Here is a 188628-nt window from a genome sequence, read left to right on the forward strand (position 1 = left end):
CCAGGAGATCACGCAGCTGCCCGGCGGCGGCGTGCGGCTCACGATGCACATCGGCGACATGACCGAGCTCGCGACGTGGGTGCTCGGCTTCGGCGAGACCGCCCGCGTGGTCGAGCCGCCCGACCTCGTGGACCGCGTGAAGCGCGAGCTCGCCGGCGCGCTCGCACGCTACGCCGAGCCGCCGCCGGTCGAGGGCTCCGGACGGGCCGAGGGCTCGGGGCAAGCCGACGGCCAGTAGGGCCTCGCGGGCGCGCCTGCCGCCGCGAGCTCACGCGCGAGCGCGCGCCTGCCGCCGTGAGCTCGCGCGCGGGCGCTCGCCGCGCGCGGCTCCTCCACCCCTGGCCGCGCGCGGCCCCCCACCGCCGGCGCGCGGGCCGCCTCACCGCGTCGCGCGGAGCGCCTCGTCGATCATCTTCTGGTGCTCCGCCGGGTCCGCCCAGCGGGCGCGCCCCTCGGGCGGGAGCTGATCGATCGGATCGAAGTACGTGTACCGCTGCCCCGGCTTGACGCTCGGCGCCTCGAACACCGAGATCCCGGTCGTGCGGTCGTAGTGCTCGAACGAGTGCGCGTCGCGCTTGCCGCCGCCGCCGGGCGCGTCGACGACGAACGTCGGCGTGTTGAACCCGGCGGTCGAGCCGCGCACGTGCTTCTCGATCATGAGCCCGGTCGCGAGCGTGGTCCGGAGGTCCTCCACGCCGCGGACGAGATCGTGGATGTAGACGTAGTAGGGGTGCACGTGCAGGTGCCCCAGGCGCTTCACGAGCAGCTTCATCGTCTCGGGCGTGTCGTTCACCCCGCGCTGCAGCACCGACTGGTTCCTCACCGTGATCCCGCGCTCGAACAGCTTGTTCATCGCGTCGCGGGTGATGCCGGTGATCTCGTTCGGGTGGTTGAAGTGCGTGTGGATCACGACCTCCTTGTGCAGCCTCCGTCCGAGCTCCACCGTGCGCGTCACCGCGTCGATCCACTCGTCGTCGGTGAGGATCTTCTGCGGCATCACGGCCGGGCCCTTGGTGGCGAGGCGGATGCGCTGGATGTTCGGCAGCCCGAGGAGCGTCTCGCCGATCGCGCTGATCTGCTCCGGCCGCAGGTTGTACGCGTCGCCGCCGGAGACGACGATGTCCTCCAGCTCCGGGCGCGACGCGATGTACGCGTACGCGCGCTTCCACCGCTCCTCGTCGACCTTGAAGTGGGTCTTCTCGACCTCCTCCGTGTCGATGCCCACCGCGTAGCTGCGCGTGCAGAAGCGGCAGTACACGGGGCAGGTGTCGAGCGGGAGGAACAGCGCCTTGTCGGCGTACCGGTGCGTCAGCCCCGGGACGGGCGCGTCGGCGCGCTCGTGCAGCGAGTCGAGCCCGAGCTTCGGGTGATCCGGCAGGAAGCGCGAGGCCAGCGGGATGAACTGCGTCCGGAGCGGATCGCCGTACGGATCGTTCCAGTCGATCAGCGAGAGCATGTACGGCGAGACGCGCACGCTCATGGGCGCGTGCGCGAAGCCCTCGGTCGCGTCCCGGATGAAGTCGTCCGACACCATCCCGCGCAGCGTGTCGAGCAGCTTGTCCGGGCGGGTGATCGACTTTTTCGCCTGCCACCGGTGATCCATGAACTGCTCGTCGGTCACCTCGGCGTACGCCGGGATCCTCCGGAAGTCGGGCACCTCGAGCAGCCTCGTGTGCTGGAGCGACGCCGGATCTACCGGCGGCTTGAGGGGCGCGATGTCGGGGCTTCGCTTGGTGAGTTCGATGAGGCTCGAGGTGGTCGTCATGTGGTGGACCCTTGCCCGTACGGAGCAAAGAGAGCGTGATGGATGGCCGCCTGCCCGCACCTGCGCTTCCCGGGGCCTGCCCGGGGGGCGGCTGCGGCAGCCGTTCCTGGGATCGTAGCATCGCGGTACCCCGGTCGGGGGCGGTGTGCGCTACGCCGCGCGGTCGAGCGCGTCTCCGGCTGGCGAGCGGAGGGGTGGTGCGGCGGGCGAGCCGATCAGGGCTCGATGGAGGCCACCGTGGTGTCCCGGGTGGTGCGGTAGCGCGCGTAGTAGGTCCGCACGCGCGTCACGTAAGCCTGGGTCTCCTCGTAGGGCGGGATGCCGCCGTGCCGCATCACCGCCCCTTCGCCGGCGTTGTACCCGGCGATGGTGAGATCGAGATCTCCGTTGAAGAGGTTGGCCAGGATGCGCAGGTACCGCGTTCCTCCGAAGATGTTCTCCCGCGCGTCGAACGGGTCGCGCACCTGCATGCGGAGGGCGGTCTCGGGCATCAGCTGCATCAGCCCCTGCGCGCCGACGGGCGAGACCGCGCGCGGATCGTAGTCGCTCTCGCACTTGATGACGGCGCGGACGAGCTCCTCGGGGATCTGGTAGAGCGTCGCCGCCTGGCGGATCCACGTGTCGTAGCGGCTGAAGCGCTCGAGGGACTTGTCGCTCGGGGCGACCGGGGCCACGCCGGGGCGGGTCCCGGGGCGGCGCCCGTCGCCCTTGATGTACACCTTGAACCGCGCGTCGCCGGCGGCGCGGTTCGAGAAGTGCACCGTTCCATCCGCGTCGGTGTACGTGAAGATATCGGCGAGCGCGCTGCCCGGGTGCAGCGCGAGGGCGGCCAGCCCGAGCGCGGCGACGAGGGCCCGCAGGGGCACGCGGACGGAGGAGCCGGAGGTCGACTGGACGGGCATTTCTCGGCTCAGCATAGGTTGGGATCGCCTGCTCGCGCAAACCGCACCGTGGCGGCGGAAAGGATCGTCGCGGAACGTCGCGGAACGTCGCGGAACGTCGTGACGAACGCCGCGGCGGGCGGCGGGATTCCGAGGACGGCCGCGCGAGGCCGTCCACCGCGCGGGGCGCGCGCGCGGAAGCTCGCTCTGGTGAGCACGTCCCGGGCGCTGTACTAAGGCGGGCGCCATGGAGATCGGCTGGCGACACGTGCTCGCGGGGGTTGCGGCCCTCTTCATCCTGTTCCTCGTCATCAAGATGCGCCCTGCCCGGCGGCGCCGGGACGCGCTGAGCGCCGAGGTCCAGGCCGCGCGGGAGCGCGCGCGGCGCGCCGCGACCCCGCGCGAGCGGGCCGAGGCGCTGTGCGACGCGGGCGTGCAGGCGATGCGCGGCGGCCGCCGCGTCACCGCCGCCGTGGGCTTCTTCGTGCGCGCGATGCGGGCCGACCCCGCCTCCGCCCGGGTCATCGAGCTCGCGAGCGGCGCGCTGGCCAGGCGCAGGCCCCGGCTCCTGGAGAAGATCCTCTGGCGGCGGCTCGCGGTGCTCCCCTGGGAAGGCGAGCACCGCGACGCGGCGCGCGCGGCCGCCGTCGGGCTGGAGGCACTGTACCGGCGCGAGATCCGGGACCGGAGCCGCGCCGAGATCATGCGCAAGCTGACCCGGACGCTCGGCTGAGCCGCCGCGCGAGGGCCGGCGGCGCCGGCGTCACGTCCCCCAGAACGATCGCGGCAGCGCGCCGCGGTTCGACAGCGCGACGAGGTCCATGAGCAGCGCGATCGTGACGTGGACCAGGAAGCCCGAGTAGATGCTCTTCGTGCGCATCGCCAGCGAGCCGAGCGCGATCCCGGCGACCACCGCGCCGGCCGCCTCCAGGTACGGCTTGCCGAAATGGATCATGCAGTAGGGGACGACCATCGCGAAGATCGCGCCGGAGCCCAGGGTGTGGCGCAGGCCGGCGAGCCAGAAGCCGCGGAAGAAGATCTCCAGCGCGAAGAACTGGGCGAAGTACATCGCCTCCCAGGCGATGAGGTCGAACCAGGAGCGGGAGGACTGCTTGTAGAAGGGGTAGTAGGTCCCGAAGTCGGGCGCGCTCGCGACGATGAACACCGCCGGGACCACGACGGCGAGGCAGAGCAGGTAGATCCACGCGTGCTGCGCGAGCCCCCGGACGCGCAGCCCCATGTCGAGCAGGCTGTCCCTGGGGAAGCAGAGCTTCCACCCGACCATGGGGATGGCCACGTAGCCGAAGACGCGGGTGAACGACCACCACACGTAGCTGTAGAGCTCGTCGTAGCGGCGGAGCGAGATCGGCACGATCACCCCGGCCGGCGAGAGCGTCTGGGCGAGCTCGAGCTCGCGCAGCCACGGCCGGATGTGCTCGTCGTAGACCGCCCGGCCGCCGTAGTACTGCTGCAGCATGAGCACGACCGCGGTGATCGTGAACAGGACCGCGGGGCGGCGGTCGTAGCCCCCGGCGGCGAGGGTGCGCCGCTGGTGCTCGTGGGCCTCGACGTCGAGCTCCCGCCAGGTGCGCCGGAAGAAGAGCCACAGGACGGGCGCGAGCGCGATGAACGCGGCGACCGGGAACAGCGCCTTCAGCAGGGTGCTCGCCAGCGCCGACGAGGGCTCGGCGAGGCGAGCGGTCGCGTCCGGGGGCGGCCGGAGCGGCCGGAGCCGGTCGACGTGCGCCACGAGCCAGCTCCCCAGGTTGAGCATCGGCGCGCCCTGTACCATGATCCGCGGCCCAGCACAGCGCCGACGCGCGGGCTCCGCCGCCGCCGCGCCCTCCGCCGCCGCCGCGGTCCTCCGCGGCGCGCCCTTGCGGTGACCCCGGCCGCTCTGCTAGATCGCGCTCCCTCTTCAATGCCGCGCGAGTCATCTCGCGCATTTCCGGCGCAGGCCCCGCCTGCCCGTGGGAGTCTCAGCAATGGCCAGCAAAAATCCGCTTGCGATCGTGAAGGAGCGCTTCGGCGACAAGGCGAAGCTCGTCGAGGCCCTGAAGGGGCTCGCGACCGAGGACCTCTGGCTCGGGCGCGTCAGCACGGATCGGGGCGGTTCCAAGGGGCTGGAGCACGTGTCGAACGCCAAGCTCCTCCGCCTGCACGCGACGTTCAGCACGGTGAAGGAGAAGTTCGGGACGCGCGCGAAGCTCATCGACGAGACGCTGGCGGTCCTGAACCGGTCGAAGGACCAGGGCTACAGGAAGCGCCTCGAGGCGTACCCGGTGCCGCGCCTCTACGACCTCTACCAGTCGGCCTCGAAGCGGGCGAAGGCCGCCCCGGCGACCCCGAAAGCTCAGGCCTGAGCTGCCCGCTCGTCGAGCGCGCCGTCCATGCCGGACCGGACCGGGCTGCCCGCCCTTGAAGGTCCGGCGTTCCTATCGTAATTGAGCCGCGTCGCCAGCGCGCGGCGTCCAGCCGTCCAGCGTCGGACCGACGATCTGACGTCCCCCTGATGAGCCTGAAGCCCCCCGTGGGCCCTCCCAGAAAGGTGGGTGTCGCCCGCCGCGAGCCCCGCCAAGGAGAACGACTGTGAGCAGCGCGCACGAGACCGAGACCGGCGACTGGACCACGGAAGACGCCAAGTCGCTCTACATGATCGACCGCTGGGGTCGCGGCTATTTCGACGTGAGCCCGGACGGCAACCTCACCGTCGCCCCGCTCCAGGAGCGCGGCAGCAAGATCGCGATCCGCGACGTCGTGGACGCGGCGCTCGAGCAGGGGCTCCGCACGCCGCTCCTGATCCGCTTCCAGGACCTGCTCCACCACCGCGTGCGGTCGCTCAACGAGGCGTTCAACAAGGCGATCGCCGAGAGCAAGTTCCGCGGGACGTACCGCGGCGTGTTCCCGATCAAGGTGAACCAGCTCCGGGAGGTCGTGGAGGAGATCCTCGACGCGGGCAAGACCTACCATTACGGCGTCGAGGTCGGCTCCAAGCCCGAGGTCTTCGCGGGCCTGTCGGTCCACCACGACCCCGAGTCGCTCATCGTCTGCAACGGCTACAAGGACGAGAACTTCATCCGGACGGCGCTGATCGGGCGCAAGCTCGGCAAGAAGGTGATCCTCATCGCGGAGAAGCTCTCCGAGGTGCGGATGATCACCCGCGTCGCCAAGGACATGAACGTCGAGCCGATGATCGGCCTCCGGGTGCGGCTGCTCACCGAGGGCGCGGGCAAGTGGAAGACGTCCGGCGGCGAGAACGCGAAGTTCGGGCTCTCCACCGCCGAGATCCTCGCGGCGATCCGGATCATGGACGAGGCGGGGATGAGCGCCTCGTTCAAGCTCCTCCATTTCCACATCGGCTCGCAGGTGCCGGACATCCTGATCATCAAGCGCGCCGTGCGCGAGGCGACGCGCTACTACGCGAAGCTCCGCAAGATGGGGCAGCGCATCGAGTACATCGACGTCGGCGGCGGCCTCGCCATCGACTACGACGGCTCGCGCTCGACCTTCCACTCCTCGATGAACTACTCGGTCGAGGAGTACGCGCGCGACATCGTGCACAACATCGCGGACATCTGCGACGAGGAGCGGGTGCCTCACCCGAACATCGTCTCGGAGTCCGGCCGCGCGATCGTCGCGCACCACTCGGTGCTGGTCGTCCAGGCGTTCGGCTCGATCGAGAAGACGCCGATGTCGCCGATCGACATCCAGACCGAGGAGCACAAGCTCATCCAGAACCTCCTCTACATCAAGGACAACCTCTCCGGGCCGAACCTCGGCGAGTCGTGGCACGACCTGCTCCAGATCAAGGAGGAGGCGCAGAAGATGTTCGAGCTCGGCCTGCTCAACCTCGACGTGAAGGCCCGGGTCGAGATCCTCTTCTGGGAGATCGCCGAGGCGATGGAGAAGATCGCGTCGGAGCTCGACCCCGAGGAGGTGCCGGACGATCTCGGCGAGCTCCGCAAGCAGCTCGCCGACCAGTACATCTGCAACTTCTCGGTGTTCCAGTCGCTGCTCGATCACTGGGCGCTCGGCGCGCTCTTCCCGATCGTGCCGATCCACCGGCTGAACGAGCGCCCCGCGGCGGACAGCACGCTCGTCGACATCACCTGCGACTCCGACGGCAAGGTGAGCAAGTTCATCGATCTCAACGACGTGAAGGACACGCTCCCGCTGCACCCGATCGTGGGCGACCAGCCGTACTACGTCGGCATCTTCCTGACCGGCGCGTACCAGGACATCATGGGCGACATCCACAACCTCTTCGGCCGGGTCAACGAGGTGCACGTCTTCCTCGATGACGACGAGGAGAGCGGGTACTACATCGAGGAGACGATCGCCGGGAACAAGATCCACGAGGTCCTGGCGCTGACCCAGTACGACAACCGCGATCTCGTCGGGAAGGTGAAGGCCCAGGTGGACGGCGCGATCAAGCAGGACCTGCTCAAGCCGACCGAGGGCATGCGGCTGCTCGCCGACTACGAGCGGGGGCTCAAGGACCAGACGTACCTGAGCCTCTGAGCGGCGCCGTGCTCTCCGAGACCACGGCGCCCGCGGGCCCGGCGTCCCTGTCGAGGCGCCGGCCCGGGTGGGTGCGCCAGTCGATGCTCGTCGCGCGGAAGGATCTCGCGATCGAGCTCGCCACCGGCGAGATCGTCACGACGAGCGGGTTCTTTGCGGTGCTCGTCGCCGTGATCGCGTCGCTCGCGTTCTACGCCGGGCAGGACGCGGCCGAGCGGGTCGCGCCCGGCGTGATCTGGGTGAGCGTGGCGTTCGCGTCGGTGCTCGCGCTGAGCCGCACGTGGCAGCGGGAGCGCGAGGACGGCGCGCTCTCGGGCCTGCTCGTCCTGCCGATCGCGCGGAGCGCCCTGTTCGCCGGCAAGGCGCTCGGGCTCTGCGTCTTCGTGATCGCGGTCGAGGCGATCATCATCCCTGCCGCGGCGCTCCTCTTCGCGGTGGATCTCGCGAAGACGGGCGCGGGGCTCGCGCTCTTCTGCCTCGCGGCGACGCCGGGCATCGCCGCGAGCGGCACCCTCTTCGGGGCCATGACCGTGCGCACGCGCGCCCGCGATCTCGTGCTCGCGAGCGTCCTCTTCCCGCTGCTCGCGCCCACCCTGCTCGCCGCGGTCGCGGGGACGCGGGAGCTCTTCGGCGGCGCGACGCTCGGCGAGCTCACCGACTACGTGGCGCTCATGGGCGTGTTCGACGTCGTGTTCATCGCGGGCGGGATCGGCCTCTTCGATCTGATCATCGACGGCTGACCCGCCGCGCGGCCGCGCCGCGACGATCGCGGCGCGCTGGGCCGCGGCGCTCGCGGCGCGCCGGTCATCCCGGGCTCACGCGGCCGCGCCGCGCGCCGCGAGCACATCGTCGGCGAGGAGCGCCGCCGCCCGCTCGACGCCGTCGAGATCGAGCGCGGCGCCGGTGCACTCGCCGATCGCCCACACGCCGTCGCCGGCCCGGCCGCGCGCGTCGACCCGCACGGCGTACCCCGCGCGCGGGTCGACCTCGACGCGCGCGCCCGCCTGCGCGGCGACCTCGAACGAGGGCGCGGCCGGCGCCTCGACGGCGAGCGCCACCACCTTGAGATCGCTCGTCGGGCTGCCTTGGGCGGAGGGCGCGCCGCGCACGGTCACGCTCTTCACCTGCGAGATCCCGTTCACCGCGGCGAGCGCGGCGAGCGGGATCCGCGCCGCGAGCCGGTCGCCGAGGGCGCTCGCGAGCTCGTCGGCCCAGAAGCCCTCGCCCGCGATCGCGACGGGGCCGGTCGGCTCGACGCCGCAGGCGAGCAGCCGGCAGAGCGCGCGCGCCGAGAAGACCCCGGGCAGATCGTTGTTCGGGAACGCCGCGACGCCGTCGTGCGCCCCGGTGGCGAAGACCAGCGCGGGCGCCTCGATCACGGTCGCGCCCGCGTCGCCGGCGACCAGGAGCTCGCCGAGGTAGACGCCGGCCGCCACGTGCCGGCAGAGCACGCGCACCCCGTCGAGCGGGTGCCGCGCGAGGAGCTCCGCCGCCCGGCGCGGCGCCCCGGCGAGCGACCCGGCGGGGGCGAGGCCGTCGTCGATCAGCGCGACGCGCAGGCCGCGCGCCGCGAGCGCCGACGCCGCCGAGACGCCGGCGGGCCCGGCGCCGATCACCGCCGCGTCCAGCGCGAGCCGCGCGGCGGGCTCCGGCGGGAGCGGCGCGCTCGGCAGCCGGCCGAGCCCCGCCAGCTTGCGCGCGATCGACTGCATGACCCCGGACAGCCCGGGGACGCCGGCCATCAGGTGGTGGTGGTCGATCCCCTGCGGGAAGAACCAGTCGGTCACCCGCAGCAGATCCGCCTCCCGCGAGCCGACCACGTTCTGCACCTCGATGCGCTCGCCGCCGGCGGCCGGCCGCAGGCAGGTCATCACGTTGGGCACCCCGTCGACCCGCGCCAGGCAGCCGTCGCAGCCGCCGCGCAGGCAGGTCGGCGCGCGCGGGCGGTGCAGCTTCGGGCTCCGCGCGAGCGTCACGCGCCCGGAGGCGAGCAGCGCCACGGCCAGGGGCTCTCCCCGCTCCGCCGGGACGTCCGCTCCGTCGAGGGTGATGGTGACCGGATCCCGGAGCGCGCGACCTCGCCGAAACATGGGCGGACGCTAGCAGACGCGCGCCGGGCGCGCGCGCCGCGGGCCAGGGAAAACGCGGGAGCGACGCGGCAGGGAAACGGCAAGCAAGCGGCAGGGAAAGCGGCAAGCAAGCGGCAGGGAACCGGCAGGGAAGCAGCACGGAAAACGCGCGGCGTCGCCGGCGCGCGCGCGCGGCGCGGAGAAGGTGCCCCCCGCTTCGCGCGCTGATCTATGCTGTGGCCGATGCGCCTCGGCGTCCTCGGCCCTGCACAGGGTGATCTGCCCGCGCTCGCTCGCGGCGCCCAGCACCTGCTCGACGAAGGCCACGCCGAGCGGGTCATCTACGTCGCCGAGGACGACGCGCTCGACCGGGTCGTCGAGGGCTGGGCGCAGAGCCTGGTCGGCGCGAACCCCGCCGAGGGCGCCCTGTTCGACCGGGCCGCGCGCTGCGCCGCCGCGACGCCGGAGCAGCTCGACGCGTTCGTGGCGTCCGAGCGGGCGCGGCTGCGCCTCAAGGTGCTGATGAGCCTCCCGCCGGGCCAGCGCACCATCGAGATCCTGGACGGGCGCGTCGCGCTGTTCGTGTTCGACAAGGCGGCGCTCGACGAGGAGGACATCGTCGCGGCGTCGCTCCTCGTCTTCGGCAAGAGCTCCGAGCCGCTCATCAAGAAGGTCGGCCCGCGGACGTTCTTCTCTCCCGGGCCGATCGGCTCCGAGGGCGGCCGGGCGCTCCTCGACGACGGGCAGGGCGGGGTGCGGATCGAGGTGATCAACGCGAGCGGCGCGGTGACCGCGCGCGAGATCGTCGGCCCGCCCGCGGCCGGCCCCAAGCTGAGGGTTCAAGGTGGCTCGCACGGCTGAGGGCGCCGCGGGCGCGACGGGCGGGCGCGCGCGCGGGTCAGCGTCAGAAGCGCGCCGCGTCGCGATCTTCGGCGGCAGCTTCAACCCGCCCCACGTGGCGCACGTGCTCGCGGCCACCTACGCGATCTCCGTCGCGCCGATCGACGAGGTGCTCGTCGTCCCCGTCTACCGCCACCCCTTCTCCAAGGAGCTCGCGCCCTTCGAGCATCGCCTGGCCATGTGCCAGCTCGCGCTCGGCTGGCTCCCGGGCGTGTCGGTCTCGGCGGTCGAGCGCGATCTCGGCGGCGAGAGCCTCACGCTGCGCACGCTCGAGCACCTCGCCGCCGCGCACCCCGGCTGGGCGATGCGCCTGCTCGTCGGCGCCGACGTGCTCCCGGATCTGCCGCGCTGGCACCGCTTCGATCGCATCGAGCAGCTCGCCCCGCCGATCGTCCTCGGCCGCTCCGGCTTCGCCGCGACCGCCGCGGAGCGCCTCGACGCGGCGGCGGACCCGCGCCCGCTCCTGCGCCCCGCGGACGTGCTCCTCCCGCAGATCTCGAGCAGCGAGATCCGCCGGGCGTTCGCCGCGGGCGATCTGGAGGCCGTCCGCCAGCGCGTGCCGCGCGCCGTGCTCGACTACGCGCTCGCGCACGGCCTATACGGGAGCGGCGCATGAACGAGATGGACAGCACGCGCCCGTCGCCGATGCACCGGGACGACAGCGCCCTCCCGGAGGTGTTCATCTACGGCGCCGGCAAGGTGGGCCGCGGGCTCGCGCGCGCGAGCCGCGACGCGGGGCTGTCGGTCACGCTGCGGCCCGCGCGGGACGGGCTGCCGACGGAGCGCATCGAGGCGGACCTCGTGATCCTGGCCGTGCGCGATGGGGCCATCGCGCCCGCCGCCGAGGCGATGCGCGCCCTGCGGCTCGTCGGCCACCGGGACGTCGCGGTGGTGCACTGCGCCGGCGCGCTCGGCCCGGAGGCGCTCGCCGCGGTGCGGGGCCGCCGCGTCTCGGTCGCGCAGATGCACCCGATGATCTCGTTCGCCTCGCCCGCGTTCGTGCCGTTCCTCGAGCGCGGCCACCTCCACATCGACGGCGATCCCGCCGCCGTGCGCGCCGCGCGCGCGCTCGGCGTGCGCCTCGGGATGACGCCGCGCACGTTCTCCGGCCTCGACCGCGTCGCTTACCACGCCGCCGCCGGCCTCGTGGCCAACGGCGCCGCGGCGCTCGCCGCCGCCGGGGTCGACCTGCTCGAGCGCGCCGGCATCGAGCGAAAGACCGCCGCCGAGATGCTCGGCCCGCTGCTGCGCACGGTGGCGGACAACGTCGAGGTGCTCGGCGTACCCGAGGCCCTCACGGGGCCGGTCCGGCGCGGCGACGCGCCCGGCGTCGCGCGGCACCTCGAGACGCTCCGCCGGCTCGCGCCGCACCTCGTTCCGTTCTACGTCGCCGCCGCGGCCACGCAGCTCCCGCTGGCCCGCGCCCTGGGCGAAGCCCCTCCGGACGCGTTCGACGCGATCCAGCAGGTCCTGGACGGAACCAGGTAGTCGCACTGAAATTTTCTACTGGTGCGATAGATACTTATCGATGCTCGACGGCAGGATCCGTTGATGCGTGCTCCAGCCGAGAGGTACGCTTCCATTGCCTTGGGATCTGTCGCCGCAGCCTGCGTTCCTTCTGCCACCACGAGCGATGCCGGGGGTTTCCGGGCGCTCGATGAGCGCGTCCGTGAAGCCGCGTCGCGTGGGGTGCTCCACGTCCATGGACAGCGGCCGATCCTGGATGCGGTTTGCTCCCACCTCGCGCGTCGCGCTCGAGGCGTGGGGCGCTCGCTGATCTCGGCCGCGCACGCCGCGGGTCGGGATCCCTGGCGCGATCTCGCGCTGCGCTGCGGCGTCGCCTCCGCGGATCCGGTCGCGGTCGCGCAGGGCATCTGCGCCGCCGCGGAGGGCGCGATCCTCCTCGTCACCGAGGGGGAGCCCACGAGCTGGGGGAGCCTCGTGCTCGAGGAGGTCTCCCGCCTCATCGCGGAAGGGTCGAGCTCCGCGCTGGTCATCGTGTGCAGCGACGCGGCGAGGCGGCCGTGGACGAGCGCGATCACGATCGACGGCGTCGCGTCGCCCGACGACCTGCACCGGTTCTGGGAGGCGTTCGCGGCGGAGGCGGAGCGCCGGGTCGTCGCGAAGCTCGACCGGCTGGACGCGCTCGAGGGCTGGTGCTCCGCCGTGCTGGCCGCGCCGGCCGAGCCGCGCCCCCTGCCGCAGCAGCCGAGCCTCGAGGCCAGGCGGCTGCTCGATCGGCTCGCGCTGAGCCAGCGGCCCTGGCCGTCCGCGCAGCTCGGCCGGCTCGCGCCTCGGCGCGCGGAGCCGGGGCCCGGGGCCGCCGCGTGCCCCCTCGCCGGCGAGGAGCTCGCGCGCCTCGGGCTGATCGAGGCCGACGATCGCGGCTGGGTGACGGCGCGGCGCGCGGCCGCCGATCCGGCGGGCGAAGGCCCGGAGGACGTGCTCGCGGTCGCGGAGGCGCTCGAGGAGCAGCCGTCCGACCCGTGGAGCCTCTCGCGCGCGAGCGAGCTCTTCGCCTCGCTGGGCCGGGCCGACCGCGCCGAGGCCGCGGCGACGCTCGCCATCTCGTCGGTCGGCGAGCCGTCGGCGCGCGCCGATTTCTGGCAGCGCTGGGCGCGATCGATGCGCGCGCTCTCCGGCTCGCCGCCCGGCGAGCGGCTGCTCCGGGCCGCGGAGGTCGCGCTCCGGCTCGGCGACGTCGAGTTCGCGCTCGACTTCTCCTCGGCGGCCCTGCGGGAGGGCGAGTCGTTCGCGGCGCTGCTCGTGCACGGCCGCGCGACGAGCGCGCGCGGCGACCTGACGACCGCCGCGATGGTGCTCTCGCGCGCGGCGGCCGCCGCGGCCACGCCCGCGGAGCGGGCGCGCGGCGCCGTGGAGGTGGCGGAGCTCTGCTGCAAGACGGGCGACCTCGCGGCGGCCAAGGCGCACGCGGAGGAGGGGCTCGCCGGCGCGGGCGAGATCGCGACGCGCCTCCAGGCGCGCAACATCCTCGGCAAGCTGCTCCTCACGCAGCAGGCCTGGTCCGAGGCGGAGCGGCATTTCGCGGCCGACGCGTGGGAGGCGGCGCGCGCCGGCGAGCACGTGAGCGAGCTGCGCGCCCGGTTGAACCGCGCCATCGCGCTGCTCTCCAGCGGCCGGCTCGACGAGGCGCGCGCGATGCTCTCGGCGGTGCTCGACGACGGCGAGCGGCGCGGCGAGCGCGCGGCGACCGGCTACGCGCTCACGAACCTCGCGGTCATCGCCCACCTGAAGCACGAGTACCCGGAGGCCTTGCGCCTCTTCGAGCGCGCGATCGGCATCTTCCGCAAGATCGGCGACAAGGTCGCGCTCGTGAACCTCATCGCGAATCTCGCGGAGCTCCGCCTCCAGCTCGGGCTCCTCGAGGAGGCCGAGCAGGCGCTCGCGTTCGCGCGCAAGGTCGCCGGCCCGGGCATCCCCGGCGTGTGGATCACGCACGTCGCCTACGTCGCGGCGCAGATCCACCTCGAGCGCGGCCGCACCCAGGAGGCCGGGGACGAGCTCCGCGCCGCCTTCGCGTACGGCGCCGGCCCGAAGCTCGGCGAGTGCTACGCCGTGGCCGCGCGCATCGCGCTCGACGACGGCGACCTCCTGCTCGCCGCGCAGATGATCAAGGCGGCGCGCGCCGAGGCGAGGTCCGATCGGCACCTCGCCGAGGTCGCGCTCCTCGAGGCGCTCCGCGCGCGCGCCGCCGGCGAGCCGTTCGGGCAGCTCGCCGCCGAGGCGCTCGCGCTCTCGCGGAAGGACCACGGCCGCGAGCGCGCCCTGGAGGCGCACGTGCTGCTCCACCACGCCTCGGCGTCCGGGGATCGGCCGCCGCGCGCGCCCGACGACGACGCCGCGGCCACGCGGTCGCACCTCGAGGCGGCGATCCACCTCCGCGATCGCATCACCGCGTCGCTGCCCCCCGACATCGCGCGCAGGTTCCTCGCGCGCCGGCTCTTCGCGGAGCTCGGCCGGCTCGAGGCGTCGGCGCGCGTCGCCGCCGAGGCGGAGCCGAGGGGCTGCGAGCTGTGCGGATCGAGCGCGTGCTCCGGGTGCGCGCGGATCGCCGCGCGCGCGCACCGGCCGTCCACCGTGGTGCCCGCGATCAAGCGGCTGGTGGGGGCGGCGCCGGCGCTGCTCAGCCTCCTCCACCAGGTCGAGAAGGTCGGCGCGAGCGACGCGACCGTGCTGATCCACGGTGAGAGCGGCACGGGGAAGGAGCTGGTCGCCGAGGCGATCCACGACGCGAGCGGGCGGGGCGGGCCGCTGATCAAGGTGAACTGCGCCGCCCTGGTCGAGACGCTGCTGCTCTCGGAGCTGTTCGGGCACGAGAAGGGGGCGTTCACCGGGGCGGCGGCGCGCCGTCGCGGGCGGTTCGAGCTCGCCGAGGGCGGGACGCTCTTCCTCGACGAGATCGGCGACATCTCGCCGCGCACGCAGGTCGCGCTGCTCCGCGTCCTGCAGGACAGGACCTTCGAGCGGGTCGGGGGTGTCACCCCGCTGCGCGCCAACGTCCGGATCCTCTGCGCCACCCACCGCGATCTGCGCGCGATGGTCGCGCGCGGCGAGTTCCGGGAAGATCTCTACTATCGCCTCCGGCAGGTCGTCCTGGAGGTCCCCGCGCTCCGGCAGCGGCCGCGCGACGTGCCGGTGATCGCCGCCGCGATCCTGGAGAGGATCGCCGCCGAGCGCGGCACGGCGCCGAAGCGCCTCTCCGGCAGGGCCATCTCGGCCCTCTCGCGGCACGCCTGGCCGGGCAACGTGCGCGAGCTCGAGAACGCGTTGCGCGCCGCGGCGATCTTCGCGGACGGCGAGGTGATCGAGCTCGAGGACTTCACGGCGAACGTCGAGGGGCTGCGGGACCTCGAGGCCCTGGAACCGGCGAGCGCTCCGATGACACCGAGGGCTGGCATGCTGCCTGCTATCCCTGCCGTCGAGCCGTCGAGCGGCCCTCGCTCCTCCGCGCCCGAGCGGGCGGAGCCTGAGTCTCACCCCCCGTCGGCGCCCGTGGCCCCATCGGCGTCCGTGGATCGCACGCCCCTGGAGCTCGCGTACGCGCATGTCCGAGGAGGGGTCAGCCTGAGCGACATGAAGCGCGAGATCGAGCGCGAGTGCATCGCCCGGGCGCTCGACGAAAGTCGCGGGAATATCACGCGCGCCGCGGTGCTCTTGGGTATGAAGAGACCACGTCTTTCGCAGCTTGTGAAACAGTATGGCTTTGGCGGGACGTCGGAGGATTGAAGTGATGCGACCTTGCAGGAGGGGTTGGCTGTCCGGGGGCCTCGCGCTTGCGCTGTCGGCCTCTGCGCTGCTCGCGGGGTGCGCGTTCGCGCCCGGGGAGCGCGACGAGCAAGCAGACGACGCGTGGAGCGAGCTCGAGCCGACGAGCTCCGACGAGGCGCTCGTCTCGGAGACAGGCGGCGAGGACGTCGAGCGCGACGTCGCCGCCTCCGCCGCCGACCGCGCGGAGCTGCCGCGGCTCCGGCTGCGCGATGCCTCGCCTCCGGCCGGCGGCGACGAGGGAGCGAGGACGCGGACGTACGTGCGATCGGGGGACAAGCAGATGCCGGAGCCGCTCCCCTGGCACCCTCAGGGCAGCGACGGCGACGGGACGCGCTGAGCCGCAGGCCACCGCCGGGCCTGTGCGGCCGCGCCCGGCGCCCCAGCGCGCTTACCCACTAGCGCCCCGGCTCGTTTTGGGGCTGCCGCGCGGCTCGCTGCGGTAGCCTTCGCGCGTGGCGCCGCTCGGGATCGATCTCCGCACACGGACGACCCTGGTCTGCGGGGCCCTGGCCCTCGCCATCGCGGCCTCGACGCTGCTGCGGGGCCGCGTCCGGCGCGTGCACCTCTTCTTCGCCGCCTTCGCCGCCGACGTCGGGCTCTGGTACCTCTCCCAGTCGCTCTTCGGCTTCTTCCAGGCCTCCATCTGGGAGCGCTTCACGGCGATCCTCGCCGTGCTGCTCCCGCAGTTCGCGCTGCACCTCTTCGAGGCGATGATCCCCCACGACGGGGATCGCCGCTCGCGCCTGCTCCGGTTCGCGGGGGTGCTCGCCATCCCGCTGTTCGTCCTCGTGCTGGTGAGCCGCGAGCCGGGCTCGTGGCTCGACTGGCTCACGCGCGGCTGCATCTTCCTCTACGTCTTCGCGCTGCTCACCGCGGGGCTGTTCACGCTCGGCCAGCGCGGCAAGCAGAGCTCCTCGCGCGCGACGCAGCGGCGCGTGCGGTTCCTCGTGGTGATCGGCGCGCTCGCCGCGCTCGCCAGCGTCGCCGACTTCGCCTGGTTCCTCGGCGCGGAGCCGCCGCCCGTCGGCGCGGCGCTCTCGATCGTGTTCCTGTTCGTGCTCGCCCAGGCCCTGCGGCACGAGCGCCTCCTCGACGCCTACGAGATGCTCGCGCGCCTGCTCGTCGCCACGGCGGTCGCGTTCCTGATCGCGCTGATCTTCTATCTCCTGCTCACGTTCATCGGCGGCTTCAACACGATGTACCTGAACGCGGTGCTCGCCGCGATCGTGATCCTGGTGCTCTTCGATCCGCTGCGGGAGCGCGTCGAGGAGCAGCTCCAGCGCCTCTTCTTGCGGGAGCGGTTCGATCTCGATCGCTCGCTCGCGGACGCCCGGCGGCGCCTCGTGCACACGCTCGAGGTGGACGAGATGGGCGCGATCGTGATGAGCGCGCTCGAGCAGTCGCGCCGGGTCACCGCGGCGGCGCTCTACCTGCGCGATCAGGACGGGACCGGCTTCGATCGGCTCGCGTCGCTCGGGCCGCGCGTCCCCGAGCGGATCGAGGTGGCGACGGCGCGGGCGCTGCTCGATCGCCTCGATCGCGGGCCGCTCGCGATGGAGGAGCTCGAGCGCGAGGCGCGCGAGCGGCGGGCGCGCCGGAGCCGCAGCGACGCGGACGACGACGGCAACTTCGCGCGGCGGACGGAGGTGCGGCCGCAGGTCCCCGAGGACGCGGTGCTCGCGGCGGCCGAGGTGCTCGGCAGCCTCTGCTCGGGCGTGGTGCTGTGCGCGCGGGACGAGCAGGGCGAGCCGATCGGGCTGCTCGTCGTGGCGGACACGCGCGTGCGCGACGCGTTCTCGCCCGAGGAGCTCACCCTGCTCGAGACGCTCGCCGCGCAGATCGGCGTCGTCCTGGAGAACTCGCGCCTCTACGCGCAGATGAAGGAGCGCGACCGGCTCGCGCTCCTCGGCCAGATGGCGGCCGGGCTCGCGCACGAGATCCGGAACCCGCTCGGCGCGATCAAGGGGGCGGCGCAGCTGCTCGCCGATCCCGTGCCGGAGGCGCAGATCGATCCGGCGTCGCGCGAGTTCATCGGGATCATCCTCGAGGAGGTCGATCGGCTCGACCGCGTCGTGGGCTCGGTGCTCGATCTCGCGCGGCCGGCGCAGGGCTCGGTCGTCCCGACCGACGTGAACGCGATCGTGCGCCGCACGCTGCAAGTGCTCTCGATCGAGCGCAGGAACGACCAGCTCGAGGTCGAGGTCACGCTCGACCCCGATCTCCCCCGCGTCGCCATCGATCCCGAGCAGCTGCGGCAGGTGCTGATGAACCTGTTCCGCAACGCGGTCCAGGCCATGAAGGGCCGGGGCAAGGTGGTGATCTCCACGCGCGTCCGCTTCGGCCGCGGCACGCGGCCGGGCTCCGGCTCGGACGAGCCGTTCGTCGAGCTCAACGTCACCGACAACGGCCCGGGGATCTCGCAGAAGGTGCTCGCGAACATCTTCCTGCCGTTCTTCACCACGAAGGACAAGGGGACGGGGCTCGGGCTGTCGATCAGCCAGCGCATCGCGCAGAGCGCCGGCGGCCGCATCGAGGTCCGCTCGTACGAGGGGAAGGGGAGCACCTTCGCCGTGATCCTCCCGGCCGCCGTCGACAAGCTTGGCGCGGGGGCGCCCGCGCCGGCGGCGTCGCCGGCGCTCCCGGCGGCCGAGCCGGCGCCTCAGGATCGGCCCGGCTGAAGCCTCCGCGACCTCCCGGCTGCGCCGCGCGGCGCAGCGAGCGCCGCGCGGCGCGCGCTCAGCCGTAGCGCGACGCCAGGAGCGCCGCGAGCGCGGGGCGCTCGCGCACGAGCGCGAGCGTGTGGTCGGCGTGGCCGTGCGCGTAGCCGTTGCCGATGTAGAGGTCCACGTCCTTGCCGATCCCCTCGGCCCCGAGGGCGGCGGCGGTGAAGCTCGTGCTCATCGCGAAGAAGTACGCCTTGCCGCGGTCGCGGGTGGCGACGATCGCGCTGAGCTCCACCCCGGGGACGTTCACGCACGAGAGCGTGAGGTCGGCGCCCGCGCCGCCCGTGAGCGGCAGCACCGCGTCGCGCACCGCGATGGGATCGCGCGCGTCGGCGACCGCGACGTGGTCGCAGAGCCCGAGGGCGCGCAGGTCGGCGGCGAACTCGGCCGACGCCTCGACCCCGATCACGCGCCCGCCGGGGCCGACGCGCCGCCGCGCCTCGGCCGCGCAGAGCAGGCCCGACTTCCCGCCCGCGCCGAGCACCGCCACGCTGTCGCCCGGGCCGGCGAGGCGCGCCACCTGGGGCGCCGCGCCCGCGACGTCGAGCAGCGCGAGGGCGAGCCGCTCGGGCATGTCGGTCGGCATCCGCGCGAGCGGCGCCGACGCGAAGACGATCGCGGTGCCCTCGACGTCGAGCTGCGCGGACGCGGGGCGCACGGCGACGATCCGGCGGAGCGAGAGCGGCGTCAGCGACAGCGAGGCGAGCGTCGCGATGCGATCGCCGACGGCGACGCCGCGGTGCTCCGCCAGCGAGCCGACCCGGCGCACGACGCCGAGCAGCATGCCGCCCGAGCCGGTGACCGGGTTGTGCTGCTTGCCCCGGCGCGCGACCGTCTCGAGGACGAGCCGCGCCACGCCGTCCGGGCTGCCGAAGGAGGCCTCCTCCATCTGGCGGAAGCTCGCGGCGTCGATGTTCAGCGTCTGCACGTCGACGACGATCTCGGTCTCGAAGCTGCGCGAAGCGTCAGCGTCCAGCCGCTCTGCGGGCTGCGGCAGGGCCCCCGGTGGATCGAGCACGCGGTGCGTGCCCAGCGGATCGCCTGCGGCGAGGGTGCGTTGCGTCGCTTCGGAGCTCACGCCGAGGCCGTTCAACATGCCGGGCCCGAAAGCAAGGGCAATGCGCCGAGCGGCGGCGGTCTGCCTCGCTGAGGCGGCCCGGCCCCCCGCCCGGATAGGCCCGGAGCCGGCCGCCCGTTCGGCGCCGATCGGCGTTTTCCCCGCGGATTGGACGCACTTGCGCCGCCCGGAGGGCGGCGTCAGGGAAGGGCTAGGCGAGGGGGTCGGGGACGGGAGCGAGGGGGCGAGGGCGGGGCGCGGCGCGCTGCGTCAGGACGAACGAGCCAACTCATTTGAAAGAACCGCCCGGATCTCTTGACCACCTTTGCTCGGTGAAACTAGACTTTGCCCCCTGCTGGCGCTCGCGTAGCGCTCGAAGGTTTTTACTCCCTGCGATGGATAACCACGCTCCCAAGGTGTCGGCAACGCGGCAACTGGCGTTGCGCTTCATCTCCGGGAAGTACCAAGGCGGCGAATTTCCCCTCGGGGAGCAGCAGGAGATCGTCGTGGGTCGCTCCAGCGACCTCGACATGGTCCTCGTCGAGGACATGGTCTCCCGGCGCCACGCCCGGATTGCCTGTACCGAACAGCAGATCGTGATCGAGGATCTCGGCTCGACGAACGGCACGTTCGTCAACGGCGAGAAGATCAAGAAGACGACCCTGAAGGAGGGTGACCGGGTGCTCATCGGCACCAGCATCCTCAAGGTCGTCTCCACCGATCCGAGCGCGCCCCCGGCGCGCCGCCGGATGGACGAGCCCTCGCTCAGGAGCGGTCAGACCCGGTCGATGTCCGGGTCGATCGACGAGATCCCGCTCCCCGATCTGCTTCAGCTCTTCGGCACATCGAAGAAGAGCGGAGTCCTCGTCGTCCGTTCCGACGACGACGTCGGCAAGATCTACCTGCGCAAGGGCATCGTGACCTTTGCGACGATCAACGATCTGACCGACGTCCCGCCGCTCAAGAGCGTCTACCGGATCCTCACGTGGGCCGGCGGGACGTTCGACCTGGAGCCGGCCGAGGAGCGGGTCATGACCGGCGAGATCAGCGCGACGGTGCAGGAGCTCCTCATGGAGGGGCTCCGGCAGATCGACGAGCTGAACAACATCCGCCACCAGCTCCCGGACCTGTCGGCGCGCCTGGTCATCCCCCAGCCGCTCAAGCCGCAGCTCCGCGATCTCTCGCCCGTCGATCTGGACGTCCTCCAGGTCGTCTACAACCACGGGCACCTCGCGATGGTCCTCAACAAGAGCCCCGCGACGGATCTGGAGACCGCGCAGTCCGTGCTGAAGATGATCAACGCGGGCTACCTCCGCGTCGAGTGAGCCGGGCCCACACGCGAGGCGCCGTGAGGCCGCGTGACGCGGCTCGAGCGCTCGGCGTGCGCGCGCCCTACCCGGGCTGACGGCGGGCGAGCGCGCTCGCCCGCCGCCGCGGGAAACGGGCGCGCGGACAGGCGCAGGCCGGGGCGCGCGCTCGAAGCGCGTCGCGCCGCGTCCCGGCGCCGCGCCCTCGAGGGCGCGGCGCGCGGGGCGGCGGCGCGGGGCGTCAGGACTGCGACGCGCCGCGCTTCGCTGCCGGATCGGCCGCCGTGCTCGAGAGGCGGAGCGACACGGCGCGGGCGTGCGCCTGCAGGCCCTCCGCCAGCGCCAGCTTCTCGATGATCGGGCCCTGCGCCCGCAGCGCCGCGCCCGAGTACCGGATGAGGCTCGCGCGCGTCACGAAGTCGTAGACGCCGAGCGGCGCCCCGAAGCGGGCCGAGCCCCCCGTCGGGAGCACGTGCGACGGCCCCGCGAGGTAGTCGCCCGCGGCCACCGGGGTGAGGCTGCCGAGGAGCGCGGCGCCGAGCGTGCCGATCTCCGAGAACAGCCCCTCGGCGTCGGCGACGTGGAACCCGACGTGCTCGACCGCGAGCTGATCGGCGATCTCGGCGAGGCGAGCGCGCGAGCCGACGACCAGCGCGGCGGCGTGCGTCGAGAGCGACGCCTGCACGATGGCGCGCCGCGTGAGCTCGGGGAGCGCGGCGTCGAGCTCGCGCGCGACCGCCTCCGCCAGCTTGGCCGAGGTCGTCGCGAGGAGCGCGTAGGACGCCTCGTCGTGCTCGGCCTGCGAGAGCAGATCGGCCGCGACGAGCCGCGGATCCGCGGCGTCGTCGGCGAGCACCAGGATCTCGCTCGGCCCGGTGATGCCGTCGATCGACACGTCGCCGAAGACGAGCTTCTTCGCGCAGGCGACGTAGGCGTTGCCGGGCCCCACGATCTTGTCGACCGGCGCGAGCTCGGGGAGCCCGTAGGCCATGGCCGCGATCGCCTGCGCTCCACCCGCGTCGAGCAGGGTCGTCACGCCGGAGAGGTGCGCCGCGGCGAGCGTGACGTCGTCAGCCGACGGGCTCGCGAGGACGATGTCGCGCACGCCGGCGACGCGGGCGGGGATGGCGGACATCAGCACGCTCGACGGGTAGCGGGCCTTGCCGCCTGGCGCGTAGACGCCGACCCGGCGCAGGGGGCGCACGCGCATGCCGAGGAGGACGCCCTCGTCCTCGTAGCTGAAGCCGGCCTGCAGCGGGGGCCCGCTCGCCGCCGCCTCGGCGGGCCCGAGGTCGCCCGCGTCGCGCTGCCGCTCGTGGTAGCGCGCGATCCTCGCGGCCGCGGTCTCGAGCGAGGCGCGGACCTCCTGCGGGAGCCGCGCGAGCGCCTCGGCCCCGCCGAAGCCGCCCTCCGCCTCGGGGCCCGCGTGGCGGACGAGCGCCTTCGACGTCCTCCGCTCGAACTTCTCGATGTAGCCGAGGACGGCGGACGTACCCCCGCGGCGCACGTTGTCGATGATCTCGGTCACCGCCGGCGTGACGTTCGCGAGATCGCCCGTGCCGCGGGTGCGCAGGGCAGACAGGGTGGACTCGAACTCAGGCGAACCTTCGATGTAGATGGGCAGCATGGCTTGATGGTGGACCGGCGCGGCGGGATCTCCGCGCGGGCGGCGACACCCCGTACCACACCACCCCGGCCGCCGGTATGTCGGCCGCGCACGGCGGGCCGTGCGCGCGCGGCCGCGCGCTGTGCCCGCGGCACGGCGCGCCGGCGCTGCGCGCGGGGCGCGCGTCGCTCCGCGAGTTTGCCGGCCCGAGCGGATCGAGTAGGGTCGCCCCATGCGGTCCGGCTCGTTCGGCCTCGCCCCCGCCGCGCTCTCGATCGCGCTGCTCGCGCTCGCGCCTCTGGTCCTCGTCGGGTGCCCGGAGAACTCCTGCTTCCTCAAGATCTGCCAGGGCAGCAGCTGCCGCTGCTCGATCTCGTCGTGCAGCGACGGGGCCGGCTTCGACACCAAGCAGAACCGCTGCCGCTGCCTCAAAGGCTACCTCTCGATCGCGGGCCAGTGCCTCACGCCGCAAGCGGCGAACGCCTTCTGCGGCGTGGGGCGCCACTACGAGGCCGGCGGGTGCGCCCCCGACCGCTGCCGGCCGGGCGACGAGATCGACCAGAGCACGGGCCTCTGCGTTTCGCGCGAGCAGGTGGCGACCAACGCCGGGGTCGCCATCGGCGCCGGGCAGAAGCTCGGATGCCCGCCCGGCCAGCAGCTCATCGTCGACGGACCGACCGCCGCGTGCGTCCCGCTCTCGCAGACCTGCGCGCGCGACGAGGTCTGGACCGGCCAGGCCTGCGCCAAGGTGGGGCAGTGCCCGACGGGCGCGATCTGGGATCCCGCACTCGCCCAGTGCGTCCAGTACGCGCAGGGCTCCGGCGACAGCGGGCTCACGGTCAACGTCGGGCAGTGGGCGTCGGCGAACTACGGCCCGAACGGCGGCATGGGCACGAGCGGCTTCTGCGGATCGTTCGCGAAGAAGCCGCACAGCTTCGGGATCGTCGAGGGGGCGTCGGCCTACGTCCGCATCACGGTGATGATGTCCTTCCCGGACAGCGAGATCGCCCGCGGCGTCGTGCAGGCCGTGACGGTGTTCGACGCGAGCGGGAACCCGGTTCCGCCGCGGGGCGCGGCGGAGGTCGACGCGGCGGCGCGCAACGTCTTCGACACGCTCGTCCTCGGGGGCGGGCGGTCGAGCGCGCCGACGTCGTCCACCACCGTCCGGTGCGCGGTCATCCACGCCGGGAAGCCGCAGCCAGTACCGGCCGTCGGCGGGCTCTGAGCGGGGCTCACATCCTCGACAGCGTGCTCACGACGAGCGTGGCGGGGAGGGCGCTGAGGCCGCGGCAGCTCACGACCTTGTTGCGCTCGATCACGAAGTTGCTCGTGGTCGGCTCGATCTTCGCGAACTCGACGCTCAGGCGCGCGCCGTCGAAGCTCGCGCGCAGGGGGCGGCCCTCCACGTCGCTGCGGACGTCCTGGCAGGTGCCGCGCGAGCGGGCCGGGTCGAACTGGCGCGACTCGGGCGCGATGAAGCGGAGCCGGTCCTCCACGGCGAACACGCCGCTCTCGCCGGGGATCTCGCGCAGCGAGAAGCGGGCCTCGCCCTCCTCGTAGTCCTGCGGGGCGAACTGCTCCGGGCGGCGCACCCGGAACTCGAGCGTCTCGCCGGCCAGCACCGCCTCGAGCTCGCGCCCGTTGCCGACCCACAGGCCCGTCAGGCCAGCGAGCGGCGACGTGTGCGTCGGCTCCACGCTCGCGTCCGGGGCTGCGGCGCTGCTCGCGCTGGCCGCCGGGCGCGATGGCGCCGAGGCGCCCCTCCGGCGGACGTCGCGCGGCCTGTCGAGCACACCCAGCGCGAGCAGCGCCGCAGCCCCGCCGAACATCACGAGCGCCCCGGCGCCGATCGCGAGCCACGAGCCGCGCGCGCTCGCCGGACGGCGCGGTGCCGGCCGGCTCGCCAGCGCCGCGCCGCCCGGCGAGCGCGCCGCGTCGCGGACCTCGTCGACCGTCGTGGCGGCGGGCGGCGGCGGGCGGCTCGACGCGCCGAGCGGCGCCGAGGTCGCGGGCGCCGGAGGGCGGGCGATCGCGTCGAGCGCCGCGAGCAGCTCCTCGCAGCTGGCGAAGCGATCCGCCCTGTCCTTCGCGCACGCCTTCTGGAGGAGCGCGTCGAGCTCCGGAGGGACGTCGTGGCGCACGGCGCTGACCCTGGGGAGCGGCGCCTCCGCGTGCTGCCGCATGATCTCGATGTCGCTCTCGGCGTCGAACGGCACCCGCCCGACCAGCATCTCGTAGAGCACGACGCCGAGCGCGTAGATGTCCACCCGCTTGTCGAGATCGCGGCGCCCGAGGACCTGCTCCGGCGACATGTAATAGAGCGAGCCGATGATGCCCTTGGTCATCCCGCGCCCCGCGAGCGCGTCCGCCTCGGCCTTCGCGATGCCGAAGTCGGTGACCTTCGCGACGCCGTCCTTGCCGCGGAGGAGCACGTTGGCCGGCTTGAGATCGCGGTGGATCACCCCCTCGCGGTGCGCGGCGGCGATGCCGGAGGCGATCTGCCGGAAGATCGAGAGCGCCTCGGGCAGCGGCATCGGCCGGCGCTCGTCGGCGTACCTGGCGAGCGCCTGCTCGAGGCTCTCGCCGTCGATGTACTGCATGACGAGCCAGAGATCGTCCCGCTCCGCCACCACCGCCTTCAGGTGGACGACGTTCGGGTGATCGATCTGCGCCAGCGCGCGGCCCTCGGCGAGCGTCCGCGCGCGCACGTCGGGCCGATGCCCGAGCTCCTGCCGCACCGCCTTCAGGACGACGTGCAGGCCGGTGTGGACGTCCCGGGCGAGGTAGACGACCCCCATGCCGCCCTCGCCGAGCACCCGCTCGACCACGTACTTCTGATCGACGAGCGTCCCCGCCGGCAGGTGACCCCCCGGCGAGCGCCGCGGGAGCGAGCCCGCCAGCGGCGCCGGGATGACGTGCGGCGCCGCCGCGGGCCCGTTCGCGCCGCCGGCCCCGAAGGCCGGCGCGCTGACCCGGCGCGACGGGTCCTCGGGCAGCAGCGCCTCCAGCAGCGGCTTCCCGGGGACGGTCGCCCGCGGGCCGGGCGGAGGCGCCGAAGGGGCGAAGGCGGCGTCCTTCGCGGCGATCGGCGCGCCGCACGCCACACAGAACCGCGCAGAGCCCGGGGCCTCTGCGTTGCAAACCGGGCACCTGGCCATGGCACGGTCAGCTCGACCCACGGCGGCCGCGCGCGGCGCGCCGCGGGCGCTGCGTCACGTCCAGTGACCCGCGCGGAGGGCCGCGGAGTCGATCGTCTTGATCTTCGGCGCCAGCGCCTCGCGGAAGATGGCCTCGTCGTCGTCGTCGAGGCCGCTCTCGCCGAAGCCGGACGCGACCTCCATCGAGGTCGCGAGGATGCGAAGGAACTGCTGGAAGCTCGACGCGCAGAGCTCCGGCTTGAGCGAGTCGGTCCCGGTCATGCAGGTGAACACGGGACAGTCTCCCTCGGCGTCGAGCTTCGAGATGTCGAGGAAGTAAGGGTCTCCCAGGAGGGCGCTGCGCGCGATGAGGATCCAGCTCTTGCGCCAGCCTGGGAGGGAGCTGTCGCCGCCGTTCGCTTGCTGCTCGGCCGCGAGCTTCTCGGAGGGGATGAGGCGTACGCGCTCGACCGGCGTGACCGTCTCGACGTCGAGCGGGTCGGCTTCCTGCAGGAAAGCGCGGTACCTGGCGGGCACCCGCAGCGTCCTGCGCAGCTCTTCCACCACCGCTGGAGCCGCCTTTCCGAACCTCGCGGGGATGCCTCTTCGGGCAAAGGCATCCTTGAGCGCCGTAACCGACTCGGCAAGGTCGCTATCCACCGAACATCCCTTCCTTTGCAAGTCCACCGGACAGCCCGCTGGGCGGGCGCCCTCATCGCTTCGAAAACCGCTTCGCTCCCGGGGAGAGCACCGGCGCGCACCCGGAGGAATACCCCGCGCCGGGCCAGGTAGTGTAACAGAAAAACGATGGTCGACGTTGCGTACGCTGAGAGCCGATTCCGGCCCCCCGAAATTGCGCACCGATACGGTCCGGGCGTGCACCTCCTCGACGATCCGCTCGCGTGGACTCTGCTGGCCCGCGCCTGCTCCCCGGAGACCGTTCAGCCCGACGTGGGGCGCCTCGTCGGCTTCCTCTACCAGACCCTGGCGCGCGCCGTCCTCGCCGCCGAGCTGGAGCGCACCCGCGTCGACGTCCCGACCCGGATGATCTCGTCCCACCCGGAGGCCGTCTATCGCGGCACCGCGCTGTCCCGCGCGACGAAGGTCGTCACCGTGGGCATCGCCCGCGCCGGAACGATGCCCTCCCAGGTCGTCTACGAGCTCATGAACGAGGTCCTCGACCCGGCGCTGGTGCGGCAGGATCACCTGTTCATGAGCCGGCAGACGAACGAGCACGGCGAGGTGATCGGCGCCACCTGGCACGACGCCAAGATCGGGCGCGACGTCGGGGGGCGCCACGTGCTCTTCCCCGATCCGATGGGCGCCACCGGCTCGTCGATGGTCAGCGCCATGACGTACTACAAGACCGCGCTCGAGGGGCGGCCGGCCAAGTGCATCGCCATGCACCTCATCGTGACGCCCGAGTACATCCGCCGCGTCACCGAGGCCCACCCGGACGCCATCATCTACGCGCTCCGGCTCGATCGCGGCCTCTCGCCGACGCGCGTCCTCAAGACCGAGCCGGGCACGCACTGGGACGAGGAGCGCGGCCTGAACGCGATCCAGTACATCGTCCCGGGCGCCGGCGGCGTCGGTGAGATCCTCAACAACGCCTGGGTGTGAGCGAGCGGTCAGCGGCCGCGCTTCGAGCGGCGGTTGTGGCCGGCGGCGAGCGCGCGGTAGTCGATGGCCGCGTGCGGCCGGCTCACGGCGGGGCGCAGGTCGGTGCAGAGCCGCGTGAGCTCCGCGATCATCGCGCCGAGGTCGCTCGCGCCCGCGGCCCTGCGCTGCGCGAGCTCGCCGTAGGCGGCCTCGAGCGACGCGATGCCCTTGCCCGAGACGTGCCCGCGGCGGGACAGGTCGACGTAGCTCCGCGCGAGCGCGACGCTGTCGAAGTTGTGCGCGACGACCAGGTCCTGCGCGACCCGGAGCACGGCGTGCGCGGCGATCCGGCCGTCCTCGTGGAGCACGAAGGCCGCCTGCAGGTAGTTGTAGAAGGGGACGACCCGGTCGCCGAAGATCCGGAAATCCGAGGGAGATGACTGCCGATCGAGGTGGATCAGGATGCGCTCGACGACGGGGCCCTTCTCGACGTAGCTGGCGAACCGGATCGCGTCGAGGATGGTGTCGTCGTAGGCGTGGCCGAGCCGCATCACCTCGCCGAGCTCCAGCGGGGTGACCCGCCCCTCGCAGACGTCGGCGTACAGCGAGTAGACGAACGCGTCGGCCTCGGCGTCGTCGCCGAGGAGCACCTCGCGGATCAGCGCGCCGCTCGGGTCGCGCTGGCTCGGGAGCTCGCAGCGCCGCTGGAGCAGCGCGGGCAGCTTGTAGCCGAGCTGGCCGCGCAGCGCGCGGAAGCGCAGCCGCAGGATGTTCTGCAGGTTGGGCTTCAGCGTGAGCGACGCCCACCGCGCGCCGTCGAGCCGCAGCTTCTGCTCGATGCGCGAGCGGAGCTGCTCCGGGCTGCCCGAGAGGATGTGCGTCTCGACGCCCGCGCGGCCGAGCTCGCGCAGGAGCGACCCGGCGCCCGGCACGGTGCGCTTCTGGTCGGGCCGCTCGATCGCGGTCCGCACGAGATCGCGCAGCGTGTCGAAATCCGTCCTGAGGTAGGTCTTGTCGAGGTCCCACCGCGCGATGAACGGCGCGCGCGCCGCAGGCGCCGCTGCGTTCGCCGGAGTTCGGGGCCCTTGCGTTCGCTCCTCGCCGCTCACCGTCTCTCGCTCAGCGCGCCATCCACTCGCGCCGCATCTTGTCGAGCGACTGCACCACGTCGCTGTCGGCGCTCTGCCGGGCGAGGTCCATCGCCTCGCGGAGGTACATCGACGCCTCGCCGGTGCGCTCGCGCTGGTGCGCCACGTGCGCGAGCGCGCCCAGGACGAGCGCGCGGTCGGGGCCGCCGGGGCCGGCGAGGTCGAGCGCCTCGCGCAGCACGCCGTCGGCGTCGGTGAGATCGCCGGCGCGCGCGAGCGCCTCGCCCAGCTTGCGGCTGAAGATGAGGACGGCGCGCACCGGATCGTCGAGCTCGCCCCGGAAGATCTCGCGCCGCGCGAGGTCGAGACCGCGGCGCAGCGCGAGCACGCTGCCGGCCGTGTCCCCGCGCGCGGCCGACCGATCCGCCGCCTGCTCGAGCAGCATCAGCGCGACGAACGCGTTCTGCGCGTGGTAGGCGTGGATCGCCTGCACCTCGAGCGGCAGCGCGAGCGGATCGCCCGCGCTGTCGAACGTCGCCTTGGCGTGCAGGTCGCGCCGGACGCCGGCCGGGATCGTCGCGAGCGTCACGTCGCGGAGCAGCGGGTGCGCGGTGCGGATGCCGCTCGAGTGCTCCTCGATCATGCCCGCCGCCGCGAGCTTGTTGAGCAGCTCGTCGAAGGCGCGGATGTCCGGCAAGAGGCGCTGCAGCGTGCCCCGGTCCGCCGCGTCCCCGATGACCGCGAGCGCCTGCAGCGTGCGGCGCGCGTCCTGCGGCAGCCGCTCGATGCGCGCGGCGACCAGGTCGGCCATGCGCGCGGGCGGATCGCTGCCGCCCTCGAGGGTGTAGCGGACCAGCTGGTCGATGTAGAGCGGCGGCACCGTCGCGGCGTCGCCGCCGAGGCCGGCCGGGGTCGCCGCGCTCGGCGGCAGGCCCAGCGCGACGTGATCGGCGGTGGCGCCGTCCGAGGGATCGCGCCGCGGCGACAGCCGCGCCCCGCCCGTGCTCTGCGGCGTCTTGCGGGCGGCGCGGTGATCGAGGCTCACGCTGCTCCGGAGGAGCGAGAGCGCGATGTCCTTCGGCAGGCCGCCGAGCGCGCGCACGGCCCCGCCCCACCCCGGCTCGAAGCCGGGCGTGTGGCTCGCGACGATGAGCAGCGCCGCGAGCGGCGGCTCCGCGATCACGTCGGCGAACGCGTTCCGGCTCGCGCCGTCGACGGCGTGCAGGTCGTCGATCGCGAGCAGGACCCGGTGCGGGAAGGCGGACTGCTGCGCGCGCGAGAGCGCCCAGCGCAGCGCCTCCGCGGCGATGAAGCGCCGATCGTCGGGCGACAGGCCGCCCGCGGCCGGCTTGTTCCAGGCGTTCCTGCGCACGTCGGCCGCGCGGTCGCCCTTGCCGAAGATCTCGAGCAGCCCGCGCCGCGCCTCCGGCGTCGCGCCGTTCCAGTTCGACGCGTTGCCGCCGTCGTGCGGGAGCTCGGCGAGCCCGGCGATCGCCCAGCGGAGCGCGTAGTAGCCGACCTCGGCGCCCCACGGGTCCGGGCCGGTCTGGATGACGATGTCGCCCCGGCTCGCGGCGACGTCGAGGAACTCGCGGAGGAGCCGGGTCTTGCCGACGCCGTGCTCGCCGACGATGCGCGCGGCGACGACCGAGCCCTCGACCTCGGCGAGGCAGGCGTCGAGCCACGCGAGATCCTCCTCGCGCGCCGCGAACGGCAGCGGGAGCGGGGGGGCCGAGGTCGCGCGATCGCGCCGCGCGGCCTGGGGCGCCGCGCCCGGCGCGGCGCGCGGCGCCGGAGCGGGCGCTTGCGCCTGCGCGATCCTGGCGCCGCACTCGCCGCAGAACTTCTGGCCGCGCGGCACGATGGCGCGGCACGAGGCGCAGATGACGGTCGCCTCGGCGAACGAGAAGCGGCCGGAGGGCGTGTCGAACGTCCCGACCGCCGCGCGCAGCGCGGCGGAGAACTCGTCGGCGGTCTGGTAGCGCCGCGCCGCGTCCTTCTCGAGCGCCCGCAGGGTGACCTCGACGAGCGGCTCGGGGATCTCGCGCTCCGGCGCGACCAGGGCGGGGTCGGGCGGCGGCAGGGAGAGGTGCATCAGCACGACCTGCGTCGGCGACTCGGCCTCGAACGGGAGCCGGCCGGTGAGCAGCTGGAACAGGATGACGCCGCACGCGTAGAGGTCGCTCCGCGCGTCGATCGGATCGCCGCGCCCCTGCTCGGGGGCCATGTAGTCCGGGGTCCCGCAGACGATGCCGGGGCTCGTGATGTTCGTCGTCGCGACCTCCGCCTTCATCTTCGCGAGGCCGAAGTCGACGACCTTCACGAAGTCGCCGCCCGAGCGCATCGGCTCGAGCACGATGTTCTCGGGCTTGAGATCGCGGTGGATGATGCCGAGGTGGTGCGCCTCGGCGAGCGCCGCGAGCACCTGGCAGAGGATGTCGACGATGCGGCGGAAGGGGAGCGGGCCGTCCTCGTAGACGACGCGGGCGAGGTCGCGCCCGCGCAGGAACTCCATGACGAGGTAGAGCTGCCCGCCGTTCTTGCCGAAGTCGATGACCCCGACCGAGTTCGGGTGGTTGAGGCGGCTCGCGGCGCGCGCCTCGGTGATGAACCGGACCGACGCGCTCTCGTCCCCGAGCAGGTGGGGGTGGATGATCTTGACGGCCACGGTGCGCCCCAGGGCCTTCTGCTCGGCCCTGTACACGCGGCCCATGCCGCCCACGCCGACGAGCTCCAGGATCACGTAGTTGCCCGGGAGCGTCGTCCCGATCAGCGGGTCGTCGGAGGTCCGGTTGAACTCCGAGATGGGGAAACCGCACACCGGGCAGAATTTGTGCGCCTGCTCGCACGGATTCGCGCATTGCGGGCAGACCACTGTGGACACGCGCGGGACCTTACCACGTTCGGGATAGCGATTGGAGTCGAGGTCTCCCCGGGCCCCCGGGGCCTCGGCCGGAGGGGGGCGGGGGGGCTCGTCCTGCCGTCTGTTAGGTCCTGGATCCCACTTGGGGTAACCTCGGGCGCGATGGTTACGCCTCGCCTACGTCTCGGTCAGCTCCTGGTCGACGCGCGGATGATCACCCAGGACGCCCTCGAGAGGACCCTGGAGCTGCAGCGCACGGACGGCCGGCGGTTGGGGACGCTCCTCGTCGAGCAAGGTCTCATCAACGAAACCCAGCTGACGCAGATCCTATCGCACCAGCTCGCTGTTCCCTGGGTGTCGCTGCTGCACATCGAGTTCTCGCGGCAGCTGCTCAACCTCGTCCCGCACGACGTGGCCGAGCGTTACTGCCTCGTCCCGATCTACGTGCGCCACGTCCGCAACCAGGGCGAGACGCTCTACGTCGCGATGGACGATCCGACGAACGAGGACGGCATGAAGGAGTGCATGGCGTTCTCGGGCTTGCCCGTGCGCGCGATGATCGCTCCGCCGAGCGACATCCGGAACGCGATCCGGGTCTATTACGGGGCGCGCGCTCGCTCCGCGCCGCCGCCGGCGCCCGCGCAGCGGGCCCAGGCGAACGAGCCGCAGTCGCGGGCGCGCCCGGTCGATCCGCCGCCGTCCTCCGAGCTCGGCGCGCCGGAGACCGCCAGGCACTCGGAGGACGTCTCGTCGACGCCGGAGCCCTTGCTGCTGACGAGGCCCGCGCTCCGCTCCGGGGCCCGGCTGGTCGACGACGCGGTGCCGGCGATCGAGACGTCCGAGGTCGACGCCAGCGACATGGGCGTCATCGACGACGAGCTCGCCTGGGAGCCGCCTCGCGCCGCGGCGCGGCCGGCGGAGCGGGAGGCGCGCGGGCGGCCGGAGGAGCGGCAGATCCGTGGCCGTCCGGACGAGCAGCGCTCGCGTCCGACGCTGAAGGTCGCGCCGTCGCCCGAGCTGCTCGCGGCGGCGCAGGCCGCGCAATCCGCGCAATCCGCGCAGCCGGCGCAGGCCGCGCAAGCCGCGCAGCCGGCGCAGGCCGCGCCGTCGGAGCGCCGGAAGACGCTGCGCCCGAGCTCGGCGCCGGGGCCGCTCACGCCGCCCGCCAGCGAGGCCGCGCCGAGCACGGAGGCGCCGCCCACGTCGAGCACGCCGGCCGCCGCGCTCCTCGGCGCCGTGCTCGGGCGCGCCAGCGCCGCGCGGGCCGCCGCGGAGACCGCCGCGCGCAGCGCCCCGGAGACCGCCGCGCGCCCCGCCGCGGAGAGCGCCTCGGACTACGGCGACGAGCCCCCGAGCGAGCGCGAGGTGCGCAACATCCCCGCGCCGCAAGGCCGCGGTCGCCGGCGGATGGTGTCGCTCACGCTCCTCGACGGGACGACGATCACGCTCCCCGCGCGGGGGACCAAGGCCCAGGCCCAGCAGCGGCAGCCGGCCCCGGCGCGGGCGGCTGCACAGTCCGAGCCGCCGCCGCCGCCCGCCGCGGACGATCCGGGCCTCACCGCGCGCGATCTCGTCTCCGCGCTCCGCGCCGTCTCGCACGGCGCCGACGCGAGCGAGATCCTCGGCAACAACGTGCGCTGGGAGGCGATGTTCGCCGCGCTCCTGTCGCTGCTGCTGAAGAAGCACCTCATCGCCGACTGGGAGTTCGTGGACGAGCTGAAGAAGATCTGACGCGAGGGGCGGGCGCGATCCTCACCCCGCCTCGCGCGCCGCGCCGGCGCGGACCAGCGCGTCGATCTCCCCGTCCGAGAAGCCCGCGTCGCGCAGCACGGCGCGCGTGTGCTCCCCGGCGCGAGGCGCCGGCGCGAACGCGGCGCCCGCCGGCGTGACCGGCGTCCTGAGCTGGGGGACAGGGCCGCGCGGCGAGGCGATCTCGAACAGGAGACCGCGCGACCCGAGGTGCGGATCGGACGGGGCGCTCCGCGGATCGAGCACCGGCTCGAGGCAGCAGTCGCGCTCGGCGGCGAGCGCCTCCCACTCCGCGCGGGTCCTCTGCCGGAAGACCGCGGCGAGCGCGCGCTTGAGCCCGGCCTGGTGCGGTCCGGGGACGAGCGCGCTCGGATCGGGCTCGATCCCTGCGCCCTCGCAGAACGCGCGCCAGAACTTCGGCTCCAGCGCGGCGAGCGCCATCGCGTGACCGTCCTTCGAGAGGTAGGTGTTGTACGGCGCGAGCCCCCCGGTGAGCGGCTCGTCGCCCGCTGCGCGCGCGCCCTCCGCGGCGTCCGGCCCGCGGAGCGCCGTGCCGCCGCCCGCGAGCGCCGCGGCGAGCGTGGGGAGGGCGAAGCCGAGCACGCCGTCGGTCATGGCGATGTCCAGCACCGCGCCCTGCCCGGTCCGATCCCGCTCGCGCAGCGCCGCGAGGATGGCGATCGCGCACCACATCCCGCCGCTCACGTCGGCGACCTGGAAGCCCGGCACCTGCGGCGGGCCCTCGGCGGGCCCCTGGGCCCCGAGGACGCCCGCCCGCGCGACGTAGTTCAGATCGTGCCCCGCGCGCGCCGACAGGCTGCCCGTCTGGCCGTAGCCGGTCAGCGCGCAGACGATGAGCCGCGGGTTGTCCGCGCGGAGCGCCGCGTGGCCGAGCCCGAGCCGCTCGAGCACGCCCGGGCGGAACTGATCGAAGAGCACGTCGTACGTCGCGGCGAGCCGGCGGAAGGCGTCGCGCCCCTCGGGCTTCTTCAGATCGAGCAGGGCGCTTCGCTTGCCGCGGTTCAAGAGCTGGAACGCCGCGGATTCACCGGCGATCTGCGGGGGGAGCTCGCGCAGGAGGTCGCCGCCGGCGACGTCCTCGATCTTGTCCACCGTCGCGCCGAGATCCGCCAGGACCAGGGTCGCGAAGGGGCCCGGCAGGAGCCTCGAGAGATCGAGGATGCGCGTATCGGTGAGCGGGCGCATGGAGGCCTCCCTGTCGTGGCGCGAGAGGGGTCGAGGATCGAGGGGGAAGAGAAGGGACGCCGGTCGCGTCCGCGCGCGGCGTGAAGCGGGCTCCGAGAGGTCAGCGAGGTGATCGCAGGGGCTGCGATCCGGGAGAGGCTCGTCGCCGGCGCCGGGGAGTCGGGGCGCCTCCGGCGCCGGGATCAGCCGGCGCTGAGCTGGAAGAGCTTCGGGAGCTTCATCGCGAGCATCTGGTTGCCCGCGACCTTCAGCTTGCCCGCGAAGTAGAGCTGCATCGAGTTGGCCTGCGGGTTCTCGTACAGCTTCTGGAAGTCCTCGCTGGTGAGCGAGATCGTGACGTCCGCGCCGCCCGGGTTGCCCGAGTCGAGCTTCGGCCCGGTGTCGGACAGGTCGATCAGCCACTCGCCGCCGCCCTCGCCGGTCACGTTGATCTGGTACTTCCCGCCGATCTGCTTGGCCGCGTCGGAATGCTTCGCCAGGGCAGCAGGGAGCTCTTCGTTGAACAGTCTCTGGATATCGACGGCCATGGATCGCCTCCGGATCTCGTAGGGGACGTGGTGACTTGAACGCCTGGGTACCGTGCGCGGTTTACCCGTGCCCGCACGCGCGCGTCAAGCGAAGGCCGACGCTCTGGCGCGCTCGCAGGGCGACGTCGGGACGCGGCACGCTCGCCGTCTCCATCGCGCCGTACGCGCCGTCAGGGCGCGCCTGGCGCCGCTCTCATGCGCGCGCGCGGTACGTCTGCGCGGCGGGCCGGGGCGCTTTGTCCAGCGCGGAGCGGATCGGGACCATCAGCAGGCGATCGATGGCGACGCGCTGCTCGGCGGGCGGCGGGCTCTCCGGAGCGCCCTGCATGAGCCGGAGATCGCGGAGCGCGCCGCGATCGAGCGGGCCGGGCGACGCGCCCAGCCCGTCGAGCGCCGGCGTCATCGCAGGGAGCAAGCAGACGAGGAAGATCTCGCTCGTGCCCTGGCGCACCCACGTCCCCTGGTACACCGCGACCGCCTGGCCGAGCGCCTCCTGGAAGACGAACGCGCGCCACTCGAGCGGCGCGGTGAGATCGAAGACGCGGCCGCCGGCGCGGAGCTCGCGGCTGTCGAGGCTGAGCGTCGCGCCCCGCGCGTCGGTCAGGAGGAAGCGATCGAGGCACCCGGGCGAGCGCTCCGTGAGCTCCTCGATCAGCGCGGCGAGCACCGCGGGGCCGAGCGAGATCGGCTCGCCGTCCGGGCCGATCGCCTCGAGCCCGACCTCGTCGGAGCCCACGACGGACGCGCGGTCGAGCAGCGCGGCGAAGGCGCGGCGCGCGGGGCCGTCGAAGCTGGCCCCGACGGAGGACATCCCGGCGCTGGAGGTGAGCAGGGCGACGATGCGATCGCGGCGCGGCGTCGCGAGGAGCGTCACGCCGAACCGGTCGCGGGTCGTGAGCAGCACGTGCTCCCCGGCGCCGCCCTTGCCGCGGAGGAGCAGCCGGTCGCCGTCGAGGCTCAGCCCGCGCCGGCTCGCCTGCGGGGCCGGGAGGAGGTGCCGCCGCCCCCGCGCGAGCAGCGCCCCCGCCGCCGCGACGAGCGCGACCGGCAAGAGCGCGCGGACCGTCACGCTGCGCGCGGTCGCGACCAGCACGAGCGCGGCCACGAGGAGCGGGATCGACCAGAGCCGTCGCGCGCCTGCGCCCCGCGCCGGCGAGAGCTCGGGAGCGGTGGCGTCGAACCACCGCGTCTCGGGGGGAGGCGTCACGGCCTCATCGCTCGCTGGCTGGCCGGCGAGCTGAGCGGCCGGCCAGCCTGTCGCAGGCGCAGGCTCTTGCGCGCGGGCCTCGATCGGTGGGAGCGTGGCGACGGACCCAAGAGGGTCCTTCTGGCCCTTCGCCTCGCGTCCCATCGCACCTCCACCCCAGCCGAAAGTTCGGCGTAGAATAGCATCGAGCGCGGCCGGAGCGAGAGAGACTTTGGGGCGACGCGCCGCGTAGGCGGCGCGTCGGTTGGGTGCGCCGCGCAGGCGGCACGTTGGCCGGGCGCGCCGCGCAGGCGGCACGTTGGCCGGGCGCGCCGCCTGCGCGCTACGCGGCGCGTTGGTCGGACGCACCGCCTCGGGGCGGCGCGGGGAAGGCGCCGCAGGCTGCGCTCCGGTCGCAGGGCCCCGGCGCCGCCTGACGGCCGGGGCGCATCGCAGGGCTCCCGCGCGGGCTTCGCCTGAACGTGATGGGCGACCCGCCGCGAGCGTCGCGGTGAAGCCGGATCGAGGGCCGCTGGGCGAGCAGGCGGCGGCTCGGCCTGCAGCCCCGACGGCGAGCGCGGCGACGAGCGAGGCCTCGTCCTCACGGTACCGCGGTGGTCGCCGCGGCGCTCCGCCGCGGTCGCCGCAGCGCTCCGCGCGGGCTCGTCGGCGGAGCCCGCGTCGCCGGTGAGCGGCCTGGAACTCAGGGCGCGAGAGGAGATCCCGTCAAAAGAGAGGCTCGTCCGGATGCCCGCGACGGCGTGCTCGGCAGCAGCCGGCCGTATGCGCGCGATGACGCCGCGATCCAGATGTCGGTCGTCCATTCGGCGGTGGGGTGCTCCACCTGGAGCCGCGCGTTCTTCGTTGCGGCCCGACGTGGGATCAGGCCCGCGAGAGTCTTTCCCCAGGCCGAGCAAAAGGGTAGGTCTGCCCTGTGCAGCGCCGCGATATCCCGCCCGAGCTCTCGTTTGCGGCCCCTCCCGCCGCCGAGCCTCGCGAGCTCACGAGCCCGCCGACCTCGCGCCGGCAGCGGGGCGCCGAGCCGGAGGTGGTCTCGGTCGCGGAGCTGGATCGCCGGCTGAAGCGGATCCTCGAGGGCTCGACGGCCGACGTGCGCGTCGAGGGCGAGATCTCGGGCCTGCGCGTCGTGGGCAGCGGTCACGCCTACTTCACGCTCAAGGACGAGAACGAGGAGGCGGCGATCGACTGCGTGATGTACCGGACGGCCGCCCCGCGCGCGCGCAAGCTGCTCGCCGACGGCGCCCGCGTCGTGCTCACGGGCCGCGCCACGGTCTACGTGCCGCGCGGCCGGCTCCAGTTCTGCGCGGACGACGCGCGCCTCGCCGGCCGCGGCGCGCTCCTCGAGGCGCTCTTCCGCCTCAAGGAGAAGCTCGCCGCCGAGGGGCTCTTCGCGCCGGAGCGCAAGCGCAAGCTGCCGGTCGATCCGCAGATCATCGGCGTCGTCACGAGCGGCGACGGGGCGGCGATCCACGACATCGTGACCGTCGCGTTCCGCCGCGGCGCCGCCCGGCTGATCCTCGCGCGCACGCCGGTGCAGGGCGCCGGCGCGGGGCAGCGGATCGTCCGCGCGATCGCGCTGCTCGAGGAGTTCCCGGGCATCGAGGTGATCATCGTGGGGCGCGGGGGCGGCTCCGCCGACGACCTCAGCGCGTTCAACGAGGAGATCGTCGTCCGGAAGGTGGCGGCCGCGCGCGTGCCGATCGTGAGCGCGGTCGGGCACGAGATCGACGTCGCGCTGACCGACCTCGCCGCCGACGCGCGCGCCGCGACCCCGTCGCAGGCGGCGGAGATGCTCGTCGCGGACGCGGCCGCGCGCCGCGCGGCGCTGGAGCACCTCGAGGCCCGCATGCGCCGCGCGATCGCCCACCGGCTCCGGGCCGCGCGGGCCGACCTCGACCGGCAGCGCGCCCGGCTCGGCTCGCCCGCGCAGATCCTGGCCGAGCCGCAGCAGCGGATCGACGACGCCGTCGCGAGGCTCCGGCGCCGGATGGAGCGGATCGTCGTGGAGGACCGCGCCGGGCTCCAGCGCCTCGAGCGCAGGCTCGCCGCGCGCCACCCGCGCGCGGTGCTCGCCGGCGCGCGCGGCGCGCTCAGGCCGCTGTCGGTGCGCCTCACCGCCGCCGCGCGCCGCCACGTCGCCCTGCTCCGGGAGGGCTTCGCGAGCGACGTCGCCCGGCTCGAGGCGATGTCGCCGCTCCGCGTGCTCGCGCGCGGCTACGCCATCGCGACCGACCCGTCGGGCCGCGCGGTCCGCGATCACCGCGAGGTCGCGCCGGGGGATCCCATCACGGTGCGCGTGCACCACGGCGCGCTGCTCGCGCGGGTCGTGGCCACCGCGGGGCCGGACGAGCCGCTCGTCGAGCGCGGCGCGCCGCCGGCGCCCGCGGCGCCCGCGCCGGCCGAGGCGGCGGCGCCCGCGCCAGCCGAGGCGGCGGCGCCCGCCCCGCCCGCGCGCCAGAGCGGCGGGCCGCGCGCCCCGGCGGCCGGCCGCGCGCCGAGGCGCAGGGCGCAGCCCGGCGCGCCCGCGTGCGAGCAGCTCGGGCTCGGCTTCGCGGCCGACGAGCGCGCCCCGGCCTTCGGTCGCGCGGGCGCCTCGGGCCAGGTCTCGGCGGGGCAGGGCGGAGCGGAGGCCGGCCCGGAGGAGAGGCGTCATGTCGAACCCTGAGCGGCGAATGTTCGGTCTGGTCGGGCACCCGGTGGGCCACTCGGTCTCGCCGGCCATGCACTCGGCCGCGTTTCGGGCCCACCAGCTGCCCCACATCTACAGCGCGTTCGACGTGCCGACCGGCGCGGAGCTCGCGCGCTTCGTCAGCGACATCCGGAGCGGCCTCATCGCGGGCGCGAACGTCACCATCCCGCACAAGCGCGCGATCATGTCGATGGTCGACGACGTGGACTCGAGCGCGGCCGACGTCGGCGTCGCGAACGTCCTCTGCGCGGCCGAGCCGCGGCGCGTGACCGCGCACAACACCGACGTGATCGCGCTCCGCGACGAGCTCGACCTGCTCCTGCGATCCGCCCCGCCCAAGGGCGACGATCCGGCGGGGCGGGGCGGCGCGCCCCCGAGCCCGCGCCAGCGCGCGCTGATCATCGGGGCGGGCGGCGCGGCGTTCGCGGCGATCGCCGCCTGCAAGATGCTCGGCTACCACCTCATCAGCGTGACGACCCGGTCGTGGACGAGCACCGAGGAGATGCTGGAGTCGCCCGCGGGGCAGCGCGCGTCCGAGCTCGGCGCGCTCACGGCGCCCTGGCCGATCCCGACCGAGCGGTCGATCAGCAGCAAGTCCTCGGTGGCGCTGCGGCTCAACTGGAGCGAGTTCGCCGTCGCCGCCGACCTGATCATCCAGGCCACGAGCGCCGGCATGCTCGGGGGCCCGCCGGGCGAGGAGGTCACCCGCATCATCCCGTGGGACTCGCTCTCGCCGAGCGCCTGCCTCTACGACGTCGTCTACAACCCGCCGGTGACGCCGTTCCTCCGCATGGCGCGCGAGCGAGGGCTCCGCGCGTCCGACGGGCTCGGCATGCTCGTCGGCCAGGCGGCGCAGTCCTTCACGCTCTGGACCGGCCTCCCGGCGCCGGTCGAGGTGATGCGCGCCGCGGCCGAGGACTCGCTCAGGAAGGCCACCGGCGGTCGATGAGCTCTGACGGATCCCGGAGGTACGCTCCGCCTCACGAAACCTTCTCGTCCGCGCCCGCGGCGTCGCGCGCCCAGGGCGCCGCGCTGGAGCACGCGTCGCCCTGGCCCCACGTCGAGGTGCGCGGCCAGCTCTCGATCGCGCGCAAGGAGTGGCTGCACACGAACGGGGCAGGCGCCTACGCGAGCTCGACGATCGCCGGTATGCACACGCGCCGCTACCACGGGCTGCTCGTCGCGGCGCTCGACCCGCCGCGGCGCCGGCACGTGATGCTCTCGCACGTCGACGCCAGCGTCCGCCCGATCCGGCAGCAGGGCGCCCCGACCGAGCGCCGGGCGGCGTGGCCGCGGTGGGACCTCGCCAAGCACCAGTTCCCCGGCATCGACCCGGAGAACGGCTCGTTCTATCTCGAGCGCTTCGATCAGGATCCGCTCCCGCGCTGGGCGTACGCCCTCCCGGGCGGCGAGCTCGAGGTGACGCTCGGCCTCGTGCGCGGCGAGAACGCCGCCGTCCTGCGCTACGCCTGGAGCGGGGCGGATCCGGTGATGCTGACGCTCCGCCCGCTCCTCGCCGCGCGCCACATGCACCAGCTGCTCCGCGAGAACGGCGGCATCTCCCAGAAGGTCGAGCTGCGCGCCGGCGCCGCGCGCGGCGAGGCCGGCTCGGGGCGACACAGCCCCTCGATCGGCGAGGTCCGGGTGCAGCCGAACCGCGCGCTGCCGCGGATCTGCTTCCGCTACCAGGGCACGTTCGTCGGCTCGCAGGACTGGTGGCGCCGCTTCGAGTACCTCGGCGAGCAGGATCGCGGCCTCGACTTCCTCGAGGACCTCTGGACGCCGGGCCACTTCGAGACGGTGATCGGCCCCGAGCCCGTGCACCTGCTCGTGGCGGTGGGCGCGCTGCCCGAGGACGAGCCGGAGAACCTGCTCGCCGCGGCGAGCGCGGCGATCCGCGCCGAGGACCCGGGGCCCCGGCGGCCGCTCCTGGAGCGGCGGCTCTGCATCGCGGCCGAGGCGTTCCGCGCCGACGCGGCCGCGCGCCCCGGCGTCATCGCGGGCTACCCGTGGTTCGAGGTGTGGGGCCGCGACGCCCTCATCTCCCTGCCCGGCCTCTACCTGGTGCCGCGCAAGACCGAGGGGGCGATCCGCGTCCTCCGCGCCATCATCGACTCCATGCAGGACGGCCTCGTGCCGAACCGGCTCCCCGACGCGGGCGAGCCCCCGGATTTCCACGCGGCCGACGCCACCCTCTGGCTGTTCGAGGCGGCCCGCCTGCTCGCCGACGCGATCGGCGACGCGCACCCGTTCGTCACGGGCGAGCTGCTCGGCGCGCTCCGCGACGCCTTCGAGGCCGCCCTGCGCGGGACCCGCAACGGCATCCACGTCACGGCCGACGGCCTCTTCGCCGCGGGCCGCCGCGGCGAGGGCGCGATCGACGGGCTCACGTGGATGGACGCGCGCGTCGCGGGCCGCGCGGTCACCCCGCGCGCGGGCTGCCCGGTCGAGCTCACGGCGCTGTGGGCGAAGGGCTCGGAGACGCTCGCGCGCCTCGCGCGGGCCGCCGGCGACGATCGCCTCGCGGCGCGCGCGGAGGCGGCCGCGAGCGCGGCGCGCCGGGGCTTCGCCGCCCGCTTCTGGTGCGAGGAGACCAGCTACCCGTACGACGTCATCTCGGAGGACGCGGAGGGGGAGGGCGCGTTCCGCGACGCGTCGATCCGCCCCAACGCGGTGATCGCCGTGGCCGTGGATCCCGCCTGCTTCACGCCGGAGCAGGCGTCGGCGCTGCTCGAGCGGGCCCGCCTGGAGCTCGTGACCCCCGCCGGCGTGCGGACGCTCTCGCCCGCCGATCCGGCCTACGTGGCCCGGTACCAGGGGGGCCCCGAGGCGCGGGACGCCGCGTATCACCAGGGCACGGTCTGGCCGTTTCTGCTCGGGTTCTACGCGCGCGCCGCCCGGCACTTCTCCACGCTCGGGGAGCACGTCCTCCCGCTGCTCCACAGGCTGGTGACGTCGGCGGTCGCGAACGAGATCGCGCTCGGCCACGTGCCCGAGGTCGCGTCCGGCGAGGCGCCGCACCACCCCGGCGGCTGCTTCGCTCAAGCGTTCAGCGTGGCGGAGCTCCTGCGCGTGATCGCCTGGGATCTGCCCGCTCAGGACGGGGGCGCGCCGCGCTGAACGCCCGGCGCCCCGCCGCCCTCAGCTCTCCGGATCGAGCGCCGACTCCTCGCGGATCGCCTTGCCGCCCTGCGCGGTGAAGCGCAGCAGCTTGCCCGGATCCTCGGCCTCCATCGCGAAGGCCTCGATCTCCTCGAACAGCGCCTCGAGCTTGCGCGGACCGCACGTGGGCAAGAAGCCGCGGAGCACGCGCGGGTCGTAGAACCGGAAGTACTGCTGCTTGCCCGTGCCGCTCTCGACCAGGAGGAACCGGCGGAGGTGCTTCCGCACGTCGCCGAACGGACGGTTGCTCGTCAAGAAGACGCCCCAGCCGTCGCCCCAGCCGCAGTCGACGAGCGCGTCGAGCAGGGTCGACCCCGGCGGGAGGTGCACGAGCGTGGGGCCGACGTCCGCGAGGATCTCGCCCTGGAAGCCGGTGTAGAGCGAGGCGGTCTGCTCGCCCGCCTCCCCGAGGAGCAGCCGGATGCGCGGATCGCGCGCGGCGTCCACCACCGCGAAGAGCGGCGAGCGCTCCTGCCGCAGCCGAGCCCGCACCGACGCGGTGAACGGCGAGCCCGTCGCGGGGATCCCGGTCCTCCGCGCCCGCCGCGAGGGCGGGGCCGGCTCGGTCCGCGCGCGCCGCGAGGACGGGACGGGCTCGGTCCGCGCGCGCCGCGAGGACGGGACGGGCTCGGTCCGCGCCCGCCGCGAGGGCGGGGCCGGCTCGGTCGGCGCATAGCGGCGGCTCGGCTCGTGGCGCACCACCGCGAACAGGGTCGCCCCCGCGCGGATCTCGTCGCCGTCCCGGAGCGACACCTCGCGCGCGCGCTCGCGGTTGACCTGCGTGCCGTTGCGGCTCCCCAGGTCGCGGAGCAGGTAGCTGCCGTCGATCTGCTCGACCGAGAAATGCAGGGCAGAGAGCTCGCCGTCGCTCGAGATGGAGAGATCCGATTCGGGCGCGCGGCCGACGAGCAGCGGACGGTCGCCAGGGATGTGCGCGGTCTGTCCGGCCAGGGGGCCCGAGATGACCCGGAGGACGAATCCGGCTTCCTGGTCTTCGCTCATGGTCGTCTCCATCGCACAAAGCGCCGATGAGGCCGGCGAGTAAGCCTAGAACACCGATCGGCGGGAAATCCACACGAAGCCGGGAGCCACGAGAGCGGGCATCGGACGACTGCCAGCCTTTCCAGGCTGCCCGCAACTCCTGGCTGCCTGCGCGGATCCCACGTCCGGACCCGCTGTTTGCCGCCCGAGACAGCGAACGTGGGGAACCGTGGTTCGAGCGGCCAGGTCGATCGGCCGAGCCTCGTCTTCGAGGCCTGCAGCGGTGGTCGTCGCGCGCGCGCCGATCGCTTTGAGGAGATGTGGCAGAGGCTGGTTGAGGCGGCGCCGGTCATGTTCACCATGTTCGCCCTGTCGGAGGATGGATGGTGACGGCGGTCACCGACCTCAAGCCCTCCGCGCGGGGAGGGCGCCGAGCTCGCGGGCGCGTCAGCCATGGCGGCTGCGCAGCGGCTCGAGGCGGAGCCAGCGCGCGACGAACGCGCGGTCCTCGGGGGCGAGCACGCCGGTGACCCACGCGGCCACGAGGTAGAGCCCCGCGTAGAGGGGGGCGCCGAGCGCGAGGCAGAGCGCGGGGCGCTCGTCGACCGCGCCCGTCACCAGGAACGCGGTGAGCGGCGCCGCGGCGACGAGCGCGGTGGCCGCGACGCGCCCGTAGTGGCGCCACGGGAAGACGCCGCGCAGGCCGACCCCGGAGAGGCGCGCGATGGTCGCGACCATGGCGACGATCCCGAGCGCCTGGGTCAGGACGGCCGAGAGCGGCGCGCCGATCATGCCGAGCGTGGGGAGGAGAACCAGGTTCGCCGCGGTGTTGAACGCCATGGACAGCACCTGGATCCGCAGGATCATCGACGTCTTCCCGAACGCCATCAGCACGATGGCGTACGCCGTCACGCGCAGCGGCAGGAGCGCGGAGTAGATGCGGAACGGGACCGCGGCGCCGGCGTACGCGTCGCCGTAGACGGTGCGCATGAGCGGCTCGGCGAACAGGAGGAGGAACGCCGCGACCGGGAGCATGATCAGCGTCGTCTTGCGGATCCCCGAGTGCCACAGCGCGATCGCGGCCCGCGCGCCCTCGGCGGGCGTCGGCCCGCCCTCGACGCGGGCGACGAGGTCCGGGAGCATCGTGGAGGCGACGGAGTAGGCGAGGACGCCGACGAGCGGGAGCTCCTGCGAGCCGACGGCGAACTCGGCGTAGAGCCCCGCGCTGAAGAAGAGGCCGATGACGAACTTGTCGAGCTTCTGGTTGAAGAGGCCGGCGAAGCGGGTCACCGAGAGCGGGAGCGCGTAGGCGAGCTGCGCCCGGACGCCGCCGGGGAAGGGCGCCGTCGCGACGTCCCGGAACAGCCGCGCGTAGAGCCGGTACGAGAGCCCGAGCCGGAGCGCCTGGGCCGCGCACTGGGCGGCCAGGATCCACGCCACCGAGCACCCGAGCGCGGCGGGGACGATCGCGCCCGCCGCGGTCGAGAGCGTGACGATCAGCGCGACGCCCGCCGACTTGCGGTGGTTGTTCGTGGCGATGAAGAGCGGGCCGAAGACGCTCGCGGGGTAGGCGATCACGCTCATCAGGCCGATGAGCAGGAGGAGCGGCGTCGCGCCCTCGCGGACGTCGAGGAAGACGCCGGGGACGAGGGCGAAGGCCGCGAAGGCGAGCGCGGAGAGGCCCCCGAGGCCGAGCAGGAGCAGCAGGCTCTGCCGCACCAGCCCCCTGAGCTCGGGGCGGGTCACCTTGGGCGCGAAATAGAGGAACGACTCCGGCAGGTAGAGCAGCGCGAGATCGCGCCCCGTCATGAACAGCATCGTCGCGAACGCGAGCGCGCCGTACTCGGACTTGCCGAGCAGCCGCACCACGACGATGCCCTGCACGAGGACGATGAGCGTGTTCACGAACTGCCCGCCGACGATCATCCCGATCCGGTCGGCGAGCGACGCGCCCTGCGCCTCGGCGGGGGGCGGCGCGCCGTCGGCCACCCGCGCGGCCCGCGCGGCCCCCGAGGCCTCCGGCGCCCGCGGGGGCGCGCTCGGCTCGACCGGGGTGGGCTGCTCGTCCCGCATGGCGGCTCGGTAGCACATGCGCGGGCGGAGCGGCCTCCCGCGGCGGGCGCGCGGGGCCCCGCGCGGCCGTGATATAGGCGCGGCGATGAGGCGCGCGCTCCTCGTGAGCTACTACTTTCCCCCGCGGTTCAGCGTCGGCGGTAAGCGCGCGTACCGCTTCGCGAAATTTCTGCCGGAGCACGGCTGGGCGGCGACGGTGCTCACGGCGAGGCCGCCTCCCGGCGAGCGGCTGGATCCGTCGTTCGCGGACGCCGACCTGCCCGCGTGCGACGTGCGCCGCGACTACCTCACGGACGCCGAGCTCGCGCGCATGCCGCGCCGCGCGCTCGGCTCCGACGGCACCGTGGAGGCGCCGACCGAGGCGCCGCTGCCGGTCGCGCGCCGGAGGGGGCTCGCGCGCGTCGCCGCCGAGCTCCGCTACGTCCGGGTGATCGGCCCGGACGCGGGCCGCATTCCGGCCCTCGCGGCCCGCATCGCGCGCCTCGCCCGCGAGGCCTCTGCCGAGGTGATCTTCGCGAGCGGGGCGCCCTGGGAGACGGTGCTCGCGGGCCTGCTCGCCGGCAGGGCCGTCGGCCGGCCGGTCGTCGTCGACTTCCGCGATCCGTGGTCGTTCGGTCCGGTGATGGCGACGCGGCCCACGTGGGTCCGCGCCGCGGTGGCGCTCGTCGAGCGCGCCGCGGTGGGCGCCGCCGCGGCGCTCACGGTGACGTCCGAGATGACCCGCGACGCGTACGCCGCGCGGGGCATCGCGCGCCGCGTCGCGTCGATCCGCACGGGCTTCGATCCGGACGCGGCGGTCGCGCCGCGGCGCGACGGGGCGGTGACGCTCGTGCACTTCGGCAACTGCTACAGCGAGCGCACGCTCGCGCCGTTCGTCCGCGCGCTCGCGGCCGTCGCGCGCCGGCGGTCGCTCGGCCCGGGCGCGATCCGGCTGCTCAACCTGGGGCGCGTCGCGGGGAGCGATCTCCGCCTGGCCGAGGAGCTCGGCGTGTCGCGGCTCTTCGAGCACCGCGCGGTCCTGCCGTACGCCGAGGGGCTCGGCCTCGTCGCGGGCGCCGACCTCGCGCTGCTCACCGGCTTCGGCGACGAGCCGTACCTGCTGCCCGGCAAGCTCTACGATTACCTCCTCGCGCGCGCGCCGGTGCTCGCGGTCTCGCCGTCCCCCGAGGTCGCGCGCATCCTCGAGGCGACGCGCCTCGGCTGGACGCACGCGGCCGGCGACGCCGCGGCGATCGAGCGCCGCATCGAGGACGCCGTCGACGCGCGCGCGGCCGGGCGGCCGCTCGTCGAGCCCGACGGCGCGGCGCTCGCCGGGCTGAGCGCGCGCGCAGCGGCGGGCGCGCTCGCGCGCCTCTTCGAGGAGGTCGCGGCGCGCGGCGCGGGCTGACGCCGCGCGCGGCGCGGCGCCGTCCTCTCTCGCGTTGCGTTGACGCCGCGCGCGGCGCGCGCCGACCTTTCTCGAGCGGCGCCCGCTCGACGTCCTTGCCTGCGCGGCGGCCGCCGTGGCATGCGAGCCGCGATGCCTGACCATCTTCCCAAGGATCGAGCGGGGCTCCCCGAGGGCGAGCGCGCCCTCCAGGAGGCGTGGCGCGCGAAGTACGCGCCCGAGGTGAAGGAGCTGATCGTGCGGCGCGAGGTCCCGTCGCCGAAGCTCACGCTGATCATCATCTCGTACAAGGCGAAGGACTACCTCATCGAGTGCCTCCAGCACGCGCGCGGCCAGACGGCGGCGCTCGACGTGCCCTTCGAGATCCTGCTCGCCGACAGCGGCGGCATCGAGCACCTCAGGCCGCGCTCCGCGCCGCTCGTCGACGTCGAGCTCCGCCTGACCGACGGCATCCCGCTGAACGCCGCGCGCAACGCGGCCATCGCCTGGGCGCGGGGCGAGTACGTCGCCTTCATCGACGACGACGGCCTGATCGCGCCGACGTTCGTCGAGGTCGTCTGCCGCGTGTTCCAGGACGCGCGCATCGCCGCGATGCGCGGACGGATCATCCCCAAGGAGCACCCCTACTTCTGCACGCTCGCGGGGCACTACGACCGCGGCGACGACATGATCGACGACGTCCTCGCGACCGAGGGGCACATGGCGATCCGGCGCGGCGTCTACCTCGAGACCGGGGGCTTTCCGGATCAGTTCTACGGCGCCGAGGGGGTCTACCTGGTCTACCGCATCGCCAAGGCGTTCCCCGACATGCGGGTCGTCTACGTGCCGGATCTCCTGATGCGGCACGACTACTTCGACAGCTGGGAGAACTTCATCTGGAAGACGCGCAAGTACCGGCGCATCCGGCGCGAGGTCGGCGGCCTGGAGCCGGATCCCGAGTTCCTGCGCTACCTCGACGACTACCTCGCGCGGCGGAAGCCGCAGCGCCCGCTCACGGTGGAGCAGACGGTGGCGCTCGGGCTGCTCAAGGCGGTGCGCTGGGGGGTCCAGCGCCTGCCGGGGTGGGCGGTGGGGCAGCCATGACGGCGCAGGCCGGCGCCGCGCGGGCAGGAGAGGGAGGCGGGCCGATGGCCGAGGACAGCGGTTTCGAGCGGGATCTCGAGGCGATCAGCAGGCACTACACCGAGCGCTTCCTGCCCGCGAACCCGTGGGCGAGCCTGCTCAACGCCCACCCGTACCTCGTCGCGCGGCAGCGGCAGCGCCGCGTGCGCGAGGCGCTCGTCGAGTGCGGCGTGCGCACGCCCGAGGCCCTGCGCGAGATGTCGGTGCTCGACGTGGGCTGCGGGTCGGGCTCCAACCTGGCGTGGCTGGTCGAGCTCGGCGCGGATCCGTCGCGCCTCACCGGCATCGACCTCATCGCGCAGCGGGCCGAGCTCGCGCGCTCGCGCTTCGCCGGCATCCGCTTCGTCGCGGGCGACTTCCTGCAGGCCGACGTCGGCGGCCCGTTCGACATGGTGATGATGTTCGCCGTCCTGTCGTCGGTCACGAACGCGGAGCTCAAGCGCGGGCTCATGGACAAGGCGCTCCGCCTGCTCCGGCCGGGCGGCATCTTCTTCTTCTATGACCTCGTCTCGCGGCGCCCCGGCCGCGGCACCGTCGAGTACCAGCGCCTGACGTTCGCGGAGCTCGAGGGGTACTTCGCCCCGCGCCCGCTGCGCGTCTTCCGCAAGGACATCCTCCGCCGCGAGGTCGCCGACCGGCTCGTCCAGCGCTTCGGGGTGACCGTGGCCGAGCTCGTCCAGGCCACGGGGCTGCTCAACATCGACGGAACCTTCGCCTACGCGCGCGGCTAGCCCCGGGAACGAAGACTCCGACCCGGAGCGGACGCGGAAAAACGCGGCTTTTGGAGCGGGGCAAAATTCCCCACCGGGGTGAAAAGGTCCTGCTCGACGCCGTGTTGACGCTGGCCGGGATGCTGAACAGCCCGGCGCGGCGCTGGCATGGGAAGTGCCGACAACGCCGCTGTCACGTGCGCACCACGTGACATGAGGCTGCCATAGCCGGTGAGCGCAGCGCGCACAGCGCGGCTGCACACCGCAGGAGATGACTCCATGTCCCAACGCGTCCTCCCCCCATCGGCCGCGATCGCCTGGCACAACCTGTCTGCCGGCGATGCGCTCTCCAAGATCGAGAGCGCCGAGGCGGGCCTCGCAGACGGCGAGGCCGCCCGGCGGCTCGAGGAGGTCGGGCCCAACGTGATCCAGCGCGCCAAGGGCGACAGCGCGCTCAAGCTGCTCTTCCGTCAGATCAACGACCCGCTCATCTACGTGCTGCTCGCGTCGGCGGCCCTCGCGATGGCGATGGGCGAGGCGATCGACGGCGCGGTGGTGCTGGCCGTCGTGGTGCTCAACACGGCGATCGGCTTCGTGCAGGAGCTCCGCGCGGGCAAGGCGATCGAGGCGCTCGTCGACATGGTGCCGCAGACGGCCACGGTCGTGCGCGGCGGCCAGCGGAGCGTGATCCCCGCGGCGAACGTGGTCCCCGGCGACGTGGTGGTGCTCGAGGCCGGCGACAAGGTCCCCGCCGACGCGCGGCTGCTCTCGGTGAAGAACCTCCACGTGGACGAGTCGGCGCTCACCGGCGAGTCGGTCCCTTCCGACAAGCACGTCGCGGTCGTCCCCGAGGACGCCGGCGTCGGCGACCGCAAGAACCTCGCCTTCGGCGGGACGCTCGTGACGAGCGGCACGGGCACCGCGGTCGTCATCTCCACCGGCGCCGCGACCGAGCTCGGGCGCATCTCGTCGATGCTGCACGAGGCGACCGAGATCGAGACGCCGCTCACGCGCTCGATGGCCAAGGTGGGCCGCGTGCTGACGATCGCGATCGTGGCGGTCGCGCTGCTCATCGTCGGGGTCGCGCTGCTCCGGGGCTACCCGCCGGTCGACGCGATGCTCGCCGGCATCTCGCTGGCGGTCGCCGCGATCCCGGAGGGGCTGCCCGCGATCATCACCATCTCGCTCGCCATCGGCGTGCAGCGGATGGCCCGGCGCCGGGCGGTGATCCGGAAGCTGCCCGCGGTCGAGACGCTGGGCAGCACGGGCGTCATCTGCTCCGACAAGACCGGGACGCTGACCCGCAACGAGATGACGGTCCGCGCCCTGTGGACGCCCTCCGCCGGATCGTCCGGCGAGGGCGCCGACGGGGCGCTCGAGGTGACCGGCGTCGGCTACGCCCCGGCCGGCGAGCTCCGCCGCGGCGGCGCGCCGGCCGGCGAGGTGCCCGAGGCGGCGCGCGCGCTGCTCCGCGCGGGGCTGCTCTGCAACGACGCGCGCATGACGCGCGACGGCGAGGCGTGCGGCATCGAGGGCGATCCGACCGAGGGCGCGCTCGTAGTCGCGGCGCAGAAGCTCGGCGTGGACGTCGACGGGACGCGGCGGGAGTACCCCCGCATCGACGCCGTGCCCTTCTCGTCCGAGCGGCAGCTCATGGCGACGCTCCACGAGGCGCCCGGCGGAGAGCGGGTGATCTTCATGAAGGGGGCGCCCGAGGCGGTGCTCGGCTGCGCCGCGATCGGCGAGGCGGAGCGGGCCCAGGCGATGGCGCAGGTCGAGCGGATGGCGGCGCAGGGAATGCGGGTGCTCGCGGTCGCGTCGAAGCCCGCGGAGCGCGGCGCGGGGTCGCTCGACGAGGCGCACCTCGCGGAGGGGTTCGCGCTCCTCGGCCTCGAGGGGATGATCGACCCGCCGCGCCCGGAGGCGATCGACGCGATCAAGGCGTGCCATGAGGCCGGGATCACGGTGAAGATGATCACGGGCGATCACCTGGCGACCGCGCGGGCGATCGGCCAGCAGCTCGGGCTCGTGGGCGAGGGCGGGCGGGCGATGAACGGCACGGAGCTCGCGCGGCTGTCGGACGACGAGCTGCGCGCGGCGGCGGCGTCGACGAACGTGTTCGCGCGCGTGGCGCCGGAGCACAAGCTCCGCCTGGTGAGGGCGCTGCAGGCCCAGGGGAAGGTCGTCGCCATGACGGGCGACGGCGTGAACGACGCGCCGGCGCTGAAGCAGGCGAACATCGGCGTGGCGATGGGGATCACGGGGACGGCGGTGTCGAAGGAGTCCGCCGACGTCGTGCTGACGGACGACAACTTCGCGAGCATCCGGGCGGCGGTCGAGGAGGGGCGCCGCGTCTACGACAACCTGGTCAAGGCGCTCGCGTTCGTGCTGCCGACGAACCTGGGCGAGGCGCTGATCCTGCTCGTGGCGGTGATGACGTTCCCGATCCTCGGGGGCGCGCCGCTCATGCCGATCACGGCCGTCCAGATCCTCTGGGTCAACCTGGTGGCCACGGTGGCGCTGTCCCTGCCGCTCGCGTTCGAGGCGATGGAGAAGGACGTCATGAGCCGCCCGCCCCGCGATCCGAGCGAGCCGATCCTGAGCCGCTTCGTCCTCGTGCGCACGGCGATCGTCGCGGTGCTCATGACGGCGGGCGCGATCGGGCTGTTCTTCTACGAGTACTCGACTGAGGTGCGCGGCGGGGTCGTCTCGGACGTCGCCTACCGCGAGGCGCAGACGGCGGCGGTCACGACGGTGGTGCTGTTCCAGATCTTCTACGTGCTCAACTGCCGGTCGCTGCGCGACTCGATGCTGAAGATCGGGCTCTTCACGAACCCCTGGATCTACGTGGGGGTCGGCGCGCTCCTCGCGCTCCAGCTCTGCTTCGTCTACGCGCCGTTCATGCACACGCTGTTCGGCTCGGCGCCGCTCTCGCTCGACGCGTGGGTCAAGTCGACGCTGGTGGCGATGTCGATCCTGCCCGTGATGACCGCGGAGCGGTGGTGGCGCACCCGAAGGGCGCGGCTGTCGGCGGCGGAGGGCGAGCGGAAGACGCCCGCGTCCGAGGTGGGCGGCGTGGCGAGCGCGGTGGCGAGCCACGGCGCCGTGGCGAACCGCGGCGCCTAGCGCCGGAGGCGCCGGCTGCACGACGTGCGGCCGGCGCCGCTGCGCCGCGCGCGTCGCGGCGCGGTCATCACGGCTGCGCGCGCGAGGGCCCGGGGGGCCGCTCGCTCACTCGATGGGGAACGCGGTCCAGCCCTCGAAGTCCGGACAGGTCTCGCCGCAGGCGCCGATGAAGAGCGCGGTGGCGTCGAAGAACGGGTCGTCCTTCGGCGGCTGCGCGGCGCCCTGCAGCCCCGGCGAGCCCGGATCGAGCGAGAGGTCGAGGGCGAGCCACCAGCGCGACCGGATGCCGAGCTCCGACGAGGGCACCCGCTGGTTCGACCGGTCGGGCTCCGCGGACATGATCCACGCCTCCTCGTCGTAGTCGTACTCCTCGGGATCGGCGCTCACGTCGGCAAAATCGGTCTCGTTGGCCAGGATCGAATGGGTCATGTCGAGCGCGCCCGACCCGATGTTCTCGGCGGTCTCCCGATCGACGACCCTGATGCCCACGTTGCTGAAATCGGCCACGAGCACGTTGTGCAGCTGTCCGCGCGTTCCGCTCTCGAGCTTGACGCCGGCTCCATCGGAGCTGGCGTCGGGGTTGCCGAGGAGGGTGACGTTGTACAGCGTGGGGCTCGACGCGAGCGCCGGATCGAGCTCCGGCTCTTCGTCCCTGTCGTCCGCCTCGATCCCGCTGCCGTGAAAGTCGACTGCCGTCCTGAGCCCGGCGAGGAACTGCCCCTTGCCGCGCCAGCCGCTGTCCCAGTCGAAGCTGTCGTCGTTCCCGCCGACCACGAGGATGTGCTTCATCTCCGCGGCGCCGCCGAGCACGTAGACGCCGTCGTCCATGACGTTGACCATCTGGACGTGATGAATGGACGTGCGGCGCCCGACCCCGATGAGCTCGAGCCCGGCGCTGGGCTCGCCCTCGCGGACGTCCTCGCCGGCGAACTCGATGCGCAGGTAGCTCAGCTGGCCGCTGTCGTCGTCGTCGTCCTCTCCTCCGCAGAGCAGGCCGAGGGAGCGGGGCGACGAGTCGGACATCGCCTTGCCCTCCGGCGCGTTGATGCGGGCCTTGCCGCAGAGCACGAGGCCGCCCCAGTCGCCGGGGCTCCGCGGCGAGCTCGAGCTCGTGAGCACGATCGGCGCCTCGAGGGTGCCGTTCGCCACGATCCGCGCGCCGGGCTTGACGGCGAGGAGGCTGCCCGCGTCGGCGACGACGGTCGTGCCCGGCTCGATGGTGAGCGTCGCGCCGGCCTCCACCACGACCGGCGCGCGCAGCCGGGGAGGACGGCTGGGCGTCCAGGTGGTGTCCGACGCGATGGGGCCCTCGACCTCGAGCTCGCCCTGGCCGCCGGTGCCGCCTTGACCGCCGGTGCCGCCGTCGCCGTCGCTGGAGGGCCGAGGTTGTCCGGGCCGGATGCCGAAGACCACGTCGCACCCCGCAGCGCCGAGGAGGGCCGCGGCCATCGCGAGCACGCGCACCGGGCCGGCAGGGCGCATCAGAACCGCCCTCCGAGCGAGAGGCCGGTCGGGCCCAGGCCGACGTGAACCGCCGGGCGGCCCACGGCGCTCGCCGCCGGGGATGGGGTGGTGAACCAGAGGATCCCGCCCGCTGCCACCGCGGCCGCGCCCACGAGGAAGACGACGGTGCCGGCCTGCGCCAGGTCGACGGCGTCGCCGCGGAGCTCGACCCCTTCGTCGTCGCAGGTGTCGCCGTCGCAGTACGGCGCCGCCTCCTCGAAGCGCGCGCGTGCCCCGAATCCCAGGCCGACCGACACGCCGATGCCGACCACGCCGGCACCGGCCGCGATGAGCGCGGCGAGCCGCTGCGCGGGCATGCCGGCCGCCTCGCGGGGCGCGGGGCGCGCGGGCGGCGCTGCCCGCGCTGCGGCAGCGCCCGCGGGCGCGGCGGGCCGCGCGCCCGGCGGCGGCGGTGCGGCTGCGAGGGGCGGCACGGTGACGGTCACGGTCCCGCCGGCCGGGTCGACCGCTGCCGTCGTCGACCACGGGAGCCTGCCCGGCGCGCTCGCCTCCACCGTGTAGGCGCCCGGATCGACCGGCATCGCGGTCCCCCAGAGCACCGGGGCGAGCTCCTGGCCGTTGCGCCGCACGGACAGCCCCGGCGCGGCGCTGCCCGCGGGGACCTCGACGAGCAGCCGCGCGAGCCGCGCCTCGAGCGCCGCGGCGCCCTCGCGGGCCTGCTGCTCGCGATCGGCCTGGCCCTGGCGGCGGGCTGCGTCGGCCGCCTCGCGGTAGGTGGCCCACGCGCTCGCGGTCCTGCCGAGCCGCTCGTAACAGGCGGCGAGGTACAGGAGCGTGCCCACGCCGGCGTCGAGCCGCTGGCTCTCGGCGAGCCGCGGGCACGCCTGCTCGTAGTCGCCCTGCCTCATCAGCGCGATCGCCTGCTCGAAGAGGACCTCCGCAGCCGCTGCGTCGCCGCCCGCCTGCGCGCGCGACGGCCGGGGGTCGGCCGCGAGCGCGGCGGCGAGCGCGAGCGCGGCGGAGCCCCGCCTCGCCGCGCGGCGCCGGCTCATTTGCGGCCACCGTAGTTGGGGACGCCGTCGCCCGCCGGCGCGCCGGCCGCAGAGGCGGCGGTGGGTGCGGAGGCGGCGGGGCGCGGCGCGGCGGCAGTGGATGCGGAGGCGGCGGGGCGCGGCGCGGCGGGGCGCGCCTCGGCAGGGGAAGCGCCAGCGCGGACCGGGGCGCTGCGGGCCGGCGCGGCGGCAGCGGGGCCCGGCGCGGCCGTGAGGGCGGCTGGAGCGGGCGCGATCGACGCCGCGAGCGCTGGGGCGGGCGACGCCGTCGTGGTGTCGTCCAGCGGCGGGAGCGGCTCGGGCGCAGGCTGCGCGCGAACCGGCTCGGGCCCGGAGCGCGCCTCGAGCGGCTCGGGCGCAGCCTGCGCTGGAGGCGGCGAGGGCTCGGCCGCGGCCGTGTCCGCGGTCTCCGCGGCCGGCTGCTGTCGTGCCCAGAGCAGCGCCGCCACGGCGACCCCCGCGATCGCGGAGGCGGCGCCGGCCCGCTGCACCCAGCGCGGGTGCGCTCGCCCTTCCGGCGGCCGCCGGCTGTCCGACCACGGCTCGGCGGTCTGCGTCATGGTCGGCGCGGACGCGCCCTTCATCCCGGGCTCGGCCGCGCGCTCGGTCTCGTCAGGCTGCTCGGCGGGCTGACCGGGGTCCGCCGCTCGCGCGCCCGCCGCGCGCGCGCCCGCCGCGGCCGAGCGCCGCTGGCTGGAGTCGGCCGGCGGCGTGGCCGCAGCGCAGACGAAGGGGCCCGCCGGCAGGGTGGAGGACACCGGCGGGGCGGACGCCGCCGGCAGCGTCGCGGCCGACCCGAACGGCGCGCCCGCGGCGGGGGCGAGGTCGGCCGCCGGCGGTGGCCCGTCCGGCAGCGCCGGGCGCGAGCCGCGCTCGCTCGCGGCGAGCGTCGCCTGGGCGCGGTCGACAAGCGGCCGGCACCGCGCCGGGGCGAACGGCGCGAGCGCGGCCGCGAGCGCCGCGACGTCCTGCCACCGGTCGTCCGGGCTGCGCTCCAGGCACCGCATCACCGCCCGGCTCAGCGCCTCGGGCAGCTCCCCGCGCAGGGACGACAGCGGCGCGGGGCGCTCCTGCATCACGCAGAGGATCAGCTCCCCGAACGTCTCGGCCTCGAACGGCAGCTTGCCGGAGAGCGCCTGGTACAGCGCCACGCCGAGCGACCAGAGATCGCTGCGCGTGTCCACGCCGCGGGACGAGCGCATCTGCTCGGGCGACATGTAGAGCGGCGAGCCCACGAGGGCGTTCTGGCTCGTCAGGCTCTCCGCGCCCATCGCCTCCGCCGGCCCGAGGTGCTTGGCGATGCCGAAGTCGAGCACCTTGACGAGCGGGCTGCCATCGGCGCGCCGCGTGACGAAGAGGTTCCCCGGCTTGATGTCCCGGTGCACGATCCCGCGCGCGTGCGCCTCGGACAGCGCCTCGCAGACCTGCACGCCGATCTCGCACGCCTCCTCGATGGGCAGCCGCCCCTCCGCGCGGAGCCGGGCCGAGAGATCGGCGCCCTCCAGGAGATCCATCACGAGGTAGGGCAGGCCCCCGTCGAGCGTGTCGACGTCGAGCACCCGGGCCACGTGCTCGCTCCGCAGGCTGCTCGCCGCGCGCGCCTCCCGTAGGAAGCGCTGCACGCTCCCGTCGCGCTTCGCCGCGTCGGGCAGCACGAGCTTGATCGCGACACGCTGGTTGAGGACGAGGTGGTGCGCCTCGAGGACGGCGCCCATGCCGCCCGCCCCGATCACCCGCACGACACGGTACTTCCCCTTGAGGACGTCGCCTGTCTGAAGCGGGAGATCATCTGGCATGCTCATGGCGCTGCCTTGTCGGCGACGGGCTCGGCACGGGCAGGCTATCGGCGCGGCGGCGAGGGCGCAAGACGCGGGAGACGCGCGAGGCTGCAAGGCGCGCGAAGCGATCTCGGCGCGCGCCGGCTCGCTCCCCGCTCCCTCAAAACGCTGGTGCCGCGCCGCATACCGCGGCATGCTCCTCGGTCGACATGATCTACCTCGTCGCCGCGACGCGCCCGAACTTCATGAAGCTCGCCCCCATCTGCCGCGCCCTCAAGGCGCGCGGCCTCCCGATGCGGCTGCTCCACACAGGCCAGCACTTCGACACGACGATGAGCGACGTGTTCTTCCGGGACCTCGGCCTGCCGACGCCGGATCACACGCTCAAGGCGGGCGGCGGCTCGCACGCCCAGCAGACGGCCGCGGTCCTCGTCGGCACCGAGGCCGACCTGATCGAGCACCGGCCCAAGGTGGTTGTCGTGGTCGGCGACGTCACGAGCACCCTCGCCGCCGCGCTCGCGGCGTCGAAGCTCGGCATCCCCGTCGTCCACGTGGAGTCCGGCCTCCGCTCGCGCGACTGGACCATGCCGGAGGAGATCAACCGCGTCCTCACCGATCAGCTCTCCGATCTCCTGCTCACGCCCTCTCACGACGCCCACCCCAACCTGCTCGCCGAGGGCATCGCCCCGGAGCGGATCCGGTTCGTCGGCAACGTGATGATCGACTCCGTCCACTACGCGCTGAAGCGGCAGACCGACGCGCTCTCGCGCTTCGGCCTCCAGCCGAAGAAGTACGCGATCGCGACGCTCCACCGCCCCGCCAACGTCGACAGCGCCGAGCGGCTCGCGGAGACGCTCGACGCGCTCACCGCGATCGCCGAGCGCCTGCCGACCGTGTTCCCCGTCCACCCGCGCACGGTCGCGCGCGCCGAGTCGTTCGGGCTGTCGTCGCGCCTCCGGGAGACGAAGGGGCTCCGGATCATGGAGCCGCTCGGGTACGATGATTTCGTGACCGTGATGGGCAATGCGCTGCTCGTCGCCACCGACTCCGGCGGCATCCAGGAGGAGACGACCGCGCTCGGGATCCCGTGCCTCACGATGCGCCAGGGCACCGAGCGGCCGATCACCGTGACGCAGGGCACCAACACCGTCGTCGGGCTCGACGCCGCGCTCATCGCGCGCGAGGTCGACGCCATCCTCGACGGCCGCGGCAAGCGAGGCACGGTGCCCGAGGGGTGGGACGGCAAGACGGGCGAGCGCATCGCCGACGCGCTCGAGGCCTTCCTCGCTGGCGACCCGCCGCCGAAGACGGCCGGCCCGCGCGCCTGAGCCGACGTCCCGTCCGCGGCGCTCGCGGCCGTTCCGAGCGGCTCGCCCGCGCGCCGACGCAGCGCGCGCCCGCCGCGCCTCTCCTCTCCACACGTAGACCCTCTGGGAGCGCGCCGCTGGAACTGCCGCGCTCGCTGCGATATCCGACCCAACGTCGTTCACTGTGGCTGACGTGGGAGGCGCGCCGCCTGAAAGGCCGCGCTCCCCACAACACCCGACCAAACGGCGTTTGCTGTGGCCTATCTCCCAGGGATCTGCCTGTTCAGCGAGCGATGCTCCGGTTATAGGTGTATCGTGGTAAGGAATTTCCTAGCTGGGGTCGATACGGCATCTCGGGGGCGGGGACGACGGGGGTTCACCCTCGTCGAAGTGATGCTCGTGGGCGGGCTCGTGGCGATCCTGGCCGCGCTCGCCACCCATGGGCTGTCGAGATATCTGGTGTTCGCCACGTCGGCGGAGGCCAAGCAGACGATCGGCGGCATCGCCAGGGCCGTCGTGGCGTCGGCCGACCGCCTCCAGGCGAGGTCGGACGGCGCCGCGTCCCGGCCGCTGTGCAGCGATGCGGTCACGGTGCCCAACGCGTTTTATCGCGTGCAGGGCGTCAAATACCAGCCCGACCCCCGCCCGGGCGTGGACTACAACACCGGGAGCCCGACGGCGGGCTGGTTGTGCCTTGGATTCGAGGTCACCCACCCTCAGTCGTACCAGTATCGATATCGACTCGGCGGCTCGCCCATGCCCGTGTCGGTCAATCACTTTCCGGAGGACGTGCCGCTGGACAGGCGGTGGGCCGCTTACGCGCGAGGCGATCTCGACGCGGACGGCACGCACGCGTGGTTCGCGCTGGACGGCTACATGAGGGACGGGCAGGTGGTGTTCGCGAGCGCGGTCGGCTCCATCGACCCGGACGAGTAGGCGGCGCGCCCGTGGATACCTCAGCGTTGCACAGGCTGTTCGGCGCCCTCTCGGCGCGCCGCGGCGGTGAGAGCACGGCGATCGAGCTCCCCGGCGCGGATCTCGCGGCCGCGCACCTGCCCTGCGCCGACCTCCAGGGCGCGAACCTCGCCGGCTCGCGCCTCGACGGGGCCAAGCTCCCCGGCGCGAACCTCGCGGGGGCGCGGCTGGACACGGCGTCGCTCGTGAACGCCGATCTCACCGGCGCCGACCTGCGCTGGGCCGATCTCTCGGGGGCGTTGCTCGGCGGGGCGCTGCTCACGGCCGCGGATCTGCGCGGGGCGAAGCTCCCGCGCTCGTTCTCGTCGGCGAGCTCGCTCGCGGGCGCGCGCGTCGATTCGGCGGCCTGCGCGCGCTCCGGCTTCGACGAGGAGGCCATCCTGGCGCTCGCGAGCGCGGGTGCGTCGTTCGACGACGTCGCCTCGTTCGCGTCGCCGTTGCGCGAGGCGCTCGTGAGCGCGGACGCGGCCCCGGCGAGCGCCGAGCGGAGCCGCCGCACCGCGCCGCCGGACTCGCGGCGGCTGGGGGCGGCGCCGGACTCGCAGCGGCTCGGGGCAGCGCCGGACTCGCGGCGGCTGGGGGCGGCGCCGGACTCGCAGCGGCTGTCCGCGGCACCGTCCTCGCAACGGATGTCGGCGCCGCCCGAATCGCAGCGGTTGGGGACGGCGCCGGACTCGCAGCGGCTGGGGGCGGCGCCGGACTCGCAGCGGCTGTCCGCGGCACCGTCCTCGCAACGGATGTCGGCGCCGCCCGAATCGCAGCGGCTGACCGGTTCGCCGGACGCGCGCCGGCCCGGCGCGGCCGCCGGGGCCTCGCGCCGCGCCGGCGAGCCGGCCGAGCCGCCGCCGGCCCGGCGCGCCGCCGTGGCCGCCGGCTCACGCCCGGCGCCGGACGCGCCCCTGCTCGCGCGGCCGCTCGAGCTCCGCCTCGCGCTCGCCGGAGGCGCGCTGCTCCTCGCCCTGGCGGCCGCGGTCGCGCTGGTGAAGGTCCCGCCGCCCGGGCTCCTGTGGGCGGCGCACGCCGGCGGCGCGCTGGGCGCGGCGCTGCTGACCTTCGCGCTGCCGCCCTTCGGCGCCGAGCGCGGCGCCGCGCGCGCCCTCGGCGCCCGCCTCGTGCTGGCCGCGCTCGCCGCGACGCTCGTCCACGGCCTGGATCCGTCGCGCCTCGCCGTCTTCCGGCTGCGCGCCACGCTCTCCTCGGGCGACGCCGCGCATCGGGCCGCGGCCGTGCGCCTGCTCGCGCGGAGCGGCCACCGGAGCTTCGACGGGCTGGACCTGTCGGGGCTCGACCTCTCCCGCGCGGATCTCACGCAGGCGAGCTTCCGGAATGCGCGCCTCGTGGGGGCGGACCTCTCGGGCGCCGCCCTGATCGAGTCGACCTTCGAGGGCGCCGATCTGAGCGCCGCGAACCTCCGGGGCGCCGACCTCTCCGGGACGGACGCCGAGCAGGCGCGCGGCTGGGAACTCGCCGAGTGCGATCCGGCGACGGAGCTGCCCGGCGAGGGCTCGTGCCTGCTCGGCCACCCCGTCCGCGGGCCGCAGCCGGCCGAGGACGCCACCGCGCGCTCGACGCACGAGGAGGCGCCGCCGGCAGGGGCGCTGTAGCGAAGAACGTCGGGGGGCCGCGCGGCGCGGAGTGCCCGGCGCGCCCGTGGCGTTGCGCCGCCGCGGCGTTGCCGGATGCCAAGGGGCCGGCGGTGGGTGGTGGCCGGATTTGAACATGAAGGCGGGAAGGCGGGAAGAAAAGATCAATGATCTTCCTGCCTTCCCGCCTTCCCGCCTTCATGTGAATCACTCCGGGGCAAATGGGGCCACCACCCGGCGGTGGGTGGTGGGTATTTCGGCTGAAGAAGAGGTCTTTCGGACCGCCAAGGCGAATCCATTCGACCGCCCTTGACGGATTCGAAGGTGCGCATTGCATCGCGCAGCGACCCCTTATAACGTCGTCGCCGCGGGGCTAGATAAGAGGGACCTTCGTTGGGCTTCATGCAGCGCTGCGGCTGGAGGCGAGATGAAGAGCCGTTTAATTCTGATCTGTGGCGTCGTTGCCGCGTGCAACTACGACATGGGTGAGTGCTACCTCCGGGATGGTCGTGGTGAAGGCGTCGGCGCCGGAACCACCACGTCGGGTGGGCTCGGGGGCTTCGGAGATGTCCCGCCGGAGCCGCAAGGCGCGATGGATCCTACCGAGTGCAGCGAAGCGGTTGAAGCAGCAGCCCAGGTGCTTGCGCGTCCCCCGGGAGCCACGCGTGCGTAGAGCAGTGTGAGGCGATCGGTGCCTACTGCGTTCATCAAGCCTCGCATCCATACAGCCCTAGCAGCGGAATCGGCGAGTTGTACTGGTGCAAGGGTGGCAAGCCCACATGGACATGCTCCTACCAATGTTCGAATGGAGATAACTGTACTGTCATCAATCCCATTGCAACCTGGCTTTGTCGGTACACATTTGACAAGTAGGGCGGACGAATGACACGTGATCGGCAGGTGGCGCAGGCGCTCTCCGAGGGGCTCAACTGTCTCTCTGTGATCGTGGAATCGCTCGACGTCGGCGCGCCGGCGTCCGAGGTCCCGAGAAGTGAATGGTTAGGGGCTCTGCGAGCGATGGGGGATGCCATCGATGCGATTTCGTCAAGAGAGGTGGCGACGACGCTCATCGTGCAGCAGGCTGACTGCGACATCGTCCGAAGGTTGATCGCCTTGGTGCAAGAGTGGACGACTACGCGCCAGCCCCCCCAAGAGCTGCCGGTGATGGCACAGTCTATTTTGAAGATCTTCGATCGTCACAGCACCGAATCTTCACCTGACACGGAGAAGTGACCATCGCCGCCCCGCCGGCCGTCAGCCCGGACGCTGCGCCGCCGCGCGGGCGGCGCGGGCCGCCGCCGCGTCGTCGACCGCGAGCGCCTCCTCGGCCACGGCGGCGAGCTCCGCGAACGAGGCCCCGGCGAGCGCGTCCTCCACCGCGTCGAACGCGGAGGCGCACATGCTGAGCCGCGTGATCCCGAGGCCGACCAGGAGCGGCGCGACGCCGGGATCGCCGGCGGCCTCGCCGCACACCGAGACGGGCCGCCCCGCGGCGTGCCCCGCCTCCACCACCGCCCGCACGAGCCGCAGCACCGCGGGGTGCGCCGGATCCGAGAGCGCGTGCAGCCGCGGGTGACCGCGCTCGGCCGCCAGCGTGTGCTGCGTCAGATCGTTGGTGCCGATGCTGAAGAAATCGGCCTGCCGCGCGAGGCGCTCGGCCATCAGCGCCGCCGACGGCACCTCGACCATGATCCCCGTCGCCACCGGCCAGAGGTGCGGCAGGCCCGCGGCCGCGAGCGCCTCGTGCGCGCGCTCGAGCGCCGCGCGCACCGCGACCACCTCCGCGGCGGTCGAGACCATCGGGATCAGCACGCGGACGTCGTGGCCGCGCCCGGCGACGAGGATCGCGCGGAGCTGCGCCTCGAGCATCGCCGGCCGCGCCAGGGAGAGGCGGACGCCGCGGATGCCCAGGCTCGGGTTCGTCTCGGCGTCGAGCTCGAGGTAGGGCAGCGCCTTGTCGCCGCCCGCGTCGAGCGTGCGGACCACGATCGGCGCGCCCGCGAACGCCGCGAAGATCTCCGCGAGCAGCTCCGCCTGCTCGGCCTCGCCCGGCTCGTCCACGCGGCCCAGGAACAGCATCTCGGTGCGCAGCAGCCCGACGCCGAGGGCGCCGGCCTCGCGCGCGGCCCGCGCGTCCGCGGGCCCGGCCACGTTCGCCCACAGCTCGACCTCGCGCCCGCAGGCGAGGCGCAGGCGGCCCTCGCGGGCGCCCGGTGGGCGCCGCGACGCGCGGAGGGCCGCCCGCCGCCGCTCGATCTCGGCCGCGGTCTCGGGATCGGGGTCGAGCCACACCTCGCCGGTCGCGCCGTCCAGGCCGGCGCGCGCGCCGCCGGCGTCGGGCACCAGCGCCGCGGCCCCCGCCACCGCGGGGATGCCGGCGGCGCGCAGCAGGATGGCGGCGTGCGACGTCGGGCCGCCGCGCCGGTCGATGACCCCGAGCACGCGCGCCGCGTCGAGCCGCGCGGCCTCCGACGGCGTGAGATCGTCGACCACGACGACGGCCGGCGGCCCTTCGGGCAGCGTGGCCGCGGCGCCGCCGAGCAGGGCGCGCACCACCGCGTCGCCCACGTCGTGGACGTCCGCCTCGCGCGCCCGCAGGTACGGGTCCTCGAGCTGCCGGTAGATCGCCGCCGCGGCCTCGATGGCCAGGCGGAAGGCCCAGGCGGCGTTGCAGCGCTCCCGATCGATGCGCGACAGGGCCTCGTCGACGAGGGCCGGGTCGCAGAGCAGCGCCTGGTGCGCCTCGAGGATGTCGCTGCCGCGCAGCGCGTTCCCGAGGTCCTGCGCCGCGATCTCGAGCGCCCGCCGCAGCCGCACGGCCTCGGCCGCGGGGTCGTCGACCGTGGTCTCGGGGATGTCCGGGAGCACGCGCACGAGCCGCACGAGCGGCCCGAGCGCGACGCCCGGCGCGACCGGGGTGGCGAGGCCCGAGGTGGCGGGCGCCGCCGCCGCGCCCACCGGCGCCTCGCGCTGCACGAGCGCGGCGAGCGCCGCGACCGCCTCGGCCGCCTGCCGGCCGGCGGCGCGCAGGCGCAGCACGTCGCCGCGGCGCGCCCCGAGCGAGGCGAGCGCGATCAGGCTCGAGGTCGCCACCGGCCCGCGGCCGGCGGTCACGTTCTCCAGGGTGATCGCCGCGTCGAACGTCGCCGCGCGCGCGATGAGCTGCGCGGCCGGGCGGGCGTGCAGGCCGCTCGGCTCGGCGATCGCGACGTCGACCGCCACCGCCGGCGCGCCCGCGGCCGCCGCAGGCGCCGCCGCGTCCGCCGCTGCCGCGGCGGGGCGCTCGCTCTCGCCGAGCTGCGCGGCCTTCGGCTCGAGCGCCTGCCGCGCCTCCGCGGCCACCTGATCGAGCGTGCCGCCCGCCGCCGCCCGCACGGCGGCGGCGACCGCGCCTTCCACGATCGGCCCGCCCGTGAGGCGCGTGCGCGCGCCGAGCTCCGGATCGACGAGCTCGAGCGCCGTCTCGGCGCTCAGGATCGCGCTGCCGAGGTCCATCAGCACGACGGCGCCGGCCGGCCCGCAGACGCGCTCGATCGCCGCGGCGATGGCCGTCGCGTCGGTGCCGAGCTCGGCGCCGCCGTCGCCCGCGCCCGCCGCGCACGCGATGGCGACCGACTCGCCGGTCATCTGGCGGGCCAGCGTCTCGGTGGCCTCCGCGAGCGCGCGGCTGTGCGAGACGAGGACGAGCCCGACGCGGCCCGCCGCCCCGCTCATGCGCCTGCCGTCGCGGCCAGGCTCCGCAGCAAGAGCCAGCACGACGTGGCGCCGGGGTCCTGGTGCCCAGCGCTGCGCTCCCCGAGGTAGCTCGCACGGCCCTTGCGGGCGATGAGCGGCACCGTCGCCTCCATCCCGGCCCGCGCCGCGTCGGCGGCGCGGCCGAGCGCGTCCCGGAGCGCGGCGCCGTCCGCGGCCCCCGGCGCGCTCAGCGCGGCCTTGAGCGCGTCGACGGCAGGGACGAGCGCGTCGACCATCGTCTTGTCGCCGGGCGACGCCTTGCCCCGGCGCCGCACGCCCTCGAGGCCCGCCTCGAGGCAGCCCGCCAGGGCCGCGAGGTCGAGCGCCGCGGCGCCGGCCACCCGCTGGCCCGCGTCGCGGAAGAGCGTGCCGTACAGCGGCCCGCTCGCCCCGCCGACGGTCGACAGCAGCGTCATCCCCACGTCCCTGAGGAGCGCGCCGACGTCCCCGCGATCGAGGCGGCCGAGCCGGTCGCGCACCGCCGCGAAGCCGCGCGCCATGTTGACCCCGTGATCGCTGTCGCCGATCGCCGCGTCGAGCTCGGTCAGGAACGCCTTCTCGCGCTCCAGGACCTCGGCCGCGCGCTCGAGCCACGCCGCGATGTGCTCGCCGCTCAGGGTGTGCATCGCTCAGGCCCCCCAGCGGAGCGCCGGCGTGTGCACCGGGGCGTCCCAGAAGCGGATCATCTCGTCGTCGAGCTTGAGGACGGTCGCCGACACGCCGGCCATCTCGAGCGACGTGATGTACGACCCGACGAGGCTGCGGGCGACCTTGAGGCCGCGCTCGCGCGCGATCGCGTGGGCCCTGCGGTAGACGACGTAGAGCTCGATGAGCGGCGTCCCGCCCATGCCGTTGACGAACAGGAGCACGTCGTCGCCCGGCTTGAACGGCAGGTCGTCGAGGATCGGCTGCATCAGGAGCTCGGCCACGCGATCCGCCGGCTCCAGTTGGGCTCGACGCCGGCCGGGCTCGCCGTGGATGCCGATGCCGACCTCCATCTCGCCCGGGCCGAGCTCGAACGACGGCTTGCCGGCGTGCGGCACGGTGCAGGCGGAGAGCGCGATCCCCATGCTGCGGCCGTGCGCGTTGACCCGCCGGCACAGCGCCGCCACCTCGCCGAGCGGCAGGCCGGCCTCGGCGGCGCCGCCGCAGATCTTCTCGGCGAGGACGGTCGTCCCGACGCCGCGCCGCCCCGCCGTGTAGAGGCTGTCCTCGACCGCCACGTCGTCGTTCACGATCACGCCCTCGACCGCGATCCCCGCCTCGCCGGCGAGCTCGGCGGCCATCTCGAAGTTCATGACGTCGCCGGTGTAGTTCTTGATGATGTGGAGCACGCCGGCCCCGCCGTCGACGGCCCGCGTCGCCTCGAAGATCTGGTCGGGCGTCGGGCTCGTGAACACGGCGCCCGGGCAGGCGGCGTCGAGCATGCCGCGCCCGACGAACCCCGCGTGCAGCGGCTCGTGCCCGCTGCCGCCGCCGGAGAGGAGGGCGACCTTGCCCCTGGCCTTCGCCTCCGCCCGCGTGACGAAGAGCGGCGCGGCGTTCACCCGGAGGAGCTCGCCGTGGGCCAGCGCCATGCCCTCGAGCGCCTCGCCGACCAGATCGCCCGGCGCATTGATGAGCTTCTTCATCCTGCCTCCGCTCCGTCGTCGTCCGCGTGTCGTCCGTTTACTTCCGGCTACGTCCGCTCTCCGGGCGCAGGATATCCCCATGGCGTCGCCCGCCGCGAGAGGAGATCTCTCCGCCGCGCTGCCCTACGCTTCGGGCGCCATGGACCGACTCGCCCCCACGCTCCGCCCGCCGGGCCGCCCGGCGGGCTTCCAGCGCTGGAGAGATCTGCTCTTCCTCCACTGGGAGACGCCGGCCTCTGCGCTCCGCGCCGTCGTGCCGCCCGCGCTCGAGCTCGACACGTTCGAGGGCAGGGCCTACGTCGGCGTCGTCGCCTTCACCATGCGCGACGTCACGCCGTGGTGGTCGCCGAGCGTCCCGGGGATCTCGAACTTCCACGAGCTCAACGTCCGCACCTACGTGCACCGGGAGGGGCGCGATCCGGGCGTGTGGTTCTTCAGCCTGGACGCGGCCAAGGCCCTCGCGGTCCTCGTGGCCCGCGCCGGCTGGCACCTGCCGTATCACTACGCCTCGATGGCGCTCGAGCCGCGGGGCGGCGAGGTCCACTACCGCAGCGAGCGGCGCTGGCCCGGCCCCGTGCCCGCGCGCTTCGAGGCGCGCTACCGCGTCGGCGCGGCGATCGACGGCGGCGTCGCGACGCCGGGGACGTTCGAGCACTTCCTGGTCGAGCGATACCTGCTGTTCGCGTCGAGCCGGGGCGCGCTCGAGGTCGGGCAGGTGCACCACGCGCCCTATCCGCTCCACCGCGCCGAGGTGAGCCACGTCGAGGAGAGCGTCGTGGCCGCGGCCGGCTTGCCCGCCCCCCAGGGGGCCCCGCACGTGCTCTTCAGCCCGGGCGTGGACGTCGACGTCTACGCGCTGAAGCCCGCCGCGCCGCTCGCGTAAAGCTGTCGCCGCGCGCGGCGGCGCGGCCTCTGGCGCGCGCGCCGGCGCGTCAGCGCCCCTGCAGCCAGTGGATGACCTGGGACTCGAGGCCCGGCGCGCCCCCGAACCCGAGGCTCAGCGTCTGCGGGAAGCCCACGTGCCCGCCGAACCGGAGCCACTGGACGTCGAGCAGCGGCGAGCGCGGGTAGGCCTCGAGCGCCGGCCGCACCGTGTCGAGCGGCACCATGGGGTCGGCCTCCGTCGCGACGATCAGCGACGGAACGGCGAGGTCGCGGAGGCGCGGGGCGGCGCTCTCGCTCGCGTAATACGCCTCCGGGCTCGGATAACCGAACCGCGGCGTCATGATGCGCCGGTCCCATTCGCGGATCGTGCGGATCGCGAGCGCCTCCCGGACGGGCAGGGGCATGGCGCGGCGGGACGCCACGGCGCTGTACATCTCCTTCAGCGCCGACAGCACGTGCCAGCGGTACACCCAGCGCTCCGGCCGATCGATCGCCGTGACGGACTGCTCGAGATCGAGGGGCGGGCAGACCGCGGCCACGGCGCGGACCCGCGGGTCGAGCGCGCCGGACGCGGCGTAGCGGAGCGCGATGTGCCCGCCGAGCGAGTAGCCGACGATGAGCACGCGCTCGTACCGGTCGAGCTCGGGGGAGGCGATGGCGGCGTGCAGATCGGAGAACAGGCCAGCGTGGTAGAGATCGGCGCCGTCGCCCCCGGCGCCGCGCAGGTTGACGCGCAGGCACGAGAGCCCGGCGCGCTCGGCCTGCGCGGCGGCCTCGACCACGTAGTGGCTCTCCAGCGTGCCGCCGAGGCCGTGGACCGCGACGAGGATCGACGTCGCGCCCTCGCGGTGGCGGACCCGACCGAGCAACCGGACGGGCCCGGCCGGCGATTCGTCGACGTTCACCGAGAACGGGGAGGAAGGGGGGAGCGGCGGCGCGCGGAGCTGATGCTTGAGCCAGGGGGCGATCGTCCAGAAGTGGCCGTGGAGGAGGATGCGCCGCATCGACGCGCTCCTACCACGGCCGGCGCGCTCGTTCTATTTGGCGCCGCGGCTCACCGGCACGTGAACTCGGGGTCGCCGCTGCAGGAGTCCGCGCACTCGTCGCAGAAGGCGCACTCGAGGGCCGCATTGTAGAGCGCGGCGCTCTCGGGATCGCCGGCGACGCAGGCGTCCTCGCAGTCGGCGTCTCTGTTGCACGTGCGGTAGCAGTCCATGAAGATGATGCACGTATCGAGCTCGGTGCAGGCCGCGAGCTCGTCGCGGCAGTTGCCGTCGAACGCGCACCGGACGCACCCCGAGCTGCCGTCCCCGCACACGCCCGCGTCGTCGCAGACCGGCGGCGGGACCGCGCGCCGCACGGTGAGCCTGAACGCGCCCTCGTCCGCGTCGCGGGACCCGTCCACCACGACCACGACCGTCTGGCCCACGGCGAGCGTCACGGTGGCCTCCGACCGCTCGTCGACCAGCGTGTCGTCGCTGCACGCGAGCTGCGTCCCCCGGCACGTGCCGTCGTGCACGTGGACCACCGTGTCGAACGCGGACCCGTACGTGTCGAAGACGTAGTCGCCGGCGACCGGCGCCGTGAACGAGTACCCCGCGTCGGGGCTGGCGGCGGAGCTGGGGCAGCCATCCGCCACGGTCGGCCGCACGCTGTTGGGCCGGCCGACCGTGCTGCCGGTGATCGTCTGCGGCACGGCGCCGGTGAACGAGCCCGCCGGGCAGCTCGGCGCGCTCGCCCGCGTGATCGCCAGCTCGAACGTGCCCGCCTCGCCGTCCGCGCCGTCGACCACGATATAGACCGTCTGGCCCGTGGCCAGGTCGGCCGTGACGGCCGCGCTCGAGTCGGCGCTGCAGGCGATCTCGGCGCAGCCCGTGGCGTCGAGCAGGGCGAGGACGACGTTGTAGGCGGATCGGCTCGTATCGAAGGAGTAGACGCCCGCGGTCGCCGCGGTGAACGCGTAGATGCGCTCGCTCGAGCTCGCGGACACGCACGAGGGGGCGTACGAGTTCGGCTGCCCGACCGTCGTGTTGTTCGCGAACTGCGGCACGGCGGAGCCGAGGTCCTGGCCCGGGCTCACCGTGCACGCGCACATGCCGGACTGGCAGACCTGCGAGGCGCTGCACTCGGTCCCGCAGCCGCCGCAGTTCGCGGCGTCGGTCTGGACGTCGACGCAGGCCTCGCCGCACGCCGTGAGCCCGGAGCCGCAGCCGTCCCTGCACGCGCCCGCCACGCACGTCTGGTCGTCGGTGCACTCGGTCCCGCAGCTGCCGCAGTGCGACTCGTTGTTGGAGAGGTTGACGCAGGCGCCGTCGCAGTCGGCGAGCCCGCTCGAGCACCCTTCGTCCTGACAGGCGCCGTCCTCGCAGGCCTGCCCCTCCTCGCACGCCGCGCCGCACTCGCCGCAGTTCTCCGGGTCGGACGAGGTGTCGACGCACTCGTCGCCGCACTCGGTGCGCCCCCCGGCGCAGTCGCCCTGACAGTCGCCGCCCTGGCAGGTCTGCCCCTCCTCGCAGGCGTTGTTACAGCTGCCGCAGTGCGCCTCGCTGGTGTCGACGTCGACGCAGGTGCCGCCGCACAGCGTCTGCCCGGACTCGCACACGGCGACGCACGCGCCCGCGCTGCAGACCTGCCCGCTCGAGCACGTCGTGCCGCACGCGCCGCAGTGGCTGGAGCTCGTGCTCGTGTCGACGCAGACGCCGTCGCATTGCGTCTCGGGAGCGACGCACACGTTCGTGGTAGGACCGCCATCGGAGCACGACGCCACGGAGGCGAGCACCGCCGCGGCGAGCCAGAGCAGGGTGTACGTCGGCGCGAGCCTGAAGCGCGATTTGACCTTTTGCATGAGCCTTCCCTCGGCAGAGATGCCGGCGACGGGGGTCGTAACGAAGAGCTACCGGGGAGGATACGCCGATGGCCTTCCGGGCTGTCAATGCTTGCAGCCCGATCCCGCGCGCGGATCGCGCCGGCGCGCGCCGCGTCGGCGCCGCTGCGGCCGGGGGGCCTGCGTCACGGCGTCAGGGCGTCAGGGCGTCAGGTCCATTGCGTGCGCGGCGCCGCCGGCGACGGGGCGCCGCCGAGCCGCGAGGCCGGGAGGAACTGCAGGAGCGCGAGCGCCTCGGCGATGTCCTCTTGGCTGATGAGGCCCAGGTACCTTTCACCGTCGTACACCGCGACCAGAGGGGCGCTCTTCTCGGACATGAGGCGCATCACGTCGTCGAGCGAGCGGTCGGCGTCCACGCGGGGGACGTCGCGCCGCATGATCCCGGCGACGTACGCGCCGCCCGCGCCCTCGGCCAGCGCGCGGACCACGTCGCCCCGCGTCAAGGCGCCGATCGGCTGCCCGTCGAGCAGGACCGCGAAGTCGGTCTGGTAGGTCGTGAGGATGTGCTCGGCGGCGTCGCTCACGCGGTCGCAGGGCGACAGCGCGATGGCGCGCCGGTTGTAGGCGCGGCCCACGGGGACGACGCCGAGGATCGACCGCGCGCGCTCCGTGGTCCGCTCCTGCGTCGCGCCGAGGAACACGAGCACCGAGATGAAGGCGAGCACGAGGTGGCCCGACAGCACGGCGAGGGCGAACAGGGCCACCGCGATGACCTGCCCGATCGCGGCCGCCGCGGAGGTCGCGCGCGCGGGGCCGATCGCCATCGAGAGGCCGGCCCGGAGCACGCGCCCGCCGTCGAGGGGCAGCGCCGGGATCATGTTGAAGACGGCGAGCGCCACGTTGGCGCCGAGCAGCCAGAGCAGCGCCGTGGGCAGCGAGGGGCTCGACGCCGTCCCGAGCGAGGGGAGCTCCGAGAGCAAGCCGAGCGCGCCGGTCACGACCAGGAGGACGGCGGCGAGCACCACGTTCACGGCGGGGCCGGCGAGCGCGATGAGCAGCTCGTGGAGCGGCTTCTGCGGTCGGCCCGCGAACATCGCGACGCCGCCGATGGGCAGGAGCAGGATCTCGCGCACGGTGAGCCCGAAGCGCCTGGCCACCAGGCTGTGACCGAGCTCATGCAGGGCCACGCAGGCGAAGAGCGCCAGCATCAGCGCGGCGCCGAACAGCGCCCCCCGGGCGCCGTGGTGGCCGCTCCACTGGAGCGCTCCGAGGGCGACGATGAGCCCGAAGGTCGCGTGCACGTTGACGTCGATACCGGCGATCCTGGCGACCCTGAATGACCATTTCATGGTGTCTGGCTCCTGCTGGATGCGCGCGAGCGGCGCGTCACGGCGCGGGAGAAGCCGACGACCGCGCGCGCCTGGCGGTGCGGCCGGGTCGCTGGGTCATGAGATCTCTCGATGCCTGCTCGACGATCCTCGGGGCTTGCAAAGCAATGCGCGTACCGGATTTCACGGCGGCGGCAGGCCGGGCGGGCGGCCGGCTCCCGCGGCGCCTCGCCGCAGCGGGGCATTTCGCACCGGGCATTCGAGGCGGAGTGTTGGCGCGGGAACAGGGGGGAGCGCGCGCCCGGTCGAGGCGGGTGAGGAGCGGCGGCGCCGGCGGAGGGCGCCGCGGCGCGCTCGGAGGGGAGGCGAGGGCGAGGCGCGGATTGCCCGGGCGCGGGAGGCGGTCTAGGACGGCGGAGGCGCGCGCGAGGGCCCTGCCATGACGCAAACCGCTTCGAGCACGAACCGATTTCCCCCGCAGATCAAATACATCATCGGAAACGAGGGGTGCGAGCGCTTCAGCTTCTACGGCATGAAGAACATCCTGACGTTCTTCTTGATCAACTACATGCTGATCCACGAGCACGTGGCCAAGGCCAATTACCACCTGTTCGTGAGCGCCTGCTATTTCTTCCCGCTCCTCGGCGGCTTCCTGTCCGATCGCTTCTTCGGGAAGTACCGGACGATCCTCTGGCTCTCGCTCCTCTACTGCGCGGGGCACGCCTGCCTCGCGATCTTCGAGAGCAGCCCGAGCGGCTTCTACGCCGGGCTCGCGCTCATCGCCCTCGGCTCGGGCGGGATCAAGCCGTGTGTCTCGGCGCACGTCGGCGACCAGTTCTCCGAGGAGAACAAGCACCTCGTCAAGCACGTGTTCGCGCTCTTCTACTGGATCATCAACTTCGGATCGTTCTTCGCATCGGCCCTGATCCCGAAGACGCTCGAGTGGTTCGGGCCGAGGGTGGCGTTCGGGATCCCCGGCGCGCTCATGCTGATCGCGACGGTCGTGTTCTGGATGGGTCGCGACAAGTACGTGCACGTGCCGCCGACCGGCAAGAACCCGCACTCCTTCCTTCGCGTCCTCGGGGATGCCGTCCGGGGCGGGCGCGGCGCGCGCGGCGCGCGTGGCGCGCGTGGCGCCACCGAGGGCGGGCACTTCCTCGACGCGGCGCGCGGGAGGCACCCGGAGGGCGCCGTCGAGGGCGCGAAGGCCGTCTTGCGGGTGATGACGATCTTCGCCCCGATCCCGGTGTTCTGGGCGCTGTTCGACCAGAAGGGGTCGACCTGGATCGTCCAGGCGACCCGCATGGATCTCGAGGTGCTCGGCCACAAGCTCGCCCCGTCGCAGCTCATGGCGCTGAACCCGCTCATGGTGATGCTGATCATCCCCTTCAACACGATGATCCTCTACCCCGCCCTCGAGCGGCGCGGGGTCCGCCTGACGGCGCTCGGCCGCATGACGGCGGGCATGGCGATCGCCGGGCTCTCGTTCGTCGCGGTCGCCGCCATCGAGCTCGCGATGGGCTCGGGCGGCCGCCTCAGCGTGCTCTGGCAGGCCGGGCCCTACCTGCTCATCACGCTCGCCGAGGTGCTGGTGTCCACCACCGGCCTCGAGTTCGCCTATTCCCAGGCGCCGCGCGAGATGAAGAGCACCATCATGAGCTTCTGGAACCTCACGGTGACGGTCGGCAACCTGATCACCGCCGGCGTCGCGGCGCTCAACGTGTTCACGGGCGCGATGCAGTACCTCTTCTTCGCGGCGCTCATCCTGCTCGCCGCCCTCGTCTTCGGCCTCCTCGCGCGGCGGTACGTGGTGGTCGACCACTTCCAGCCGAGGCCCGCCGGCGCGCCGCCCGTCCCGGCGGCGTGACGCGCGCGGGCCGCGCCGCGCTCGGCCCCCGCCGCGCGCGCTCGGCCCCCGCCGCGCGCGCGCGGCGCGGGCCGCGCGCGCTCGGCCCGCGCCGCGCGCGCTCGGCCCCCGCCGCGCGCGCTCGGCCCGCGCCGCCCGCGCTCGGCCCGCGCCGCGCGCGCTCAGCCCGCGTCGCGCTGCTCCTCGTCCTCGCGCTCGGCCGGCTCCGGCGGGACGCGCACCCGCACGGTGCGGATCTGCCGGGGGCTCGCGTCGACGATGTGGAGCTCCGCGCCTGCCGGCGTCCTGAGGACGTCGCCGGGCGCGGGGATGCGCCGGGCGAGCCCCATGCAGAGGCCCGCGACCGTGGACCAGCGCGCGTCGTCCGGCAGCTCGATCGCGAGCTGCCGGCTGAGCTCGTGGACCGGCATGTCCCCGGGCACGAGCGCCGACCCGTCCGGCTCGCGCCGGACCGCCTCGGTGGGGGGCGCGTGCGCCTCGTTCTCGGCGAAGATCTCGCCGACGAGCTCCTCGACGAGGTCCTCCATCGTGATGATGCCGATCATGCCGCCCTGCTCGTCCACGACGACGGCGAGCTGGAGCCGCCGCCGCTTCATCTCGGCGAGGAGCTCGACGGCCGGCATCGACGCGACCACGAAGTAGGCCGGGCGCAGGACGCTCTCCAGCGAGAACGGCCCGTCGCCCCAGAGGAGCGCGAGCACCTCCGGCGTCGTGACGTAGCCGATCACGTTGTCGTTCGACCCCTCGTAGACCGGCATCCGCGTGTGACCGTGCTCCAGCACGGCGCGCTGGACCTCCGCGGCGGTCGCCTCGCGCGGGAGCGCCACGACGCGGACGCGCGGGAGCATCACCTGGAGCGAGGTGAGCCCGGCGAAATCCAGGGCGCGGGAGGCGATCTCGCCGGCGCGCCGGTCGACCGAGCCCGCCTCGGCGGCGTCGTCGACGATCTGCTGGATCTCCTCGGGCGAGATGCGCGCCTCGACGAAGTTCGTGCGGTCGCCGAAGAGCCTCAGCACCAGGTTCGAGCTCGCCGTGAGCAGCCACACGAGCGGCCGGGCGAGCGAGGCCAGCCCGCGGAGCGGCGGGCCGACGATCAGCGCGTACCGCTCGGAGGAGCGGAGCGCGAGCGACTTCGGGACGAGCTCGCCGAGGACGAGCGAGAGGAAGGAGACGAGCGCGACCACCGCGGCGAGCGCGAGCTCGTCCGCGGCGTCCCCGATCCACGGCACGGCGCGGAGCACGGGCGCGAGGTCCTGCGCCAGGGTCGACCCGCCGAAGGCGCTCGCGGTGGCGCCGACGATGGTGATGCCGATCTGCACGGTGGCGAGGAAGCGCTCCGGATTGCCCCGCAGGCGCTTCACCGCGCGCGCCCGGCGGCTCCCCGACTGCACCAGCTGGTCGAGCCGCGTCTTGCGGACCGTGACGACCGCGATCTCGGCGCCCGCGAAGACGCCGTTCACGAGCACGAGCGCCAGGATGATGAGAATCTCCGATAAAATGATGGTCTCCTCTCGAGGCGCTCCGTGGACATAGCGCGTCGCCCCGTGGCGCGGCAGCGGCGCGGAGCATGCACGGACAAGGCCGGCGCGCGGTCGTCGCCGCGTGGCGCTGCGGCCCGCGGTTGCGTCTACGGTGGAATTTGTGGGAGGGCTGGCGCGCCGGGGCAGGCGCGCTGGGCGGCGGGGTCACGCCGCGCCGGGCGGCGGGGTCAGGCAGCCTTGCTGGCCCGCCGGTCGCGCACCGCCTGGGCGAGGAGCTCGAGGACCGGCACCGTGTCGTTCCAGCCGAGGCAGGCGTCGGTGATGCTCTGGCCGTAGATGGGGAGCTTGCCCGGCGTGAGGTCCTGCCGGCCGCCCACGAGGTGGCTCTCGATCATGACGCCGAGGATGTCGCGCGAGCCGGAGCGCAGCTGGTCGGCCAGGCTCTCGGCCACGATCCGCTGGCGCGCCGGGTCCTTCTGGCTGTTGCCGTGGCTACAGTCGACCATCAGGCGGCGCGGCAGGCCCGCCTTGGTCAGGCGGTCGGCCGCCTCGCGGACGTGCTCGGGCGCGTAGTTGGGCCCGCGCTGCGAGCCGCGCAGGATCACGTGGCAGGCCGAGTTGCCGCGCGTCGCCACGATCGCCGAGATGCCCTGCTTGGTGACGGACAGGAAATGGTGCGCCTCGCGGGCGGCCCGCACGGCGTCGACCGCGATCTGCACGTCGCCCTCGGTGCTGTTCTTGAAGCCGACGGGGCAGGAGAGCCCCGAGGCGAGCTCGCGGTGGATCTGGCTCTCGGTCGTGCGCGCGCCGATCGCGCCCCAGGAGATGAAATCGGCGATGAACTGCGGCGAGATCGTGTCCAGAAACTCGGTCGCGCTGGCGAGGCCGAGCTCGGCGATGTCGCGGAGCAGCCCGCGGGCGACGCGGAGCCCCTTGTTGATCGAGAAGCTCCCGTCGAGGTCGGGGTCGTTGATCAGCCCCTTCCAGCCGACCGTGGTGCGCGGCTTCTCGAAGTACACGCGCATGATCACGAGCAGGTCGTCGCTCAGCCGGTCGCGCGCCTCCCGGAGCTGCGCCGCGTACTCCAGCGCGGCCTTGGGGTCGTGGATGGAGCAGGGGCCCACCACCACGATGAGCCGGTCGTCGTCGCCCGAGATCACGCGCTCGGCGGCCCGGCGCGTGAACGCCACCGTCTCGGAGGCGGCGGAGCTGACGGGGATCTCTTCGATAAGGATCGCGGGGGGGATCAAGGGCCTGAGCCCTGCAATGCGAAGGTCGTCGGTCGAGTAGTACATCGTGAGGGTGCCAGCATAGCGCGTCGCAGCGCGCTGCGATATGCCCCGACTGCCCGCGCGTGAAACGAAGGCATTTTTTCTTCCGGATCGCCTTCCGGTCCGTTCCGATCGGTTCGGGGCGGCACCGGCCAGGTTTGGTCAGGTTTGGCCAGGTTTGGCCAGGTTTGAATAATTCCAGTTGGCCTGAAGATTTGTCTCGCTGGTGCTTGCGCGCCGTTGAGGCGCAGGCGTCCGGAACGCTCGGTCGCGGGACGGCGTGGGGGCTCGCGCGGGCCTCTGGGCGCGCCGGCGGTCTCCACGGCTCACGCGCCCGCGGGCGCGCGCGCTGGCTCGGCGCCGGATCTGCGGGCGAGCGGGGCGCCGCTCGGGGGCGTGCGGCAGGGCGCCGCCGGCCGCTTCGCGCTCGCGCGGGCGGCGCGCGCCGCGGGCGGCGCCCGTCGTGAGGCCTTCGTGGTCCGCGGCGCGGGCTCCCGCGCGGCCGCGGCCTCCGCCGGCCGCGGCGCGGGCTCCGCCGGCCGCGGCGCGGGCTCCCGCGCGGCCGCGGCCTCCGCCGGTCGCGGCGCGGGCCGCCCGGCGTCGCCCCCCGCGGTTCGCGGTGGCCGCGCTCGCTTGCGCTCGGCGCAGGGCTCCTCGATCAGCGCGCGCAGCGAGGCGATGGCGCGGGTGCGCCACTTGTATGCGGTCGACAGCGGGATCCCGTGCTGCTCGGCGATCGTCGCCATCGGCAGGCCCTCGATGTCGTGCTCGATGAGGATCCGCTGCTCCTCGGTCTGGAGCGACCCGAGCCGCGACAGGATGAGCGAGCGCGTCTGCTCCGCGTCGATCTGCTCCTCGGCGTTCGGGCGCTCGTCGGCGACGCGCCGCGGGGCCTGGCCCGACGAGAGCTCCTCGCGCCGGTGGTGCGCCCGATCGCGGTAGTGCGCGGCCACGTGGACCGTGATCCGGTTGAGCCACCGCTCGGGCCGCGCGCGGAGCGGATCGTAGGTGGGGAAGCTCTGGTATCCGGCGAGGAAGACATCCTGAAGGATGTCGCTCCGGTCGCGGCGTGGGACCCCGAGCCGCTTCAGCCAGTTCCACACGGAGTCGTAGGTCTTCCCCCGAAAGAGCCGGACAAAGGCGCGCTGTCTATCCAGCGGCATCGATGGAGCGAGCGTGCGGTGCGGTTGTCCCATGCTCCCTTAATTAGGAGGACCCGATCCCCCATCTCACAAAAAAGCCATGCCCTCTCAAAAATGATCTTCTGTGCGCGCGCGATCCCCCGCGAGCCACCCCAAAGCGCCACGGACGGGAGCGGTGCTCTCCCGCTGCGGATACGGGCCCACCTCGGCGTTTTCGGTGCTCGGCGTGCTGGAGCACGCCTGTGCGCCGAAAACGCCGATCTGGGCCCGTCTCCTGTGCGGGAGAGCACCGCTCGGCGGCGGCGGTGCCGGAGGAGAGCACCGCTCGGCGGCGGCGGTGCCGGAGAAGGGGTTGGCGGCGTGATGCGGAGGATGGGAATCGCCGAGGGGACGGGGAGATTCAGAGATTTCCCTCCTGGCGTGCTTGGTGGCTTGGCGGGTCAATTCATGCTCGTCCGACCAACGTCGGGGAGCGCAGCGGGGAGGGGAGGGGCCGTCGCGCGGGCGCGGAGCGCGCGGAGCGCCGCGTTCCTCTCGGCCGTGAGGCGGCCCGCCGGGAAACGCCGCCGGTGCTCGGCGAGACGGCGGTTCGCCTCCGCGTAGCGGCCCTTCGAGAGCGCCGTGATCGCGCCGTCGATGAGGGCGCGCTCGGCGGCGATCTCCTCGTCGTTCGACGCGGCGGCACGCCGGCCGGCGGGCGCGGCTGCGCCGCCGGCCGGACGGAGCGCGGCCTTCCGGCCGGGGACCGCCGCGCCGCCCGCTGGCGCGATCCCGGCGGCAGCGCCCGGGGCGACCGCGCTTCCGCGATCCCGCGGAGCGTCCGCCGCGGCAGCTGCGGGCGGCGGCGGCGCTGCGCCCGCGGGCGACGGCGGCGCTGCAGCCTGCGATCGCGGCGCCGCGACGGGGGTCAGGGTCGGCGACGCAGCCCGCGGCGCCGCGACGGCGGCCAGGGATGCCGCTGCAGCCTGCGCCTGCGGCGTGGGGGCCTGCGCCTCTGGCGTCGCGACGGCGGCCAGGGCCGGCGCGGTCGAGGCGCGCGGGTCGGCGGCGGCCAGGGGGGAGGCGGCGCGCAGCGCGCCGATGGCGATCGCGACCGCCGCCGCGACGGCGGCCAGCGGGGCCGCTGCGCTCGCGACGGCGTGGAGCGCGGCGGCGCGCGAGGCCGAGGCACCGGCGAGCCGCCGCGGCGAGAGCGCGCGGCCGATCCGCGCGAGCAGCGAGCGCCCGACCTCGCGATCGGCGCGCGCCTCCTCGACGAGCGCGCCGGCGCTGAAGGGGATGAACGCGAGCGCGCGCCCGCGCTGCCGCGCCTGCCAGCGCCGCATCGCCGCCTCGATGTCGACCCACGCGAGCCGGTGCCGGCTCCACGCGGTGCTCAGGGGGATCGAGAGCTGCTGGGCGATCTCGGCCATGTCGATCTCCTCCAGCTCGTGGGCGACGAACACGCAGCGGCGCTCCATCGGCAGCTCCGCGAGCAGCTGGTCGAGCACGCAGCGCCGGTCCCGCGCGATGACGCGCTGCTCGGAGTCGGGGGTGGCGTCGGGCAGCTCCGCGAGATCGTCGAGCGACTTGAGCCGCTCGCGACGGCGGTGGGCCCGCCGGAAATGGTTCGACGCCTGGTGGGTCGCGATCCCCATGAGCCACGACCGCACGCTGCCCCGGCTCGCATCGAACCGCGGCAGCGCGCGGTAGGCGCCGGCGAGCACCTCCTGGGCGACGTCCTCGATGTCCTGCGCGCGCACCCCGAGGCGGGCGAGGTAGCGGGCGATGAACGAGAAGTGCTCGCCCGCGATGGCCGCCATGAAGGCGTGGGAAGGCTCCACGGACGTGCTCTTGCGTGACGGTGACCCCATGTCTTTTCCCCCCCTGGAGCGCGGCGACGTCGCCGCCGTGAAGCTGGTCAATGCGGCGCCCACGCCCCCCGAGCCACGGGAGCGCGCCGCGCGGGCGCCTCGCGCCGCGGATGCAGGTGGAAGTCCACCCGGAAACCGACGAGCCCACCGGACGCGGGCGGCGCCCAGAGGACACCCGACGGCCCCTCGATGCGGAACTCCGTGAGACGGAGCACGAGATCACCATAGAGCTGCACGCTGATCCGATCCGAGAACGGCATCTCGACGCCGGCGCGCGGCCCCGTGGCGAGCCAGAGCGACGGCGTATCGACGAGCTCGATGTTGGAGCCGGAGGTCTCGACGACCCCGATCGACACGAAGGCACAGGCGAAGAGGCGACGGATCTGGGAGCACGGGATCGCGCTCGCCGCCGCCAGCCAGGTCGTGACGAGGCCGCTCCTGTCGATCTGGACCGCGGCCGGCCATTGAACGTGGCCTTCCAGGCCGAGCGAGAAGGACGGATAACGGAGCGCGACGTGGAGCGCCGTCCCGGCGGTCGTGTCCGGCAGTATCCCGAACACCGCGGCGCCGGCGAGGCCGACGCTGATCCCGGGCCCCGAGGGCCACGCCGGCGCCTCGGCCGCGGCCTCGACCGGGGGCGCGGGGAGCGGGGCGGGCGCGGGCTGCACGTGGAGGCTCGGATCGAGCGCCACGCGGAGCGAGAGCGCCATGTTCATGACGAGCTCCCTGCAGTCGTCGTTGTAGGCGACCAGGTGCCGCGACCACGTGATGGAGCCCTCGGCGTCGTGGAGCTCCATCGCGGCGTGCACCTCCCGGCCCGGCCCGCGGAACACGAGCGCGTTGGCCTGCAAAGCCGCCTCGGGCGCCACCGGGTCGTAGCCGAGCTGCCTGGCCAGCTCCTCGCGCAAGAGCCCCTCGTCCGGACAGCGCTCGGTCCCCGGCGCGCGCCGGTACTCGAGCTGCACCGCGGCGCGAGGCGGCGCGGCGGAGGCGCGCCAGGGCGTGAGCAGGGCCGCGGCCGCCGCGGCGAGCCACGCCGGCGTCCGGCCCCACGGTCGCCTCGGCGTCGCCGCGCCGGCCCCGGTGTTTCTTGCTGAAGGTGCTGACATGGTGCTCATCGCGGCGTGGTGACCGCTCGTTCAGGCCAGGGTTCGACGACGAATGCGCTCCGTCGAGGAGCGGCCAAGGGGATCCGCTAAAAGGCGTCCACCGGGAGCGCGAGCCCCAGGCCGACCACCCCGGAGAGCGGCGGAACCCGCCATACCTCTTTGCCGTTCACCCAGAGCGATGGGCGGCTGTGGTTCGTGTGCAGCTCGACGAACCCGCGCAACGACAGCTGATCGGAGAACCGCCAGTCTCCGGCCGCCCGCAGGCCGATCGAGCTGATCCAGGCCTTGCGCGCCTGGATGGTGACGCCGGGATCGCTCGTGATCTGCAGCTCGCCGGCGTCGAAGACGGCGCACACCGACAGGACCCCGCGATGGCCGCAGATGTCGAGCGTCGGCATCGCCAGGCTCGCGTGGACCAGGACGCCGTCCTCGAAGGTGTCCGCCAGCGAGGTGAGCATGCGCGCCTCGACGGCGATCGACAGGCTGGGCCAGCGGAACGTCGTGGCGAACGAGGCCCCCCCGGCGAGCGCGGGCAGGAGGCCCGTCGCGAGCAACGGCGACGCGGACAGCTCGCCGCGCAACATGTCGTCTCCCTCCTGCGTCTCCCGTCGCGGCTCATCCGTTTCCCGTCGCGGTTCAGACCGAGGCGTATCCGCGTGCACCGGGGCCGTTGCCGTGACGACAGCGACCATGACGGCGCAACCGGCGCGTGACATCGGCGTCCCGGCTAGGGCGGGATCTGTGCCGCATCGCGCGGAGGGAACACCCCGACCCGAAGCACCCCGCTGCCTCTCATCCGGCCGCTACACCCCGACATGTGCCCCCCTCCTCAAACGTCTCCGGCGCCCGTAGGACAGTGCACCTCTGCCGCGTGGCGGAGGCGAGCTCGACGTCACCGCTCCCACGTCGTGATCCTGTAGATACCGACTTTGGAGCGCACGTAAAGGCTTTTGTGCGCGCGCCCGATCGCCTGCAACCCATTGTGTTTTTGTTTTTGAATTTCTCCCTATCGAGAGATTTTTGTCGACCGATCGCGCCCTGCACTGCGGATCTTCGTCTCCGCGACAGCGGGTCTGGTTGCGCCCGACCCTGATTCAGGGAGAGCCCGCATCGCGCCCCGGGCGGTGCTGGCGCCGCCGCTTCGGCGAGGGCGCGCCGCCGTCACTCGTTCTCGCCCGGACGCTCGTCCGGGCGCGTCTGGCAGCAAAACGTGGTCGCACCGGTGAGGGTGATCCCGCCTCGGAGCTCTCCGCCGCTCGGCTCGCAGCGGCCGGGGTCGTTGACGTGCCAGACCGCCTTCATGCTCTTGGGCTTCATCCCGGGCTCCGGCGTGAGGCATGCCGGGTCCGTGCCCGACGTCGTACCGGTGGTGAGCTGCTCGCTGCACGCCTCGTCCTGGAAGGAGAGGAGCATCAGAGAGCACTCGCCGCCCGTGGGGGGGCCGCACTTGCAAGGCGTGCAGTGGCGATCGTCCACCATGCCGTCGTAGAGGACGACGTCCTCCGGGTAGTCCGGCGGGCAGGTCGCCTCGCCGACCCCGAGGTGCATGATGCACTGGGCGAACGCGTGCACCTGCGGCCGATCATCGGTTGGAACGCACCTCTTCGGAGCCATGCAGGCATCTTCCGGGAGGACGCCAGAGCAGGCTTTCCCGGAGCGATACCACCGCGAGACGATGCGCGGCACCGGGGGCGGCTCGACGCTGGGCTCGCACGGCATCGTCTCGGGCGCGCCGAGCAGGAGCGCCTTGCGATCGCTCGCCATCGCCTCGCTGGGCACCACGCAGGTGCCGCCCTGGATGTTCCGGGCGTCGTGCCGCGTGAGCTCGACGCCATCGCACCTCAGCGAGGCGGCCGTCCTGAAGCCGTCGGGCAGGGCGCACGCAGGCTCGCTGCACCGGCACGGGTCGCACGCGAAGGGGAAGTCAGGGGTCTCGTACCCCACGTACACCGTGCTCGGGGCGTTGTCAGGGCACTGCGGCTCATCCGTCGTCCTGCCCACCCAGAGCAACGCTGGGCCGTCGAAGCCCTCTGGAACCGGGTCGACACACTGGCCTGCGCACGTGCCGCATGCCTCGATGCACGCGTCGGGGTCGAGCTCCGTTTTGCAGTGTTCCGCGCACGTATGGTACGTCCCACCGCCGAGCATCTCGCAGCCTCCGAGGCACGCGGCGAACAGCAGCCCAAGCGCGAGATCGGTCCTCTTCATGAGACCTCCTTCCAGGTAGAGCTCGCAGCCCCCGGCTTACTACAAATCCGGAGGACCCCGTCGAAAACGAGCCGCGCAACGCGAGGAATGGCGCCGCTGGACCCATTGCGGATCGAGTGGGCGAATTCTAACCGTTTGTGAAGGTGGGCAGTTTTTGTCCGCGCGCGGGATGACGCGGTTCCGGTGCCAGTGCCGGCGCCGGCGCTGCGACGCACTTTGTGAAATGAAGACTCCTCACCTCCCGTAAGCTCTCCGCGGCGGCGCGCAACCTCGCACAACCGCGCGCATCCACGCGCAACCACGTCGTTCGTCGTCGGCGCGCGGGCCGCCTCACCTTCCGGTTCCCAGGCGGAGAGCCGCGCACCCTCTGGTCGTCTCGCGCCCGAGCGCGGCCGCCGAAAGCCCTCGCGGAGCGCGCGCTTGCTGCGTTAGGCTCTGCGTCCTGATGAGTGGGGATCCACCCGATACCGAGCCTGCGCTGCATCCGACGGCGACCCATCCTCAGGAAGACATCGGCGGCCGGGGGGCGGCGTGCGGCGCGCCGGTCCCGTCCGCGACCGTCGTGCTCTCGTCGGGGCGACGCTACGAGATGGAGGCGGCCGTGGCGGGCGATCGGCTGATCGTCCGCGGGAAGGACGGCGAGATCGTCCTGCAGATGGAGATCACCGACGCCGGTCCTGTGCTGTCGTTCGCGGCGCCCGACGGCGAGCGCCCCGGCGCGCGGCGGGGCCCCCGGAGGGGAGAGTCGTCGGTGCCCCCGCGGCGCGCGGCCTCGCCGCCGCTGTCCGCGATCGTCCCCCTGTCGAGCGGGAAGGGCCAGCCCGCGGAGGGCGAGGCCGAGGAGCCCGTCGAGGTGCCGCGGGCCATGCCGCTGCCCTCGATCAAGCCCCCGCCCGAGACCGAGCTGATGGAGCTCGACGGCGGCAACGCGCGATCGGGGGTGACCCTCCGGCGCCCGCCCGGCGAGGCCGGCGCGGGCAGCGCCGCGACGTCGCCGGCGGGCGCCGCGGCGCCCGACCCGGCCGCCGGGCAGGACCCTCCCGGCAAGCGAGGCGCGCTGCCCTCGCTCAGCCTGCAGCAGTACGCGGCCCTCTGCGCCGAGTCGTCGGTCGGGGCGGCCTCGTCGTTCGATCGGGCGCTCCTGCGCCACGGCATCGCGGACCGGGACCTGTGGAAGGCGATCGATCGCAGCTGGCAGGACCGGCTCGAGCGCGAGCCGATCCTCACGCTGCGCTGGATGGAGCTCACGACGCGCTACCGCGAGCACCTGACGCGCCGGTAGAGCTCGCCGGGTCGAGCCGCGCGCCGCGCGAAATCCTGCTACAGGAGCGCCCCGCGCTCGCCGGGCGAGCTCCTGGAACCTGGAAGACGGGGCGGCGGAAAAAGGCGCCCGAGCCTCTTCCCGTCCTCTCCGTCTTCCTGTGAACATTCTCAAGAAGTGGCGCCGGTCCCCGGAGAGCGCGCGAGCGCGCGCCTCGTCAGGGCAGGTGGTCGGCGCCTGGAGTCGCTGTGCAGGGTCTTCTCGAAGCCATCCGAAAAGCCTGTCTTCCGGGCCTCTGGTCCCAGGGCGTGAAGCTCGCCCGCGAGGGCGCCGCCTTCGGCCGGGAGGACCGCGGCGACGCCGTCGTGGTCCGCATCAAGGCCGCCGGCCAGCCGGTCGCGCCCACCGTCACCCTCTACCCCGCGGACGCCGAGTGGACGTGCGACTGCGGCGGCAAAGTCGACCCCTGCGCCCACGCCGTGGCGGCGGCGATCGCGCTCTCGCAACCGGCGGCGCAGGGTCAGCCGGCGGCGCAGGGTCAGCCGGCCGCGCAGGGTCAGCCGGCGACGCAGGGGCAACCGGCGGCGCAAGGGCAGCCGGCCGCGCAGGGGCAGCCGGCCGCGCCGGGCGGCGCCGCCGCCGTGGCGGCCCCGGCGGCGCGGCTGCGCTACCGGCTCCGGCGCAAGGGCCTCGTGCTCGCGCTCGAGCGGATGGTCGTCCACGCGAGCGGCGCCGAGGAGCCGCTCCGGATCTCGCTCGCCAGCCTCGCCGGGCGCGGCGTCAGGGCCCCGGCGGGGGCCGAGCGGCCCGGACCGAGGCTGCCCGAGCTCTACCCGACGCACGAGGACCTCGCGATCGATCGGCTCGTGGGCACCAAGCAGCACGGCTACTTCCCCTCGGATCGCCAGCCCGAGCTCTTCGCCGCGCTGGCCGGCGTCGCCGACGTGAAGCTCGACGGCGCGCCCATCCGCGTCTCCAGCGAGGCGATCGGCCCCCGCGCGGCGGTGCGCGATCAGGACGACGGCGTCGCGCTCGTCGTGGAGCGCGACCCGCGCGTCGACGAGGTGATCGCGTCGGGCGTGGTCCGGTGCGGCGGCACGCTGCACCTGCTGCGGGAGACGGACCTCACGGGCCCCAAGCTCGAGCGGCTGCCGCTCCGGCGGGTCTTCTCCCGGGGCGACCTCGGCAAGCTCGTGACCCAGGTCCTGCCCGAGCTGACCAAGCGCGTCCCGGTCACTGTCCAGAGCCAGCGCCTGCCGCGCGCGGGCGGCGCGTCCAAGCCGCGGATCCTCCTCGAGCTCAGCCAGAAGGATCACACGCTCTCGGTCGTGCCCAGCCTCGTGTACGGCGATCCGCCCGAGGCGCGCATCGAGGGCGGCCGGCTCGTGCACCTGTCCGGCCCCGTGCCCGTCCGCGACGAGGCCGCGGAGCGCGAGCTGCTCATCCGGCTGCGCGATGAGCTGCACCTCATCCCGGGCCGCCGGGTCGACTTCGACGGCGCCGAGGCGATCCGCTTCGCCTCGCGCCTCGAGGCGTGGGACGCCCGCGCCTTCGCCGACGCGCGCGGCGAGCTCTTCGGCAAGGCCGAGCTCGTGCCGCGCTTCGTCATCGACGACCGCGCCTTCGACGTCGAGTTCGAGCTCTCGAGCGGCCGCGAGGACGGGGCGGGCGAGGCGGGCGAGGGCGCGGGCGCGCCGCCGAAGCGCGCGGACGCCGCGGCCGTGATCCGGGCGTGGCAGGACGGCCTGCCGCTCGTGCCGCTCCTCGGCGGCGGGTGGGCGCCGCTGCCCGCGGCGTGGCTCGAAAAGTACGGCGCGCGCGTCGCCGACCTGCTCGCGGCGCGGCGCGACGACAAGGAGGTGCCGCCCGCGGCGCTCCCGGCGCTGGCGGCCCTGTGCGACGAGATCGAGTACCCGCGCCCGTCCGGCTTCGACAAGCTCATGCCGTTGCTCGACGGCTTCGCGTCGCTCCCGGAGGCGCCGCTGCCGGCCGACCTGACGGCGACGCTGCGCCCGTACCAGCGCCGCGGCGTCGACTGGCTGTCGTTCCTGCGCGACGCCGGGCTGGGAGCGGTGCTCGCCGACGACATGGGGCTCGGCAAGACGCTGCAGACGCTCTGCGCGGTGCGCGGCCGGACGCTCGTCGTGTGCCCGCGCAGCGTCGTCCACAACTGGGCCGACGAGATCCGGCGGTTCCGCCCCGGCCTCAGGTTCGCGATCTACCACGGCGCGCGGCGCGCGCTCGATCCCGCGGCCGACGTCACGCTGACGACCTACGCCGTGCTCCGCAACGACGTCGAGCTGCTCGCGGCGCAGGCGTGGGACATCGTGGTGCTGGACGAGGCGCAGGCGATCAAGAACCCCGACAGCCAGGCGGCGCGCGCGGCGTTCGCGCTGCGCGCCGAGCTGCGCGTGGCGCTGAGCGGCACGCCGGTCGAGAACCGGCTCGACGAGCTCTGGAGCCTGCTCCACTTCACGAACCGCGGCCTGCTCGGCGGGCGCAGCGCCTTCCAGGAGCGCTACGGGCGGCCGATCGCCGAGGGCGCGGCCGGCGTGGCGGCGGAGCTGCGGCAGAAGATCCGCCCCTTCGTGCTGCGGCGGCTGAAGCGCGAGGTGGCGCCCGAGCTGCCGCCGCGCTCGGAGATGGTGCTCTACTGCGAGCTCGAGGAGGCCGAGCGCGAGCTCTACGAGGCGGTGCGCGCGACCACGCGCAAGGACGTGGTGGAGCGGCTCGCGCAGGGGGCGAGCGTCATGGCGGCGCTGGAGGCGCTGCTCCGCCTGCGCCAGGCCGCCTGCCACCCGGCGCTGATCCCGGGGTCGGGCCCCGGCCCCGCGGAGGCGGGCGCGGCGCCCGCGGCGCGGGCCGCGCCCTCGTCCAAGGTGATGCGGCTGCTCGCGGCGCTGGAGGAGTGCGTGGCGGACGGCCACAAGGCGCTCGTCTTCTCGCAGTGGACCTCGCTGCTCGACCTCGTCGAGCCGCACCTCACCGAGGCGGGGATCCCGTGGAGCCGCCTCGACGGCGCGACGCGCGACCGCGCCGGCGTGGTCAACGAGTTCCAGTCGCCGGGCGGCCCGCCGGTGATGCTCATCTCGCTCAAGGCGGGCGGCACCGGCCTGAACCTGACCGCGGCGGATCACGTCTTCCTGCTCGACCCCTGGTGGAACCCGGCGGTCGAGGATCAGGCGGCGGACCGGGCCCACCGCATCGGGCAGCACCGCCCGGTGCTGGTCCACCGGCTCGTCGCGAAGGACACGGTGGAGGAGGGGATCCTCGCGCTGCAGGAGCGGAAGCGCGCGATCGCGGGCGCCGCGCTGGGCGAGGCGGACCGGGCGGTCGCGCTCACCCGGGAGGACCTGCTCGCGCTGCTGGGGTAGCGCGAGGCGAGATCGGGATCTGGGCGGCGCGCCGGGCACGCCGGGATCGGAGCGGCGCGCCTGGTCAGCGCCGCGCCGGCTTGCGGGGGTTGGGCCGTCATGGGATGAGCGGGCATGCCGCGAAGAGCCATCCTCCCCCTCGCCGCGCTGCTCACGTCGCTCGCTGCGTGCACCGTCAACAGCCCGCGGGAGCCGGCGCCCGAGCCGCCGTCGCCGGCCTCGTCGCCCGCGGAGCGGCCGACCCCGGCGGCTCCGACCGCGCAGGCGCCGGCGACGCAGGAGCCGACCGCGCAGGCGCCGACGACGGCGGCGCCGACCGCGCAGGAGCCGACCGCGCAGGCGCAGCCCACGACGGCGCCGACCGCGGGCCCCGGGCCCGGCGACGACTCGGTGCTCGGCACGTGGAGGTCCGCGGCGTGCGGCTCCCGCAAGTACGAGCGCGTGCTCTCCTTCGCGAAGGGCGGCAGCTTCACCGCGGAGGATCGCGTCTCGCCCTGTCCGCCGAAGGCGGCGTGCATCTGGTCGGGCATCATCCAGCGCCAGGGGGCGTTCAAGCGCTCGGGCGACAGCCTCTCCCTGTCGGTCGCCGAGGCCTCGAAGGGGCCGGGCGGCCAGCCGTTCCCGACCACGTTCGCCGTCGACGCCGCGACCGGCGCTCCCGTCGAGACCGGCGACGGCGGCAAGCCCTGCCCGTACAAGCGCTGATCCGCCGCGCGCGCGCCGTCGACGCCGAGAACCGCCCGCGGCCGCTCGGGCGCCGCGGTTCGCGCCCGCGCGCCTGCGTGCTATGCACCGCCGCTTCGATGAGCTCCGAGAGCGACGCCGCCGGCGCAGGCCGCCCGTTCACCGCCGCCGATCTCGACGCCTGCCTGCGGGTGCTCGAGTCCCTGGTCGACGACCGCGCGCAGCTCGCCTCGATCGACGTCGAGGATCGCCGCCGGCTCCTCCTCGCCGCCGGCCGCGTCTCGCGCCCCGAGCGCGCCGAGCAGCGAGAGCTCGCCAGGGCGTTCCGCAAGGGCGATCGGCGCGCTCGGAGGTCCGCCGACACCGCGCTCCTCGACGCGGTCGGCATCCGCGCCGCCCGCCGCGAGCCCGTGTTCCGCACGCCGGACGCCCCTGCGCTGGCCGCGCCCGCCGCCTCCGCCGTCGCGGCCCCCGCGCTGGCGCCCTCGCTCGCGCCGGCGCCGCCCCCCGCGGAGGAGCCCGCGCCGCCCCCCGTGGAGGAGCCCGCGCCGCCGGGCGAGCGCGGCGGGCCGGAGCTCGCGAAGCCGCGCAAGTGCTACGTCTGCAAGGCCGAGTTCCGCAAGGTGCACTTCTTCTACGATTCGATGTGCGGCCCGTGCGGCGACTTCAACTACCGCAAGCGCAGCCAGACCGCGCCGCTCGACGGCCGCGTCGCGCTGGTCACCGGCGCCCGCGTCAAGATCGGCTATCAGGCGGCGATCATGCTGCTCCGCGCCGGCGCGCGGGTGATCGTCACGACCCGCTTCCCGCACGACGCCGCCCGCCGCTATTCGTCCGAGCGCGACTTCGACGTCTGGGGCTCTCGGCTCGAGATCTACGGCATCGACCTCCGCCACACGCCGAGCGTCGAGCGCTTCACGCGGCACCTCCTCCACACGCGCGACCGGCTGGATTTCATCCTCAACAATGCCTGTCAGACCGTGCGGCGCCCGCCGGGCTTCTACGGGCACCTCATCGAGGGCGAGACCGCCCCGGTCCACGCCCTCCCCGAGGCCGCTCGGCCGCTGCTCCAGGCCTACGACGGCCTTCGCGCGCGCGGCGAGCTCCCCCTCGTCGCCGGCGGCGACCCCGCCGCCGGCCTCCGCGAGCCGGCGCTGCTCTCCCAGATCCCCGCCCAGGGCGACGAGCCCCTCGACGACGTGCTCTTCCCCAGGGGGCGTTACGACGCGGACCTCCAGCAGGTCGACCTCCGGACGATGAACAGCTGGCGGCTGACCCTCGCCGAGGTCCCGACCGTCGAGCTGCTCGAGGTCCAGCTCGTGAACGCGGTCGCCCCGTTCGTGCTGAACTCCCGGCTGAAGCCGCTCATGCTGCGACAGCCGACGTTCGACAGGCACATCGTCAACGTCTCGGCGATGGAGGGGCAGTTCTACCGCCGCTACAAGACCGACAGGCACCCTCACACCAACATGGCCAAGGCCGCGCTCAACATGATGACGCGCACCTCCGCGCCCGACTACGCGAAGGACGGCATCTTCATGAACAGCGTCGATACCGGGTGGGTGACGGACGAGGACCCCGCGGCGCTCGCCGCCCGCAAGCTGGAGGAGCACGGCTTCCACCCGCCGCTCGACATCGTCGACGGCGCCGCCCGCATCTGCGACCCCATCTTCTCCGGGCTCCTGAGCGGCCAGCACGTCTACGGCCAGTTCCTCAAAGACTACATGCCGACCGACTGGTAGGCGCCGCCGCGCGCGGACGCGCCCGGAATCCAACGAGCTCAGCAGCAGCTGCCGACGGGACGGAGCTTTCCCGGCGTGACGGGGCAGCCCCGCGCGCTCACGGCATACGCACCTGCACCGACCGCGCCGCCCATGGTGCGTCGCGGCGAACTCTGCTTTGACGCCTCGCATCCTTTCATTGACAGTCGAGGTGGCTCGCTGATAAGCGATCACTTAACACTTACCAAGGAGGGAGCGCTCCCATGGAGATCCTGATCCACAACCCGCTGAGCCGCTTCCTCATCCAGGCGTTCCTGATCATCGCCTGCGCGCGGCTCGTGGGCATGGTCGCCCGTCGGCTGGAGCAGCCGATGGTCATCGCCGAGGTCACGGCGGGCATCCTGCTCGGCCCGTCGCTGTTCGGCTGGCTCTTTCCCGACGCGTCGGCGGTGCTGTTCGCCCAGGAGTCGCTGCCGCTGCTGAAGCTGGTGAGCGAGGTCGGCCTCATCGTCTTCATGTTCCTCATCGGGCTGGAGCTCGATCCGAAGCTCCTGCGCGGGCGCGGCCACGCCTCCGTCATCATCAGCCACACCAGCATCGTCGTGCCGTTCGCGCTGGGCGGCCTCCTCGCGCTGTACCTGTACCCCCGGCTCTCGCAGAGCTCCGTGCCGTTCATGTCGTTCACGCTCTTCATGGGCGTGGCCATGAGCATCACGGCCTTCCCGGTGCTCGCGCGCATCCTCACCGAGCGGCGCCTGCTGGGCACGAAGGTCGGCGCCCTCACGATCACGTGCGCCGCCGTCGACGACGTCACCGCCTGGTGCATCCTCGCGTTCGTCGTCTCGATCGCGCGCGCCACCGGGCTCGTGGGCGCCGTCTGGACCACCGTCTTCGCCGTCGTCTACATCGCCGGCATGATGTTCGTGGTCCGCCCCTTCCTGGCCCGGCTCGGCGAGCGCGGCTCCAGCAAGGAAGGGCTCTCCCAGGACCTCGTCGCCGTCACGCTCCTCCTGCTCATCGTCTCGAGCTGGACGACCGAGATGATCGGCATCCACCCGCTGTTCGGGGCCTTCATGCTCGGCGCGATCATGCCGAAGGGCACCGGCTTCGCGCACAGCCTGGCCGAGAAGCTCGAGGACTTCGCGGTCGTCTTCCTGCTCCCGCTCTTCTTCGCCTACAGCGGCCTGCGGACGCACATCGGCCTGCTCAACTCGGCCGACGGCTGGATCATGTGCGGCCTCATCATCGTGGTCGCCTGCGCCGGCAAGTTCGGCGGCAGCGCCGTGGCCGCCCGCCTCACCGGGCAGCGCTGGCGGGAGGCCAGCGCGCTCGGCATCCTCATGAACACCCGCGGCCTGATGGAGCTCATCGTCCTGAACCTCGGGCTCGATCTCGGCATCATCTCGCCCACGCTGTTCACGATGATGGTGCTCATGGCGCTGGTCACCACCTTCATGACCACCCCGCTCCTGCGCTGGATCTACCCGCCGGAGGAGCTCGCGAAGGAGCTCGCGGACGTCCCCGAGCGCACGCCCCTGCCCGCCGCGGCGGACGTGTTCACCGTGCTCATGTGCGTCTCCTACGAGCGCTCCGGCCCCGGCATGGTGACGCTCGCGAGCGCGCTCGCCGGCCACGGCCCCGAGGCGAGGCGCCTCTACGCCCTGCGCCTCATCCCGCCGACCGACCGCGGCTCGTTCTACCTCGACCAGGGGCCCGAGCGGCAGGGCGCGGCCGCGCTCGCGCCGCTGCTCGCGCGGGCCAAGGAGCTCGGCGCCGAGGTCCGGCCGCTCTCCTTCGTGTCGCCCAAGCCGAGCCACGACATCTGCAACGTCGCCGACGTGAAGCAGGCCGACCTCGTGCTGGTCGGCTGGCACAAGCCGCTGCTCAGCCAGACCGTGCTCGGCGGCACCGTCTACGAGGTCATGCGCGGCGCCCGCACCGACGTCGGCGTGCTCATCGATCGCGGGCTCACCGCGGTCCGCAAGCTGCTCGTGCCGTTCCACGGCACGGCGCACGACAAGGCGGCGCTCGCGCTCGCCCGCAGGCTCGCCCAGCAGGTCGGCGCCGACGTCACCATCCTCCACGTGGTCAAGCCGAGGCGCGGGTCCAGCGACGCGCTCGGCGCGCAGGACGCGGTCGACGAGGTGTTCGAGGGCGAGGAGGGCGGCGCGCTGCGCAAGGCCAGGGTGGTGCTCAAGGTGGTCGAGCACGACTCCCCCGCGGACGCGGCCCTCGAGGAGTCGAAGCGCGGCTACGATCTCGTCCTCGTCGGCGTCGGGGCCGAGTGGGGCCTCGCGCAGCGCCGCTTCGGCATCCGCGCCGAGGACGTCATCCAGGGGTGCCCGACCTCGCTGCTCGTCGTGCGCAGCTACGAGCCCGCCGCCGCGCGCGTCCCGGCCCCGGCGCCCTCCGCGCCGATCCTCTCGACCGCCCTCGCGGCCGAGCCCGATCGCTCCTGAGCCCCATGCCGGCCGTCTCCGACGCCGAGAGCGCCTCGCGGGCGCGGGCGCTCGCCGAGTTCGGGGCGGCGCTGCGGCTCCTCCGCGTCGAGGCGGGCCTCAGCCTGCGCGCCCTCGCGCACCGCATCGGCGTCTCCAGCGCCTACCTGAGCCGCGTCGAGCACGGGCACGACGCCATCCCCACGCCCGACCGGCTCACCGCGATCGCGAGCGCGCTCGAGCTGCCCCCGGCGGTGCTCCTCGAGCTCGGCCACCAGGTCGAGCCGCTCGTCTCGCGCTACCTCGAGCGCGTCCCGGCGGCGAACGCGCTCTTCCTCGAGCTCGCGCGCCGCAACCTCAGCGGCCCGCAGCTCGCGCGGATCAAGGCGTTCGTCGACGCCGAGTTCCCGGTGAGCGCGCCGTTCGGCGTCTCGCCCGCGCGGCGGCTCAGCGGGCTGCTCACGCCCGAGCGCATCGTGCTGCACCTCTCGTGCGCGCACATCGAGGACGTCATCGACGTCGCGGCGTCCCGGCTCGCGCCCCCCGGCGGCGCGCTGGCCGCGAGCGCGCTCGCCCAGGAGATCCTGCGGCGCGAGCGCGAGTCGTCCACCGCGCTCGGCAACGGGGTCGCGGTCCCGCACGCGATCGTCGCCGGCGCCTGCCCCGCGGCCGTGATCGCGACGCTGGCCGAGCCGCTCGCGGTGCCGACGCCGGGCGGCGCCCCCCTCCGGCTGCTCGTCGTCCTCGTCTGCAGCGAGGGCGGCCGCGCGCACCTCGAGCTGCTCGCCCAGGTCGCCCGGCTCGCCAGCCACAACGCCGCCGACGCGCTGTGCGCCGCGCGCGGCCCCGAGCAGCTCATCGAGCAGCTCTCGCAGATCGAGGCCGGCTGCGGGTGACGCGCGCAGCCGCGGCGTCGCGCGGCGTCACGCCCCGAGGCCTGCGGTCACTTCACGCGCACGAGGCGCTGCACGACCGACGAGCCGCCGCGCGCGTCGCGCAGGACCGCGGTGATCGTGGCGATGCCCGGCTCGGACGGCGGGATCCACGTCACGGCGTGGTCGCCGAGGTACCCCTCGGCCGCGTCGCTCACGAGCTTGATGCCCCCGTCGAGGTCGCCCATGTCGGCGAAGTAGTTGACCCAGACGATCTCCTTCAGCGCCTTCTGCTTCGCGTCGAGGTCGTTCTCCGCCACGCCGGGCGGGATGATCGCGTCGATCGCGTGGGTGGTGCAGGCGGTGAACGGATCCTCCGCGCTGCACCCCGTCTCGCGCCGCGCATCGCGGTCGATCGGGCAGCGATCCACCGTCGGGATCGCGGCGAAATCCTCCGACATCTCGTCGCCATCGAAGGTGAGCCCCTGCATCTCTGGGTTCTTGTTCGCGCGGCTGTCCTCGAAGACGTAGACCTGCGTGTAGCCGGGCACGAAGCTGTCCGGGCCGAGCCTCCGCCCGTCGGCGTCGAAGCAGGCCACGGGGAAGGTCCCGGCGCGCCCGGTGCCCTGGTCCTCCACCGCGCGGAGCTCCCCGGTGCAGGCGACGAAGAAGACGTAGGCGCTCCCGAACCGCGGGCCCCCCGTGGCGGGCGCCTCGCGCCCCTCGAGGATCTTGTCGCTGATGGTGATCGTGTACGTGTCGCTGAAGATGCCGATGGGCACGCCGTTGAGCTCGGGCAGCGGGGCCGTCGGGTCGTTCTCAAGCTGTTCTGCCCACGCAGCGATCTTCGGGGCGAGCGCTGCGAGCTGCGGGTAGCAGCCGTAGTAGTCGTCCCCGACCGGGTTCTCGCACCCGCCGAACCAGTAGACCGAGACCGGCCGCGACCCCTCCTCGGGGCCGCCGAGGCCGTCCTGGTAGTGGATCTTGAAGGTGACCTGAGCGCCGGGGTAGGCGTACGAAGAGCTCGCCTTCGGGTGCGCTTCGGTCGGGGCGACGTCGGCGACCACGGCGAAGACGCGGAGGCCGTTCACGAGGCTCGGCGGATCGAAGCCCGCGACGCACCCGGAGGAGATCGCCGGCGCGGCGAGCGCGCTCAGCGCGAGCGTCCCGAGCACCGCGCGCCGCCACCTGCGCCCTCGGCCCGCGCCGGCGTTTTTTGACGTGCCGCACGTACCGCACGTGCCGCCCGCGCCGCTCGTCGCCCGCGTCGATCGCATCTCAGAACTCTCCTCGCAGCCCGAAGCTCGGCAAGATGGGCAACCCCGTGACGTACTGACGGGCGGTGTAGTTGTAGTTGTACTGAATCGCCTCGCTGTTCGCGTTGTTGTAGACGTTCTGCACGTCGAGGTAGGCCGAGAGCTGCCAGCGCTTGAACTTCCACGACTTGTCGAGGCGCAGGTCCAGCTGGTGGAACGGCGGGAGCCGCTCGCTGCTCGGGCCGGAGAACGGGATCGGCGTATAGGTCCCGGTGGGCGCGTAGAAGAGCGCGTTGGTGCGGTACGCGTCGCAGCTCAGCTCGTTGACGTTGCACACGTTGGGCGTGACCAGGTTGCCGGAGACCAGGCGGAACCGCGCGCCGAACTCCCAGCCGTCGCCGAGGCGGTAGCTGCCGAGCACCGTCAGGATGTGCGTCTGATCGAACGGGACGAGCCGCTCCGGCTCGCCGAGCCCGGGCACCCGCGTGCTGCGCGACAGCGTGTACGCGGCCCAGCCGAAGAAGCGATCGTCGGGCTTGTACTTGAGCAGGAACTCGCCCCCGATGACCCTGCCGGACCCGGCGTTCTGGTAATCGAGCTGGATCGATCCGGGGCGGTTCACGCCGACGACGAGCGCGTCGAGCTGCTTGTAGAACCCCTCGGCCGACGCCTCGATGTGCCGGGTGATCTCCTGCTCGACGCCGGCCGCGTAGTGCAGCGCCCGGGTCGACTTCAGGCCCGGGTTGCCGAGCGGCGGGATCACCTCCTGGAACTGCGGCGGCTGGTGGAACACGCCGACGCCGCCCTTCACCGTCGTCCGCGGGAACCCCTGGACCACGTCGACGCGCCCGTTCACGCGCGGGCTCACGGTGAGCTGCTCGTTCAGGTCCTGGTAGTCGACGCGCAGGCCCGGGACGATCTTCGCCTGGGGGCTCGGGGCGAACTCGAGCTCGACGTAGCCCGCGGGGTAGAAGAAGCGGCCGTCGCGCGAGACCTCCTGGAGGGTGCGCGTCGAGAACGGCTGGTTCGGCGGCTCGCCGGGGCGGTTCGGCGCGGGGGCGCGGAGGTTCACCGCATAGAGGCCGGCGAAGACGTCGACCCCCGCGTTGAGGACCGCGCCCTTGGACAGCCGCCGCGCGTACTCGAGGCGGCCGGAGAGCGTCTTGAGATCGAGTTGGAAGTAGATCGGCCCGACCCCGAAATCGGCGTCGTCGCGCGCGATCGCGATCACGCCGTCGAGCCGGTCGCGGTCGGTGAGCTCGTGATCGTAGCGGAGCTGCAGGCGCTGAAACGCGGTGTGCAGCCCGACGTTGCCCGAGAGCGCCGGCTCGTTGGGGGCCGGGTCGCTGAGGAGCAGCTCGAGGGCGTCGTCCGAGCCGAAGAAGGTGAGGCGGAGGCGCGACGAGGGCGTCGGCTCGGTCTCGAGGAGGGCCTGGTAGTCGTAGTAGACGGGCGCCTGCGTCACCCCCGCGCCCGCGGCCTCGAGCACCGGGCCGAACGACTCGCCGATGTAGCTCCGCCGGCCCGCCACCATGAAGCGCGTGTTCTTGAGGAACGGCACGGGCCCCTCGAGCAGGACGCGCGCGTCGATGAGGTCCATCTGCGCGAGGCCGTGGAGCTCGCCGTCCTCCTTCGGCGAGCGCAGGGCGACGTCGACGATGCCGCCCTGCACGCGGCCGTACTTGGCGCTGAAGTTGCCGGGGTAGAAGTCGATCTTCTCCAGCATCTCGGTCGGCACGACCGAGGAGAGGCCGCCGAAGTGGTAGATGAGCGGCACCTGCGTGCCGTCGACGAAGGTCTGCGTGTCCTGCGGGCCCGAGCCGCGCACGATCAGCAGGCCGGCGAGGGTGGGCGGGCGCGCCACGCCCGGCAGGTTCTGGAGCGAGCGCAGCGCGTCGCCGTTCGTGCCGGGGATGCGGTTGATCTCGCGCTGCTCCAGCGTGCGCTTCGTGACCTCGCGCGGCGGCCTGTCGCCGCGGACGGTGACCTCGAGGCCCTCGCCGCGGGGCAGGAGGCGGTACTTCACCTCGATCTGCTCGCCCGCGGCGATCTCCTCCTCGACCGAGAGCGGCTCGAAGCCGGGCGCGGCGACGGTGACCTGGTAACGCCCGGGCGGCAGATCGACGAAGACGAAGGCGCCGCCCTCGTCGGTCGTGCGCTCCGGCGGCGCGGCGCCGCGAGCGTCGACCGCGGCGCCCGCGCCCGCGACGCGCGCGACCGACACGGTGGCGCCGGCGAGCGGGACGTCGCCGCCGCTGGCGAGCACGGTGCCGCGGAGGTTCTCCGCGGGCCTCGCCTGCTCGCCGGCGGCCGGCGGCGGCGCGGCCGTCTTCAGGGTGAACGAGTAGCGGTACAGGATGCGCGCCGCGGCGGGCGTGCCGTCGGCGCGGCGGGCGGGCTCGAACTCGAGCTTCTGGGCCGCGGCGACCGCCGCCTCGTCGAACCCGTGCCCCGCGCTCTCGACGACGACCGCCTGCTTCACGCGCCCGTTGCGATCGACGTCGAGCTGCAGGGTCACCGACCCTTCGAGCCCCTGCTGCTCGGCCTCGGGCGGGTACGCCGGGGGCGTGTAGTTGAGCGCCCGCGGCGGCGTCGCCCGCCCCGCCGGCGCGGCCGTGGGGGCGGCCGGCGTGACGATCGCGCCGCCTTCGCCCCGGGGCACGCTCGTCGGGCCCTCGGGCGCCTGCGGCTCGCCTTGGCCCTGCTGGCCCTGCTGTCCTTGCTCCTGCTGCTGCTGCGCGCGCGCCGCGGCCGGCGAGAGCGCGGCGAGCGCGAGCCAGAGCAGCGCCCCGGCGCGCGGCCCGCGCGGGCGCGCGCCCGCGCGCGGGCCGTCGACATCGGTGCGGGCGGGGGCCGGCTCCTGCGTCGTCACGAGGTCACACCGGGTCGCGCCGCTTGAGCACCGCGCAGAGCGTGACGAGGATGATGACGGTCATCCCGGCGAGGACCGCGAAGGGCATCCAGGTCTGATCGTACGTGGTGAAGCCCCACGCGCCCGCGTAGTTGTCGGCGGCCATCTGCGCGATGGAGCACTTGAACTTGCCGCCCTCGATGAACTCCGCCGGGATCGAGTCGGTGCGGCGCAGATCGATGACCCAGGCCGGGTCCTCCGCGACGGCGATCCGCTCCGGCGCGATCGCGCCCTCGAAGCCCCAGCGCGCCGGGATGATGTACATGAGCGGCCGGAGGTGCGGCACGGTCGTCATCGGGACCATGAGCCCGCCGAGGACGACCTGCGGGATGAGCGCGATCGGCGTGAGCGCCATGGCCGCCTCGGACGAGGCGACCACCGTCGAGAGGAGGAGCCCCAGCGCGACGGCGCTGAGCGAGGTGGCGGTCAGCGCGGCGAGCTGCATGGCGAACGCCTGCATGCCGCCGTGGAAGCCGAGGGCGAAGAACACGATCGCGAGCAGGATCGTGCACTGGATGAGGCAGAACCCGGCGAGCAGCAGGTACTTGGAGAGCACGTAGTTGACGAGCCCCAGGTTGACCATGCGCTCGCGGAGGTAGATGGCCCGCTCGCTGACGATCTCGCGCGCCGCGTTCGACGTCCCGAACCAGACCGCGGCGACGACGAGGAAGAAGATCGCCGCGGTGTGGTCGGTGGTGGCCTCCATCCCCTTGAGGATGTCGGTGCTCTGGTCCGCGCCGCCGGCGCGGCGGCCGAGCTCCTGGAGGGCGCCGAGGCACCACGCCGGGATCGCCTTCTCCTGCCCGCCGAAGACGATCGCGAGCAGGATGCCGATGATCGGGGCCTGGAGGAGCATGATCAGGGTGCCGCCGATGTCGCGCTTCTTCACCTTGAAGTAGCGCGACAGGAGCAGGCCGAGCTGCCCCGTGGTCGTGGCGCGGCCGGCCGGGATGCCGCGCTGCCCCTGCCCGGTGCCGATCTCCCGCCGGCCGGAGTACATCCGCCGGTACGTCGGGTTTCCGTCGCTGAAGAACTCCTTGCGCCACTCGAGGGCCGCGAGCCGCCGCGCCTCGCCGCGCGACGCGTTCGGGTTCCGCGCGCGGAGCTGATCGAAGATGGGGCGCTCGCGGAGCGCGAGCATCTCGAACATGTCGCGCGGGTTGTCGACGTCGTTGGGCTGGCCGTGCCGCTCCTTCCAGCTGCCGAAGAAGCGGTACGCGTCGGGCCGGGTCGGCCCGAAGAACATCGGGATGCCGCCGTAGCCGAGGATGAGCGCGTGGCTGAACTTCTCGAACTCGTCCTTCGCCGGCTGGTGGATCGTCATGATGATCGTCTTGCCGGTGGCCTTGGTGAGGTCGTGCAGCAGGCTGATCAGCGCGGTCGTGTCGTCGGCGGCGAGGCCCGAGGTCGGCTCGTCGAGGAAGAGGATGACGGGGTCGGTGACGAGCTCGAGCGCGATGTTGACGCGCTTGCGCTGCCCGCCCGAGAGGATCTTGTTTTCGGGCTTGCCGATCTGGAGGTTCTTGACGCCCTCCAGGCCGAGGTCCTTGATGGTCTGCTCGACGCGCGCGTCGATCTCGGCCTCGCTGTAGTCGGGCGGGAGTCGGAACTTCGCGCTGTAGCGGACGGCCTCGAAGACGGTGAGCTCCGGGTGGACGAGGTCGTCCTGCGGCACGTAGCCGATGGAGCCGCGGAGCGTGTCGTAGATGTTGTAGAGGTCCTCGCCGTTGATGCGGACGACGCCGCTCGTCGGCGGCAGGTAGCCGTTCAGGGTGAGCAGGAGCGTCGTCTTGCCGGCGCCCGACGGCCCCATGAGCGCGATCATGTCGCCCGGCAGCGCCTTGAACGACACGTTGTCGAGGAGCGTCTTCTGCTCCTGGGGGTTGTCCCGGTCGGGGACCTGGAGGGCGAGGCTCCACGCCTCGATCTCGTAGAGCGGGCGCCCTGCCCACCGGTCGGCGGCGTACTCTTCCTGGACGACCTCGACCGCGCCCGCGCCCCCCATCTCGATCTGGAGGGGCATCGGCCCGATGTAGATCTTCTCGCCGCTCTGGACGGCGATCTTCTGGCCGGGCGCGATGCGGTTGCCGCGGACGTAGGTGCCGTTGGCGCTGCCGCGATCCTCGACGTAGAGCTGCCCGTTGATCGAGTGGAGGAGGGCGTGGTGGCTCGACACCTGGGGGTGGGCGAGCACGATGTCGTTGTCGGGGGTGCGGCCGATCTGCTTGACGTTCGGCCCGCCGCCGGAGAAGTCGAGCTGGCCGAGGACCGTCTTGTTCTTCCTGCCGGGCGCGCCCGCGGCGGGCCCGGACGACGCCGCGTGCGCGGGCGGCGGCGCGTAGCCGGAGGCGGCGGGCTGCGGCGGCGGCGCGTAGCCGGCCTGCGGCGGCGTGTAGCTGACGGCGGCGGGCTGCGGCGGCAGGGCGCTCGCGCCGGGCGCGGCGGGCAGCGACGACTGCCGGGCCGCCTGGGCGAGCTGCACGAGCAGGCTGACCTGGACCGGGACGGGCCCGAAGGCGACGGCGCCCTGCGGATCGATCGGCGTCGGCGCGCCGGGGGCGATGCGCTGCGCGCCCACGTAAGTGCCGCTCGTCGAGTTGTGGTCGATGACCATCATGCGATCGAGCGTGACGGTGGCGTGCTGGCTCGAGACGCTCGGGTGCTGGAGCACCAGGGAGGCGCGCGTGGGGTCTCGCCCGATCACGACCTGGCCGGGCGCGGGCGCGAGCTGGCCGGGCGACGCCATCATCAGCGTGATGGCCGGGTGGTTGAGCGGGACCTGCGCCTGCGCGACGACGAACTGGGTGCGGAAGTCGAACGGGACCTGCTCGCCCGGCGCGAGGGGCCGCCCGTTGGCCGACGCGGGCCCTTGGCCGCAGAGGAAGAGCAGCTTGCCGCCGCCCTGGTGGACGATGCGCGCGTGCTCGGGCAGGACGCCGGGAGCGACGAGCACCACATCGCAGGTGGGGGCGCTGCCGATCGTGATGCTTTGTTTACCTAGCCCCGGGATCATGCGGGCCGCGTTTCACCACAGGCGGTTGGGGAGGGCAAGGTAAAGAGGCGCTGCGGCGCGCCGTCGCTCGCCGCGGCGCTGCTGGCGGCCGGATGCGTGAGGAGGAGCGCGTGGCCGGCGTCGCGCGGTGTGGGGCGTGTGGAGCGGCGGGAGGCCTTCGTCGCTGGGCGAACAGGGCTTCAGCGCGGAGCGTGGTGGCGGCCGGGAGGCTCAGCGCATCAGAGGTCGAGGAGCATGAAGCCGGCGCGGGCTTCCTCGAGGGAGAGCGTTTGGGTCGACGGGGGCTCGTCTTCCACGTCGACGGGCGCGCCCTCCATGTCGTGTCCGACCTCGAGCTCTTGATCTCCAGGCATGGAGGAACCTCCGGAGAGCTAGGCTAATCCGGAATACCGTCCTTCTTCAATTGCATTTGCGTTCTGCGTCCCCATCGCTCCGGCGTTCGTCGGCGCGTCCGTTCACGTTGCGGCGGTCGCGTCGGGGCGCGGCGGCGTCGTCGCGCCGCTCGGCTCAATCCGCGGTGAGCTTCCAGAGCAGGAGGGCGATCAGCGCGAGGACCGCGACCGCGATCGAGGCGATGACGGCGATGTAGACGCCGCGCGGGGCGCGAACGGTGCTCGGGATCCCCGAGGCCGTGGACGAGGGCCCGGAGAAGCTCGGCGCTGGCACGGCGCGCGGCGCGGTTGCGGCGTAGCCAGGCGCGTGCGGCGAACCGGGGGCGAGGTGCGGCGCGGCGGCGGCAGGGGGACCTCCCGGCGCCGCGCCATGGTGCCCTGCGAAGGCCACCGAAGGAGGAGGAGCGTCCGGGTCGATCGGATGAGGCTGCGGGCCGAAGGCGGCGCCCGGGTGGGGCGGAGCGCCCGGGTGCGGCGGGGCGCCGAAGGAGCCTGGGTGGGGCGGCGGGCCGAAGGCGGCGCCCGGAGGGGGCGGGGCGCCCGGGTGAGGCTGCGGGCCGAAGGCGACGCCTGGGTGAGGCGGGGCGCCGAAGGAACCCGGGTGAGGCGGCGGGCCGTGGGCGGCGCCAGGAGGGCCGAAGGCGGCGCCCGGGTGAGGCGGGGCGCCGAAGGAACCCGGGTGAGGCGGCGGGCCGTGGGCGGCGCCAGGAGGGCCGAAGGCGGCGCCCGGGTGAGGGGGGGCGCCGAAGGAACCCGGGTGGGGCGGCGGGCCGAAGGCGGCGCCGGGGTGAGGCTGAGGTGACGCGCCGAAGGAACCCGGGTGAGGTGGCGCGCCGTGGGCCATCGGGGGCGGCGCGGGCGCCGCGGGAGCGCTCAGCGGGAGGGGGGACAGCACGGCGGGCGCGTCCGGTGCGATCGCGTGAGGCACGGGCGCAGGGCTCCCCGGCACCGTCGCAGGCCGCGCCAGGCCGGCATCCATCGCCGTCGGGCTCACCGTCGGCGTGCTGTCGAGGGTCGGGCGCAGCGCCTGCGCGCTGCTCGCGGCCGCTGGCGCCACGGCGGGGACGTTGTCCGTGGCCGTCGGGCTCACCGCCGGAGCGCCGGTGGTGATCGTTTGCGCCACGGCAGGGACGTTGTCGGCGGCCGTCGGACGCACCGCCGGGGCCCCGGTGGTGAGCGTCGGCGCCACGGCGGGCGCGCTGCTCGCGGCTGCTGGCGCCGTGGCAGCGGCGTTGTCGGCCACCGTCGAGACCAGCGCAGGGACGTTGTCGGTGGCCGTGGGGGCCAGCGCGTGCACGTCGTCGGTCGCCGTCGGGACCAGGGCAGGAGCGACGTTGTCGGTGGCGGTGGGGGCCAAGGCCGGCCCGTCACCGGTGGTCCTCGGCGCCGGTGCGGGCCTGTCGCCGGTGGTCCTCGGCGCCGGTGCGGGCGCACCGGTGCTGCCCGTCGGGACCACGGTCGTCGCGTTGCTGGGCGACACAGCGCCTCCGGCAGGCGCGCTCCCGGCGGCCGAGGCGCCCGCGGCCGCGGCGACCGCCGCCGCAGCGCCGTGCCCGTGGGCGAGCGGCGCATCCGCGGCGCCCTTCTCGGCGCTCGCGGCCCCGCCGGGCCGGGTCATCGCGACGGTCTCCTGCGGGCCCGACGCGCGCGTGAGATCGACGCCGTCGCCGGCGCCGTCTGCCCCCGGCGGCCCGTGCGCGATCGTCAGCGAGCGGCTGCCCGTCTCGAGCACACGGACCATCTGGACGGTGATGTTGTCGTGACCGCCGCGATGGTTCGCGAGCTGCACGAGCATCTTGCAGGCGTGATCGACCGAGCCCGACGCGAGCGCCTGCCGCGTGCACCCGAGGATGTCCGCGCCGAGCACGAGATCGGTGAGGCCGTCGCTCGCCTGGATCAGCACGTCCCCCGGGTACAGCTCCATCGGCTCGGGTCGAACCTCGACCTCCACCTCCGGCTTCATCCCGAGGGCGCGCGTGATCTTGTTCGCGTCGGGGTGGCCGATCGCCTGGGCCTCCGTGATCATGCCCGCGTCGACCATCCCCTGCACCATCGAGTGGTCGCGCGTGAGGGGGTAGATCTGCTGGCTCCGGATCACGTACGCGCGGCTGTCGCCGACGTGCGCGATGTCGACGCCGCTGTCGTGGAGGACCATCGCGACGACGGTCGAGCCCGGGCGGACGCGGTTTTCCGCCGGTCCGCCCAGCTGATAGACGCGGCGCCCCGCCTCCTCGATCGCGGCCTTGAGCGCAGCCCTCGGATCCACCGCGGCCGGCGTCTGCTCGATCACCTCGAAGATGGTCTTGATGGCGGTGCGGCTCGCCTCGCTGCCCCCGTAGTGCCCGCCCATGCCGTCGCACAGGACGCAGAGGTAACCGAACTTGGTCTCGGCGTAGCCGCATGCGTCCTCGTTGACCTGCTTGTTCGGATCCCGGCCCGCATCGCTGGCCTGGGCGAACTCGATCTTGAGGTACGGGGAGGACTCGGTCGGGGGCATCATGGGGGGGCGTCGCTTGGGGCGTGAGGCCGGGCCCCGGACACGCTACTCCAAACGGACGCTGAACTCGACCGGGCCGAACCGCAACGACGCGCCGGGGGGCACGGGCGTCCACACGCCCGCGGCGACGCGCTGGCCGTTCACGTAGGTCCCGTTGTTGGAGCCCTCGTCCCGCACGAACAGCTGACCGGCCTCGAGCTTCACGCTCGCGTGGGTGCCGGACACGCGCGGCTCCGACAGCGCGATCATGCACGAGGCGCCGTCGCGCCCCGCGCGCACCTCGACGCCGGGGTGCACGGTGAAGATGCCCGCCGGCCCCGAGAGCGTCGCGCGGCTGGCGCCGCCCGGCGGAGGCGCCATCATCGGACCGCCGCCGTAGCCGCCGAAGTCGCCCGGCGGGGGCGGCGCGGGCGCGTACGGCGGAGGCGACCCGCCGCCCGCCACGATGGGCCTCGGGGGCGCCGCCGCAGCGGCCCCGCCGCGCCGGCGCCCGCCGCCGCCGCCGCGGAAGATCGAGACGAGCAGCAGCACGATGACGACGCCGCCGAAGGTCACGCCCGCGATCAAGAGGTACGGCAGCGGCGCCTCCTTCGCCTTCAGCGTGAGGATCTTGTCGGCCGTGACCGCGCTCGTCCGCCGCGCGTGGTTGTCGTAGACGATGAGGCGCGCCGTCATCTGGTCCCCCTTGCCGACGAGGAACTTGTCGGTGTCCGGGAGCTCGAACTCCACGACGCTGTCGCCGGCCGAGATCGCCTTGCCGCGCATCCCGCCGTCGATCAGCGTCCGCTGGGCCTTCTTCGCGTCGTCGATGCTCCCGCCCTGCAGCGACTGCGGCGCGGCCTGGTTCTTCGGGATCATGTAGAGCTCGGCCCGCTGCGCGCTGCCGCCCCAGCAGAAGTTGCCGAAGATCTTGACCGTGCCGCCGGGGTGGAGCGGCGCCTTCTTCGCCGCGCGATCGGTCGCGTCACGGTCGATGTCGAGCGGCCACGCGGTGGGATCGATGCCGACGGGGACGTTCTGGAACGTGGCGTCGCCCGCGATCGGCGGATCCGTGTTGATGAAGGCGAGCTTGAACGTCTGCGTGATGCTCGGCGCGACGCACGAGACCCGCCACTTCACGATGTGCATCTTGTTGAAGCGGGTGCGGATCGCGTTGACGATGTTGGCCGCGCGCCGCTGCTGGCCGTCGCGCACCACGCTGAAGAAGCCGCCGATCTCGGTGTTCGCCATCCCCTCCATGAACTCGCGGGCGTTCGCCGAGAACTCCTCGACGAGCCGGCTCGGGAACCAGATCGAGATGACGGGCACCGGCGTCTTCGGCAGGACGTCGTTGTTCTCGGGGAACCGCCCCTTCGTGAGGTAGTCCCGGAGCAGGTTCGACGCCGCCGCGGTCGAGCTCGGGTCGGCGCCGGCCGAGCCGTTCGAGAGGACGACCATCGCCTGGTGCATCGGCACCGCGACCCCCTGGCCGGCGTTGCCGAGCTCCTTGAACGCGTCGGTCGCGGCGTTCTTGATGATCGTGAAGAGCGGCCGCGTGCGGCCCTGCGTCGGGTAGGTGCGCGTGACGCCGGCGATGGCCTGCGCCGCCGCCTGCTTGTTGCCGACCCACTTCGAGTCCTCGACGACGCCGCGATCGTTGAAGAAGATCACGTCGACGATGTCGTTCGGCTGCATCGCGTTGACGAACGCGCTCGCGACCGCCTTCGCCTCGTCGAAGCGGGTGCCCATGCTCGACGCGGCGTCGATCAGGATGAGCCACGCCGTCCCGACGCCCGGCTGCCCGGCGCTGTCTCCCCACCGCGCCTTCGACTCGAACTTCGCCGGCAGGTCCGTGCCGTCGACCGTGACGGAGAAGATCGCGTTCTTGTCCGGGAAGTCGAACGACGAGTAGAGCGCCGACGGCTGCTCGATCGCGTCGGCGACGCAGTCGAGGTTCGCGTCGCCCGTGAGCGCGGCGCAGTTGCGGGTGATGTCGCTGAGGCGCTTGTTCTGCACGACCTCGAGCACGGTCGTGAGCACGGGCGAGCCGTCCACGGTGCTCGCGCGCGGGTCGATGCGGAGCAGGTGCGCCTCGGGCGCGGCCTCGGCGCGGGGCTGTCCGCCGAGGAGCGCGAGGACGGCTGCGGCGAGCGCGAGCAGAGGAGCGCAGCGGCGGGCCTTGCCCCGGCGCCGTTCGCGGCGGGCGGAGGCGCTCATGGAGTGGATCGGGCGAGTCGCGTCATGAGAGGGAGTCATGCGTGGGGATCTCCAGCGAGCGCGAGGGAGCAGAGGAGCGCTCCCCGCGCGAGCGGGGCGGCCGTCGCGCGCTGGCGGCGGCTATCCGGTTGGTTTTCACGCAGCCTGGCCGGGGCGCCAGGTGCCGGTCGAACGTCGCGGGGGAAGGGGGCCAGGCTCGGCAACGCCTCTCCTCGTGCGATGGGCCCGTCAGGCCCGCGCGGCCACGCTGAACAGGATGACGCTGAACCCGCCGAAGCGGACTTTGTCGCCATCGCGCAGCTCGCGCCGGCCCTGGAAGCCGATCGCCTCCTCGTTGTGGAACGTCCCATTGGTGGAGCCGAGGTCGGCGAGGACGATCCGGCCGCCGTCGACCTCGATCGTCGCGTGGTGGGTCGAGGTCGTGCCGTGGGCGATCTCGATGTCGACCCTCTGCCCGGTCTCGGCGCGGCCGATCGAGTTCTTGCCTTGCCAGAGCGGCCAGAACCTGCCGAGCGGGTCGTCCTGGAAGCTCACGAGGAAGCCCGCGAGCGTGCGCCGCTCCTGGCCCCTCGGCGGCGCCGGCGTCGGCGGGCGCACGGCCGGCGGGGCGGACATGTACGGAGGCGGCGGCGCCGGCAGCGGCATGTTCTGCTGGGCCGGCGGAGGCTCGCCGTAACCGCCGCCCTGCTGCATCGGCGGCGGCGCGGACGGCCCCGGCTGGTTGGGCGCGTACGCCGTCTGGTTGAAGGCGTCGCCGCTCATCTGGATCCCGTCGAGGGCGATCGGGTGGCCGCCCTCCATGCAGAACGAGCCGCCTGCCGGGATCGCGTGCCCCTGCACGCAGCGCGCGCCCTGCGGCTGCGGCGGAGGACCGAAGCCGGGCCGCGGGCCCGGCGGGACGGGATAGCCGCCCTGCGGCTGCTCCGGGAAGCTCGGGGCCGGGCCGAAGCCGCCGCTGCCGCCCGGGGCACCGAAGATCGGCGGCTCCGGCGGGAACGGCGGCGGCTTCAGCGGCAGCGGAGGCGGCGGCTGGGGAGCGCCGTAGCCGCCGGGCGGCGACCCGAAGGGCGGCGGGGGACCGAAGCCCGACGCGCCGCCCTCGGGCGGCGGCGGGAAGCCGGGCGGCGAGCCCGGCGGTGCCCCGAAGGGCGCCGGCGGCGGTGGACCAAAGCCGCCGCTCGGCGAGCCGAAGTTGGGAGGAGGCTCAGGGGGCGAGCCGAAGCCCGGGGCAGGAAACGGCGGAGGAGGAGGCGGCGGCGGCGGGGGAGGCGGCGCCCCGAACGCTCCGGGCCCGGACGGGGCGAGCGGCGAGGCGCACACGGCGCAGAATTTATCGGCGGGGGTCGCGGGCGCACCGCAACGCGGACAGAGCATGGTGATCCTTCTCGGGTTTCGCGGCGCCGCGGCGCCGCGGCCGCGAGCATACCGTGGGCGCTCGGCCGAGGATCAAGAAGAAGTATGCGGGAATCCTTGCCGGAGACCGGCAATGCGGCTCGCGCGCGCCTGCTCGCATCGCCGTTCGGCGCGCGCCGTCTGCGGCGCTGCGCCATGAACGCCAGCGCGCTCCAGGCCAGGGGCGGGCTGCCCCCCTGGCCTTCTGCTCTGCGGGAACGTGCGCTGTGCGGCCGGGACGCCGGCCGGCGCGGATCAATCCTTCGCGTCGCGGACGCGGGCGGCCTTGCCGGCGAGGTTGCGCAGATAGAAGAGCCGCGAGCGGCGGACCACGCCGCGCGAGACGATCTCGACCTTGTCGATGCGGGGGCTGTGGAGGAGGAAGATGCGCTCGACACCGACCGTGAAGCTCACCTTGCGCACGGTGAAGGTGCTCCGGACCCCGGCGCGGTGGCGCTTCAGCACCACGCCCTGGAACACCTGGATGCGCTCCTTCTCGCCCTCGACGATCCGGTAGTGGACGCGCACCGTATCGCCGACGCGGAAATCCGGGATCCCCTCGCGGAACAGGGGAGCTTCGATCTTCGCGAGGATGTTCGAGGTCTGCATGGTCGGTCAATCCTTCAAGGGGTCGGGGATCCGTCTTCGCGGTCCCGTGCTCAAGGGGGCAGGGCCGCCGCAGTTCGTGGACTGCGTCCGGCGGAGCGGGGGCCGCGTGCGGCCCGGTGCTTCACGCCGTGACACAGATGCTTGCCCGGTTGCGGTTCCGGGAGCATGGGGCGCGAGCGCGGCCCGCGCGCCTCCCCGGGGGGTACCGGAGAGGTGCGGCATTATGCATGCGGGCGATCCTGTGTCAACGCCGGTCGCGGCGCGCGTGCGCGCTCTCGCGAGCGCTCGGTCTCTGTGTGGCTCAGCGGTGGCTCAGCGGCGGACGGGGATGATCTGGACGCGGCGGGCCTCTCCCTCGCCGTCGCTCTTCGTGACGACGCCGGGGAACTTCGCCAGGGCCAGGTGGACGACGCGGCGGTCCTGCGGGTTCATCGGCTCGAAGGTGATGATCTTGCCCTCCTCGACCGCCTGCTTGCCCAGCCGGCGGGCCATGGAGGAGAGCGTGTCCTCGCGGCGCTGCCGGTAGCCCTCGGCGTCGATGATCACGTGGCGCCGCTTCTTGCCCGGCCGGTTGATCACGCGGTTGGCGAGGAACTGCAGCGCCGCGAGCGTCTGCCCCTTCTTGCCGATCACGCGACCGGCGTCCTTCCCCTCGATCTCGAGGCGGATCTCCTCGGGCGGATCCTCCTCCTCGTTCTCGAGGAGATCGACGGTGCAGTCCATGCCCATCGCCGCGAGCACATCGATGACGAAGTCGAGCGCGATGTCGGCGCGACCGTCCTCCTCGAACTCGGCCGCGTCTCCAGCGCCCTGCGCCTCTGCGTCGACATCGACGTCCGCCGCGTCGATTCCCCTTTCGGCAGCTTCACTATCCACGGACACGTGCTTTTCCCTTTCCGAGAGCAGGCGCCGACTTGTCGTCGCCCTGAGTCTTCTTCATCGCGGATTGGGGCTCCGCGTTCGCGATCTCTCGCACCTCGATGCCGCCGGCCCGTTCGTTCTTCGCCTTCAGGTACCGCTCGACGAGCACCTGCTGGCCGATGCCGAGCCAGGTGTTGGTCAACATGTAAACGCCGAGGCCGGCCGGGAGGAAGAGCATCATCGCGGTGAAGATGCCGGGCATGAGGTACAGCATCATCTTCTGCTGCGCAGGGTCGCCCTGCGGGGGCATGAGCTTCTGCTGGATGAAGCTCGAGGCGCCCAGGACGATGGGGATGATGAAGTACTTCCCCGGGGCCGACAGGTCCGGGATCACGGGGCCGAACGGCGTGTGGTAGAGCTCCACCGCGGTCTGGAGCGCGGTGTAGAGGGCGAACCACACCGGCATCTGGAGCAGCATCGGGAAGCAGCCGATGACGGGGTTGGCGACCTTGTTCTTGCGCCAGAGCTCCTGCATCGCGAGGCCGCGCTGGGTGGCGTCGTCCTTGTACCTCGCGTTGATCTCATCCATCTCCGGCTTGAGCTTGCGCATCGCCGCGGCGCTCTTGATCTGCTGGATGCTCAGCGGGAAGAGCAGGAGCCGGACGGTGATGGTGAGCAGGACGATCGCCCAGCCCCAGCTGCCCACGGCGCGGTAGAGGACGTAGAGGTACGAGACGAGGATCTTCGCGATCGGCGAGAACCAGCCGAGGTTGATGACCTCGCTCGTCCCGTGGCCGACGGCGCCGAGCAGGTCGCGCTCCTTCGGGCCGGTGAAGGAGAGGGCCTTGTAGGTGACCGCGCCGCCGGGCGCGAGCTCGTGCTCGGGGAAGGCGAGCCGCGCGCGGTAGACGTGCCCGTGGCTCGGGTCCTTGGCCTTCTGTTGGAACTTCGACGTGTCCCAGATCTCCTCGATCTGGGTCTCGGCCACCGGCTTCCCGGGCCCCTCGAGCGGGATCGCGATCTTGCTGAAGTAGCTGCTCGAGACCGCGACGAAGCGCCCGTTGCCCGGCGTGCGGCGCCAGCGCTCGGCCGTGAACTCCTTGTCCTTGAAGTCGCCGGGCTCGAAGGCGTCGGGGTGCTGGCGCTCGGTCGTCTGGTCGGTCGCGGCGACCGTCTCGGTGATCCACTCGGAGATCAGGCCGAGGTGGCCCTCGGTCTCCTTCTGGGTTCGCCACGCGGTCTGCTCGACGGCGAACCGGTGCTTGCGCGGCTCCTGGGCGAGGTTCTCGACCGTCACCTGCAGCGACAGCTCGTACGGGCGTCCGGTGGCGGCGACGACCTTGGTGAGCCTCGTCGCGTCGTCGCTGTAGGTGAACGTGCAGCTCTTGCCGTCCTGCGCCGCGAGCTTCCAGTCGAGGTCGTCGAACGGCACCTGCTGCGCGTTGCCGCCCGGCAGGCGCAGGTCCGTCCGGAGGGGCATCCGCGACTCGAGCGAGGTCGTGACCAGGTCCATCGGCCTGCGTTCGCCGTTCCCCGTCGTGTACTTCGGGTCGGTCATCCAGAGGTGCCGGACCGACCCGCCCCGCGTGGAGAGCTCGGCCTTGAACCGATCTCCGTCGATGACGCACGCCTCCGCGGGGGCGCGCTCCGCGGGGGCCGTGCTGTCGTTGACGTCGAGCGGCTGGAGCTGTTCCGCGCTCTCACCGAAGAGGAGCGGCTTGCCGAACTGGATGAACAGGATGATGGCGAGGCCGAGGAACAGCCATTTGGCGATATTGCTGCGTTCCATGAAGTCCTTCGTCGATCCCAGGATCTCGAGCCGCGCCCTTCGCTGCTGGCGTCTCGTGACGCCTCACGAGGCTGCCCAGGGTCGCTCCGGACGGGCTTCGCCCCGCGGGGTGTCGGGCGCCGTGCCGCCGGGGCCGTGTCGATGGTCGAGCGGGATTAGTCCATGAGAGTGACCCGGCCGCTGGAGCCCGCTCGCCGAGGGGGCGAGGCGTGCGAGGCGAGCTCCGTGCCAGTAGACGAACAGCGTGCCGTATCCCGCGGGTCAGCGTCCCGTGGCGTCGGCGCCCGAGCCGCCGCGCCAGGGCGAAGACGAGGTGGTGGCGGAGGGTCGAACCCGCCCGGATGAAACGGGTGACACCTACACAGTCGCTTGAGCGAAAGCAAGCTCCCCCGAAGCGCTCCGTGACCCACGATGCAGGCGGCGGCGTAGCGCGAGCACGAGGGCTCGAACCGGCAGACCGGACCCATCAACGCCACGATGACCTTGGAGAGCGTCATCTGGTAGGCGCGGATCAGCGCGAGGAGGAGCTTCGCCAGCATGCGGTGACCCGTGGATGAGCGGGGAGCTTGGGGCCCGGCGCACCACGGCGCAAGGTAAGCTACGTCATCGGCCCGGCGGATCCTCTGCGCCGCGCTCGTCCGCGGCCGGGGGCGCGCCTCGCGCAGCGGCGGGAGGCGCGCCGCGCCCGGCGGCGGGAGGCCCGCCGGCGAGCGCCTCCCGCGCCCGGCGCCGGAGCACCGGGACCACGCTGCGCAGCTCCGCGAGCACGTCGTCGAGGCCGAGCGCGCCGGCGCCGGTGCGCAGGATCACCACGATGTCGACGCGCTCCGGGAACAGCTCCGGGAATCTCCGGAACGCCTCCCTGAGCAGGCGCTTCGCTCGGTTGCGGACCACGGCGCCGCCGACCTTGCGCGAGGCGACGAGGCCCAGCCGAGGCGCCCCCGGTACGGGCTCGGGGGCGAGCGGCGCGCGGCCGGATCCCGCGCCGCGCGCGGCCGCGTCGTTCGGGGCCGCGACGAGGATCAGCAGGTGCCGGGTGGTGACGCGCTGACCGCCGTTCTGGATGCGGACGAAATCGGCCCGCTTGCGGATGCGGCGCCCGCGCGGGAACGACGAGGAGGAGGACGCCGACGAGCGCGGGCGCGCTGGCGCCATCACGCTCGTGTTACTTCTTGTAGATGGTGGGCGCGAGCCGGGCGCGGCCCTTGCGGCGGCGGTTGTTGATGACCTTGCGACCGCCGGCGGTCGCCATACGCGCACGGAAGCCGTGGGTCCGGGCGCGGCGAGTATTGTGGGGCTGGTAAGTGCGCTTCATGGCTGGTCGTCCCTTGGCGTTCTGGACCGCGAACGGCGGCAACCTGGCCGCACGTCAAGCGGGCGCGCAAGAAAGCACGGCGTTCGGCCCAGGTCAACACCAGACGACGCGGCGTTGCCTCGGTTCGCCGTTCTCTCTCACCTTTCTAGGTACCTGGGTTAGCGTGTAGCCTCCGATCGACCGCGACGGCCGTTCTCAAGGGGTCACAGGAGGGAATTTGACGCGCACCGGTGGACATGTGGGGGAGAAGCAGCACGTGACTGCGCGGGGCGTCAGGCGACGCGCGCTGGGCGTCGCTGCGGCGGGAGCCCTGTTCCTGAGCGCGCTCCCTGCGAGCGCGCAGACCAGGACGTTCTACCTGGACCGGCTCTACATGGCCGGCGCTCCCGAGGATTCGATCGCGCTCTGGCGGCCGCAGGTGGCGCCGGACACGCGCTTCTTCGGTCAGTTTGGGCTCGGCTTCGGCCTCAATCCCTTCCGGGTCGAGAACATGCTGGACGACGAGCGCGCCGCGGAGCGGTTCAGCAGGGACTACGGCGCGCCGGTGTCCTCGCAGCTCATCGGGTACCTCAACGGGGGCGTCGAGTTCCTCGATCGCTTCAGCGTCCAGGTGGGGCTGCCGTTCATCGCCTTCCAGACGAGCAACCAGACGAACGACTCGACCACCGCCGGCGCGCAGGACGCGGCGAGCCCGTCGAGCGCCGCGATCATGGACCTGCGGCTCGACGCGCGGGCGATCCTCTACCGATCCGACGATCGCTTCTTCAAGCTCGGCGTCAACGCGGCGGCGTGGGTGCCGACGGGCCACCGGTTCTCGTTCGCCGGCGACAAGAGCACGAGCGCGCTGATCGGGCTCTCGGGCGAGATCGACCTCAAGAGCATGTTCTTCGTGCTGAACACCGGGGTGCACTTCCGGCCGTACGCCTCGCTCAACGACTTCGACGTGTCGCACGAGTGGCGGTGGGGCGTCGGCGGCTTCGTCCCGCTGCGGAACGGGACCTTGCGGCTGGGCGCGCAGATCTTCGGATCGACCGGGCTCGGCCGGGGCACGACGTTCGACGGGGACAACACCCCGCTCGAGTGGATGGCCGAGGGGCGGCTCGCCCTCGACCAGCGGAAGAAGGCGTGGCTCGGGGTCGGCGGCGGAACGCGGCTCACCGGCGGCTACGCGCCGGATTTCCGGGTGACCGGGGTCATCGGCTACGCGTTCGGCATCTCGGACGTCGAGCCCATGTCGCCCGGCAAGCGCTTCCAGGCGCCCCCGCCGCGCGCCGCGGACACGGACAAGGACGGCTACCCGGACGACATCGACCTCTGCCCGACCGATCCCGAGGACAACAAGCCGCCGAACCCCAGCGACGGCTGCCCGGCGCTGCCCGATCGCGACGGCGACGGCATCCCCGACGTCAGCGACAAGTGCCCGGACGAGGCCGAGGACTTCGACAAGATCAACGACGCCGACGGCTGCCCGGAGGACGACGCCGACGAGGACAAGATCGCGGACGCGAAGGACGCCTGCCCCAAGGAGCCGGGCGAGCCGAGCCCGGAGCCGGCGAAGAACGGCTGCCCGCAGTTCATCCGCCGCATCACGGGCTCGAGCGAGATCCAGATCCTGAAACAGGTGCAGTTCGCGACCGGCAGCGCGCGGATCCTGCAGAACAGCTACGGCATCCTCGACGAGGTCGTCCGGCTGCTCAAGGTGAACCCCGAGATCACGCTCGTCGCGATCGAGGGCCACACGGACAACCGCGGGTCCGATCAGCTCAACGAGCGACTCTCGAACGACCGCGCGCACTCGGTGAGGACCTACCTGATCGAGCGCGGCGGCATCGACCCGGCGCGCCTCACGGCGGCGGGCTTCGGGCCGCGGCGGCCGATCGAGACCAACGACACCGAGGCCGGGCGCCAGAAGAACCGGCGCGTCGAGTTCCACATCCGGGAGAGCAACACCGGCGGCAACAAGGCTTCCGGCGGCGGCAACAGTGGCGGCAGCACGGTCACGCCCTAGATCCGAGATCCGGGCCGCGCGCGCGGGCGTTCTGCTGTGTGCAGTCCTCGCGCCCGCGTGCGGCCCGGAGCAGGGCGCGCCCTATCGCTGCAGCTGCACCTTCGTCACCGACTTCGACGCCGACGCGAAGCTGGACGTGGAGGTCTGCTCGAAGGCCGAGGCCCGCGCCGAGGGCGTCGGGCGCGGCTGCGCGCAGACCCACGCGCCCGGCCCGGTGTCCGGATGCTCCTGCTCGAGCGTCCCGGCGCGCGGGCCGTGCGAGCTCAGCGCGTGCCGCGTCACCCCAGCAGCGCCTTGAGCTCGGCCGGGGTCGTCACCGGCGCCGAGCACGTCCGCCCGCGGCAGACGTGGGCGACCACCGAGCCCGAGGGCGCCGGCTTGCCCTCGGCGACGACCCGCGCCGCCGCGGCGGTCTCCGGGCGCGCCGGATCCACGAGCACGATCGCCCGGTTCGGCAGGTAAGCCTTGAACGCCTCGCGCGCGAGCTCGCCCGCCGCGGGAGAGCTCGCCTCGCCGACCACGACGACCGTCACGCTGCCGCGCGCGAGGCGGTCGAGCACGCACACGGTCTGGCCGAGCCCGAAGGGGTTCTCGATGGCGGCCGGGGCGAGCGCCTCGAGCTGCCGCTCTGCCGGCGGGAGGTAGCGCTCGTCGGCGATCTCGGCGAGGCGCAGGCAGAGGAGCGCCGCCATCGACGTGGCCGACGGCGCGGCCTGGTCGTAGATGTCCTGCGTGCGCGCGATGAGCGCGTCGCCGTCGTCCGGCGTGAAGAAGAACCCGCGCGCGGCGTCGTCCCAGTGGTGCGCGATCATCGCGTCGGCGATCGCGCGCGCGACGCCGACGTAGCGCGGGTCGGAGGTGGCCTCGTAGAGATCGAGGGCCGCGTTCCCGAGGTACGCCTGGTCGTCGAGGAAGCCCGGCCGCACGTCGGCCGCGCCGTCGCCGCCCGCCGCCTTCGCGCCCGCGGGCGCGCCGTCCTTGAGATAGCGGCCGACGCGGCCGCCGCGCACGAGCTTCTGCTCGAGCGCCGCGAACGCGCGCGCCGCAGCCTCGACCCAGGCGGGCTCATCCAGGGCGCGGCCCGCGTCGGCGAGCGCCCCGATCAGCAGCCCGTTCCAGCTCGCGAGCACCTTGTCGTCGCGCGCCGGCCGGGGCCTCGCCTCGCGCGCGGCGAGCATCTTGTCCCTGGCGCGCGCGAGCGCCTCGCGGCACCGGTCGAGGTGCGCCGCCGAGCCGCCTCCGTGGCCCGCGTCGAGGATCGCCGCGGCCTGCTCCAGCGTGCGGTGCTGCGAGAGCACCGTCGCGCCGGTGTCCTCGAAGTTGCCCTCCTCGGTGACGCCGAAGACCAAGCGGGCCACGTCGTACGCGAGCGGATCGTCGCCGACGGCTGCGCGCAGCTGGTCGAGCGTCCACACGAAGAACTTGCCCTCGCTCCCCTCGGAGTCGGCGTCCTGCGACGCGTAGAACCCGCCCTCCGGGTCGCGCATCTCGGCGAACAGGTAGCCCACGATCTCGCGCGCCGTCTCCGCGTAGATCGGCTTCTCGAACGCGCGGAAGCCGTCGGCGTACAGGCGCAGGAGGAGCGCGTTGTCGTAGAGCATCTTCTCGAAATGGGGCACGAGCCAGCGCTCGTCCGTCGAGTAGCGGTGGAAGCCGCCGCGCAGGTGGTCCCAGATGCCGCCGTCGCGCATCCGGTCCAGCGCGAGCTCGACGCTCTCCGCCGCGACGCGATCGCCCTCCAGCACGCCGCGGCGGAGCAGCACGTCGAGCGACATCGTGTTCGGGAACTTCGGCCGCGTGCCGATGCCGCCGTGGCGGTTGTCGAAGCGCGCGAGCAGCTGCCGCGACGCGCGCCGGAGCAGGTCGGACGAGGCGAGCTCCACGGCGCTCGCCGCGCCCGCGGCGCTCGCCGCGCCCGCGGCGCTCGCCGGCTCCGCGGCGCTCGCCGGCGCGCGCTGCACGCGCTCGATCGCCTGGGTGATCTCCTTCGCCTGGAGCTCGACGTCGTCGCGCCGGTTCCTGTAGGCGTCGGCGACCGCGTCGAGGACCTTCGGGAAGCCGGGCATGCCGTGCTTGTCCCTCGGCGGGAAGTACGTGCCCGCGAAGAAGGGCCGCTGGTCGGGGGTGAGGAACACGGTCAGCGGCCAGCCGCCGCTCCGGCCCATGAGCTGCACGACGAGCTGGTAGATGTGATCGAGGTCGGGCCGCTCTTCCCGGTCGACCTTGATGTTCACGAAGAGCTCGTTCATGCGCCGGGCGATCGCCGCGTCCTCGAACGACTCGCGCTCCATCACGTGGCACCAGTGACAGGCGGCGTAGCCGATGGACAGGAGGATCGGCTTGTCCTCGCGCCGCGCGAGCTCGAGCGCCTCGGCGCCCCACGGGTACCACGCGACCGGGTTGTGCGCGTGCTGCAGGAGGTACGGCGAGGACTCGCTCGCGAGCCGGTTCGTGGGGGATGCCATGAGGCCCACCTAGCGCCGGGCGAGGGGGGCCGCCAGCCGGGCGGCGGGCGGCGGCGGTCGGCCGCGGACCCAGCCGCGCCGGGCTACGCCCGCTCCAGCACGAGCGCGCAGTTGTGCCCGCCGAAGCCCGCCGAGCACTTTACCGCGTGACGCAGGTCGACCGAGCGGCGCTCGCGCACGATGTCGAGGGAGCACTCCGGATCGAGCTCATCCACGTTGATCGACGGGTGCAGCAGCTGATCGCGCAGCGAGCACACGACCGCGATCGTCTCCACGGCGCCGGCGCCGCCGAGCAGGTGCCCGATCATCGACTTTGTCGCCGAGATCGGGATGCGCGGGAGGCGCTCGCCGAAGACGCGCCGGAGGGCGAGCACCTCGGCGGCGTCGCCCTGCGGCGTCGAGGTCGCGTGCGGGTTGATGTACCCGATCGCCGCCGGCGCGACGCCCGCCCTGGCGAGCGCGCGCTCCAGCGAGAGCGCGAGCCCGAGCCCCTCCGAGTGCGGCCGCGTGAGGTGCTCGGCGTCCGTGGTCATCCCGAAGCCGGCCACGACGGCGAGCGGCCTCGCGCCGCGCGCCAGCGCGTGCTGCTCCTCCTCGAGCACGAGCGCGCCCGCGCCCTCGCCCATCACGAAGCCCTGGCGCCGCCGGTCGAACGGGCGGCTCGCGCGCGTCGGGTCGCCGTCGACCGCCTTGGCGAGCGCCTTCGCGTTGCCGAACCCCGCGACGGTGTTGAGCCGCGTCGCCGCCTCGGCGCCCCCCGCGACCATCACGTCGGCCTCCCCCGCCTCGATCAGCAGGGCCGAGGTCGCGATCGAGTGCGTGCCCGTCGCGCACGCGCTCGCGAGGTTGTACGACGGCCCCATGAGCCCGTAGCGCATGGCGATGAGCGCCGCCGCGCCGTTCGGCATGACGCCCGGGATGAAGTAGGGCGACACGGCCCGCGGGCCGCGCGCCGCGCTCCTCGCGATCTGCTCCTCGAAGATCTCGACGGAGCCCATCCCGGTCGACATCAGACACCCGACGCGGGTCCGGTCGAGGCCTCCGTCGCCCGGCGCCGCGGAGCCCGGCGGCGCCGCGCCCGTCGCGCGCGCCGCGCCCTCCGTCGCCTCGTCGCCCGCCGCGGGGGCGCGCTGGAGCGGCGCGATGCCCGCCTCGCGCAGCGCCTCCACCGCGGCCGCGAGGCTCAGGTGGGTCACCCGGCCGTAGATGTCCGCCTCCTTGGGCGACAGGTACTTCCCGACGTCGAACCCCTTCACGCTGGCGGCGATGTCGCTGCGGAGCTTGTCGACGGGGAAATCGCGGATGTAGTCCACGCCGGATCGGCCGGCGAGGAGGTTCTGCCAGGTGGTCGCGACGTCGTTGCCCAGCGGGCAAACGGCGCCGATCCCGGTCACGACGACGCGCCTTCGCATCGGACTGCTCGTGCTCGCTTCAGGAAAGGGGGAAGGGGTTCAGGGAGGGGCCGACGCGCTCAGGCGGACAGCGCCTGCGGGGCGGCGTCGTTCAGGTTGGGGGCGATCGCGAGGGCCTCGATCGACGTGTCGCGGCGGCGCTCTCCGCCGCGGCGCAGATCGAGCGCGGCGCGCTGGGCCGCGAGCATCTCGTGCCGGCCCACCCCGAGGTACTTGAGGATCGGCATGTAGACCTTCTGGATGAACACGTTCCGATCGACGCCCGCCTCGCGCATCTTCAGGATGCGCGAGTCGTAGTCGGGGACGATCCCGACGCCCGGCATCTCGAAGTTCGCGAACACGTGCGCCATGTCGGCGAGCGTGCCCTCCCGGTCCTCCTCGAGCAGCACCTTGATGACGCTCTGGTAGAAGCGGCAGTGGGCGATCTCGTCGCGGGCGATGTAGTCGTAGATCGTCCGCAGGCACTCGTCGCCCTCCGACGCCGCCCGCTCCCGGTGCTTCACGTAGATGACGAACGTCGCCATCTCCTGCACGCAGCCGTAGAACGTCATCTGCCGCGGCGTGTGGAACGGGAGGTCCCACTTCTTCGCGAAGATCTGGTGCTGCAGATCGGTGAGCTGCTCCTCGGTGCGCTTGCCGGACCTGAGGAGGTACTGCATCAGCGTGAGCGAGTGCTTCGACTCCTCGTAGGCCCAGTTCGCCTGGAACCACGCCTGGCCGAAGTAGCTGCGCACGAGGTTGATGCCGTTCGACACGTAGTCGGGCAGGTACATCTCGACGGAGCAGAACGTCTCCGCGCAGAGCGCGAGCTCCTCGCTCGCCTCCCGGTTCACGCGGTCCCAGGGGATGTCCTCGAAGACGTTCCAGCGGCGCTCGCGCTCCGCCTTCTCGAAGAACGTCATGTACTCCCGGAAGATCTTCTCCTCGAGCCGGCTCATGCGCCCGCCTCCAGCCGCTCCCCGACCTTCTTGCAGAGGTCGCCCACGGTGATGAGCTCGACCAGATCCTCGTCCGGAATCATGATCCCGAGCTCGGTCTCCATCTCTCCGACGATCTGCATCATCGAGAGCGAGTCGATGCCGAGCTCCGTGATCACCGACGCCGCGGTGACGTTGGGGAACTCGCGCTTGTCCACGCGGGCGGCAACCGTCTTGAACATCTCGAGCAGATTGGTCTTGTCCGTCATGGTTCAGTCGATCCTGCGAAGCTCGTATTGAGCGAGGGAGCTGTAGTGCTTGTCGAACGCGTTCACGCACGTCGACAGGTAACGATCGTAGTCGTCGAAGACTTTGTCCCCCCACGTCGACCGGATGGTCTTCTCGTTCAGCCTGAGCCGGCGGAGCCACTCCGCGGTGGTGCGCTGGTAGTGCTCGCGCCGCGTGTTCACCTGCATCACCTCCCAGTAGGGGTTCGCCGCCTGGATGATGTCCTCGAGCCGCGGGTTCAAGCCGCCGGGGAAGATCTCCTTGGTGACGAAGTAGATGTCCTCCAGCTCCTTCTTCGTACCGGCCGGGAGCCCGCCCCAGGGCGTCATCCGCGGCGTCCGGTTGCGGAGGATCGTCTGGAGGCCGAACCAGGCGCCCTTGTTCGTGAGCTCCCAGGCCTTCTTGAAGTACGCCCGGTAGATGTCGATCGCCTTGCCCTGGCGCGCCTCCTCCGGCGAGCACAGGTGGTCGATCATGCAGATCGAGATCAGGCTGTCGAACCGCTCGGGCGTCGCGAAGGTCCGGAAATCGCCGCCGATCACCTCGACGCCGGGGATCTTGCGGGCGTTCACCTCCGCGGCCTGCGCGGTGGACAGGGTGACGCCGACCGCGCGCTTCACGCCGCGCGCCGTGGCCACGTACTCGAGGGCCGCGCCCCACCCGCAGCCGATGTCGAGGACCTTCTTCTCGGGCGCCACCTTGGCGAAGTCCGAGAGGATCCGGAGCTTGTTCAGCTGCGCGGCCTCGAGCGACTGCTCGGGGGACTCGTAGACGGCGCAGGTGTAGTTCATGCGCTCGTCGAGCCACAGCCTGAAGAACTCGTTCGAGACGTCGTAGCTGACCTCGACCTCGGCCTTACTGGATCCCATCGATGACTCCTTCGACACGTGCCGGGGCGCCGCCCGCGCGGCCCCCTTCGGTTCGAGCCGCCGCTCCGCTCGCGCGGACCGCGTCGGCTTGGGGGGAGGGCGTGACGCCCTCGTCAACGTCCGAGGCGACCTCGAGCTCGCCGGCCTCGAAGCGCCGCTTCATCTCGCGGCGCCGCACCTTGCCGCTCGACGTCTTGGCCAGCGTCCCCCGCTTGATGAGCGCGACCTCGGACAGCTGGACGCCGAGCTGGGCGCGCACCGCCTGGAGGATCGCCTGCGCCACGCCGGCCACGCTGCGCTTGACCTCGGCGACGACGACCGCGCGCTCGGCCCCCGATGCGGTGAGGCACGAGAACGCGACGCAGTGGCCCTCGCGCACCCCCTCCACGGAGGAGGCGACGCGCTCGATGTCCTGGGGGAAATAGTTCTTGCCGCCGAGGATGATGAGATCCTTCGAGCGGCCGCAGAGGTACACCTCGCCGGCGACGGTATAGCCGAGATCGCCCGTCCGCAGCCAGCCCCCTCCGAACGCGGCCTTGGTCGCCTCCGGCTCGTTGAAGTACCCGGCGGCGACGCTCGGGCCGCGCACCCAGATCTCGCCCACCTCGCGCTCGCCGAGCGGCGCGCCGTCGGGCCCCGCGATGATGAGCTCGTGGCAGGGGAGGGGACGGCCGCAGGAGACGAGCTCCAGCGACGCGCCGCCGTTCGCGGGCCGCGCCTTGCCGGACTGCATCGCCTTCGCGTCCACCCGGTCGGTGGTGAGCCGGGCCGCGAGGTCGCTGAAGGTGATCGCCAGCGTGGCCTCGGCCATGCCGTACGACGGCAGGATGCTCTCCGGGCGGAGACCCTGCTTGCCGAAGCGATCGAGGAAGGCGCGGAGCACGTCGGCCTGGATCGGCTCGGCCCCGCACCCGAGCGCGCGCAGGCAGGAGAGATCCCACTGGCCCGCCTGCGCCTCGGTGACGGCGCGCGTCGCCAGGGCGAAGGCGAAGTTCGGGGCGAACGTGATCGTGCCGCGGAACCTGTGGATCGCGTCGAGCCAGAGCGAGGGGCGGCGGATGAACGCCGTCGTCGGCAGGAACAACACCGGCACGAGCGCGTAGAGCGGCGCGATGACGAAGCCGATGAGCCCCATGTCGTGGTAGAGCGGCAGCCAGCTGACCCCGCGATCTTCCGGGGTGGAGCGCAGCCCGTCGAACATGATCGCGTGGCTGTTCACCGTCAGGTTGCGGTGGGTCACCATCACGCCCTTGGGCCGCGAGGTGCTCCCCGACGTGAACTGCAGGAACGCGAGGTCGTCGAGGGACACCCGCCACGGCTCCGCCGCGTCCGACGCGTCGAACCCCTCGGGGTCGCGCAGCTCGCGCTCCAGGACGACGCGCAGGGCCGCCGGACCCTCGCCGCTCGCGGCGAGGTGGGCGTCGATCATCTCCTTGAGCGGCTCGTTCGTGACGAGCACGCGCGCGCCGGAGGCGGCGAGGATGTGCTGCACCGTCTCGCTGTACGCCTCGAGCTTGGCCAGCGACTGCGGCGGATACATCGGGACCGCGACGATGCCGGCCGTGAGCGCGCCCACGAAGGTCAGGACGAACTCGTCGGCCTCGGCGAGGATCAGGGCGACGCGGTCGCCCTTCTTGAGCCCGAGCTTGCGCAGCGCGTGGGCCCTGCGCCGCGCCTCGAGCCAGAGCTCGGCGTAGCTGACCGACCGCTCCTCTCCGGAGCTGCGCATGAACGTGATCGCTCGGTCGGCGTGCACCGAATTTTGCTGGAGAACTTCGACGAACGTTCGCATGGCTCTCTGCTGACTCAGACCGGTCGGACGTAGGTGTCCGTCCGACAAGGACACCCGGGGCCTGAGTGAGCGCAGCCATAAGCGAAATCCGGGCCAGGGCAAACAGAAAACAATGGAATCCTGGTTTGGGCCTGATTCCACGATGCGAGCTCATGAATTCGTCTGATCGTGGCGTCCCGGGTGACGAAAATCCGTGCGCAGAGTGCGTCGAATATTCGTCACATCGGCCCCGGCGTGCGAACCGGGTTTCGCGCGTCGCACGCGGCCGCCCGCTTCGGCGCACAAAAAACGAAGAGGCGCCGGTTGCCCGGCGCCTCCCGATCGACCGCGCGATGTCGCCGGCTACTCGCCGTCGTCCATGCCCGGCATGCCCGGCATGCCCATGTGGCCCGCGGCCTCGTCTTCATGAGGGTCCGCGGGCTTCTCGTCCTTCTTCTCGCTCTTCTCGAACCGCTTCTGGTCCGCGAGCGCCCAGTCGGCCGACCACGACGACAGCACGTAGATCGTGCCGTCGCCGCCTTCCTTGACGGCGTAGCGGCTCTGGCCCTTCGCGGTCTTGCCCACCTTGATGGTGTGGTCGCCCGCGTTGTCCTTGAGCTTGATCGTGACGATGCCGCCGTTCGTGGTCGGCGCGTCGAGCCCGGTGTCGGCGTCCGACTTGCCGTCGCCGAAGTCCTCCGCGCCGAGGCCCTTGAAGGCGCGGAGCAGGTCCTTCACCTTCGCCTCGTCGAACTTCTCCCACTTCGCGGAGGCCGCGCCGATCTTGCCGCTCTTGTCGCGGGGCGCGAACGTGCCGGCCCACTTGTCGCCGTTCTTCGAGAAGCTGAACAGGCCGTTCTTGTTCTCGATCGAGGCCTGGACCACGTTCTCGTCCTCGAACTTGAGGATCGAGTTCTCGCGCCAGTTCTTCGGCTCCCGCGTGTAGAGGTAGCTCGAGTAGCCGCCCGCGATGTAGACGCCGTCCTTGCCTTCGACGCGCGACATCTGCCCGCGCGACCCGCTCTTGCCGAAGTACATGTCGAGCGCCTTCTCGTCGCCCTTGTACGCGACCACGTGGACGGCCTTCTCGTCCGTGAGCTCGTACTGGCCGTAGGTGCCGCTCGTCCTGTCGATCACCTCCTTCAGCTTGAGCTCCTTCAGGTTGTCGAGCAGGCTCCGCACGTTCGCCGCGTTCGCCTTGGCGTTCACGGGCTTCGTGACCTCCCACGTGTCGCCCTTCTTCTCGAGCGTCACGTCGGACTTGTCGGCGTTCTTGATCGAGATCTTCGTGATCTTCTCGACGTCGTCCTTCGAGACCCCGACGCTCGGCAAGTCCGCCGTCGCGGCGGTCGCCGAGTGAGCGGCGAGCTGGTCCTTCTGCCGCTTCTGCGTGAGGAACACGCCGACGCCGAGGAGCGCGAGGACGACGAGGGCGATGTAGATTTTGTGCTCGGTCTTCATGGCTCTTTCACCCCTTGGGGCTCTGGCTCAGTCGAGCGTGATGTTCTCGCGGGCGCTCTCGCGCCGCCGCCACCGGACGATGCCGAACGCCGCGAAGAGGACGGCCGGCAGGAGCGTGAGCGTCCACTGCACGCGCTGCTGCACGGTCTTGCGCTCCGCCCGGTACTCCTCGGCCTTCTTGGCCAGCGTGGCCTCGTCGTCCGTGGCCTCCTGCTTCGGCTTCTCGATGTCCGCGTAGGTCAGGTTGGTCTCGCCGAACATCTTCGCCGTCGCCGCGAGCAGCGTGCTGTCGCCCGCCATCCAGTCGAGGGTGTTCTTGAACGCCAGGATGGTGGCGGTCAGGTACTTCTGCGCGTAGGGCTGCGAGAGCATCAGGAGGTCCTCGTCGCCGCCCATCCCGCCCATCATCGCCATCTGCGGCGGCATGGGGGGCGGGTTGCCGGAGCGGGCGAACGGGTTCGCGAGGAACTGCGACGCCGAGAGCACGAGGATCCGGCTCGGGGTCGCGCTCTCCGCGGGCGCGGTGATCCCGAGCCCCTCCTGGCCGCCGAAGGCGCTCTTGAGCTTGCCCTCGATCGTCACGCCGATCGCGCGCTGCGCGTACTCGCCCTTCGGCTTCCAGTCGGCCGAGAACTTCATGTCGATGGTCTCGGACGTGTCGACCGTGGTCTTCGGGGTGGAGCGCGCGACGACCTTCATCGTCGCCTCGGGCTGCTTCTCCGGGTGCGGCACGAGGGTCGAGGGGAAGGGGAAGGCGAGCTCGGGGAGGCGGAAGAAGCCGGGGAACGACGAGTCGAGGATCTGCTCGTTCTCGTCGAAGCGGCTGTCCTCCTGGAGCTGGAGGATGCCCGGCGCGCGGAACCACATGAGCTGGCCCGACTGCGACTGGACCGGGATGGCCATCGAGCGGCTCCAGTCGAGGATCGCCTCCTTCTTCATCTCGACGCCGTAGCCGTCGAGCAGCTTCTCGAGGCCCCAGGTGTTGAGCGTCGCCTTCATCGACGGGTCGGACGCCTTGAGGTTCACCGCGCCGGCGAACACGGCGAGCGACTTGTCGCCGAGCATCAGGAACTGGTCGATGCGGCGCAGCTCCTTCTCGGTGAACTCCTTGCCCGGCTGCGTGATGACGAGGCCGGAGAGCTCCTTGTTGATCTCGGCGTCGCCGCCCTTCAGGTCGACGTCCTCGAACTTGTAGAACGGGAAGTGGTGCTCGAGCAGCGCCCGCATCGACGGGCCGCCCCGGCCGCCCTGCGAGGCGACGAGGTTCGGGTCGGTGAGCTTGATCTCGTCCTTGCCGGTCACGACGCCGATCTTCGTGTCGATGCCGTCCGCCTTGTCGCGGATCTCCCGGATGGTGTTCGTGATCCAGAACTCGAGGCCCTGCCCCTGATCGGGCGAGAGCATCGGGATCGCCTCCTTCTCGCTGCCGTACTTGAAGGCGATGCCCATGAACCCGCGGGTGATCGTCGCCTGGTCCTGGCCGGTCTCGCTCCCCTCGCCGAACGCGGCCTCCTGCAGGCCCGCCTCCTTGGCGGCGGCGCGCTGCTCGTCCGTCTTCGGCTCGATGATCGCGTAGTGGAGCCTGCCGTTCGAGGCCTGCTCGTACTCGTTCATCAGGTCGGTGAGGTCCTGGATGAACGCCTCGTGCTTCGGGAGACCCCGGGTGACGTAGACGTCAATCTGGAGATCCTGCTTGAGCCCCTCGCGGACGAGGTGGGCCGAGCCCTTCGAGAGGGTGAACCTCTCGGTCTTCGTCATGTCGAAGCGCTTGTAAACGCCGTGCGAGATGACGTTGGCCACCACGAGGATGGCGGCGACGATGGCCAGATAGACGCCTGTCTGCGTCGCGGCTTTGGCTTTGCGTTCCATGGTAATCCTTACGCCCACTTCCTGCGCTCAAGCGCCCTGAACGCGGCCATGAGGCAGCCTGCGGTGATCGAGAGGAAGAAGACGATGTCTCGGGTGGACACCATGCCGCGCGCGAACGGCGTGAGGCGGGTGTCGAAGCTGATGAAGGAGAGGACGTCGCGGAAGACCGACGGGGCGTAGTCGGCGAGGTTGTCCACGCCGTGCAGGAACCCGAGCAGCAGGAAGGTGATGAAGAAGGCGATCACCTGGCTCTCGGTCAGCGACGAGATGAGGAGGCCGATCGAGACCGCCGCCGCGCTGTAGAGCACGAGCCCGATGTAGCCCGCGATCACCGGCCCGCTGTCGAGCGCGCCGAGGTGCCAGGGCCACGTGAACATCAGGATCGGGTAGAGGATGGTCGAGAAGACCAGCACGAGGACGAGCCCCCACGCCCCGAGGAACTTGCCGAGGACGACCTCGTGGTCCTGCACGGGCAGGGTGATCAGCATCTCGAGCGTGCCGCTCCGCTTCTCCTCGGCGAGGAGCCGCATCGTGATGACGGGGATGATGAGGAAGGAGAGCCCGATCGGCGCCCACGAGAACAGCTGCACGAGCGAGGCGCGGTCCGCCTGCCAGAAGCCGCCGTTCATGAAGAAGAAAGTGACGCCGAGCGCGATCAGCCCGAAGCAGATCACGACATAGGCCAGGGGGGAATCGAAGTTGGAGCGGAACTCCCGCTTCGCGATGGTCAGGGTGGTGCTCATGCCGTTCAGCCCTTCTTCTTGGCCGGCGCTTCGTCGTCCGCGCCTTCGTCCTCGTCGCCGGCGCTCTTCGCCTCGTCGCCGGCGCTGTCCTCGTCCTCGTCCTCGTCCTCGTCCTCGTCGTCCGCGGCGCCCGCCTCGTCCTCGTCGTCGAGGTCGTCGGTGATCAGCCGGCGGCCGCGGTCCTTGCGCTCGTCGCCGCGCGTGAGCGCCTTGAACACGTCCTCGAGGCTCTGCGAGTCGCGGCGCATCTCGAGGAGGAGCCAGCCCTTCTGCACGATGAGCTGGAAGAGCTCGGGCCGGATGTCGCCGCCGAGCGCGCCGAGGAGCTGGAAGCTGTGGGCGCTGTCGTCGGTCGGCAGCTCGGTGACGCTGGTGACGCCGGGCAACCCGGCGAGCGCCTCCTGGACCTCCTGGGCGGTCGGCGGCTTGCGCGCGCCCGACCGGTAGCCGTCGCCGCCCTCGAAGACCTTCTTCTCGTGGACGGTGACGACGTAGCGGACCTTGCCGCTCTTCGCGCGGATGTCGTCGAGGGGGCCGTCGGCGACGACGCGCCCCTTGGAGACGATGATGGCGCGGGCACAGGCGGCCTCGACCTCGGAGAGGTTGTGGGTGGACAGGAGGATCGTCCGCTCTTTGCCGATCTCCTTGATGTAACGGATGACCTCCGCCTTTTCGTTCGGGTCGAGGTCGCTCGTCGGCTCGTCGAGGATGAGGATCGGCGGGTCGTGGACGAGCGCCTGGCCGAGGCCGACGCGCTGGCGATAGCCGTGGGAGAGGGTGCCGATGTCCTTGCCGAGCACCTGGGCGAGGCCGCACACCTCGACGATCCCCTTCATCCGCTTCTTGAAGACCGACTGGTCGAGCCCGCGCATGTCCGCGACGAACGACAGGTACTCCCACACGTTCATCTCGCCATAGAGCGGGGCGCGCTGGGGTAGGTACCCGAGCTTGCGCCGGACATCGAGCGGCTCGTCGAAGACGTCGTATCCGTGGACCCGCGCCGTCCCGGCCGACGCCGAGATGAAGCAGGTGAGGATGCGCATCGTCGTCGACTTGCCGGCCCCGTTTGGTCCGAGGAAGCCGACGACCTCGCCGCGATGGACCTCGAAGCTCACCTTGTCGAGCGCGCGCAGCGACCCATAGCGCTTGGTCAGCGAGCTCGCCTCGATCATCACATCGCTAGCCAAAATGACCTCCTTACGATGGTTCCTTGAGAAGCGGAGCGCCCTGCTCCGCGGTTCGCCCTTGGCGATCCCCCGCCCCTCACCGGCGACCTCGCCGTCGGGGCCCCCTGGATCGCCCATTACCCAGGCGAAGGGGGCGCCATCGTAGCGGCGGGGGGATCTGTGTCAACAGCGCCGACCCGAAGCGGCTGAGCCGGGGGTTTATTCCCGTCGGCCGGGCCCGCGCGGGGCGCGGTTGTCCGGGGTATCCACGGTTGGCGCGGGTGGGCGGGACGGCGGCGCTCTCCCGGCATGTCCCGGTCGTGCCGTGTTCGTTGGCCTCACGGCCCTGTCAAATTTCCTCTTGACCCGGGCGTCCATGTTGGACTAGTTGGCCACACCTCGCGTGAGCCTCATCGTCCAGAAGTTCGGCGGCACGTCCGTCGGGTCCATCGAGCGCATCCAGCGGGCGGCCGCCCGGGCGCTCGCCACACAGCAGGCCGGCCATGACGTCGTGGTCATCGTGAGCGCGATGGCCGGCGAGACGAACCGGCTGCTCAAGCTGGCGTCGGACATCGCGCCCGTCCCCGACGCGCGCGAGATGGACGCGCTCGCGGCGACCGGCGAGCAGGTCTCGGCGGCGCTGATGGCGATCGCGATCCAGGCGCAGGGCGGCAAGGCGCGGAGCTTCCTCGGCCACCAGCTGAAGATCCTGACGGACAGCGCGTATACGAAGGCGCGGATCAAGGCGATCGACGCCCAGCGGCTGCACGAGGCGCTGGCGGGCGGGAAGATCGCGGTGGTCGCCGGCTTCCAGGGCGTGGACGACGCGGGCAACATCACGACGCTCGGGCGCGGCGGCAGCGACACGAGCGCGGTGGCGATCGCGGCGGCGGTGGGCGCCGAGTGCGAGATCTACACGGACGTCGACGGCGTTTACACGACGGACCCGAACATCTGCAAGACGGCGCGGAAGATCGAGCGGATCAGCTACGAAGAGATGCTGGAGCTCGCCTCGCTGGGCGCGAAGGTCCTTCAGATACGGAGCGTGGAGGTTGCGATGAAGTATGGTGTCCCGGTGCACGTGCGGTCGTCGTTCTCGGACGTGCCGGGCACGTGGGTCGTCGGCGAGGAGCAGTCGCTCGAGAGCGTGACGGTGACGGGCGTGGCCCTCGACCGCAACGAGGCGCGGGTGATGCTCGTCGGCGTCGACGACAAGCCGGGCGTCGTGGCGCAGATCTTCGGCGCGCTGGCCGAGGAGAACATCAGCGTCGACATGATCATCCAGAACGCGCCGAGCTACGGGCTGGAGGCGCGCGGCGCGGCCGGCGAGGTGAAGGCCGACGTGACCTTCACGGTCGGCAAGGCCGATCTCCCGCGGGCCAAGCAGGTGATGGAGAAGATCGCCGGCGGCGTGGGCGCGGTGGGCATCCGCTACGAGGAGGACATCGTGAAGGTGTCCATCGTCGGCCTCGGGATGCGCACGCACGCCGGCGTGGCGGCGCGCATGTTCCAGCTGCTCGCGGCCGAGGGGATCAACATCCAGGCGATCTCCACGAGCGAGATCAAGATCTCGTGCCTGGTCTCGACGAAGTACGCTGAGCTCGCCGTCCGCGCGCTGCACGACGGCTTCGGGCTCGGCGCAAAGGCGTAACGAAACCTGTGCTACGGTCGTAATGCGCTCGCTGTGAGCGGCTTGCCGACAGTGTCGGTGAGGCTGCTCGCAGCGCGTTGCGTTATGGCGTCGCGATCGCTCCGCGAGGGGCGCACGGCGTTGTTTTCGTCGTCGTGGAGGTTCGCATGCGTAGCAGGGATGTTGGGCTGCTGGGGCTAGGCGCGCTCGTGGCGCTCCTCGTGGGCGCCGGCGGGTGTCAGCCCGAGGGGAACAGCGTCGGCGCGCCGGCGGGGCCAGGGGGGCCCGGCGGGACGACCGGCACCGGCGGCAGCGGGGCAGGGACGAGCGCGGGAGACGGCGGCAGCGGGGGCGAGGCGGGGGCAGCCACCACGGGGAGCGCCGGTGGGGGCGGGGGAGGGACGGAGGATCCGCCGCCGGCTCAGGTGGTGACGATCCAGGACGTCACCATGGGCACGGTCGCGTCGGGGATCGTGGAGCTGAGGGGCGTCGTGGCGATGAGCCCGAAGTTCCTTGTGTCCCAGAGCAGCGCGGGCCGCTGTACCTACGGCGTCTATCTCTCCGCGCCGGGGCTCACCGAGACCGCGCCCTACTCCGGAATCCTCGCGGTGGATCGGGGGAACGACGCCACCACCGGGTCCGGCGGGAAGCTGTATTGCGCCAAGCTCGGCGAGGAGCCCGCCGGGGGGGAGATCCCCGACGACGTCATGCCGGGAGACGTCCTCGACGTGGTCGGAGAGACGTCCTATTTCCTGCTGGACTTCTGCGGCGCGGACGCGTGCGGCGATCTCCAGTGCGACGAGGAGGAGCGCGCATGTCACGACGACGAGACGGCGTGCGAGGCCGACGAGCACCAGTGCTGGGAGGACTGCAGCGCTGATCCCCTGCCGTACGTCGAGAGCAAGACCCGGCAGCGCCAGCTCGCCTATCTCACCAAGATGGAGAAGGTCGGGGACGCGCGGGCGCCCTTGCCCGAGCCGCACGCGCTGACCGAGGAAGAGGTCGCGTCGCTGAGCTCGGCCGCGGACGCGAGCTTTCACGACCGGTGGGGTGGGGTGAAGGTCCGGCTCCGCAACGCGGCGGCGGTGCCCTGGTCGCAGGGGACCGTGGTGAATTACGGCAACATCGTCGCGGACACCGATCCTGGGGAGGGCGTCGCGAAGCTCCAGATCGGCAACGACATCTACTACCGCGGGTACGCGCCCCTGGACGACGCGTGCCACAAGGGGCCGGTCTTCGCGGACGCGGCGACGACCTGGCAGCAGATCGATGGATTCAGCTCGCTGGACGGGTGTCTCTGGACCTTGCAGGTCGTCGACCCGTGCGCCGATTTCCTCCCGGCCAGCGGCATGTGCGGCGCGAGGACGAGCTGCTCCTCGGAGCCGCAGCCGGGCTCGGAGTGACGGCATGACGGCGCTGCCCCCGCGCGTCGCCGCGGCGACGCGCGGGGGCGCCTCGTCCGGCGCGCGCCGCTACGCCTGCGCCATCGCGGCGGCGAAGCGCAGGAGCCCCTCGCCCCAGCCGCCGAGGATGTACGTGCGATCGTAGAACTCGGGCACCAGGGTGTCCTGGTAGCCGGCGACCTGCACCAGGAACACGCGCACGTCGCGGTGCACGCGCGCGCGGTACGCCGCGACGAGCTTGGCCACGTCGATGTAGTGCCCGTTCCAGGCGAAGTCCGCGTAGTCCTTCGGGCGCGACCCGTAGAGGCCGCCGTGGCCGGCCTGCATGTCGCTCAGCACGAACACCGCATCCCAGCGCTGCCGCTCGCGGATCGCGCGATCCCAGAACAGCCACACGCCGTTCTCGGTCGCCATCCCGATCGTGCGGGCGATCTGCTCCGCGCGGTCGAGCTGCGAGAACACGCTCTCCTGCTTGCGCACCGCGAAGCTCTCGAGCCGGTCGCCGAACACGCCGAGGTGCCCGTCGTCCGCGCGCACCCCGGCCACGACCCCCGTGAGGTTCGCGATGGTGGAGACGCGCATGGTGCCGAGGCTGCTCGTGGTCGTGCCCTGCGCGGATCCGCTGTTGTCGCAGAGGACCATCACCCGGCCGGGGAAGCGCGGCGCCTCGCCGAGCGCGCGGTGCAGGCACTGCTCCACCGCGTCCAGCACGGCGCCCGGCGCGCAGCCCTTCACCGCCTGGTAGGCGCTGTAGTACCGGAAGGGCAGCTGCTTGCCCTCCGCGGCCGTCGCCACGAGCTTCGGCAGGAACGCCTCGGCCGGCACGCCCGCCTCGATGAGGTTACGCAGGTTGCGCAGGAGGGCCATGTGGCCCATGGCCGGCAGCGCCTTGCGCCACGCGCACCGGTTCGAGCCGCGGGCCGAGACGATCGCCTCCCAGGTGCGGCCGGTCGCGCGCAGCGCGCCCTTCGCGAGGCGGTCGACGCTCGGGCTCTTCGGGTGCACGAGGTTCATGACGTCCACGGTCTTGCTCCCCTTGCCCTCGAGCCGGTACTTCGCGAGGGCGTGATCGTCGAAGCGCTGGAGGGCGTCGCGCAGCGCGCGCTTCAGCGCGTTCGGCACCGGCTTGCCGAAGCGGTAGAGCTGGTACGCGAGGGCGACCGCCGGCTCGTCCGCGCGCTTCAGGATGCGCGGCGCGAAGCGGCGCACGAGGCCGGTCCCGCGCACCGCGGCGGCGTTCGCCGCCCGCACCAGGATGACCTGCGGCGTCGTGCGGAGGTGCTCCTCCTCGCGCAGCCGCGCCGCCTCGGCGAGCGTCGCCTCCGGATCGGCCGCGAGCGCCTCGTCGATGGCCTTCTCGATCAGCGCGGCGGGCGAGAGCGCGCGCCACTCGGCCGGATCCACGGCGCCGAGCGTCTCGCGAAGGCGCTTCACGTCCGCGTCGGAGAGGCGCGCGCGGCCCGGGGCCTTCTTCGCGGTCTTCGCCGGGCGCGGGTCCGCCGGATCGCGGTGGTAGTACATGGGCTCGCCGAAGAAGCACGAGGAGGCCGCGAGGCGGAGGCGCTTCAGCGGATCGGCGATGTCGTAGGAGCGCCCGCCCATCCAGTTCAGGTGCGAGACGCCGTCGCGCTGAGCCTTGCGCTTGAGATGCTGAAAGAACGCCATGGGGACACCTCCTTCCTCGACGCACGCGCGGCGAGGGGTCGAGAGAGCGGGCGCAGCGCGGAGAAGGGTGGTCACGGGGTTGTCGTGTCAAAACGAAGGAACCGTGACGCTCACTGCCGCGCTGCGCCCTTGTGCCAGAGACGGGATTCGAACCCGCGACCGCGTCCGTAGGAGGGAAGTAACCCCGGAGCTCACTGCCGTCGCTCATCGCGCCGGAGAACACCGTCCGGAGTTGTTTTCGCGCTCTACCGCTGAGCTACTCTGGCGTGGACGCTGGGGGGTATTGCAGGGAGGATGCCAGGCGGACTCGGGCGGGGTTTTCCCGGGGAAGCCGCGGTAAGCCGCGTGGAACGAGCGCCGGGCACGAGGAGGGCCTATCCCGAGGGATAAAGTCGTAGATACGGGGATAGAGGGGTGAAGCCCACGAAATCCCCTCCCGCCGCTCGCGCGCCTCAGGTAGAGAGCTCTGGCTGGGCTCGCCTGTTGCGCCGTGGAGCTGCCCCTATGTCGGATTCCTACATCTACCAGCGCGATATCGAGGCATACGGCCGCTTCACCGCGTCACAGATCCGGAAGCTCGTCGTGCCGGTCGATGCGGGCTTCCAGCAGGCCCTGCGCGCCGTCGCGACGCGGCTCGACGCCGCGACCGAGGCCTCGCGCAAGGCGATGGTGGAGGCGACCGCGGCGGCGGCGGCGGCCCCGGCGTCCATCGCCGCGAGGCGACGCGAGGCCGGCGCGGTCGCGAGGGGCCGCGACCTGCTGCGCCGCCTCGTCGAGCGCGCCGCGTCTCGGCCAGGTGGGGTCGCGCTCGCCCGCGACATCCTTCAAGGCCAGAGCCTCGCCACGGTGCTCCGCGGCCGCCCCGCGAGGCTCGCCGAGGCGCTGGCGCACGCGGCGGAGGTGCTCGAGCAGCGCAAGCGCCCGCTGCCCGAGCGCGAGGCGTGGTTGGCCGAGCTGGAGCGCTCCCGGGGTGCCCTCGATCCGTTCCTCCGGAGCGTGCGCAGGGCCCGGCTCGCCCGCCGCACGGTGACCCCCGAGATGAAGGCCGCGCGCGCCGAGTGGCTCACCGTCTACGGTGCGGCGAAGCTCCTCGTGGAGTGCGTGCTCCGGCTCCACGGCAAGGTGTCCCTGATGCCGCAGGTCTTCGACGATCTCGCCGGCGCAGGCCGCGCCCCCGGCGAGCCGGCGAGCCCGGCGCAGCGTCCGGCCAGCCCGGCGCGGCGTCCGGCCAGCCCGGCGCGGCGTCCGGCCACCCGCGCCGCGTGAAGCCTCCCGTCCTCGCCAGGGCCTGACCGCGTCCGGTGCGCAGGCCTCGGCGCGGTGGGGCCGAGGCGAGCGCGCCCGTCGCGCGGCGCGGGGAGCGCCCATGTCGAGCCGTCAGGAATACGGACCTACCGCGCCCCGAGGTGCGTCCGGAAGAACCGCACCAGGTGCCCGTACTGGAGCACCTGGTTGTCCCGCTTCTGCACCCCGTGCCCCTCGTCGGCGAACAGGATGAGCTCCGACGGGATCTTCTTCGCCTCCAGCGCCTGCTGGATCTGCACCGACTCGCCCGCAGGCACGCGCGGATCGGTCACCCCCTGCATGATCAGCAGGGGCGCCTTCACCCGATCGAGGTACGTGATCGGCGACAGCTTGAGCAGCGCCTCCCGGTCCTTCTCGGGATCACCGTACTCGGAGATCCGGAGGATGCGCCGGTAAGGCGCCGTGTTCTGGAGGAACGTCACCAGGTTGCTCATGCCGACGACGGCCGCGCCCGCGTCGTAGGCGCCGGCGAACATCGTCATGCCGATCAGCGCGGAATAGCCGCCGTAGCTGCCGCCGAAGACGCCGACCCTCGGCGGCCGGCCCTCGTGACCGAAGCTCGCCCTGACGAACTTCGCGGCGTCCTCGATGTCCGTGATCACGTCGAGCCGCTTCGCGCCGTCGTCCGCGTGCAGCCACGTCTTGCCGTATCCGTCGCTCCCCCGGACGTTCGGCTCGACGAACACGAACCCCGCGTCCACGAAGATCTGCGCGCGCGCGTTGAACCCCGCCCTGGTCTGGCTCTCCGGGCCGCCATGGAAATGGACGACCACCGGACACGGCCGCTCGCACCGGGCAGGGCGCCGCACGAACATCGGGATCTGCGCCCCGTCGCGCGCCGGATAGGACTCCAGCGTGACCGCCGCGAACGCGTCCGGCGGCATCTCGGGCATGCTCGGGGTGTGCCACTGCGTCAGCTTGCCGGTCGTCCAGTCGAGGACATAGCTCGCCGCCGGCGCCCTCGAGGTCTCCAGGAGCAGCGTCGTGAACCGGCCGTCCGGCGTCGTCGCGACCGGCACCACGTGATCCGCCGCCGGCAGCGCGGGCAGCTTGACCTCGCGGTACGACCTCGCGTCGAGCGCGCGGAGCCGCGTGTAGCCCCGCTCGTTCACCGTGTAGAGCACCCGCTTCCGCGCCCGATCGATGGAGAAGGCGCTGACGTCGAACGGGATCTCCGGCGTGATCGGCGTGAGCTTCCCCGCCTTCCAGCTGTAGAGCCGGCGGTGCTCCCCGAGGCGCGGCGTGAGGACGAGGACCTCGCCGGGCGCCGCGCCGTACAGGGCCCTGTAGTCCTCGCGCTCGCCCTGCCCGAAGAGAGGGGTCAGCGTCCCGGCCGCCGGATCGGCCTTCGCGGCGCCCGGCGCCCACTCGTAGAGCTCGCTCATGTTGGAGCCGACGTCCTTGGCGAGCAGCAGGCGGCCGCCCGCCGCGGCGTCCACGGCGCGCCAGATGCCCTCGCGATCGAACACGAGCTCGCGCTGCTTCGACGCGATGTCATACCGGTAGATGGCATACGCGTCCTTCTTGATGTCGTTGGCCCGGTGATAGACGTACCGCCCGTCGTCGGAGACGAGCTGCAGCTGCGTCTGCACGCCGGGCTTGTGCTGGATGACGAGGAGCGGCCCGCCCTTCGCGTCCTGGAGATAGAGCCCGGGGTTCTCCTCGCCCTTGCGATCGCGCGAGAGGACGAGGTGCGCGCCGCCCGGCGTGACGTCCACCACCACCGTCGGATCCTCGCCGCCCGTCAGCTGCAGCGGGAAGCGCTGCGGCCCGTCGAGCCGGAAGACCTGCCTCGTCCCCGTGATCGTCCAGGTGAAGTAGAGCGCCTTGCCGTCCGGCCCGAGGACGCCGCCCCCGGGCGCGCGCACGTCGAGCAGCGCCTGGATCCGGCGCGACACGTCGTCCGGGAGCGGAGGCGGGGCGTAACGCGCCAGGATCTCAGGAGAGACGCTCGCCGCGCCGTGCCCCTCGTACCCCGGCCGCTCCGGCGCGGGCGCAGGCCGCGGCGCCTCGGCGGGGGCCGACGGCGAAGTCGGCGCGGGCGCGGCCGGCCGGGGCGCGGCCGGCGCAGGCGCCGTCGGGGCGGGCGCGCACGCGGCGGAGAGGGCCAACAAGCCGACCAAGGAGCGCAGCGCGCCGTCGTGGCGAGGGCGCCGCGTCGAGGGGGACGACATGCGGCGCATTTCGCCGGAGCGGCCGCGCCCCGGCAAGGTCAAAGGCCGCGGTGCGACCGGCCCGGATCCCCGGAGCGGCGGCGCCCCGGCGAGGCCCGAGGCCGCGGCGGCGATCGGGGCGGCTCAGTCGGGCTCGCCCGGGAGCCTCAGGCGGCCGAGGGCCGCTTCCGCCGCCGCGAGCTCCGCCGCGATCTTCCGCAGCAGCCCGGCTTCCTCCCCCTGGAGCGAGATGTTCGGGACGAGCGCGTTCAAGGCCCGGCGGTTGTACGCGAGCCCGAGCGGCGAGCCCTTCTCCAGGTTCATCGCCATGGACTCGGCCAGGAGCGAGAGCGCCTCCCGGTGCAGCCCCTTCGCCGAGAGCACCTCCGCGAGCGCGGCCGTCGAGCGGGCCAGGCCGATGAGATCGCCGAGCGCCTCCTCGGCCTCGATCGCCGCGGTCAGGCGCTGCGTCGCGCGATCGAGGCGGCCCTTGCGGAGCTCCAGCCGGCCGATCGTCTCCCACACCCGGGCGAGCTCCCGGGTGTCCCCGAGCTGCTTGTAGGTGCGCTCGGCGGCGAGCGCGTGATCGATCCCCATCGACAGGGCGTCGGACTCGCGCCCGGGCCGGGCGGGGACGTGGAGCGGGATCCGCGCGAAGAGGTGATCCGTCTCGGCCAGCTCGACGCGCGCCACCGGATCGACGCGGGCCCGCTCCTCGAAGACCCGGCGCGACTCGGTGAGGAGGTGCGTCGCCCGGACGGGATCGCCCATGCGCACGTAGACCGCCGCCTGATCGTTGAGCAGCCGGGCCGAGCCGAGCGCGTCGCCGGCGTCGAGCAGCAGGCGGCTCGCCGTCGTGAGCTCCTCGAGCGCGCGCTCCAGCGAGCGCAGGTCGCCGATGTCGTAGCAGACGCTCGCGATGAGCGCGGCGACCTCGGCGTGCAGCTCCGGCGGGTCGCCCTGCGTGAGGAGCGCCCGCGCGGCGTCGAGCACCTCGAGCGCGCCCACGAGCGTGAACGCCGGATCCGGGCCGGCCGCCTGCCATTGCACCCGGGCGATGCCCGCGAGCGCGCCGATGCGGAGCCGCCGGCGCGCGGGGGTCGCCGGCAGGCCGTCGAGCAGCGCGAGCGCCTTCTGCCCGTAGCTCAGCGCCTGGGGATACGCGCCCATGGCGGCCGCCTCCGCCGCGGCCGCGCGGTAACGCCGCGCCGCCTCCTCGAGCTCGCCGGCCTCGGTCAGGTGGGCTGCCGCGCGCGCGTCGTGGGGCCGGCGTCCGGCGCTGGCCGGGGGCGCGGGCGCGGGCGCGGGCGCGGCGCTCGGCGCCTCGGCGAGGTCGGGCTCGGGCGGGGCCGGGTGCACGGACACGCCGAGCGGCGCAGCGCCGCGAAGGGATTCGGCCGCCGCGCGCGCCGGGTCGACGCGCGCTCCGCCGGCGGCGTCGGGCGCCGGAGGCCGGAAGGACGGGCGGGATCCGCCGGGAGACGACCGCTCGGACAGCGCGGCGGGGACGCGCAGCGCGGCCCCGCGGAGCGAGCGGCTCGGCTCGTCCGCCGGGGCGCCGGCGCCGCCGGGCGCGAGATCGCGGGGGACCCGCACCGGCCCCGGGATGGGCGCGTCCAGCGAGTCGGGCGGGGCGTCGAACCGGACGGATTCGGGCGGCTCGGAGAGGCGGCGGCTCTCCGGGTTGCGGTGGAACAGCTCGGCGTAAGGCCACGGCGGGTTGCCCGGCCCGGCGGGCGCGATCGGCGTGGACCTGTCCTGGCCGACGCGGGGCGGCGCGCGGCGCGCGCTGCTCATGGACGGGCCGCCGGCATAGGCCGCGACCGGCGGCGGCCGCAGCGTCTCCGCCGCGCGAGGTACCCCGCCGCGCGCCGCCGGGAGCGCGGCGTCGGCGCCGTTGTCCCGCTCGTCGGCGGCCGCCGCGCCGCTGCCCTCGTAGGCCTGCAACGCGGCGGCGGCGGACGCGCCCGGCGACGCGGCGGTCGGCGGGGGCATCGCGGCGCTCGTGCGCGGCGTCACGACGGCCGGGATCGACGTGGACGACGGGGTGGTCGCGATCGGCGCCGCCGCGCCGGGCCTCGCCAGCCCGGCGGCCCGCGCGGCCGCCTCGTCGCCGCGCGGCGCGCTCAGGCCCGCGCCGCTGGCGAGGTGCCGCTCGACGGCCGGCGCCAGGGCGGCCGCGTGCTGGGTCGGCGGCGCCGCGGCGTGCGCCGGCGGCGCTGCGGTGGGCGCGGGAGGCGCCGCGGCGAGGCCCTTCGAGGGGTCGTGCGCGGCGGCGCGCGGCTCGTGCACGGCGGCGCGCGGCTCGTGCGCGGCGGGAGCGTCCGGCGCGACCGGCTCCTCGCTGAGGAGCGTCGCGAGCCGCCGGTGCCACAGCCGCGCGAGCGACGGGAGGATCGACCCGCGGAGCGCCTCGACGGTCGCCGGCGGGAGATGGAACCGCCCCTCGCCGCGGTCCTCGACCGGAACGCCCGCGTCGGCGGCGCGCTGCAGCGCCTCGAGCACGTCGACAGCGTCCACGCGGAGGAGCGCGGCGACGAGCTCGCTCTCGAACCCCGAGCCGACGATCGCGCCGGCCCGGAGCACCCGGAGCACCTCGCCGGGCAGCTCCCGCAGCGCGATCTGCGCCGGCGGCGGGGGCGCGCTCACGCTCGTCAGCGTGGTCGTCGCCTCCGGCGGCCGGAGGATCGCGTCGGCGCCGAGGGCGGCGCGCACCGCGTTGAGCAGCTCGCCGGCGGGGCCGGCGGGCGCGTGCAGGCGGAAGGACAGGACGAGCGCGACCCGGAGCGCCTCGGGGCGGGACATCACCCGCCGCAGCACGTCGAGCGAGGCGTGATCGGCGAGCTCCACCGCGTCGAAGATGATGGCCCACCTGCGATCGGTCTGCTGCGCGAGGCGGTTCGCGGTCTCGATGAACTCGACGTCGACCATCCGCTCGTGCACGTCGCCGAGGAGCCGGCGCCGGAGCCCTGAGACGACGCGGCTCCGCGCCTGATCGAGCAGCGGGGGCGCCCCGCCGGCGAGCCGCTCGACCTTGGTCCGCACCTCGTGCAGCGGCCCCAGCGTCACCTCCGGCACGTCGCAGCGCACGCGCAGGATGCGCAGCCCGAGGTGGGACGGAGGCTCGCCGGGGACGATGTCGAGCAAGGCCGTGTGCCTGCCCTCAGAGACGCGCTGCCAAAGCTGTTCCACGGTCCGCTCCTTCCGTATGGCTCGCTCCGTATGGCTCGCTCGGAGGCCTCGCGCGACTGCGCCCGCCATTTGTAGACGCTTCCCGCGCCTCACGTCATGGGAATGGCAGCGTTTTCGCCGGAGCCTCGCGGGACCGCGCGGCGAGCGCGCCCGGTCGCGTCGTCGCGCGCGAGGCGGGACGCGGCGCGCGCCCGGGTCACGGCCGCCGGGCGAACCTGTAGATCTCGCCGTCCTGCGAGAGCACGTAGAGCTCGCCGCGCGCGTCCTCCCCGAAGGACGTCACGCGCGAGAGGGCGCCGTCGGGATCGAGGATCGGCTTCCAGTCGGTCGGCTCCGTCGCGCGCCCGTCCTTCCAGCGGAAGCTGCGGAGGATCGCGGTGCAGTAGTCCGCGTAGAAGTAGAGCCCGTCGAGCTCCGGCAGCTCCGCGCCCCGGTAGACGAACCCGCCCGTGATCGAGCAGCCGTCGTTGTGGGGGTACTCCAGCACCGGCGGCGTCAGCCCGTCGCGGCTGCAGGGGAGGTCGTGGAGGCAGTGCCCGTCCCCCTCGACCACGTTCCACCCGAAGTTGTGGCCCGCGAGCCGGTCGACCGGCGCGACGTGGACCTCCTCGTAGCGGTCCTGGCCGACGTCGGCGATGTACAGGTCGCCGGTCTTGCGGTCGAAGCTGTAGCGCCACGGGTTCCTGAGCCCGATCTGCACGATCTCCGGCGCGGGCCGCTCCTGCCCGTGGCCGTTCACGTCGAGCGCCAGCATCTTGCCGAGCAGCGAGCGCCGGTTCTGCCCGTGGCCGTGGGGATCGTCGCGCTTGCCGCCGTCGCCGGTGCCGACATAGAGCCTGCCGTCCGGCCCGAAGGCGAGGTGGCCGCCGTTGTGGTTCGAGTACGGCTGCGCGATGTGGAGCAGCTCGCGCGCCGTCGCCGGATCCGCGCGCTCGGGGTCGCCCTGCGCCGCGCGGTACTCGACGACGCGGGTGTCGCCGCGCCGATCCGTGTAGTTGATGAAGAAGCGCCCGTTCTCGGCGTAGCGCGGGTGGAACGCGAGCCCGAGGAGGCCTTGCTCTTCCCCCGTCGAGACGAGCGCGGAGACGTCGAGGAACGGCGCGCCCTGCGCGCGGCCGCCCGCAACGACGCGGATCCGCCCGGGTTTCTCGACGACGAAGAGGCGCTCGCGCGCGTCGCCGGGCGCGAAGGTGAGCGCGACGGGCTGGTCGAGCCCGCGGGCGAACACGGAGAGCGTCACGGCGCGGGCGGCGTCCGCGGCCGGCGGCGGCGGCGCGGGCGAGCCGCACGTGCAGCCGGGAGCGAGCGCCGCCGCGAGGGCGGTGGCCGCGAGCGAGCGCCGGAGGGCGCGGAGGGCGAGGCCCGGCAGCGCGGGAGACGCGGGGCGCGCCACGGCGCCCTCCATGCCCGCCGCGCCCCTCGGGCGACGACCTAGTAGCCCCAGAGGAACTCCGCGCGGGCGAACGCCGTGAAGTAGCTCCCCGGACCGTCGCCCGCGCCGGGGAGGAGCAGCGTGTACTTGCCGGCGAAGCCCGCGGCGAACTGGCGGTTGAAGACGTAGTCGATGCCGAACGGGACCGAGACCCCGAACTGCCCTCGGTGGCAGCTCGGCCGACCATACGAGCCGCACGGCGCGAGGCGCACGCTGTCGTACGCGCCGGTCATGACGCCGATGTACGGCACCCACTGCAGGATATCGATGACGTAGGTGGCGCCGGCCGACGCGCCGAGGAACATGAGATCGCCCCCCGGGTGCGACGCGGTGTCGAGCTCGACGATCGCGTTGAACGCGTCCGTGAGCCCGTAGGCGACGTGCACGCCGCCGCCGAGCCCCGGGTACGTCCCGCCGTCGGCGAGGAGCGCGTACCCGATGCTGGCGCCGGCGTGCCATTGCCGTTCGAAGGCGTCGGCCCGCGAGGGGGCGAGGAGCGCGGCGAGCGCGAGCGCGGCGGCGGCGGTCAGCGGGGCGGCAGGGGAGCGTCTCATGGTCGGTGGCGGCGAGCAGCCCAGGGCGCCCCCGCGCCGAACCAGGGTGCGAGGGCGACGGCGGCGCGCGCCGGGCGCTCGAGGGGCGCGCGCGGCGCGAGGCTAGCACGCGCGCCGCGGGACATGCTCAGCGGAGCTGCTCGCGGCGGGGGGAGGCGCGGGACGCGCCAGCGTCTTCCTCCTCGAACTCATCGGCGTAGATCCGCGCCGCGGGGTCGGCCGCGCCATGGCCCGGATCGATGCGGAGCGAGGGCTGGGGGAAGCGGACGCCGGCCGCCCCCGAGACCCCGGGGAAGGTGTAGAGGATCTCGCCCCGATCGCCGATCTCGACCCCCACCTCGTCGGGGCGCTCCTTGGCGAGCTCGGTGAGCAGGGCGTCGGCCTCCGGGGCCGGCAGGTCGAGCGCGACGCCGACCTCCTGCGCGGTGAGCGGGCGGCGGCGGTGCGACGCGAGGGAGAAGATCGCCTGGACCTGCGCGTCGCGGGAGGCCTTCACCCCGGATCGGGCGAGCTTCCGCCCGCTGACGAGGAGGAGCAGGCCGAGCGTCAGCGCGAGGAACCCGATCGGCAAGCCGATCGCGAGGCCGGCGATCGAGCCCGGGAACAGCGCGGCCGCGCCCAGCCCGAGGAGCAGCGCCAGCGCGGTGCCCCCGATGAGGACCAGCCAGCCGAGCACGCCCGCGACGGCCCCGCCGACCCTGGACGGCTTCCCCGCCAGGCTGACCGACTTGCCCGCGAAGGGCAGGCGCTCCCGGCCGCACGCGGTGCAGTACGCCGCGAGCCCGCGGTGGATGACCGGCGCGTTCTTTCCGCAATGAGGACACATGACGACTCTCTCCGCGAGCAGCTCTTCGCGAGCCAGGCTGTAGCGTAGGAACCGAGCTCCCCCACCGCCAGATGTACGATGATGTGCTCTCCAGGTTTTTCGGGGCATGCCACGGAACGCCGGCGCGGTGAGGTCCGTCCCGGTGCGATGTGCCCCGCGCGCGGGCGCGCGGGCGTCAGAGGCCGAGGTAGCGTGCGATCTCGGCGCGGGCCGGGTCGGAGGCCACGGCGCGCAGGGCCTCGTACCGGCGTTGCCACGCGGCCGCGCTGCCGTCGTCTCCGCGCCACCGCGCCGCTTCGGCCCGGGCGAAGGCGACGTGTCGGAGCGAGAAGCGGGGGGCGTCGAGCGCGAGGAACGCGTCGAGCCACACCTCGGCGTCCCCTTCGCCCTCGCCGAGCAGCTGCGCCGCGAGCGCGGCGTACGGGACGAGCGCGGGCGGCGCGTCGCCCCGGCGGCGGAGGGCGGCGTAGCGGAGCGCGCGGCGCGCGGCCGGCGGCGCGTCGCGCGCGGCGCTCCAGGCGGCGAGCGCGCGCGCGAACGCCGGCTGGTCGCCGCGCGCCCAGGGCGCGTCGAGGCGCGCGAAGCCGACCCAGGGCCACGCGGCCGAGAGGTCCGCCGGCAGCAGCGCGGGCGGGCCGCCCTGCCGGAGCGGCGAGCCGCCATCGGAGGGGGCGAGGGCGAGCCGGGTCCACCGCGCGCGCGCCTCGAGCAGCGCGAGCCCCGGCGGCGCGTCGCCGGCGCCGGCCGCGCGCGCGGCCGCGGCCTCCTCGTCGGCGAGCACCGCCGCGGCCGCGGCGTCGTGCCGGCGCCCCAGCGAGGCGAGGAGCTCGGCGCGCTGCAGGTGCACGGCCGCGCGGAGGGCCGGCGGCGCCGCGGCGAGATCGACGCGCTCGATGAGGTCGATCGCGCGCGCGCGATCGCCCGCGAGGGCCCACGCGCTCGATCGCGCGAGCGCGCGGGCCGCCTCCGGCGCGAGCTCCGGGGCGAGCGCGCCGAGGCGATCCAGGGCGTCGATCGCGCGGGGCGCGTCGCCCTCGAGGGCGAGCTCGCGCGCGGCCTTCAGCGCGAGGGATCCCGCGGCGGCGCGCAGGGCGTCGCCGTCGGACGGCGAGAGCTCGGGGGCGGCGGCCAGCTCGGCGGCGCGCGCCGCTGCGCGCGCGCGCAGCGAGCCGGCGACCACGGGCCTCGCGAGCCCGCGCTCCGGCAGCCAGTCGAGCGCGCGCAGCGAGCCCGCGCTCCGCGAGAGCGCCGCGCCGGCCGCCGCGCGCGCCGGGGCAGCGCCGGCTCCGGCGCCTCCGATGACGGCGTCCGCGCCGGCGGTCTCGGTCCCGTCGCCGTCCGGCCGCGCGAGCGCGGCGGCGTCGCCGGCGTCGAGCGCGCCGTCCTCCGCCAGCGCCACGGCGAGCAGATCGCCGCGGGCGTCCGGATCGAGCGCGTCGGCGGAGACGAGCAGGTCCCGGATCGCGCGCGCGGCGCGCCCCTTCGCCTCGGCGGCGTCCTCGCGGGCGGCGGCGAGGCGGGCGCGCTGCGCGAGCCGCGCCTCCACGGCGTCGGCCACGCCGGCCTCGGGGGCCTCCGGCATCGGCGGGGGCTCCACGCCGGCCCGGGCCGCGCAGGCGACGAGGACGGCGCGGACCTCGCCCCAGTTGCGCGCCATGCCCGCGTGGCGCTTCGAGGCCCGGTCGTCCTGGGTCAGCGTCAGGAGCTCGGCGCCGCGCTTCGCGTCCGCGCTCGTGCCGAGGCAGAGGATCGCGGCGACCGTCGTGCGCAGGTCCTCGTCGCGGGGGTCCATCCCCGCGTAGCCGTTCGCGATCGCGAGCGCGCGCGGCAGGTCGCCCTCGGCGAGCGCCGCGCGGAGGGTCTGCACGCGCACGTGCCAGTCGGGCCAGCGATCCGGCTGCGCGAGGAGCGCGCGGCGGTCGCCGAGCCGCGCCGCCTCGCGCGCGAGGCTCGGCGCGCCGCACGAGGGCCCCAGCTCGTCGAACGTGATGCGCCTGGAGCCGGCGGCGACCGTGGCCTCGGCCGTCGCCACCGCCTCGGTCGCCCTGGCGAGCGCCTCTGCATCCGGCCGGCCGACGGCGGCGTCGACGTACTCGGCGACCGCGGCGCGCACGCCGAGCTCCTCGGCCAGCGCGCTCGCCGCGCCGTAGGTCCACGGCAGCCGCGACGGCAGCGCGAACCAGCGGATCTCGGGCCGGCAGTCGGGGAGCGCGGGGCCGCGCGGCGCCTCGATCGACGCGAGGCACGCCGCGGCGCTGCGCCTGCCGGCGAAGACCACCGCGACGGGCGCGAGGAGCACGAACACGAAGAGCGCCACGGCGGCCGTGGCGAGCACCAGGACGAGGGCGCGCTGCCAGCGCGGCCGCGGGGCCGCGGCGCCGCGGTGCAGGAGGGAGCCGTCGCCTTCACGGGGCGGTGTCGTGGGCTGCGCGCGCACGGGACCGCTATTAGCCCACGGCACGGCCGAGCGACACTGCCTCGGCGGCGCGGCCCGACGCGTCGGCCGCATGATCCGCCACGCAGCCGACGCGTCGGCTGCGTGGCCCGCCGCGTTGCCGCGCCGCCCGCTGCGCGGCATCGCCGGCCGCTCGCCGCCTTTGCTGGCCGCGTCGCGCCGGCGCGCGGCGCTACGGAGCGCTGCGGCTCTCGCCGGCCGCGGCCTCGGGGGCGAGCAGCGCCCCGGCGAGATCGGCGACCGCCGACAGATCCTCGACGCGGTCGACCTCGATCTCGAGCCCGCGGGCGAGCTGCGGCGCGCTGGCGAGGGCGACCTGGGCGACGGTGAGCGTCCTCCCGGTGAGCTGGTGGAGCGACGTCACGCCGTGGTCGCGGATGCCGCAGGGCACGATCAGCTCGAACGCCTTCAGGTCTACCGCGATGTTGAACGCGAAGCCGTGCATGGTGAGCCAGCGCGAGAGGCGCACGCCGATCGCGCCGAGCTTGGCGAGCTCGCCCGCCCACGCGGAGCCGCCCCACTGCTCCGGGGCCGCGCGATCGACCCAGACGCCGATCATCCCGTCGACCACGCCGGCCTCGACGTGGTGCTCGCGCGCCAGCAGGATCATCACCTCGGCGAGCGACCGCACGTACCTGCGCACGTCGCACCGGTCCGGCCGGAGATCGAGCAGCGGGTAGCACACGAGCTGGCCGGGGCCGTGGTAGGTGACGTCGCCCCCGCGGCCCGTCGCGACGAGGTCGATGTCGCGCTCGTTCAGCGCGCCGGAGTCGAGCAGCACGTTCTCCGGGTTCGCCCGCGGGCCGAGCGTGATGACGGGGTCGTGCTCCAGGAGCAGGATCGTGTCGCCGATGCGCCCCTCGGCGCGCGCCTCGACGAGCTGCTTCTGCAGATCGTGGATCGGGGCGTACCGGCGCCGGCCGATCCACACGGCGCGCGCGCGCCGCGGCTTCGGCGGCCCGAGCTCAGCGCCCTGGTCTCGCGGGGGCTCTAGGAGATCGCGGAGCGAGGTGGTCGGCATGGGCTACTCCGGGACCTTCTCGCCGCGCGCGCGCCGCTCGTCGCGGTAGGCCTCGATCTGCGTCGTGAAGCTCGCCGCGACCTCGGGGTCGAACTGCGAGCCCGAGCACCGCTCGATCTCGGCCACCGCGACCTCGTGCGGGAGCGCCCGGCGGTACGAGCGGTCGCTCGTCATCGCGTCGTACGTGTCAGCCACCGAGATGATGCGCGCGATGATCGGGATCTCGTTGCCCCGCATCCGGAGCGGATAGCCGCGCCCGTCCCAGCGCTCGTGGTGCAGGTGCACGCCGGGGATGAGCGGGTGCAGGAACTTGATCGGATCGAGGATGTCGCGCCCGTAGACGGGGTGCCGCTTGAACACCTCGTACTCGTCGTTCGTGAGCTTGCCCGGCTTGTTCAGGTTGAGCACGCACCCGATCTTGCCGATGTCGTGCATGAGCGCGCTCTGCCGGACGATCTCGATCTCGTGCGGGCCGAGGCCGAGCCGCTGCGCCAGCATCACCGCGTACACGGCGACCCGATCCGAGTGGCCCGCGGTGTAGCGGTCCATCTTGTCGATGGCCTTGGCGAGCCCCTCGATCGTCTGCTGGAACGTCGCCTGGAGGTCCTGGTAGAGGCGCGCGTTCTCGATCGCCGCCGCGGCGCGCGAGCCGATGATGCTGAGCAGCTTGCGCTGCCCCTCGTCGAAGCGCTTCGTCCGCGTGAACGACGCGACGGCGACGAAGCCCATGAGCCGCTTCTGGATGCGGAGCGGCACCGCGACCAGCGACTGGAGCGGCAGCGACGGCTCCGCCGCGAAGAACCTGAGCCCCTTCATGCCCTGCTCGAGGAGCAGCGCCTCCGGGCGGAAATGGTCGAGCACGAGCGTCGGATCGAGCCTCCCGAGATCGGCCTCCGGCGGGAGCGACGGGCCGCGGAGGTGCTGCCGCTCGAAGAAGCTCCCCTCGCCGTCGTCGAGCCAGGTCGAGATGAGATCGCCGCGCACCTCGTGCAGGCAGCTGTCCGCGACGGTCTCGAGCACCTGGTCGAGCGAGAGGCTCGCGGCGATCGCCTCGCTCACCTTGTAGAGCGACACCGCCTCGCGAAGCCGGATGTTCTCGGCGGCCATCCGCTGCTTCTCGATGCCGCGCTGGACCACGTGCACCACCTCGTCCAGCTTGAACGGCTTGAGCACGTAGTCGTAGGCGCCGCGCTTCATCGCGTCGATCGCGGTCTCGACGGTGCCGAAGCCCGTCATGATGACCGTGAGCGCGTTCGGCGCCGTCTTGCCGATCTCGTCCAGCAGCGCGATGCCGCCCATCCGCGGCATCTTGAGGTCGCTGATCACGAGGTCGTAATGGCCCTTCGTGAGCTCGCTCAGCGCGCTGGTGCCGTCCTCCGCAGTGCGGACGTAGTAGCCCTCCATGCCGAGGAAGTCGGCCAGCATGTCGCGGATCACCTTCTCGTCGTCCACGACGAGGATGCGAGGGCGGTCTTCTGGAAACGTGGACATGCGGCCGGCAAGCCTACCAGATCCGCTCGCAGCCCATCGCTCCAAGGTGGGCGGGTCGGGCACACGGACGGACCCGCGCCCCGCGAGGACCGGTCTTCTACCTGCGGCGCTCAGGTAAGGCGGACGGCGTCGCGGGTAGGGGAGCGACGCGGCCGCCGACCGCGCGCGAGGTGGTCGCGGCGGGAGCGCCGCGGCCGCCGACCGCGACGGCGGCGGCCGGCCGCCTGCGTGCGCGGGAGCGGCGGCGCGGGCCGCTCAGTCCTCGTCGCCGGTCGAGATGATGGGGTGCCGGATGGTCCGGGGCGACTCATCGAGATCCGGGACGCGGATCGAGATGGGCCCGGGGCTGCGGATGGAGGGGGGCGGCGCGGACTCGGAGTCCTCGGTGCGCAGCGGGATCATCCTGCTGCTCGGAGCGGGCTCGTCGGTGGCCGTCGTCAGCACGGCGACCGCCCGCTGCTCGCCGAGGGCGTGCTTCTGCTCGAGGAAGCGCAGGACCGACGGGCCGGTCGAGCGCTCGAGCGCCGAGCGCAGGTCGCCGGGGAGCGTCGACTCGATGATCATCTTCACGCCGGTGCGGGGGTGCTCGATCTCGATGCGCACGAGGTGCACGAACGAGCGGTCGAGCCCGTGCTTCTCCTCGAAGTAGCGGTTCGTGGGCACGTGGCCGTAGCGCTCGTCGCCGAGGATCGGGTGGCCGATCGCGGCGAGGTGCCGCCGGATCTGGTGCGTGCGCCCGCCGTCCGGGATGACGCGGAGGATCGAGTGGCCCGAGGCGACGGCGAGGCGGCGGTACCGCGTGCGCGCGGTGTACGTGCGCGTCCCCTCGCGGAGGTCGCGGGTGATCGCGCCCTTGCCCGGGGTCACGCCCTTGGCCGCGGCCAGGTAGATGAGGCGCCCCGTCTTCGTGAGCGCCTCGCCCCAGCGCGCGGCCGCCTCCTCGTTCCGCGCGAGCATGACCAGGCCACTCGTGCCCGGATCCAGCGCGTGCACGACCACGGGCGTCGTGGTGCTGCCCGGGATGCGGGCGCAGCGGGCGAGCAGCGAGCCGAGGTACTCCGGCTGCGGGGCCACCGGCTCGTGCGGGCCCTTCTCGACGACCAGCACGCCGTCGTCGTCGTAGATGACCTTCGGCGCCGGCGGGGGCGTCCTCCGGAGGGCGGCGATCGTCTCGATCTCCTCCGTGAGCGGGATCATGTCGAGCGGCGTGAGCTCCGTCGACGAGTACCCGAGGCGGCAGAAGTGATCGAGGTCGCGCGCGAGCGTGTCGGGATCGCACGAGACGTAGACGAGCAGCGGCGCGCCGAGGCGCGCGATCGCCTCGCGCGCGGTCGGGGAGACGCCGCGGCGCGGCGGGTTCACCACGATGCCGTCGAACTTCTCCGAGCCGTTGACGAGGGAGCTCACGATCTCGGCGACGTCGCCGGTGCGCACCTCCACGCGCTGGCTCAGCCCCTGGGCCTCGGCCGCCGCGCGGGCGTTCGCCGCCGCGGGCGCGAAGGACTCGACCATGAGGACGCGGTTGCCGCCCTGCGCCAGGGCGAGCGAGATCGCGCCCGAGCCGCCGTAGAGGTCGAGGATGCGCGGCGGCTCCTTGCGCCGGGAGGCCGGGCCCATCGGGGCCTCGCCCTCGATCACGGGCCCGTCGTTCTCGAGCGACGCGATCTCGCGGAGCAGGAGGGCGTGCACGCGCGCGGCCTGCGAGCGGTGCGCCTGCACGAACGAGCCGAACGCGGCGACGTGGTAGGTCTGCCCGATCCGGTCCTCCGCGTGCGAGACGCCGTCGAGCACGATCGTCTCGGGGCCGAGGATCTGCGGCGCCTCCGCGTCGTGGAAGTTCGCCGCGACGCCGATGACGCGGGGGAGCATCGGGCGGATGGCGCGGCCTGCCTCGCGCAGCTCGTCGCGCGTGCACGCGCGCTCGCGCTGGAGGACGAACGTGATCAGCACGAACGCCGGGTTGTCCTCGGTCGCGCCCATCTCCGCGTAGAGCGGCGTGCCGGGCGCGAGGTGGACCTCGCGCAGGTCGAGGGCGCGGAGCACGCCGCCCCGCGCCGGATCGTACGGCAGGAGCAGCGGCCGGACCTCCGGCGGCGGGGACGCGATCAGCTCGCGGAGCCGCGAGGTCACCGCCGCGAGGGCCGGGGCGAGGACCCGGCAGCCCGGGATGTCGACGACCTCGTGATGCCCTGTGCGGCCGTACAGCCCGATCGCGCCGGAGGGGGCGACGATGAGCTTCGCTCGGCCGCGATAGCCGGTGATCGGATCAGCCGGGATGACCGGGCTCGTCTGGAGCAGCTCGAGCGACGGGTAGTGCGCGGCCGCGGACACGACCCTCGCGCGCTTCGTGCTGAGCTGCTCTGCGTAATCGCCCGCGATGAGCGGACAGCCCGCGCACTCGACCGAGTGCACGCACTCGATCAACGTGTTCGGGATCTCGCCTGCCTTCAATGTGCGCCGCACGGGCCCGGACAAAACGCCGCCGCCCGATCCCTCTGCGCCGGTGCTCTCGCCCAGCCCGTGCGGTTCTTCGATACCTGCGCCGGAAGCCATTCCGGGGGAGCTTACAGGGGCTCTCGGCCAGCGTCGAAGGTGTAAAGAGAAGTCCGTCGAGCTTTTCGTCTGCAGCGCTTCGACGTTCCGGGCGCGCTTCCGGGGGCGCTCGGGATCCCCGGAAAACCCCGTGTCTCCCCGGCGGCCCGCGCGATCGCCCGGACGGCGGGCCGTCCAGGCCGCGTTCGCTCCGTCGAGGCGGCCCGAGCCGAGGTAAGGAGCGGCGCGAGGCGCCGCCACATTGGCGCCCGCGCGGCTCCTTACCTCGGGCCGCCGTGCCGTTCGCGACATCCGTGGGCGCAAATGGCGCGTCCGTCCCGCGCGCGCCGTGGATGAGGTGGTAGACTGAGCGCCTCTTGCGTCTTCCGATCGCTTCTCTCTCCGGCGTCCTGGCTGTGCTGTTCGCCCACGCGGCGCTCGCCGCGCCGGGCGACAAGGAGGCGAACCAGGGCATCAACGCGGCGCGGGGCGGGTTCTGCAAGCGGGCGATCCCGCTCCTCGAGTCCGCCGAGGGCCAGCGGCACCGCCCGAGCTCTGCGGTCCCGCTCGCCGACTGCTATGCGAAGCAGGGCGAGCTGCTGAAGGCGAGCGAGATCTATCACACGGTCGCGAGCGAGAAGCGGGAGCCCGGCTACACCGGTCGGGATGTCGTGGCCATCACATCGGCCAAGAAGAAGGCGGCGCAGCTCGACGCGCGCATCCCGACGCTCGTCGTCACGCCGGCGGAGCCCTACGCGGGGCTCGTCGTCGAGATCAACGGCGAGCCGATCGGCGATCCATCGACGCCGCAGCGCTTCGATCCGGGCAAGCCGCTGTCGGTCGTCGCCAGGGCCGACGGGTACGAGGAGCTCTCGCAGAAGATCACGCTGAAGGAGAAGCAGCGGCGCGAGCTCAAGCTGCGCCTCAAGCCGAAGCCCGGCGCGGCGAAGCCGGCGGAGAAGCCCGTGGCGGCGAAGCCGCCGGAGAAGAAGCCGGCGGAGAAGCCCGTGGCGGCGAAGCCGGCGGAGAAGCCCGTGGCGAAGAAGCCGCCGGAGAAGAAGCCGCAGAAGCCGGTGGCGAAGAAGCCGCCGGAGAAGAAGCCGACGAAGCCCGTGGCGAAGACGCCGCCGGAGAAGCCGGCGGAAGACGAGCCGCGCGTCGCGGCCGGGCCCGACGAGAAGGCGAAGCCGCAGGTCGAGATGCCCGAGCCCACGCCGCCGGACGAGATGCCCGCGCCCACGCCGCCGGCCCGGCGCAAGCAGCGGAACGTGTGGCTCGGCGCCGGCTTCCGGGGCTTCTTCGTCCCCCAAGTCATGTTCGAGCTCTTCGGAGAGGGCGGGCGGCACGCCTTCTTCCCCGGCGGCGACGTCTCGCTGTCCACGCGGCTCGGAAGCTTCGATCTCGTCTTCTCGGTCGCCTACGCGCGCTTCCGGTTGCAGGAGACGCCCTTCTTGCCGAACGGGCACCCCGACACCGACTACGAGATCATCGAGAGCGATCTCCAGGCGCTCCAGGCGGACGCCCGCCTGGTCTGGAACATTCCGCTCGATCGCGACGAGCGGTTCGCCTTCCGCGTCGGGGCGGGCGTCGGCGTGGGCTGGATGTTCATGGGCGAGCTCTACCGGACCCAGGCGTACCCCGGCGACGCCGTCCCCGGCGACCAGAGCACCTTCGTGCCGGGGGATCCGTACCGCTACAAGAAGTGCCGCGGGCCGAACAACCCGGAGGGGAGCTTCCGGTACTGCAACCAGCTCGACTACGACGCGGATCACTACCCCGGCTACGCCGAGCCGAGCTGGTTCACCCGCCCCAAGGGGAAGCCCCAGGGCCTGAAGCCGGTCGTCTATCCGTGGCTCCTCTTTCCCGAGCTCGGCCTCTCGTTCCGGCCGTGGGACCGCGTCGCCTTCGATCTGCGGGTCGGCGCCTCGGTGACGGGTCCGCTCGGCGCGCTCGGCATCCGCTTCGCGCTGTGAGCGGCGGGGCTCAGCGCTCGAGCTTCACGTCGCGGCGGAGCTTCCGGGAGACCACCGCCTCGAGCGTGCTCCAGAGCTCCTCGCCGGTCCGCTGCGCCACCCAGCGGCCTTCGGGCTGCAGGTAGTCGAAGTGCCACGCCGCCCGCTCGGCGGCCATCCAGATCTGCCGCGCCGCGCGGTGGCTGTTGACGACGTACTTGACGCCGTCCTCGAACTCCAGGGTGAGGATGCCGCTCTGCAGGTCGGCCTCCACGCCGTCGGGGATCTCGTTGACCGCCCGATCCAGCGCGCGCAGCGACCGATCGGCCACGGCGTCGAACTCTCGCTCCGACAGGGGCTCTCCGCTCATGCCGATCGGCTTACAACGGCGCGCGCCGCGGCGGTATGGGGAAGCGCCCTGGGCCGCTCACTCCCAGGGCATCGTGTAGAGCTTCACGTTGCTCATCGCCTTCATCGCTTCGACCACGCCCTCCTTGACGCCGGTGCCGCTGTCCTTGATGCCCCCGAACGGCGACAGCTCGGAGCGGTACCCCGGCACCTCGCGCACGTTGACCGTGCCGCAGCGCAGCTCCCGGACGAGCCGGTGGACGTGCCTCATGTCGTTCGTGCAGACGCCGGCGGAGAGGCCGTAGCTCGTCCCGTTCGCCACCGCGATCGCCTCGTCGATGTCCCTCACCCGGAGGATCGGCGCGTGCGGGCCGAAGGTCTCCTGCTGCACGGACGGGGCGTCGCGCGGCACGCGATCCATCACGGCGGGGCCGTACAGCGCCCCGCGGCGCTCGTTCCCGAACAACAGCTCGGCGCCCCGCGCGAGCGTGTCCGCCGCGGCCGCCTCGAGCTGCCGCGCCGCGGCCTCGGAGATCACCGTCCCCATGTCCGTCGCGGGGTCGCGCGGATCGCCGACCTTGAGCTGCGCCGACGCGGCGGCGAGGCGCGCCGCGAACTCGTCCGCGACGCGCTCGCTCACGATGAGCCGCTTCACCGCCGTGCAGCGCTGGCCCGAGTTCTTGTAGCAGCCGTAGACGGCGAGCCGCACCGCCTCGTCCAGATCCGCGTCGTCGAGCACGATGAGCGGATCGTTGCCGCCGAGCTCGAGCACCGCGCGCCGGTAGCCGAGCATGCCGGCGATGCGCTTGCCGATCTCGACCCCGCCGGTGAAGCTCACGAGCTCCACCGCGGGGTGGGTCACGAGCGCCCGCCCGATCTCGGCCGGGTCGCCGGTCACGACGCTGAGCATGCCGGGCGGCAGCCCCGACTCGTGCAGCACGGCCGCGAGGTAGACGGCGGAGAGCGGCGTCTTCTCCGACGGCTTGAGCACCATCGCGCTGCCGCTCGCGATGCTCGGCGCGACCTTGTGGGCGACCTGGTTCAGCGGGTGGTTGAACGGCGTGATCGCCGTCACGAGGCGCAGCGGCTCGCGCAGTGTGTAGCCGCGGCGGGGCTTGCCGTTCGCCGAGATGTCGAACGCGAGGCACTGGCCGTCGTCGCGGAGCGCCTCGTACGCGGCGAACCGGAGCACGTCGAGCGCGCGCCGCACCTCGTACGCCGTGTCTTTGAGGCAGAGCCCGCTCTCCCACGTGATGAGCCGCGCGACCGCGTCCGCCTGCGCCTCGATGAGCGCCGCGGCGCGAAGGAGGATCTGGCTGCGCTCGTGGCGCGAGAGCCGCGGCGGGCCGGACGACGCGGTCTCGATCGCCCGCGTCACCTCCCGCTCGTCGAGCCTCGGCACGCTGCCGATCACCTCGCCCGTGAACGGGTAGCGCACGAGGATGCGCTCGTCCCGGCTCACCGGCCTGCCCCCGATCAGGCACGGAAAATGGAACCCCGGTCGTTCGATGGAGAGCGTCGAGCCCATCCTGTCCCCCCTTCAGGCGCTCGATCGAGGGCGCTAGGCCGCGGCGATCGAGAGTCGGTTCAGCACGAGATCGAAGACGTCCGCGTTCGACAGCGCGCACGGCCGGCCGCTCGCCGCGCCCGCGGCCGCGCCGAGGAGCCTCGCGCGCTCCTCGGGCCGGAGCGGGTGGCTCGCGAGGATCGGCACGTCGGCCTCGTGCAGGCCGCCGTGGGACCTGAGCCCGCGCTGCACGGCGGAGAGGTCGTGGTAGGCCGCGCTCTTGCCGAGCACCGTGCTCCGATCGCCGAGGACCACGAGGTCGCCGATCCGGTCCGGCGGCAGCGCGAAGCGCCGCGCGGCCTCGTCGCGGGGCAGGACGAGCTCCACGCCCGGGAGCCGCGCGAGGACCTCCGCGGCGCGCGGCTGCGCCGAGGCAGAGGCGTACACGGTGGCGTACGACCCGAGCGCGCCGTGGTGCACCACGTACGGGTCGGTGATCGGCAGGAGCACCCGGAAGCCCGAGAGGCCGGCCTCGCGGAGCGCGTCCTCGAGGTAGCGCACGTTGGGCGAGCCGTCCGGCGCGGTCTTGTCGTTCATGCCGTGATCCGCGGTGATGCCGCAGACGAACCCGGCGTCGAGGTACGCGCCGAAGAGCGCGTCGAAGCGGGCGTAGAACCGATCCGACATCGGCCCGCGCGGCGGCTCCTTGTGCTGCACGTAGTCGGTCAGCGACACGTAGAGCAGCGTGGCCGAGACCCGCTCGTGCAGCGCGAGGCCCATCTCCATCGCGTAGTGCGAGATGTCCCAGTCGTAGATCGACGGGTTCTCGCGGCCGACCGCGGCGGTGATCGAGGCGATCCCGTGCTCCGGGAGCGCCTGCTCGTGCGCCTTCTCGGCCGACAGCGAGATCGGGCGCGGCCCCCCCTCGCGGCAGGCGCCGAGCAGCGCGCGGAGCTTGTCCTTGGCCGTGATGCAGAGGGTCCGGACGCCCGCCTGCTCCATCTTCTCGAACAGCGTCGGGACGCGCAGGAACCGCGGGTCGTTCATCGGCACCTCCTCCCCCGAGGCGGCGTCGAAGTAGTAGTTGCCCGAGATGCCGTGCACGCGCGCCGGCTGGCCGGTCACGATGGACACGTTGTTCGGGTTCGTGAAGCTCGGGATCTGGCCGCGGCCGCGCATGTACAGGCCGCCTCCGGCGAGCGTGGCCGCGAGCCGAGGCATCAGCCCGTCCGCGAGCGCCTGGTCGAGGTACTCGGGCGCGCAGCCGTCGACGCAGAACACCACGGTCTTGCGCGCGGGCAGCGCGTAGCGCCGGTCGCACAGATCGATCATGCCGAACGCTGACACGCAGCGCGCGGGCCGAGAAGGGCGGCGGCCGCGGCGCCCCCGGGGCCGGTCCGCCTCGAACGGCGGGCGCGGCGCGCGCCGCGGCGATGGGTCAGTAGCCCGGCCAGGGGTCGGCCGGCTTCGGAGGCGCCGGGGCCGGTCGCTTGAAGCACATCACGCCGGCGTCGAGCGCCACGAGCTCCCAGCCGCTCTCCCCGCGCGCCTTGGCGACGGCGCGGGCTTCCTCGACGCCGTGCGCCTGCTCGCAGTCCTGCTCCCACCTCAGCGCGGGGGCGCTCGGCGCGATCCCCTGGGCGCGCACCCGCCCCGCCGCGAGCGCGCAGGCCGCGCCCAGCACCAGACCGCCCAGCACGAGCACGACCCGCTTCTCCATGATGCCAGGAACATGGTGGTCCGCTGCGGGCAGGACCGTCAAGCGACGCACCGGGGACGTTCGGCACGCCCGGCAGGATTCGAACCTGCGACCCGCGGCTTAGAAGGCCGCTGCTCTATCCAGCTGAGCTACGGGCGCGTGGACGACAAGCGCGTCTTTCGTACTGCATCGCGGCCCCGGAATCGAGCGTCACGAGCGCCACGAGCGACGCGGGCGCGCGCGGGCGCGGCACGCCGCGCGGCGCCGGTTCAGCCCGACGCGGCCATCCGCCGGACCTGCTCGCCGGTCCGGCCGTAGCGCCGCTGGCGCCGGGCGTAGGTCGCGAGCGCCTCGTCGAAGGTCGCCTCGGTGAAATCGGGCCAGAGCGTGTCGGTGAAGAACAGCTCCGCGTACGCGGCCTCGAAGAGCAGGAAGTCGCTGAGGCGCTTCTCTCCGCCCGTGCGGATGATGAGATCCGGATCCGGCATCGCGCTGGTCGTCAGGAAGTTCCGGAGCGACGTCTCGTTGATCTCCTCCGGGATGACGAGGCCTGCGCGCGCGCGGACCGCGAGCGCGCGCATCGCGTTCGCCATGTCCCGGCGGCCGCCGTAGCTCAGCGCGAGCGCCAGGGTCATCTCGGTGCCGCCCGAGGTGTCCTCCACGAGCTTCTCCATCGCGCGCCGCGTCGGGGTCGGGATGTCCTCGAGGTCGCCGACGATCTGCACCGCGATGCCGCGCCGGATCAGCTCGTCGTGCTCCCCCTCGGCGAACTCCTGGCAGATGCGCATCAGCGCGTCGATCTCGTCCTTGGGCCGCGACCAGTTCGCGACGCTGAACGCGTAGAGCGTGAGGTACGGGATGCCGCGATCGCGGCAGGCGCGCACCGAGAGGCGCACGGCCTGCGCGCCGTGCTGGTGCCCCTGCATCCGGGGGAGACCCCGCGCCGCTGCCCAGCGGCCATTGCCATCGAGGATGATCGCGACGTGCTTGGGGAGATTGCTGGACGTCATGGTTTTCCTGGTGGGGACGACGACCCACTTTGCGCCGAGCTTGGGCGCGGTAGGGGGGCAGACGGTGATGCGATTGTGGAGGTTCTGTGGAGGATGCCGCGGATGAGCTCAAGGGCCGCCGCCCGTGGACCTTAGCGCGCGCCCGGCGGAGCGCTCCGCCCGACCGCCGGCCGCGCCTTCGCACCACCGATCGGGTGCGCTGTCAAACCGGAGAAACCTCCCGGAAACCAAAATGGTCCCGGGGGTGAATCGGGGGGAAAGAAAATGGAGCGGGGGAGCTCGTGGTTCCCGACCGGCTCAGGCCCCCGGCAGCGACAGCTTGAACTCGACCTCGGGCGGCCCGCGGTGGGTGCACTCGGCCGAGCCGCTGTGGGCCTCGGCGATCGCCTTGACGATCGCGAGGCCGAGGCCGGTGCCGCCCCGGTCGGCGCGGGTCGTCACGAACCGGCGGAACAGGCGGCCGGCGACGTGCCGCCCGATCTCGCCGCGGTTGCGGATCGCGATCGCGACCTGTCCGCCCAGGCGGGACACGGCGATGCGGATGGGCGCCGCGGCGTCGCCGTGCGTGCGCGCGTTGTCGAGCAGGTTGTCGAGCGCGCGCGACAGCCAGAGCTCGTCGCCGCGCACGGCCGCCGAGCTCGGCGCGTCGAGCTCGACGCGGCTGCCGCGCTCCCGCGCCCGCGCCGCGGCGGCCTGCGCGATCGCGACGAGGTCGACGACCGCGGCGTGCTCCACGCCGCGCGCCTCGAGGCGCGCGAGCGACAGGAGCTCCCCGAGGAGCGCCTCGATCCGGGTGATCGCCTCGCGGATGCGGGCGACGAAGCGCGCGGCCTCCTCGGGGTCGTCGAGCGCGCCCTCGGAGAGCACCTCGGCGCTGGCGCGGATCGCGGCGACCGGGTTCTTGAGCTCGTGCGACAGGTCGGCGGCGAACGTCTCGACGAAGGGGCGGCCCTCGAGCTGGCGCCGCATCGAGTCGATGGCGCGCGTCAGCCGCTGGACCTCGCGGCCCTGGGCCGGCGGCGGCGCCGCGCGCACCTCCCCCTCGCTCACGCGCACGGCGAACTCGGTGAGCGCCTCGATCGGCGTCGCGATGGCGCGGCCGATCAGGAAGGACGAGAGCGCGGCCGCGGCGCCGAGCACCGTGCTGATCACGAGGATCGGCGGGGCGAAGTCGGCGACCATCCGCTGCACGACGATGGTCGGCTTCACGACCTGCACGCTCCCGACGCGCCGGCCGCGGACCTCGATGGGCGCGGTCACGAAGACCGTCCCGGGCTCGCCCGGCGAGGCGCCGCGGGCCCGGAGCACGCGCCCTTCCGGGTCGAGCAGCGCGATGTTCTGGGCCGTCGGGCCCTCGCCGTCGAGCGCGCGCACGGCGGCGAGGTCGACGCCGCGGACCTCCATCTCCATCGCGGCGACGGCGGCGAACGCGGCCGCCTCGTCGCGCGCGCTGCCCTCGGCGAGCAGCGTCGCGCGCGCCTCGATGCGATCGATGACGAGCAGCCCGAGCCCGAACGCGAACGCGCCGACGATGCCGCCGAGCGCGATGAAGATCTGCATCCGGATGCTCATCCCGGCCGTCCGGGCGCGGACGAGGCGGGAGGCGAACAGCGCGACGAGCAGGATGATCGAGACGGCCGCCGCCGCGGTGACGACGAGGCGCACCATGGGCTAGCCGCCGCCTTCCGAGGGGCTCGGCTTGTCGGTGACGCGGTAGCCGACGCCGCGCACCGTCTCGATGAGGTCGGCGTCGCCCCCGGCCTCGACGACCTTCTTCCGGAGCCCCTTCACGTGCGAGTCGATGGTCCGGTCGGTGATCGCGAACCCGTCGCCCCAGACGCGGTCGATGAGCTGCGCGCGCGTGAACACCCTGCCCGGCGCGGCGAGCATGCAGGCGAGCAGGTCGAACTCGACGCGGGTGAGGTCGACCTTCTGGCCGTTGACGTGCGCCCTGCGCGTGGCCTCGTCGACCATGAGCGGCAGCGGCGCCGGGGCGGCGTCGGGCGCCTGCGGCCGCGCCGCGCGGCGCAGGACGGCCCGCACCCGCGCGACGATCTCCCGCGGCGAGAACGGCTTGGTCACGTAGTCGTCGGCGCCGGTCTCGAGCGCGGCGACGCGGTCGGCCTCGCTGTCGCGGCTCGACAGGACGATGATCGCGGCGCGCGCCCCGCTCCGCCGCACCTGGCCGATGAGATCGAAGCCGCTGCCGTCGGGGAGCATCAGGTCGAGGATGATGAGGTCCGCCTTGTCGATCTCCCGCTCGGCGGCCGCGAGCGTGGTGGCGACCGTGGCCGCGAACCCGTCGCGGCGCAGGAAATAGGCGATCGACTCGGCGATGGCCGGCTCATCCTCGACGACCAGGACCTTGGCCATGATCGGGGAGCCTAGACCGACGCGGCGGACGCGTCGACAGGGCTGGCCGGCGGGGTCGTGCCGCCACATTGTGGCGTGGTCACGCGCACTTGCGCGGCGTGGCCGCGCGCTCCCAGGCGACCACCCGCGCGACCCGCGCTCACGGGAGCGCCGCGCTCACGGGAGCGCCGCGTTCACGAGCTCGCGCACGATGCCGAGCAGCCGGTCGTAGTGCTCCGGGATGGGCCGCAGGCCGGCGCAGTGCACCACGAGCCCGCCGGGGCGGAGCTCGAGGTGACCCTGGAAGCCGCGGCGAGCGAGGAGCTTGCGCAGGCGCGGGTGGAACGCGGCGGCGGCCTCGCGCGGCGAGGCGGCGAAGGTCGTCGCGTGGGCGTCCCAGAGCGCGTCGCCGAGGACGACCCGGGGCGGCGGTGCGCTCTCGATGAAGGCGACGCGGGTCAGGAAATGCTCGCCGACGCGCATCGCGGCGCGGCGCTGGAGCGCCGGGTGCGCCGCGAAGCCGAGCAGCGATCGCTCGAGCGGCTCGGCGTCGCCGTCCGCGTACCACGGCTCGGCGATGACCGCGTGCCCGGGGTTCGCCGTCCACGTGCACGAGGAGAGATAGGCGGAGGGCGGCGCGATGGTGTCGTACGGCTCCCAGCGACGGAACCAGGCCTCGTCGGGGCGCGCGGTGAAGGCGAGGCCCCGCCGGGCAGCCCACGCGGCGATGAGCTCGGAGCCGAGCGAAGGCGGCATGGCCTGCGAGGTTAATCCCCGCGACGGCGCCTCGGAAGCCTCCGCCGCCACGCCGCGGCGAGCGCGCCCGCGCCGAGCGCCACCCAGGACGCCGCGCCGGCGGCGCCGCCGCTCCCGGGCAGGTCGCAGGAGCACCGGCCGTAGAGGCCCACCGTCGTGGTCGTTCCGTCGTCGTTCTCCTCGTCGTCCAGGGGGCCTCCGGATCCTCCCTGGCCTGCGGTCACGGGCGCGCCTCCGGCGTTGCCGTCCGGTCCGCCGCTGCCGCCCACGCCCCCAGCGCCGCCGCTGCCGCCTGCGCCGCCGTCGCCACCTGTACTACCGCTGTCGCCGCCGCCTGTACTGCCGCCGCCTCCGCTGCCGCCCACGCCCCCCGCGCCGCCCTCGCCCGTCGGGCCGCCGTCGTCGGCGCAGCGCGTGACGTGGAGGGGGCGCGTGCGCGTGCAGTCCGTCGGCGAAGCGCAGCGCGGCTCGGAGAGCGCGGCCGGCGCGCCGCCGGCGCCGATCTCGCCGAGGGCCGGGTAGGCGACCTCGGTCTTTTCCCAGCGCCCGCCGGTGTGCTCCATCCGGCCGAACACCCGCTCCTGGTACGGAGCGGCGCCGCCGATCGCCGGATCGTAGACGCCGCGCCCCGCGTCGTAGTTCGGGTTGTTCGGGTTGTTGACGTACGACAGCCCGTTATACGCCCACACGGCGCTGTACCAGTGCTCGACGATCGACGGCTGCCGGTCGCCGACGCAGCGCGTGGCCTTCCACTTCATGGCGAGGATGTGCGTGCCCGTGGCCGCGTTGTACGTCGGGTCCGCGGCCACGCGGCGCGGGTCGAAATCCGGGCTGTCGCCGCCGCGCATGCCGCTCGTGATCTGCGAGGCGCCGTAGCCGCAGTCGAACGAGATGATCGTCCGCGAGCTCGCCCCCGCCTGGTCCATCGGCCGGTCCGGCGCGCAGAACTGCTGCCACCCCGACTCCTGCATGGCGATCGCCTTCAGCAGCTCGCACGGGAACGTCGCGTCGACCTGCCGCGGCGCCTCGGGCTTCTCGCAGCCCTGGCCGAGATCGATGGTCTCCGGGCCGGCGTCCCCCCAGGCCGCGGGGCCCCGCGAGACGAGGTCGAAGATGGCGTTCCACTCCGCGACCGACGGGTTGATCCCGGGCACGGCCTCGATCGCGCACCCGCGATCGTTGTAGGCGCTCGACGCGGTGAAGCAGGGGCAGTACGCCGCGCGGGCGGCCGGCGCCAAGAGCGCGGCCGCGGAGATCGCCGCCGGGACCAGGAGAAGGCGGCTCCTCACGGCTCCTCCTTCGCGGTGGTGAAGCCGGCGACGGCGATGCGCGCGCCGGACGGCGCGGGGATCGCGAAGGCCTCGCCGCTCTCCGCGTGGATCGCGAAGGGGACGGCGAACGCGGAGGGGTTCGTGTGCAGCGCGGCGACCCACGCCCCGTCCGGCGAGACGGCCTGGATGGCGTCGACGCCGGCGCCGAGCGGGCCGCGGACCTCCGCGCGGGCGCCGACGACGCGGAGCCCGGCGGCGCGGTCGGGCGTGTACGCGAGCCCGCCGCCCGGCCAGGCGTGCGGGGCGAGGCCGCTGTTCGCGCTCACCTCGAGCCGGGCGCGCTTGCCGCGGGCGAGGTCGAGGCGATCGATGACCCAGAGGCCGGGATCGGCCTCGTGCCGCTCCTGGAACACGAGCGCGCCCGTGGTCGCGTCGATCGAGAAATCGCGCGCGAACGGCGGGATCGACGGGGCGAGCACCCGCGCCGCGCCGGAGTCGGGGTTCACGAGGACGAGGTCGGCCGACCCCGGGGAGACGCGGTAGACGACGAGCTCGCCGTTCCACGCGCCGGCGAGGAAGGCGAGGTAGCCCGTGTGCCGGTGCGCGGTGCGCGTCGCGCCGGTGGCGAGGTCGACCTCGTCGATCGTGAGCGCGTCGACCCGGAGCCGCGCGAGGTCGCCGTCCATCGGCGGCTCCGGGCCGGCGGCGCCGCGCGAGACGAAGACGCGCCCGTCGGCGGTGACGAGCGGGCGGCTCGCGTGCACCACGCCGTCGCAGAGCGCGACCGGCTCGGCGTGCGGCTCGACGCGGAAGAGGGTCGCGTTGAACGAGCGATCGCGCGACGGGCGCGTGTCGGCGGTCGCGACGACGATCGGCGTCCGCGGCACGACGCGGGCGCGGACGACCGCGTCGTCGAGGTGCTGGAGCGTGGCGAGCGCGGGGCCGGCCTGGGCGCCCCCGACGGCGGCGATGTGGAGCGTGGTCCGGGTGGCCCCCGGCGTGGTCGCGAGGATCGCGACCCGGGCGGCGGCGCTCGCGGCGGGCGCCGCGGCGGCCGCGGGCACGAGGAGGTGGCCGATCCGCGCGAGCGCGGGCGCGGGGGCCTCGCCGCGGGCGAGCACCGCGGCTCCCGCGATCGACAGCGCGGCGAGCAGCGCGCCCGGAAGCGCGATTCTGTTCAGAGAGGACCGTGTGAGGAGCAAGCGGGAGGACGAGCTGAGACGCACGGTGGAAGAGTAGACGATGTGCCCGCGAGCGCTCGCTCGCGGGCGGCCCGGCGCTCCCGGCAGCGGCGCACCTTCGCAGGCCAGGGCGGCGGATCGCGCCGCTCGTGGCGCGCCGGCGCCGGCTCGGAGGCCGGCGTCGCGCCGGGAAGCCCGCTCAGAAGCGGCCCGACACGCCGACCCCGGCCGCGCCTGGACCGGCGACCGGGGTCAGCCGGATCCCGCCGGAGGGCGCAGGCGAGCTGGCGGCCGGACGGGGCTGGTTGAACCCGAGCTCCCAGATGAGGCCTCCCGCGACGCCCGCGGCGCCCAGGCCGAGGAGCACGCCGCCGACGGTCGCGTGGGTGCGGCCCTGGTTGCCCAGATCGGCCACGTCCGGCTCGCAGTCGACGCGCGACGGACAGCTGTCCTCGGCGGAGCCGATGTCCGCGAAGCCGCTCGAGGTCAGGATCCCGCCGACCAGCAGCGTGACCACGCCGGCGCCGGTCGCGACCCACGGCGCATACCCGTACGGAGGCTGCGGCGGCGGGGGCGGCTCCGCGGAGAGGCTCGGGGTCGCCGAGGCGGTGGGGAGCGTCGGAGGCGGCACGGGCGCGGACGCCGACTCGCTGGCGGTCGGGGTCGGCGCCGGCCGGATGGAGTTCTTGAGGTTCTGGATCTTGTCCTGGATCGTCTGCGCGTCGGTCGCGTCCGGCATGCGGGCCAGGTACGTCTCCAGCGCGGTGACCGCCTCGGCGCGGTCACCCTTCTTCTCGTACGCGTTGGCGATGTTGATGAGCACGGCGTGCGCCGCGCAGTCGAGCCGGTAAGCGTCCTTCCAGTACTGGATGGCGCGGTCGTAGTCGGCCCGCTCGTAGAACTGCGTGGCGGCCTTGTGCGCGCCCTTGGCGCCCTCCAGGTCAGCGGGCGTCGCGGTGCGGTTGCACTCGGGGTACTCGATGGCCGGATCTCCTGCTACGGCCAACCCCGCGGCGAGGAACATCCCCGCGCCGAGACCGACCAGCCAAGTCCGAAGCACACGCATCCGAGCCGCCCTCCACGAGAAGTGGGCGCAGCATACTGATCCGTTTCGCCGGCAGCGAGAAAAAGGCATCACGGCGGACTTCGGGGCAATGCGCTCGGCCCGTCGACCGCGGGACGGGCGGCCGAGCGAGGCGGCGGGCCGGATCCGGCGCCCGCCGGCGCGACCGCGCCGCGCGGCCAGATCGACGACCGACGATGACCGACGACGACTGGCGACGACCGACCCCGAGCGCCGGGGATCGGTCACGGCGCTTGCCCGGTTGCCGGTTCTGCTAGTCTCGCCCGGTGATGCTCCCCGAAAAGAAGCAGATCCTCGTCGTCGATGACGAGGCGAACCTCCGGCGGGTCCTCAGCGCCCAGCTCGGCCGGGATGGCTATGAGGTCCACACCGCCGAAGACGGCGAGGAGGGCCTCGCGTTCCTCAAGGAGCACCACATCGACCTGGTCATCACCGATCTCCGGATGCCCAAGGTCGACGGCATGGACCTGCTCCGGGCCGCGCTCCGCGACGACCCCTCGCGCCCCGTCGTGCTCCTCACGGCGCACGGGACCGTCGACAACGCCGTCGAGGCGCTCAAGACGGGCGCGTTCGACTACATCACGAAGCCGTTCGATCAGAACGAGGTGCGCGTCGTCGTGAAGAAGGCCCTCCGCACCCGCGATCTCGCGAGCGCGGACGCCACGCGCGACGTCACCGCGGCGCCTCCCCGCGGCGGCTCGGACCGCTTCGGCATCATCGGCGAGAGCCCGCCCATCCAGGAGCTCTACGCGATCCTCGAGCGGGTCGCCGACACGCCGACGACGGTGCTCATCAGCGGCGAGAGCGGCACCGGGAAGGAGCTCGTCGCGCGGGCGCTGCACGAGAACTCCAGCCGGCGCGACCGGCCGTTCATCAAGGTCAACTGCGCGGCCATCCCGAAGGATCTCATGGAGTCGGAGCTCTTCGGCTACGAGCGCGGCGCCTTCACGGGCGCGGTCGCCTCCAAGCCGGGGCGCTTCGAGCTCGCCTCCGGCGGGACGCTCTTCCTCGACGAGATCGGCGAGATCCCGACCGAGATGCAGGTGAAGCTCCTGCGCGTCCTGCAGGAGAGCGAGTTCGAGCGGGTCGGGGGCATCAAGACCATCCACGTCGACGTCCGGCTCGTCGCCGCCACGAACCGCGATCTCAAGCGGGAGATCGCGGCGGGCACGTTCCGGGAAGACCTCTTCTACCGGCTCAACGTCGTCCCGATCGCGCTCCCCGCGCTGCGCGATCGGAGGAGCGACATCCCCCACCTCTGCGCCCACTTCGTCGCGAAGTTCAACGCGCGCCTCAAGAAGAGCATCGAGGGCATCGAGCCCGAGGCGCTCGAGCGCCTGTCGTCGCACGCGTGGCCGGGGAACATCCGCGAGCTCGAGAACGTCGTCGAGCGCGCGCTGCTCTTCGCCGACGGCGCGCGCATCCGCCTCGACGATCTGCCGGAGGAGATCCGCAGCGGCGCCACGTCGGCGCCGGGCGCGTCGGTGCCGCCCGCGGCCGCGGACACCGCCCTCGCGCCGTCGACGCCCGACGGCCTGAAGGAGCAGGTCAAGGCGGCGATGAGCAAGCTGGAGCGCGACCTCATCGAGCGCGCCCTCAAGCAGACGCACGGCAACGTCACGCACGCCGCGCGGCTCCTCAAGATCTCTCGCAAGGGGCTCCAGCTCAAGATGAAGGAGCTGAACCTCCGCGAGCGCGACCCCGAGTGAGACCGTGGGCCCCGGCGAGCAGCGCTCCGTCCGCGCGCTGAGGGGGAAGTCCCTCGCGGCCGCCGCGTCGCTCGCCGTCCTCCTCGCGGCCGCCGCCGGCTGCGAGCGCGGCGGCGCCTCGCCGCGCACGGACGCCGACCTCGACGCCGCGCCGCCCTGGGACGTGGGCCAGGCCGAGCCGGAGCCGCGCCCCGGCATGGCGTGGATCCCGAAGGGCGTGCTCATCGCCGGCACGCCGCCGGACCGGCTGCCGCGCATCGCCGACGAGGAGATGGCGGGCGCGCAGGTCGTGATGCACGGCTTCTACATCGACGTCTTCTCGTACCCCAACGAGGTCGGCGCGATCCCGACCACGAACGTCACGCAGGACGAGGCGCGCGCGCTCTGCGAGGCGCAGGGCAAGCGCCTCTGCACGGAGCTCGAGATCGAGCGGGCCTGCAAGGGGCCGGCGAACACCACGTACGAGTACGGCGACGCGTACAAGGCCTCGGTGTGCGCGACCGGGCAGAGCCGGGTGCTGACGCCGAACGGCGTGAACGCCGGGTGCGTGAGCGCGTTCGGCGTGCACGATCTCCACGGCGGCGTGTGGACCTGGACGTCGAGCCAGTGGCAGCGGGACACCAGCAAGCCGGGGCTCGTGACGCTGCGCGGGGGCAACGGGCCCTCGGGGGAGCTCGTGGGGCGCTGCGCCCACGGGCGCGGCGTCAAGCCGGACACGCGCCGCCCCGAGGTCGGCGTGCGCTGCTGCGCCGGGGAGGTGAACAGCTTCGAGGTGGTGCTCGAGGTGACGCGCGATCGCCCGCTCCGGCTGGAGCCGCTCGTCGACCCGCGCGCGGCGGCGCAACTCGCCGAGCTCGCGCCGGAGGAGGCGCGCGCCGCGGCCCAGGCCGGATCGCCCGAGGCCACGTTCAAGGTCGAGCGCATGTGGACCTGGCACCCCCGGGGCAACGAGGAGCTCGTGCTCGGCGGCGGCTGCGCGCGCCCGGGCGACGCCAAGGAGGCGCGCGGCCGCGGCAAGCGCGCGAAGCGGGCGCGGCCCGGCGACAAGGCGACGTGCGGGCTCCTCGTCGCGCGGATGCGCCTGAGCACGCCCGCGCTGCTCGCGTTCGTCTCGACGGACCTCTGGGAGCCCACGCTCGGGGAGACCGACTCCCCGCGCGAGCTCCTGCTCTACGGCGGCGACGCGCTGGGCGTCTTCCGCCGCCGGATCACCTACGAGTGGGGGAAGATCGGCGTCGCCGACAAGGAGCGCAAGCGCAGGCACAAGGGCCGTCGCGGGCTCTCGTTCGACTAGGCGACGGCCGGGGCAGGGGGCGCGTGTCCACGCGGCGCGCGGGCGCTTCGGTCACACCCGGGGGTGGCGCTTTCGCGCGGCGGCGATCACATTCCAGCGGCGCGCCGACCCGTGGCACATTGGCCTTGCGCCCGCGCGCCTGGAAGGGCAGCGCTAGCAGCGCGCCGCCGCTCTGCCTGCGCGTCCGCCTGCACGCTCCCTCGGCACGCCCCTTCGATGACCCGCCCGCACGACCCCGAACCGCGCGACGCACCGAGCATGCGTCCGGACGACCCCGGGCGGCGGCGCGCGGCCGCGCGGAGGGCGCTGCGCGCCGCGGTCGCGCTGGGGTGCGCGCGGCTGCGCAGCGCGCGCGGCGGGCAGCTCGGCCTCGCCATGGCGGCGCTGATCTCGCTCGGGTACGGCGCCACGGCGCTCGTGCTCCGGCTCGACGACGGGACGACGTCGCTCGAGGGGCTGCTCGGGTCCGCGGCGCGCGGGCTCGCGTGGGCCGCCGCCGGCCCCATCGCCCTCGCCGCGGCGCACGACCGGCCCGCGTCCGATCGCCGCGACGGCATCGAGGCGCTCGCCGCGTCGCGGGGGATCTCGCGGGCCTCCCTGCACGGCGCGCGCAGCCTCGCCGCGATGCTGGAGGTCGCGCGCGTCGTCGCGCTCCCGCTGGCCGCGCTCTCGGCGCTCGCGGCGCTCCTCTCCGGCTCGGTGCTGCTCGCGCTCCAGCACCTCGCCTTCGGCGCCGCGCTCGCCCTGTTCGGCGCCGTCTCCGGCGTGACGCTCGGCGGGCTCGCCGCGGCGAGCGGCCGCCTCGCCGGCGCGCGCGGGCGCGCCCTGTTCCTCTCGCTGACCCTCGCCCCCTGGGCCCTCGCCGACCTCGCCGGCGACGCGCGGTGGTCGATCCCGGGCGCGCTCGGCGCGTTCCTCTCCTTCGCGGTCCGCTCGGCCGGGAGCCCCGCCGGATGATCCCGGGCGCGCCCATCGCGGCGCTCGAGGGCGTGCGCGCGCGCGACAGCGCCGGCGAGGCGGGGCGCCCCCGCGGGAGCCTCTTCGGCGCGGCGGCGGCGCTCGGCCCGGGCGTGCACGCCGTCCTCGGCGCGCCGGAGGACGGGACGCTGGCGCTCGCCGAGGTGCTCGCGGGGCGCGCCGCGCCCCTCGCCGGCCGCGTCCTCGTGGGGGGGCGCGAGCCGTACCGGAGCGCGGCGACGCGGGCGCGGATCGGCGTCCTCTCCATCGCCCCGGAGCTGCCCGACGGCGCGTCGGTGGCGTCGTGCATGGCGGTGGCGCTCCGCGCCCGCGGCGGGCCCGCGAGCAGCGCCGCCGCGCTGCTCGACGCGCTCGGCGTCGCGCCGCTCCTCGCCCGCCGCAGGGCCTCGCTCAGCTTCGCCGAGGCCCGGGCGATCGAGCTGGCGCTCGCCCTGGGGGTGCCGCAGCCGCTCCTGCTCTGCCTCGTCGAGCCGTTCGCCGACGTCGCCGTGCCGTCGCCCGCGCCGGTCCGAGAGCGCCTGCGCGCGCTCGCGGCGGGCGGCGCCTGCGTCGTGCTCATCACGTCCTCGGCGGTGGACGCGCGCGCCCTCGCCGATCGCATCCACGTGCTCGATCGCGGCGTCATCGCCCGGACCGAGCCCGGCGACGGCGATCACCTCGCCGGCGCCCCGAGCCCGGCCGCGCCTGGCGCCGCGGGGCCCGAGCTCGAGCTCCATGTGCTCGTCCACGAGCGCGCGCCCGGCGCGCCCGGCGCTCGCGCGCTCGCCGCCGCGCTCGCGCGCTCCCCCGCGGTGCGCGCGAGCGCGTGGGAGCCGGGGCCGGCCGAGGCGTCGTCGACGCTGCGGATCCGGGCTGCGGACCGGGACGCGGCGGCGCTCGCGCTCGTGGACGCGGCCGCGCAGGAGGACGTCGCGCTGATCGCGATCTCGTCCCCGGCGCCGTCGCTGCACGACGTGCGGGCTGCGACCGCGCTGCACCTCGCCGCCGTTCGCCCGCGCCGGCCGTTCGGCGCGCCCGCGGGCGACGGCGCGGCGCCGCCGCCCGGCGCGCCGCCCCAGGGCCCCGTCGCCGTGGCGGCGTTCGACGCGCCGGCGGCCGACGGCGCGCCGCGCGCCGCGGAGACAGGACGCCAGCATGGTGGGTGAGAGCGCCCCGATCGACGCAGCGCGGCCGGCGCCCCCCGCGGAGGGGGCCTCCGAGCGGGGGACGCCCGCGCGGGTGGGCGTCCGGCTCGGCATGGAGATGGCCCTGAGCCGCCTCCGCGCGCGGCGTCCGCTGCTGGCGCTCGGCCTCGGCGTGGCGCTCGCGGTCGCGGCGGCGGTGATCGAGGTCGCGTTCGGGTCGTCCGGCGCCGTCGACCGGGCGCTGCTCGCCACGTTCCGCCTGGTCACACCGCTCACGATCTTCGCCCTCGCCGCCGACGCCGCGGATCGCACCGCGCTGCGCGACGCGGCCTGGCCGGCGGCCCGCTTCGGCGCGTCCTCTCACCATGTCGCGCTCGGCATCGCCCTGGCCACGGCCCTCGTCGCCGCCGGGGTGGGCGCGTTGCTCGCCATCGTCGTCGTCGCGACCGCCCGGGGGCCCGGCGCTGCGCCGTTTGTCCGAGACATGCTCATCAGTGGGTGGATCGGCGCGCTCGCCGGCGCCGCCTACGCCGGCTGGTTCTCGCTCGGCGCGACCTTCCACCGGCGCGGCCTCGGCCGCTTCGCGCCGCTCGCGGCCGATTTCCTCTTCGGAGGCTCGGCCGGGGTGGTCGGCGCGCTGATGCCGCGGGGCAACGCCGTGAACCTCCTCGGCGGTCCCGCGCCGCTCGGGCTCGGGCAGCCGGCGAGCGCCGGCCTGCTCGCGCTGAGCGCCGTCCTCCTCGCGCTCGCCGCGGCGGCGCGCTGCAGGGAGTAGCGTCGCGCGCCGCGGCGGCGGAGGCGCTCGTTCCGGCTGCCGCGGCCGGTCCGACGGTCGCGGCCGGCCGCTCGACCTCCGCCCCGAGGCGCGGGGCTGTCGGCCACGCGAGGGGGATGGTTTCATCCGCCCGTTCACGTACTCTTCGAGGAATGACTCACGACGACGACGAGGCCACCAAGGCGGTCAACACGCCTCGCTCGGTCCTGCTCGTCGGCTCGGCGGAGGCGCTGGCAGCGCGCTGCAGGGGGATGTGCCTGCGGGCCCGCGTCATGCTCATCGTCGAGAGCGACCTCGCGGCGCTGACGAACACGGCCGTGGAGCGGAAGCCGCTCGCGCTCCTGTTCCCCGACGACATCTACGCCTTCGACAGCGCGGAGTTCGACGCGCTGGCGCGCGACATCCAGGCCGCGGTGGTGACCCTCGAGCCCGGCGTCACGGACGAGGTCATCGAGGCGCGGCTCTCGGAGGCGCTGCTCCGCGCCGAGCTCCTCCGCCAGCCCGAGCCGTCCTCGAGCCGGTACGTGCTGGTCCCTGACGGACCGCGCCGCTCCAAGCGCCGCTGAGCGCGGCGTCCTCCTTCCTGAGAGCCCCTGCAGGTGACAAGGATCCCCGTCCCGTGAACGAGCTGCACCTCGATCCTGCCGCGTCCCGCCTGACGATCCGCACCCGCGCCGCCGGGATGCTCGCGCGGCTCGCGCACGACCTCGAGATCGCCGCGCCAGCGCTGCGCGGCCGGGCGCGGCTCGACGGCGACGCATGGACGGGCGAGCTCGAGATCCGCGTCGCCGACCTCCGCGTCGCGGGGGTCCTGCGCGGCGACCGGCTCGACCCGGAAGCGCTCTCGGCCGGGGATCGACGCGACATCGAGCGCCGCATCCAGGGCGAGGTTCTCGGGGGCACCGAGGTCGTGGAGGTCCGCGCCTCGGGGGCCGCGCGCGATCGCGCCGACGTGCGCGTGCGGGTCGCCTCGGGGAGCGCCGCGCTGGCGGCGCGCCTGTCCTCGCGCGATCTCGGCGAGGGGCGCATCGGGGTGACGGGGGGCTGTCAGCTCTCGCTGGCGGCGCTCGGCGTGCGCGAGGTCAAGGGGCCGCTCGGCGCCTTCAAGGTGCGGGACGAGCTCGAGGTCCTCTTCGACCTCACTCTGCGGCCGGCGGGCTAGGCGGCTCGGCCGGGAGCTCCGGGGCGGCCTCGCCGCGCGAGCACGCCCCGTGGACCTGGTAGGGCTTGCCGGCGAGGCGCTTCGCGAGCGAGGCCCCGCGCCAGGCGACGTAGGCCTTGTTGAACTCGAGCACCTGATCGGCGGCGAAGTAGGGGTTCTTCGTCTTGCCGAGCGTGACGAGCGTGAGCACCTGCTCCGCCACGCTGACGGGGCAGCCCTCGAGCCGGATGACGCTCTCGTTTCGGGCCTTGGCGAGCTTGGTCGTCACCTTCACCATCTTCGCGAGCACGTCGTCGTGCTTCGCGGTGTAGGGGTCGCGCGCGCTCCGCTCGCGGTACAGGCTGTCGATGCTGATCAGCTGATCGCCGATCTTGCCCTTGTAGGTCGCGCAGTCGCCGATGAAGACCACCTTCTCGCCCGGCTTGGCGTCGATGGGGCCCTCGTAGGCGCCGAACACCACGTGCATCCGCGGCATCTTCGCGTCGCACTCCTTGTCGTACTCGCGCAGGATCTCGATCGCCTCCTCGATGGCGCCTGGACAGCCGCCCCAGCAGTAGTCGGTGTGCTCGGGCTCGGGCGGCGTGCCCGCGTAGGCGGTGATGTTGGTGCCCTCGAAGTACTTCTCGACGCGGACGAGGCCCACCTTGAACCCCTTGGCCTTCTGCTTCGCCTCCTCGAGCGTCACGTCGCCGGTGATCTCGATCTCGCCGAGGTCCATCGGCCCGAAGCCGCGCTCCGAGGCCAGGCGGATGTGGTCGACGCTCCTCGGATCGACGCCGATGATGTGGCAGCAGACCGAATCGAAGGCGACCTGGTTGTTCCCCATGATGATGAGGCCGAGGTCGAACGGCGTCGGCGTGAGCATCCGCCCCTCGCCGGCGGTGATGGCGTCGATCGCGATGAACTGCGGCTGCACGATGTACTGGAGGTCGGCGACCTTCTCGTTCAGCCGGTGGTCGTGATCGATGAGCCGGTGCCGGTCGTCCTGGATCCCGATGTAGTTCTTCATCGAGAACGTCACGGTGGTCCAGGGGTGCGACTTGAACTTGGGGCAGTTCACGAAGAAGTCGGCCTTCGCGACGGGCTCCGGCGTGAACAGGTAGTCGCGCAGCCGGCCCTCGTGCGTGAGCCGGATCTCGACCTGCTGCTCTTCCTCGAAGTGGTAGTGCTTGACCCCGGTCCGCCGGAACATCGGGTAATAGCCGGCGCCCTCGTAGGTCATGCGGGTCGGGAGCGTGATGCCGCACCGCTCGCCGACGGCGAGCTCGGTCACGCGCCCGTCGTCGCGATCCCTGAGCGCGCCGATCACCCCCTCGATGAACTCGGGCCGCGTATAGGCGTGCGGGAAGTGCGCGCCGGACGCGACGACGTTCGGCTTGATGAGCGTCCGGCCGCGGGGGCGCAGCGAGAGCTCCTCGAGACCGCTGCGCACGATGCTGCGGATCTTCTCCACATCATACGTCGAGCAGCGCCGCAAAATCACACGAGGGCGCGACGCAATTTTCATAGATCACCAGCGTAAGTGTCGCCGTGAGTCACCGCAACACCTGCTGCCGGACGGGCCGCGGCGGGGTCCCGATCGGCCCGGACGCTCGCCGTGGTGCAGCGCGGCCAGCTCCGCCGCCGCGCGGCGCGGGTCAGCCCGGACGCTCGTGCGGCGCGGATCAGCCCGGACGCTCGCTGCCGACGAGCCGCGCGAGCTCGGCGCGGACCTCACGCGTCGCGTCGATGAGCCGGCCTTCGAGCTCGTAGATGCGTTCGGCCGGCGCCTGCTCGGTGGGCTCGTGGGGGGCGCGCAGGCGGCACCGGGCCACCTTCAGCCGGATCGCCGTCCCCGTCGACCGGAGCGCGCCCTCGACGCGCGCTCCGGGGGCCGACGATGCGGTCGAGCGGAGCCGCACGCGGTCGCCGTCGATCTCGACGAGCTCCGCCTCGCCGCCTCTCGACCAGGTGAGGTGCCAGCTCATTCCGGCCTCCGGGGGTTGGGGCGAGCCTCGCCGCGCGCCGCGCGGGGCGCGGGGCTGCGCCCGCGGTCGCCGCCGCGGGCCCGCTCGATCGCCGCGCGGGCCTCGCGCGCGGCGTCCTTCTCCTTCAGGCTCTCGCGTTTGTCGACGGTCTTCTTCCCCTTCGCGAGGGCGATCTCGGCCTTCACGCGGCCGTTCTTGAAGTAGAGGCGGGTCGCGATCACGGTCATGCCTTCGCGCTCGACGCCCTTGCGGATCGCCTCGATCTCGGCCTCGTGGAGCAGCAGCTTGCGCGGGCGCTTCGCCTCGTGCCCGAAGGCGGCCCCGGGCATCACGGGGATGTTGACGCCCTTCAGGAACACCTCGCCGTGCTCGATGGCACACCAGCTGTCCGTCAGCTCGGCGGCGCCCTCGCGGAGCATCTTCACCTCGCTGCCGAGCAGCACCAACCCCGCCTCGAACCGATCGTCGAGGGTGTAGTCGAACGTCGCGCGCTTGTTGCGCACGATGAGCTTCTCCCCCTCGCGTTCCTTCTCTTTGCCAGCGCGGCTCACGCGGCCGCATAGCGCGCGCGCCGCCGTCTGTCCACCGCCTCGCCGCGCACGGCGCCGTGGCCGGCGCGCCGGGGCGGCGGCTCGTGCCGGCTCGCCGGGGCGGCGCGGCCCTGTATGGCGTCGTGCGGTGCCGTGCGGCGCCCTGCGGCGCCACGCCGTCGCTTCTGTGCCGCGCGGCCGCGGCGCGGTCGCTTGACGCCGAGCGCCGCCGCTCGTCCAATGGATGCATCGAGCGCGACGTGCTGTCGGGCCGGAGGACGGAGTGAATCGCGGACGGGGCTTTTCCGCCTGGCTCGGAGCGATGGTGACGATCTCGGCGGTGGCCCCCGCGTGCAGCTGCAGCTGCGCCGCCGATTCGATGGTCGACGCGCCGTACGCCACGAGCGGCGCCGGGGTCGGGGGCGACGGCGGTCAGGGCGCGAGCTCCGGCAGCGGCGGCGAGGGCGGCGTCGGCGGTGGCGGGCACGGCGGCGCGGGGCAGGGCGGGAGCGCGCCCGCGGACACGGGCGTGGAGGCGACCGAGACGGTGACCGCCGGCGAGGTCGCGAAGAGCTCCCGCTACCGGATGGTGTTCACGCTCGGCCAGCCGACGCAGAACCAGGGCACGTCGGCCTCGGCCAAGGTGCGGATGCAGGGTGGGCTCCTCGGAGCCAACGGGAGCTTGCCATGACGAGGATGTGGCGATGAGGACATCGACGATCGCGCGGCGCATGACGGCCTCCGCCCTGGCGGCCGGCGCTCTCGCGGGCGCTGGGACCGCGGCCGCGGCGGTGCCGGCGACCATCACCCATCAGGGCCGGCTCTTCGACGATCGCGACGCGCCCATCAACCAGACGCTCGACGTCGTCTTCGCCCTCTACGACGCTCGCGACGCGTCGATCCCCATCTGGAGCGAGGTCCACGCGATCACGTTCGAGGACGGCTTCTTCTCGGTGCGCCTCGGCTCGATCACGCCGTTCCAGGGCGCGATCTTCGACGGCGCCGAGCGGTACCTCGGCATCACGGTCGGCGACGACGTCGAGCTGAAGCCGCGCGCGACGGTCGCGAGCGTGCCGTATGCGCTCCTCGCCGGGAACGTGAACGGCGACATCACGCCGACCTCGGTCACGGTGAACACCGCGAACGGCAGCACGGTGGTGATCGACGGGAGCGGGGTCGTCGTGAACGGCGGCCAGGTGATCAACGAGGACGGGGAGTGGGTCGGCTCGCCGGCGGGGCTCGAAGGGCCGGAAGGGCCGCAAGGGCCGCCGGGTCCCACCGGGCCGACCGGCGCGACGGGCCCGGAAGGGCCGACGGGGCCGGCGGGGCCGACGGGCGCAACGGGGCCAGCTGGCCCTACGGGGCCGGAAGGCCCGGTCGGCCCCAGAGGCCCGGAAGGCCCGGTCGGGCCTGCGGGGGCGGTCGGCCCGATCGGGCCGGAGGGCCCGGTCGGCCCCATGGGACCCCAGGGCCCGATCGGCCCGGTGGGCCCCCAAGGTCCGATAGGTCCGATCGGCCCGGAGGGGCCGACAGGGCCGACGGGCCCCGAAGGACCGATGGGCCCGGTTGGTCCCGAGGGCCCCGTCGGGCCTCAGGGGCCCCGCGGTTTCACGGGCCCCACTGGGCCGACCGGACCCCAGGGGGTCGTGCTCTCGGTGATGGTCAGCGGCATGGGCCCGCACATCGCGCTCCCGGTGGGAACGGCCGTCGACTTCTTCGGCCCGACGGCCTCGGTGGAGGTCTCGTCGGCGAGCCAGTCGATCTACGCGACCGCGCATCGGTACCTGGGCTCGGGCACCCAGCCAGCGAACAGCCTCAGCCTGTTCATGTGCTACCAGCGGGTTCGTTCCGAGCCGTCCGGCCCGGTGCTCGAGGCGCCGCAGGTGGTCGGCCTCGGGATGACGGGAGGCCGGGTCCCCGCAAGCACGCGCGTGCCCTTCGGGGTCAACGCCGTCATCACCGGCCTCAGCGCGGGCACGTACAACATCGGGATGTGCGGCCAAACCTTGAGCCCGAACTGGAACAGCAACGACTACGGCTACCTCTCGCTCCTCCTCGTCAACGGCGGATAGCCGCGGGGTCCGCCGCGGCTAGCTGCTGAGTCCAGCGCGGTCAGCCGCTGAGTCCGTTGGTCGCGACGGACGCGCCGGGCAGGCGGGGCAGCTCGGAGCACGCGAGCTCCCTCCGCGCGCGCCTCGATACGAACGCGAGAATCCCGCGCTGAACAGCGCAATGCCCCCCGGCCCGTGCTCTGCGCGCCGTCACGTACGATCGTCCGCGACGATGGGCGGAAAGGGGGCTAAACACTCGCGGTTTCACGCGGGCCTGTCCACCCCGGACGCCATCCCCGCGGGGCCCACCCATCCGCGCCTCCTATGCAATCCATCTGTCTCCGCGGCGCCCGCACGCACAACCTCCAGGGCATCGACCTCGACTTCCGGCCCGGCGAGCTCGTGGCCATCGCCGGCGTGTCCGGCGCCGGGAAGTCCTCGCTCGCGCTCGACACGCTCTACTCCGAAGGTCAGCGCCGGTTCGTCGAGAGCTTCAGCCCGTACGCTCGCCAGTTCCTCGAGCGGCTCGAGCGGCCGCCGATCGACGCGCTCGAGCCCGTGGCGGCCGGCGTCGCCGTCGACCGCCGCGCGCCGGTCAAGAGCTCGCGGTCGACCGTCGCCACGATGGCCGACCTCGAGCCGTACTTCTGCGCGCTCTTCGCGCGGGAGGCGGTGCCCGTCTGCCCGTCCTGCGAGGCGCAGGCCGCGCGGACCGACCCGGTGCGAGCGGCCGAGCTCGCCGCGAGCCAGCACGAGGGCGCGACCGCGCTCGTCACGTACCCGATCGCCGTCGCGGGGACCGAGCGGTTCCTCGACGTGCGCGAGTCGCTGCTCGCCGCCGGCTACCGGCGCCTCCTCGTCCGCGGCGAGGCGCGCGACCTCGACAGCGTGGCGCCCTCCGAGGCCATGAGCGGCACCGACAAGGTCGAGGTCATCGTCGATCGCGTCCGCGTCGCCCCGCGGGAGCGGCGGCGCCTCGGCGCCGCGATCGAGGAGGCGTGGAAGGGCGGTGGAGGCGACGCGTCGCTCCACCTGCAGCGCAAGGCCGAGGAGCCGGGCGCCAACGGGGCGGGGTCGACGCGGCTCCGGCTCGTGCGCGGGCTCGCCTGCCCCTCGTGCGCGCGCGCCTTCGATCCGCCGCGCCCGGGGCTCTTCTCGTACCAGTCGCCGACCGGCGCGTGCCCCTCGTGCCGCGGCTTCGGCCGCACCCTCGGCATCGACTACGACAAGGTGATCCCGGACCCGTCGAAGTCGATCGCGGGCGGCGCGATCCGCCCCTGGAACGGCCGATCCACCACGTGGGAGCGGAAGGTGCTCCGCGCGTTCTGCGAGCGGAACGGGATCCGCACCGATCGGCCGTGGCGCGACCTCTCCGAGGCGCAGCGCGCGCTCGTGCTCGAGGGCGAGGGCACGTGGAGCCAGGGCAAGTACCCCGGCGTGAAGGCCTGGTTCCGCTGGCTCGAGACGCGCACCTACAAGATGCACGTCCGCGTGCTGCTCGCGCGCTACCGCACCTACGACGTGTGCGGCGCGTGCCACGGCAAGCGGCTCTCGCCCGAGTCGCTCCTCTACCGCGTCGGCGGCCTGGATCTCGCCGCGTGGCACGAGCTCGAGCTCCGCGAGGCGCGCGCGCGGCTCGAGGCCGAGCGCCCCCAGACGGGCCAGGGGGAGATGGCGCGCCGCGAGCTCATCGCGCGGCTCGGCTACCTCGAGCGCGTCGGGCTCGGCTACCTCTCGCTCTCCCGCCAGGCGCGCACGCTCTCGGGCGGCGAGGCGCAGCGCGTCGCGCTCACCGCGGCGCTCGGCACGTCGCTGACGGGCGCGCTCTTCGTGCTCGACGAGCCGACCGTCGGGCTGCATCCGACGGACATCCCGCCGCTCATCGCGGCCATGCGCGAGCTCGCCGACCGCGGCAACGCCGTGCTCGTCATCGAGCACGAGCCCCTCGTCATCCGGGCGAGCGATCGCGTCGTCGAGCTCGGCCCCGGCGCGGGCAAGCAGGGCGGGCGCGTCACCTTCGACGGGCCCCCCGAGGGGCTCGCCGCGCAGAGGCCGCTGCCCGCGGCGCCCGCGGAGCGAAGGTCGCCGAGCGGCAAGATCACGATCCATGGCGCGCGCGAGAACAACCTGCGCGACGTCTCCGTCGACGTCCCGCTCGGCGTCGTGGTGGCGATCACGGGGCCGAGCGGCTCGGGCAAGAGCACGCTGGTGAACGATGTGCTCTACCGGCACATCGCGAGGGCCCGCGGCTACAAGGACGTCGATGCGCCGGGCCTGTACCGGCGCATCGAGGGCACGGCCGACATCCGCACCGTCACGCTCGTCGATCAGGCGCCGCTCGGGCGCACCTCGCGGGGCAACCCCGCGACCTACACCGGCGCGTGGAACCGCATCCGCGCGCTCTTCGCCGAGCGGCCCGAGGCGGCGGCGCGGGATCTCGGGCCCGGCCACTTCTCGTTCAACGTCGCGCTCGGGCGCTGCGAGGCGTGCGCCGGCGAGGGGAGCGAGACGATCGAGATGCAGTTCTTGGCCGACGTGTCGCTGACCTGCCCGACCTGCAAGGGCAAGCGCTTCCGCGACGAGGTGCTCGAGGTGAAGCTCGACGGCCGTTCGGTCGCCGACGTGCTCGATCTCTCGATCGACGAGGCGTTCGCGGCCTTCGAGCGGGAGCCCGCGGTCCGGCGGGCGCTCGCGCCGCTCAAGCAGCTCGGCCTCGGCTACCTCACGCTCGGCCAGCCGCTCTCGACGCTCTCCGGCGGCGAGGCGCAGCGGCTCAAGATCGCGCGCGCGCTCGGCGAGCCCTGCGCGGGCGCGCTCTTCCTCCTCGATGAGCCGAGCGCCGGCCTGCACCCCGAGGAGGTGAAGCACCTCAACGCTTCGCTCGCGGTGCTCGTGGCCGAGGGCGCCTCCGTGATCGTGGTCGACCACGACCTCGACGTCATCGCGGCGGCCGACTGGGTCATCGATCTCGGGCCGGGCGCGGGCAGCGAGGGCGGGCGCGTGGTCGCGGAGGGGACGCCCGAGGCGATGGCGAGGACGGCGACGCGGACCGGCGGCGCGCTGGCCGAGTGGTTCGCGCTGCGGGGCGACGGCGCGGCGCCGAGGCCGCGCCGCGGCGCCAAGGCCGCGGCGCCCGCCGCCGCCCCGAAATCCGGCAAGCGCGGCGGCAACGGCAACGGCGCGGCGCGCCCGTCGCTCGACCTGCGGCGCATCGAGGTGGAGGGCGCCCGCGAGCACAACCTCGCCGAGGTCTCGACGGTGATCCCGCACGGCGAGCTCGTCGTCGTGACCGGCCCGAGCGGCTCCGGCAAGAGCACGCTCGCGTTCGACGTGGTCTTCGCCGAGGGCCAGCGGCGCTTCCTCGAGACCTTGACCCCCTACGCGCGCCAGTTCCTCCCCACGCTGCCGCGGCCGGACGTCGATCGCGTCACCGGCGTACCCCCGTCGATCGCGCTCGAGCAGCGCACCACGCGCTCCGGCGCCAACTCCACCGTCGCGACCGTGACCGAGATCGCGCACTACCTGCGGCTGCTCTACGCCAAGGTCGGCGAGGCGCGCTGCCCGGACTGCGACGTGCCGATCGAGGCGCGCTCGCCGGACGAGGTCTATCGTTCGCTGCTCGCGACGCGCGGCGCGCGGACGCTGCTCGCCCCCGCGGTCGTGGCGCGCAAGGGGACGTACCTCGACGTCTTCACCGCGGCCGCCCGCGCCGGCATCACCCGCGCGCTCGCCGACGGCGAGCCGTGCGCGACCGACAGCCCTCCCCGCCTCGACAAGCGCCGCGAGCACTCGATCGACCTCGTGATCTACGAGGGGCGCATGGACGCCCTCGATCGGGCGCTCTTCGATCGCGCCCTCGCGTTCGGTCGTGGCGCGGTGAAGCTCGCCGGCGGCCGCGGCGGCGAGCAGCTGCTCTCCACCACGCGCACCTGCCCGCGCTGCGGCGTCGGCGTCCCGGAGCTCGATCCCCGCTGGTTCTCGTTCAACACGAAGCAGGGCCGCTGCGAGGCGTGCGAGGGGACCGGCGCCTCGGACTTCGACGACGACGCGCTCGCGACGCCCGATCCGTGCGAGGCGTGCGGCGGTTCGCGCCTCGCGCCGATCCCCCGGGCCGTCCGGCTCGCCGGCGAGCGCTACCACCAGGCGTCGGGCCGGTCGGTGGCGGCGGCCGCCGCCTGGGCGAGGGGCCTGCGCTTCACGGGCGATCGCGCGCTGATCGCCGAGGCGCCGCACAAGGAGCTCTGCCGCCGGCTCGACTTCGTCTGCGAGGTGGGCCTCGGCTACCTCACGCTCGATCGGCGCGCGTCGACCCTCTCGGGCGGCGAGATGCAGCGCCTGCGGCTCGCGGCGCAGCTCGGCAGCGGTCTCACCGGGGCGCTGTACGTGCTCGACGAGCCGACCATCGGGCTCCACCCGCGCGACACCGATCGGCTGCTCTCCAACCTGCGTCGGCTCGCCGGCATGGGGAGCACCGTGCTCATGGTGGAGCACGACGCCGACACGATCCGCGCCGCGGACCACCTGATCGATCTCGGCCCCTCGGGCGGCCGCAAGGGCGGCAGGATCGTCGCGGCGGGCCCGTCGCGCGAGGTGCTCGCGAACCCCGACTCGCCGACCGCGCGCGCGCTCGCCGGCGAGGACGCCCTGCTCAGCGCGCGCCCGGCGCGCCCGTCGGCGGGTGAGCACATCGAGCTCCTCGGCGCTCGCGCGCACAACCTCCAGGGCGACGCGCTCCGGATCCCCGCGGGCCGGATGACGGTGGTCGCCGGCGTGTCCGGCTCCGGGAAGAGCACGCTGATCCAGAAGGTGCTCTACCCCGCCGCGCGCCGCGCGTTGAAGCTCGAGGCGCCCGAGCCGGGCCCGCACAAGGCGCTGCGGCTGCCGAAGAGCATCCTGCGGGCGGTGGCCGTCGACCAGTCGCCCATCGGCCGGACGCCGCGCTCGATCCCGGCGACGTTCCTGGGCGTCTGGGACGAGGTCCGCAAGCTCTACGCCGCTTGTCCCGACGCGCAGGTGCGCGGCTACGGCCCTGCGCGGTTCTCCTTCAACACGGCCTCGGGCGGGCGGTGCCCTGCGTGCGAGGGGCAGGGCGTCATCGCGCACGAGATGTCGTTCTTGCCCGACGTGACCACGCCGTGCGAGGCGTGCGGCGGCGCGCGCTTCGAGCCGGCGACGCTCGACGTGCGCTACCTCGGCCTGTCTGTCGGCGATGTCCTCGATCTCACCGCCGAGGAGGCGGTCGAGGTCTTCGCGGCGCACCCGCGGATCCGCGCTCCGCTCTCGACCATGTGCGATCTCGGCGTGGGCTACCTCCACATCGGCCAGGGCTCGCACACGCTCTCGGGCGGCGAGGCCCAGCGGCTCAAGCTCGCGGCGGAGCTGACGGCCGGCGCGCGGCCCAAGCCGACGCTCTACGTCCTCGACGAGCCCACGACCGGCCTGCACCTGGCGGACGTGACGCGCCTCGTCCGCGTGCTCGATCGCCTGGTCGAGCGCGGCGACACGCTGGTGATCATCGAGCACCACCCGGCGGTCATCGCTTGCGCGGATCACGTGGTCGAGCTGGGCCCGGAGGGCGGCGCCGGCGGGGGGCGCATCGTGGCCGAGGGCACCCCGCGCGAGCTTTCGCGTCAGCCGACGGCGACGGGCGAGGTGCTGAAGAGGATCTTCGCGAAGGCGACGTGAGCGAGCGCGCCGGCTCGGCCCGGCGCGCCGCCTCGCGGGTCGCGGCTCAGCCGCCGGAGCGCTTCGCGTACTGGTACGCGGTGTAGGCGGAGATCAGGTGGCAGACCCAGCCGAGCCACCCACCCGTGCCGATCCACAGGCCGGGGGTGACGATCAGCCAGAAGAGGCAGCGCAGAAACGCGCCATTGTAGAGCTGCCCAACGCCCGGAATGAGGAAAGACAGAACGGCGGCGATCCCGGATTTGCTCATGAGGTCGGAAGCTGATCACCCTGACCGCCTTGTCAAGCGGACTCGAGCGAAAGCTTCGGAGTGCGCCCGCGGCGGCGCGGCGGGCTGCGGCGATCCGCTCAATTCCTGCCGGGCAGGATGATCTTCTTCCGGCCCGTCGACGATGCGGACGGGGTGGTCGTCGGGGTCGTCGCGCTGGGGGTCGTCGGCGTCGTCGGCTGAGCGGTCGTCGACGGGATCGTCGGCGTGGTGGTCGGGCTCGCCGGCTTGGGCTGTGCTTTCGGCGGCGGTTTCGGGGCCGCTGCGGGGACGGGGACCGGCTCCGGCGGGGGCGGCTCGGGCGTCGTGGTCGCGGCCGGCGGCGGAGGCGCCGGATCGCTGGCGACGGACGCCGGCGCCGGCGGCGTGTCGACCGACGGCTGCGCCGTCGCGTCGTCGGACGAGCTTCCGCTGCGCATCATGAAGATGGCGGTCGTGAGGCCTCCGATGACCACGAAGGCGCCGATCCCGACCAGCGCGAGCGTCGGGCCGGAGCTCTTCGGGCGAGGCCGGGCGGGGATCGGCGCCGCGTAGGGCCCGCCGCTGCCCGGAAGCGCCGGAGCGCCGCCGCCGTGAAACCCCGGCGCGCCGGCGGCCCCGCTCGGAGCTCCGAACGGCGAGCCGCCGTACGGGCTCGCGGCAGGCGGGGGCGGCTGCCCATAGGCGCCCCCTGGTCCTGGAGGGCCGCCGTACGTCGCGGTTGCGCCGGGGCCGTACGGGCCGGGCGCCCCTGCCGGCGGCGCGCCGTACGCGCCTGCCGGGGATCCGTAAGGGGCCGGCGCGCCGGGCGGGGGCGCGCTGTTGCCTCCGCCCTCGACGAGGGTCCGCGGCACGCCTCCGCCTGCGGCCCCCGGATCGTGCGGCGCGGCGCCGGGCGGCGCGGGGAAGGCGCCCTGAGGCGAGTTGAGCCCTGCGAGCGGAGGCTCGCCGGGCACGGTCTTGCCAGGGCCGTACATGCCGCTCGGGGGCGCAGGCCATCCGGGCGGCGGACCGCTATTCTGATTGCTCATCGGGATCGCATCCTACCGCCTGCGCCGGGCGAGTCAGTTGTTCGGTACGATGATCACGCGCCGTGGCGGCTTGCTGGACGGCGTGGTGGGCGGCGTCGTCGGTGCCGGGGTCGTCGTGTTCGGGGTGGGCTGGGGGTTGGCTGGCGGCTGCGCGCCGGTCGGCGCGGGGAACGGGAACGGGAACGTCGACGGGATGACGATCGGCGGCAGGTTGGGGAGGATCGACGTCCCGCTGGGGCGCGTCGTCGGCGCCGGCTGCGACCCCGTCGCGCTCGGCGTCGCCGGCGGCTTCGAGGTCGAGGTCGACGTCGGCCGGGGCTGGGGCTTGGCGACCACCGGCGGCGGCTCGACCGGGGGCGGCGTCACGGCGGGGGCCGCCGTCGTCGCGGGGGTGCTCGGCTCCGAGGGCACCGTCGCGGTCGGCTGGAACGTCGGCATGGCCGGCGCCACGTCGGCCTGCTCCCTCCGACCGAGCTCGCTGGCGATGTACACGCCGCCCACGACGGCCCCGGTGATCCCCGTCGCGAGCAGCAGGATGGTGAACAGCGAGGTCCCGCGCCGCGCGGGCTGCTTCGCCCCGTGCGCCGAGGCGGCGTGCGAGGTCCTCGGCAGCGGATCCATCGGCGCCGTCCCAGGGATGTACCCCTGCGCGCCGCCCCCGAAGGCGCCACCGTAGCCGGGCGCCGGAGCTCCGTTGAACGCGCCGGCCGAGCTCCGGTCCATGAAGGGCGCGTTGCCGACCGCGGTCCCGCCCGGGCGAGGCGACACATCGAACGGCCCGGGCTCGTAGCTCGTCGCCGGCACCCCGGGCACCCCTTGCGGGGGCATGTAGGGCGCGGCGCTCACGGTCGCCGGCTGCCCGACCGGGGGATAGCCGCCCTGAGCGAAGTACGGGCCCGAGGAGGGCTCCGGCCTGGGCGTGAACCCTGGCGCCCCCGGCGTCGACGCCGAGGGACCCCGGGCGTCCGAGGCGAAGCCGCCCAGGGGTGTCGCGGGCCCGAGCGCGCCCGGGGGGCCGCTCGCCGCGTGCTGTGCGCCGCCGTTCTCGGGCGGGATCGTCTTGGGGACGGAGCTCGTGCGACCGTCGCCCATCGCGTTGGCTGCGGGCGCAGCCGCGGAGGCCGCGAGCATCGCGGGCGCGGCGATAGCTGCGGGCAGGGCGGGCCCCGACGACCGCGCCACGCTGACCTCGGACGGCGAGGGGGTGAGCGCCGAGGGAGCGCGGGCGGCGCGGGCGAACGGCTCGAGGGCGCTGCGGAACTCGGCGGTGGTCGCGAACCGATCGGCCGGCGAGGCCGCCATCGCGCGGTGGACGGCCGCGCAGAGGCCCGGCGCGAGCTCCGGCGCCAGGTCCGAGAGCCGCGAGATCTGGCCCGACAGGTAGGCGCCCGCGATCTGCTGGGGCTCGTCGCCGCCGACCGGCCGGCGGCCGGCCAGCATCTCGAAGATGATGACGCCGAGCGAGAAGATGTCCGCGCGCGCGTCGACGGAGTCCGCCGAGTAGGCCTGCTCGGGCGCCATGTACTCGGGGGTGCCCATGATCACGCCCGGTCGCGTGAGCCCGCGATCGAGCTCCCCCGTGACCTTCAGCTTGGCGATGCCGAAGTCGAGCAGCTTGATGAGCGGCTCTCCCTTGGCCGTCCTCGTGATGATGACGTTGTCCGGCTTGAGGTCCCGGTGGACCACGCCCGCGCGATGGGCGGCCTCGACGCCCTCGAGCATCTGCATCGCGTACTCGAGGGCGTCGGCGTAGGCGAGCCGGATGCCGGCCCGGTAGAGCTCCTCGTACAGGGTCTGGAGCGTCTTCCCCTCCAGGTACTCCATCACGATGAACGCCAGGCCGCCGGCGGTCTGGTCGACGTCGACGACGCGGACCACGTGCGCGCTCTGGATCTGCGCGGAGACGCGCGCCTCTTGCAGGAAGCGCTGCACCAGGCCGGAGCGGCGGGACAGCTCGGGGTGGAGAAACTTGAGGGCGACCGTCGTCCCCAGCACCTCGTGGCGGGCTTCGTAGACGCTCCCCATGCCGCCGTCCCCGATGAGGCGCACGAGTCGGTACTTGTTGTGGATGACCTGGCCTGCCTGCGGACGCATCGATCTCCGTTGAGGGCGCTGGAGTTGCTCGGAGAGTCTCACAGGCTGGTAGACGAACGTCAGCCCCATTTGTGCGACACCGCGTCGCGAAGGTCGCGAACCGCACCGCTTTTCGGCGCCATGGGCCCCATCCGCGCCACCGGGCTCCCGTCCCGGGCAGCCGCGCCGCCGAGCTCGCACGCCCTGGCACGACTCTTGATAACGCGTTGCGTCGCCCACCTCGGGTAGGTGCGACGGCGCTGCTGCGCGCGTGCGGGAACGAGTATACCTGGGGGCGCCGCCGGGGTTGCGGCGCTCGAGGAGATGCCTGTGCTGGCTGCGCCGTTGCTCGATGCCCTGATCGATCGCGCTCTGGAAGAAGATCTCGCGGGAGGCGATCTCACCACCGAGGCCTGTGTCGAGGCCTCCGCGCGCGCGACCGCGAAGGCGGTGGCGCGCAAGCCGCTCGTCGTTTGCGGTGGGGACGTGTTTCTCCGCGTCTTTCAGCGCCTGGATCCGCAGGTCGAGGGCGAGGTGCTGATCGCGGACGGTGCCGCGGTCGACACGGGCGCCGTGCTCTGGACGGTGCGCGGCCTCGCGCGCACGCTCCTCAGCGCGGAGCGCACCGCGCTCAACTTCGCGCAGCGGATGAGCGGCGTCGCCTCCGAGGCGCGCCGCTACGCCGCGGCGATCCCGAAGGGGTCCGGCGTGCGCATCACCGACACCCGCAAGACGACGCCCGGCCTGCGTGCGCTGGAGCGCTACGCGGTGCGCGTCGGTGGCGCGCACAACCACCGCGACAGCCTCGGGAGCGCCGTGCTCATCAAGGACAACCACATCGTCGCGGCGGGCGGCATCGCCACCGCCATCGCCCGCGCCCGGGCGCGCGCCCCGCACACGACGAAGATCGAGGTCGAGGTCGCCTCGCTCCGCGAGCTCGACGAGGCGCTCTCTGCCGGCGCGGACATCATCATGCTCGACAACTTCACGCTGGCCGACGTCAAGACGGCGTCCGCGCGCGTCCGGTCGGCGCAGCACGGCCGGCCTCTCCTCGAGGTCTCCGGCGGGATCACGCTCGAGCGCATCCCTGAGCTCGCCGCGGCGGGCATCGACATCATCAGCGTCGGGGCGCTGACGCACTCGGCGCGCTCGGCCGACATCGCGCTGGATCTCTCGCTGTGAGGCCGCTCGACGCCGGGGCCATCGAGCGCGAGCTCGCGCGCCTCGGCGCGTCGATCGGGAGGCCGCTCGCCGTCGCGTCGGAGACGGCGTCGACGAACGACGATGCCCGGAGCGCTGCGGCCGCCGGGGCGCCGCATGGAGCGGCGTTCCTCGCCGACGCGCAGACCCAGGGGCGCGGGCGCGGCGGGCGCGCATGGCACTCTCCGCCCGGGGAGAACCTGTACCTGTCGGTCGTGCTGCGCCCCGGCTTGCCGGCGAGCAGCGTGGCCCCCATCGCCCTCGTCATGGGCCTCGCCGTGGCGTCGGTCGTCGATCGACGGGTCGCACGGCTCGCGCCCCATTCGCGCCGCGGCGACGGCGCCGCCGCCGAGGTGCGGCTCAAGTGGCCGAACGACGTGCTCGCCGGGGGCCGCAAGCTGGCGGGGATCCTGGTCGAGGCCCAGCTGCGCGGCGAATCGGTGAGCAGCGTGATCGTCGGCGTCGGGCTGAACGTCCACGCGTCGAGCTTCCCGCCGGAGCTCTCGGGCCGGGCCACGTCGCTCGCGATGCTCAGGCTCGACGACGTCCCGCGCGAGCTCCTCGCGGCGGAGCTGCTCCAGGCGATCGGCGACGCCGCCGCGAGGTTCGAGGCGGGGAGGCTCGCGCCCTTCGCGGAGGATCTCGCCCGGATGGACTGGCTGCGCGGCCGCCGCGTCGAGGTCGCCGGCGTGGCCGGTGTCGCGGCGGGGATCGACCCGGAGGGGCACCTGCTGATCCGCGGAGGGGACGGCGTCCTCCGCGCGGTGGCGGCGGGCGAGGTCAGCGTCGTCACCGGCTGAGCGCCTCGCGCCGCTTGCGTTGCGCGGTCGGCGCGGCCAAAGCTTGCGGCCCCATCGCGGGTCGCCGGCGGCGCGGAGCCGCCGAGGCCGGCCCGGGCTCCTCGGAGGCGTCGCTTCCTTGAAAGAAGACACCCTCGTCGTCCACGAAATCTACGCCAGCGTGCAGGGCGAATCCACGTTCGCCGGGCTGCCGTGCACCTTCGTCCGGCTCACCGGGTGCAACCTGCGCTGCGCCTGGTGCGACACCTCGCAGGCCTTCTACGGCGGCAAGCGCCTCCGCCGCAGCGACGTCCTCGAGCGCGCGCTCGCCCTCGGCACGCCGCTCGTCGAGCTCACGGGCGGGGAGCCCCTCCTCCAGCCCGGGGCGCTTCCGCTCCTCAAGGAGCTCTGCGACGCGGGCCGCACGGTCCTCATCGAGACCAGCGGCGAGGCCGACGTGTCGCGGGTCGACCCGCGCGTGCACAAGATCATGGATCTGAAGGCGCCCGGCTCCGGGGAATCCCACCGTAACCGCTGGTCGAACCTGGACCATCTCACGCCGCGCGACGAGATCAAGTTCGTGCTCGCCGATCGGGCGGACTACGAATGGATGCGGGACACCATCCGCGAGCGCCGCCTCGACGCGCGCGGCGTGACGCTGCTCGCCTCGTGCGTCTGGGGCAAGCTCGCGCCGAGAGATCTCGTCCAGTGGGTGCTCGACGACGGCCTGCGCGTCCGCGTGCAGGTGCAGCTCCACAAGGTGATCTGGGGCGCCGACGCGCAGGGGGTCTGACCCGCGGGGCCGCCCCCTCGACGCTCGGCTCGTGACGGGAAGGGGCAGCGGCGTCCTCTCCCGGCGTCAGCGCTCGCCGCGCTGGAACTGCTCGAAGTCGTCGACGTCGCGGGGCGAGCCGAGGACGAGCGGCACGCGCTCGTGGAGCGACTTCGGCACCAGATCGAGGATGCGATCGGAGCCCGTGCTCGCCTTGCCGCCGGCGGCCTCGAAGATGAAGGCGAACGGGTTCGCCTCGTAGAGCAGCCGCAGCTTGCCCTGGCCGCTTCGATCGGCGGGGTAGGCGAAGATGCCGCCCTTGAGCAGCGTCCGGTGCGCATCCGCCACCAGCGATCCCACGTACCGGGCGCCGTAGGGCCTCCCCTCGTGCTTGTTCTCCTCCTTGATCCACGTGTTCCAGCGGCGCACGTCCTCGGGCCACCGCGCGCTGTGGCCCTCGTTGATCGAGTAGGTCGAGCCGCGCTCCGGGATCCGGATGTTCTCGTGGGAAAGGAAAAACTCGCCGACGGTCGGATCGTAGGTGAACCCGTGCACGCCGCCGAGGCCGGTGGTGATGACGAGCAGGGTCGACGACCCGTAGAGCACGTAGCCGGCCGCGACCAGATCGCGGCCGGGGCGCAGGAAATCCGAGGGGTCGGCGCCCATCTTGGCGTCGCTCTTGCGGAGCACGCCGAAGATCGTGCCGATCGAGATGTTCACGTCGATGTTCGACGATCCGTCGAGCGGGTCCACGACGACGATGTACTTGGCGCGCGGATCCGTGGAGAGGAGCCTCATTTCGCCGAGCTCCTCGCTCACCACGGCGGCGCAGTGCCCGCGCCGTCCGAGCACGCTGAGCAGCGTCTCGTTGGCGACCTCGTCGAGCTTCTGCACGATCTCGCCCTGCACGTTCGTCTGGCCGGTGTACCCGAGGACGTTGGCGAGGCCGGCGCGCCGGACCTTCGACGTCACGAGCTTCGCCGCCAGGCCGAACTGGTTCAGCAGGGAGGTGAACGCCCCCGTCGCCGCGGGGAACCCGAGCATTCCCTCGAGGATGTACGTCTCGAGCGTGATCCCGATGCGCGACTGCGCCTCGGGCGGCTTCCAGCTCAGATTCCGTTGGTCCGATGAGAGCGACATGATCCCTCCGCGTGGTGGCAAGGACGTCGCCGCCCCGCCACGGCTCGCGCTCGCGGCCTCTGCTGCTGATGGCTCCCGCAGAGCCGACCGGCGCGGCGACGAGAATTGCGTATCCGACGGCTCCGTACAACATCCTCCAAGCGCCGATCCACCGGGGTGTTCGGCTCGATACGTTCGTCTCGGGTCCTCGGACGATGCCAGGGCCTCCTCGCTCGCTGGCGTCGACCCGGGCCACGGAGCAGGACGGCTCGGGCTCACGCCCAGGTGGGCTGCGCGTTCTCGCGGCAACCCCTCCACGGAGTGATTCATGGCGCTCACCTCCCGCGTAGAGCAGATCCTCTCTTGGTACGCCTCGGAGAACCCCGGCACGCTGACGAACCTCGTCCGGCTGCTCAACCACGGCGCGCTCGCGGGCACCGGCAAGATGGTGATCCTGCCCGTGGACCAAGGCTTCGAGCACGGCCCCGTGCGATCGTTCGCTCCGAACCCCGAGGCCTACGATCCCGACTACCACTTTCAGCTCGCGATCGACGCTGGGTGCAACGCGTACGCGGCGCCGCTCGGGTCGCTGCAGGCGGGCGCGGCCAGGTTCGTGGGGCAGGTGCCGCTGATCTTGAAGCTCAACAACAGCGACACCCTGGCGAGAGTGGAGCAACCCCTGTCCGCGGTGACCGGATCGGTGGACGACGCGCTCCGCCTCGGCTGCGTCGGCGTCGGCTACACCATCTACCCCGGGTCCGGCGCGAGAAACCGGATGTACGAGGACCTCTGCGAGATCGCCCTCGAGGCCAGGCGCAAGGGCCTGGTCGTCATCGTCTGGAGCTACCCGCGCGGCGCCGGGCTGTCGAAGCAGGGCGAGACGGCCGTCGACGTCTGCGCCTACGCGGCGACCATCGCGGCTCAGCTCGGCGCGCACATCATCAAGGTCAAGCCGCCGACGGCTCACGTCGAGCAGGAGGAGGCGAGAAAGATGTACGAAAAATACGGCATCCCCATCCAGACGCTCGCCGAGCGGGTCCGCCACGTCGTGCAGGCGACCTTCAACGGCAAGCGCGTGGTGATCTTCTCGGGCGGCGAGTCCAAGGCGACGGACGCCGTGCTGGAGGAGGTGCGCGAGATGGCCGCTGGCGGCTCCTTCGGCTCGATCATGGGGCGCAACGCGTTCCAGCGCCCGCGCGCCGAGGCTGTGAAGCTCCTCGCCGACGTCATCCACATCTATAGATCGGGGCGCTGACGCCCCTCGATCCGGCGCTCGGCGCGGGACGCCCGGGCCGCCGTCCCAGGAAGCGTTGCCGCGCGAGGCGCCCCGGCGGAGGCGCCGCGGGGCCCGCCACAGAGGCGCCGCGGCGCCTGTCGGTGCCGGCCGCCGAGCGCGACGCCCGAGCGGCGCCGCGCCTCCGCCGCGCCCGGAAGCGCGCTTCCCGCGCCCGGGAGGCGCGCTCCCCGCGCCTCGGGCCGACCGCCTGCGGCATCGTCCACGTCGACGGGGTTAGCCCTTCGTGATTAGATGCCGCGCTGGATACACCCCCCCGTCCGGGCTCAGGAGACCGCATGCCGATCAAAGTGAACCTCGCCTCGTCAGACCCGCTGAGCCTCGCCGTCGACGTCCTCGTCATCGGCGTGCCTGAAGGCGCATCGACGGGTGAGGGCGTGCTCGCGAGGCTCGTGGAGGCGCTTGGCGAGTCCGTGGCCCACCAGGTCAAGCGTGACGACTTCACGGGGAAGAAGGATCAGAGCGTCGATTTCACGACGCGCGGCGCGCTGAAGCCTGGCCGCGTGCTGCTGCTCGGGCTCGGGTCCGGCAAGCCCACCGACGTCGATGTCCGGCTGCTCGCGGCGAAGGGGGCGCGCTTCGCGAACGGCGTGCGCGCCGAGAGCGTCGCGGTCGTGGTGCCGCCCGGCGTCGAGCGCGCGGAGCGGTCTGCCGCCGAGGGCCTCGTGCTCGGGTCCTACCGGTTCACCCGCTACTTCACGGGTGATCGCGTGCCCAAGTTCGCGCTCGCGCGCGGCACCGTGGTCGTCGAGGGCAAGCCGGGCAAGGCGGCGCGCGACGCCGTCGCGCTCGGCCAGCAGGTCGGCGAGGCGATCTGCGTCGCGCGCGACCTCGTCAACGAGCCGCCGAACGAGGTTTATCCGGAGGCGCTCGCGCGCGTCGCCGCCGAGGTCGGCAAGCAGCACGGCCTCAAGGTGACGGTGTTCGACAAGGCCGCGCTGATCAAGCGGGGCATGAAGCTCATCATGGCGGTGGGGCAGGGGAGCGCGCGGGAGCCCCGGCTGGTCCACATGATCTACGCGCCTCCCGGCAAGCCGAAGGGGAAGCTGGTCTTCGTGGGCAAGGGGCTGACGTTCGACAGCGGCGGCCTCTGCATCAAGCCCGCTCCGGGCATGGAAGAGATGAAGGGCGACATGGGCGGCGCCGCGAACGTGATCGCGCTGATGGCCGCCGTCGCAGCGGCCAAGCCGAGCGTCGAGGTCCACGGCATCATCGGCGCGGCCGAGAACATGCCCGACGGCGCGGCCTACCGGCCGGGCGACATCTTCGGCTCCCTCGACGGCAAGACGGTGGAGATCATCAACACCGACGCCGAGGGGCGCCTCGTCCTCGCCGACTGCCTCGCCTATGCGCGCGCGCTCAAGCCCGACCTCATCGTCGACAACGCGACCCTCACGGGCGCCTGCGTCGTGGCCCTCGGGCCCACGGTGTCGGGCTTCTTCTCGAACCGCGAGGATCTCGCGGATCGCCTGCGGGGCGCCGCGAAGGCGGCGGGCGAGTCGATGTGGCAGCTCCCGCTGGTCGACGAGCTCCGCGACGGCCTGAAGAGCGACTGGGCCGACATCAAGCACACGGCCGACCGCTGGGGCGGGGCGATCACCGCGGCCCTGTTCCTGCGCGAGTTCGTGGGGGACGTCCCCTGGGCCCACGTGGACATCGCCGGCCCGTCCATGGCGAGCAAGCCCTACGGCATCTTCTCCAAGGGCGGGACGGGTCACGGCGTGCTTACCTTCCTCCGCCTCATCGAAGGCTTCACCGGCTGAACCGTGCAACTCCGCCGTAAGCTCGCGCGCGCCATGGGCCGCGCCATCACCGACTTCGACATGATCGCCGACGGCGATCGGATCCTCTGCGCCGTCTCGGGGGGCAAGGACAGCTATGCGCTGCACGCGCTCCTCGTCGACCTCGCGCGCCGCGCGCCGGTCCGGTTCAGCGTGATCGCGGTCAACATCGACCAGGGACACCCTGGCTATCCCGGGCACCTCCTGTCCGACTACATGGCCGCGGGCGGCCACGAGTTCCGGATGATCTCCGAGGACACCTACTCGATCGTCACCGAGAAGATCCCCGAGAACAAAACGTACTGCTCGCTGTGCTCCCGCCTGCGGCGAGGCATCCTCTACCGCGTCGCGCGCGAGCTCGGGTGCTCGAAGATCGCGCTCGGCCATCACCGCGACGACGCCGTGACGACGCTGCTCTTGAACCTGATCTTCGCCGGCCAGCTGAAATCCATGCCGCCGAAGCTCATCTCCGACGACGGCGACAACGTCGTGATCCGCCCGCTCATCTACTGTGCCGAGGCCGAGCTCGCCGCGTTCGCCGCGGAGGAGCGCTTCCCCATCATCCCCTGCGATCTGTGCGGGTCGCAGGAGAACCTCCAGCGCAAGGCCGTGAGCCGGCTGCTCGCGGAGCTCGACGAGCGCCACCCCGGGGCCCGGCAGAACATGCTCGCCGCCCTCGGCAACGTGCGCCCGAGCCACCTCTTCGACACGGGCCTCTGGAAGCGGCTCGGGCTCGAAGTCGCCCGGGAGGAGGGGAGCGCGAGCAGCGAGGCGAGCGCCGGCGCGCCGGCGCCGGAGGTGCTGCCCGTGGGCCACCTGCTCAGAAACCTGGCCTAGCGGCTCGCGCATGAGCACGGAGGCTCCCGGCGCGATCTCGATCGGCGCTCCGCGCGAGGCGGAGGCGAGCGCGTCCGCGCCCGGCGAGCGCGGCGGAACGCCGGCGCGCATGGGCGATGGACCGTCCGCCGCGGATGGCCCCGGGACGGCGCAGCCCGGAGCGGCGCGCCTGGGCCTCGGAGAGGGGCGCGCCCCGCAGGCGCTGCTGGCCGCCGTCGTCGCCTGGATGATCACGGTCGCTCCTGCCGGGTTCGGCCGCGGCGCGCCCGTGTCCGCCAGCATCGCCGCCACGCTCGCCTTCCTCTGCGGCATCGCCGCGCCGCTGCTCGCCGCATCCCACCGCCGGGCGGCGCGGCACCTCGGCATCTCTGCCTTCCTGGCGCTCGTCACGCTGACGTGGCTGCTCGCCTCACCGTCCCTTCAGCCGTCCCGCCTCGACCCGGTCCGGGCGGCCATCGGCGGGATCGCCTGGGGTCTCTTCGCGCTTTCCTGGCGCGACCGCTGGGAGGTGCGGCGCCAGCCGGAGCCGGACCCGGACGTCCCCCTCCTGCAGCCTCGGGCCCACCTGCCCCCGCTCGCCGCCGTGATCGTCGCGTTCGGCGCGCTGGTGAGCCTCGCCATCCTCGTGCTCGCATGGCGGGTCCGGGACCCGGATCGCGCCCTCCTGGCCCAGGCCGTCGCCGTGGCCTGCGCCGTCGCGCTGATCACCGCGGCCTCCGGCGTCGCGGTCGCCCGCGGCCGTCGACACACGGCCGGCGCGCGGCGGCTCACCCACCGCGCCGTCCGGCAGCTGCTGGTCTTGATCGTCTTCGCCGTCCTGGGGGCGGTCGTGATGATGCTGCGCTGAGCAGCGGCCCGGCCGCCGCTCGCCGAACGCCGCTGCCCTGCGCCGTCCCCGCATCCCCGCCGGTTCCACGTCAAATCGCGTTACACTCACGCGCGTGTCCCGCGCAGTCGATGTCTTCGCGATTCTGCTCCTCGTCGCCGCCGCGTTCTCCTTCGCCTTCGGGGTCCACGCGCTCGGCGATCGCCAGGATTTCAAGGCCATCTACCTCCTGGTGATCGGCGGGCTCTCGCTCAAGGCGTCCACGGAGATCCTTCGCCCCCGCGGGGGCAGCGCGTGAGCCCTGGGCGCCGAGGGATCGCGGCCGTCGCGTGCCTGTGCGCGTGCGCGGCCTGGGCTGCTGCGGCGACGTCCGCGCGGGGGGCGCCGCCCCTTCCGGCCGACGTGGCGGCCCGCGTGGGCGCGCTCGACATCTCCGTCGAGTCGGTGGCTCGCATCGCGGCAGCGCAGCACATCTCGCCGGCGCAGGCCCGGGACGCGGCGATCCGCGACGCGCTCCTCGCCGCCGCCGCGCGAGACCGCGGCCTCGATCGCGACGCCGACGTGCAGCGCGACATCAGCGCGGTGCTCGCCCGTCGCCTGCTCCGCCGACTGAAAGACGAGGCGGAGAACGCCGGCCCCGTGACGGACGACGAGCTGCGCGCGGCGACCGAACGGCACTGGCTCGACCTCGATCGACCCGAGGGATACCGCACCGTGCACGCCGTCGTGAGGCTCTCGGCGGACGCCGGCGAGGCCACCCGTGACAAGGCGCGGGCGCTCGCTGA

141 protein-coding genes and 2 tRNA genes (2 of these 143 cut by a window edge) are annotated in these 188628 nt (G+C 73.5%); 58 read left to right on the top strand and 85 right to left on the bottom strand.

Features of this window, described 5'->3' with window-relative positions; translation table 11 throughout:
* Positions 1-238 carry the final stretch of a helix-turn-helix transcriptional regulator gene (locus tag WME83_RS14625; RefSeq protein WP_437319898.1) on the top strand. 1286 nt of this gene lie to the left of the window's left edge, so only the last 238 of its 1524 coding nucleotides appear in the window; its start codon lies off the left edge, out of view; it ends in the stop codon at positions 236-238.
* 141 nt (positions 239-379) lie between these two features.
* On the opposite strand, the gene WME83_RS14630 is transcribed toward WME83_RS14625, so the two are convergent.
* The gene (locus tag WME83_RS14630; protein WP_437319899.1) at positions 380-1765 is read right to left on the bottom strand and encodes a KamA family radical SAM protein; all 1386 of its coding nucleotides are present in this window, start codon (positions 1763-1765) and stop codon (positions 380-382) included.
* A 215-nt stretch (positions 1766-1980) separates the two neighbouring features.
* Complete coding sequence (locus WME83_RS14635) at positions 1981-2682, bottom strand: transglycosylase SLT domain-containing protein (RefSeq protein ID WP_437319900.1); 702 nt, start codon at positions 2680-2682, stop codon at positions 1981-1983.
* A gap of 211 nt (positions 2683-2893) precedes the next feature.
* Here WME83_RS14635 and WME83_RS14640 point away from each other — a divergent pair, with 211 nt between their 5' ends.
* A complete protein-coding gene (locus WME83_RS14640) occupies positions 2894-3379 on the top strand; it encodes a hypothetical protein (protein ID WP_437319901.1) in 486 nt (161 codons plus the stop codon).
* 30 nt (positions 3380-3409) lie between these two features.
* Here the strand turns inward: WME83_RS14640 and WME83_RS14645 are convergent, their stop codons facing one another.
* Positions 3410-4438 (bottom strand): CPBP family glutamic-type intramembrane protease, encoded by a 1029-nt coding sequence (locus WME83_RS14645; protein ID WP_437319902.1) that lies wholly within the window; start codon positions 4436-4438, stop codon positions 3410-3412.
* Between the two features lie 193 nt (positions 4439-4631).
* On the opposite strand from WME83_RS14645, the gene WME83_RS14650 reads away from it, so the two are divergent.
* The 3 genes from WME83_RS14650 (at position 4632) to WME83_RS14660 (ending at position 7907) form a co-directional block, all read left to right on the top strand.
* The gene (locus WME83_RS14650; RefSeq protein WP_437319903.1) at positions 4632-5009 is read left to right on the top strand and encodes a hypothetical protein; all 378 of its coding nucleotides are present in this window, start codon (positions 4632-4634) and stop codon (positions 5007-5009) included.
* A 226-nt stretch (positions 5010-5235) separates the two neighbouring features.
* On the top strand, positions 5236-7167 hold the full coding sequence (speA, locus tag WME83_RS14655) for a biosynthetic arginine decarboxylase (RefSeq protein WP_437319904.1): 1932 nt from the start codon (positions 5236-5238) through the stop codon (positions 7165-7167).
* Between the two features lie 8 nt (positions 7168-7175).
* Positions 7176-7907: a heme exporter protein CcmB gene (locus WME83_RS14660; protein ID WP_437319905.1), complete on the top strand. Its 732-nt coding sequence runs from the start codon at positions 7176-7178 to the stop codon at positions 7905-7907.
* Positions 7908-7982: 75 nt separating this feature from the next.
* On the opposite strand, the gene WME83_RS14665 is transcribed toward WME83_RS14660, so the two are convergent.
* Positions 7983-9257, bottom strand: a complete 1275-nt coding sequence (locus WME83_RS14665) for a 2Fe-2S iron-sulfur cluster-binding protein (protein ID WP_437319906.1) — start codon at positions 9255-9257, stop codon at positions 7983-7985.
* 222 nt (positions 9258-9479) lie between these two features.
* Here WME83_RS14665 and WME83_RS14670 point away from each other — a divergent pair, with 222 nt between their 5' ends.
* From WME83_RS14670 to WME83_RS14695, 6 genes are all read left to right on the top strand, one after another.
* Positions 9480-10097 (top strand): hypothetical protein, encoded by a 618-nt coding sequence (locus WME83_RS14670; protein ID WP_437319907.1) that lies wholly within the window; start codon positions 9480-9482, stop codon positions 10095-10097.
* On the top strand, positions 10081-10752 hold the full coding sequence (gene nadD / locus WME83_RS14675) for a nicotinate (nicotinamide) nucleotide adenylyltransferase (protein ID WP_437319908.1): 672 nt from the start codon (positions 10081-10083) through the stop codon (positions 10750-10752). Before WME83_RS14670 ends, nadD begins: the two co-directional genes overlap by 17 nt.
* A complete protein-coding gene (locus WME83_RS14680) occupies positions 10749-11624 on the top strand; it encodes a DUF2520 domain-containing protein (RefSeq protein WP_437319909.1) in 876 nt (291 codons plus the stop codon). The genes nadD and WME83_RS14680 overlap by 4 nt, the downstream gene beginning before the upstream one ends.
* Before the next feature lie 273 nt (positions 11625-11897).
* The gene (locus WME83_RS14685) at positions 11898-15383 is read left to right on the top strand and encodes a sigma 54-interacting transcriptional regulator (protein ID WP_437319910.1); all 3486 of its coding nucleotides are present in this window, start codon (positions 11898-11900) and stop codon (positions 15381-15383) included.
* Positions 15384-15387: 4 nt separating this feature from the next.
* The gene (locus tag WME83_RS14690) at positions 15388-15762 is read left to right on the top strand and encodes a hypothetical protein (protein ID WP_437319911.1); all 375 of its coding nucleotides are present in this window, start codon (positions 15388-15390) and stop codon (positions 15760-15762) included.
* A gap of 115 nt (positions 15763-15877) precedes the next feature.
* On the top strand, positions 15878-18103 hold the full coding sequence (locus WME83_RS14695; protein WP_437319912.1) for an ATP-binding protein: 2226 nt from the start codon (positions 15878-15880) through the stop codon (positions 18101-18103).
* Between the two features lie 58 nt (positions 18104-18161).
* Here the strand turns inward: WME83_RS14695 and WME83_RS14700 are convergent, their stop codons facing one another.
* Positions 18162-19244, bottom strand: a complete 1083-nt coding sequence (locus tag WME83_RS14700; protein ID WP_437319913.1) for an L-erythro-3,5-diaminohexanoate dehydrogenase — start codon at positions 19242-19244, stop codon at positions 18162-18164.
* A gap of 356 nt (positions 19245-19600) precedes the next feature.
* On the opposite strand from WME83_RS14700, the gene WME83_RS14705 reads away from it, so the two are divergent.
* Positions 19601-20530: a DUF4388 domain-containing protein gene (locus tag WME83_RS14705; protein ID WP_437319914.1), complete on the top strand. Its 930-nt coding sequence runs from the start codon at positions 19601-19603 to the stop codon at positions 20528-20530.
* A gap of 223 nt (positions 20531-20753) precedes the next feature.
* Here the strand turns inward: WME83_RS14705 and hisD are convergent, their stop codons facing one another.
* Positions 20754-22139 (bottom strand): histidinol dehydrogenase, encoded by a 1386-nt coding sequence (gene hisD / locus WME83_RS14710; protein WP_437319915.1) that lies wholly within the window; start codon positions 22137-22139, stop codon positions 20754-20756.
* 211 nt (positions 22140-22350) lie between these two features.
* Between hisD and WME83_RS14715 the strand changes: the two genes are divergently transcribed.
* The gene (locus WME83_RS14715; protein WP_437319916.1) at positions 22351-23343 is read left to right on the top strand and encodes a hypothetical protein; all 993 of its coding nucleotides are present in this window, start codon (positions 22351-22353) and stop codon (positions 23341-23343) included.
* Between the two features lie 7 nt (positions 23344-23350).
* On the opposite strand, the gene WME83_RS14720 is transcribed toward WME83_RS14715, so the two are convergent.
* Both WME83_RS14720 and WME83_RS14725 read right to left on the bottom strand, forming a co-directional pair.
* Positions 23351-25276: a protein kinase domain-containing protein gene (locus tag WME83_RS14720; RefSeq protein WP_437319917.1), complete on the bottom strand. Its 1926-nt coding sequence runs from the start codon at positions 25274-25276 to the stop codon at positions 23351-23353.
* Positions 25277-25330: 54 nt separating this feature from the next.
* On the bottom strand, positions 25331-25822 hold the full coding sequence (locus WME83_RS14725; RefSeq protein WP_020734930.1) for an SMI1/KNR4 family protein: 492 nt from the start codon (positions 25820-25822) through the stop codon (positions 25331-25333).
* 240 nt (positions 25823-26062) lie between these two features.
* On the opposite strand from WME83_RS14725, the gene WME83_RS14730 reads away from it, so the two are divergent.
* A complete protein-coding gene (locus tag WME83_RS14730) occupies positions 26063-26878 on the top strand; it encodes a uracil phosphoribosyltransferase (protein ID WP_437319918.1) in 816 nt (271 codons plus the stop codon).
* Positions 26879-26886: 8 nt separating this feature from the next.
* Here WME83_RS14730 and WME83_RS14735 read toward each other — a convergent pair whose 3' ends face one another.
* Both WME83_RS14735 and WME83_RS14740 read right to left on the bottom strand, forming a co-directional pair.
* A complete protein-coding gene (locus tag WME83_RS14735) occupies positions 26887-27966 on the bottom strand; it encodes a hypothetical protein (RefSeq protein WP_437319919.1) in 1080 nt (359 codons plus the stop codon).
* 10 nt (positions 27967-27976) lie between these two features.
* Entirely contained in the window at positions 27977-30829 is a 2853-nt protein-coding gene (locus tag WME83_RS14740; RefSeq protein WP_437319920.1) for a protein kinase domain-containing protein, read from the bottom strand.
* A 141-nt stretch (positions 30830-30970) separates the two neighbouring features.
* Between WME83_RS14740 and WME83_RS14745 the strand changes: the two genes are divergently transcribed.
* Positions 30971-32539 (top strand): hypothetical protein, encoded by a 1569-nt coding sequence (locus tag WME83_RS14745; RefSeq protein ID WP_437319921.1) that lies wholly within the window; start codon positions 30971-30973, stop codon positions 32537-32539.
* Between the two features lie 21 nt (positions 32540-32560).
* Here the strand turns inward: WME83_RS14745 and WME83_RS14750 are convergent, their stop codons facing one another.
* The 3 genes from WME83_RS14750 to WME83_RS14760 form a co-directional block, all read right to left on the bottom strand.
* Positions 32561-33763 (bottom strand): CaiB/BaiF CoA transferase family protein, encoded by a 1203-nt coding sequence (locus WME83_RS14750; protein ID WP_437319922.1) that lies wholly within the window; start codon positions 33761-33763, stop codon positions 32561-32563.
* Between the two features lie 182 nt (positions 33764-33945).
* Positions 33946-34290, bottom strand: coding sequence for an SCP2 sterol-binding domain-containing protein (locus tag WME83_RS14755; RefSeq protein ID WP_437319923.1), 345 nt, complete (start codon positions 34288-34290; stop codon positions 33946-33948).
* Between the two features lie 193 nt (positions 34291-34483).
* Entirely contained in the window at positions 34484-35497 is a 1014-nt protein-coding gene (locus tag WME83_RS14760) for an IMP dehydrogenase (RefSeq protein ID WP_437319924.1), read from the bottom strand.
* 913 nt (positions 35498-36410) lie between these two features.
* Between WME83_RS14760 and xseA the strand changes: the two genes are divergently transcribed.
* From xseA to WME83_RS14775, 3 genes are read left to right on the top strand one after another with little or no spacing between them, the layout of a single operon-like run.
* Positions 36411-38162, top strand: coding sequence for an exodeoxyribonuclease VII large subunit (gene xseA, locus WME83_RS14765; RefSeq protein ID WP_437319925.1), 1752 nt, complete (start codon positions 36411-36413; stop codon positions 38160-38162).
* Positions 38149-39135 carry a shikimate dehydrogenase family protein gene (locus WME83_RS14770; RefSeq protein WP_437319926.1) on the top strand — a complete coding sequence of 329 codons (987 nt, stop codon included), beginning with the start codon at positions 38149-38151 and terminating at the stop codon, positions 39133-39135. The genes xseA and WME83_RS14770 overlap by 14 nt, the downstream gene beginning before the upstream one ends.
* Positions 39132-41306, top strand: coding sequence for an amylo-alpha-1,6-glucosidase (locus tag WME83_RS14775; RefSeq protein ID WP_437319927.1), 2175 nt, complete (start codon positions 39132-39134; stop codon positions 41304-41306). Before WME83_RS14770 ends, WME83_RS14775 begins: the two co-directional genes overlap by 4 nt.
* Positions 41307-41327: 21 nt before the next feature.
* Here the strand turns inward: WME83_RS14775 and WME83_RS14780 are convergent, their stop codons facing one another.
* Complete coding sequence (locus WME83_RS14780) at positions 41328-42350, bottom strand: DUF4123 domain-containing protein (RefSeq protein ID WP_437319928.1); 1023 nt, start codon at positions 42348-42350, stop codon at positions 41328-41330.
* A 426-nt stretch (positions 42351-42776) separates the two neighbouring features.
* A complete protein-coding gene (locus WME83_RS14785) occupies positions 42777-44402 on the bottom strand; it encodes a lipopolysaccharide biosynthesis protein (RefSeq protein ID WP_437319929.1) in 1626 nt (541 codons plus the stop codon).
* Positions 44403-44487: 85 nt separating this feature from the next.
* Between WME83_RS14785 and WME83_RS14790 the strand changes: the two genes are divergently transcribed.
* The 4 genes from WME83_RS14790 (at position 44488) to WME83_RS14805 (ending at position 50747) form a co-directional block, all read left to right on the top strand.
* A complete protein-coding gene (locus WME83_RS14790; RefSeq protein WP_437319930.1) occupies positions 44488-45789 on the top strand; it encodes a glycosyltransferase in 1302 nt (433 codons plus the stop codon).
* A gap of 132 nt (positions 45790-45921) precedes the next feature.
* Positions 45922-46872 (top strand): glycosyltransferase family 2 protein, encoded by a 951-nt coding sequence (locus tag WME83_RS14795; protein WP_437319931.1) that lies wholly within the window; start codon positions 45922-45924, stop codon positions 46870-46872.
* 44 nt (positions 46873-46916) lie between these two features.
* The gene (locus WME83_RS14800) at positions 46917-47642 is read left to right on the top strand and encodes a class I SAM-dependent methyltransferase (protein WP_437319932.1); all 726 of its coding nucleotides are present in this window, start codon (positions 46917-46919) and stop codon (positions 47640-47642) included.
* Positions 47643-47900: 258 nt separating this feature from the next.
* A complete protein-coding gene (locus WME83_RS14805) occupies positions 47901-50747 on the top strand; it encodes a cation-translocating P-type ATPase (RefSeq protein WP_437319933.1) in 2847 nt (948 codons plus the stop codon).
* A gap of 105 nt (positions 50748-50852) precedes the next feature.
* Here WME83_RS14805 and WME83_RS14810 read toward each other — a convergent pair whose 3' ends face one another.
* The 3 genes from WME83_RS14810 to WME83_RS14820 are packed head-to-tail and all read right to left on the bottom strand — an operon-like array spanning position 50853 to position 55065.
* Positions 50853-52229, bottom strand: coding sequence for a hypothetical protein (locus WME83_RS14810; protein WP_437319934.1), 1377 nt, complete (start codon positions 52227-52229; stop codon positions 50853-50855).
* Positions 52229-53263: a tetratricopeptide repeat protein gene (locus WME83_RS14815; RefSeq protein WP_437319935.1), complete on the bottom strand. Its 1035-nt coding sequence runs from the start codon at positions 53261-53263 to the stop codon at positions 52229-52231. The genes WME83_RS14810 and WME83_RS14815 overlap by 1 nt, the downstream gene beginning before the upstream one ends.
* A complete protein-coding gene (locus WME83_RS14820; protein WP_437319936.1) occupies positions 53260-55065 on the bottom strand; it encodes a protein kinase domain-containing protein in 1806 nt (601 codons plus the stop codon). The genes WME83_RS14815 and WME83_RS14820 overlap by 4 nt, the downstream gene beginning before the upstream one ends.
* 185 nt (positions 55066-55250) lie before the next feature.
* Here WME83_RS14820 and wecB point away from each other — a divergent pair, with 185 nt between their 5' ends.
* The 4 genes from wecB to WME83_RS14840 all read left to right on the top strand — a co-directional run bounded on the left by wecB (position 55251) and on the right by WME83_RS14840 (position 60139).
* Positions 55251-56369, top strand: a complete 1119-nt coding sequence (wecB, locus tag WME83_RS14825) for a non-hydrolyzing UDP-N-acetylglucosamine 2-epimerase (protein ID WP_437319937.1) — start codon at positions 55251-55253, stop codon at positions 56367-56369.
* 294 nt (positions 56370-56663) lie between these two features.
* Complete coding sequence (locus WME83_RS14830) at positions 56664-57284, top strand: prepilin-type N-terminal cleavage/methylation domain-containing protein (RefSeq protein WP_437319938.1); 621 nt, start codon at positions 56664-56666, stop codon at positions 57282-57284.
* Between the two features lie 11 nt (positions 57285-57295).
* Positions 57296-58927, top strand: coding sequence for a pentapeptide repeat-containing protein (locus WME83_RS14835; protein WP_437319939.1), 1632 nt, complete (start codon positions 57296-57298; stop codon positions 58925-58927).
* Positions 58928-59788: 861 nt separating this feature from the next.
* On the top strand, positions 59789-60139 hold the full coding sequence (locus WME83_RS14840) for a hypothetical protein (protein ID WP_437319940.1): 351 nt from the start codon (positions 59789-59791) through the stop codon (positions 60137-60139).
* A 21-nt stretch (positions 60140-60160) separates the two neighbouring features.
* Here WME83_RS14840 and ptsP read toward each other — a convergent pair whose 3' ends face one another.
* From ptsP to dhaK, 3 genes are read right to left on the bottom strand one after another with little or no spacing between them, the layout of a single operon-like run.
* A complete protein-coding gene (ptsP, locus tag WME83_RS14845) occupies positions 60161-62620 on the bottom strand; it encodes a phosphoenolpyruvate--protein phosphotransferase (RefSeq protein WP_437319941.1) in 2460 nt (819 codons plus the stop codon).
* Positions 62617-63267, bottom strand: a complete 651-nt coding sequence (gene dhaL / locus WME83_RS14850; protein WP_437319942.1) for a dihydroxyacetone kinase subunit DhaL — start codon at positions 63265-63267, stop codon at positions 62617-62619. Before dhaL ends, ptsP begins: the two co-directional genes overlap by 4 nt.
* A gap of 3 nt (positions 63268-63270) precedes the next feature.
* Positions 63271-64272 carry a dihydroxyacetone kinase subunit DhaK gene (dhaK, locus tag WME83_RS14855; protein ID WP_437319943.1) on the bottom strand — a complete coding sequence of 334 codons (1002 nt, stop codon included), beginning with the start codon at positions 64270-64272 and terminating at the stop codon, positions 63271-63273.
* 79 nt (positions 64273-64351) lie between these two features.
* Between dhaK and WME83_RS14860 the strand changes: the two genes are divergently transcribed.
* Complete coding sequence (locus WME83_RS14860; RefSeq protein WP_437319944.1) at positions 64352-65155, top strand: YqjF family protein; 804 nt, start codon at positions 64352-64354, stop codon at positions 65153-65155.
* Between the two features lie 49 nt (positions 65156-65204).
* On the opposite strand, the gene WME83_RS14865 is transcribed toward WME83_RS14860, so the two are convergent.
* The 3 genes from WME83_RS14865 to WME83_RS14875 all read right to left on the bottom strand — a co-directional run bounded on the left by WME83_RS14865 (position 65205) and on the right by WME83_RS14875 (position 69330).
* Positions 65205-66161, bottom strand: a complete 957-nt coding sequence (locus WME83_RS14865; RefSeq protein ID WP_437319945.1) for a YheT family hydrolase — start codon at positions 66159-66161, stop codon at positions 65205-65207.
* A gap of 50 nt (positions 66162-66211) precedes the next feature.
* The gene (locus tag WME83_RS14870; RefSeq protein ID WP_437319946.1) at positions 66212-68002 is read right to left on the bottom strand and encodes an MXAN_6577-like cysteine-rich protein; all 1791 of its coding nucleotides are present in this window, start codon (positions 68000-68002) and stop codon (positions 66212-66214) included.
* A gap of 188 nt (positions 68003-68190) precedes the next feature.
* A complete protein-coding gene (locus WME83_RS14875; RefSeq protein ID WP_437319947.1) occupies positions 68191-69330 on the bottom strand; it encodes a site-2 protease family protein in 1140 nt (379 codons plus the stop codon).
* Positions 69331-69748: 418 nt separating this feature from the next.
* Here WME83_RS14875 and WME83_RS14880 point away from each other — a divergent pair, with 418 nt between their 5' ends.
* Positions 69749-71176 carry a POT family MFS transporter gene (locus tag WME83_RS14880; RefSeq protein ID WP_437319948.1) on the top strand — a complete coding sequence of 476 codons (1428 nt, stop codon included), beginning with the start codon at positions 69749-69751 and terminating at the stop codon, positions 71174-71176.
* 161 nt (positions 71177-71337) lie between these two features.
* Here the strand turns inward: WME83_RS14880 and WME83_RS14885 are convergent, their stop codons facing one another.
* The 7 genes from WME83_RS14885 to WME83_RS14915 all read right to left on the bottom strand — a co-directional run bounded on the left by WME83_RS14885 (position 71338) and on the right by WME83_RS14915 (position 80240).
* Complete coding sequence (locus WME83_RS14885; RefSeq protein ID WP_437321999.1) at positions 71338-72651, bottom strand: hemolysin family protein; 1314 nt, start codon at positions 72649-72651, stop codon at positions 71338-71340.
* A gap of 233 nt (positions 72652-72884) precedes the next feature.
* Positions 72885-73952, bottom strand: a complete 1068-nt coding sequence (locus tag WME83_RS14890; protein WP_437319949.1) for a 3-deoxy-7-phosphoheptulonate synthase — start codon at positions 73950-73952, stop codon at positions 72885-72887.
* A 302-nt stretch (positions 73953-74254) separates the two neighbouring features.
* Positions 74255-75091 (bottom strand): RNA polymerase sigma factor, encoded by an 837-nt coding sequence (locus WME83_RS14895; protein WP_437319950.1) that lies wholly within the window; start codon positions 75089-75091, stop codon positions 74255-74257.
* 419 nt (positions 75092-75510) lie between these two features.
* Positions 75511-76893: an RNA polymerase sigma factor gene (locus tag WME83_RS14900; RefSeq protein WP_437319951.1), complete on the bottom strand. Its 1383-nt coding sequence runs from the start codon at positions 76891-76893 to the stop codon at positions 75511-75513.
* A gap of 77 nt (positions 76894-76970) precedes the next feature.
* Positions 76971-78032 carry a hypothetical protein gene (locus tag WME83_RS14905; RefSeq protein ID WP_437319952.1) on the bottom strand — a complete coding sequence of 354 codons (1062 nt, stop codon included), beginning with the start codon at positions 78030-78032 and terminating at the stop codon, positions 76971-76973.
* A gap of 86 nt (positions 78033-78118) precedes the next feature.
* On the bottom strand, positions 78119-78616 hold the full coding sequence (locus WME83_RS14910; RefSeq protein ID WP_437319953.1) for a hypothetical protein: 498 nt from the start codon (positions 78614-78616) through the stop codon (positions 78119-78121).
* Between the two features lie 577 nt (positions 78617-79193).
* Positions 79194-80240, bottom strand: a complete 1047-nt coding sequence (locus tag WME83_RS14915) for a hypothetical protein (protein WP_437319954.1) — start codon at positions 80238-80240, stop codon at positions 79194-79196.
* Between the two features lie 445 nt (positions 80241-80685).
* On the opposite strand from WME83_RS14915, the gene WME83_RS14920 reads away from it, so the two are divergent.
* The 6 genes from WME83_RS14920 to WME83_RS14945 all read left to right on the top strand — a co-directional run bounded on the left by WME83_RS14920 (position 80686) and on the right by WME83_RS14945 (position 90614).
* Positions 80686-81522 carry a hypothetical protein gene (locus WME83_RS14920; protein ID WP_437319955.1) on the top strand — a complete coding sequence of 279 codons (837 nt, stop codon included), beginning with the start codon at positions 80686-80688 and terminating at the stop codon, positions 81520-81522.
* 227 nt (positions 81523-81749) lie between these two features.
* The gene (locus WME83_RS14925) at positions 81750-84875 is read left to right on the top strand and encodes a DEAD/DEAH box helicase (protein ID WP_437319956.1); all 3126 of its coding nucleotides are present in this window, start codon (positions 81750-81752) and stop codon (positions 84873-84875) included.
* Positions 84876-84989: 114 nt separating this feature from the next.
* A complete protein-coding gene (locus tag WME83_RS14930; RefSeq protein ID WP_437319957.1) occupies positions 84990-85580 on the top strand; it encodes a hypothetical protein in 591 nt (196 codons plus the stop codon).
* A gap of 98 nt (positions 85581-85678) precedes the next feature.
* Entirely contained in the window at positions 85679-87301 is a 1623-nt protein-coding gene (locus WME83_RS14935) for an SDR family NAD(P)-dependent oxidoreductase (RefSeq protein WP_437319958.1), read from the top strand.
* 242 nt (positions 87302-87543) lie between these two features.
* Entirely contained in the window at positions 87544-89739 is a 2196-nt protein-coding gene (locus WME83_RS14940) for a cation:proton antiporter domain-containing protein (RefSeq protein ID WP_437319959.1), read from the top strand.
* 5 nt (positions 89740-89744) lie between these two features.
* Complete coding sequence (locus WME83_RS14945; RefSeq protein WP_437319960.1) at positions 89745-90614, top strand: PTS sugar transporter subunit IIA; 870 nt, start codon at positions 89745-89747, stop codon at positions 90612-90614.
* Between the two features lie 47 nt (positions 90615-90661).
* Here the strand turns inward: WME83_RS14945 and WME83_RS14950 are convergent, their stop codons facing one another.
* The 13 genes from WME83_RS14950 to rpmH all read right to left on the bottom strand — a co-directional run bounded on the left by WME83_RS14950 (position 90662) and on the right by rpmH (position 108821).
* Entirely contained in the window at positions 90662-91867 is a 1206-nt protein-coding gene (locus WME83_RS14950) for a hypothetical protein (protein WP_437319961.1), read from the bottom strand.
* A gap of 1 nt (position 91868) precedes the next feature.
* A complete protein-coding gene (locus tag WME83_RS14955; protein ID WP_437319962.1) occupies positions 91869-94718 on the bottom strand; it encodes a TonB-dependent receptor domain-containing protein in 2850 nt (949 codons plus the stop codon).
* Positions 94719-94722: 4 nt separating this feature from the next.
* On the bottom strand, positions 94723-97770 hold the full coding sequence (locus tag WME83_RS14960) for an FHA domain-containing protein (RefSeq protein WP_437319963.1): 3048 nt from the start codon (positions 97768-97770) through the stop codon (positions 94723-94725).
* 218 nt (positions 97771-97988) lie between these two features.
* Positions 97989-98123: a hypothetical protein gene (locus tag WME83_RS14965; RefSeq protein WP_437319964.1), complete on the bottom strand. Its 135-nt coding sequence runs from the start codon at positions 98121-98123 to the stop codon at positions 97989-97991.
* Positions 98124-98277: 154 nt separating this feature from the next.
* Complete coding sequence (locus WME83_RS14970) at positions 98278-100662, bottom strand: protein phosphatase 2C domain-containing protein (protein WP_437319965.1); 2385 nt, start codon at positions 100660-100662, stop codon at positions 98278-98280.
* Positions 100663-100704: 42 nt separating this feature from the next.
* Entirely contained in the window at positions 100705-102855 is a 2151-nt protein-coding gene (locus tag WME83_RS14975; protein WP_437319966.1) for an FHA domain-containing protein, read from the bottom strand.
* A gap of 228 nt (positions 102856-103083) precedes the next feature.
* Positions 103084-104229 (bottom strand): FHA domain-containing protein, encoded by a 1146-nt coding sequence (locus WME83_RS14980; protein ID WP_437319967.1) that lies wholly within the window; start codon positions 104227-104229, stop codon positions 103084-103086.
* Between the two features lie 273 nt (positions 104230-104502).
* Positions 104503-104856, bottom strand: a complete 354-nt coding sequence (gene rplS, locus WME83_RS14985) for a 50S ribosomal protein L19 (protein ID WP_020734977.1) — start codon at positions 104854-104856, stop codon at positions 104503-104505.
* Positions 104857-105168: 312 nt separating this feature from the next.
* On the bottom strand, positions 105169-105732 hold the full coding sequence (locus tag WME83_RS14990) for a protein jag (RefSeq protein ID WP_236644599.1): 564 nt from the start codon (positions 105730-105732) through the stop codon (positions 105169-105171).
* A complete protein-coding gene (gene yidC / locus WME83_RS14995) occupies positions 105725-107506 on the bottom strand; it encodes a membrane protein insertase YidC (RefSeq protein ID WP_437319968.1) in 1782 nt (593 codons plus the stop codon). The genes WME83_RS14990 and yidC overlap by 8 nt, the downstream gene beginning before the upstream one ends.
* Positions 107507-107661: 155 nt before the next feature.
* Positions 107662-108045, bottom strand: a complete 384-nt coding sequence (gene yidD, locus WME83_RS15000; RefSeq protein ID WP_437319969.1) for a membrane protein insertion efficiency factor YidD — start codon at positions 108043-108045, stop codon at positions 107662-107664.
* A gap of 64 nt (positions 108046-108109) precedes the next feature.
* A complete protein-coding gene (rnpA, locus tag WME83_RS15005; RefSeq protein ID WP_437319970.1) occupies positions 108110-108661 on the bottom strand; it encodes a ribonuclease P protein component in 552 nt (183 codons plus the stop codon).
* 10 nt (positions 108662-108671) lie between these two features.
* Positions 108672-108821: a 50S ribosomal protein L34 gene (gene rpmH / locus WME83_RS15010; RefSeq protein ID WP_012235155.1), complete on the bottom strand. Its 150-nt coding sequence runs from the start codon at positions 108819-108821 to the stop codon at positions 108672-108674.
* A gap of 256 nt (positions 108822-109077) precedes the next feature.
* Between rpmH and WME83_RS15015 the strand changes: the two genes are divergently transcribed.
* Positions 109078-110829 (top strand): OmpA family protein, encoded by a 1752-nt coding sequence (locus WME83_RS15015; protein ID WP_437319971.1) that lies wholly within the window; start codon positions 109078-109080, stop codon positions 110827-110829.
* Positions 110830-110910: 81 nt separating this feature from the next.
* Here the strand turns inward: WME83_RS15015 and WME83_RS15020 are convergent, their stop codons facing one another.
* From WME83_RS15020 to WME83_RS15070, 11 genes are all read right to left on the bottom strand, one after another.
* Positions 110911-111111 (bottom strand): hypothetical protein, encoded by a 201-nt coding sequence (locus WME83_RS15020; protein ID WP_020734982.1) that lies wholly within the window; start codon positions 111109-111111, stop codon positions 110911-110913.
* Complete coding sequence (locus WME83_RS15025; protein WP_437319972.1) at positions 111108-113294, bottom strand: thioredoxin domain-containing protein; 2187 nt, start codon at positions 113292-113294, stop codon at positions 111108-111110. The genes WME83_RS15020 and WME83_RS15025 overlap by 4 nt, the downstream gene beginning before the upstream one ends.
* Before the next feature lie 83 nt (positions 113295-113377).
* Positions 113378-114706 (bottom strand): beta-ketoacyl-[acyl-carrier-protein] synthase family protein, encoded by a 1329-nt coding sequence (locus WME83_RS15030; protein WP_437319973.1) that lies wholly within the window; start codon positions 114704-114706, stop codon positions 113378-113380.
* 59 nt (positions 114707-114765) lie between these two features.
* A complete protein-coding gene (locus WME83_RS15035; RefSeq protein ID WP_437319974.1) occupies positions 114766-115644 on the bottom strand; it encodes an acyl-ACP desaturase in 879 nt (292 codons plus the stop codon).
* The gene (locus tag WME83_RS15040) at positions 115641-115892 is read right to left on the bottom strand and encodes an acyl carrier protein (protein ID WP_020734986.1); all 252 of its coding nucleotides are present in this window, start codon (positions 115890-115892) and stop codon (positions 115641-115643) included. Before WME83_RS15040 ends, WME83_RS15035 begins: the two co-directional genes overlap by 4 nt.
* A 3-nt stretch (positions 115893-115895) precedes the next feature.
* Positions 115896-116780, bottom strand: a complete 885-nt coding sequence (locus WME83_RS15045; RefSeq protein WP_437319975.1) for a class I SAM-dependent methyltransferase — start codon at positions 116778-116780, stop codon at positions 115896-115898.
* The gene (locus tag WME83_RS15050; protein ID WP_437319976.1) at positions 116767-118572 is read right to left on the bottom strand and encodes a fatty acyl-AMP ligase; all 1806 of its coding nucleotides are present in this window, start codon (positions 118570-118572) and stop codon (positions 116767-116769) included. Before WME83_RS15050 ends, WME83_RS15045 begins: the two co-directional genes overlap by 14 nt.
* Before the next feature lie 342 nt (positions 118573-118914).
* Positions 118915-120012: a DUF4340 domain-containing protein gene (locus WME83_RS15055; protein ID WP_437319977.1), complete on the bottom strand. Its 1098-nt coding sequence runs from the start codon at positions 120010-120012 to the stop codon at positions 118915-118917.
* A gap of 27 nt (positions 120013-120039) precedes the next feature.
* A complete protein-coding gene (locus tag WME83_RS15060; RefSeq protein ID WP_437319978.1) occupies positions 120040-121881 on the bottom strand; it encodes a GldG family protein in 1842 nt (613 codons plus the stop codon).
* A gap of 8 nt (positions 121882-121889) precedes the next feature.
* Complete coding sequence (locus tag WME83_RS15065) at positions 121890-122624, bottom strand: ABC transporter permease (protein WP_437319979.1); 735 nt, start codon at positions 122622-122624, stop codon at positions 121890-121892.
* Between the two features lie 5 nt (positions 122625-122629).
* Positions 122630-123811, bottom strand: a complete 1182-nt coding sequence (locus tag WME83_RS15070) for an ATP-binding cassette domain-containing protein (protein ID WP_437319980.1) — start codon at positions 123809-123811, stop codon at positions 122630-122632.
* A gap of 382 nt (positions 123812-124193) precedes the next feature.
* On the opposite strand from WME83_RS15070, the gene WME83_RS15075 reads away from it, so the two are divergent.
* Complete coding sequence (locus WME83_RS15075) at positions 124194-125441, top strand: aspartate kinase (protein ID WP_020734993.1); 1248 nt, start codon at positions 124194-124196, stop codon at positions 125439-125441.
* Between the two features lie 146 nt (positions 125442-125587).
* A complete protein-coding gene (locus WME83_RS15080) occupies positions 125588-126823 on the top strand; it encodes a hypothetical protein (RefSeq protein WP_437319981.1) in 1236 nt (411 codons plus the stop codon).
* A gap of 69 nt (positions 126824-126892) precedes the next feature.
* On the opposite strand, the gene WME83_RS15085 is transcribed toward WME83_RS15080, so the two are convergent.
* Together WME83_RS15085 and WME83_RS15090 are read right to left on the bottom strand one after the other, a co-directional pair.
* Positions 126893-128488 carry a TROVE domain-containing protein gene (locus WME83_RS15085; RefSeq protein ID WP_437319982.1) on the bottom strand — a complete coding sequence of 532 codons (1596 nt, stop codon included), beginning with the start codon at positions 128486-128488 and terminating at the stop codon, positions 126893-126895.
* 132 nt (positions 128489-128620) lie between these two features.
* A tRNA-Arg gene (locus tag WME83_RS15090) sits at positions 128621-128754 on the bottom strand.
* 238 nt (positions 128755-128992) lie between these two features.
* Here WME83_RS15090 and WME83_RS15095 point away from each other — a divergent pair.
* The gene (locus WME83_RS15095; RefSeq protein ID WP_437319983.1) at positions 128993-129754 is read left to right on the top strand and encodes a hypothetical protein; all 762 of its coding nucleotides are present in this window, start codon (positions 128993-128995) and stop codon (positions 129752-129754) included.
* A 125-nt stretch (positions 129755-129879) separates the two neighbouring features.
* On the opposite strand, the gene WME83_RS15100 is transcribed toward WME83_RS15095, so the two are convergent.
* The 9 genes from WME83_RS15100 to WME83_RS15140 form a co-directional block, all read right to left on the bottom strand.
* On the bottom strand, positions 129880-131967 hold the full coding sequence (locus WME83_RS15100) for a S9 family peptidase (protein ID WP_437319984.1): 2088 nt from the start codon (positions 131965-131967) through the stop codon (positions 129880-129882).
* A gap of 123 nt (positions 131968-132090) precedes the next feature.
* A complete protein-coding gene (locus WME83_RS15105) occupies positions 132091-135138 on the bottom strand; it encodes a hypothetical protein (RefSeq protein WP_437319985.1) in 3048 nt (1015 codons plus the stop codon).
* Positions 135139-135334: 196 nt separating this feature from the next.
* Positions 135335-136531 carry a PQQ-dependent sugar dehydrogenase gene (locus tag WME83_RS15110; RefSeq protein WP_437319986.1) on the bottom strand — a complete coding sequence of 399 codons (1197 nt, stop codon included), beginning with the start codon at positions 136529-136531 and terminating at the stop codon, positions 135335-135337.
* 38 nt (positions 136532-136569) lie between these two features.
* Positions 136570-137124 (bottom strand): hypothetical protein, encoded by a 555-nt coding sequence (locus WME83_RS15115; protein WP_437319987.1) that lies wholly within the window; start codon positions 137122-137124, stop codon positions 136570-136572.
* Positions 137125-137251: 127 nt separating this feature from the next.
* On the bottom strand, positions 137252-137950 hold the full coding sequence (locus WME83_RS15120; RefSeq protein ID WP_437319988.1) for a hypothetical protein: 699 nt from the start codon (positions 137948-137950) through the stop codon (positions 137252-137254).
* A 175-nt stretch (positions 137951-138125) separates the two neighbouring features.
* Positions 138126-140387 carry a hypothetical protein gene (locus WME83_RS15125; RefSeq protein ID WP_437319989.1) on the bottom strand — a complete coding sequence of 754 codons (2262 nt, stop codon included), beginning with the start codon at positions 140385-140387 and terminating at the stop codon, positions 138126-138128.
* Positions 140388-140577: 190 nt separating this feature from the next.
* Entirely contained in the window at positions 140578-141426 is an 849-nt protein-coding gene (gene lipB / locus WME83_RS15130) for a lipoyl(octanoyl) transferase LipB (RefSeq protein ID WP_437319990.1), read from the bottom strand.
* Between the two features lie 3 nt (positions 141427-141429).
* Complete coding sequence (locus WME83_RS15135) at positions 141430-142917, bottom strand: HD domain-containing phosphohydrolase (protein WP_437319991.1); 1488 nt, start codon at positions 142915-142917, stop codon at positions 141430-141432.
* A 255-nt stretch (positions 142918-143172) separates the two neighbouring features.
* On the bottom strand, positions 143173-145380 hold the full coding sequence (locus tag WME83_RS15140; RefSeq protein ID WP_437319992.1) for a pseudouridine synthase: 2208 nt from the start codon (positions 145378-145380) through the stop codon (positions 143173-143175).
* A gap of 446 nt (positions 145381-145826) precedes the next feature.
* Between WME83_RS15140 and WME83_RS15145 the strand changes: the two genes are divergently transcribed.
* The gene (locus WME83_RS15145; protein WP_437319993.1) at positions 145827-147422 is read left to right on the top strand and encodes a PEGA domain-containing protein; all 1596 of its coding nucleotides are present in this window, start codon (positions 145827-145829) and stop codon (positions 147420-147422) included.
* 10 nt (positions 147423-147432) lie between these two features.
* Here WME83_RS15145 and cyaY read toward each other — a convergent pair whose 3' ends face one another.
* The 12 genes from cyaY to WME83_RS15205 all read right to left on the bottom strand — a co-directional run bounded on the left by cyaY (position 147433) and on the right by WME83_RS15205 (position 158585).
* Positions 147433-147771 carry an iron donor protein CyaY gene (cyaY, locus tag WME83_RS15150; RefSeq protein WP_437319994.1) on the bottom strand — a complete coding sequence of 113 codons (339 nt, stop codon included), beginning with the start codon at positions 147769-147771 and terminating at the stop codon, positions 147433-147435.
* Positions 147772-147828: 57 nt separating this feature from the next.
* The gene (gene phnY, locus WME83_RS15155) at positions 147829-149277 is read right to left on the bottom strand and encodes a phosphonoacetaldehyde dehydrogenase (RefSeq protein ID WP_437319995.1); all 1449 of its coding nucleotides are present in this window, start codon (positions 149275-149277) and stop codon (positions 147829-147831) included.
* 33 nt (positions 149278-149310) lie between these two features.
* Entirely contained in the window at positions 149311-150588 is a 1278-nt protein-coding gene (phnA, locus tag WME83_RS15160) for a phosphonoacetate hydrolase (protein ID WP_437319996.1), read from the bottom strand.
* Positions 150589-150694: 106 nt separating this feature from the next.
* Positions 150695-150976 (bottom strand): hypothetical protein, encoded by a 282-nt coding sequence (locus WME83_RS15165; protein ID WP_437319997.1) that lies wholly within the window; start codon positions 150974-150976, stop codon positions 150695-150697.
* 64 nt (positions 150977-151040) lie between these two features.
* A tRNA-Arg gene (locus tag WME83_RS15170) sits at positions 151041-151114 on the bottom strand.
* A 110-nt stretch (positions 151115-151224) separates the two neighbouring features.
* Positions 151225-151965 (bottom strand): polyprenyl diphosphate synthase, encoded by a 741-nt coding sequence (gene uppS, locus WME83_RS15175; RefSeq protein ID WP_437319998.1) that lies wholly within the window; start codon positions 151963-151965, stop codon positions 151225-151227.
* Positions 151966-152262: 297 nt separating this feature from the next.
* The gene (locus WME83_RS15180; protein WP_437319999.1) at positions 152263-153633 is read right to left on the bottom strand and encodes a histidine kinase dimerization/phospho-acceptor domain-containing protein; all 1371 of its coding nucleotides are present in this window, start codon (positions 153631-153633) and stop codon (positions 152263-152265) included.
* A 3-nt stretch (positions 153634-153636) separates the two neighbouring features.
* Positions 153637-154338 carry a winged helix-turn-helix domain-containing protein gene (locus WME83_RS15185; RefSeq protein WP_437320000.1) on the bottom strand — a complete coding sequence of 234 codons (702 nt, stop codon included), beginning with the start codon at positions 154336-154338 and terminating at the stop codon, positions 153637-153639.
* A gap of 156 nt (positions 154339-154494) precedes the next feature.
* Positions 154495-155073 carry a hypothetical protein gene (locus tag WME83_RS15190; protein ID WP_437320001.1) on the bottom strand — a complete coding sequence of 193 codons (579 nt, stop codon included), beginning with the start codon at positions 155071-155073 and terminating at the stop codon, positions 154495-154497.
* Positions 155074-155084: 11 nt separating this feature from the next.
* Entirely contained in the window at positions 155085-156362 is a 1278-nt protein-coding gene (locus tag WME83_RS15195; RefSeq protein ID WP_437320002.1) for a hypothetical protein, read from the bottom strand.
* On the bottom strand, positions 156359-157546 hold the full coding sequence (locus WME83_RS15200; protein ID WP_437320003.1) for a hypothetical protein: 1188 nt from the start codon (positions 157544-157546) through the stop codon (positions 156359-156361). Before WME83_RS15200 ends, WME83_RS15195 begins: the two co-directional genes overlap by 4 nt.
* A gap of 178 nt (positions 157547-157724) precedes the next feature.
* The gene (locus tag WME83_RS15205) at positions 157725-158585 is read right to left on the bottom strand and encodes a tetratricopeptide repeat protein (protein ID WP_437320004.1); all 861 of its coding nucleotides are present in this window, start codon (positions 158583-158585) and stop codon (positions 157725-157727) included.
* 293 nt (positions 158586-158878) lie between these two features.
* Between WME83_RS15205 and WME83_RS15210 the strand changes: the two genes are divergently transcribed.
* The 7 genes from WME83_RS15210 (at position 158879) to WME83_RS15240 (ending at position 165651) form a co-directional block, all read left to right on the top strand.
* Positions 158879-160318: a sigma-54-dependent transcriptional regulator gene (locus tag WME83_RS15210; protein WP_437322000.1), complete on the top strand. Its 1440-nt coding sequence runs from the start codon at positions 158879-158881 to the stop codon at positions 160316-160318.
* A gap of 4 nt (positions 160319-160322) precedes the next feature.
* Positions 160323-161612, top strand: coding sequence for a formylglycine-generating enzyme family protein (locus WME83_RS15215; RefSeq protein ID WP_437320005.1), 1290 nt, complete (start codon positions 160323-160325; stop codon positions 161610-161612).
* 258 nt (positions 161613-161870) lie between these two features.
* Positions 161871-162569: a hypothetical protein gene (locus tag WME83_RS15220; protein ID WP_437320006.1), complete on the top strand. Its 699-nt coding sequence runs from the start codon at positions 161871-161873 to the stop codon at positions 162567-162569.
* A complete protein-coding gene (locus WME83_RS15225) occupies positions 162566-163735 on the top strand; it encodes an ABC transporter ATP-binding protein (RefSeq protein WP_437320007.1) in 1170 nt (389 codons plus the stop codon). Before WME83_RS15220 ends, WME83_RS15225 begins: the two co-directional genes overlap by 4 nt.
* Complete coding sequence (locus WME83_RS15230; protein WP_437320008.1) at positions 163725-164489, top strand: hypothetical protein; 765 nt, start codon at positions 163725-163727, stop codon at positions 164487-164489. The genes WME83_RS15225 and WME83_RS15230 overlap by 11 nt, the downstream gene beginning before the upstream one ends.
* Before the next feature lie 152 nt (positions 164490-164641).
* Complete coding sequence (locus WME83_RS15235; RefSeq protein WP_020735031.1) at positions 164642-165055, top strand: hypothetical protein; 414 nt, start codon at positions 164642-164644, stop codon at positions 165053-165055.
* 53 nt (positions 165056-165108) lie between these two features.
* Entirely contained in the window at positions 165109-165651 is a 543-nt protein-coding gene (locus WME83_RS15240) for a hypothetical protein (RefSeq protein ID WP_437320009.1), read from the top strand.
* On the opposite strand, the gene WME83_RS15245 is transcribed toward WME83_RS15240, so the two are convergent.
* From WME83_RS15245 to smpB, 3 genes are all read right to left on the bottom strand, one after another.
* Positions 165629-167083 carry a DUF362 domain-containing protein gene (locus tag WME83_RS15245; RefSeq protein WP_437320010.1) on the bottom strand — a complete coding sequence of 485 codons (1455 nt, stop codon included), beginning with the start codon at positions 167081-167083 and terminating at the stop codon, positions 165629-165631. The two genes, WME83_RS15240 and WME83_RS15245, sit on opposite strands and share 23 nt — an antisense overlap.
* Positions 167084-167315: 232 nt before the next feature.
* A complete protein-coding gene (locus WME83_RS15250; RefSeq protein WP_437320011.1) occupies positions 167316-167618 on the bottom strand; it encodes a hypothetical protein in 303 nt (100 codons plus the stop codon).
* Positions 167615-168169: an SsrA-binding protein SmpB gene (smpB, locus tag WME83_RS15255; RefSeq protein ID WP_437320012.1), complete on the bottom strand. Its 555-nt coding sequence runs from the start codon at positions 168167-168169 to the stop codon at positions 167615-167617. The genes WME83_RS15250 and smpB overlap by 4 nt, the downstream gene beginning before the upstream one ends.
* Positions 168170-168470: 301 nt before the next feature.
* Between smpB and WME83_RS15260 the strand changes: the two genes are divergently transcribed.
* The 3 genes from WME83_RS15260 to uvrA all read left to right on the top strand — a co-directional run bounded on the left by WME83_RS15260 (position 168471) and on the right by uvrA (position 175884).
* Entirely contained in the window at positions 168471-168839 is a 369-nt protein-coding gene (locus WME83_RS15260; RefSeq protein WP_437320013.1) for a hypothetical protein, read from the top strand.
* Between the two features lie 13 nt (positions 168840-168852).
* A complete protein-coding gene (locus tag WME83_RS15265; protein WP_437320014.1) occupies positions 168853-170220 on the top strand; it encodes a collagen-like protein in 1368 nt (455 codons plus the stop codon).
* A gap of 303 nt (positions 170221-170523) precedes the next feature.
* Complete coding sequence (gene uvrA / locus WME83_RS15270; protein WP_437320015.1) at positions 170524-175884, top strand: excinuclease ABC subunit UvrA; 5361 nt, start codon at positions 170524-170526, stop codon at positions 175882-175884.
* A gap of 46 nt (positions 175885-175930) precedes the next feature.
* Here the strand turns inward: uvrA and WME83_RS15275 are convergent, their stop codons facing one another.
* From WME83_RS15275 to WME83_RS15285, 3 genes are all read right to left on the bottom strand, one after another.
* Positions 175931-176134 carry a hypothetical protein gene (locus WME83_RS15275; RefSeq protein ID WP_437320016.1) on the bottom strand — a complete coding sequence of 68 codons (204 nt, stop codon included), beginning with the start codon at positions 176132-176134 and terminating at the stop codon, positions 175931-175933.
* Positions 176135-176232: 98 nt separating this feature from the next.
* Positions 176233-177162 (bottom strand): hypothetical protein, encoded by a 930-nt coding sequence (locus WME83_RS15280; protein WP_437320017.1) that lies wholly within the window; start codon positions 177160-177162, stop codon positions 176233-176235.
* Between the two features lie 33 nt (positions 177163-177195).
* Positions 177196-179256, bottom strand: coding sequence for a protein kinase domain-containing protein (locus tag WME83_RS15285; protein WP_437320018.1), 2061 nt, complete (start codon positions 179254-179256; stop codon positions 177196-177198).
* Between the two features lie 309 nt (positions 179257-179565).
* Here WME83_RS15285 and nadC point away from each other — a divergent pair, with 309 nt between their 5' ends.
* From nadC to WME83_RS15300, 3 genes are all read left to right on the top strand, one after another.
* Positions 179566-180417: a carboxylating nicotinate-nucleotide diphosphorylase gene (gene nadC / locus WME83_RS15290; protein WP_437322001.1), complete on the top strand. Its 852-nt coding sequence runs from the start codon at positions 179566-179568 to the stop codon at positions 180415-180417.
* Positions 180414-181235 carry a biotin--[acetyl-CoA-carboxylase] ligase gene (locus WME83_RS15295; RefSeq protein WP_437320019.1) on the top strand — a complete coding sequence of 274 codons (822 nt, stop codon included), beginning with the start codon at positions 180414-180416 and terminating at the stop codon, positions 181233-181235. The genes nadC and WME83_RS15295 overlap by 4 nt, the downstream gene beginning before the upstream one ends.
* A gap of 118 nt (positions 181236-181353) precedes the next feature.
* A complete protein-coding gene (locus WME83_RS15300; protein WP_437320020.1) occupies positions 181354-182007 on the top strand; it encodes a radical SAM protein in 654 nt (217 codons plus the stop codon).
* Between the two features lie 66 nt (positions 182008-182073).
* Here the strand turns inward: WME83_RS15300 and fbp are convergent, their stop codons facing one another.
* Complete coding sequence (gene fbp, locus WME83_RS15305) at positions 182074-183126, bottom strand: class 1 fructose-bisphosphatase (RefSeq protein ID WP_437320021.1); 1053 nt, start codon at positions 183124-183126, stop codon at positions 182074-182076.
* A 307-nt stretch (positions 183127-183433) separates the two neighbouring features.
* Here fbp and WME83_RS15310 point away from each other — a divergent pair, with 307 nt between their 5' ends.
* The 6 genes from WME83_RS15310 to WME83_RS15335 form a co-directional block, all read left to right on the top strand.
* Positions 183434-184360: a class I fructose-bisphosphate aldolase gene (locus WME83_RS15310; RefSeq protein ID WP_437320022.1), complete on the top strand. Its 927-nt coding sequence runs from the start codon at positions 183434-183436 to the stop codon at positions 184358-184360.
* Between the two features lie 317 nt (positions 184361-184677).
* Positions 184678-186162, top strand: coding sequence for a leucyl aminopeptidase (locus tag WME83_RS15315; RefSeq protein ID WP_437320023.1), 1485 nt, complete (start codon positions 184678-184680; stop codon positions 186160-186162).
* A gap of 3 nt (positions 186163-186165) precedes the next feature.
* Positions 186166-187017, top strand: coding sequence for a tRNA 2-thiocytidine(32) synthetase TtcA (ttcA, locus tag WME83_RS15320; RefSeq protein WP_437320024.1), 852 nt, complete (start codon positions 186166-186168; stop codon positions 187015-187017).
* A 10-nt stretch (positions 187018-187027) separates the two neighbouring features.
* On the top strand, positions 187028-187864 hold the full coding sequence (locus tag WME83_RS15325; RefSeq protein ID WP_437320025.1) for a hypothetical protein: 837 nt from the start codon (positions 187028-187030) through the stop codon (positions 187862-187864).
* A 94-nt stretch (positions 187865-187958) separates the two neighbouring features.
* Positions 187959-188141: a hypothetical protein gene (locus WME83_RS15330; protein ID WP_020735049.1), complete on the top strand. Its 183-nt coding sequence runs from the start codon at positions 187959-187961 to the stop codon at positions 188139-188141.
* 116 nt (positions 188142-188257) lie between these two features.
* A protein-coding gene (locus WME83_RS15335) for a foldase protein PrsA (protein WP_437320026.1) crosses the window boundary here: on the top strand, positions 188258-188628 show its 5' end (the start). The gene runs 493 nt beyond the window's last position; only the first 371 of its 864 coding nucleotides appear in the window; its start codon is at positions 188258-188260; the stop codon falls past the right edge of the window.

The sequence above is a fragment of the Sorangium sp. So ce385 genome, from assembly GCF_051474135.1.
GTDB lineage: Bacteria > Myxococcota_A > Polyangia > Polyangiales > Polyangiaceae > Sorangium > Sorangium cellulosum_D.

Bases quoted from the DNA above. Each gene is read 5' to 3' on its own strand.
- WME83_RS15325 (WP_437320025.1), top strand. From the start codon at position 187,028: ATGAGCACGGAGGCTCCCGGCGCGATCTCGATCGGCGCTCCGCGCGAG.
- WME83_RS14730 (WP_437319918.1), top strand. From the start codon at position 26,063: ATGGTCGACGTTGCGTACGCTGAGAGCCGATTCCGGCCCCCCGAAATT.
- WME83_RS15025 (WP_437319972.1), bottom strand. From the start codon at position 113,294: ATGGCATCCCCCACGAACCGGCTCGCGAGCGAGTCCTCGCCGTACCTC.
- WME83_RS14970 (WP_437319965.1), bottom strand. From the start codon at position 100,662: ATGATGCCCCCGACCGAGTCCTCCCCGTACCTCAAGATCGAGTTCGCC.
- WME83_RS14820 (WP_437319936.1), bottom strand. From the start codon at position 55,065: ATGAGCATGCCAGATGATCTCCCGCTTCAGACAGGCGACGTCCTCAAG.
- WME83_RS15035 (WP_437319974.1), bottom strand. From the start codon at position 115,644: ATGAGCCGGCTCGAGGAGAAGATCTTCCGGGAGTACATGACGTTCTTC.
- WME83_RS14700 (WP_437319913.1), bottom strand. From the start codon at position 19,244: ATGTTGAACGGCCTCGGCGTGAGCTCCGAAGCGACGCAACGCACCCTC.
- WME83_RS15120 (WP_437319988.1), bottom strand. From the start codon at position 137,950: ATGTGTCCTCATTGCGGAAAGAACGCGCCGGTCATCCACCGCGGGCTC.
- dhaL (WP_437319942.1), bottom strand. From the start codon at position 63,267: ATGCACACCCTGAGCGGCGAGCACATCGCGGCGTGGCTCGAGCGCGCG.
- WME83_RS14670 (WP_437319907.1), top strand. From the start codon at position 9,480: ATGCGCCTCGGCGTCCTCGGCCCTGCACAGGGTGATCTGCCCGCGCTC.
- WME83_RS15100 (WP_437319984.1), bottom strand. From the start codon at position 131,967: ATGTCGTCCCCCTCGACGCGGCGCCCTCGCCACGACGGCGCGCTGCGC.
- WME83_RS14720 (WP_437319917.1), bottom strand. From the start codon at position 25,276: ATGGCCAGGTGCCCGGTTTGCAACGCAGAGGCCCCGGGCTCTGCGCGG.
- phnY (WP_437319995.1), bottom strand. From the start codon at position 149,277: ATGGGCTCGACGCTCTCCATCGAACGACCGGGGTTCCATTTTCCGTGC.
- WME83_RS14755 (WP_437319923.1), bottom strand. From the start codon at position 34,290: ATGGCCGTCGATATCCAGAGACTGTTCAACGAAGAGCTCCCTGCTGCC.
- wecB (WP_437319937.1), top strand. From the start codon at position 55,251: ATGATCTACCTCGTCGCCGCGACGCGCCCGAACTTCATGAAGCTCGCC.
- WME83_RS14960 (WP_437319963.1), bottom strand. From the start codon at position 97,770: ATGATCCCGGGGCTAGGTAAACAAAGCATCACGATCGGCAGCGCCCCC.
- WME83_RS15265 (WP_437320014.1), top strand. From the start codon at position 168,853: ATGAGGACATCGACGATCGCGCGGCGCATGACGGCCTCCGCCCTGGCG.
- WME83_RS14770 (WP_437319926.1), top strand. From the start codon at position 38,149: ATGTCGAACCCTGAGCGGCGAATGTTCGGTCTGGTCGGGCACCCGGTG.
- yidD (WP_437319969.1), bottom strand. From the start codon at position 108,045: ATGCTGGCGAAGCTCCTCCTCGCGCTGATCCGCGCCTACCAGATGACG.
- WME83_RS14975 (WP_437319966.1), bottom strand. From the start codon at position 102,855: ATGAGCGCCTCCGCCCGCCGCGAACGGCGCCGGGGCAAGGCCCGCCGC.
- WME83_RS14800 (WP_437319932.1), top strand. From the start codon at position 46,917: ATGGCCGAGGACAGCGGTTTCGAGCGGGATCTCGAGGCGATCAGCAGG.
- WME83_RS14785 (WP_437319929.1), bottom strand. From the start codon at position 44,402: ATGCGGGACGAGCAGCCCACCCCGGTCGAGCCGAGCGCGCCCCCGCGG.
- WME83_RS14875 (WP_437319947.1), bottom strand. From the start codon at position 69,330: ATGAAATGGTCATTCAGGGTCGCCAGGATCGCCGGTATCGACGTCAAC.
- WME83_RS14940 (WP_437319959.1), top strand. From the start codon at position 87,544: ATGGAGATCCTGATCCACAACCCGCTGAGCCGCTTCCTCATCCAGGCG.
- WME83_RS15310 (WP_437320022.1), top strand. From the start codon at position 183,434: ATGGCGCTCACCTCCCGCGTAGAGCAGATCCTCTCTTGGTACGCCTCG.
- WME83_RS14690 (WP_437319911.1), top strand. From the start codon at position 15,388: ATGCGACCTTGCAGGAGGGGTTGGCTGTCCGGGGGCCTCGCGCTTGCG.
- WME83_RS14680 (WP_437319909.1), top strand. From the start codon at position 10,749: ATGAACGAGATGGACAGCACGCGCCCGTCGCCGATGCACCGGGACGAC.
- WME83_RS14915 (WP_437319954.1), bottom strand. From the start codon at position 80,240: ATGAAGAGGACCGATCTCGCGCTTGGGCTGCTGTTCGCCGCGTGCCTC.
- WME83_RS15095 (WP_437319983.1), top strand. From the start codon at position 128,993: ATGTCGGATTCCTACATCTACCAGCGCGATATCGAGGCATACGGCCGC.
- WME83_RS14665 (WP_437319906.1), bottom strand. From the start codon at position 9,257: ATGTTTCGGCGAGGTCGCGCGCTCCGGGATCCGGTCACCATCACCCTC.
- WME83_RS14870 (WP_437319946.1), bottom strand. From the start codon at position 68,002: ATGCAAAAGGTCAAATCGCGCTTCAGGCTCGCGCCGACGTACACCCTG.
- WME83_RS15115 (WP_437319987.1), bottom strand. From the start codon at position 137,124: ATGAGACGCTCCCCTGCCGCCCCGCTGACCGCCGCCGCCGCGCTCGCG.
- WME83_RS14795 (WP_437319931.1), top strand. From the start codon at position 45,922: ATGCCTGACCATCTTCCCAAGGATCGAGCGGGGCTCCCCGAGGGCGAG.
- WME83_RS14815 (WP_437319935.1), bottom strand. From the start codon at position 53,263: ATGAGCCGGCGCCGCGCGGCGAGGCGGGGCTCCGCCGCGCTCGCGCTC.
- WME83_RS15220 (WP_437320006.1), top strand. From the start codon at position 161,871: ATGCGTCCGGACGACCCCGGGCGGCGGCGCGCGGCCGCGCGGAGGGCG.
- WME83_RS15250 (WP_437320011.1), bottom strand. From the start codon at position 167,618: ATGAGCTGGCACCTCACCTGGTCGAGAGGCGGCGAGGCGGAGCTCGTC.
- WME83_RS14930 (WP_437319957.1), top strand. From the start codon at position 84,990: ATGCCGCGAAGAGCCATCCTCCCCCTCGCCGCGCTGCTCACGTCGCTC.
- WME83_RS15165 (WP_437319997.1), bottom strand. From the start codon at position 150,976: ATGGAGAAGCGGGTCGTGCTCGTGCTGGGCGGTCTGGTGCTGGGCGCG.
- cyaY (WP_437319994.1), bottom strand. From the start codon at position 147,771: ATGAGCGGAGAGCCCCTGTCGGAGCGAGAGTTCGACGCCGTGGCCGAT.
- WME83_RS14705 (WP_437319914.1), top strand. From the start codon at position 19,601: ATGGATAACCACGCTCCCAAGGTGTCGGCAACGCGGCAACTGGCGTTG.
- WME83_RS15040 (WP_020734986.1), bottom strand. From the start codon at position 115,892: ATGACGGACAAGACCAATCTGCTCGAGATGTTCAAGACGGTTGCCGCC.
- WME83_RS14965 (WP_437319964.1), bottom strand. From the start codon at position 98,123: ATGCCTGGAGATCAAGAGCTCGAGGTCGGACACGACATGGAGGGCGCG.
- rnpA (WP_437319970.1), bottom strand. From the start codon at position 108,661: ATGGCGCCAGCGCGCCCGCGCTCGTCGGCGTCCTCCTCCTCGTCGTTC.
- WME83_RS14635 (WP_437319900.1), bottom strand. From the start codon at position 2,682: ATGCTGAGCCGAGAAATGCCCGTCCAGTCGACCTCCGGCTCCTCCGTC.
- WME83_RS15190 (WP_437320001.1), bottom strand. From the start codon at position 155,073: ATGCCGCCTTCGCTCGGCTCCGAGCTCATCGCCGCGTGGGCTGCCCGG.
- WME83_RS14790 (WP_437319930.1), top strand. From the start codon at position 44,488: ATGAGGCGCGCGCTCCTCGTGAGCTACTACTTTCCCCCGCGGTTCAGC.
- WME83_RS14640 (WP_437319901.1), top strand. From the start codon at position 2,894: ATGGAGATCGGCTGGCGACACGTGCTCGCGGGGGTTGCGGCCCTCTTC.
- WME83_RS15065 (WP_437319979.1), bottom strand. From the start codon at position 122,624: ATGAGCACCACCCTGACCATCGCGAAGCGGGAGTTCCGCTCCAACTTC.
- WME83_RS14895 (WP_437319950.1), bottom strand. From the start codon at position 75,091: ATGCCGCTGGATAGACAGCGCGCCTTTGTCCGGCTCTTTCGGGGGAAG.
- WME83_RS15260 (WP_437320013.1), top strand. From the start codon at position 168,471: ATGGTGACGATCTCGGCGGTGGCCCCCGCGTGCAGCTGCAGCTGCGCC.
- WME83_RS15050 (WP_437319976.1), bottom strand. From the start codon at position 118,572: ATGCGAACGTTCGTCGAAGTTCTCCAGCAAAATTCGGTGCACGCCGAC.
- WME83_RS15085 (WP_437319982.1), bottom strand. From the start codon at position 128,488: ATGGCGTTCTTTCAGCATCTCAAGCGCAAGGCTCAGCGCGACGGCGTC.
- WME83_RS15315 (WP_437320023.1), top strand. From the start codon at position 184,678: ATGCCGATCAAAGTGAACCTCGCCTCGTCAGACCCGCTGAGCCTCGCC.
- WME83_RS14715 (WP_437319916.1), top strand. From the start codon at position 22,351: ATGCGGTCCGGCTCGTTCGGCCTCGCCCCCGCCGCGCTCTCGATCGCG.
- WME83_RS14645 (WP_437319902.1), bottom strand. From the start codon at position 4,438: ATGGTACAGGGCGCGCCGATGCTCAACCTGGGGAGCTGGCTCGTGGCG.
- WME83_RS15055 (WP_437319977.1), bottom strand. From the start codon at position 120,012: ATGAAGACCGAGCACAAAATCTACATCGCCCTCGTCGTCCTCGCGCTC.
- WME83_RS14950 (WP_437319961.1), bottom strand. From the start codon at position 91,867: ATGCGATCGACGCGGGCGACGAGCGGCGCGGGCGGCACGTGCGGTACG.
- WME83_RS14980 (WP_437319967.1), bottom strand. From the start codon at position 104,229: ATGCTCTGTCCGCGTTGCGGTGCGCCCGCGACCCCCGCCGATAAATTC.
- WME83_RS15080 (WP_437319981.1), top strand. From the start codon at position 125,588: ATGCGTAGCAGGGATGTTGGGCTGCTGGGGCTAGGCGCGCTCGTGGCG.
- WME83_RS15060 (WP_437319978.1), bottom strand. From the start codon at position 121,881: ATGGAACGCAAAGCCAAAGCCGCGACGCAGACAGGCGTCTATCTGGCC.
- WME83_RS14775 (WP_437319927.1), top strand. From the start codon at position 39,132: ATGAGCTCTGACGGATCCCGGAGGTACGCTCCGCCTCACGAAACCTTC.
- WME83_RS15185 (WP_437320000.1), bottom strand. From the start codon at position 154,338: ATGGCCAAGGTCCTGGTCGTCGAGGATGAGCCGGCCATCGCCGAGTCG.
- lipB (WP_437319990.1), bottom strand. From the start codon at position 141,426: ATGCCGACCACCTCGCTCCGCGATCTCCTAGAGCCCCCGCGAGACCAG.
- WME83_RS14945 (WP_437319960.1), top strand. From the start codon at position 89,745: ATGCCGGCCGTCTCCGACGCCGAGAGCGCCTCGCGGGCGCGGGCGCTC.
- WME83_RS15285 (WP_437320018.1), bottom strand. From the start codon at position 179,256: ATGCGTCCGCAGGCAGGCCAGGTCATCCACAACAAGTACCGACTCGTG.
- WME83_RS14860 (WP_437319944.1), top strand. From the start codon at position 64,352: ATGGCGTCGCCCGCCGCGAGAGGAGATCTCTCCGCCGCGCTGCCCTAC.
- uppS (WP_437319998.1), bottom strand. From the start codon at position 151,965: ATGACGTCCAGCAATCTCCCCAAGCACGTCGCGATCATCCTCGATGGC.
- WME83_RS14780 (WP_437319928.1), bottom strand. From the start codon at position 42,350: ATGAGCGAAGACCAGGAAGCCGGATTCGTCCTCCGGGTCATCTCGGGC.
- WME83_RS14935 (WP_437319958.1), top strand. From the start codon at position 85,679: ATGAGCTCCGAGAGCGACGCCGCCGGCGCAGGCCGCCCGTTCACCGCC.
- WME83_RS14905 (WP_437319952.1), bottom strand. From the start codon at position 78,032: ATGTCAGCACCTTCAGCAAGAAACACCGGGGCCGGCGCGGCGACGCCG.
- WME83_RS14745 (WP_437319921.1), top strand. From the start codon at position 30,971: ATGGTTACGCCTCGCCTACGTCTCGGTCAGCTCCTGGTCGACGCGCGG.
- dhaK (WP_437319943.1), bottom strand. From the start codon at position 64,272: ATGAAGAAGCTCATCAATGCGCCGGGCGATCTGGTCGGCGAGGCGCTC.
- rpmH (WP_012235155.1), bottom strand. From the start codon at position 108,821: ATGAAGCGCACTTACCAGCCCCACAATACTCGCCGCGCCCGGACCCAC.
- WME83_RS15275 (WP_437320016.1), bottom strand. From the start codon at position 176,134: ATGAGCAAATCCGGGATCGCCGCCGTTCTGTCTTTCCTCATTCCGGGC.
- rplS (WP_020734977.1), bottom strand. From the start codon at position 104,856: ATGCAGACCTCGAACATCCTCGCGAAGATCGAAGCTCCCCTGTTCCGC.
- WME83_RS14865 (WP_437319945.1), bottom strand. From the start codon at position 66,161: ATGCGGCGCATCCTCCTCCACGGCCACTTCTGGACGATCGCCCCCTGG.
- WME83_RS15135 (WP_437319991.1), bottom strand. From the start codon at position 142,917: ATGTCCACGTTTCCAGAAGACCGCCCTCGCATCCTCGTCGTGGACGAC.
- WME83_RS14920 (WP_437319955.1), top strand. From the start codon at position 80,686: ATGAGTGGGGATCCACCCGATACCGAGCCTGCGCTGCATCCGACGGCG.
- WME83_RS14810 (WP_437319934.1), bottom strand. From the start codon at position 52,229: ATGCGCCCTGCCGGCCCGGTGCGCGTGCTCGCGATGGCCGCGGCCCTC.
- WME83_RS14650 (WP_437319903.1), top strand. From the start codon at position 4,632: ATGGCCAGCAAAAATCCGCTTGCGATCGTGAAGGAGCGCTTCGGCGAC.
- WME83_RS14840 (WP_437319940.1), top strand. From the start codon at position 59,789: ATGACACGTGATCGGCAGGTGGCGCAGGCGCTCTCCGAGGGGCTCAAC.
- WME83_RS15210 (WP_437322000.1), top strand. From the start codon at position 158,879: ATGCTCCCCGAAAAGAAGCAGATCCTCGTCGTCGATGACGAGGCGAAC.
- phnA (WP_437319996.1), bottom strand. From the start codon at position 150,588: ATGATCGATCTGTGCGACCGGCGCTACGCGCTGCCCGCGCGCAAGACC.
- WME83_RS14630 (WP_437319899.1), bottom strand. From the start codon at position 1,765: ATGACGACCACCTCGAGCCTCATCGAACTCACCAAGCGAAGCCCCGAC.
- fbp (WP_437320021.1), bottom strand. From the start codon at position 183,126: ATGTCGCTCTCATCGGACCAACGGAATCTGAGCTGGAAGCCGCCCGAG.
- WME83_RS14890 (WP_437319949.1), bottom strand. From the start codon at position 73,952: ATGTACTACTCGACCGACGACCTTCGCATTGCAGGGCTCAGGCCCTTG.
- uvrA (WP_437320015.1), top strand. From the start codon at position 170,524: ATGCAATCCATCTGTCTCCGCGGCGCCCGCACGCACAACCTCCAGGGC.
- ptsP (WP_437319941.1), bottom strand. From the start codon at position 62,620: ATGAGCGGGGCGGCGGGCCGCGTCGGGCTCGTCCTCGTCTCGCACAGC.
- WME83_RS15280 (WP_437320017.1), bottom strand. From the start codon at position 177,162: ATGAGCAATCAGAATAGCGGTCCGCCGCCCGGATGGCCTGCGCCCCCG.
- hisD (WP_437319915.1), bottom strand. From the start codon at position 22,139: ATGCTGCCCATCTACATCGAAGGTTCGCCTGAGTTCGAGTCCACCCTG.
- WME83_RS15030 (WP_437319973.1), bottom strand. From the start codon at position 114,706: ATGCGAAGGCGCGTCGTCGTGACCGGGATCGGCGCCGTTTGCCCGCTG.
- WME83_RS14750 (WP_437319922.1), bottom strand. From the start codon at position 33,763: ATGCGCCCGCTCACCGATACGCGCATCCTCGATCTCTCGAGGCTCCTG.
- WME83_RS14910 (WP_437319953.1), bottom strand. From the start codon at position 78,616: ATGTTGCGCGGCGAGCTGTCCGCGTCGCCGTTGCTCGCGACGGGCCTC.
- WME83_RS14805 (WP_437319933.1), top strand. From the start codon at position 47,901: ATGTCCCAACGCGTCCTCCCCCCATCGGCCGCGATCGCCTGGCACAAC.
- WME83_RS15235 (WP_020735031.1), top strand. From the start codon at position 164,642: ATGACTCACGACGACGACGAGGCCACCAAGGCGGTCAACACGCCTCGC.
- WME83_RS15045 (WP_437319975.1), bottom strand. From the start codon at position 116,780: ATGGGATCCAGTAAGGCCGAGGTCGAGGTCAGCTACGACGTCTCGAAC.
- WME83_RS15180 (WP_437319999.1), bottom strand. From the start codon at position 153,633: ATGGTGCGCCTCGTCGTCACCGCGGCGGCGGCCGTCTCGATCATCCTG.
- WME83_RS14880 (WP_437319948.1), top strand. From the start codon at position 69,749: ATGACGCAAACCGCTTCGAGCACGAACCGATTTCCCCCGCAGATCAAA.
- yidC (WP_437319968.1), bottom strand. From the start codon at position 107,506: ATGGAACGCAGCAATATCGCCAAATGGCTGTTCCTCGGCCTCGCCATC.
- WME83_RS15225 (WP_437320007.1), top strand. From the start codon at position 162,566: ATGATCCCGGGCGCGCCCATCGCGGCGCTCGAGGGCGTGCGCGCGCGC.
- WME83_RS15230 (WP_437320008.1), top strand. From the start codon at position 163,725: ATGGTGGGTGAGAGCGCCCCGATCGACGCAGCGCGGCCGGCGCCCCCC.